Genomic DNA, 227,981 nt, shown 5'->3' with positions numbered 1-227,981 from the left:
CCTGGCCAGGACGAGGACGGGCTCGCGCTGACCGGGGTCACCGGCGATGCGGTCGCGAAGACCCGGGCGGCGGAGGTCGCTGCCGGCTCGCTGGACGCCTTGCGGGGCAACACCATCGCGCTTCCGCTCGACCACGCGGATCGGCTGCGCGTCAAGGTCGGCGACGAGATCGGGCTGCGGCTCGGCGACGGGGCACAGGTGCGCCTGCGGGTAGTGGCGACGCTGCGGTCCGCGCCAGCGTTCGCGACCGCGTTGCTGCCCGCCGGCACGCTGGCTCCGCACACGACCGACGGGATCGCGTCGCAGGTGCTCGTCACCGCGGCGGCGGGAACGAGCGTCTCGCAGCTGATGAGCACGCTCGACGGGCTGGCGCAGTCCTCGCCCGGCGTGCAGGTCGCGAACCGGGACACGCTCACCGCGAAGTTCGTGCAGGAACAGGAAGCGAACGCCTGGGTCAACTACCTCGTGGTCGGCATGATCCTGCTCTACGCGGCGATCTCGGTGGTGAACACGCTCGTGCTCTCGACCGCGCACCGGCGGCGCGAGTTCGGGCTGCAGCGCCTCGCCGGGTCGAGCCGGGCTCAGGTGCTGGGCGTGATGGCCGTGGAGGGCATGGTCGTCGCGATCATCGGCGTGGTCCTCGGCACCGCCGTGGCGCTCGCCATGCTGGTCCCGTTCAGCCAGGCGGTGTCCGACAGCTGGCTGCCATTTGGTCCATTGTGGATTTATGCCGTGGTGGTCTTGCTCGCGGTCGTGGTAAGCATGGTCGCCACGCTCTTCCCGACGTGGCTCGCGGTGCGCGGAAAGACCTCGATCGCCATGCTCTCTCCTGAATAGGTGACCCCTGGGCGACCGCCCGCCGCTGACTGCCCCCAGCTGTCAGCGCGCGGTCAGCCCGGGGTCACCGCCCCGCCGTAGCGTCACCGGCATGAGTCCGAACGAGGCGGGAAGCCCTTCCTGGGCCGCGATCGTGATCGGGTCCGGGATCGGCGGCCTCGTCTGCGCCGGCTACCTCGCCGCCTTCGGCCGCCGGGTCCTGGTGCTCGAACAGCACGACGTGGCGGGCGGCAACTGCCACATGTTCCGGCGGCGGCGCTCCTACGAGTTCGACATCGGCGTGCACTACCTCGGCGACTGCGGTCCCGGCGGGCTGCTCCCGTCGCTGCTGGCCGGGCTCGGCGTCGGGGACCGGGTGCGGTTCCGCCGCCTCGACCCGGACGGCTTCGACCGGATCGTGCTGCCGGGCGTGCGGCTCGACGTGCCGGAAGGCTGGTCCCGGTACGGGGATCGGCTGCGGGCGGCGTTTCCGGCGGAGGCTCCGGGACTTCAGGAGTATCTGGCGATCTGCGGCGAGATCGCCGCGTCGGCCCGGTATTCGGCGAGCGCTCAGCCGGTATTGGGCGGTTCGGCCGCGGTGGTGCGCTGGAGCCGCCGCAGCCTGAGCCGGTTGTTCGACCATTGTGGACTCTCGCCCGCCGCGCGCACCGTGCTGGCCGCGCAGTCCGGCAACTACGCGTCCTCCCCGGCGAACACCGTTGTCGCCGCGCACATTCGCATGCTTGACGACTACCTGACCGGCGGCGCGTACTACCCGGTGGGCGGGGGACAGATGCTGGCCGCCGCGCTGGTGGAGCAGCTCGAAACGCACGGGGGCCAGCTGCGCACCAAAGCTCGCGCCGCCCGGATTCTGATCGAGCACGGGCGTGCGGCCGGTGTCGAGCTGACGGACGGCGAGGTGCTGCGCGCGCCGCTGGTGGTGTCCAATGCGGACTACCGGCGCACGGTGCTGGAGTTGTGCGGTGGCCGGGAAAACCTCCCCGAAGGCGTCGTCCGCCGTACCGAGGACGCGGTCATGCGGCTGCCGCTGGTCACCAGTTATGCGGTCGTGGCCGCGGAATTGCCCGAAGCGTCCGAGGCCAACATCTGGTACTGGCCGAGCGGCGACGTCGAAAGTGCTTACGCCCGAACGGAAGCGGGCCAGTTCGACGAGCTGCCGTTCGTGTTCATCTCATCCGCCTCGCACAAGGATCCCGGCAACCCCGCGGTCTGCCCGCCCGGGCACACGAACCTCCAGATCATGACCGCGTGCCCGCCCGGCTACGCGCAGTGGGGCGTGAGCGACGGGCCGGCGTCCGGGTTCCGCTACCGGCGCGTGGCCGAATACCGCGCGGCTAAAGAGAAACTCGCCGCCCGCCTGCTCGACCGCGCCGAAGAGGTGCTCGGCCCGTTCCGGGACCGCATCGTCTACCTCGAATCGGCCACGCCGCTCACGCAGGAGCGCTACACCCTGGCCACCGGCGGAGCCGCGTACGGACTGCAGTCCTGGGGCCCGCACGGACGGCGGCCGGATGTGCGGACCGCGGTCGAAGGACTGTTCGTCGCCGGACAGGACATCCACGGCGGGGGAGTCGTCGGTGCCGCGGTCGGCGGTGCGCAGTGCGCCGAAGCGATTCTCGCCCGGCCGGTGCTGGCCGAAGCCTACGACGGCGCGGTCTTCGCCGACCGAGCCCTGCTGCCCGAACGCGGCCGCGACTGGGATCCGCTGCGGATTTCCCGCGGCCAGGCCCGCCGCGACGCCCGCGGATTCGCGCCGACGGCGCGCTGAACCCTGTGGAAGGAAAAAGGAGAGCCATGACTGAGATCGCGCAGACCCTGACCGAGGACCGGGTCGTCGAGGGCATCACCGGCGCGCTGGGCACGGTGCTCGAACGGGACGTCGCCGACCTGTCCGCGGACACCCGGCTGTCCGACGCCGGCCTCGATTCGACCGGCGTGCTGGAACTGCTGATGCAGCTCGAGGACACGTTCGGCATCGAGTTCGACACCGAGAACCTGGAAATGCAGCACTTCGAATCGGTGCGTTCGCTCGCCGCGTTCGTCATCGCGGAAATCCGTGCCTGACCCGGTGCGGTGGCAGGAGTGCCGGCGCGTCGCCCGGGAGCAGGGCGTCGCGCCCGCTCTCAAGCTGCTGCCGACGACGCAGCGGGCCGGCGCGATCGCGGCGGTCCCGGCGGGAGAACTGCCCGCCGGGACGGAAATCCTGCGGGAAGCCGATCTCCCTGGCGGCGCGGTCGTGTTCGCCCGGGGTCTGGCGGGAGCGCCCGCGGGCCCGGACCTGGTGTGGGTGCGGCTGGGGCTTTCGCAGTGGCTGCTCGACGAGTGCCTGCAGTACTTGGGCGAGCGGCGTTCGGGGGAGGAGTCCTTGCTGCGCAAGCAGATGATCCAGGACTGCCTCGCGACCGCGTTGACCGGGCAACTGGCGGTAGAAGCGGATCTGCTGGCGGACGGGAACCTGGCTCCCGCGCGGGTGCGGTATCTGCACCAGTGCCTGTCCGATGTGGATCGGAAACTGCTCGGATTGCTGGGAGCGAAGGGTTTCCTCACCGGCGGGCCGGGCGAGGTCGCCGACGTCTCGGAGCTGCTCGCGAGCGTGCACGAAATGGGGACAACGTGACGGGCACGGTACTGACCGAACCTTTGCTGGCGCTACGGGAACTGGCCGCGGAATGGGCAACTGACCTCCGTGCGGCCGGTGCGGTGCTCGACCGCGATCCCGAGGCCATCACCCAGTTCGCCGACCTGCCCGCGGTGCGCTGCATGGCGCAGCTGCTGGTCCCGGGGGAGTACGGCTCGGAGGGCATCAACGTCGCCGGGCACCGGTTCCACGGGATGACCGCGCTGGAACGGACGGTGCTGCTGGAGGAGTTCGCCCGGGGCGACGCGGGCGCGACACTCGCCGCACCGGGCGCGTCGATGTCCGGCGTCCTGATCGACGTGCTCGCCGACGACGAGCAGAAAGCCTGGTTCTACGGCAGGCTCCTCGACCGTCCAACGTGGACTTTCTTCGCGCTTACCGAACCCGACGTCGGCTCCGACGCGAACGCGCTCACCACCAGTCTCACGCCCGGACCGGACGGCGACTTCGTCCTGAATGGACGCAAGCGGTATGTCGGCAACGCTTCCCGGGCAGGCCTGGGCGTGGTTTTCGCCCGCACCGCGCCCGGCCCGCTCGGCGTACGGGCGGTCTTGCTGGACACCGCTTCCCCCGGCTTCCACGCCGAACCACTGGGCATGCTCGGCTTGCGAGGTGCCCGGTTCTGCGCGGTGGAGTTCGACGAGGTGCGGATCCCGGCAAACCGGGTGCTGGGCCGCCATCTTTCCCCGACCCGACGCGGAATGTGGGCCGCCACGTTGACGTTCAACCGGCTCCGGCCCGGTGTCGCGGCTATCGCGATCGGCATCGCGCGGGCCGCGCACGAGTACGTCCGCGCCGAAGGCGGCCTGCTCGCCGGCGGCGCGGCGGCCGAATGGGATCAGCTGGGCTACCGGATCGAGAGCGTCCGGAACCTGGTGCACCTCGCGGCGATGGAGGTGGACGCGGGCGGCAGCCGCGGCGGGCATCTCGCCTCGTCGGCCAAAGCCGAGGCGAGCCGGCTCGCCGAGGACGCGACCAGAGCGGCCTGCCGGTTCTTCGGACCGAGCGCGCGCTGGACGCATCCCTTGCTGGACAAGCTGATTCGCGACGCCCGCGGCGTCGAGTTCATGGAAGGCGCCGCGAACATCCAGAAACTCATCGTCTTCACCGGGCTGCTCGCCGGAAAAGCCGGCCGGGGCGAGTCGTTCCCGGCGCTGAGCGCCCCCTCGCGCACCGGAGGTTCGCCGTGCGGGTGATATCCGCCCCTCAGGAGTTCACCGTCCCGGATCTGTACGTCGACCTGCGCCGGTTCGTCGGCCGCGACCTGTTCGTCAAGTGCGAGGGGTTCAACTTCGCCGGGTCGATCAAGCTCAAGGCCGCGCTGGAAATCGTCGAGCGCGCCGAACGGGACGGCACGCTGCGTCCCGGCCGGACGATCGTCGAGAGTTCCTCCGGGAACATCGGCGTGGCGCTCGCGATGGTCGCGGCCAGCCGGGGATACCGGTTCATCTGCGTCACCGACGACCACTGCACGCTGTCCGCGCGGCAGCTGATGCAGAACTACGGCGCCGAGGTGCGGGTGCTGACCGAACCGCATCCGGTGGACGGCCTGGTCGGCGCGCGGCAGCGGCTGGTGGAGAGCCTGTGCGCGGAGCACGAGGATTACGTCTGGCTCGACCAGCACACCAACCCGGGCAACTGGACCGCGCACTACCGGACCACCGGCCCGGAGATCCTGCGCATGTTCCCCGGCCTTGACGTGCTGTTCGTCGGCACCGGCACGGCCGGGACCCTGATGGGCTGCGCCCGGTACCTGCGCGAGGCGCGCCGGTCGATCCGCGTGGTGGCGGTGGACAGCGTCGGCTCGGTGAGCTTCGGCGGCCCGCCCGGACCGCGGCGGATTCCCGGGCTCGGTTCGGCGATCCGGCCGGCGCTGCTCGACGAGTCCTTGGTGGACGACGTGGTGCACGTCGAGGAAGCCGAAACCGTGGAGACGTGCCGGACGCTGGTGCGCCGCGGCTTCCTGTTCGGCGGTTCGACCGGCACCGTCGTCGCCGGAGCGCTGTCCTGGCTCGCCCGCGAGGACCGCGACCTGACCGCCGTGGCGATTTCCCCGGACCTGGGCGACCACTACCTGGACACCGTCTACCGGGACCATTGGGCCGCCGACGCGTTCGGCCGCGTGCCCGGGCAGACCACCGACCGACTTTCCGAGGTGCCGCGATGACTGCTGTCGAGACGAGCCTGCCCCTGTCCACGGCCCAGACCGACGTCTGGTTCGACGAGCAGCTGTCCGGAGGCGGCCTTGCCTACGCGATGGCCGACTACCTGGACATCTCCGGCGACCTGGACGTGGCCGTGTTCACCGAAGCGTTCCGCCTGCTCACCGAGGAGGCCGAGTGCTTCCGCGCCCGCTTCTTCGAGGTGGACGGCGAACCGCGCCAGGTGGTCGAACCGCTCGCCGAACTGCCGGTCCGCTTCCTCGACCTGTCCGGCGAACCGGACCCCGAGGCGGCCGCGCTCGCGTGGATGCACGAGGACCTGGCCCGGCCGTTCTCGGTCACCGATTTCCCGCTGTTCCGCGCGGCTCTGCTCACGCTCGGCCCCCGCCGGCGCTTCTGGTATCTCACCACCCACCATCTGGTGGGCGACGGGTTCAGCGCCGCGATCTGCCACCGCCGGATGGGCGAGCTGTACACCGCCGTGCGGACTGGCAGCGAGCCCGAGGGCCGTCCGCTGCCGCCGTTCCGGGACCTGCTGGAATCCGAACTCGCCTACCAGAACTCCACGCACCTTGGCCGCGACCGCGAGTTCTGGAGCAATCACTTCCGCACCGTCCCGGACCTGATCAGCCTGTCCGGCAAGGAACCCGCACCGGCGCGCGGCTTCCTGCGCCGCACCCTCGCCCTGCCCGCCGACGCGGCCGCCGCGGCACGCAAGGCGGTGGCGGAGGCCGGGGTGACCCTGCCGACCTTCCTGCTCGCCGCGATGGCCGCCTACACCGAACGCCTCTCCGGGATCCAAGACCTGATGCTGACCGTTCCGGTCGCCGCCCGCGCGGGGGTCCGGACCCGGACGATTCCCGGGATGATGGCGAACTACCTGCCGTTGAAAATGCGGGTCACGCCCGCGATGACCCGGCAGCTGCTGCTGAAGCAGGCTTCCCGGGAACTCGCTCGCACGCTCAAGCACCAGCGCTACCACGTCAACCAGATCCGCCGCGACATCGGCGTGCGCAGCGACGAGCGGCGGCCGTTCGGCGGTCCCTTCGTCAACGTGCTGCCCGCGGACCCCGGGCTGCGGCTGGGCGACTGCGTGACCCGGGTGCGGAACCTGTCCACCGGGATCACCAACGACCTGTCGATCACCGTCCTCGACGAACCCGGCGGCGGGATCGAACTGCACCTCAACGGCAACCCCGACCTGTACGACGAGTCCGGAGTGGACACTCATCTGCACCGGTTCGCCGGATTCCTGGACCGCTTCGCGCTCGCTGATCCGGACGCGCCGCTCGCGCACGTCGACGTGGTCGATCCGGGCGAGCGGGAGGAACTGCTCGCCGCCGGGCTGGGCGCTGTCGGCCCGGTGGGTGCGGGCGTGGTGGAGCGGGTGCGCGCCCAGGATCCGGACGCGGTAGCGGTGGTCGACGCGGCCGGTTCAGTGCGCTATGCGGACTTGGTCGGAATGGCCTCGGCGTTGTCGCGACGGCTGCCCGCCGGACGCGTGATCGGCGTGCTCGCTGGACCGGGAAGTGGCTTCATCTCGGCGGTTCTCGGTGTGCTGGGCGCCGGTGGTGCTTATGTGCCGTTGGATCCGGCGCTGCCGTTGGCCCGGTTGCGCGATCTGGTGGCGGACAGCGGCGCGGCCTGCGTGATCGCGGCTCCGGAATTCCGGGACGTCGCCGCGGAACTGCCGGTGGATGTCGTGGAACTGGACGGCACGGTGGACACCGAACTGGCCCCGGTCGTCGGCGCGGACGACGACGTGGCGTACGTGATCTTCACTTCCGGGTCCACCGGCCGCCCCAAGGGCGCGATGGTGTCCCGGCTCGGGATGATGAACCACTTGCTGGCGAAGGTGGAGGACCTGTCGCTGGAGCCCTCGGACGTGCTGGTGCAGAACGCGCCGCTGACGTTCGACGTGTCGGTGTGGCAGATGCTCGCGCCGCTGGTGGTCGGCGGTCAGGTCCGCGTGGTGGACCGGCGGGTCGCGGCGGATCCGGAAGCGTTGTTCGGGCTGGGCATGTCCGTGCTGGAGGTCGTGCCGTCGTTGCTGCGGGCGGCGTTGGACTTCTGGGACGCCGGCGGGGCGCCGGACCTGACCGGGTTGCGGTGGCTGGTCGTGACCGGCGAGGCATTGCCGCCGGACCTGTGCGTGCGCTGGTTCGGGTACTTCCCGGAGATCCCGCTGGTGAACGCCTATGGCCCGACCGAATGCTCGGACGACGTGACGCACGCGGTTCTGTCCAGTGTGGACGATGTCCGTGGGTTGCGGACGCCGATCGGTCTTCCGGTGCGGAACACGCGGCTGTACGTGCTGAGCGACGAGTTGCTTCCCGTTCCCGCGGGTGCCGCGGGTGAACTGTATGTCGGCGGGCTGGTGGTCGGCCGTGGTTACGTGGGCGATCCGGGCAAGACGGGTTCGGTGTTCGTCGCGGATCCGTTCGGCGAGCCGGGCACCCGGATGTACCGGACTGGCGACCGGGTGGTGCGCCGGGCCGACGGGGCGCTGGAGTTCATCGAGCGCCGTGACTTCCAGGTCAAGATCCGCGGCCACCGCATCGAGCTCGGCGAGATCGAAGCCACCCTGCGCGAGCTGCCGGAGATCGCGGACGCGGTCGTGGTGGTGTGCTCCGACGCCGCTGGCACCAAACGGCTCGCCGGGTACCTGGTCGGCACGGGGCCGGTGGACATCCCTTCCGTGCGCAGCGAACTGCAGCAGCGGCTGCCGGACTACCTGGTGCCGCCCGCGATGGTCGTGCTCGACGCGCTGCCGTTGACCGTGCACGGAAAGGTCGACCGGGACGCGCTGCCCGAGCCCGATTTCGCCGCCGAAGCAGTCGGCCGGGCGCCGCGCAACGCCGTCGAGGCCATCCTGTGCGACGTGCTGGCCGAGGTGCTGACAGTGCCGAAGGTCTACATCGACGACAACTTCTTCGCCCTCGGCGGCGACAGCGTCAGCTCGATCCAGGTGGTCAGCCGCGCGCGCAAGGCCGGGCTCGTCATCACCCCGCGCGACCTGCTGGAAGCGCGCACCCCGGCGGCGATCGCAGAGAACGCGGTCCCGGTGGGGGAGGAGGTTGCCCTCCAAACCACCGCCTTGATCGAACTCGCCCCGGGAGAGCTGGACGAGCTGCGGGCCGGGCCGGTCGAGGAGGTGCTTCCGCTGGCACCGTTGCAGCAAGGCATGCTCTTCCACGCCGAACTCGACACCGAGGGTGTGGATTTCTATGCGGTACAAGCAATCGCCGATCTTGAAGGGCCGCTGGACACCACTGCGGTCCGGGATGCCTGCGCCACGTTGCTGACCCGCCACACCGCCCTGCGCGGATATTTCCGCCGGCGTCGCAACGGGGAGCCGGTGCAGCTGGTCGCCGAATCGGTCGAGCTGCCGTGGACCGAAATCGACCTCACCGGGCTCCCGGAGGAGGACCGCGAGGCAGAGCTGCGGCGGCTAGTCGAGCAGGACCGGTTGCGCCGCTTCGACCTCGCGCGGCCGCCGCTGGTCCGGTTCACGCTGATCCGGGTCGCCGCCGAGCGCTACCGGTTCCTCTGGAGCGCACACCACATCGCCACCGACGGCTGGTCGGTCCCCATCCTCATCGACGAGCTGGCGAAACTGTACGCAGGCGGCGCGCGGACGGAACTGCCCGCGGTGCCGCAGATGCGGGACTACCTGGCCTGGCTGTCCCGGCAAGACCAGGAAGCCGGACGGAAAGCCTGGCAAGACCTGCTGGAGGGCCTGCCCGGACCGACCCGCGTCGCCCCAGATCTGCCCGCAGCCGAGACCCTGCCCGCGACAGTCGAGTTAGCACTGTCCGAAAGCGACACTGCGCACCTCTACGCCTGGGCGGGCGAACACGAACTGACGGTCAGCACGATCGTGCAGGCGTGCTGGGCGATTCTGGTCGGCCGGCTGGCCGGGCAGCAGGACGTGGTCTTCGGCGCGGTGGCTTCCGGACGCCCCGCCGAACTGCCGGGCGTCGAAACGATGGTCGGCATGTTCGTGAACACCGTGCCGGTCCGGGCCCGCCTCGACCCGGCCCGCCCGGTCCGCGAGCTGCTCGCCGAACTGGGATCTCAACAAGCCGCGATGGTGTCTTACCAGCACATCGGGCAGGCACAACTGAGCGGAGCCATCCCGGACAGCGGAGAACTCTTCGACACCGCAGTGGTGTTCGAGAACGTCCCCGCCGGCGATGGCGGACCGCTGGTGAAACTTGGCGAGGACGTCCGCGTGGTCGACGCGGTGACGCTCGATTCGCGGCACTACCCGCTCAGCCTCGTGGTGGAACCGCACGCCTCCCTGGCCTTCCGCTTCGACTACCTCCGCGAAGCCTTCGGCGACGACCGCGTCCGCGAGCTGGCGCAGCAGTTCCGGGCGCTGCTCGACACGGTGCTCGGCGATCCGGACCGCCCGCTGGGCCGGATCGACGTGGTGGCCGAGCCAGCGGAGACCTTCCTGCTGGGCGCGACCGGCCCGATCGGCGCGGGCGTGGTCGAACGGGTCCGCGCGCAGGCCCCGGACGCGGTCGCGGTGGTCGATGACTCCGGTTCGGTGAGCTACGCCGAGCTGGTCGGATTGGCCTCGGCACTCTCGCGGCGGCTGCCGCAAGGCCGGGTAGCGGGGGTGCTCGCCGGTCCCGGGATCGGCTTCATCTCGGCGGTCCTCGGCGTCCTTGGCGCAGGTGGCGCCTACGTACCGCTGGATCCGACGCTGCCGCTCGCCCGGCTGAGAGGGCTGGTGGAAGACAGCGGCGCGGCCTGCGTGATCGCGGCTCCGGAATTCCGGGAGATCGCGGACAGCCTGCCGGTAGCGGTCGTGGAGTTGGACGGCGCCGTGGACGCCGAGCTGGCCCCGGTCGTCGGCGCGGACGACGACGTGGCGTATTTGATCTTCACGTCCGGGTCCACCGGCCGCCCCAAGGGCGCGATGGTGTCCCGCCGCGGGATGGTCAACCACCTGCTGGCCAAGGTGGAAGACCTGTCGCTGGAGCCGCCGGACGTGCTGGTGCAGAACGCGCCGCTGACCTTCGACGTGTCGGTCTGGCAGATGCTGGCCCCGCTGCTGGTCGGCGCGCAAGTCCGGGCGGTGAGCCGGGAGACGGCCGCCGATCCGGACGCGCTGTTCGGTCTGGGCATGTCGGTGCTGGAAGTCGTGCCGTCGTTGCTTCGTGCCGCGCTGGACTTCTGGGACGCGGGCAGCCCGCCGGACCTGACCGGGTTGCGGTGGCTGGTCGTGACCGGCGAGGCGTTGCCGCCGGACCTGTGCGTGCGCTGGTTCGCGTACTTCCCCGACATCCCGATGATGAACGCCTACGGGCCGACCGAATGCTCCGACGACGTGACCCACGCCGTTCTGTCCAGTGTGGACGATGTACCGGGCCTGCGGGTGCCGATCGGCCTTCCGGTGCGGAACACCCGGCTGTACGTGCTGGGCGACGAGTTGCGTCTGGTCCCGCCAGGTGCCGCCGGCGAGCTGTACGTCGGCGGTTTGGTGGTCGGCCGCGGTTACGTCGGCGATCCGGCCAAGACCGGCTCGGTGTTCGTGGCGGACCCCTTCGGCGAGCCGGGAACGCGGATGTACCGCACCGGCGACCGCGTCGTGTGCCGGGCCGACGGGGCGCTGGAGTTCATCGAGCGCCGCGACTTCCAGGTCAAGATCCGCGGCCACCGCATCGAACTCGGCGAAATCGAAGCCGGTCTGCTCGCGCAGGAATCGGTCACCGACGCGGTGGTGGTCGTGCAAGGTTCCGACGCGGCCAACCGGCACCTCGTCGGCTACGTCGCGGGAACCGCCCGCCCCGAAGAACTGCAGGCCCAGCTGGCCGAACTGCTGCCCGCGTACATGGTGCCCAGCGCGATCGTCGTACTCGACCGGCTCCCGCTGACGCCGCACGGCAAGGTGGACCGCAAGGCCCTGCCCGCCCCGGAACACCTGATGGGCCAAGAGAAACGCGGCCCGCGCACCCCGGTCGAGGAACAACTGACCCGGCTCTACGCCGAGGTGCTGGGAGTCGCCGAAACCGGAATCGACGACGACTTCTTCGCGCTCGGCGGCCATTCCCTCCTGGCCACCGCGCTGGTCAGCCGGATCCGGTCGGAACTGAACGTCGAACTGCCGCTGCGGGATCTGTTCGAGGCCCGCACCGTCGCCGCGCTGGCCGGACGGCTCGCGTCGGCCGGCCAGGCGCGCGCGGCGTTCCGCAAGCTGGACCGTCCCGATCCGCTGCCGCTGTCGTACGCCCAGCAGCGCATGTGGTTCCTCAACCGGCTCGAAGGCGAACACGGCGGCTACACCATCCCCCTCGCCGTGCGGCTTTCCGGAGAACTGGACCGCTCCGCGCTCGCCGCAGCCGTCGACGACCTGACCGCACGCCACGAAATCCTGCGCACGGTCTTCCCGGACACCGACGGCGTGCCGTTCCAACGCGTGCTCGACGCGGGAGCGCCGCTGCGCCTCGCCCCGCTGCCGGAGGACCTCGCCGCCACGCTGGCCGGGGAAGTCGCCCGCGGCTTCGATCTGTCCGCCGACCTCCCGTTGCGCAGCAAGCTGTTCGGTCCCGACCAGAACGGCGACCACGTACTCCTGCTGGTCCTGCACCACATCGCCGGAGACGCCTGGTCGGTCGACGTGCTCGCCCGAGACCTCGCCACCGCCTACGAGGCCCGGCGGTCCGGCAAGAGTCCACAGTGGACCGAACTGCCCGCCCAGTACGCGGACTACTCGGTCTGGCAGCACTCCCTGCTGGACGACCCCCAGGACGGCGAATCCGCCCGCCTGCTGAAGCACTGGCGGGAGGCGCTCGCCGGAATGCCCGGCGAACTGGCGCTGCCGGTCGACCTGCCGCGCCGCGCGTCCGCCAGCTACCACGGCGGGACCATCGAGTTCGCCGTCCCGTCCGCCGTGCATCGCGGTCTCTCGCGGCTCGCCCACGAGCAGGGTGCGAGCCTGTTCATGGTCGTCCAAGCCGCACTGGCCACGCTGCTCACCCGGCTCGGCGCGGGAACCGACATCCCGCTCGGCAGCCTGGTCGCCGGCCGTCCGGACGAAGCCGTGCACGACCTCGTCGGCTTCTTCGTCAACACGCTGGTCCTGCGCACCGACACCAGCGGCGACCCGAGCTTCGCCGAACTGGTCGCGCGAGTCCGCGACGCCGACCTCGCCGCTTACGCCCACCAGGAACTGCCCTTCGAACGGCTGTTGGAGGCAACGCAACCGGCCCGGTCGATGTCGCGGCAGCCGTTGTTCGGGGTGCTGCTGTCCTTCTACGACGTGCCGCCCTCCGAAGTCAGCCTCGGCAGCCTGACCGCGCGCCCCGAACTGCTCGCCCCGACGCACAAGAAGTTCAAGTTCGACCTGACCTTCCAGCTGGGCCAGCACAAGGGCGAACGCGGTCTGGAAGGCACGCTCGAATACAACGCCGACGCCTTCACCGCGGAAACCGCGCACCTGCTCGTGGACCGGTTGACCCTCCTCTTGACGGCCGCCGCCGAGGCCCCCGGGCAGCCGCTGAGCCGGATCGACCTGCGCACTTCCGCCGAGCGGGCCACCCCAGCCGAGCCGTCGCTCGAGGTTCCCGACGGCTTGCTGGCCCCGGGCGACGTCGGCCTGCGCGAACAAGCCAACCGCGTCGCCCGGGCGTTGCTGGCCCAAGGCGCGGGACCGGGGGAGACAGTGCTCGTCGACCTGCCCCCGGGCCGCGACCGCTGGGCAGCGATCTTCGCCGTGCTCGCCATCGGCGCGGCCTGGACGCCCGCAGACGGCCCGTCTCGCTATACCGTGCCCGCCGACGTTTCCGGATTCGCCGACACCGACCTGACGGTCTCGGTGTCTGGCGCGGAGCTGGCCTATCGCGGAGAAGCGGTCTTCAGCCGGGATGCCTTGGCCGCGACCATCGCCGCGCTGCTGACCGAATTGCCGCTCATGGCCGGCGACCGCGTCCTGGCCCCGGACACCGAATTCGCGCTGCCGGTCGTGCTCGCCGCGTTGCACGTCGGCGCGGTGGTGACCGTCGCCCCCGCCGCGGAGATCGCGGAACTCGCCTCGTCGGTGGACCCGAGCGTCGTGGTCCTGACCCCGAACATCGCGAAAATGCTGGCACTGCGACCGGGCACCCGGGTGCTGAACTTCGGCGAGGAATTCCTCGACGGAGCACTCAACTGCGAGGGAACCGCGGCGTCCGGCTGGCTCTCGCTGGTCAACGGACGCCCGTTCGCGCACAGCCGCGCCGAGGTCTTCGACCAGCAACTGCAGCCGGTGCCGCGCGGTGGCCGAGGAGAGTTGTACTTGGCTGGCGCACCGTCCGGTCGCCCCGCGCGTCTCCGCTTGGACGGAACCATCGAAGTGCTCCGCGAGGCCCAGGTACGCGGCTTCGCGATCCCGCTCGGCCAAATCGAAGCGGCCCTGCACCGTCAGCCCTCGGTGGCCGCAGCTGCCGTAATCGCCGAGGACGACGCACTGCTCGCCTACGTGGTCCCGCAATGGGAACGCGGCGTCGACCCGCTGGCCCTGCGCGAAGCACTCGCGGCCGAACTCCCCGATTACCTGATCCCGAGCGCCTTCGCGGAACTCGACACCATCCCGGTCGCTCCGGACGGCACGTTGGACCGCTCCGCCCTGCCCACCCCCACCGCACCGCCGAGCCAGGACCCGGGCGAATCCGTCGAACTGCTGCGGGCCGCGTTCGCGGAAACCCTTGGCCTCGCCGAGATCGACGTCCGGACCGGGTTCTTCGAACTGGGCGGCAACAGCCTGCAGTCCGTCCGGCTGGTCGCGCTGGCCCGCCGAGCCGGACTCCGGCTGACAGTCGCCGACGTCCTGACCCACGGCAGCGTCGAACGCCTGGCCGCACTCGCCGAACGAGCCGAACCGGATCTCGCGGACCTGCCCGACCCGTTCGCCCCGCTCCTGCCGATCCGCCCGACCGGGACGAAACCGCCGCTGTTCTGCCTGCACGCCGGACTCGGCCTGAGCCTGCCCTACCTCGGCCTGGCCGCGCACCTGCCCGGCCGTCCGGTCTACGGCCTGCAATCGCCCGGGATCAGCGGCGCCGAGCAGTTCCCGGACTCGGTCGAACAGGTCGCCGAGGACTACCTGAACCGCCTCCGCCGCGTCCAGCCGCACGGCCCGTACCACCTGCTCGGCTGGTCCTACGGCGGTCTGCTGGCCTTCGAACTCGCCGTACGGCTGGAGTCCGAAGGAGAACCGGTCGGCTCACTGTCCATTTTGGACAGCTACCCGCCGGATGGCGCCGAACCAGCGCCGTCCCGGCACGAGCTGCTCGTCGACTTCCTGGAACACGTGGGCTTCCACGACACCGCCGCCGGTGCCGAGCTGACCCCAGCCGACGTCATCGCCGTGCTGCGGCAGGGGGACAGCAGGCTGGCCGACATCGGCGAGGAACGCATGACCCGCGTCCTCGCCGTGATGGACAACAACGCCGCGCTGGCCCACCGGTACCGCCCGGCGAGATTCAGCGGCGCGGTCGAGCTGTTCGTCGCCGCCGAGGGACTGACCGATGCCGAGGTGGCCGAACGAGCGGGCCGCTGGGCGCCGCACGTGGCGGGCCCGGTGCGAGCGCACCGGATCGAGTGCGGCCACGAATACCTGATGGACCCGCGACCACAGGCCGAGGTCGGCGCCGTGGTGGCCGAAACGCTGGCGAGCAACGAGGAGTCGCAGTGACCGCAATGACCACCCCGGCGCACCCTCCGCGGGCAGCGGCGTTCGTCGAAACCTTCGCACTGGCCGGACGCCGGTTGACCCACCTGCGCAAAGTCCCCGGCCGGCTCCTGGCGATCACCCTCAACTCGCTGATCACCATGCTGGCCATCGGCTACGTCTTCAAGGGCGCGGTGAGCGTCGAAGGCGGCGGCAGCTATCCGGAGTTCCTGTTCCCGGCCGCGCTCATGCAAGTCGGGCTCGCGGGAGTCGCGCCGACCGCGATCGCGGTGGCGATGGACCTCAAGGGCGGCCTCACCGACCGGTTCCGCTCGCTGCCGATCTCGCGTCCCGCCGTGCTGTTCGGCCACACCATCGGCGACGCGCTGGTCGGCTTCGTGGCACTGGCGATCGTCGCCGGGATCGGGCTGGCGGTCGGCGGCCGCGTGCACGCCGGGTTCCCCGCGCTGCTCGCCGGATTGGCCGTGCTCGCCCTCTTCCTGTACGTGATGATCTGGGTCGGCGTGCTGCTCGGGCTGTCCATGGGCAATCCCGAATCGATCGACGGCGTCGGCGCGGTGCTGACGCTCGGGCTTTCCTTCCTGTCCAACGCGTTCATGGCGGTCAGCCAGCTCCCGTCCTGGGTGCGGCCGATCGCCGAATGGAACCCGGTCAGCTCCGTCACGACGCTGTGCCGCCAGCTGTGGGGCGTGCCGCTGCCGGCGGACAGTTCGTTCCCCGCCCAGCATCCCGGCGTCGTCGTCGCGGTGACGCTGGTCGTGCTCTTCGCCGCGGCGACCCTGCTCAGCTTCCGCCGCTACCGCCTCGCCTAACCGATCCGGAGTACGCGATGACAAACCCGTTCGACGACCAGAACGCCACCTTCCTGGTCCTGGTCAACGACGCCCGGCAGTACAGCCTCTGGCCGTCCTTCGCGGAAATCCCGCCCGGTTGGCGAGTTTCGCTCGGCGAGAGCAGCCGCGAAGAAGCCCTGGCGCACATTTCGGGCCACTGGACCGATCTGTCGCCCGAAAACGTCCGGGAAGCAGGCTGACATGGGAGAACTCGCAATCGAAGCCGAGGGCCTCCGCAAACGCTACGGCGACCACGAAGCGCTCGCCGGCGTCGACCTCGCCGTTCCGCCCGGCACCGTGCTGGGCCTGCTCGGGCCGAACGGCGCGGGCAAAACCACCACGGTCCGGATGCTCGCGACCCTGCTTCCGCCGGACAGCGGCCGCGCGCTGGTCGCCGGACACGACATCGTGCGGGAACGCAAGCAAGTCCAGCGGCACATCGCGCTCGCCGGCCAGTACGCGGCCGTGGACGAACTGTTGACCGGACGGCAGAACCTGGTGCTGCTGGGCCGGCTTCTGCACCTCGGCCGCCGAGGAGCGCGTGCGCGGGCGGGCGAACTGCTGGAGCGGTTCAACCTGGCCGAGGCGGCAGACCGCGCAGTCGGCACGTACTCCGGCGGGATGCGCCGTCGGCTGGACCTCGCGACCTGCCTCGTCGCGCGTCCGTCGGTGCTGTTCCTGGACGAACCGACCACGGGACTCGACCCGGCGAGCCGGATGGGCTTGTGGACGATGGTCCGCGAACTGGTCAGCGAGGGCGTCACGGTCTTGCTCACCACGCAGTACCTCGAGGAAGCCGACTACCTCGCGGACCGGATCGTGGTCATCGACAAGGGCCGAAGCGTCGCCGAGGGCACTGCGGACGAACTCAAGCGCAAGGTCGGCCGGGAACGGCTGGAGGTCGCCGTCGCGCATCCCGAGGGTCTCGCGGACGCAGTGGCGGCCCTGACGCCGGTCGCAGTGGGCGTCCCGGTCGTGGACGAACGCCGGTGCAGCATCTCTCTCGAACTGCTCGACGAGAGCGGCGGGATCGCCGCGGCGGCGAACGCGTTGCACGAACGCGGCGTCGCACTGGCGGACTTCGCGCTGCGCAGACCGACCCTTGACGAAGCCTTCCTCGACCTCACCGGGCACCCGACCACCGGGTGACCCGAGCCTCTCACTTTCGCGCAGCCCCCGGCCCGGTCCGCCGCCACCAGCGGACCGGGCCGGCCAATGAGAGCAGCAAGGGCAACAGCACCAACCGGATCACCAGCACGTCCATCGCCAGCGCCGCCGCGGCCGCCCAGCCGAACTCGCTCAGCTCGCCGGCGCCAGCGATCCCAAGAGCGCTGAACACGCCGATCGACACCACACTCGCGCTGGAGATCGCCACGGTGCCGCGCCGCAGCCCTTCGGCGAGCACGTGCTGCGGCGACATCCCGGTCAGCGCCTCGACGCGGAAGTGGTGCAGCAGGCAGACATGCAGGTCGGTCGTCGGCGCGGCGAGCACGGCCACCAACGCCACGGGCAGCCACGTCGGAGCCGGCGGGTCCAGGCAAGTGAGCATGGTCAGCGCGAAAAGCGCGGAGAGCACCGAAAGCACCGCGGTCGTCAGCGCGACCACCATCGGCCGGAAAGCCGTGATCACCGCCAGCGAGGTCAGGCCGATCAGCAGCGCCAACGGCAAGGGCGGCAGCGTCGGCGATTCGAGGTAGCGGTAGACGACGTACCCGAGCGCCGCGGCGGTGCCCGCCAGCGCGCCGATGAGTCCCGCCGCGCTGCGGTAGCGCCAGGTCGCGGGCAGGCGGGCGACGAACCGCGGCAGCCAGTGCCACTGGAACGGCCTCCGCCCCGGGACTGAGATCCGGGTCAGCAGCACCGGAAGCAAAGTCAGCGCCGCGGCGGCTTCCACCAGAACGACCAGGACCACGGCCTCGGCCAACCGCATGACCTGCGGTTCGCCGGTCAGGTACAGCCCGGTCATCGCCGCCAGCATCGCGAGTCCGGTGACGAGCGCGGTCCGCCCGGCGGCGGACGCGACGATCTGCGCGGTGTCGGACGCGTCGTGCTTGCCCGGCGGCATCTCCTGCTGCCTGCGGACCGCGATCAGCAGATGGTTGGCCGCGCTCGTGATGCCGGGCAGGAGAACGAGGTTCCAGTTGCCGAACGAGCCCGTCCCGGCTTCGGCGATCGCCGTCAGCACCCCGAGCGCGCCGGCCCCGACCGTCGCGAGATAGCCGAACGCGAGCGCGGCCAGCCGCAGCGAACCCAGCACCAGCACCAGCAGCAGCGCGGTGAGCGGGCAGCCGACCGCGAGGACGGAACCGGCGTTCGCGGAGCCTCCGGTCGCGGCGGCGAGGCCCTCGCCCGCCGCCGCGAGCAGGAACAGCAGCCACGCGCACAGGACCGGGCCGGGGTGTCCGGCACACCAGCGCGCGAGACGGAGCAGAGGTAGCGTTCGCAATGCCGAACTCCTTGGGCCGCTTCAGGCCTCCCGCCGCGCAGGCGGCAAGCCGGACGGTCTAAGGATGGCTCCTCGTGATCGTGCGCACACTGGGCGTGGCACCTCGATTTCGAGTGGTACTAGCTCCCGAGCGCGGCGGGCGGGGCGAGCGCCGCGGCTCCGTAGAGGTCGGCCACCCACTGGTCGTGGTAGACCGTGTCGAGGTAGCGGTCGCCGAGGTCGGGGGAAACCGCCACCGCGGTGAGGTTTTCGCCCTGCTCGTGCCGATCGAGCCAGTCGAGCGCCCCGGCGACGACGGTGCCGGTCGAGCCGCCGAACAGGAAACCCGCCCGCACGAGACGGCGGCACATGCGCACGGTGTCGAGCTCCGGCACGTGCACCACATCGTCCACATAGGACTCGTCGAGCAGCGGGGGCCGGACCCCGGTGCCCAGACCGGGGATCATCCGCGGCGCGGCCGGCGTCCCGAAGGTCACCGAACCCACGGTGTCGACGGCTACCACGCGCATTCCGGGACAGTGCTCGCGCAGGTACCGCGCGCAGCCCATCAGCGTGCCGGTGGTGCCCGCCCCGATGAACGCCACGTCGGCGCCGGGGAACGAACTCGCGATCTGCGGACCGGTGGTGCGGTAGTGCGCCTGCCAGTTGCCCGCGTTCGCGTACTGGTTGAGCCACACCCGGTCGGCGCCCTCGGCGCACAGCCGCCGCACGTGCGCGATCCGCGCGCCGAGCAGGCCGTCTTCCGGATGCGGTTCAGTGATCACGTGCACCTCGGCGCCCAGCGTCTGCATCAGCTGCCGGGCGCCGAGGGTGCAGCGGGAATCGGTGACGCAGACGAACCGGTAGCCCCGGCTGGCGGCGACGAGGCTCAGCGCCACCCCGAGGTTGCCCGACGAACTCTCCACGAGCGTCGCGCCCGGCCTCAGCGTGCCGTCCAGTTCGGCCGCGTCGATCATCTCGGTCGCGGCCTTGATCTTGATCGAACCGGCGAAGTTGAAGCCCTCGCATTTGAGGTAGAGCGATCGCCCGGTGCACCCGTACAGATCGACGAACAGGTCGTCGACGTTGAACTCGTGCGGACTGGTGATGATCGGCATCAGCGGGCGCCGTAGCGGTCGAGTTCGAAGAAGAAGTCGCCCACCTCGCGCAGTTCGCCGCGGCGGCGCAGTTCGTCCAGGACGTGCTTGCCGACGGCGAGGTCGAGCACGCCGAGCCCGAACGGCGAGAACACCAGCGGCCGGTCCGCGGGCAGGGCGAATGCCCCGGTCAGGACGTCGAAGAGAGTGCCGTCGAGGAAGTCGCGTCCGCCGGTGGCCTGTTCGGCCAGGTGCACCGACGTGTTGGCCTTCAGGCAGTGTTCGACGTCGTCCACCACGTTGGCCGACGCCAGGATCACCTCGGTGGACAGGTCGCGCAGGGAAACGTTCAGCACCAGCGGGTTGTGCGCGAACCAGGCCGGATCGTGCACGTGCGGTTCCCCGGCGACGGTGGCGAACACGATCAGGTCGCTGCCGCGGATCAGCTCCTCGGCGCTTTCGCGCACCGAAATCCCGCTCGCGCCGGTGCTTTCCAGGTAGCCCCGGAAGCCCGCGGCGTGCTCGGGGGAGAGGTCGAACACCGCGGTCTCGTCGAAGTCCCAGCCGGTGCCGAGCAGGAACCGGTGCACGTAGCGCGCGATGAGCCCGGTGCCGACGAACCCGAGCCGTCGCGGCCGTTCGCCGCGCCGGCTGAGCCAGTCGGCCGCCAGCGCCGCCGACGCCGCGGTCCGGCTGGCGCTGATGATCGAGCTTTCCATGCAGGCCAGCGGGTACCCGGTCGCCTGGTCGTTGAGGATCAGCACGGCCGAGGCGCGCGGCAGCCCGGTGCGGACGTTCTCCGGGAAGCTGGAGATCCACTTGACCCCGTCCACCGCGACCTCGCCGCCGACCGAGGCGGGCAGCGCGATGATGCGCGCGGCCGGCCGGTCCGGGAACCGGAGGAAGTAGGAGGGCGGGTTGACGGTCGCCTGCCGCCCGTGCAGCCGGTAGGCCGCCTCGATCAGCTCGACCAGGTGTTTCTCGGCGCCGTCGAGCACCTGGTGCACCTGGGCGCCGGACACGACGGCGAACTCCGGAACGGTTTCAGTCACAGAACTTCCTTAGTCTTCGGCTGGGCGGAAACGGGGGCTCAGGCCTGCTGCAGGACGGCCAGCGCGCGTTCGACCCGCGCGTCGATCCGGTCGACCTCGGCGGCCGAATCCCCGATGAGCACGCCGTAGAGGCGGCCGGCGAACGGGGCGCCGTCCGCGGTCTGCGCGCCGGCGTTGACGGTGGCGAAGTTGTTCACCAGCAGGCCGCTGCCCGTGCCGTCGAAGAGCAGATCGCCGAGCGCGTCGCGGACCCGGTCGAAGCCCACGCTGGCGCCGAGCCGCAGCGAGTAGTGCCGGGCCATCGCGGTCTCTCCCGCGGTGACGAAGCGTTCCTGGATCGGCACCTGATAGGTGGACATGTTGTTGCGGGCGTTGATTTCCAGCACCGGGAAGACGCCGCCGTCCGGTTCGACGATCGCGTCCACCCCGACGACGCCGTAGTAGCCGTCGGCGGCGAGCTGCCCGCCGAGCGCCTGTGCCGCGGACCGGATGGTCGCGAGCTGCGCTTCGTCCAGCCGAGGCGGAATCCGATGTCCTTTGTGGACGCCGTTTTCGGTGATCAGCTCCTTGACGAAGTCGAAGCGCACCGAACCGTCGCGGCTCACGGTGAACTGGTAGTTGAGGTCGGCGCGCTTGTCGACCCACTCCTCGAGGACGAACGCGATCCGGTCGCGGCCCTTCCGGCGGGCGGTCGCGGAGATCATCCGGCGCAACCGGTCGAGCCTGCGCTCGTCGGAGACCACCGAGATCCCCTTGCCGGACACCCCGAACGCCTCCTTGACGACGACGCGACGCCCGGCAGCGAGCACCTCGGCGGCCGCGGCGACGGCCTCGTCGAGCAGCTCGAGCGTGTCGCACGCCCAGCCGTTCGGCTGCCGCAACCCGAGCTTGGCCGCGATGCGGCGGCTGTAGATCTTGCTGTTCACCGCCTTGCACCGGGCCGCATCCGGCGCGGCCAGCGGCAATCCCGTCGCGGCAGCCAGTTCTTCCTCCACCGCGGAGACACCGTGGGCGAGCAGATGCGCGTCGTCGGCGCGCAGCGCGGACAGCGCGGCGATCAGCCACGGATCGTGGAGGGCGTCCTGGCTGACCGTGCGCGCCGGATCCGGGTCGGCGATCACGTGGATCTGCGGCAGGTCGAGGCCGAGCCCCTCCAGATAGCCGCGGTAACCCGGATCCGGCGCGTGCTTGAGCACCACGTGGTCCCGCTTTCCGCCCAGCAGCAAGGCGAACTCGTCCATGCTGTTGACGACCGCCGTGCCGCCCGGGGCGGACACCCGGGGCAGTCCCTGCTCGTCGACCGCCCACTGCTCCTCGACCTCGAAGTTGCCGACGAACACCAGCGGCCGGTCGGCCGTGCCTAAAACCGCGGTCTTGAGCCGCGGGATGAAACCGTTCTCGGCGCTCATGACGTCCTTTCGCCAGCGCACGGACAGGACGCGGCACGCGCTGCCTGCGCTGCCGCGGGGAACGTTCGGCTAGACGACGAAGCCGCCGTCCACCTCGAAGACGCTGCCGGTGATGTAGGAGGCGCGTTCGGAAACCAGGAACGACACCAGGTCCGCCACCTCTTCGGGCCGGCCGAATCGCCGCAGCGGGACGGCGCGCAGCATCTTCTCGCGGGTCGCTTCGCTCAGCTTGCCGAGCATGTCGGTCTCGATCAGGCCCGGCGCGACGGAGTTGACCCGCACCCCGTACCGGCCGACTTCCTTGGCCAGCGCCTTGGTGAAACCGAGCACGCCGCTCTTGGCCGCGGAGTAGTTGGTCTGCGTCGGATTGCCGTGCACGCCGGACACCGAGGAAAGCGTCACGACGCTTCCGGAACGGCGTTTGAGCATCCGGAACACGGCGGGACGGCACGCGTGGAAAACGCCGTCCAGGTTCGTGCGCAGCACACTCGACCAGTCCGGTTCGGACATCAGCGCGAGCGCACCGTCCCGGGTGATCCCGGCCGAGGTGACCAGCGCGTCCGGCGCCCCGAACTCGTCGGCCGTGCGCTCCACCCACGCCGTGACCGCCTCGCCGTCGGCCACGTCGACCTGGGCGGCCTCGACCCGGACGCCCAGGTCGAGCACCTCCTTGACCAGGACGTCCGCCGCGGTTTGGTTGCTGTGGTAGCAAAAGGCGACGTCGAAGCCGTCCTGTGCCAGGCGGAGCACGACCGCCCGGCCGATGCCGCGGGAGCCGCCGGTGACGAGCGCGGTTCTGCTCATCGCGCACCGCCGAGCAGCAGCAACGCGCAGGCCACCGAACCGTCGTCGTCGCAAGCGGTGACGACGATGTGGTCCTGCTCGCCGAGGTCCGCTCCGTCGGCGACGCTGAGCACCGAGGCCAGCCCGAACAGCGCGGTCGCCGCCGACGTGTCACCGATGAGGTCCACCGGCGGCACGCGGTCCGTCACCTCGTCGCCGAACAACTGCCGCAACGTCGCGTCCTCAGGACGGTCCGAGCCGACGGGGAAGCCACTGCCGACCGCCGCCCACACTCGTTCCTTGGCCACGCCAGACCGGTTCAGCAGCGTGGACACGGTGGCGTGCAAAGTTCCGGCGAGGTCGCCGTCGAGGCAGATCCGCGAGTCGATGCCGCTGAGCGTCGCCAGCACGCTGCGCGGATCCGCCGAGTCCGCCGGTTCGAGCAGGAACATCGCACAGCCTTCGCCGAGCGTCGCCGCCCCGCCGCGCCGGTGGTGTTCCAGCCAAGACCGCGCGGCGGAATGCTCCTCGGCCGCACCGCACAGCACCTGAGCCGCGCGTTCGGTCATCAGCAGCCGGCGGGCGTAGTTCAACGCCTGCAACCCAGTGGTGCGCCCGGCCGCGATCGTCGCGTTAGGACCCTTGAGGCCGTGCCAGATCGCGGCCTGCCCGGCCGCGCAGTTCATCACGGTGCCGGGAACCGCGGCGGGTTCGACGTGATCCGGCTGTTCGCCGGTGATCGACGCGCGGGTCAGGTCCATCATGCTCTGCGCGCTGCCGGTCGTGGTGCCGAGCACGAACCCGATGTGCTCGCGGTCGCCGTCCGGAGCCAGTTCCATGTCGGCGAGCAGCTGCTGCGCGGCCGCCACGGTGAGCCCGCTGACCCGGTTCATCGCCCGGGTCTTCTTGCGGCCGAACATCTCGCGCACGTCGAAGCCGGGCACGATCGCCGCCGGATCGCCTTGCGCGCCGGGGTCGAGGGCGGGCTCGCGCCGGGAGCGGACGCCGTCAGCGAACGCCTCCCGGCCGTAGCCGAAGGGGGAGATGGCGGTCCAGGCCGAGATGACCGGACGGCGCCGGGCAGGTGCGGTCACCGCAAGGCCTCCTCTCGGGGTTGCCGCTCGTACCGGCCGAGCAGGACCACGGCGTTGTTGCCGCCGAAGGCCCAGCCGTTGTTCTGCACGATGTCGAGGTCGGCGTCGACGGATTCGTTGGGGACGCAGTCGATCGGGCAGTCCGGGTCGGTGTCGCGGTGGTTGATGGTGGGCGGGATGAACTGCTCGGTGAGCGCGATCGAACAGCCGATCGCGGCCAGCGCGCTCGCCGCGCCCATGGAGTGCCCGAGCATGGATTTCATCGACACGGTGCGCGGCGGCTTCGGCCCGAAAAGGTCGCGGATCGCCGCGGACTCGGTCATGTCGTTGGCTTTCGTCCCGGTGCCGTGCGCGGAGATCAGGTCGATCTCGGCGGGTTTGACCCCGGCGTCGGCCAGCGCCAGTTCCATGCAGCGGGCGATCCCGGCCTGATGCGGAGCCACCGGATGATGCGCGTCGCAGGACATGCCGTAGCCCAGCACTTCCGCGTAGATCCGGGCGCCGCGGGCGAGCGCGGAGTCGAGGCTTTCCAGCAGAAGAATGCCCGCCCCCTCGCCGGTGAGGATGCCCATCCGGTTGCGGTCGAACGGACGGCAGCAGTCCGGGGCGATGCTGCGCAACCGGTAGAACGAGGTGAACGTCTTGCGGCACAGCGCATCCGCGCCGCCGCAGAGGGCGAACTCGGCGTCCCCGCACCGGATCGCGTCGAGCGAGTTGCCGATGGCGTAGTTGCCCGCCGAACACGCCGTCGCGATGGTCCCGGTCTCGACGTCGGCCAGTTCCAGCTCGCGCGCGATCGACGTGGCCAGCCGTCCCGCGGAGATGCGGCGCACCAGCTTCGGGTCGAGACCGGCCAGCCCTGCGGAGAGTTCCTGCCGCACCAGCCCGTCGAGTTCGTGCGCCTCGCCGTCGGTGCTGCCCACCGAGACGAGCGTGCGCGCGGCACGCAGGGTTTCCAGCGGCAACCCGGAATCCTCGACCGCGAGCCGCGCGGCCGCGGTGGAGAACCGGCTCGCCCGGCCGAGGTCGCCAGGGTCGAGCGTGCGGATCCACCGCGCTGGCTCGAAGTCGGCGACCTCGCAGCCGTTGTCGTGAGCGAACCCGGCGGTGTCGAACACCGAGATCGGCCGGACGTTGCTGCGCCCGGCGCGCAGTGCGGCGGTGAACTCCCGGACCCCGATGCCGATGCTCGACACGACACCGCATCCGGTGATGACCACCCGGCGCCCGATACTCGTCGACATGGTCTCTACCAGCTCGCGGATTCCGAGACGACCTCGTACACCGCGCGCAGGTTGGTCATCCGGGCGAACTGGCCTTGGTCGATGGTGACGCCGAACTTCTTCTCCAGCGCGGCCAGCACGTCCATCAGCGACAGCGAATCCGCCTCGTGGTCGTCGGCGAAATCGCTGGTTTCGGTGAGCTCCGCGTCGTCGAGCTCAAGGTGCGTGCAGACGATCTCGCGGATCTGCTGCATCCGTTCGGAGACGGCTGTCGTCATGGGGCACTTCCGATCGTCAGGGACCTTTTCCGGTGATCGGCCCGAAAACTAGCGACGACCGGTGACGCGCTTCTGACAGCGCCCTGACGCGAAGGCCCCGTCGGCGCGGTGTCAGCAGGCGGTCATCGAGGGCTGCCATGCTGACGCCGTGGAAGCCAAAACGACGGTTCAGTCGAGAACCTGGTCCTGCATCAGGATGGACTGGTACAACCGGCGCAGCCCCGGCCCGGGCTCCAGCCCGAGTTCGGCGCTCAGCCACTTCCGGGTGCTGTGGAAAACGGACACCGCCTCGCCCTGCCTGCCGTCGCGGTAAAGCGAGATCATCAGGTACTCGCTGAGCCGCTCCCGAGCCGGGTTCTCCGCGACGAGCTGCTTCAGGTCGTGCGAAAGCCCGTGGTGTTCCCCGACTTGCAGACGCGCGGAGATCAGGTCCTCCTGCACGGTGAGCCGATGCTCGTTGAGCTGCTCGGCCGCCATCCGGCAGCGAGTGCAGTCGGCCACGTCGAGCAACGCCGGCCCGCGCCAGAGCCGCAACGCTTGCTCGAAGACCGTGATCGCCCCACGCGGATCCGGCCCGAGCAGCGCGGCCCCACGCTGAGCCAACGCAGAAAACCGATGCGCGTCAACGGCCTCGGCGGGCACGGTCATCAGGTACCCGCTGCTGACCGTGCGAACCACCTCGCGCTCGCCGGTCACGTTGAACACGAGCTTCCGCAGCCGGGCGATATTGGCCTGCAAAGCGTTGCGCACGTTCGCGACCGGTTTGTCCGCCCACAGCTCGTCCGCGAGAGTGTCCAGGGACAACGGAACCCCCGGCGACAAGGCCAGCAACGCGAGCACAGTCCGCACCTTCCGCGACGCGACTCCATGCCCGCGGCCGGCTTGCCTGAGCGTCACCGATCCCAATAGCTCAATTTCCATATCTACCCCTGAGGAAAAATAGCCCGTCTCAAGTGACCCCACGCACCGAGCTGTCGGCCGAGCCGAGCATGTCAGACGTTGAAAAGTCGGTCTACCTCCGATTGGGGTAATGAGTTGGCGTCATGCGCGACAGTTTCCCGCTAGCAATAGGAAGGCCCTTCCCCATTTCCGGCCCCCGACCTCCCGATGGTGGTGCTGGCACCAGTCAGGACAGTGGTGGTACCTCCACCAGCGCCCCGTTCACCGGCGAATACCTTGTCGTACTCGCCGGTACGGTGTTGAATCAATTATCGCGGCCGGGGCGGAGCCGCATTTTTCGGCATGGGGTGAGTTCTATTTGCAGTTCCGGGCAGTATTTTTGCCCGTTGTCGCGGAGTCGGCGAATGGTTATTTATTAGCGGGCTGGCGACGCAGGGTGTTTCCGTTGTTCCCCAGAGTCGCCCGCGACATTCGACACCGCGGCTCGCCCTCTCGGCTGCTGGGACGGAATGCCGCAATTGCGCCAGTGTGCAATCCGCCGCTCCTGGGTCGGCTGGGTGGTAACAGGGAATTTTGCGAACTTCAGTACTTTCGCCAGGGCAGCCGTCGTCGCGCCGCGCCTGACTCCCGCCCACGGCCTCCTCTCCGAAGCACACCCATCCGCCCCGTCCCGGCTCGACCTTGTGCTTGGGTGTCGGCCGCCAACCGCTGCTTCGACCCTCTCGCTTCCTCATGCCGCTCTGCCGGTCCCGGCACTCAGACGACCAAGACCGAAGGTTTCCGAGACAGCTCAACGCAGCATCCTTACCTCGCCCCGCCGCGTAACCCTCCAGCGCCACCCGCCGAAGGCGACCCCCAGGCTGGATCCCCGCGTGAATCACCGTCTCGCCACTACTCCCACACTGGGCGACTGCACCTCCGCCCCGCCTGCCGACAAACAACATCGCCCCGTGTAAGACATCTCGGCCAGCCCAGGTAGTCGCGCTCTATCTTTCCCGTCCAGCCAACGATGTCCGGCACCATGTCACGACCCGGACAGTTCCCCGCATTGGATGCCAAGCGGCGCAAATCAACAAACCCGGGAACACGTTCCCCACCGAAGCCCTCCCTCGACGGCCAACGGCTGTCGCCTCCGAGCCCGGGCCAACAGACCGCCCCACGCCCAACACTTAGCCCGAGGCATCCCGCCACGCTGCGCTCTCTGCACTCCCGCCGATCCGACACCGCCACCGCGACAGCCGGTTGCCCCTCTTCGCCGAGTCCCCAACCAGTTCGCTTCCGGACGCGGCCCTATCGCGCGTCCTGGCCGTCGTGAGCCCGAGCTGCCACCGCAACAAGCAACAGCCGCCAAACGGCAAACCCACCCCGCGGATTTGCGTGGCTAGAGCGACATGCCCACGCGCCCCGCCGCATACTTCGAACCGACGCAGTCGCGCGAACTCGCCGCACTGGACACTGACGCGCCGCCAGCAACCGACCAAGCCACCCGAGCGCGACAACATCCCGCCAGTCGCCACCGCCGCGCGCGAACCATGCCGACTCATCAGCCGGGTTTTCAAACCCAGGCCGCAGACCCCCAACACCCACCCCAGCGACCTGGACCGGTCACCTCAGCTGAGGACGCGAATGCAAAACCCTCCGGCCAACCTGATGTGGCCGAAGGGTTCATATGCAACTTGTGGAGCTAAGGGGACTCGAACCCCTGACCCCCTCACTGCCAGTGAGGTGCGCTACCAGCTGCGCCATAGCCCCGAAGCAGAGGTGAACTCCGCATCTCGTATGGACATACAGTACACCCCGCCTTTCAGCCTCGCGGCAGGGGGTCGGTTATGCGCCGCAGGCGCGCTCGAAGGCGGCGTCAAGCTGGCCAGACGCCTAGTGAAGTGACCGGCTCCGAGCGTATTAGTGCAGGTCGACTGCCCTTCCTGACTTTTCTTCAGGTTTGCGTTGAGTCCGGGTGTGTCCGCGGTTACGTTCCTCCGCAGTCGCGACGTCGAGCCGCCCCCTGCCACGCAGCGGACCGCAACCCCCGGCCGGGTCGCCTGATGGTCCGGTCTCGGCGAGGAGGTGCGATGAGTCCCGAATCACGGAGAGTGGCTGCCCTAGCCCTGCCGCCTCTGATCTCGGCCAGCCGTCTCCCCACGCGCAGCAGCAGAGTGCTGCTCCGTCAGTCCTTCGAGACGAACACCCCAGCACGGCCCAGCCAAGCCCCGGCGGTGTACGCCCAGCGAGTCGCCGCACTTCCGCTAGCCGCGCCTGTCTCGCTGGCCCACCCGTACACCGCCGCCGGAACAAACGCGCATGATTGGCACTTTCACCCCACCCACGAGGGTGATACAGAGAGGACCACCAGGTCCTCCCGGCTTCCGCTGCCGAACGACCGGAACGCCTCGAAGGCCCCTTGCGAGACAGTCCCGCCGCGCCAGCCGTCCAGCCAGCCCAACCCGCAATGGCCAGCGCATCCGACTGCTGCGGTTGTCGATCTTGACCCCGGCCGAGACCATGAACCGTGCCCGGCTGGACTGACTGCGGATCGCGAGAAGCCGCAGCGGCACGGCCGTCATGACCCGGCCGACCGGTCGTTCACACTGACCTCCGTGGGTGGCACTACTTCTCCGCCGCCGGGACAAGTGGACCTGGGGCCGAACGTCGTCGTATTCGATCCGTCGATGCCGAGCGCGAGCATCCAGCGCACGCTGGACACGATCTTCGCGGAGCAGGAGAAGAACCAGTTCGGCAGTCAGCGCTACGCGGTCCTGTTCAAGCCGGGCACGTACTCCAACGACGTGAACGTCGGCTTCTACACCCAAATCCTCGGATTGGGCAGCACCCCCGACGCCGTGACGATCAACGGCGCGGTCCACGTAGAGGCGGACTGGTTCCCTCCGAACAACGCGACCCAGAACTTCTGGCGCGGCGCGGAAAACCTGTCAGTGAACCCCGTCGGGGGCGCGGATCAGTGGGCGGTTTCGCAGGCGAGCCCATACCGGCGCATGCACGTCCGCGGCGACCTGCGCCTCGATCACGGCGGTGGCTGGTCTAGCGGCGGCTGGATCTCGGACACGAAGATCGACGGGCAGGTTCGTTCCGGCTCGCAACAGCAATGGATCTCGCGGGATTCGCGATTCGGCGGCTGGACCGGGTCCACCTGGAACATGGTGTTCGTCGGGGTAGACGGCGCTCCCGCGGGCACCTTTCCGGATCCGCCGTACACGACGATCGACCACACCCCGGTCGTCCGCGAGAAGCCGTGCCTCCAGGTCGACGAGTCCGGGCACTACCGGGTGTTCGTGCCCGCACTGCGAAGCAACACCTCCGGGGTCACCTGGGAACACGACAGCGCGCCCGGTACTTCGTTGCCGATCGACCAGTTCTTCATCGCGAAGCCCGGCACCACCGCAGCCGAGATGAACGCGGCGCTGACGGCGGGCAAGAACCTGCTGATCACCCCCGGCGTGTACCACCTTGATCAGCCGCTCCGCGTCACCCGCCCGGACACCGTTGTCCTCGGCCTCGGCATCGCGACCCTGGTGCCGGACGGCGGGATCACCGCGGTGGTTGTCGAAGACGTGGACGGGGTGAAGATCGCCGGCCTGCTGATCGACGCCGGGACGACCTCGTCGGCGGTGCTCATGCAGGTCGGGGATCCGGGATCGGACACGGACCATTCGGCCAACCCGACCTCGCTGCACGACGTGTTCTTCCGTATCGGAGGCGCCGCCGCCGGCAAAGCGCGCACCAGCCTCGTCATCAACAGCAACGACGTGCTCGGCGACCACCTGTGGCTTTGGCGGGCCGACCACGGAGCCGAGGACAGTGATGTCGGCTGGAGCTCCAACACCGCCGACACCGGTCTCGTGGTGAACGGCAAGAACGTGACCGTCTACGGGTTGTTCGTCGAGCACTTCCAGAAGACGCAGGTGACCTGGAACGGGAACGGCGGCCGCACCTACTTCTTCCAGAACGAGATGCCCTACGACGTTCCCGACCAGGCGGCCTGGATGAACGGCGAGAGCGCGGGCTACGCCGCCTACCAGGTCGCCCCGGACGTGACCAGCCACGAAGCCTGGGGCTTGGGAAGCTACTGCTTCTTCAACGCGAACCCGTCGGTGGCCTGCTCGCATGCTTTCGCCGCCCCAGACGCCCCCGATGTGCGGTTCCACGACCTGGTGACGGTTTCGCTCAACCACCAGGGATCGATCACGCACGTGATCAACGAGAGCGGCGCGACCACCCCGGCGGGAACGAAACCGGTGAACTTGGTGCGCTATCCGTAGCCGCCACCTGGACAGCCGGTGCCCGCCGCGGTGGCGGCCGCGACGGGCACCGGTCCCTGGTTCCGTTGCTTGGCACGGCAGCGGACGGGACACCGTAGGCTGTGCCGTGTGAGCCAGCCGATCCTGATGACCGTCGACGACGACCCCGCCGTTTCGCGGTCGGTGGCGCGCGACCTGCGTCGCCGCTACGGCAAGGACTACCGCGTCATCCGTGCCGACTCGGGGGCCGACGCCCTCGACGCGCTCCGCGAGATCAAGCTGCGCGGCGACGCCGTCGCGGCGATCCTCGCCGACTACCGCATGCCGCACATGGACGGCATCGTCTTCCTCGAGAAGGCGATGGACCTCTTCCCCAATGCCCGGCGCGCGCTGCTGACGGCCTACGCCGACACCGACGCCGCGATCCAGGCGATCAACGTGGTCGACGTCGACCACTATCTGCTCAAGCCCTGGGACCCGCCTGAGGAGAAGCTGTACCCGGTCATCGACTCCCTCGTCGAGACCTGGCTCGCGGTCGGCGACCGTCCGGTGGAAGAGACGAAGCTGATCGGGCACCGGTACTCGGCGCCGTCGTTCCGGATGCGCGACTTCCTCGCTCGCAACGCCGTCCCGTACCGCTGGTACTCGGTCGACGACGAGGAAGCCGGCCGTATCCTCCAGGCCGCCGGCGCGTGCGAGACCGACATCCCGGTCGTCGTGACGCCGGACGGCACGGTGCTGAAACAGCCATCGGGCAGCGAGATCGCCGATGCGGTGGGCCTTTCGACGCAGCCCGCGCAGGACTTCTACGACCTGGTGGTGATCGGCGGCGGCCCGGCCGGACTCGGTGCCGCGGTGTACGGCGCTTCCGAGGGGTTGCGGACCGTGCTGGTCGAGCGCAAGGCCACTGGCGGCCAGGCCGGAACCAGCTCCCGGATCGAGAACTACCTGGGCTTCCCGGACGGAGTGTCCGGCGCGCAGCTCACGGACCGGGCCCGTCGCCAGGCGCAGAAGTTTGGCGCCGAGGTGCTCACGGCGCGCGACGTCGTGGGGCTGGAAGCGCGCGGGTCGAGCCGTGTCGTGATCTTCGGCGACGGATCCGAGATCGCGGCGCACTCCGTGATCCTTTCCAGCGGCGTCAATTACCGCGCGCTGGAGGCCGAGGGAATCGCCGAGCTGACCGGACGGGGCGTCTACTACGGCTCCGCCGCGACGGAAGCACCTGAGTGCTCGAACGACCACGTGTACATCGTCGGCGGCGCGAACTCCGCCGGGCAGGCAGCGGTGTTCTTCGCGCAGCACGCCACCGACGTCACGCTGCTGGTGCGCGGCGCGTCGCTGGAATCGTCGATGTCGCACTACCTCATCGAGCAGATCGCTGCCATCGAGAACATCCACGTCCGCACGCACACCACGGTGGTCAAAGCTCACGGAAACGATCACCTCGAAGCCATCACGGTCTGCAAAGACGGCGTGACCGAGAAACTGGACACGGAACACCTCTTCATCTTCATCGGAGCCGCTCCTCGCACGGAGTGGCTGGGGGAAAGCGTTCTGCGAGACGCCCACGGATTCGTCCGGACCGGCCCAGACCTCGTGGAGGACGGACGCAGGCCGCCGGGCTGGACCCTGGACCGCGATCCGCATTACCTGGAGTCGTCAGTGCCCGGCGTGTTCGTGGCCGGAGACGTGCGCTCGCAGTCGGTGAAACGCGTGGCGTCCGCCGTCGGCGAAGGCGCCATGGCCGTGACCCTGGTCCACCGTTACTTGGAGGAACAGTGACTCAGCCCGCTTTGCCGCGCGAGGAACTCCGCGGCCTGTTCTTGTTCGAACATCTCTCCGACGCGCAGCTCGACTGGATCGAGCAGAACGCGGTGCGAGAGGAGTTCAAAGCGGACTCCGTGGTGATCCGCGAGGGCGACCCGGCCACGTGCTTCTACGTCCTGCTCAACGGCGCGCTGCGGATGACCCGCGTGGTGGCCGGTGCCGAGGTCGAGATGAAGCGGTCCGACCAGCGCGGTTCCTATTGCGGCGCAACGCAGTTCCTGGCTTACCAGGACAGTGAAGCCACTTATGGTGCGACGATCTACGCCGTCAGCGACCTGACTTTCCTCACGCTTCCCGCCGCGGAATTCGCCGTCGAATTCCGCCAGTGGTTCCCGATGGCGGCGCACCTGCTGGAGGGGATGTATCTCGGCTGGCGCAACACCGACGCGCTGGTGTCGTCGCGTCGCAGGCTCGTCGCGCTCGGCGAGCTGTCCGCGGGGCTCATGCACGAACTCAACAACCCGGCCGCGGCCGCGGTACGAGCGACTGCCGCATTGCGGGAGCGAGTCGCCGGCATGCGGCACAAGCTGGCGATCCTGGCGAAGAAAGACATCGACCCGAACCTGCTCGAATTGCTGCTCGACGTGCAGGAACGCTTGGTGAAGCAGGTCGGCGACGCGCCGAAGCTCTCCGCGATGCAACAGGCCGACCGCGAGGACGAGATCGGCGACTGGTTCGACGAACACGGCATCGACCAGGGCTGGGACCTCGCCAGCATCTTCGTCGCGGCCGGGCTCACTCCGGAGAATCTCGACCACGTCCTCGAGTCGGTGGGCGAAGGACTGCTCGACGGTGCCATCCGCTGGCTCGCGTACGCGCTCGAAACCGAAATGCTGATGGGCGAGATCGAAGACTCGACCAGCCGGGTTTCCACGCTCGTCGGCGCGGCGAAGCAGTACTCGCAAATGGACCGCGCGCCGCACCAGTTCATCGACGTCCACGAAGGACTCGACTCCACGCTCGTGATGATGTCGGGCAAGCTCGGCGAGGGAATCCGCGTGGTCAAGGAGTACGACTGCTCGATCGACCGGGTTCCCGCCTACGCCGCCGAGCTGAACCAGGTGTGGACCAACATCATCGACAACGCAGTCGGCGCCATGGGCGGCCAGGGAACGCTGACCCTGCGCACCTGGCAGGTCGGCAAACAGGTGCGCGTCGAGATCGGCGACACCGGTCCGGGGATCCCGGAAGAGGTTCGCCAGCGCATCTTCGAGCCGTTTTTCACCACGAAGGGCGTGGGCGAAGGCACCGGTCTCGGGCTGGACATCTCGTGGCGGATCGTCGTGGAACGGCATTCGGGCGACATCAAAGTGACGTCGGAACCGGGGGACACCCGGTTCGAGGTCTGCCTCCCAGTGGAGGAGCAAGCGTCGCTCTGAACGCGCGTTTGTCTGCGAAGTCCCGGCGCGGTACCGGGATCTTCGGGTTCTTCGGAGTAGTTCTGCGGTGGTTGTCATCGGTGGCATCCCCTCGGAGCGAACTGACGGCTCGATTCCGAGGTTAGCCGACCGCACCGACAGGATTTCGGGCTGTTTTCGCGTTTCCCTTGTGCGCCAACGGTTTTCGATCTATCCCCGATCGAGTGATGATTCCGAACGGATGTTCGAGCACTCTGGAGTACGGCAGCGTCGCGTCCATTGCTCGGGTCCAGAGGGGCCCGGTGGGCGCCGCCGCCGGTTCAGGGGAGGGACCGTGATCCGAATCCGGGAAGTGTCAGTGTCATTGCCGCAGTGGTCAGCCAGGTCAGCAGGTCCGGCAACGGAATCCGGGCGAGCCGGCCAGGCCATTCGTCGGCTGCGATCGTCAGCGCGAGCTTGCCTTCGTCCGGCCGGATTCCGGTCAGGCGCAACCCTTTCGGCAGATCCGGGAGAGGAAGCACGATCGGCCGGATCCGTTTCGGCGAACGCCTCGTCCACCGTCCGAGGCGGAGCGCGGTCGGGGTCAGCACTATTGCTTCGTCTTCGATGTCTGCGACGAGGGTCAGGAAACCCCAGCGCGGACGCTTCCGCCAGCGCACCCGAAATCCTTCCGCATGCGGCGTCGCGACCAGGTCCGGACGTGCCGCGGCAACCCGATCCCGCACCACGGTCCCGCTCACTTCTATCTCCAGCTCGACAGATCCGGGAATCACCGCTGGCGAAGGCAATCCGCGAAGCCGTACGTCCTTGGCGAGCACGGTTACGCGCCGCAGCGGAATACGGCCGACGTCTGGCTGTGCAGGCGATCCGTCAGCTGGCCGAGTTGCCGGATCGGGTTCGCGACTGGTGGACGCCCGTCCGGAGCCACGTCGAGAAGTCGGTTGTTCAGATCCGTACGTTCCCGCGTGTGCTGCGTCAGGCCCCGAAATGGATTTCCCTGCTGCGGAACCTGGTGTGGCTTCCGCGATTCGGCGATCACGTTGCACCTGGCCAGAATCCGACGATGCCCTGTTCTCTTGTGGACCGGGCAGGCGTACGTCAGTTCGGTCGTCGGCGAACCGTGAGGTGCGACCAGGCGCAAGATCAACCGCGTCCGGCAGGCCGTCCGTCCCGCTCGTTTCGTCGGCGGGAGGCCGAGTGCCCGTCGCGGCAGGCGTGCCGAATGCGTCCGCGGTGGTCGGGTCCTTCGTTTCGCCACGCGCGTGCGACGCTGCTGCGGCCGCTCCAGTTCGAGATGAGCGGGCAGTGCCGGCCATGCGGCCAGCGCCGTGCTGAACGGGGGCCGCCGAACTGACCGGAACGGGCCAGTCGACATCTTCGGCGACAATGCGGACGTCTCCCACCCGGCCGGTGGCCAGACGCAGCGAGTCCGCCGGGTAGTCGAGTTCGGTGAGGGTGAGGCCGACCTCGTGGCCTTGCACCGTGGTCGTGAGGCGACGGCCCACCAATTGCTCGGTGACGGTTCGGACGAGCGCGGCAGGGGTTGCGGGCACTGCGGGCAGCAGCGCCCGGCCCGCTGCGGCCAGGCCCGACAGTTCGGGCCAGGGCACCCAGGCATCGAACCATCGGCCTTCGCTCATCAAGCCATCGTATGGCTGTCCTGAAGAGACCGCTGCTCGCTGTGGGATGAGCCGCGTAACGGAGGGGAAGAGGTCGACCACGCAAGCCAGCCGAGCACAGGCAGCACGGCAGGTGCCGCGATCCCGGTGATTCTGGCCACCACCGGCCAGAATCGTGCGGCGACGATACGTATGCCGCCGCGCCCGGACCCGGCTGACACGGCAGCGAACTAGGCTTGGCGAATGTCTGAACACGACCAAGAGCCAGCTGGCGTCGAGACGGTCGAGGACCGCGTCTACCGGCGGGAAGACTGGTATGCGGAGGAGTTCACCGCTCGTCGGTTCGTGCGTTGTGAGTTCCATCAGGTCGACCTCACCGAGGCGGTCACGCGCGGTGTGGCCTTCTTGGACTGCGTGTTCGGAAATGTCCAGTTCAACGCTTCCCGGCACACTGACTCCGCGTTCACAGGTTGCGCGTTCAAAGGGTGCAATCTGTTCGATGCCGAGTTCACCGGGTGCAAGCTTGTCGGCAGCCGATTCCAGGACTGCGGCTTGCGGCCGTTGCGCGTGATGGGCGGAGACTGGTCCTTCGTCGGTCTGAACGGTGCCGACCTGCGTGGAGTCACGTTCCAAGGCGTCCGGATGCGGGAAGCGGACCTCGCCAAAGCGAAGTGCTCGGGAGCAGTGTTCACCGACGTGGATTTGTCGAGTGCGGAGCTGCAGGACATCGACCTCACCCGCGCCGAACTGCGGGGAAGCGACCTGTCGTCCCTTGACCTGACCCGTGCGTCGCTGACCGGCGCGATCGTGTCCCCGGAGCAGGCGGCGGTGCTCGTCACGTCGCTTGGGCTGCAGGTGCGCGGGTAGTCTCGCGTCTGAAGGGCTGAGCTGTCGGAGATGTCCGGAAGGAGCGCGATGGGAGTCGTCACGCCAGGCTTCACCGGACGCGCCCGCGGTGCCGACCCGCGGCTGCCGCCAGGACAGTATCTCGCCGAAGACTTCCCGGTTCTCTCTGCCGGGCCCACTCCACGGGTGAGCACAGAGCGGTGGGAGTTCACGGTCGTGACCGAGCGCGGCGAACGTCGCTCGTGGTCGTGGCCGGAACTGATGGCGCTTCCGAGCGAGAAGATCACGGTCGACATCCACTGCGTCACTCAATGGTCCAAACTGGACACTCGTTGGCGAGGCGTACCAGTGGACGCGCTCGTCGGTGATCTCGATACGGCTGCTGATTACGTCATGGCGCACTCCTACGGCGGCTACACCACAAACCTTCCGCTCGCGGACCTCCTCAACGGACAAGCCTGGATCGCCTACGAGTACGGCGGCAAGCCGCTGACACCGGAACACGGCGGCCCCGCCAGGCTGCTGGTGCCGCACCTCTACTTCTGGAAGTCCGCGAAGTGGGTGCGCGAGCTGAGGCTGTCCACGAAGGATGATCCGGGCTTCTGGGAAACGGCCGGCTATCACGATTACGGAGATCCATGGCGGGAACAGCGGTATCAGGGCGACTAGCGTGGCGCGTCGCCCGCCTTGCCGAGATTCGGCAGGAGACACCGACCGCGCGCACCCTGATCTTCGACATCCCCGGATGGCCGGGCCATCTCGCAGGGCAGCATGTTGACGTCCGCCTCACTGCCGCTGACGGCTACACGGCGCAACGCAGCTACTCGCTCGCCGCACCGGCGAACGGAGACCGGATCGAACTGACCGTGCAACGGGTGGCCGACGGCGAAGTGTCCGAACACCTCACCGGCCGCTACGCGATCGGTGACCCGGTCGAGATCCGCGGTCCGATCGGCGGCTGGTTCGTCTGGCGTCCCACCGATTCCGCCCCGGTCCTGCTGGTCGCCGGCGGCGCAGGCATCGTCCCGCTGATGGCGATGATTCGCGCTCGTCGCCAAGCTGGCAGCAAAGCGCTGTTCCGGCTGGTCTATTCGCTGCGCACTCCGGCAGAGCTGTACTACGCCGAAGAACTGCGCCGACCATACGCAGGCTTGGACATCACTTACGTCTACACGCGGGAGCTCCCAGAAGGCCGGTCCGGCATACCGCGGCGCATCGACGTCGCCACGTTGAACACCGCCGCGTGGCCACCTGACTTCGGTGCCACCACGTACATTTGCGGACCGACTGGGTTCGTGGAGACTGCCGCAGACATCATGCTCGCGCTGGGGCACTCGCCGCAGTCGATCCGGACTGAGCGTTTCGGCCCCAGCCGGGACTGAGGCCGACCGCGAGTCAGTTCATGGTCGGCTTGGCGAGCAGTTCGCGCAGAGTCGCGAGCAGTTCGCGACGGTCTGCGGCACCGAGTTTGCCGCGGATGCGCGCCATATGGTGTTCGACAGTCTTGCCCGAGATGAAGAGTTTGCTGCCAGCTTGTTTGTAAGTCAGGCCGTCGACCACCAGGCGGGCGACCTCCAGTTCGCGTTCGCTGAGCGCGCTCAAGCCTGTCGCCGAGCCTGGGGTCGGGGCGGCGGACTCGAGACGTCCAGTCGTGCCTTGGAACTGCCGAGCCGCTTCGAGGAGTTGGACCATCGCCTTGCGGTCAGAGGTGCGGATCGCGGCTTGGCCGGCCAATCGGGCAGCGTCCCAGCACAAGTCCAGCTCGTGAAGTTCCGCGGCGGCCGCGGAGATTTCGCCGGGATCGAACGTGCCGCCGAGCACGGCAAGCCAGCACTCGGCAGCGCGGGCGAGTGCGGCTGGGTAGCGGCCGCAATCGGCGAAACGGTTCAGCGCTGCCAGTTGCCGTTCAGCAGTGGCGCGGTCTTCAGTGGTGATCGCGGCGTGCAATTCATGCCAGCACAACGAAACAGTCCACAATGGAGGGTTGCCGAGACGGTCCAGCATGGCGTGGGCACGCTCTAGCCGACGGGAGAGCTTGGCGTGCGCACCGGTCCGAGCGGCTGCGATTGCCAGTTCGCCCAACGGCAACAGCGTGAACAAGTCCACTTGCTGACGCATGGACGCTTGATAGGCCCGCTCCCACGACTGTTGCAGTCCAACCAGATCGCTCGCCCGCCGGGCGAGGCCGAGTTCCAGTGTCGCGAAGAACAGTTCGTCGCGCGCCTCGAGTTTGGTGCCAGCGACAGCGTCTCGGTGCTCAGTCGCGGCGGCGAGGTGGCCGCCGGTCATCGCGACCCAGCCGAGTAGCAACCGGTGCCGGGTGGCAAGAAGGTCGCCGCCGACGCTGCTTGCTAACGCTCGTTCTAGAACTGATTCGGCGAGTGCAAGCTCACCTGCGTGCAGGCCCGCGAGTGCGGCGAGTGCGGCCGGGCTGTCCGGAAGCGGCGCGCCGCCGACCGCTGGCTCGAGCATCGCGGCGGCACCTACCAGCGTCGGCAATGCCTCTGTTCCGCAACCGAACACCGACTCCACGATCCCGTTCGCCGTTCGCGCTGCGGCGCCGGTGAACAACGTCGGCGCGACTCCCGGCATCGGGACGTTGGCGATAGCTTGACCGTCGGTGGTCTGGCCTGTTCCGACGAGGGCGATCGTGGCGAACGCGTCCACCGCGCCGGGGCCTACCCAGCGATAACTTTCGCCAGTTGGCTGGGGTGGCTTCGGGAACGCGGGATTGCTGTTGGGCACGTAGCTGGTTGATGTCGCAGCAGCGGCGTCGGTGTATGGCCCGGCGGCGTTTGTGTCGAGGGGGAGTGCGGAAGCTCGGGGATCTGCCGAGTTGCCTGGGGTCTGGTGGGTCGCGGCTTGGTGGCTCGTTGCTGAGGCAGGGAGGGCTTCGTTGCCGGATTGGGTCGCGGTGGAGCCATCGCCGCCGCTGTTGGACGCGGGAGTGGCTGCGTGTTGGCGAGACCAGCTGTCCGTGGCTGCGGCCCAGCGGTACAGCTCTGCGGTGCGCGCCAATTCGCCGCGGTGAGCCAGGACCGTTGCGGCGATCTCGGCACCGGCGGCTCGTGCTTCCGGGTCTTCGCCGGACAACATGCCGTCGCCTAGGCGGAGAGCGGTGTCGAGATCCCCAGATAGTGCAGCGGCGCGGGCCCAGCCGGTAGTGGTCGCGGCGTCGCGGGCGCCGGCCTCGGCTGCGGCTTCGAAGAGGCGCGCGGCGTGCTTTGGATCGGTGGGGAGTGCTTCGCTTGCGGCGGTTGCGAATGCAGTAGCCGCGGAGGCTCCGGAGCTGCCGGCGTCGAGCAGTGACGTCGCGAGGTCGAGCACAGGCAGGCCGCGAGTTAGCTGTGCTTCCACGAGTTGTTGCAGGACTGCTAGGCGACGGGCTGGCGGTCCGTAGGCACGCACTGCTTCGGCGGCGGCGGGCAGGAGAACGTCTTCGGCGTCGAGGAGGCCGGTGGCACGGGCTCCGTCGACGACTTCGGGCAGTTCGTCTGGTGTGCGCTCAAGCAGCGAACACAACAGGTCGAGGTTGCGCGCGGCACCGGCCTCGGCGGCGATGAGGTAGCGGAGAACGTCGTCGTCGAGGGCAGCCAGCTCGGCGCGGAAGTCGGCGAGCCGGGCAGTGACGACTCGTTCTACGAGGCGGGGGACACCGCCGGTGCTGGCGTGCAGGGCGGAGGCGTCCGCGGTGCGACCGGTGAGTTGTTTCGCGAGCTTGCCGACTTCGTCGACGGTCAATGGCGGCAGCAGCAGCGTTTCGCCAAGGGACCGCAGTGCTTGCGCGCGAGGGTTCGGGCGATGCGCCACCACGAGCGGTCCCTCTTTGGCGGCCGCGAGCATGGTCAGCCTGGTCAGGTCCTCGTCGTCGAGTTGGTCGGCGTCGTCGACGACGGTCGCCTCGACTCCCGCTTCGCGGTAGCTGCGGTCGAGGGCGCCCAACAGAGCAGTCTTGCCGTAGCCGCCGGGTGCGACGACCACGAGCCGGACTGGGGCTGCGGGGGTCTCGGCGAGTTGTTCAAGGAGGCGGCGGGCTGCGGGATGGACGGCGTCGTTGCCGGTTTTCGCCAGCAGAGCGTTCAACAGTGACCTTCACCGGAGGGAGCTGTGGCTGGGTGGGCGCACGAGCTCAGGACAGGGGGACGGGGAGAAACGGGTTCCTTGTCGGCGGTCGCTTCGTGGGACGTGAGGACCGCGATCAGGATCGAGGAGCTGATCGCCAGCACTGCCGCGGCGGCGGCGAGCGGGCGCCATCGACGCAACAGTTTGGCAGCGCCCTCGGGCTCCGGCAGCGTGAATGGAGTGATCTCCACCGGCGGCCGCTCGGGTCTCTCGGGAAGTTCGGGTTCGCGGTCGACTCGCGGCAGCAGCGTGGTTTCGGGAGCGGGGGCTTCCCGTCGCGCGAGCGGCCTCGTCCGTTGGCTGGCGAGGATTCCGGCACCGATGGCGGCGGTATGCGCGGGCTGCGGCCCGGTGAAGAATGGGCAGGGCAGTCGCCCTGGTCGGGTGCCCGGGCCGGGTTCGCCGCAGAACACGATGCCCGCCAGCGACTCCGGGGCGACGTTGGCCGCCTGCGCGAGGCCGAACGCGGTCTTGACCGCAGAATTCGGTGCGACGCCTTCGGTGCTGTTCCGGGCGATCCAGCCGCTGGCTCCCGAGGCGGTCGCCAAGGTGACGGTGACGCCGTCCGGGCCGAACTCGCACACCGCGGCTGTCCGGTCGCCCGCCCCGGGCTCCGGAAGGTGGGCGTAAAGGGCGGCGACTGCGCTCGGAACGAGGGTGACCGCGTTGAAACCGGACTCCGCCAGCGACTGGCGCAGGAGTTCGCGTCGGTAACCACCCCAGTCACCGGGGTGGGTGACGACGAGTTGGCGGGGCGGTCCGCCGGCCTGGCTGGCCGCGACGTCGGCGATGCCTTCGATGAAGACTGTCGTCAGGGATTCCGGCGTGAACGGTTCGCTGCCAATGAAGACCGGCACGTCGTCGCCGATGCGGCGGTGGAAACCGGTGATCAGCCGGGACGGGACGGCGGCACCGGCTTGGGTGGCCGCGTCGCCGGTGAGCAGGTAGCCCTCGTCGTCGAGGAAGAGCGCGGTCGCGGTGGCCGGCGAAGTCTCGCCCAGCCACAACGGCTCGGGATCGTCCCACCGGTCACCTTGCCGGCGACGGAGCGCGGCGTGGGTCCGGGCAGCGCCGAGGTCGATGCCGAGCACGTAGGGCACCGCCGCTTCCTCCCTTCGTCGCAGTCAGGGTTCGGCCAAGGGGCGTAACTCACTGAACGGATACGCATCCTCACCCGTTCGGGTCAGACGGGCAAGAGTGGGGTGGGATTTAACCCAACCGGGTTCCGCGTGTCCGATCCCCTAACTCCCTAACGATCTCATATCGACCCCCTAACGGCTGAGCGAGGCGCGACTGGGTGTAAACCCCGATGTGAGCGGGGGTGCCCCGTCCCTACCTTGAGCGCCACGCCCGGCCGGGGAGGGCCGGGCATTCCCCGTAATCACGACAAGTGGAGATCCCCCATGGATTCGGTGCAGACTCTGCACGACTTCACGCTTACCTTGCTCCAAGACCCGTCCGCGCTCGCCGCTTTCGGCCAGGACCCGCAGGCCGCGCTGGCCGCCGCTGGGCTGGGCGACATCAGCGCCGCCGACGTGAACGAGGTCGCGCCGCTGGTGCTCGACTACGTCCCGGTGGACCACCTGGCCTCGCTCGGCCACCTGCCCCAGGCGGGCGACCTGACCACCGCGCTCGGCGACGGTCCGCAGGGTGCGATCGAGCAGCTGCAGGCGCTCACCGCTTCGCTCGGCGTCGCGGCTGGCGGCGCGTCTGCCTCCGCGGGCACGCCTGGTCTCCCGGGCCTCGGTGAGCTGCCGGCGGTGCCTGGTGTGGGCGAGCTGCCGGGTGTTGGTGAGCTGCCCGCGGTGCCGGGCGTCGGCGAGCTGCCTGGTCTCGGCGAGCTGCCGGGCGCGGGTGCGCTGCCCGCCGTCGGCGACCTGCCCGTCGTCAGCGACGTGGCTGGTGCTTCCGCGCTGCCCGCGGCCGGTGAGCTGCCGGGCCTCGGTGAGCTTCCGGCGGTGCCGGGCGTGGGCGAGCTGCCGGGCCTTGGCGAGCTGCCGGCGGTGCCGGGTGTGGGCGAGCTGCCCGGTCTCGGTGAGCTGCCGCGCGCCGATGCTCTTCCGGGTGTCGGTGCGCTGCCGGGCGTCGGTGACGTTGCCAGCGCGGTTCCGGCCGTTCCGGGGCTGCCGACCGCTGGCGAGCTGCCGTCGGTTCCGGCGGTGCCGGGTGCTCCCGCCGTTCCGGGGCTGCCCGCGGCGCCGGGGCTCGGCGACGTGCAGAACGCTGCCGCGTCGGTCACCGCGCTGGTGCAGAACCCGACCAGTGCACTCGCCTTGGGCAATGACCTGGCCAGCGGCCTCGACTCCAGCGCCGTCGCGCAGGCGAGCGGCCAGGTGGCCACCGCGGCTGACGGTGCCGTCTCGCAGGTGCAGCACGTCGGCGGTGAGCTCGCCGCGGCTTCGCCGGTCAGCGTCGGCGACTTGCCGGTCGCGAACTCCGCCGGGCAGGTCGCCGACCACGCGACCGAGGCTGGCGGCGGGATTGCCGGGCACGTCAGCGACGCGGTCGGGACCGTCACCGAGAACGTCGGCAGCCTGAGCAACACGCTCAGCGCCGACGGCCTGAACCACGCTGTAAACGGCGTGACCCAGCAGGCGCACTCGCTCGTCTCGCACGGCGAGGCCGAGCGTTCCGACGCCGCGACCGAGGCACACACCGGGACCGACGCTGGTGTCGGCATGGTGCACGACACCGTCTCGACGGTCTCCGACCTCGGGCACCAGGGCCTGGGCCTTGACCTGCACGCCGGCGCGGAGACCTCGCACGGCGGCGGTGAGCTGCACATTTCCCTCTGAGCAAGGGTAATTCGGGAGTGGCTCCGCGGTCTGGGTGCGACCGCGGAGCCACCACCCGGTTCGGATACTCCCCGTACACGGGGGACACTGGTTCGCCGTGACGGCTCCAGCTTGGCTCGAAGTGCTCGCCGAGACCTCGGATGCCTGCCGGACGCACGGCCGCGAAGACCTGGCGCAGCGCCTTCGCCGACGTCAGGACCGGCCGCCGGGGGGCACGCGGGTCGCGGTGCTCGGCTTCCCGAAACAAGGCAAGGGCTACCTGGTCAACGCGGTGCTCAACGCGCCGGTCTGCCCGGTCGGCGACGCGGCGACTCCCGCGGTGCCGATCGAAATCGCGTACGCGGCCGAACCCGGCGCGACGCTTGTCGGACGCGCCGACGAACGCATCCCGGTCGAGATCGAAAAGCTGACCGGCGAGGTCGGCGCTCGGCCGGCTGGGTCGCTGCGGCGGGTCGAAGTCGGGGTGCCGCGCGATTTGCTGTCCGCGGGTTTGGTGCTCATCGACACTCCGGCGATCGGCGACCCGAGGTCTCCTCGCACCGCTGCCGCTCTTGACGTTCTCGCGGACGCCGACGCGGTCATCCTGGTTTCCGACGCCGCCGCTCCGCTGGATCAAGCTGAACTGGCGTTGGCGCATCACATCCGGACCTGGTGCCCGCACGTGGTCGTCGCGCTGACCAAGATCGATGTCAGTGCCGGATGGCGCACGGTCGCGGAACAGAACCGGACCGCGTTGTCCGCGGCCGGGATTGATTCACCGGTGCTGCCGGTGTCGGCGACGGTGCGTTTCGCCGCGGCCAAGGGCGGCGATCAAGACCTCAACGCACGGTCCGGGTTCCCGGAGTTGCTTTCCTGGATCGCGACGCAGGTTTCGCGGCCCGCGGAGAGCACGGCCGCGTTGCTTGCCGCAGTGAGTGTGCGAGCGGCAGCGGCGGAGTTGGTCGAGACTTTGCGGGCACGTGCCGAGGCGGCGGGGCAGGAAGCGGGCGTCGACCAGACGACGCTGCTGCAGCGTTCGCAACGTCGCGCTGACGAGCTGCGTCGGCGCAACAGTCGCTGGCAGAACCTGCTGGCGGACGAGATCGCTGACTTGCAGTCCGACGCGGAGTACGACCTGCGCGAACGCACTCGGAAGATCGTCGAGACGATCGACGAGACCTTCGACCGCGGAGACCCGGTGAAGGTGTGGGACGAGTTCGGTCCGTGGCTGGACAGCACTCTCGCGGAAGCTGTCGAGACGACCTACACCTTCGCGGCCGAGCGCGCGGAGTGGATCGCGCAGGCGGTGGCGGTGACCTTCGGCGCGCAGTACGACCTGCCGGAACTGCCGTTGAGCGACTCCGGCGCGGACCGGATCGCCGAGGTGCGGCAGCCGCGGATCGAACGGTTCAAGATCGGGCAGAAGGCGTTCACCGGTTTGCGCGGTTCGTACGGCGGCGTGCTGATGTTCGGTCTGGTGACCGGGTTGGCGGGGTTGCCGCTGATCAACCCGGTGTCGATCGGCGCCGGTGTCGCGTTCGCGGCGAAGACGATCAGCGACGAGGGCGGCATGCGGCTGCAACGCCGGCAGGCGGTGGCCAAGATGACTGCGCAACGGCATGTCGACGACGTGTTCCTGCGGTTCAGCAAGGAGTGCCGCGACGCGATCCGCCAGGTGCACCGACGGCTGCGGGACCACTTCACCGAACTGGCGGACGGTCTTGCCGACGAGCTGACGCGGGAACGCGAGATGATCATCGCCGGGTCGGCCGAGCGGGAGCGGCGAAGTGCGGCGCTGCGGCGCGAGATCGACCGGCTCGCGGGGTTGCACAAGCGGGCTGGTGAGCTGGGGATGCTGGCTAATCGGGTGCCCAAGGAGCTGCCCGCGTGACCTCAGCGGGCCCGGCGGACTCTGGTGCTGGTAGTTCTGCTGGCTGGAGTTGGTGATTTTTGGCGGAACAGGCGTTGCTTATACGACCTGGGCTCGGTGTGATTCGGCGGTGTTCGTGGCTTTCTGCGTGCTGACGGGTGCTGGCTGGTCGTTCTCGCGCGTCGAGCTGATGGTGCGTTGTCGATGCGGCTTCGCTGGGCGTGTCGGGGCTGGGGGCGGTCGCGTTGGTTCGCTGAGCCGGGGCTTTGGCGGGGTCCAGTGCTGACTGGACGAGGCGAGGCTTCTGCGCGTTGGAGGGGGCGTTCTCGGGCGATCCGGCGTTTCGGGGAGAGGTCGGCTGAAGTGGCGATGGTCGGCTTCGGGATTCGGTGAGCGGGGCGTTGCCGCGTAGTCGAGGATGTTCGGGGCTGTGCCGGGTGAGTCGAGTGAGGAGTGGTGTCGCGCGTGGTTGAGGACGTTCGGGCTCTTCTGGCGGATGCTTGTGGGTACTACCGCGACAGTCCGAGGGCTTCGGCGGTGCTGCGGGAAGCGCTGGACCATCTCGACGAGCCGCTTCGCGTAGGCATTGGCGGTGCTGCGGGGACGGGGAAGTCCACGTTGGCTGCCGCGCTGGGGGATTGGCCGACGCGGGCGTTGCGCGATCTGGAGTTTCTCGATGCGCCGCATCCGTCGACGCTCACCGATGCATCCATACAGCTGCTGCGTCACCTTGAGCCCGAGCAGTTGGCGACGCTGCGCCCGGCAGCGCCTTCAGCGTTCGCGCGCCAGACAGCCGTCGACACGATCCTGGTGCTCGCGCGCGCGGACGAGACCGGCGCGGGGCGGATTGACGCACTGCTTACCGCGAAGCAGATTGCGCGGCGCGCGTGGCGCGAAGATCCACTGTGTAGTGGATTCCAAGGCGTGATCGCGGTGGCGGCGCTGCTTGCGTACGGGGCGCGCGCGTTCACTGATGACGAGTTCGAGCTTCTCGCGGCCTTCGCGGCTGTGCCTCGTGAGGAGTTGGAGCGGTATCTGCTGTCGGTGGATTCGTTTACGGATCCGGCGTTTCCGGGACCGGTGTCGGTCGAGACGCGACGGTCGTTAGTGGTGCGCTTCGGACTGTTCGGGGTGAAGCTTGCGCTGACGCTGATTCGTACGGGCTGTGACGACCGGGTGAAGCTGTCGGCGGAATTGGTGCGGCGTAGTGGGCTCGGCGAGCTTCGCGACACTATTGCGGGTTGCTTCGCCGCGCGTGCGGACGCGTTGCGTGCGCGGACGGCGTTGCTTCGGTTGGAGACTGTGTTGAACGCGGAGCCTCGGTCGCACAGTGATCGGCTTGCGGCGCGGGTTGAGCGGTTTTCGGCGAGTGCGCACGACTTTCGCGAGTTGCGGCTGATCGCGGACATTCGGGGCGGGCGTACGGCGCTGGCGGGGGAATCGGCGGAGGAAGCCGTGCGGTTGCTGGGCGCGGAGGGGACGACGTCGGAGGAACGGCTGGGGCTTGCGGAGGGTACGGACCCGCGCGAGATGTATGAAGCCGGGCTTGACGCGGTGATGCGGTGGCGGCACGAGGCGGAGCGGCCGGATCGCGCGGTGGCGGAGCGGGCTGCGGCGCAGGTTGTGGTGCGCAGTGCGGAAGGGTTGCTGGCGCAGTTCGGGTGACCGGGGCAGTCGTCCGGGGCGATCGTCCGGGTTCGTGGTTGCGGCCGGGAGGGCTGGGGCTTGGTGCCACGGACGGTTGGCGAGAGCGGCTGACTGGTGCGGTTGTGAGGACGGTCGACCGGGGTGGTTGACCCGGGCGATTGGTCGGGACGGTTGACCCGGGCGATTGCCCTAGGCGGCCAACCTGGACGGGTGTCCAGGGCGATGGGGCGGGGCGGTTGCCCTGGACGGCCAATCTGGGCGAGTGGTCTGGGCGATCGTCCGGGACGCTTGACCCGGACGGTTGCCCTGGACGGTTGCCCTGGGCGATCGCCCTAGGTGGGCGACCAGGGCGATTGGCCGGGTGATTCGTTGCGGCGGTCGACGGGCAATGGGTTGAAGCTGGTGCATAGGGCGGTCGGCTGGAGCAGTCGAACCGAGTCGACTGATTGGGACGTCTGGTCGGGACTGGATCAGGGCGATCGACCGGGGCAGACGACCGAGCCGGTCGGTGTGGACGGCTGACTGGAGTGGTTGAGCAGAGCGATCGACCGGGACGTCTGCCCTGGGCGATCGACCAGGACAGCCGACCGGGACAGCCGACCCGGGCGATTGACCAGGTCGCTCGCCCAGGGCGATCGTCCGGAAATGCCGGTAGCTCAGGCGTTGCCCAGCACCCGTCCGATGGTGAGTTCCAAGACAACGCGCTGCGGGTTCTCCCGCGGTTTCCGGTACCGCTGGGCGTAGCGCTCTTCGGCGTCGCGGACGGACGCGGCGTCGTCGAGGAGGCGGATTCGGCCTTCCAGCGTGGACCAGGTCCGGCCTTCGAACTGGCACACCGCGGCGGCCAATCCGGCGTCGCCGGCGTTGCGGATGAGGCGGGCCTTGTACGAGGTCCCGGAGGCGATCACGCGGGCGATGCCCTGGTCGAAATCGACCGTCACGCCGACGGCTACTACGTGCGGGGTTCCGTTGGGGCGCACCGTCGTGAGCGAGGCGAGCCGCCGTTCGGTCCAGAACTGGCGGAAGCTCTCGTCGAGTGTCATGTCCGCACGCTAGACGAGACAGAATTTCAACTGCTTGTTGACCTCTTTAACAACCAGTTGTAGCGTCCTGCGGAACCAACGACGTCCTGGAGGATCCGCATGTCGTCGCTTCGTTCCCGTGCCTGGCAGGCCGCGCTGCTGGGCGGCTTGCTCGTGTTCGCTGCCGCTTGTGGAGGAGGTCCTGACGGGGCCGGCGGCGGGCAGCAGCAGAAGCCGAGCGCTGTCCCGGACAACACCGCGTTGCTCGGGGCGATCAAGGCCGATCCGCAGCTCGCCGGAGCGTTGCCGCCGGCTGTCGGGCAGGCCAAGACCTTGCGGCTGGCCTCCAACATCCAGTCGGCTCCGAACAACTTCTACGCCGCGGACGGCAAGACGCCGATCGGCTACGAGGTCGATCTCGCCAAGGCGGTCGGGGCGAAACTCGGGGTGACCGTCCAGTACCAGGACCTGGCGTTCGGGTCGCTGATCACGAGCCTGCAGTCCGGCCGCGTCGATCTGACCATGGCCGCGATGAACGACACCAAGGAACGCCAGAAGCAGATCGACTTCGTCGACTACTTCTCGTCCGGCATCACGATCATGATCCGCAAGGGCAACCCGGACGGCATCACCGGGCCGGACACGTTGTGCGGCAAGAACGTGGCGGTCGTGCAGGGCACCAGCCACCAGAAGTTCGCCGCCGCGCAGAGCGCGAAATGCACCCAGGCGGGCAAGCCGGCCGTCACGGTCACCGCGACCGACAGCGACAACCAGAACCAGAACCAGCTGCGCACCGGCCGGGTCGCGGCGATCCTCAACGACCTGCCGAGCGCGGTGTACATCTCGCGCACGGCGGGCGACGGCAAGTTCTTCGAGGTCGTGCCTGGCCAGCCGATCGAGGGCGGGCCGTACGGGATGGGCTTCGCGAAGAGCAACTCGAAGCTGCGCGACGCCGTCAAGCAGGCGTTGCAGTCGCTCGTCGCCGACGGGACCTACGGCAAGATCCTGCAGTCCTGGGGCGTCGAGCAGGGCGCGATCAAGGAGGCGGCCGTCAATGGCGGAAGCTGAACCGCTGCCGATCGTCCGGCTGCGGCATTGGGGACGCTGGGTCAGCGCGGCAGTGATCGTCGCGCTGCTGGTGCTGCTGGGTTTCGCGCTCGCGCAGGCGCAGATCGAATGGGGCTCGGTACCCGACTTCGTCTTCTACCGCGTGATGGCGCTCGGCCTGCTCAACACCGTCGTGCTCGCGGTGCTCGCGCAGGCGATCGCGATCGTGCTCGGCATCCTGATCGCGTTGCTGCGGCTCAGCGCCAACCCGGTCGCGAAGTGGTTCGCGACGGTCTACATCTGGCTGTTCCGCGGGCTTCCGGTGCTGCTGCAGATCCTGATTTGGTACAACCTGGCCCTGATCTTCCCGACCTTCTCGATCCCGCTGCCGTTCGGCGGCTACCTCGTCCACGAGCCGACGAACGTGCTGATCAGCGCGTTCACCGCGGCCCTGCTCGGGCTGGCGTTGAACGAGAGCGCGTACATGGCGGAGATCGTCCGCGCCGGGCTGACCAGCGTCGACTCCGGACAGACCGAGGCGGCGAAGTCCATCGGCATGACGCCTGGCGCGACGCTGCGCCGGGTCGTGCTGCCGCAGGCGATGCGCGTGATCATCCCGCCGACCGGCAACGACTTCATCAACATGCTCAAGGGCACGTCGATGGCGTCGGTGATCGGGGTGACCGAGCTGATCCACGCGGCCAACAACATCTCGTCCAACAACCTGCTGGTGATGGAGACGCTGATCGCGGCGGCGATCTGGTACCTGGTCGTCGTCACCGTCGCCGGAGTCGGCCAGCACTACCTCGAACGATCGTTCGGGGCGGCTGACCGGAGCCCGGCGGCGCGGGTGGGGAAGGCCCTTAAGGGGATGCCGCTGGTGAGGGGTGCCCGTGTCTGAGCCGCTGCTGAAAGCTGTCGGGGTACGGAAGAACTACGGGCACACCGAGGTGCTCAAGGGAATCGATCTGGAGGTCCGCAAAGGACAGGTGGTGTGCCTGCTCGGGCCGTCCGGGGCGGGCAAGAGCACGTTTCTGCGCTGCCTCAACCATCTCGAAACGATCGACGGCGGCCAGGTCTGGGTCGACGGCGAGCCGATCGGGTTCAAGCTGCGCGGCGGCAAGCTGTACGAGCTGCGGGAGAAGGACGTCGCGCGGCAGCGCCGGGACATCGGCATGGTTTTCCAGCGGTTCAACCTGTTCGGGCACCGGACGGCGCTGGAGAACGTGGTCGAGGGGCCGGTGCGGGTGCTCGGCGCCGATCCTGCGCGGGCCCGGAAAGAGGCGCTCGACCTGCTCGACCGGGTCGGGCTCGCGGACCGGGCGGGCGCTTACCCAGGGCAACTGTCCGGCGGGCAGCAGCAGCGCGTGGCGATCGCCCGGTCGCTGGCGATGAAGCCGAAGCTCATGCTGTTCGACGAGCCGACGTCCGCGCTGGACCCGGAACTGGTCGGGGAGGTGCTCGCGGTGATGGGTACGTTGGCTCGGGAGGGGATGACGATGGTGGTCGTGACGCACGAGATGGCCTTCGCCGCGGAGGCCGCCGACGAGGTGGTGTTCCTCGCCGACGGCGCGGTGGTCGAAACCGGGCCGCCGGAGCGGGTGCTGAAGACCCCGGAGCACGAGCGGACGCGGCAGTTCCTCGCGCGGGTCCTCTCGTGACCCGGATCCCGCCGCGGTACCTGCTCCAGTTCGACGAGCCCGCGGGATACCTCGATTTCGCGCGGTTCGGGCCGCCGTCGCACGCCGTGCTCGACACGACCGCTCGGCTGCTGGAGGCGACGACCAAGGCCGGACCGTCCACTGTGGACGAGCTGATGCGGCAGGAGATCCGGGCGAAGGCGGCGGCCGCGCGGCTCTGCGGCAGCGACACCGACCACACCGTGCTGCTCCCGCACACCAGCCTCGGCCTGTTCCAGGCGGCGTTCAACAGCCACGGCGAAGTGCTCGTGTCGGCCGCGGAGTTCCCGGCCAACACGTATCCGTGGGCGCGCGCCGAGCAGGCCGGACGGGTGCGGATGCGGCGGCTGGAGGGCGGTTACGTCACCCCTGACCGTCTCGCGGAAGCACTCACGCCGGAAACCACGGTCGTCTCGGTGAGCGCGGTCGATTTCCGCACCGGTTATCGAGCCGATCTCGCCGCGTTGCGCGAGGTGGTGGGCGACCGGCTGCTGGTGGTCGACGGGATCCAGGGCTTCGGGATCGTCGACGCGCCGTGGGAGGTCGCCGACGTGCTCGTGGTCGGCGGGCAGAAATGGCTGCGGGCGGGCTGGGGCACCGGATTCGCGGTGCTGTCCGACCGGGCGCTGACGCGGATGGACCCGATCCTGTCCGGCTGGACCGGCGCGCGCGACCCGGGCCTGTTCGACAACGAGATCCATCCGGCCGATCCGACCGCGGCGAGCTGGTCGATCTCGAACCTCAGCCCGGTCACGTCCGGCGCGTTCGCGGCGGCGCTCGAACTGGTCGAGGAAACCGGCGTCGCGGCGATCGCGGGCCGGATCGACGAACGCGTCGGCGAGCTGGAGGACGTGCTGCGTTCGTTCGGCGCGGAGATCGTGTCGGCGACCGAGCGGCGGGCTGGAATCCTCGCGTTCTCCTTGCCGGGCAAGGCAGCCGAGCAGGTCGGCGCCGCGCTGACGGCGGCGGGGATCGCGGCGACAGTGCGTCCGGAGCACATCCGGCTGTCGCCGCACGCGTCGACCCCGGCGGCGGCTGCCGACCTCGTGCGGGATGCGCTGGAGAAGCTGCTGCGGCCTCGCCGGGTCGTGCCGGTCGCGTCGGCTTCGGGCACCGCGTCGCACGAGCTGCTCACCGCGTTGATCCCGGCGGTGGACGGGCTGGCGGCGATGCTCGGACCGGGCAACGAGGTGCTGCTGCACGACCTGTCGCGGCTGCCGGACTCGATCGTCGCGATCGCGGGGGACCTCACCGGCCGCTCGGTCGGCGGGCCGATGACGGATCTGCTGCTCGGGCTCGTCCGGCGCGGCACGACGCAGGACCTGACCAACTACCGCACGCACAGCCCGGACGGCCGCGAAATCCGTTCGTCCACGCTGTTTCTGCGCGACGCCGAGGGTACGGCGATCGGGTGTTTGTGCGTGAACAGCGAACTTCCCGCCGCGGCGCAGACGTCTGAGGAACGGCGGGAGGAGACGTTCCTGCCGGACGTCGACAGCCTGCAGCGGTTCCTCGTCGGACGCGCGATCGGGAAGTCCGGGATTCCGGTGGAGCTGATGAAGAAGCGGCACAAATCGGCGGTGGTCCGCGAACTGGACGAGGCCGGGTACTTCCTGATCAAGGACGCGGTGGACCATCTGGCCGGGCAGCTTGAGGTGACGCGGTACACGATTTACAACTACCTCAACGAGATCCGGGCCGGATAGCCGTGCCGCCCGGGCTTGCTGCCAAGCCCGGGCGGGCACTCAGCGCAGGAACCGCTCCACCGCGTCCGCGGCCGCGGCGATCCCGCCGTGGGCCCGGATTTCCGCACGAAGCTCGGCCAATCGCGCGGCGACGTGCGGCGAACTGCTGACCTCCTCGACGGCTTCGCGGAGGGACTTGGCGGTCACCTGGTCCGCGGGCAGGTGTTTGCCGACTCCCAACGCCTCCAGCCGCGCGGCGTTGCCGAACTGGTCGACAGCCTGGGGAATGGCGACTGTCGGGACGCCGTACCACAAGGATTCCGTGCAGCCGCCCATGCCGGCGTGCGTGATGAAGGCGGACGCGACGTCGAGGATCGCCAGCTGTGGCACCGTTTCGTGCACCTCGACCGACTCCGGCAGCGGGCCGAGGTCGTCCTTCGACACGTGCTTGCCGATCGAGAGCACGACGTGCCAGTCCTCGAATTCGGTACTGCAGTGGCGATAGATGTCCAGCTGGTCGTTGTACGCGGTGCCGAACGACACGAGCAGCACGGGTTTCCCGTCGGACGGCGGCGTCCAGTGCTCTGCCGCGCGCACCGGGTCGAGGCACGGGCCGACGAACTGGACGCGGTCCCGCGGCACGCGGTCGGCGTTCGGTTGCATCGCGCGCGGGATCAAGGACAGGATCGGCCCCGGTCGCGCGAGCCACGTCCAGGCGTCTTCGGCGATCCCGTTTTCCGCCAGCCACTCGGTGAACGTCCGGTGATAGTCCACTCCGGACGGCGAGGTGCGGATCGGTTCGAGGACTTCGGCGAGTTCTTCCTCGTAGCCGTCCCAGGCGACGTAGGTGGGCGACAGCTGCACCGCGGGCACGTCGTAACGCAGGCTGAGCAGCGGGGCGCCGAGGCCGCCGATGTCGTAGAGCAGCAGGTCCGGCCGGTCCTGGTCGAAGGTTTCGGTCAGCCGCGGGTGGATCGCGATCGCTTCGTCGAGGAAGACGCGCATCGCTTCGGCCGGGTCCTCCGGCCATTCCGCGTCCGGGCCGAGCGGGAAGATCGTGGGATGCGCGACGACGTCCGCGCCGGTCTCTTCGACCAGCTCGGCGAGCGGTTCCCCCACGACGTAGCTGACCCGGTGCCCGCGTCGCACTAGCTCGCGGATGATTCCCAGCGACGGATAAACGTGGCTCGGCGCGGAACAGCCGACCATGACGAGATGCTTGCCCATGAGGCGCGAGTGTCCTTTCCGGACGAGATGCGGTCCGGCACGCAGAGCGGGGGCCGCCCGGTGGCGGGCGGCCCGGAAAGTCGTGCCGGGATCAGGACTGGCGGCAGCGGGCGAAGATCGTCATGGACCGGGACGGTAGTGCGGCCGGTCTCGGGGAGCAACCGGATTAACCGGGCGCAGCCAGTGCGTGCTTGCCGCGGGCAACGACTCGACATCGCACACCACTTTTCAGCGCAACCAACTTTGTGTTACAAAGTACAGGACGGCGAAGCACTGGGGGACGAGATGACAGAAGCGTTCAGGCTGACCGGCCTGGTGAAGCAGTTCAAGCAGGTCCGCGCGGTCGACGGCATGTCCTTGACCGTGCGGCGGGGCGAGGTCGTCGCACTGCTGGGTCCGAACGGCGCGGGCAAATCGACCACGATCGACATGTTGCTGGGGCTCACCTCGCCGGACGAGGGGAGCGTCGAGGTGTTCGGCGGCGCGCCTCGGGCGGCGCTCGACTCCGGGCGGCTCGCGGCGATGGTGCAGAACGGGTTCCTGCTGCGGGACGTCACGCCTGCCGAGCTGGTCGAGCTGCATCGGTCGATGTTCCGGAATCCGCTCCCGGCCGAGGAGGTGTACGCCCGGGCCGGGATCGGGGAGTTCGCCAGGCGGCGGTGCGGGAAGCTCTCCGGCGGGCAGCTGCAGCGGGTCCGGTACGCGCTCGCTCTCGCCGGCGACCCGGAGCTGCTGATCCTCGACGAGCCGACGGCGGCGCTGGACGTCGACGCGCGGCGCGAGTTCTGGGCGTCGATGCACGAGTTCACCGCGACCGGGCGGACCGTCCTCTTCGCGACGCATTACCTCGCCGAGGCCGAGGACTACGCGGATCGCGTCGTGTTGATGCGGCACGGGAAGGTCGTCGCGGACGGGGCGGTCGACGAGGTGCGCGCGAACGTGTCCGGGCGAGTGATCAGGGCAGTCGTACAGGACGCCCGTACGGAAGCGTTGGCTGCGCTCGACGGGGTCGCCAGGGCAGTCGTACAGGGCGATCGTACGGAATTGGACTGCACCGACTCCGACCTGGCGATCCGGGCGTTGCTCGCGGCGTTCCCGCGGGCCAGCTCGATCGAGATCACCTCCGCGGGGCTGGAGGAAGCGTTCCTCGCCCTCACCTCCGACGAACCGCAGGGAGCGCTCCGATGAACCTCGTCTACCTCCGCTTGGAGATTCTGCGGATCGTCCGCAGCCCGCAGTTCGCGTTGTTCACCATCGCGGTTCCGCTCGGCATGTTCCTTCTGTTCGGCGGGCTGTTCGGCGACCAGGTCGGGGCGGGCGGCATCAAGGCCAGCGTCACGACGATGATCAACATGGGCGCGTACGGCGCGATGAGCGGCGCGTTGTTCACCGGCACCCGCGTCGCGACCGAGCGGACCGACGGCTGGCAGCGGCAGCTTCGGCTCACCCCGATGCGCGGACCCGGCTACCTCGCGGTGAAGATCGCGTCCTCGATGGCGATGGCGTTGCCGGTGGTTCTGGTGATCTTCGTGGCCGGTGCGCTGCGCGGGGTGGAACTCACGGCGGCGCAGTGGCTGCTCAGCGGGGTTTCGCTGTGGTTGGGCGCGCTGCCGTTCGCGGTGCTCGGACTGCTGCTGGGGCTGTTCGGCAAGGGCGACACGGTCGGTGCGATGACCGGTGCGTTGATGCTTCCGCTCGGCGTGTTCGGCGGGCTGTGGATGCCGCTCTCGTTCTTGCCGGAATGGATGACCGCGCTCGCGCATTTCTTTCCTACGTACTGGCTCGGCCGCGTCGGCACGCTGCCGGTGGATCACGCGGGCGGGCTCGGTCTCGCGGTGGGCGTGCTGGCGGCGTGGCTGGTCGTGCCCGCGCTCGTGGTGGTGCGGCGGTTCCGGCTGGGCCCGGTGAAAGTCGCGTGACGTGTTAGCTTCCGTGCTGCATGCGGGGTCAGTACGGGGGAAGGGCGGTCCGGGGTGAACAACGACGCGGGGGACCCCGTCGAGGACGAAGGCGAGTCGCTGTCCGCGGCGGAGTCGCTCGAACTCATCGCCCTTCAGCACGAGCGGACGCGCCGGGAGCTGCGAGTCAGCCCGGCGCGTCTGTTCGGCGTCTGGGCGTTCACCTGGCTCGTCGGCTGGGGACTCGTTTATCTCTCCGACGAGCGGGCGGCGGCGCTGCTGCCCGGCTGGGTCGCGGGGATCGTCGTCGCGGTGCTGATGATGGGCGCGATCGCGTACTCCGCTTGGCACGGCAGCAAACCCAGCCGGGGGATCCGCGGCCCGTCCAGGCGGATCGGCGCGATGTACGGCTGGGCGTGGGCGATCTCGTTCGCCGCGATGTGCCTGATCGACATCCGGATCACCAAGCTCCTCCCGGAAGGCTCGGATCTCGTGCCGTTGCTGTGGTCGGGAACGTCGCTGCTGCTGACCGGCGCGCTCTACCTCGCGGGCGGGATGGTGTGGCAGGACCTGCGGCAGTACTTCCTCGGCGGCTGGATCATCGTGTGCAGCGGGGCGAGCGTCCTGGTCGGCGTACCGGGCAACTTCCTCGTCCTCTCGCTCGCCGGCGGCGGCGGATTCGCGGTCGCGGCGCTGGTCTACGTGGTGCGGCCCCGTGGCTGACCTGCCGGAGCTGGACCCCGTCATCCACGCGCAGGCACGGCTGCGCGTCACGGTCGCGCTCGCCGGGCTGCGTCCCGCCGACCAGATCACCTTCCCGCGGCTGCAGCAGCTGCTGGAAATGACCGCGGGCAACCTCTCGACGCATCTGCGCAAACTCGAGGACGCCGAGTACGTCGAGATCACCAAGGCTTACGAGCACCGCACGCCGGTCACGCTGGTACGGCTCACGAGCAAGGGCCGCACCGCGTTCGAGACGTACACCAAGGCGTTGCAACGGCTCCTGGACGCTGGAACCTGACATGTCTCGTTGGGTCGTGCACCTGGACCTCGACGCGTTCTACGCCTCCGCCGAGCAGCTCACGCGGCCGACGCTGCGCGGACGCGCGGTGGTGGTCGGCGGCACCGGGCACCGTGGTGTCGTAGCTGGGGCTAGTTACGAATCCCGCGAGTACGGCGTGCGTTCGGCGATGCCGATGTCCCAGGCTCGCCGGCTGCTACCGGCTGGCGGCGTGGTGCTGCCGCCGCGGTTCCGGTTGTACGAAGTGCTGAGCAAGCAGGTGTTCGACGTCGTCGGCGAGGTCGCGCCGGTGCTGGAACGGATTTCCCTCGACGAGGCGTTCGCCGAACCGCCCGCGCTGGCTGGCGCGTCGGTCGAGCAGGTGACCGAATGGGCCGAGAATCTGCGGGCGCGGATCCGGGAACAGACCGGGCTGACCGCGTCGATCGGGGCGGGGACGGGGAAGCAGGTCGCGAAAATCGGTTCGGACCGGGCGAAGCCGGACGGCCTGCTCGTGGTCCCGCCCGGGACCGAACGCGAGTTTCTGGCGCCATTGCCGGTGCGCGCGTTGTGGGGGATCGGGCCGGTGGCGGAAGCGAAACTGCGCACGATCGGCGTGCTCACCTTGGGCGAGCTGGCGGCGTTGCCGGAGCCGGACGCGGTGTCGACGCTCGGCGGCGTCGTTGGTCGCGATTTGCGGCGGCTGGCAAGCGGATTCGACGATCGTCCGGTCGCGGAGCGCGGCGAGGCCAAGCAGGTGAGCGCGGAGACGACCTTCGACGTCGACGTGGTCGATCTCGTCCGATTGCGGGCTGAGGTAAGGAAAATCGCGGCTGGCGCGCACGCTCGGCTGGTGAAGGCGGGGCGGGTCGCGCGCACGGTGGTGATCAAGCTGCGGCACACGGACATGAGCACGGTGACCCGCTCCGAAACCACCGCGTCGCCCACCGACGACCTCGAACAGCTTGCGGCTACTGCGGAACGGCTGCTGCTCGACCCGCAGGAATTCGGCGGGGTGCGGCTGGCGGGTGTGGCGTTCAGCGGGCTTTCGGTGCCGCATCAGGACGCGTTGTTCAGCTTGACCGTGCCCGCTGCGACGGAGGAGCCGGTGGTCACTTCGGCCCCGTCGCCGGGCGGGAGCGCGCCGGTGTCGTCGTCGGGATGGCGGCCGGGCGACGACGTGGTGCACGCCGAGTACGGCACGGGCTGGGTGCAGGGCGCGGGGCACGGCCGGGTGACGGTCCGGTTCGAGACGCGCACGTCCGGTCCGGGGGTCGCGCGGACGTTCGACCAGACCGATCCCGCGCTGACTCGCGGAGAGCCCTTCGACTGCCTGGCCTGAGCATTTCGCCTGGTCACGACCGGGGTGTTAACCCACAAGAGTGATACGGAAGGATGTGCCGGGCAGTCGGGCAAAGGGGATGATGATGACGAACACCCGCCGCGCCGCCGCCCTCGCCGGGGTCGCGCTGATGCTGACGGCGTGCGGGAGCGAAGCCGCCCCGCGACGGTCCTCGGCCGGGCCGTCGTCGGTGGCCGCTTCGCCGGATTCGTTCACCGTCGTGGCGACCGGGGACGTGCTGATCCACCCGCGGCTCACCGAGCAGGCCGAGGCGGACGGCGGCGGGAAGATCGACTACCGGCAGCTGTTCGCCGGGGTCAAACCGCTCGTGTCCGGCGCGGATCTCGGGATCTGCCACCTCGAAACGCCGCTCGCGCCGGAAGGCGGGCCATACAGCGGGTATCCGTCGTTCAGCGCGCCGCCGGAGATCGCGGACGCGTTGAAGGACACCGGCTACGACACCTGTTCCACCGCGTCGAACCACACGCTCGACCAGGGCGCGGCGGGCGTTCAGCGGACGTTGGACAAGCTCGACCAGACCGGGTTGAAGCACACCGGCTCCGCGCGTTCGGCCGAGGAGGCGGGGAAACCGCTGATTCTGGACGTGCACGGGGTGAAGGTCGCGCAGCTGTCTTATTCGTTCGGGTTCAACGGGATCAAGCGGCCGGCCGGGAAACCGTGGCTGGCCAACGAAATCGGCCCCGACGAGATCCTCGCCGCGGCGCGCGAGGCGAAGGCGGCGGGGGCGGAGGTCGTGATCGCGAGCCTGCATTGGGGCGTCGAGTACCAGCACGAGGTGACGGCTGAGCAGAAGAAGCTGGCGCAGAAGCTGACGGCATCACCGGATCTCGACTTGATCGTCGGGCATCACGCGCATGTGGTGCAGCCGTTCCAGAAGGTCGGCGGGAAGTGGGTGGCGTTCGGGCTCGGCAATGAGGTCGCGCGGCACGACGAACCGCGCGGGTCCACGGAGGAAGGGGTCGCGGCGCGGTTCCGGTTCAGCCGCGCGGGCGGGAAGTGGGCGGTGGAGAAGGCGGAGTACGTGCCGACGCTGATCGACCTCGGGCCGCCGATCCGGCTGCGGGACTTGACGACCGCGCCGCCGACTCAGCGGGGGAAGGAAGCGCTCGCGAGTACCGACGAGGTGGTGCTTTCCCGGGGTGCTGGGGATGAGGGGTTGAGCCGCCCGGGACGGTGACGGGTCGGGGCTGATTTCGCTGTGGCGGTGGGTGCGTGGCGCGGGGCTGGTTTCGCTGTGGCGTTGGGGTGCGTGGCGCGGGGCTGGTGGTGTTGCGTTGGGTTTGCGCGCAGGTGCTCGACGGTGAGCGGGGATGTGCTCGGCCAGGCGGGATCAGGGCGATCGTCCTGGGCGATCGCCCTGGTTGGGCGACTGTCCTGAGGGGACAAGGGTTGAAGTCGGGGCGGTCGCCTGCCCCGGGCGATCGCCCTGGGCGGTCGCCCAGGGCGGGCTGTTGGTCAGAGCAGCGCGACCGTCCTAACTGGGCGGTTGGCCAGGGCAGGTGACCCGTCTTGGGTGGACGGTGGCTAGGGCAGACGATCGTTCAGGTCGGGCGACCGCCCTGGTCGGGCGACCGCCTTGGGCAAGTGACCCGCTCTTGGCGGGCGGAAGTTCAAGACAGGCGACCGCCCTGAACGGGCGACCGGCCAGAGTCCGGGTCAGTGGTCCCGGCGGGTGATCAGCTGGGCCAGCGCAGTCAGTTCGGCCGTTGCTCGCGGGGCTGGGTTGGCGGAGGTCAGGGCGGTCAGTGCGTCGGTGAGCAGCTCGTCTGCCTGGGCGTGGCTCCACGACCGGCCGCCGGCTTCGTCGATCAGGGTTGCGGCTTTGGCCAGGCGGTCGTCCGGCAACGGGTGCCGGTACAGCATCGCCAGTTCCTGGCCGGCTGAGGTGCCGGACGTGAGTGCGGCGACTACCGGGAGGGATTTCTTTCGGCTGCGCAGGTCCGAGTACACCGGTTTGCCGGTGACGGACGGGTCGCCCCAGATGCCTAGGAGGTCGTCTACGTGTTGGAAGGCCAGGCCTAGCGACCGGCCGAAGCGGCTGAAGCGTTCGACGTGTTCGCCTCGGCCGCCGACTACCAGTACTCCCAGCGTGCAGGCCGCGCTCAGCAGGGCCGCCGTTTTGCCCTCGGCCATTCGGACGCATTCCGCTACTTCGACGTTCGTTCGCTGTTCGAACGCCAGATCCTCGTGCTGGCCGTGCAGCAGGTCGAGCACCGCGGTGCTCAGGAGGCGGGCGGCGGCTGGGCCGTCGGGGGACAGGACGTCGAAGGCCAGCGCGAGCAGGGAATCTCCGGCCAGCACGGCTTGTCCGGTGCCGAAGACGGTCCACGCGGTGGGGCGATGGCGTCGGGTGCGGTCGCCGTCCATGACGTCGTCGTGCAGCAGGGAGAAGTTGTGCGCCAGTTCCACCGCGACCGCGGCGGGGATCGCGTCTTCCGGGTCTCCGCCGCAGGCCTCGGCGCACAGCAGAGCCAGCGCCGGGCGCAGGGCTTTGCCGCCGGACGCATTTGTCGGCGTCCCCGTCTCGTCCCACCAGCCGAGGTGGTAGCCGGCGATCCGGCGCATCGAGACGGGCAGCCGGTCCACCGCCGCGCGCATCGCCGGTTCCCATCGGCTCCGGCTCCAGTCCAGCACCTCGGCCACGGAGCGGGGGCCGGTGCGCGCGTCGACCGTCGTCATCGTTCTCCCGTTTCCGGACGCGGCGCGGCGGCCACAGTGGACAGTGCGGAGGGGCTCGGGACGGTCACTGCGAAACCACCTAACGTCGAAAACGCCGGGAACACAACGGAGCGGTGTTTTCCGGAAGAGGAATGCGAATCGTAAGCGGCGCCGCGCATCAACATAGCAAGGCGGATGATCTCGACAATCACTCGATCGGGTAGCCGGGTTCGATTCACCTGTTTGCCGAAGGTCCTTTTCGGACCTCGCGGGTGCTGTTGTCAGTCCGACAACCGAGGGCGCGTCACCGTGGGTCTGCTGCCGTAACCCGGACGTGGGCGCGCAGCTGGAAAACGAGGCACTTTCCCTTGCCGAGCAAGGGCGATCGGGGGAACGCGTAGGCGGCCGGTTGCTCCGATCCGGCGAACCGCGCGGGTGGTGGACGGCCACCCGGCTGAATCGCGGGTTTCGCCGTTGTCCGTTCCGGAATCGGCTGGATAGCGTCGGCCAGCGTATTCAGCCGCGCGAAAGGAACCGGATGAACGTCTACGTGACCGGGGTGTTCTGGGTCGTCGGCGGGGCGATCGTCGCCGCGGTGATCGGCTATCTCGTCCGGCGCTTCGGCTGGGACGAGGGCCGTCGCGACAACAACGACGCCGCGGGCCAGGTGTTCACCATCGTCGGCGGGCTGCACGCGGTGCTGGTCGCGTTCGTGCTGATCTCGCTGTTCGACGCCGTCACGGCCACGCGCGAGGGTTCCTACACCGAGGCGGAGGGCCTGGTCGCCGCCACCTGGTCGGCGCAGGCGCTGCCCGGCGACACCGGCGAGCAGGTGCGGCACCTGGCGATCGCGTATGCGACGACGGTGTCGAAGCAGGAGTGGCCCCGGCTCATCGACGACGGACCGGTTCCGGACACCGGCTGGACGCAGCTCGACCAGATGCGCCGCGTCGTGGCGGGCGCGCAGGCCAGCGACGATTGGACGAACGACCGGAAGAAGGACGCCGCCGCCCAGCTCTGGCAGGTCTACCAGGCCCGGCAGACCCGGCTCACCGGCGCGGAAACCGACGGCATCGGCTCGGTCATGTGGTTCGCGCTCATCCTCGGCAGCGTCATCTCGATCCTGCTGCCGAACCTCTTCGGCGGCACGCGGATGGCCGCGCACCTGGTGATCGTGTCGACGCTGGCCGGCACGATCGTCCTGCTGCTCTATGCGATCTACCAGCTGCAGAACCCTTATGCCGGAGGCGCGAACGTGCATCCGGACGCGTTCACCTCGGCGATCTCGCGGCTCGGCTGACCGGTGCGAGGTTCCCGGTACCTGACGGTGGTGGCCGCCGCGGCCGCGGTCGCCGGGCTGCTCGTCGCGTCCGGATGGCTGGCACCGGCTCGCCAGCGTGCGGCCGCGACGTCGTGCCGGGTGCTGCAGGTCGAAAGCCGCAACGGGTGGTCGTCCGACATCGTGCGGCTCACGTTGCCCTCCGGCGCGCGGCATCTGTTGCACCACAGCCCGTTTGCGCTGAACGCCATCGCGTATTCGGCGGCGCAGGACGTGACGTACGGCGTCGCCGACGGGCGGTTTCACGACGGCTGGCACGCGGTACGGATCGACTCCGACGGCGAGCTGACCGATCTCGGCGCGGTCGGCCGCGACGCCCACCACGGCGTCTGGAGCTGGGTGACTGGCGCGACAGCCGGGGCGATGTCCGGCAATTCCTGGTACGTGAAGCGGGCGACCAGTCTGTACACAGTGGACGTTGACCCGCGCAGTTCTGGTTATCTCACCGCGACTGGTCCGGTTTTGCTGCATCCGTGGTGGCTCGCCTCCGGGGTCGACGATTTCGCGTACAACCCGGAAGACGGTCTGCTGTACGGGGTTTCGTCCACGGGCGAGGGCGCGGTGGTCACGGTGAACCCGGTGTCGGGGAAGGTCGCGAAGGTGCCGGGGGAGCGGTTTCCCGAGGCGACTTACGGTTCCGTCGTGTTCGGACCGGACCGCAAGCTCTACGCGACCGCGAACTGGATCGACGGGCGGAGCGTCACGTACCGGCTGGACGGCGGCTCCGCGGTCGAGGTGAGCACCGGGCCGCCGCTGGTGATGTCCGACGGTGCCGGGTGTTTGGCCGAACCCCCGCCGCCACCTCCGCCTCCGTCGTCCTCGACATCGCCGACTCCACCGCCCACGACACCTACGACACCGCCGCCGACGCCACCCCCGTCGACCTCGGCGAGCCCCACGCCGTCCCCCGCTCCGGTGCCATCCTCAACGCCGCCATCCCCGACCCCGCCGCAGCCAATCGCGCCGACCCCGCCCCCGCCACCCCCGCAACCGCCGCCACCCCCGCAACCGGAGCCGCCGGACGCGATCATCCAGCCCATCCCGGCGCCCCAGCCCCCGGCGCCATCGCGCGCCGCTCCGGTGAAGGCAGTCCCGAAGCCGCCCGAGAAACGGGCGACGAAGGCGCGCGACAACGTCAAGAAGCAGCGTCGCTGGGGGGTCGCGGCGATCCTGCTGCTCGTCGGAGGAGGTGCAGTAGCGGCTCGTGCACGGCGCGCTCGTTAACGCGGCAGTCGTCTCGATGACGGACGCTGTCCAACTCGGCCGTCGAGACTCCCTCGAGCGTCGAAGCGACGCCAGAGGAGGAGAAAGCCGATGAAACGCGTGAAGATCGCGCTGGTCGCCGGGGTGCTGGTGCTGCCGCTGGCCGCCGCGGGCCCGGCCGAGGCCAAGGGCCGCCCGGACGACCATTACCGGGTGCGGGCCGGGCACCCGCTGCAGGTGCGCGGCGACGCGCAGCGCGACGGCGCGGTGGTGCGGCACACCGAGCCCAGTCACGGCGCGCTGGCCATCGGCCCGGACGGATCGTTCCGCTACACGCCCGCCGCCGGGTTCACCGGGCGCGACACCTTCACCTACACCGTCAGCGACGCCGTCCGGTTGTATCCGACGGACTTGCCGCCGCTCGGCGCCGTCGGCGGCGTCAAGATCACCGGCGGCGGGTACGGGTCCGCGCTCGCCCCGGTGCCGGGTTCGCGCGACGAGTTCTACGGCCTCACCGACCGCGGCCCGAACGTCGACGCGCCGGACGGGTCCAAAGTGGAGCCGCTTCCGTCGTTCACGCCCGCGGTCGGCAAGTTCCGGCTCAAGGGCGGGAAAGCCGTGCTGGAGCGCAGGATTCCGCTGCGCGCGGGCGACGGTTCGCCGTACAACGGCCAGGTCAACACCTTGGCGAACACCGGCGAGACCATCGTGGACCTGAATGGCGCGAAACTGCCCGCGTCGCCGAATGGCTACGACTCCGAAGGGCTCGTCGCGCAACGCGACGGGACGTTCTGGGTGTCGGACGAGTACGGCCCGTTCGTCACGCACTTCCGCGCGGACGGCCGCGCGATCGAGCGGCTCTCGCCGTTCGACGGTTCGCTGCCGAAGGAACTGAAGAACCGCGTGCCGAACAAGGGCATGGAGGGCCTCGCGGTCACGCCGGACGGGCGGACGCTCGTCGGCATCATGCAGTCCGCGCTGCAGCAGCCGGACCTCACGAAGAAGCCCAGCAAGGTGCCCGCGCTGCGGATCGTGACGGTGGATCTGAAGACCCGCGCCACGCACGAATACGCCTACCTGCTCGACAATCCGGACGAGACCGGCACCGCGGTCTCCGAGATCACCGCATTGTCGGCGACCCGGTTCCTCGTGGACGAACGCGACGGCAAGGCCGGGCCGGGCGCGTACAAGAAGCTGTTCGAGATCGACCTGAGCAAGGCGACGGATCTCGGACCGGCGGCCAAAGTGCCGGGCGCGACCTACGACGCGGCCAAGGGCGGGCTGCTCGTCGACGGCGGCAAGAGCGTCGAGGCGTACGTCGGCAAGGCCACCACCGCGGAGGCTGCGGACGCCTTGGCGAAGGTCGGCGTGACACCGGTGGCGAAGAAGCTGTTCCTCGACGTCGGAGGCCTGGTGACCGGGCTGGACCCGAGCGGCGGCTTCTTCGGGCACGACAAGGTCGAAGGCGTCGCGACGACGGACGGCGGCCGCACCGTGGTGATCAGCAACGACAGCGACTTCGGCATCGACGGGGTCGTGAATTCGGCGGCCCCGTACACCTTGCACGCCAAGACGCAGCCGAACGGCCGTCAGGACGACGGCGAGTACTTGCAGGTGGACCTGACGAAGCTGCCAGCGCGGACGCGCACGGTGACGGTGACCGTCGACGTGCGCTGAAGCCCGGTCAGTACTTGAACTGATCCACGTTGTTCTGCGTGATCAGCAGGGGATCGCCGAGCAGGATCGTCTGGGTGGCCGCGTCGTAGCGCACCGCGGGAAGCTCCGGGCTCACGTTGTTCTTGGGCCGGAGCGGGGCGCCGGTCGCGAGCTGCTGGGCGGTCCAGGCGGTGAGATAGCCGAGGGATTCGACGTTCCACAGCACCGTCATGGAACAGGAACCGTCGACCAGGTACGGCTTCATCGTCTGGGGCGTGCCGGTGCCGACGGTGAAGACCTGGCCGATCTTCTGCTGATCACGCACCGCCCGCGCGATGCCGGGCGTCGCGGTCGTGCACTGGCCGATCAGCCCGGTGAGCTTCGGATGCCGGTCGAGGATTTCCTTCGCCAGCTTCGTGGCGGTGGTGGTGTCCTCGTCGGCATACCCGGTCTCGACCAGCTTCGCTCGCGGATAGTGTTGTGCCGCATAGGTTTTCTCGGCTTCGATCCACGAGTTGAGGTTCGCCGCGGTCCGCCCGCACGACACGATCGCGTACTCGCCGGCGCCGCCGGTCTTCTTCATCAACGAGTCGACCAGCGCCGAGCCGATGCCCTCGGCGGTCGTCTGGTTGACGAAGACCTCGCGCTGCGAATCGGCGGCGTCGGTGTCCGCGGTGAGCACGTGGATGCCCTTCGCCCGCGCCTCCGCGATCGTCGGGGCCAGCTCCGCCGGATCGTTGGGCGCGACCGCGATGACGTCCACGCGTTCGGCGATGAGCTGCCGCAGGATCGCCGTCTGCGCGGCCGGGTCGACCGACGCCGGGGCGCGCAGGAGCCACTTCGCGCCGAGCCGTTCGGAGGCCAGCATGCCGCCGGCGTTCATCGCGTCGAAGTACGGGATGCCGCCGATCTTCGGCACGAAGGCGATTTTCGCCGGCTCCGGAGCCGAGTCCGACAGGACCGGCGAGCAACTGCCCGCCAGCGCCGCCGCGGTCGCCACGAGCGCCGCACCCAGCACGAGCGTTTTGGTCCGCCCTCGCATCCCCCACCGTTCCCCGGCTATGTGACCTGGGAGCCGAAGGTAGGGCCAGTGGCGGCAGGGGGTCAACCGAACGCGACCAAACGGTTACGCAAGCGAGTTCAACCGCCGGACGGCGCAGCCTCCTCTCCGCCCGCTGGGCACGTTTCGCCCGCACTTCCCGGCGGGCAGCGCGCGGCCTTGCCCTCGACGCGCGGGTCGGGAGCGGGTGCGGCGCCTGAGGCGAACAGCGGTCAGCAGACCGTCCAATTCGGACTCCGGCCTTGCCGTCCGCCGATGCCGCGAGCGCCGAGTTGATCACTACCCCTCCCGTTATACCGATTCACCGGAGCCGCCGGGCGACAGTCATCACATCGGGCGACCTTGCACCCTTAATACCCCTGAGGGGTATAGTCGGCGGCATGAACGAACACCAGCACGGAGCGTCTTGGTCCACCGCCGCTCAAGCGACGCTGCACTGCCTCACCGGGTGTGCCATCGGCGAAGTGCTCGGCATGGTCCTCGGCACCGCGCTCGGCCTGCACAACGCCGCCACCGTGGTGCTGTCCATCGCGCTGGCGTTCGTCTTCGGCTACGCCCTCACCATGCGCGGCGTGCTCAAGTCGGGGCTCGCGCTCGGGGCCGCCTTCAAGGTCGCGCTCGCCGCCGACACGGTGTCGATCGCGGTCATGGAGGTCATCGACAACACCGTCGTCGTGGCGATCCCGGGTGCGATGGACGCGGGACTGTCGAGCGGCTTGTTCTGGCTGTCGCTGGTGTTGTCGCTCGCGATCGCCTTCGTGGTCACGGTTCCGGTCAACAAGTGGATGATCGGCCGCGGCCGGGGGCACGCCGTCGTGCACGCTCACCACCATCACTGAGTTTCAGCAAGACGGCACGGCCGTGTCGGCGCGGAGGTCGGCCTCGGGCACATAGTGTCCGGGGCCGATCCGGTTCCAGTGCGTGGCGCCGTCCGACACGGAACACTCGATCGGCACCTGCGCGCCGACGGCGGCCAATCCGGCTGGCGGTGCGTCGTCGCTCGCGGACGTGCGCACCACCAGGGGCGCCCCGCCGGTCACCACCGCGGTGGCCGGAGAGTCGCCGGTCCACAGGAAAGTGACGTCCACGTAGCTGCTGCCTTTCAGGCCGAGGCCGTCCCAGAACGTGCCGTCGGCAAGGTCGAGACCCGCTGGGTTGCGCACGGTGCGGCCGCGTTCGTCCTTGCCGCCGTTGAAGCCGTCTTGGTATGCCGCTTGGGCTTCCGGTACGCCTTGCGGCAGTGAAGCGAATTTCGCGCGACGGTCGGCGGGGTTCCAGTAGTCGTCGTGTTCGTTCCACGGTCCGACATCCCACACCGGCGCGTACTCGCAGCGGGTGCCGTCGGTGCGGCACACCCGGACGGTGAACGCGCCTTTTCCCTTTGGCGACACCGTTTTCGTCGACGGGAGGGCGACGAAATGGTCCCGTTCGGTGATCCGGTGGCCGCTCGAGGTGGTGCTGCCGACGAGTCCTTCGCGGGTCGCGTAGAGGCGGTAGGTCAGCGGTCTTTCCAGCACTCTCCTGCCGTGCTTCGGCTTGGCCGAGACGGGTGCCGGAGTCGACAAAGCGACAACTGCTACCGCCAGAAGGACGTGACCAGCGGCTTTCCAGGTGTTCATCAGCGCATCGTGGCCCGGCGCGCGGGTTTGGCCGCGCAACCGGGCCCGCGCGTCAGGCGGATACGATCCGGTGCGGTCCGGTCTTGCGCGGCCGGTCGTCGACCGGGGCGCCGGCGGACAGTTCGCGGCGGATCGCCCGCGCGCGTTCGGCGTAGCTGCGCGACCGTTCCGGCTGGCTGAGCGCGGAGTGGAGTTCGCCGAGGAGCTGGGACACTTCGGCTTCGGAACGGCGGTCTCCGTTGCGGCGGTGCACGCTCAGCGAGTTCACCAGCAGCAGTTGCGCGTGGGCGAGATCGCCGCTGTACAGGCACAATGCGCCCAGGTTTTGGTTCGCGTAGCCGACGCAGTGGTCGTCGCCGAGATCGGTGAACACGGCGATGGCGCGCGTGACGTGTTCGCGGGCTTCGGCGAGGTTGCCCTCGCGTTGGTGCAGGAGCCCGAGTCGTTGCAGCGCATGGGCTTCGCGGTGCCGGTCGCCGATTTCGCAGGACAGCTCCAGCGCGTCGGTGTACCAGCGGCGCGCGGTCGCGTAGCACTTGCGCGCGACCCAGATCGAGCCGATCGCGATCCGGATCACCGCTTCCCCGTGCGGATCGCCCGCTTCGCGGAACAGCCGGAGCGCTTCGTGGCAGGGTTCGAGCGCGCGGTCGGTCCGGCCCTGCATCCGCAGCACGGTGCCGAGACCGGCGTAGGCCTCGCCGAGTCCTTGCTGGTCGCCGATGCGCTGGTACAGCTCGCGTGCTGCCTCGAAGGCGACCATCGCGTCCGCGTCGTTGTCCTGGTACAGCAGGACTTGGCCGAGGTTGCGCTGGACGACCGCCTCGCCGCGGACCGCGCCGGCCCGGCGGGCTGCTTCCAGCGCGAGCAGATGGGTGGCGTGCCAGTCGTCCTGATGGCCGCGGAGGTCGAAGTACGGCGTGAGGGCGACGGTGAGCCGCCAGGTCAGGTCGTCGAAACCGTGATCGGCGGCCAGCCCGACGGCGGCGACGCAGGTGGCGCGTTCGGCGGCGAACCAGGCCGCGGGGTCGGTCAGCAGGCGGTCCGCGTCCGGCGGCAGGGGCAGGTCGGCGTCGTCGTGGTACTGGCCGAAGAAGTGGATCGGCATGCGCTCGGCGGCTTCTACTGCCAGCGCTAGATATCCCTCCAGCACGCGGCCGACGGCGGCGCGGGTTTCGTCGGGCCCGGCCAGCTCCGCGGCGTAGACGCGCAGGAGATCGTGCAGGCGGTAGCGCGGTTGGCCCGCGACGTCGGTGGCGACCAGTTCCACGAGATGTGCGTCGACGAGCACGTCGAGGACCTCGTCGGCGGACGGGCGGCCCAGCACGGCGGCCACTGCCCAGGCGGGGAATTGGACCGGGCCCAGCGCGCCGAGCCGGCGGAAGGCCGCGGCGGCGGACATCGGCAGGAGGTCGTAGCTCAGGGTCACGCTCGCCCGGACGGCCAGGTCGCCGACGCGCAGCTCGTCCAGGCGGCGGTGCTCGTCGTGGAGGCGGTCGGCGAGGATGCGCAGCGACCAGGCCGGGCGGTGGGTGAGTTTGGCCCCGGCCACCCGGATGGCCAGCGGCAGATGCCCGCACTGGCGCAGGATCGCCGCGGCGTCCTCGGGTTCGGCGGCCACCCGTTCGCGGCCGACGATGCCTTCCAGCAGCCGGGCGGCTTCCTGCTCGGGCAGCAGGTCGACGTCGACCGGCAGCGCTCCGGGGAGGTCGGGCAGCCGGATCCGGCTGGTGACCAGCACCGCGGACCCGCCCGCGCCGGGGAGCAGCGGGCGTACCTGGGCGGCGCTGCCCGCGTCGTCGAGGACGATGCACATCCGGCGTCCGGCGAGCTGCGAACGCAGGAGCGCGGACCGTTCTGCCAGGTCCCGGGGCAGACCGGAGTCCGGGATGCCCAGGGCGCGCAGAAGTTCGGCCAGGACGCTCAGCGGCGAGCGCGGCGACGACGAGGTCCCGGCCAAGTCCACATGCAACTGCCCGTCGGGAAACACGGCGCGGACCGCGTGCGCCACCCGGATGGCGATCGAGGATTTGCCGATGCCGGGCGCGCCGGACAGGACGACGACCGCGGGGCGTTCCGCTTCGGCGTGCCGGCGCAGTTTCGCGACCAGGTGCTCGGTCACCTCGCCGCGGCCGGTGAAATCCGGCAGGTCAAGGGGGAGCTGGCAGATCGGCGGGACTTTGGCGCACGGGACTTCGAGGGTGGTGCGGAGTTCGCGGAGCGCGGCGCCGGGGCTCGCGGACAGTTCGTCGGCGAGGGTTTGTTCGACCAGCTCGTACGCTTCCGCGGCTTCGGTGGCGCGCCCCGCGTCGCGCAGGGCGGTGATGAGGTGGTGCCAGAGTTCTTCGCGCAGCGGGTGTTCGGTGACCAGAGCGCGGAGTTCGGCGATGACTTCGTTGTGGCGGCCCAGTGCCAGACGGGCGCGCAGGCGTTGTTCTTGTACCGCCAGGCGCAGTTCGTCGAGGCGGGCGACGGTAGGGCCCCAGGTCGGGTCGTGGGGCAGGCCTTCCAGCACTTCGCCGCGCCAGAGGGAGTGTGCCTGGTCCAGCAGGGCCAGGGCGGCTTCCGGGTCTTCTTGGGATTCCCAGGCCTGGGTGGCCAGTCTCGTGAAGACCAGGTGGTCCAGTTCGTCTTCCGGGACGGTGAGGAGGTAGCCGGAGGCGCGGCTGGTGATGCGGTCGGCCAGGTCGGGGGAGGTTTCGGCCAGGCGGCGGCGGAGGGAGTGGACGTAGGTGCGGATGTTGGCGGCGGCGGAGCGGGGGGCGGTGGTCGGCCACAGGACTTCGACCAGTGCCTCGGTGGAGACGACGATGTTCGGTTGCAGGGCCAGCGCGGCCAGCAGCAGCCGGGGCTTCGGGCCGCCCAAAGGCACGGCCCGTCCCTCGGCGACGACCTCCAGCGGCCCCAGGATCCGGAAGGTCAGCGAAATCAATTTACCCGCCTTGGCGGCAAGGTCCCCATGGTCGGCATGCTAGGAGCGTTGGGGGCGGTTAGCTAGATCCGCTGGGGGAGGAATACCCCATATGGGGTGATATCTCGGGGGATGTCACTGGGGGTTTGTTTGTGGGTGGGCGGCTCGTCGCCTGGCGGCGACATTGCGCCCCAGCCCGGCGTGGGGCACCCCGAAGCTTGATTGTGCTGACGGTTCGGGGGTGCTTGTCAAGGCGGGAAAGATGCCTTGACAAGCACCCCCGAACCGCAGGGAGGCTTCGTATCGGGGTGCGGGGGAGGCGCTGGGTGCCTCGCTGTTTGGGTGCAGCGGTGCCTGTTTAGGGAAGCGAGGGGGTGGGTGAGTGTTGGGGTGCTGGCGGTTGGGAGTGTGCGACGTTCGTAGGTGGTGCGGCAGGGCGTCTCGTGCTGTGTGGCGCGTGCTGAAAACGGGCGTTTTTCTTTTTCCGGCACATTCCGGTGTGGACGGTGTGGGGGAAAACGGACTTTGGCCGCAACTGTCCCTTGTGTGCGGTGAGGGGGGCAGATAACGGTTCCGCACCGGGGAGCCGGATGCTTCCCTGGCGGGTGGGGGCGGTCCTAATCTCGTTGCGGCGGCAGGCGGGGTTGAGGCCGCGCAACACGAGGGAGTTGCTGTGCGTAGAAGCGTCACCATGTTTCTTTCGCTGGCGGTCGCGGGCGGTTTAGCCGCTTCGCCCGCCGTGGCGTCGGCTCAGGGGCGGGCGGACATTCCGCAATCGCATCCGTTGTGGGCCAATCCTCAGTCCAAGGTGGCCGACACCGCTGGGTCGTCCACTATGGACTTCCGGGTTTACTTGAACCTCAAGGACCAGGGCGCGGCCGAGGCTGCCGCGCAGTCGGTGTCCGATCCGAACAGTCGCGGCTACCGGCATTATTTGTCGCCGGATCAGGTGCGGGACCAGTTCGCGGCCAGCGACCAGACGGTGTCCGCGGTCAAGAATTGGCTGTCCGCAAGCGGATTCCGGATTGGCGAGGTTCCGTCCAACCGAGCCTACGTCGAGGCGACCGGTACCGCCGATCAGGTGCAGCGCGCGTTCGCCGTGACCTTGGGCAAGTACCAGGTCAAGGGGCAGACGTTGCGGGCGGCGGACAAGGACCTGTCCGTTCCGGCCTCGCTGGCGAAGGACGTGCTCGGCGTGATCGGCGTCGACCAGGCGACGAATCTGTTCAAGCCGGACCACACCGACGGGGCGGACCCGGTCGCGAAGAAGCAGTCGCGGGTGCAGGGCAGCCCGTCGACCGCGCCGCCCAGCAACGGGTTCCGCAATTCTGGGCCGTGCAGTGCTTACTACGGCGAGAAAACCGACACGACTGACCCGGCGTACAACGGCAAGCAGCTTCCCTACGCGCCGTGCGGCTACACGCCCGCGCAGCTGCGTTCGGCGTACGGACTGGACCAGGTCGCGAAGTTCGGTGCGGACGGCCGCGGCACCACGATCGCCATCGTGGACGCGTTCGCGTCGCCGACGATCTACGCCGACGCCTCGGAGTACGCCAAGCGCAACGATCCGGCGCACCCGCTGACCCAGCAGCAGTTCAAACAGCACATCTTCCCGCCCAACCCGGTCCTCGAAGGACCCGACCAGTGCGACGCTTCCGGCTGGTACGGCGAGGAAACCCTGGACGTCGAGGCCGCGCACGGGCTCGCGCCGGGGGCGGACATCCTGTACGTCGGCGGGCAGGACTGCGAAGACCTGTCGCTGGACACCGCGCTGAACTACGTCGTCGCGGGGCACAAGGCCGACATCATCTCCAACTCCTACGGCGACACCGGCGAGGACATCCCGGCCGCCGAGGTCAAGGTGTTCAACCACATCTCGCTGCAGGCGGTGCTCGAGGGCATCGGCGTGTACTTCTCCTCCGGCGACAACGGGGACGAGGTCGCCCGCCTCGGCACGCCGTCGCCGGACTTCTCCGCGTCGGCTCCGTGGGTGACCGCGGTCGGCGGCACGTCGCTGGCGGTCGGCAAGGACGGCAAGCGGATCTTCGAAACCGGCTGGGAGACCGGCAAGTCGACGCTGACCAACGGCGTCTACACCCCGGCGTTCCCGGGCGCGTTCAACGGCGGCGCGGGCGGCGGCACGAGCCGGCTGTTCGGCCAGCCCTTCTACCAGAAGGGAATCGTGCCGGACGCGCTGTCCACGAAGAACCAGACCGGCGGCGCGAAGGGCCGCGTGGTCCCGGACATCTCCGCGGTCGCCGACCCCAACACCGGCTTCCTGGTCGGGCAGACGCAGACCTTCCCGGACGGCGTCTACTACGACCAGTACCGGATCGGCGGCACGAGCCTCGCGTCGCCGGTGTTCGCGGGCGTGATGGCGGTGGCCGACAGCCTCGACCACGTCCACCACGGGTTCATCAACCCGGTGCTGTACCAGCTGACGTCGCGCACGTCGGCGATCCACGACGTGCAGCACGTCGACGGCGCGGTGCAGCGCGTGGACTTCGCCAACGGCGTCGACGCCTCGGCCGGGCTGAAGACCTCGGCCCGGGTGCTCGACTACCCGAACCTGACGATCCACACGACCAAGGGCTACGACGACGTGACGGGCCTCGGCTCGCCGAACGGAGTGGCGTTCCTGTTGCTGGTGTGACCGAGGAGGGAAAGAGAAGGGCCTGCCAGGATCTCCTGGCAGGCCCTTCTTTCACGGCACGCGGACCGGCGGGTGCCGAATCGCGCGGACGGTGTGGGAACGCAGCGGGGACAGCGCGGTGGCGGCCAGGAGGAATCCGCCGATCAGGACCACCTGCGGCGCGCCGAACGCGGACCCGAGCGGCCCGGCCAGGAGTTCGCCGACCGGAATGCCCGCGTAGGAACCGAAATCGTCGAACGCCGCCATCCGCGACAGCAGCTGCCGCGGGATGTTCTCCTGCATAGTCGTGTCCCAGGCGACGCCCATGACGCCTTGGCCGAATCCGGCCAGGAAACTCGCCACGGCCAGCACGGCGAAGGCCGCGTGCAGGCCGAGCGCGAGCAACGGCAACGCGGTCACGGCCGCGCACATCAGTCCCAGCGGCAGCAATCGCCGCGGTGCGAGCCGGTACATCACCAGCCCGGACAGCAACGCGCCGACAGCGCGCGAACTCAGCACCAGGCCCCACGCGGTCGCGCCGATCGTGTCCTGCGCGATGCCGGGCCCGAGCACCAGCCAGCCACCGGTGAAGACGATGTTGTAGACGGTGAACGCCGTGACCACCCGCCACAGCCAGCCGATCCGCCAAAACTCCCGCCAGCCGGTTCGCACACTGCGCAAGACACTGTCCTGCTCGGTGCTTTTCGCCGGGGGCAGCGTGACCGTCTGGTAGAGCAGGGCGGCGAGCACGAACGACACCCCGTCCGCGGCGATCGCCCAGCCGCCGCCGACCGTGCCGACCAGCACCCCGGCCACGGCCGGGCCGCCGACCTTGGTGAGGTTCTTGCTGGTCGCCAGCAGCGAGTTCGCCTGGCGCAGAGACTCCGGCGGGACGATCTGCGGCACGATCCCGCGCAGTGCCGGAGTGGTGAACGCGGTGCAGATCCCGCCGAGGAACTCGGTGCCGGCCAGCGCGGCCAGCGAGTAGTGGCCGGTGAGCAGGACGGCCGCGGCGGCCAGCTGCGCCGCGCCCGCGCCGAGGTTCGACAGCCGCAGCACCCGGTTGCGCGGGAACCGGTCGCCGACCGCGCCGCCGACGAGCAGGAACGCCAGCAGCGGCACGATCCCGGCGGCGAGCACGACGCCGAGGTCGGTCGGGCGGTGGCTGCTGCCGAGCACCGCGAACGACAGGGCGACCGGGGTCATCGCGCTGCCCAGCAGCGAGACCAGGCGTCCGGCGTAGAAAACGGCGAACGCGCGATGGCGCAGCGGCGTGCGGCGTCCTTCCCCCATCGCGGCGATCTTGCCGGGAACGGGTCGGGAACGCCACAGAGTATTGGCGCGGCCGGGGGCTCCGGTTCAGACTCACGGGTCAGCCGGGAGAAAGGGCAGGGAATGAGCGGGATCGACGCCGAGGTCTTCGGAGGCCGGATGCCGTCCGGAGCAGGGGATTTCGCGATCGAAACGCACGGAATCACCCCGATCCCGCACGCGAACCGGTTCGGCAGGCCGTGGCGGCTCGCGGGCGTGTGGTTCGCGCCGAACCTCACCATGACCGCCGTGTTCACCGGCACCCTCGGCGCGACGCTCGGGCTCGGCTTCACCACCGGGTTCGTCATCGCGCTGCTCGGGACCGTGGTCGGTTCGCTGCCGGTCGCGTGGCTGTCCACCTGGGGTCCGCGCACCGGGACCGGCCAGCTGCCGCTCGCGCGGCTCCCGTTCGGCCGCGGCGTCGTGCTGCCCGGCCTGGTGCAATGGCTTGGTTCGATCGCGTGGGACGCGCTGGTCGGGTTGTTCGGCGGCGAAGCGCTGGCCCAGCTCACCGGATTGCCGTTCTGGGCCGCGGTGCTCGTGGTGCTGGTGCTGCAGTGCACGCTCGGCGTGTTCGGCTACGCGGTGATCCACCGGGTCCAGGCCGTGATGAGTGTGGTGCTGGTTGTCGCATTTGTCGCGCTCGCGGTGAAGGTGGTGCTTGATCACCCGATCACGTTCGCCGATTCCGCGACCGGCGGCGATTTCGCCGGCGCGGTGGTGCTGTTTTCCACCATTACGCTCAGCCTCGCTATTTCCTGGGCTCCTTATGCGTCCGATTTCAGTCGTTACCTGCCCGCCTCGACCCGGCCGAGCGGCGTCTTCTGGTTCACTCTGCTCGGGCTGACCGCGTCGTACGCGATCGGCGAGGGCATCGGTCTCGCGCTCGGCACGGCATTGGGCGACCAGACCGCCGCCGGGGTGTCGACGCTGCTCGGCGGCGGGGTGCTGGGCGCGGTGGCGTTGCTGGTGATCGCGCTGGCCGCGGTGTCGTCCAACGCGATGAACGACTACAGCGGCTCGCTCGCGCTGCAGACCGTCGGCGTGCGGGTGCGGCGTCCGGTGTCGGCGGTGGTCGTGACGGTGCTGGCGTTCGCGTTGATCCTCTGGATGCACAGCGGCGATTTGGCGGCGAAGTTCCAGAACGTGCTGCTGGTGGTGAGTTACTGGATCCCGCCGTTCCTCGGCGTCGTCGTACCGGATTGGCTGCGCCGCACGCGTCGTGGCCGCGAGGTCGATGTGCTGGCTGAGCTGCAGCGTCCGGTGCGCGGCTGGGCCGCGCTCGTGGCGTTCGTGGTCGGTTTCGCGGCGGCGGTGCCGTTCATGAACACGACTGTCTACACCGGACCGGTCGCCGCCGCGCTCCACGGCGCGGATCTGGCTTACTACGCCGGGTTCGTGGTTTCGCTGGTGGCGTATCTCCTGCTGCGCGGCCGCCGGGCAGTTGACCTCCAGTAAGGTAGAGGTCGCACGCTGGCAGGTGCCTACTTCTGGAGGGACCCATGCCAGTAGCTGTTGTCACCGGCGCTTCCGCCGGTCTGGGCCGGGCGCTCGCCTCGGCCCTCGTCCGTCGCGAATGGACAGTGCTGGGCACCGGACGCGACCCGGAAACGCTGCGCGCCGCCGCGGCGGAAGCCGGGTTCGCCCCGGTTCCCGGCGACGTCACCGATCCCGCGCATCGCGTCCAGCTCGCCGAAACCGCCGGACCCCGGCTCGACCTGCTCGTCAACAACGCCAGCACGCTCGGCGTCAGCCCGCTGCCGCCGCTGGCCGAGTATCCGCCGGACGAGCTGGAAACTGTCTTCCGCACCAACGTTTTCGCGCCGCTCGCGCTCTCCCAGCTGCTGTTGCCCGCGCTCGCCGCGGCAACGGGAGTGCTGATCAACATCAGCTCCGACGCCGCGGTGGAGGCGTATGAGGGCTGGGGCGGTTACGGTTCGGCGAAAGCCGCGCTGGACCACGTGAGCGCGGTGCTCGGCGTGGAAAACCCGGACCTCGCGGTGTACGCCGTCGATCCCGGAGATCTGCGCACGGCCATGCACCAAGCGGCTTTCCCGGGCGAGGACATTTCGGACCGGCCGCTGCCGGAGACCGCGGTACCGGCTTTCCTTCGGCTGCTGGAGGAACGCCCGCCGAGCGGCCGGTTCAAGGCAACCGATCTGCTGGTGCGGTCATGACCGCTCCGCGTACCCGGTTCGACCTGGCCGAAGACCGGAGCGCGTCCGTGCCACCCGAAGCGCGCGGGCTCGCCCGGGATGAAGTACGGCTGCTCGCGGCCGGTCCGGCAGGCGTGCAGCACGCCACTTTCCGGGACTTGGCTGAGTTCTTGCAGCCCGGAGATTTGTTGGTCATCAACACTTCCGGCACCTTGCCCGCCGCTGTCGACGCGGTCCGGGGCGACCACGTCGTCACCCTCCACTTCTCCACCGAACTCGACGACGGCACCTGGGTCGTCGAACTCCGCGCGCCCGGCGGGCCTCTCCTCGACGGCCACGCGGGGGAGCGGCTCAACTTGCCCGCCGGTGCCGTCGTCATCCTCAGCGAGCCGCACGTCGCCGGTGCGCAACGGTTGTGGCGCGCGAAGATCGAAGTGGAAGGCGAGGTGCCCCGGTATCTCGCGAAGGTCGGTCGGCCGATCCGCTACGGCTATGTCCCGCGCGCGTGGCCGTTGCCGAATTACCAGACGGTGTTCGCGCTCGACCCGGGTTCGGCGGAAATGCCGAGTGCGGCCCGGCCGTTCACCGCGGAGCTGGTCACCCGACTCGTCTCCCGGGGGGTGTTGTTCGCGCCGATCTTGTTGCACACCGGCGTCTCCTCGCCGGAAGCCGGAGAACCGCCGTACGGCGAACGATTTCGCGTTCCGGCGACGACGGCCGCGTTGGTCAATTGGGTACGGGACCAGGGTGGACGCGTTATCGCAGTAGGGACAACGGCGGTGCGCGCGATCGAATCGGCGGCGAATCCCGGCGGGCTCGTCACCGTGGCGGCGGGATGGACGGAACTGGTGCTCGGTCCGGACCGGCCCGCCCGCGCGGTCGATGGGTTGATCACCGGACTGCACACTCCCGAGGCTTCTCATTTGCTGCTTCTCGAAGCCGTCGTGGGGCCGGAGCTGGTGCAACGGGCTTACGACGCGGCAGTGCGAAGGGAGTATCTGTGGCACGAGTTCGGCGACGTCTCGCTCCTGACAAGCAGGTGAGGCCCGGGCCTGTCAAGTAATCCCACACAATTTCCCGGGATGCGGATGCCTATGCAGTCTCGCGGGTGAACGTGTCATTCTCCCCGCGTTCCGTTGACCGCGAAAGGGCCATTTGTGCGTACATTTCCGCGAACCCGATTGCTCGCTTCCGCACTCGCCGCGCTGTCGGCGCTCGGGGCGCTCGCCGGGTGTTCCCGCGCGGACCGCACCGAGGCCGCCGCCAACCAGGGCGCCGCCGGGGAGGTGCGCGTCGGCTTCTTCCCGAACGTGACGCACACGCCCGCGCTGATCGGGGTCAAGAAGAACTTCTTCGCGCAGAACCTCGGCGGCACGAAACTCACGACACAGACGTTCAACGCCGGTCCGTCCGAAGTGAACGCGCTGCTCGGCGGTTCGCTCGACGTCGCGTTCATCGGCTCCGGGCCGGCGATCAACGCCTTCACCAAGTCCAAGGGCGCGATCCAGCTCGTGGCCGGCGCGGTCACCGGCGGCGCCCAGCTGGTGGTCAAGCCGGGCATCGACTCGGTCGACCAGCTCAAGGGCAAGACGATCGCGACGCCGCAGCTGGCCAACACCCAGGACGTCGCGCTCAAGAAGTTCCTCGCCGAGAAGCACCTCGCCGGCCAGGTCAACGTGACCAACCTGGACAACCCGAAGACGCTCGACGCGTTCCGCAAGGGCGAGGTCGACGGCGGCTGGCTGCCCGAGCCGTGGTCGTCGCGGCTGGTCACCGACGCGGGCGCGAAGGTGCTGGTGGACGAGAAGTCGCTGTGGCCCGACGGCCGGTTCCCGACCACGGTGGCGATCGTGCGCGGCGAATTCCTCAAGCAGCACCCGGACACCGTGCGCGCGCTGCTGAAGGGCGAGCTGCAGGCGATCGACTGGGCGAAGAAGAACCCGGCCGAGGCGAAGACCGTCGTCAACGGCGCGCTCAAGGAGCTGTCCGGCAGCTCGCTCAGCCCGGCCGTGCTCGACCGCGCCTTCGCGAACATCGAACTGACCACCGACCCGGTGCCCGCGCAGTTCCCGCAGCTGGCCAAGGACTCGGTGACCGCGGGCGTGGTCGACAAGGTGGTGGACCTGAAGGGGTTCGCCGACTTCGGCCCGCTCAACGAGGTCCTCAAGGCACAGCAGCTGCCCGCCGTCAACGCGCCCGAACTGGCGAAGTGACGTCCCGACCGGAAGGCGATCCGCGATGACCACCACCTTGGCGCGACCAGTGACCGCCGCCGTGCACCTCGACCGCGTCGGCAAGGTGTTCGGCACCGCGGGCAGCGCGGTGACCGCGCTGGACGGGGTCGACCTCACCGTCGAACCGGGCGAGTTCGTCTGCCTGCTCGGCGCGTCCGGCTGCGGCAAGAGCACGCTGCTGAACCTCGTCGCCGGTCTCGACCAGCCGTCCGCCGGTGAGATCACTCTCACCACTTCGCGGCCCGCGGTGATGTTCCAGGAGGCCGCGCTGATGCCGTGGCTGACCGCATCCCGGAACGTGGAACTGCCGCTGCGGCTCGCCGGCTTCGGCCGCTCCGAGCGCCGCGAGAAGGCCGCTGAGCTGCTGGACCTGGTGCGGCTGAGCGACGCCGCGCGCAAGCGTCCGCACGAGCTGTCCGGCGGGATGCGGCAGCGGGTCGCACTGGCCCGCGCGCTCGCCGCGACCCACCGCGTCGGCGGTGACGACGGCAACGCGTTGCTGCTCATGGACGAACCGTTCGCCGCGCTCGACGCGATCACCCGCGACGTGCTGCAGGGCGAGCTGCTGCGGGTGTGGCGCAGCACCGGCACGTCGGTGCTGTTCGTGACACACGATGTGCGCGAGGCAGTCCGGCTTGGCCAGCGAGTGGTGCTGCTGTCGTCGCGTCCGGGTCGCGTCGTGCGCGAATGGCACGACGTGCCGTCCGCCGACGCCGAACTGCTGGCCGAGGAGATCACAGCCGATCTGCGAAAGGTGATCAGCACCCATGCCGCAGCCTGACCAGGCGGCCCCCGACCTCGACGAAGCCGTCGGCGCCGGCCTGGACCGGCTCGACACCCCCGCCGGCGCGCGGCCGACGTCGCTGCGCCGCCGGTTCGTGCGCGGATTCCTGCCGCCGGTCGGCGCGCTCGTGCTGCTGGTCGCCCTCTGGCAGATCCTGTGGGCCGCCGCGTTCTGGCCGGAAACGACGCTGCCCGCGCCTCTGGACGTCTGGGCCGAGTTCTGGAGGACGGTCACCGACGGTTCGGTGTTCGGCTTCGTCTGGACCTCCGTGCACCGCGCCGCGCTCGGCTTCGCCGCCGGGGTGCTCATCGGCACGCCGCTGGGCATCCTGGTGGCGAAGGTCCGCGTCGTGCGCGCCGCGATCGGCCCGCTGCTGAGCGGATTGCAGAGCCTGCCGTCGGTGGCCTGGGTGCCCGCCGCGGTGATCTGGTTCGGCATCAACGACGCGGCGATCTACTTCGTGGTGCTGCTCGGCTCGGTCCCGTCGATCGCGAACGGCCTCGTGGCGGGCATCGACCAGATCCCGCCGATCCTGCCGCGCGTCGGCAAGGTGATGGGAGCCGGCCGGTTCGCCGCGGCCCGGCACATCCTGCTGCCCGCCGCGCTGCCCGGATTCCTGGCCGGGCTCAAACAGGGCTGGGCGTTCTCGTGGCGTTCGCTGATGGCCGCGGAACTGATCGCCCGGTCGCCGAGCCTCGGCGTCGGGCTGGGCACGTATTTGAACGACGGTTCGTCGTACAACTCGATGCCCATGGTGATCGCGGCGATCTTCCTGATCCTGTTCGTCGGGGTGGCGATCGAACTGGCCGTGTTCCGCCCGCTGGAGCGGTCGGTGCTGCGCGCGCGGGGCCTGACGACGTCACTCTGAGTACCTGCCCGCACGACGCACGGGCACGCCAGACAAAATGCTGGACCATGACCTCCGGGCTGTTCGCGCTGGCTTCCGTGCTCGTGTTCGCCGTACGGTTCGCGCGCGAGCCCCGGCGGGTCGGCAACGCGGTGTGGTTCCTGGTCGCGCTCTTCTTCACCGGGCTGTGGCTGCTGTCGTTGTTCAACCACGTCGAATGGGCCCAGATCGCGGTCATCGCGCTGGTGGCGCTCGTCGGCGGGCTCGGCGCGCTGGCCCTGCCGTGGGCGTTGATCGCGAACGGCGTCGTGATGCTGCGGCGGGAAGGGCGGCGGCTGGCGAACCTGCTGTCGCTGCTGGCCGGGCTGGGCCTGCTCGCGGTGTTCGCGCTCGCGGTGAGTTCGCTCGTTTTCGACGATCAGCCGCTGCTGCGGGTGGCGGCGATGGCGGTGCTCTTCGTGACGGGCTATCTCGCGTTTTTGTTCACCGCGTTGCTGCTGTACTCGATTCTCTACAGCCGGGTCACCCGCCGCGCCCGCGCCGGCGCGGTGGTCGTTCTGGGCTCCGGACTGCGAGGCGACCGGGTGCCGCCGCTGCTGGCCAGCCGGCTCGACCGCGCGGTGCAGGTGCAGCAGCGGTCGCCGGGTGCGTTGCTCGTGGTGTCCGGCGGCCAGGGCGCGGACGAACTGACCTCGGAGGCGGACGCGATGGCGCGGTATCTCGTCGCGGCCGGGGTGCCCGCGGACCAGATCGTGCTGGAGGACCGCGCGACGACCACCGGCGAGAACCTGCGGTTCAGCGTCGCTTTGCTGGAGCAGCGCGGGTTTTCCGGCCCGATCCTGGCGGTGACGAACAACTACCACGTCTTCCGCACGGCGGTGCTGGCACGGCAGCTGGGGTTGCGGCTCAACGTGATCGGGGCGAGGACGGCGTCGTACTTCGTGCCCAGCGCGTTCTTGCGGGAGTTCGTGGCGTTGCTGGTGGAGTACCGGAAGACGAACGCCGCGGCCTTGTTGTTGCTGGGGGCGGGACCCTTCGTGCTCTACCTGCTCAGCCACTGAGCAGACGGTGCACACCCGGGTCCCGCTCCTGGACGATCCTTAAGAGTTCGGCTGCCGCCGCCCGCCGGAACCGTTGCGCCGGTTGCGCGAGGGCTGACCCGATCCGCGCCGGTCGGTGCCAGCGGCACGGCCGGTGCCGGAACCGCGGCGCTGGTCCTCCCGGCGAGCCTGCCCCGGCTGCCGCTCCGAACCCGAAGCAGCCCGAGCAGCGCGCGGCTCCGTCCCCTGCCGAGGTCCGCCGCGGCCGCCGCCGGAACGCCGGGACTGCGAACCGGTCCGGGCGCCGAGCCCGCCTCGGTTTTCCGAAGGCGCGCCGCGGCGTCGGCCGGCGCCCGGCGCGGCGCCCGAAGCGGTCACCGTCTTCGGGCGGTTGTCCACCACCGGACGGCGCGGCGAAGCGGTGAACGAGCGGTCCCCAGGGGCCAGCTCGGCCAGCAGCGGGTGCGACGGCGAGATCCGCGTGGTGGTCGGCGAGATCCCGGCCTTGCGGGTCAGCGCGCGGACATCCGCGACCTGCTCGTCGGTCATCAGCGTCACCACGGTGCCCGACGCGCCCGCCCGTGCGGTGCGGCCGGAGCGGTGCAGGTACGCCTTGTGCTCGACCGGCGGGTCGGCGTGGATCACCAGCGTGACGTCGTCCACGTGGATGCCCCGGGCCGCGATGTCCGTGGCCACCAGGGTTTTCGCGGTGCCCGACGAGAACGCTTCCAGGTTGCGCGTGCGCGCGTTCTGGCCGAGGTTGCCGTGCAGTTCGACCGCCGGCACGCCGCTCGCGACGAGTTTGCGCGTGAGCGCCTTCGCGCGGTGCTTCGTGCGGGTGAAGACCAGGGTGCGGCCCGGCGCCGCGGTCAGGTCGACCAGGACCGGCAGGCGGTGCGTTTCCTCGAGGTGCAGCACGTGGTGCGTCATCGTGGAGACGGGCGACTGCGCCGAATCGACGCTGTGCAGTATCGGGTCGTTCATGAAGCGCTTCGCCAGCACGTCGATGCCGTTGTCGAGCGTCGCGGAGAACAGCATGCGCTGGCCGCGCTCGGGAGTGGCCGCCATGATGCGGCGGACCTCGGGCAGGAAGCCCAGGTCGGCCATGTGGTCGGCCTCGTCGAGGACGGTGATCTCGATCTTGTCCAGCTTCGCCTCGCCGGAGCGCATGTGGTCGGCGAGCCGTCCGGGGCAGGCGACGACGATGTCGACGCCGTCGCGCAGGCGGGTGATCTGCGGGTTCGCGCTCACGCCGCCGAAAATCGTGGTGGCCTTGAGGCCGAGCGGACGCGCCAGGGGCACGATCGCGGCCTCGATCTGGGTGGCCAGCTCGCGCGTCGGGGCGAGGATCAGCGCCCGCGGCCGGCCGGGGCGGCGCCGGGTGGGGCCGGCGGCGAGGCGGGCCAGCACGGGCAGCACGAAGCCGTAGGTCTTGCCGGAGCCGGTGCGGCCGCGGCCGAGCACGTCGCGGCCCGCCAGCGTGTGCGGGAGCGTGGCGGCCTGGATCGGGAACGGCTCGGTGACGCCCTGCGCGGCGAGTGCGTCGACCAGGGGCTTGGGCAGGCCGAGTTCAGTGAAAGTCGTCATGGTTGGTGCGGACGCGAAGGCGTCCCGTATCTCCGTACGTAGCGCGGTTGTCCTGCCCGGCGCGGCCTCGGGTGGCTGCGGCGCGTGGTCGTCGACAACATCGAAACGCGGTCCGAGGCAGAACTGAGCGGACCGCACGCTCCACTATACCGTCCCAAGATCCGGCGGGCTACGTGATATCGCCCGCAGGCCGCCACGCGCGAACCGACGAAGCGGACGCGCGATGTTCGTCCGTTTCCACCATCGCCGCCGCGCCGGCGGGTGCGAGGCTGGCCGCATGAGCGCAGACGAACTCCGGGGACTGCTGGGCGAATGGGCGCGGGAAGCGAACGTGCCCGGCGTCTCGGTGGGGATTTTCCACGAGGGCAACGAAACCCTGCTGACCGCCGGAGTGTCCAGTGTGGACACCGGAACGCCGGTGGACGACGACACCCTGTTCATGATCGGCTCCACCAGCAAGACGTTCGCCGCCGCCGCGGTGCTCGTGCTGGTCGAGGACGGCGTGCTCGAACTGGACCAGCCGGTGATCGAGTACCTGCCGGATCTGCGGCTGTCCGATCCGCTCGCGGCCAAGACGGTGACGCTGCGCCACCTCCTCACGCATTCCTCCGGCTTCCTCGGCGACATCGAGGTCGACACCGGCTGGGGCGACGACGCGCTCGCCCGCGCGGTGCAGGGGTTCGACGAGCTGCCGCAGGTGTTCCCGGTCGGCGAGGCGTTCTCCTACTGCAACGCCGGATTCCTGCTGGCCGGCCGCGTCGCCGAGGCGGTCTCCGGCGGCACCTACGAGGACCTGGTCCGCACCCGGCTGCTCGAACCGCTCGGCATGACCGATTCGTTCTTCCAGCCCTGGGAGGTGCTGACCCGGCGGCACGCGGTCGGGCACGCGCTGCGCGAGGACGGTCCGGCGGTCGCGCACACCGTCGGGCTCGCCCGGGCGGACGCGCCGGCGGGCGGGCTCTGGTCGACCGCCCGTGACCAGCTGAAATGGGCTCGATTCCAGCTGACCGGCGGGGAAGTGCTGAGTGCCGAGGCCCGTCGGCTGATGCACGCCGCGCAGCGCAAGGGCGCGTTGCCGTTCGAGGAGGTCGGGCTGTCCTGGCTGCGGCTGAGCCACGGCGACGCGCAGCTGGTGCGGCACGGCGGGAACATCAGCAATCTGCAGCTGTCGGAGTTCGTCATGGTGCCGAGCGAGAACTTCGCGGTCACCGTGCTCACCAACAGCGCCGGCGGCGGGGCGCTCGGCCCGCGGGTCGTCGACTGGTGCCTGGAGAACCTGGCTCACCTGCCGAAACCGGGCAGTCGTCCGCCCCGGGCGATCGACCCGGGCGACTGCCCTGGACGGTATCGGACCGGCTCGCTCGTCTTCGAGGTCACCGAGCGCGACGGCTCGCTCTGGGCGCAGATGATCCTCGACACCGACGATCCGGACATCCTCTCCGCGCCGCCGTTCGAGGTCGTCTTCGTCGCCGAGGACGTGCTCGCCCGCGCCTCGGACACCCGCAGGCCCAGCGCGCGTTTCCGCCGCGATGGCCGCGGCCGGGTGGACGCGGTGGAGTTCGGCGGTCGCACCGCGCTAAAGTTACCGGGCAGTAATATCAGCTGACCTGGAGATGCGATGAGCGAAACGGCGACGGCGCTGCTGAACCCGCGGGACTACGACGCCCGGAAGTTCGACCCGGAGACCCAGCGCTTGCTGCGGGCGACGATCGACTGGTTCGAAGCGCGCGGCAAACGCCGTCTCGCGCAGGCGTATCACGACCGCGAGTTCTACGCCGATTTCCTGGAGTTCGCGGGCAAGGAAGGACTGTTCGCCACCTTCCTCACCCCGGCCGCGGATTCCGCCGGCAATCCGGACAAACGCTGGGACACCAGCCGGATCGCCGCGCTGGCGGAAATTCTCGGCTTTTACGGGCTCAATTATTGGTACCCCTTTCAAGTCACCGTTCTCGGCCTCGGACCGGTATGGCAGAGCGGAAACGCGGCCGCCCGCAAGCGTGCCGCGGAAGCATTGGCCGAGGGTGGCGTCGGCGCGTTCGGGCTGTCCGAAAAAGAACACGGCGCGGACATTTACTCCACCGACCTCGTGCTCACCCCGGACGGCCAGGGCGGCTACCGTGCGAACGGGTCGAAGTACTACATCGGCAACGGAAACTGCGCGCGCACGGTGTCGGTGTTCGGCCGGATCGACGGCGTCGAAGGACCTGAGCAGTACGTGTTCTTCTACGCCGATTCCGAGCATCCGGATTACCACGTCGTGAAGAACATCGTGCCGTCGCAGATGTACGTCGCGGAATTCCGCCTCGAGGATTACCCGGTGCGCGCCGAGGACATTCTCCACACCGGGGCCGAAGCCTTCAGCGCCGCGCTGAACACGGTCAACATCGGCAAGTTCAACCTGTGCTTCGGCGGCATCGGAATGGCGACGCATTCGCTGTACGAGGCGATCACGCACGCGCAGAACCGGATCCTGTACGGCAACCCGGTCACCGATTTCCCGCACGTGCGCCGCGAATTCGTCGAGGCCTACGCGCGGCTGACCGGGATGAAGCTGTTCTCCGACCGCGCGATCGACTACTTTCGCTCGGCGAACCAGCAGGACCGCCGCTACCTGCTGTACAACCCGATCACCAAGATGAAGGTGACCACCGAGGCGCAGAAGGTGATCGGGCTGGTCGCGGACGTCGTGGCGGCCAAGGGGTTCGAGGCCGACACCTATCTCGCGATGGCCAAGAACGACATCGACGGCCTGCCCAAACTGGAGGGCACGGTCGCGGTGAACCTCGCGCTGATCGCGAAGTTCATGCCCGCGTACCTGTTCGCCCCGCAGGAATACCCGGCGGTGCCGACCCGCGACGACGCCTCCGACGACGATTTCCTGTTCCGCCAGGGCCCGGCGCGCGGATTGTCGAAGATCCGGTTCCACGACTGGAAACCGGCGTACGAGAACGCGAAGCACCTGCCGAACGTCGCCCGGTTCACCGAACAGGCCGAGGTGCTGGTGCGCCTGCTTTCCGAGGCGACGCCGGACGAGGCGCAGCAGAAGGACCTGGACTTCGGGCTCGCGCTGACCGAGCTGTTCACCCTCGTCGTGTACGGGCAGCTGATCCTGGAGCAGGCCGAGCTGACCGGCGTGTCCGACGATGTGCTGGACCAGCTGTTCGCCGTGCTGGTGCAGGACTTCAGCGTCGCGGCGGTCGAGCTGCACGGGAAGCCGAGTTCTACGGAGAAGCAGCAGGAGCTGGCGCTGGCCGGGCTGCGGAAGCCGGTGGTGGACCACGAACGGTTCGGCCGCGTGTGGGAGAAGGTGCGCGAGCTTTCCGGCGCGTACGAGATGAATCCGTAAGCCACTCCGCGAAAACGGCCTCCGCGCTCGAAAGCGTGGAGGCCGTTTCCGTCTGCGTTACTTGCCGAATCCGGCGCGCCGCAGCGCTTCCGCCATCGCGCCGCCGCCTCCGGAGTCACGACGGTCCCGGCCCCCGCGCTGCTGCGGCTGATTCCGGCGCTGACCGCCGCCGCCGCCCTGGCCGCGGTCCCGTCCGCCGCCACCGCCGCGGTTGTTGCCCGCGCCGGGCTCGTCGTCCAAGCGCAGCGTCAGCGAGATCCGCTTGCGCGGCACGTCGACGTCCAGCACCTTCACCTTGACGATGTCGCCCGGCTTCACGACGTCGCGCGGGTCCTTCACGAAGTTCTTCGACAGCGCCGAAACGTGCGCGAGGCCGTCCTGGTGCACGCCGACGTCGATGAACGCGCCGAACGCGGCCACGTTCGTCACCACGCCCTCCAGGCGCATGCCCGGCTTGAGGTCGGCGATCTTCTCGACGCCCTCGGCGAAGGTCGCGGTCTTGAACGCCGGACGCGGGTCGCGGCCCGGTTTCTCCAGCTCGGCCAGGATGTCGGTGACCGTCGGGAGCCCGAAGGTGTCGTCAACGAACTCGGCGGGCTTCAGCGACTGCAGGGTCCGCGCGTTGCCGATCAGCTCGCGGATGCCGGTGCCGGTGCGGTCGAGGATCCGCCGCACGACCGGGTAGGCCTCCGGGTGCACCGAGGACGCGTCGAGCGGGTCGTCGCCGTCCGGGATGCGGAGGAAGCCAGCGCACTGCTCGAACGCCTTCGGGCCGAGCCGCGGGACCTCCTTGAGCGCGGTGCGCGTGCGGAACGGGCCGTTGCTGTCCCGGTGCGCCACGATGTTCTCCGCGAGCGACGTCGTGATGCCCGAAACCCGCGTCAGCAGCGGGGCGGACGCGGTGTTCACGTCCACGCCGACCGCGTTCACGCAGTCCTCGACCACCGCGTCCAGCGACCGCGACAGCGACACCTCGGACAGGTCGTGCTGGTACTGGCCGACGCCGATCGACTTCGGGTCGATCTTCACCAGCTCGGCCAGCGGGTCCTGCAGCCGCCGCGCGATCGAGACCGCGCCGCGCAGCGAGACGTCCATGCCGGGCAGTTCCTGCGAAGCGAACGCCGAAGCCGAGTACACCGACGCGCCCGCCTCGGACACGACCGCCTTGGTGAGCTTCAGCTCCGGGTGCTTCTTGATCAGCTCGATCGCCAGCTTGTCGGTTTCGCGCGAGGCGGTGCCGTTGCCGATCGAGATCAGGTCGACGTTGTGCTTCTTGGCCAGCGCCGCCAGCTCGGCGATCGACTGGTCCCATTTGTTCGCCGGCTGGTGCGGGTAGATCACGTGGGTGTCGACGACCTTGCCGGTCGGGTCGACCACGGCCACCTTCACGCCGGTGCGGAAGCCCGGGTCGAGGCCCATCGTCGCGCGGGTGCCCGCCGGGGCGGCCAGCAGCAGGTCGCGCAGGTTCGCCGCGAACACGCGCACGGCGTCGTCCTCGGCCGACTGGCGCAGCCGCATCCGCAGGTCGATGCCCAGGTGCAGGAGGATCTTCGTGCGCCAGGCCCAGCGCACGGTGTCGCCGAGCCACTTGTCCGCCGGGCGGTCCTGCTGGCTGATCCCGAACCGGGCGGCGATGCGCTGCTCGTACTCGGTCGGGCCGACGCGGACCGGGGCGTCCTCGGCCACCGGCTCGGACGGCTCCATCGTGAGGTCGAGGATCTCCTCCTTCTCGCCGCGCAGCATCGCGAGGATCCGGTGCGAGGGGAGCTTGGTGTAGGGCTCGGAGAAGTCGAAGTAGTCGGAAAACTTCGCCCCGTCGGTCTCCTTGCCCGGGCGGACCTTCGACGACAGATGGCCCTCGGCCCACATCTTCTCGCGCAGCTCGCCGATCAGGTCGGCGTCCTCGGCGAAGCGCTCGACCAGGATGGCGCGCGCGCCGTCGAGGGCGGCCTGCGCGTCCGCGACGCCCTTGTCCGCGTCGACGAACACCGCGGCGGCCGCCTGCGGGTCCTTCGTCGGGTCGTTCAGGAGGCCGTCGGCCAGCGGCTCCAGGCCGGCCTCGCGGGCGATCTGCGCCTTGGTCCGCCGCTTCGGCTTGTACGGGAGGTAGATGTCCTCCAGCCGCGACTTGGTGTCCGCGGCGAGGATCTGCGCCTCGAGGGCCTCGTCCAGCTTGCCCTGGCTCCGGATGGACTCCAGGACCGCGGCGCGGCGCTCGTCCAGCTCGCGCAGGTAGCGCAGCCGCTCCTCGAGCGTGCGCAGCTGCGCGTCGTCCAGCTCTCCGGTGACTTCCTTGCGGTACCGGGCGATGAACGGCACCGTGGACCCCTCGTCGAGGAGGGTCACGGCGGCCTTGACCTGCCCTTCGCGCACCCCCAGCTCTTCGGCGATCCGCTGCTCGACCGACTGCACGCTCAAAACCAGGCTCCTGCTTCGTCTCGGGTTGCTCCGAGCCTGCATTGTGCCGCTGCCCGCCCGGCCCGCCGCGCATGGCCCGCCGAAGCACCTCCGGAAGTTCCTTGACATCCGTATTGGTCTAGTCCATTTTGAGGTGACCTGGCTCACTGTCGTGCGGAGGTCTGCCCGTGTCCCCACACCCGTCCCCCCGGCGGCTGCCTGCCCTGGTGTCCCTGCTGGCCTCGGTCGCGCTCGCGCTCGGTGTCACGCTGGCCCTCGGCACCGGCAGCGCTTCGGCCGCGAACATCCTCGCCAACCCCGGCTTCGAGAGCGGCTCGCTCTCCGGCTGGACCTGCACCGGCACCGCCTCGGTCGTGTCGGCCCAGGCGCACGACGGCAGCCACTCGCTGAGCGCGGCGCCCTCGGGCTCCGACACCGGGCAGTGCTCCCAGCAGGTCACCGTGGCGCCTAACACCGCGTACAAGCTGTCCGCGTGGGTCCAGGGCAGCTACGTCTACCTCGGCGTCTCCGGCTCCGCGGTGCAGAACACCTGGACGCCCGGCGCGACCGGCTGGCAGCAGCTCAGCCTGAGCTTCACCACCGGCTCCTCCACGAGCCTCACGGTGTACCTGCACGGCTGGTACGGCCAGCCCGCCTACCTCGCCGACGACGTCAACCTCGACGGCCCCGGCACCCCGCCCACGACGTCCACGGCACCGACTTCGCCGACGAAGTCCACCACCCCCACGACGCCGACCACCCCGACTACGACCACCAGCACGCCGCCGCACAACGGCGACCTGCCGAAGCACATCCTCACCGGCTACTGGCAGAACTTCGACAACGGCGCGAAGACGCTCAAGCTCGCGGACGTGCCCACGACGTACAACGTCATCGCGATCGCTTTCGCCGACGCCACCACGACGCCCGGCGCGGTGAGCTTCACGCTCGACCCGGCGTTGTCGGCGAAACTCGGCGGCTACACCGACGCGCAGTTCCGCGCGGACATCAAGACCGTGCAGGCGCGCGGCCAGAAGGTGATCATCTCGGTCGGCGGCGAGAAGGGCACGATCAGCGTCGGCGACAGCCAGTCGGCGAGCAACTTCGCCAGCTCGGTGAAGCAGCTGATCTCCACCTACGGCTTCGACGGCGTCGACATCGACCTGGAGAACGGCATCAACGCCACCTACATGGGCCAGGCGCTGCGCAGCATCCACGACGGCGGCGGCTCGGTGATCACCATGGCGCCGCAGACGATCGACATGCAGTCCACCCAGGGCGGCTACTTCCAGCTGGCGCTGAACGTCAAGGACATCCTCACCGTCGTCAACATGCAGTACTACAACTCGGGCGCGATGAACGGCTGCAACGGGAACGTCTACTCCCAGGGCACCGTCGACTTCCTCACCGCGCTCTCGTGCATCCAGCTGCAGGGCGGCCTGCGGGCCGACCAGGTCGCGTTCGGGCTGCCGGCCTCGGGCTCGGCGGCGGGCGGCGGGTACCAGTCGCCGTCGAACGTCGTGTCGGCGATGAACTGCATGGCCAAGGGCACCGGCTGCGCGTCGTTCAAGCCGTCGACCACGTATCCGGAGTTCCGCGGCGCGATGACCTGGTCCATCAACTGGGACGCGTCGAACGGCTACTCCTTCGCCAACACGGTCAGCGCGGGCCTGAAGAACCTGCCCTGAGGAAAGCTCGTGAGTGGCGATCACGGTTCTAACCGTGATCGCCACTCACGAGCGCACCAGGTAGTCGGCCGGGTCGAGGACCCTGGTCCGGCGGTCGTATTCGGTGACCAGCCCGGGCCAGTTGGTGCTCACCCGGCCGTTTTCCTGCCGGTACCAGCTCGTGCAGCCGCTCCAGACGCTGTGCGAAAGCCGCGCTTGCACTTCGCGGTCGTAACGCTGTTCGACCTCGGCCCGCACCTCCAGCGCCGCGACGCCTGGCCGGGTGAGGTGCTCGACGGCCTGGCGGAGATAGCGGGCTTGCCGCTCGATCATGTAAATGATCGAACCGGCACCGAGGTTGGTGTTGGGGCCGTAGACGCAGAACATGTTCGGAAATCCCGGCACGGTCAAGCCGAGGTACGCCCGCGCGCCGCCGCTCCACGCCTCGGCCAGCGACCGGCCGTCGCGGCCGAACACTTTCATCGGGCCCAGGAATTCCGTCGCCTTGAATCCGGTGCCGTAGATCAGCACGTCCGCCTCGTGCTCCACGCCGTCCGCGGTGCGCACGCCGCGCGGGGTGATCTCCGTGATCGAGGACGTTTCGACGGAGACGTTCGGCTGGGCGAGCGCGGGCAGGTAGTCGTTGGTGAACAGGATCCGCTTGCAGCCCAACGGATAGTTCGGCGTGACTTTGCGGCGCAGCGTGCGGTCCTTGAGATGGCGCCGGCGCAGCTGAGCGGCGCGCAGCTCGAAGATTTTGGTCAGCACCGGGTGTTTCGTCATGCCGTAGGTGGCGTACTCGGCGAGCAGGAAGATCCGCGCGCGGCCGAGCAGCTGTGTCTTCGGCAGGCGACGGAAAAGCCGCTGCTGCCAGGCTTTGTAGCGGCCGTCGTTCTTGGCCATGATGTACGGCGGCGTGCGTTGGAAAATGGTGACGTGCGCGGCCTCCTTGCGGATCTCCGGCACGAACTGGATCGCGCTCGCGCCGGTGCCGATCACCGCGATCCGCTTGCCCGCCAACGGGATTTCGTGGTTCCACTCCGCGGAATGGAATGCTTCGCCGGAGAAGCTCTCGCGGCCGGGGATCGAGGGGAAGGCGGGCCGGGACAACTGGCCGACTGCGGGCACGAAGACGTCCGCCTCGAACGTTTCGCCCTGCGCGGTTTCGACTCGCCAGCGGCCGTTGTCGTAGGTCGCGGACGTGACCTCGCGGCCGTAGCGGATGTGCGGTTCGATGCCGTACTTCGCGATGACGCGCTTGAGGTAGGCGTAGATGTCCGGCTGCATCGCGTACCGCTTCGGCCAGTCCGGGTTGGGCTCGTAGGAGAACGAGTACAGCGGCGACGGGATGTCGCAGGCCGCGCCGGGATAGGTGTTCTCGCGCCACACGCCGCCCGGTTCGGTCGCCCGCTCCAGGATCGTGACGTTCGGGAAACCGGCGCGCTTCAGCTCGATCGCGGCGCCGATTCCGCCGAATCCGGTGCCCACTATCAGCACCGACGGGGTGTCGTCCATAGGCCGAAGCTACGCAGGCGGCCGTCGGTGCGGAAGGGCACGAACGGCCACTCGATCGAGAATTCCGGCCAGTGGACGCGGTTATCCGGGCACGACCTGGACCTCGTGCGTCTTGCCGGGTTCGGCCCAGGCGAGCAGCTTCCGCGCGTTGCTCTCCAGCGCGGCGGTGTCGCGTTTCGAGATCCGTTCGAACGGCGTGAGGACCAGCGTCGCCGACCCGCGGGTGGTGGTGGTTTCCCAACCGCCGCGGACCTGGCCGTCTACCAGGAGGGTGCCTTTGACCAGGCCGTTGACGGTGATCACGCGCTTGCGGTGCTCGTCGCTGATCATCCGCGTGCGGTCGGCGTAGGACAGCAGCGTCTGGTCGAACGGACCGAGCAGCCGCGGCGGGACGGGCGTGTCCTCGTCGGGCAGCGTGGCGTCCGGCAGGTCGTAGAGCGTGCGGCCTTCGGGATCGCGGTAGGTGCGCAGATCCATCCCCTCGACCACCTCGCCGAGCTTCGTGACGCCCGCCCAGGCCTGCATGTCCGCCACCGTCGCCGGGCCGAACGCGGCGAGGTAGCGGCGGATCAGTTCGGCGGCGGACGGTTCCGGCGCGGCGACGCCGTCGAGCCAGTGGTCCGCGACCTGGTAGGTCGGCTGCCCGGCCTTGCCCCACACGCCGCGCGGCGGGATCTGCACGAGCGGCAGGATGGCCCGAACCAGGAACATCAGCGACGCGGCCGGTGTCTCCGGGTAGTGCTCGACCAGCGCTTTGCCGAGCTGATCGCTCGAATACGGCCGTTCGCGCAGCAGTTCGGCGGTCGTCTTCGCCACCGCGTCGTGGTCGAGTTTCGCCAGCGGTTCCCGGTGCTGATTGGCCGCGGTCAGGGCGCGGTCCATGACGACTTGCACGAGCGGACGCCACGCCAGCGCGTCGGCGGCCGGGACGAGGTGCACGGTGCCGCGCATCAGCACCATCCGCACCACGCTGCGGTCGAGCAGCAGGCTCGCCAGATCGTCCGGCTGGAACCCTTGCACCCGGCACCACAACGCGTAATACGGCGGGGACGGAGCCTGCGCTTGCAGGCCGGCGAGGTGTGCGACGGCGTCGAGAACCGGCATCTTGGCGGGCTTGAGGAGCAGTTGCCGGTGGAGGGTCGCGCGGTTGAGGACGCGGCGGGAAAGGTGCACGGCGGGAGCTTAACGAGCGACCCCGACAGTTTTGGCCCTCGAACGGCACGCGGGCGGCCGGTTCATCCATAATTCCGGCCATGGCCGAGCTAGCCGCACCCGCCATCCGCGACTGGGACTTCCCGCGCGGCACGGCGAGCGTCCTGCTCATGCACCGGTTCGCCGAGGACCGCGGCGTCTCGCTGCCCGGCCTCCAGGTCGAAGACCTGCGCGCGCCGGATCGGCAGCTCGACGCGCGGCAGGAGCTGGCGGTGGTGCGCGCCTTGCTGGCGACGGTCGGCTCGGGCGACGACGTCGCGCTCAGCCTCGGCTGCCGGTACCGCGTGACGACGTTCGGCATTTTCGGCTTCGCCTGCATCAGCAGCCCGACGATGCGCGACGCGATGGTCTTCGCGTTGCGGTACCTGGATTTGTCCTTCACCTTCTGCATTCCGCACGTCGAGCTGGACGCTGCCGGACTCCGCCTGGTGCTGGACGATTCGCGGGTGCCAGAGGACGTCGCCCGGTTCCTCGCGCTGCGCGACCTGTCCGCGATCTGCACGGTCATGCGGGATCTGCTGCCGGAAATTTCCCTGGCAGGGCTGGAGTTCCGTTTTCCATCTTCGTCCTTTGTGGACTCGTACCGGACGGCTTTCGGCATCGACCCGATTTTCGGTGCGGCCGAGCATCAGGCGATCTTCGACCCCGAACTGCTGAACCGCCCGTTGCCGCAGGCCAACGAACAAACCGTCGCACTGTGCGCCGCGCAATGCGACGCCCTGGTCGCCCGCCGCCGCGCACGCTCGGGAGTCCCGCAGCTGGTGCGCGAACGACTGGTGCGGCTGGGCGGCGCGGACGCCGGGATGGACGAGATCGCCCGCCAGCTCACCCTCAGCACGCGAACCCTGCGCCGGCGGCTGACCGAAGCGGGTACCGGCTACCGCCAGCTGCTCGACGAAGTCCGCCAGACGCTCGCGGAGGAGATGCTCGACACCGGCGCACTGTCCGTTGACGACGTCGCCCTGCGTCTTGGCTATGCCGAAGCGTCGAGCTTCATCTACGCCTTCAAACGCTGGACCGGCACGACGCCCGCCGCGTACGCCCGTCGCAACCGCTGAGCCACCCCGTTATGGACACTGCGTTACACAATGCCGTAGGCTGCCCGCATGGCCCGACCGCGCACCTTCGATCGCGAGCAAGTGCTCACTGCTGCCACTGAGCTGTTCTGGCGGCGCGGCTTTCACGCGACCAGTGCCGAAGAACTGTGTCAGGCAACCGGTCTCGGCCGCAGCAGCCTGTACAACACTTTCGGCAGCAAAGGCGCGCTGTTCGCGGAATGCCTTGCCCGCTATCTCGACACCACCGCGCAAGCCACGGCCGAGGTCATCGCGAAGAAGGGCGACGCGGTGTCGCGGATCGAGGCTTACCTGACGAAGGTGGTCCTCGAGGAAGCCGAGCGGTCGAGCACCGGGGCGCCGAGCGGATGTCTCGCGGTCAACTCCGTCGCGGAACTGGCCGGCGACACCGAGAACGCGGAGTTCCTGGAGCAGGTGGCCCGGGACACCGATGCCCGGCTGCGCTTGCTGACCGACCTCTTGCGGGCAGGTCAAGCGGCGGGTGAAGTCACCGCTGAGGTTCCTGCGGAGGGGCTGGCCGCGTATGTGAACGCCAGCGTCGCGGGGCTGCGGATCTCCGCGCAAGGCGGTGCGCCGCTGGCCCGGCTGGCCGACATCGTCCAGGCGGCCGCCCGGGCGCTTCGTCCGTAATCCCGTCCCTTCCGGCTTCCCGCTGGCCAAGTTTTGAACCGATCGTTACAGGAAAGGGTTTCCCATGTCCCGTGTGCCGTCCGCGGTCTATGTACTGGCCGCTGGCATCTTCGCCATGGTCACCAGCGAATTCGCGGTAGCCGGGCTGATGCCGCAGCTAGCCGCCGGACTCGGCGTCGAGGTCGCGCAGATCGGCTATCTCATCACCGTGTTCGCCGTCGCGATGGCGGTCGGCGGCCCGGTGCTGACGGTGGCTTTGCTGCGCGTCCGGCCGAAAGCCGCGCTGATGGTCGTCTTCGCGGTGTTCTTGGCCGGCAACGTGCTGGCCGCGCTCGCGACGACGTATTCGGCGATGGTGGTCGCCCGCGTGGTCAGCGGCGTCGCGTCCCAAGCGTTCTTCGGCATCGCGATCTCCCTGTGCGGGCAGCTGGCCGGCGAACGGATGCGCGGCCGGGCGATCGGCGTCGCGATGAACGGGCTCATGCTCGGCACCCTGCTCGGGCTGCCGCTGGCGACCTTCGCGGGCGGGCATTTCGGCTGGCGGGCGGCGTTCTGGACGATCACCGTGCTGACCGTCCTCGCCGCGCTGCTGACTCAGTTCCAGGTGCGCGATCCGGGGCGGGCCGAACGCCGGGAAGCCGCGGACTTCCGCGTTTTCCGTCGTCCGCGGCTGCTTCTCGCGCTCGTCTCCAGCACGCTGATCATCGGCGCGACGTTTTCCGCGTTCAGCTTCTTCACTCCGATCCTGACCCAGGTGAGCGGGTTCTCCCCGGACACGGTTCCGGTGCTGCTGCTCGGCTACGGCGCGGCCACGGTCGCCGGCAACAGCGTCGTCGGCAGGCTCGCCGACCGGCACCCCGTCTCGACGCTCGCCGCCGGCACGCTCCTGAACGCGCTCTTCCTCACCGGCTTCGCGCTGTTCACCGACGTGCCCGCGGCGGCGGTGGGGTTCCTGCTCGCGATCGGACTGGCCGGGGTGACGATGAACCCGGCGATGGCGGTGCGGGTGCAGCGGGCCGGGAACTCGAGCCCGCTGGTCAACACGGTGCACTCGTCGTTCATCACGCTCGGGGTGATGCTCGGCTCGTCGGTCGGGGCCAGCCTGATCGAACCGTACGGCCTGCGCGCGCCGATCGTCCTCGGCGCCGCGATGGCGGTGGCCGCGGTCCTGACGATCCTGCCCGCGTTCCGGGTGGTTCAGCCGCCGCTGCCCGTTCCGGAGGTGTGCTGCGCCAGCACGGCCGGGTAAGTGGTTTCCAGCAGCTGCACCAGCGTTTCGACCAGGAATGTGCGCAGTTCGGCTCGGTCCAGTGTGCCGCGGACCAGCCATTCCCGGGACGCGGCGCGCAGCATGCCGCCGTATGCGCGGATCATCGCCCGCAGCTGCGGATGCCCGTTCGCGGGCAGCAGGGCGGCGGCGAGCACGCGGTCGGCGGCGATCTCGTCCGCCTCCCGCATGATCCGCTCGACCTCCGGGTCGTGCGCCGCGTCGATCACCGTGAGCCAGGCGTCGCGGTTGCGTTCCACGACGTCGATCCACCGGTCGATGCCGACCTCGAGACGCAGCCGCGGCGGGCCGTCCGGCAGCGCGTCGACGACCGGGGCCGACACGATCGTCATCTGCCGCACCACTTCGAGATACAGCTCGCGTTTGCCGCCGAAATAGTGGTTGATCAGCGGCCGGGCCACTCCCGCCGCCGCCGCGATGTCCGAAGTGGACACCGAGGAGTAGCTGCCCGCGCCGAAGCACCGCCGGGCCGCGGCGAGGATCTCCGCGCGGCGCTCGGCGGGGTCCAGCCGCCGCCGGGTTCCGCTGCTCACCGGGCCAGCCTCGCCGCCGGGCGACGTCGTTGTCAACACGGCGCGGAGCCGCCGGCGCCGGATGCCGTTACCCAACCGGAACAACCGGCCGGTAACTCCGGCGCCCCCGGCCGCGACCTTCAGCCGGGGGACCTGGGGCGGAGCGGGAGCGGGTGATGGAGGGCACGGACCAGCGGCCTCGGCCGCCCGGCCGGTGGGTCGGGGTGCGGCTGCACTGCCGGCACGTCCGGATGGACGACCGGCCGTGCGCGACCGGCTGCCCGGAGGACGAGCTGACGGTGTCGTATCCGGGGATACTGATCAGCAGCTACGACGACGGCGAACTGGTGGAGGAGCGCTGGGTCCCGCTGGGGGCCGAGCCGACCGAGGAGGACGACGAGACGCTGATCGAACACCTGAGGGCGGCGCTGTGGTGGCAGCTCGGGGAGAATCAGCCCTGAGCCGGCTCAAGGACGGTTCAGCCGCCGTTCGACGCCGTCGAGGAGCAGACGCAGGCCGTACTCGAAGGTCTGGTCGAGGGTGAGCCGGGTCTGGAGGCTCTTCAGGCGGTCGAGGGCGGGGTAGCGGCCGGTCTCGACGATCCGGCGGAACTCGGCCTCGTGGCCGTCGAGCCACGCGTCGTTGGCGAGGCCGGTGTCCTGGCGCGCCCACGCCTCTGATTGCCAGGTGAGCGCCAGGCCTCGGACGTGGCCGAACAGATTCAGGTGCACGAGAAGCAGTTCCCCCTCGGGCAGCCCGGCCCGGTGCAGTGCGGCCAGCGCCCACTCGGAGTAGCGCATCAGATTCGGCGCGGGCCGGGGCCGCGTCATGGACAGCGCCTCGGCGACCCACGGATGGCGCCGGCACACCGTCCACAAGAGACGGACGGTGTGTTCCAGGCACGCACGCCACGGAACCGGCGGTTCGCGGCGGATCTCTTCGCCCGCGACGACGTCGGCCATCAGGTGGACCAGTTCGTCCTTGTCGCCGACGTGCCGGTACAGCGACATCGTCGCCGCGCCGAGTTCGGTGGCGATCCGCCGCATGGACACCGCGGGCAACCCGTCCGCGTCGGCGATTTCGACGGCGACGCGCACGATCCGGTCCCGGCTCAGCTCCGGTTCCCGTTCCCGCCGCACCGAACGCACGACGGTGCCCGCGCCCGGTTTGGGGTCGACCAGCCCTTGGTCGCGCAGTTCGGCGATGACCTTCGTCGCGGTCGCCATCGCGACGCCCCATTCCCGGGTGATCTGCCGGGTCGACGGCGCGCGGTCGCCCGGCCGGAGCCGCCCGCTCGTGATGCGCTCGCGGATCTCGGCCACGATCCGCTGGTAGGGCGCGGAGTCCATCACTGCCTCCAGTGCACTAGTGCGCTCCGCCGCTCTTGTGGTGCGGCAGAAGAACTGCACTAGAACAAAGGTACTCGCCGGAAAAGCGCTCGTACGGTGTACACATGCGCACTGTCCTGATTTCCGGCGCGGGTGTCGCCGGGCTTTCCCTCGCTTACTGGCTGCGGCAGCACGGTTTTCACCCGACACTGGTCGAACGCGCCCCTGGCCCGCGCCAGGGCGGGCAGGCGGTCGACCTTCGCGGCGCGGCCCGGGAGGTCGTCGCGCGGATGGGACTGCTGGACGAAGTCCGCGCCGCGCACACCGGCATCCGCGGCATCGCGTGGGTCGACGAACGCGGCCGTCGAGCGGCGGAGATGGCGGCGGACGCGCTCGGCGATTCCGGCGGGGTGGTGGCGGACCTCGAAATCCTTCGCAGCGACCTCGTCCGGATCCTGCACGACGCCGCTGGAGTCGACATCGAGTACCGCACCGAAATCACCGCGCTGGACGAAAAGCCCGACGGGATCCGTGCCGCCTTCGCCCGCGGACCGGCGCGAACGTTCGACGTCGTGGTCGGCGCGGACGGAATCGGCTCGGGTGTGCGGTCGCTGGTGTTCGGCCCGGATTCCGTGCGCGACCTGGGCTACCACCTCGGCTACTTCCCGGCCCGGACGCGGCTCGACCTCGACGGCTGGGAGACCGTCTGCAACCTGCCCGCGGGCAACGGCGTCGGCGGCCGCGTCGTCATGCTGTACCCGCTGGGCGCCTCGGGAGAATGCCGGGTCCTGGTCGGTTTCGTCTCGCCGAAACCGCTTGCCCCGGAAGAAAACCCGGCCGCGGTGGTCGCCGAGGCGTTCGCCGGCGCCGGATGGGAAATCCCCGCGCTCCTGGAGCAACTCCCGGACGACCTGTACTTCTCCCGCGCCGGGGAGGTCCGGCTGACCGAATGGCACCGCGGCCGCACGGTCCTGCTCGGCGACGCGGCCTTCGGCGGCTCGCTCGGCATGGGAACCAGCCTGGCGCTCGTCGGCGCCTACGTCCTCGCCGGTGAACTATCCACTGTGGACGACCCGAGGACCGCCTTCGCCCGCTACGCCGACGAGATGCGGGATTACGTGGCAGCGAACCGGAAACGCCCGCCCGGCGGAGCCCGCGGATTCGCCCCGCGGACCCGGACCGGCATCCGGTTGCGCAACGCCTTCCTGCGTGCGCTGCCGCATCTGCCGGGCAGGCACCGGATGCTGGGCGGGCTTCAGCGCTCGGCGAACGCCATCACGCTGAAGCCCTACCCGGCCTTACGCCCCTGACCCGGTGACCGCCCGGTCGGGGGTCTCGGCCTTCTCCCGCAGGTCCACGCCCCGGGTTTCCGGCAGCGTGAACACCACCAGCGCACTGACCACCATCAGCACGATCCCGTAGATGATGAACAGCGACGGATGCCCGTTCCCGGCGAACAGCGTCTGCAAGTACGGCGCCGTGCCGCCGAAGGCCGCGACCGCGATCGAGTACGGCACGCCGACACCGACCGCTCGGATGCGGGTCGGGAAGATCTCCGCGTAGACCGCCGGGCCGATCGAGGAGAACCCGGCCATGAACAGCAGCGCGATCGACATCGCCACGAACAGCTGCCACGGTTCGTGCCCGACCATCGCGTTCAGCGGGAAGCTCAGCAGGAGCAGGCCCGCGATCGCGATGAACAGCACCGGTTTGCGGCCGATGCGGTCGGACAGCATGCCCCACAGCGGCAAGGCGACCAGGAAGACCACGTTCGCGAACACGCCCGCCCACAGCGCGCCGGTCGGGGGGACGCCGCGCACGGTGATCGCGTACGACGGCGCGGCGACGGCCCACATGTAGTAGATGACCGTCGCGCCGACGGTGAGCCCGACGACCTGCGCGAGCAGCTTCGGGTTCTGCTTGATCGTCTGCCAGATCTGGCCCTTCTCCTTCGCCGCGTCCTTCTTCGCCGCCTGGAAAACCTCGGTCTCGCGCATGCGCAGCCGCACGTAAAGCGAGTAGATCCCGAAAACGCCGCCGAGGATGAACGGGATCCGCCAGCCGAAGGAGAGCATCTGCTCGTGGCTCAGCACGCCGGAGAGCACCGCGCCGAGCAGGGTGCCGACGAGCACGCCGCAGGTGCCGGAGAAGTAGATGAGGCTCGACCATAGTCCGCGGCGGGCGGGCGGCGCGACTTCGGCGATGTAGGTCTGCGCGGACGGCAGTTCGCCGCCGTGCGCGAGGCCTTGCGCCAGCCGCGCGATGACGAGGATCACCGACGCCCACACGCCGATTTGGCCGTAGGTCGGGGAAAGGCCGATGACCAGGCTGCCCGCGGCGGCGATCGCGACGGTCAGCGACATCGCCAGCTGCCGCCCCTTGCGGTCGGCGATCCAGCCGAACACCCACCCGCCGATCGGCCGCGCGGCGAACCCGACCGCGAACACCGCCAGCGTGCTCAGCAGAGCCGAAACCGCGCTGTGGGCGTTGAAGAACTGCGCGGCGAAGAACGACGCGAACGTGGCGTAGACGTTCCAGTCGAACCATTCCATCGCGTTGCCGGCACCGAGCCCCAAGAGGGTGCGGCGCCGGTCTGGGACCACAGAAGTCATCGCAGTGCTCCTTCGGCGAACCGGTCGAGCCGGCGGACGGCGAGTTCGGCGTAAACGGTGGCGGCACGGGACAGCACGGACGGGTCGAAATCGGCGTACGGGCTGTGGTTGTTGGGCGCGGTGTGCGGTTCGAGGCCCGGCATCAGCGCGCCGAGGCCGAGAAAGGTTCCCGGCACCGCGGCGAGCACGCGGGAGAAGTCCTCGGAACCGGCGACCGGGTTGGGCAGATCGGTGTAGTACTGCTCGCCGATCGTCTCGCGGACGACCTCGGCGCCGAACGCCGTCTCGTCGGCATCCGTTACGGTCACTGGATATTCGTTCTCGAACACGACATCCGCGGTGACGCCGTTCGCCCGCGCGACACCGTCGATCGTCTCGCGGATCGCGGTGTCCAGCAGCGCGGCGGTGTCGTCGGAGAAGCAGCGGACGGTGGCCTCGAACTCGGCGGTCGCCGGGATGACGTTGCGCTTCGTTCCGCCGCGGATGACGCCGACGGTCAGCACGGCCGGGTCGAAGATGTCCAGACGACGCGTGATCATCGTCTGCAGCGCGGTAATCATCGCCGCGGCGGCCGAGATCGGGTCCTTGGCGCGGTGCGGCATCGACCCGTGGCCGCCTTCGCCGTGCACGGTCACCAGCAGCTTGTGCGAGGCGGACATCAGCGTTCCGGGACGGCTGGCGAACTGGCCGCTGGGCAGCATCGAGGAGAAGACGTGCAGCCCGTACGCGGCGTCAACGCGTCGGCCAGCGGCGTCGAGTACGCCTTCCTTCAGCATCACGCCCGCGCCGTCCCAGCCTTCTTCGCCGGGTTGGAACATCAGGACGACGTCGCCGTTGAGCCGGTCGCGGTGGGTGTGCAGCAGCCGGGCCGCGCCGACCAGCGACGTGGTGTGCAAATCGTGGCCGCACGCGTGCATCGCGCCGTTGGTGGCAGCGAAATCGAGCCCGGTCGCCTCCTGAACCGGAAGCGCGTCCATGTCCGCCCGCAACAGAACCGTGCGCGGCTGAGCCGCATCGCGGGCCGAACCCTCGCCGCGGAGCACAGCGGTCACCGACGTCGTTTCGGTTCCGGTCGAGATCTCCAGCCCGAGCCCGTCGAGTTCGCGCAGGACCCGTTCCTGGGTGCGCGGCAGGTCGAGGCCGATCTCAGGCTCGCGGTGCAGTTCGCGGCGCAGCTGCGCCAGGTCGTCCTGCTGGCTGCGGGCGTCTTCGTGGAGGTCCACCGGCTCGGCTCCTCTTCGTCGGGGAACGGCGTCTTGGTGGTCGAGTGTGCGAACTCACGCCCGATATCGGGCTAGAGTTGTCGGAATCGCTCGCAAAGCCCCCTTCTGGAGAAGAAACAATGATCGAATCACTGGAGGAGGAAGACTTTTCGCTCATCCACGCACTGCAACTGCGCCCCCGCGCCACCTGGACGCAACTGGCCGCGGCACTCGACTCCTCCCCGGTGACGCTGGCCCGGCGCTGGGAGCGGCTGCGCGACGGGGGAGCGGCGTGGGTGACGGCATATCCGCACGTGCCCGGGCTGTACCAGGTGCAGGCCGCGTACGTGGAAATCCGCTGCGCGAGCGGCCAGGTGCGAGAGCTGATCCGGGAACTGTCGACGTGGCCCTCGGTGGCCAGCATCGAGGAAGCTTCGCGCGAATACAGCCTGGTGCTGACCGTTTTCGGCCTCGGTTTGCGCGACCTCTCCGCCCTGCTGCTGGACGCGATCCCCAGCCTGCCCGGCGTGCTCAACACACGCTCGCACCTGGCGTCGCGACTGCACGTCGAAGGCAGCTCATGGCGAGTGGGCGCGCTCGACCGACGGCGCGTGCAGGCCCTGTCGCAACTCCCGTCCATCGGCGGCGGGCGGACGGCGAAACTGCAGCCGTGGGAAGAGCCTTACGCCCCACTGACGGTGGCCCTGGGCGAGGACGGCCGGCGCAGCGCCGCGGACCTGGCGCGGATCACCGGCCGTCCGGTGTCGACCGTGCGCCGCCAGCTCGGCCACCTGCTGGGCGCCGATGCGTTGACATTCCGCTGCGAGATCGCACAGGGGCTGACGCCGTCGCCGATCGTGGTCAACTGGTGGTGCCAGGTCCCGGTGGCACACGTGTCGACGTGCGTGGATCGCTTGCGCGCCAACCCGACCGTGCGGCAGATGGCGAGCCTGCCCGGTCCGGCGAATCTTCTGGTGACCACGTGGATGCGGTCGATCGAGGAGTCGATGCGGATGCAGGAACATCTGGAACAGGACCTGGCGCCGCTGTCGGTGGTGGACTCGGCGCTGATCCTGCGGACGGTCAAGCGGATGGGGTGGCTGCTGGACGATGTGGGGCGGAGTACCGGGTTTGTGGTGACTATGCCTGCTCCGGCCCGGGAGGGGCGGTGAGCGAGCCGGTGAACTCTTGCAGGTGGACGTCGTTGCCGCGGAGCTGACGGAGGAACTCGACCGCTTCGGCGAGAAGGACGCGGCCGGAGATGGTGAGTGCGGCCAGCTGGGGGAGGCGATGGCCGGATGCCAGGAGGCGGGTGAGCTGGCTGGCGTCGAGGGTGAGCACGCGCAGGGCTGGCAGGTGGGCGAGCTGGTCGATGGCCGGGACGTCGAGACCGGCGATGTCTAGCCGGGTGAGGTTCGGGAGGGTGGCCAGCGGGGAGAGGTCTACGGGGTGGGCGAGATGGTGGAGGGCGAGGTCCCATAGCGTCGGATGACCGGCGAGCGCCTTGAGGTCGATTTGCTCGGCGGAGATGGTGAGGGATTCCAGGAGCGGCAGGTTCGTCATCGTGGGAGTCACCGTTTTCGCGCCGCGCGCGCCGATATCGCGCAGCGAGCGGAGCGGTTCGAACACGGTTAGGTCGAGGTCGCCGTCGTGGTGGAGGTAGCAGGCCTGGACCAGCTCCGGGTGGTCGATGCCGATGAGCGCTTCAGCACCGTCGCGCACGCTCTCGATGGGGTGTCGGACCGGGAGATCGGCGAAGGACGCGTGGACCTCGATCCGGTGATCGCCTTCGTGCAGGGTGTACCGGCCCGCGCGTAGCGCTTTCAACACCTCCTCGATCATGGCGGCGACCGACCTGCCGACCAGATGCGGCGCTTCGGAAGAGCCGTAAGCGAATACCTGCCCCGACTGGCCCCCGACGTCCGGATCGAGGTCGACAGCGAGATACTCGCCGCTGCGGTCGCCGCCGAAGATCACCCACCAGTCGTTGCGGAACACCCGCTTGAGCCGCCCCGGCGGATCGGCGTCGAACACCGGACGGATGTCTTCCAACGGGCTGTCGCAGGGGACTCCGGCACACGAGCCGGGCAGATCGTCGCTGCAGTACTCCTTGACCAGAGTTTCCAATGAGTCGTGGGAGTAGCGGCCGAGCAGCCCGGATTCGCCGATATCCCGGCCGACCAGACGGAAAAGCGCACGCAGGTCCTCCGGCAGCCGAACCCCGATCTGAGCTTCGGCGACGGAGATCTCCTCCTCGCTGGCTCCCGGCGCCCACCAGGGGGCGCGCCCCATGATCGCGGTGTGCCGCTCGGCGAACTCCTCGACGAGCGCGCCGACTTGCCGCAATGCCGCCGGATCAGTCGGCGTCCCGGTCGGCTCGAGCCCCGCCGGTCGCTGCATGCCGGGCAACGGGTGCCCCGGGTAACGGAAGTCCGGGTCGAACACGAAGCCGGCCCGCTCGGCCAGCAGATCGACGTCGGAGCTGAACGAGAACCGGTAACTCCCGTCCCGGCGCAGCCGCGTCTCGTAGACCCCGCGCGGCAAGTCGGACGTCAACACCCCGAAGGTGTTGACGTGCAGGTACGGGTCGTCCGGCGGCTCCTCGTCCAGCCACCCCGCAGTCCGGGTCCCCCAGTCGTGCCACGAGATCTGCACCGTCGCGCCCGACTGACGGTCGCCGACTGCGTCCCGGACCCGTTCTGCCAGCGTCCGCCCGATCTCCCCCAGATCCATGCCGTCAGCGTAGCGAGAAATCCCTGCGCAGAGCACGAAATCGGGTTAAGCGCGCAACCCGTCGAACGCCATCTTGCACACCGCGTCCGCCAGCTCCTCCGGCGATGCCCCGCGCCGCGGCCGGTACCACTCGATCAGCGAGTTCACCGTCCCGAACAGCAACCGCGCCGCGATCGCCGGGTCGATGTCCGGGCGGACGTCCCCTTCCGCCTCGGCCTGCTTGACCAGATCCGTCACCAGATGGTCGAACTCGCGCCGTCGCGCCAGTGCCGCTCGTTCGGCCTTCGTATTGCCCCGCACCCGCAGCAGCAGCGTCACGAACGGCAGCCGGTCCGCCAGCACCAAGACGCTTCCACGGACCAGATGCTCCAGACGGTCGATCGCGCGCCCGTCCAGTGCCTCCGTCGATTCCGCGACCTCGAAAAGCCCGTCCAAAGCCCGGTCCACCGCCAGCCGCAGCAGTTCTTCCTTGCTCGGGACGTGGTGGTAGATCGCGGATTTCGTGATGCCGAGCTTGCGCGACAGGTCCTCCATGCTGGTCCCGTCGTAGCCGCGGTCGTTGAAAAGCTTGACCGCGACCTGGAGCAGCGACTCCAGGTCGTAGCCGGGACGGCCGCGGCGGGCGGGGGCGGTCACGAGCGTTCGTCCAGCACGCGGCGCATTTTACCGAGCGAGCGCTCCAGCGTGTCCGGGTCCACGACCTCCACCGAAACGCTTACCCCGACGCCGTCCTTCACCCCGGCGGCCACCGCGGACGCCGCCGCGGACCGGCCCTCGGCGGTGGTGTCGGCGCGGGCTTCGACGCGCACAGTCAGGTGGTCCAGGCGGCCGCGGGTCGAGCGGACCAGCTGGAAATGCGGGCTCAGTCCCTCGGTGCGCAGCACGATTTCCTCGATCTGCGTGGGGAAAACGTTGACGCCGCGCACAATGATCAGGTCGTCGCTGCGGCCGGTCACCTTTTCCATCCGGCGGAAGGCCGGACGCGCGGTGCCGGGCAGCAGACGCGTCAGGTCGCGCGTGCGGTAGCGGATGATCGGCAGCGCCTGCTTGGTCAGCGACGTGAACAGCAGTTCGCCGCGTTCGCCCTCGGGCAGCACCTGCTCGGTGAAGGGGTCGATCACCTCGGGGAAGAAGTGGTCCTCCCAGATGTGCAGGCCGTCCTTGGTTTCCGCGCATTCCTGCGCGACGCCCGGACCCATCACCTCGGACAGGCCGTAGATGTCGACCGCGTCCAGGTCGAACCGTTCCTCGATCTCGGACCGCATCTGCTCGGTCCACGGTTCCGCGCCGAAAATGCCGACCTTGAGCGAGCTGGCCCGCGGATCCACGCCCTGGCGCTCGAACTCGTCGAGCAGCGTCAGCATGTACGACGGCGTGATCATGATGATTTCCGGCTTGAAATCCGTGATCAGCTGTACCTGCCGGGCGGTCATGCCGCCGGACGCCGGAATCACCGTGCAGCCAAGCTTTTCCGCGCCGTAATGCGCACCGAGCCCGCCGGTGAACAGGCCGTATCCGTACGCGACGTGCACCTTGTGCCCGGGCCGCCCGCCCGCGGCGTGGATCGAGCGCGCCATCACCGTGGCCCAGGTGTCGAGGTCGTCCTCGGTGTATCCGACGACGGTCGGCTTCCCAGTGGTGCCGCTGGACGCGTGCAGCCGGCGGATCTGGTCCTGCGGCACCGCGAACATCCCGAACGGGTAGCTCTCGCGCAGGTCGGCCTTGGTGGTGAAGGGGAACTTCGCCAGGTCGCCCAGCTCGCGGCAGTCGTCCGGGTGCACGCCCGCTTCGGCGAACTTCTTGCGGTACAGCGGGACGTTCTCGTACGCGTGCCGCAGGGTCCACTGCAGCCGTTCCAGCTGGAGCGCGGCCAGCTCGTCGGCGCTGAGGGTTTCGGAGAGATCGGCAGTCACTGTGGTTCCCGGGTTTTCTCGATGACGCGGCTGCGGCCGCGGAATTCGGCGACGACCTCGGGCCCGCCGGGGGTCTCCCGGTGCACCGTGACGTCGTAGATGCCGTTGCGGCCGTAGCGGGTGCGCTCGGCGGCCGTCGCGACGAGGTGGTCGCCCAGTTTTCCGGCGGCGACGAACGAGATTTCCGCGCCCGCGGCGACGGTGACCGGTCCGTGCGTGTTGCAGGCGAGGGCGAAAGCGGTGTCGGCGAGCAGGAACACGTAACCGCCGTGGGCGATGTCGTGCCCGTTGACCATCGTCTCGGTGACCTTCATCGTCGCCACTGCCCGGCCGTCGGCCGCCTCGACGAGTTCGATGCCGAGGGCGCGGGACGCCTCGTCGGTGTCGAACATGGCGTGCGCGGCGTTGCGGGTCACGAGCGAGGCCTCCGGGACGGTGACTTACTGACCGAATGGCCGGTAATCCCGGCTGGAGCCCAGTAAAGGCCGCGGCTTCGGCGGTGTCAAGCAATGCGGGGGTTCCGATCAGCGGGGGGAACGGCTATCCTGCGAATTACTGAACGTCCGGTTGGTAATTCGGCGAGAGGGTCGGCATGGTTCTGCTCCGCAGCTACGTCTCCGGGGGATGGCACACGGCGCCTGGCGAGGGCGCTCCGTTGCACGACGCGGCGACCGGGGAGGAAGTGGCCCGGATTTCGTCGGAGGGGATCGACTTCGCCGCGGCGCTCGAGTACGGCCGCAAGGTCGGCGGTCCGGCGCTGCGGAAGCTGACGTTCCATCAGCGGGCCGCGCTGCTGAAGGCGCTCGCCTCGCACCTGCGCGAGCACCGCGAAGAGCTGTACGCGCTGTCGGCGCGCACGGGCGCGACGCTCGGCGACTCGAAGTTCGACATCGACGGCGGCATCGGCGTCCTGTTCAGCTACGGCTCGAAGGGCAAGCGCGAGCTGCCGAACGACACGGTGTACGTCGAGGGCGCGGTCGAGCCGCTGAGCCGCGGCGGCACGTTCGTCGCGCAGCACATCGCCACGCCGCTGCAGGGTGTCGCGATCCAGATCAACGCCTTCAACTTCCCGGTGTGGGGGCCGCTGGAGAAGTTCGCGCCCGCGTTCCTCGCCGGCGTGCCGAGCCTGATCAAGCCGGCCAGCCAGACCGCGTACCTGACCGCGCGGCTCGTGGAGCTGATCGTCGAGTCCGGCATCCTGCCCGAGGGCACGGTGCAGTTCGTCGCGGGCAGCGTCGGCGACCTGCTCGACCACGTCACCGCGCAGGACCTGGTGTCGTTCACCGGTTCCGCGTCCACCGCGCAGAAGCTGCGCGCGCACCCGGCGATCGTGCGGAACTCGGTGCGGTTCAACGCCGAGGCCGACTCGCTGAACTGCTCGATCCTCGCCCCGGACGCCCGGCCGTCCACGCCGGAGTTCGACCTCTTCGTCAAGCAGCTGGTCACCGAGATGACGGTGAAGGCAGGCCAGAAGTGCACCGCGATCCGCCGCGCGTTCGTCCCGGCCGAGATGCTGGACGACGTCGCCGAAGCGGTCAGCGCCCGGCTCGCCAAGGTGACCGTCGGCAACCCGAGCGCCGAGGGTGTCCGGATGGGCGCGTTGGCCAGCCTGGAGCAGCGGGAAGAGGTACGCCGTTCGCTGAAGGCGCTGCTCGACGCGGGCAGCATCGTCTTCGGCGACCCGGAGCACGTCGACGTCGTGGACGGCGACGAGGCGACCGGCGCGTTCATCTCGCCGATCCTGCTCAAGGCGGACCCGGAACGCGCCGAACCGCACGAGGTCGAGGCGTTCGGCCCGGTGTCCACGCTGATGCCGTACACGTCGGTCAAGCAGGTCATCGAGTTCGCGGCGCGCGGCGGTGGCAGCCTGGCCGGGTCCGTCGTGACCGGCGACCCGGTGTTCGCCCGCGAGATCGTGCTGGGCGTCGCGCCGTACCACGGCCGGCTGCTCGTGCTCGACAGCGAGGACGCGAAGGAATCCACCGGGCACGGTTCGCCGATGCCGCAGCTGGTGCACGGCGGCCCCGGTCGCGCGGGCGGCGGCGAGGAGATGGGCGGTATCCGCGGCGTGCTGCACCACATGCAGCGCACGGCCGTGCAGGGCAGCCCGAAGGTGCTCGGCACGGTCACCGGCCGGTGGGTCGAGGGCGGGCCGCGCGTCGAAGGCGAGCACCCGTTCCGGAAGTCGCTGGCGGAGCTGAGCATCGGCGACACCGTGGTGGCCGGTCCGCGCACCGTCACCCGCGCCGACATCGACCACTTCGCCGAGTTCACCGGCGACACCTTCTACGCGCACACCGATGAAGCGGCGGCCGCGGCCAACCCGCTGTTCGGCGGCATCGTGGCGCACGGCTACCTGGTCGTCTCGTTCGCGGCGGGCCTGTTCGTCTCGCCCGAGCCGGGCCCGGTGCTGGCCAACTACGGCCTGGAAAACCTGCGCTTCCTCACGCCGGTGAAGGTGGACGACCAGCTGACGGTCACCTTGACCGCCAAGCAGATCACGCCGCGGATCGACCAGGAGTACGGCGAAGTCCGCTGGGACGCCGACGTCACCAATCAGAACGGCGACTCGGTCGCGAAGTACGACGTGCTCACCCTCGTCTCGAAGGAGCAGCCGTGACCGCTGTAGCCGATTTGGAGACCCAGTTCGAGCACACCATCGAACGGGACCAGCGCATCGAACCGCGCGACTGGATCCCCGAGGGCTACCGCAAGACGATGATCCGCCAGATCGCGCAGCACGCGCATTCGGAAATCATCGGCATGCAGCCGGAGGGCAACTGGATCACGCGCGCGCCTTCGTTGCGGCGCAAGGCGATCCTGCTCGCGAAGGTGCAGGACGAGGCCGGGCACGGGCTGTACCTGTACTCCGCGGCGGCGACGCTCGGCGCTGATCGCGCGGACCTCACCGACAAGCTGATCAACGGCAAGCAGAAGTACTCGTCGATCTTCAACTACCCGACGCTGACCTTCGCCGACGTCGGCGTGATCGGCTGGCTGGTGGACGGCGCGGCGATCTGCAACCAGGTGCCGCTGTGCCGGTCGTCGTACGGGCCGTACGCGCGGGCGATGATCCGGATCTGCAAGGAGGAGTCCTTCCACCAGCGGCAGGGCTACGAACTGCTGATGACCATGATGCGCGGGACCCAGCAGCAGCGGGACATGGTGCAGGAGGCGGTGAACCGCTGGTGGTGGCCGTCGCTGATGATGTTCGGCCCGCCGGACGCGGATTCGCCGAACACCGCGCAGTCGATGGCGTGGAAGATCAAGCGGCACACCAACGACGAGCTGCGGCAGCGCTTTGTCGACATGTCCGTGCCGCAGGCCGAGGCGCTCGGCGTGACCTTCCCGGACCCGGAGCTGCGCTGGAACGAAGAGCGCCAGCACTACGACTTCGGCGCGGTCGACTGGGACGAGTTCAAGAACGTGCTCAAGGGCAACGGGCCGTGCAACGCGCAGCGGATCGCGCACCGGCGGCGGGCGCACGAAGAAGGTGCCTGGGTCAGGGAAGCCGCAGCGGCGCACGCGGCCAAGAAAGAGGTTTCGGCATGAAGCACGACTGGCCGTTGTACGAGGTTTTCGTCCGCGGGAAGCGGGGACTGAACCACGTGCACGTGGGTTCGCTGCACGCGGCGGACGACGAGATGGCGCTGCACCACGCGCGCGATCTCTACACGCGCCGCAATGAAGGGGTGTCGATCTGGGTCGTGCGCGCCTCGGACATCACCGCGTCGTCGCCGGACGAGAAGGACCCGTTCTTCGCGCCCAGCGGCGACAAGGTGTACCGGCACCCGACGTTCTACGACATTCCCGACAACGTTCCGCACATGTGAGGTCTGGGATGTCTTTCGACAACGTCTACGAAGCCATCACCGAGGACAACGACGCCCGGTGGGCTTTCGGTACCGGGTTCGCCGATCCGCTGTCCGGAGTGGACACTTCGGTGCCGTCCGGAGTGGACGGTGCGCGACTGGCCGCGTACTGCCTGATGCTGGGCGACGACGCGTTGATCTTCTCGCACCGGTTGCAGGAGTGGGTGAGCAACGCGCCGGAGCTGGAGGACGAGGTCGCGATCGCGAACATCGCCCTCGACCTGCTCGGTCAGGCTCGGTTGCTGCTGGCCCGGTCCGGCAAGGCGGATGGCACGGATCGTTCTGAGGACACGTTGGCGTTCTTGCGCGCGGAGAACGAGTTCCGGAACGTGCGGCTGGCTGAGCTGGGCGGTGGGCATTTCGGACATCTGATCGCGCAGCTGTTCGTGTTCTCGACTTGGCGGCTGGCGTTGTTCCAGCAGCTGGAGTCCAGTGTGGACCCGGTGCTGGCGGCTATCGCGGCCAAGGGCGTGAAGGAATTGGCCTATCACCGGGATTACGCCGCGCAGTGGCTGGTGCGGTTGGGCGACGGGACGCCGTTGTCGCACGAGCGGATGGCCGAGGGGCTGGCCGCGGTGTGGCCGTATGTCGAGGAACTGTTCGCGACGCATCCAGATGAGCTGGTGGACGCGGCTTCGTTGCGGCCGGAGTTCGACGCGGTGATGGATCAGGCGTTGGCGGCGGCTACCTTGGCGAGGCCGGAGATCGGGGCTATTGCCGGGGTTTCCGGGCGTACTGGGCGCGATGGGGTGCATACCGAGCAGATGGGGTTCTTGCTGGCTGAGCTGCAGAGCGTGGCTCGGGCGATGCCGGGGGCGTCATGGTGACCGCGCTGGCGGTGGCCTCGACGGTCACTGATCCCGAGTTGCCGATGCTGACGCTCGCGGATCTCGGCGTGTTGCGCGAAGTGTCCGAAGAGGACGGTCGGGTGACGGTTTCCATTACGCCGACTTATACCGGTTGCCCGGCTATGGACACTATGAGGGACGACCTGGAGCATGCGCTGCGCGGTGCGGGGTATGCCGAGGTGGATATCCGTACGGTGCTGGAACCGGCTTGGACGTCGGATTGGATCAGCGAGGACGGGCGGCGGAAGCTGGCGGAGGCGGGGATCGCGCCGCCGGGGGCCGCGCCGCGGCGGTCGGGCCCGATTCCGTTGACACTGGGGCCTTCGGTGCGACGGGTGGCTTGTCCGCGGTGCGGGTCGATGGATACCGAAGAGCAGTCTCGGTTCAGTGCGACCGCGTGCAAAGCGTTGCGGCGGTGCCGGTCTTGCTGGGAGCCGTTCGAACACGTCAAGGAGATTTGAGTGACTGCCACCGTTTCCCGCCGTGCCGGGTTCCATCCGTTGCGGGTGGCTGAGGTCGAGCGGCTTTGCGACGACGCTGTGGCCGTGACGTTCGACGTGCCTGCCGAGCTGGCCTCGGTGTATGCCTTCGCGCCTGGGCAGTCGTTGACTTTGCGCCGGGTTGTTGACGGGCGGGAGGAGCGGCGGTCGTATTCGATCTGTGCGGCGGTGGGGGAGCGGCCTCGGGTCGGGGTGCGGCTGGTGCCGGACGGGGTGTTCTCGTCTTGGCTGGTCAATGAGGTTCGGCCGGGGGATGTGGTCGAGGTTTCCGCGCCTGCTGGGTCGTTTACTCCTGATCTTGGCGCTGGTGGTCATCATGTGCTGATCGCTGCTGGGTCAGGGATTACGCCGGTGTTGTCGATCGCGGCTTCGCTGCTGGCTACGCCGGACGCTTCGGTGACTGTGCTTTACGGGAACCGGCGGACGGACACGGTGATGTTCGCTGACGAGCTGGCGGATTTGAAGGATCGGTATCCGGCTCGGCTGGAGCTGGTGCATGTGCTGTCCCGGGAGCCGCGTGAGGCTGAGTTGTTCACGGGGCGGTTGGACGCGGACAAGCTGCGGGCGTTGTTCGCATCGATCGTGCCGGTCGAGGATGTCGATCATTTCTGGCTGTGCGGGCCGTTCGGAATGGTGACTTCGGCTCAGGATGTTCTGGCTGCGCTGGGGGTGCCGGAGGAGCGGGTGCATCAGGAGCTGTTCTATGTGGACGACGTGCCGCCGGAGCCGGTCAAACATGTCGATCCCGCGGTGGCTGGGGCTTCGTCCGAGGTGACGCTGGTGCTGGACGGGCGGTCTACGACGATGAGTTTGCCTCGGGAATCGTCGGTGTTGGACGGGGCGCAGCGGTTTCGGCCGGATTTGCCGTTTGCTTGCAAGGGCGGGGTTTGCGGGACTTGCCGGGCCCGGGTGACCGAGGGGGCGGTGGAGATGCGGCGGAATTTCGCGTTGGAGAAGGCTGAGGTGGAGGCTGGGTTTGTGCTGACTTGCCAGTCGCATCCGGTTTCTGAGCGGGTTACTGTGGATTTTGATGCTTGATTCGGCTCGTCGCCCTGGCGGGCGACATTGCCGATGAGTGGTTGCGTGGGGCACCCCGAAGCTTGATTGTGCTGACGGGCGGTGGGTGCTTGTCAAGGCGGGAAAGATGCCTTGACAAGCACCCACCGCCCGCAGGGAGGCTTCGTATCGGGGTGTGGGGGAGGGGCTGGGTGCCTCGCTGTTTGGGTGCAGCCGCTGCGGTTTTAGGGACGTGAGCGGACGGTTAGCGGCGTCGGCGGCGTTTGCGTGGGGTGGGGAAGTCTTCTGGGTCCGGGGTTTCCGGCGGGGGTGGGTCGCCTAGGCCCAGCATTTCCGCGGCCAGTTGCTGGGAAGACGCGAAGCGGCCGGTGGGTTTGTCTTTTGCTCGGCGCAGGGCGGAGGGGCGCAGGCGGTTGTAGCCGCGGACTGCGATCGGGCGGCGGGTGCGTAGGTCGAACTGGGGCAGTGATTCCAGTTCTGCGGCCAGTTCTCGGTCTACGAGCACGGTTCCGGGGCGGGCGGCTGAAGTGAGCCGGGCGGCCAGGTTCACCACGGAGCCGTAGACGTCGCCGAAGCGGGACAGGACTCTTCCCGACGCCATTCCGCCTCGGACTGGGGGCAGGCCGCCGTCTTCTCCGGTGCGTTCGGCTAGCGTCAGGGCGATTTCCGCGCCGTCCGCGGGGGTGTCGGTGACGAAGAGGACTTCGTCGCCGATCATTTTCACTACTCTGCCGTGGTGTTCTGCGATGACTTCCGTCGCCAGCGACTCGAAGCCGTCCAGGACTTGGGTTAGTTCTTCTTCGTCTGCTTCTCTCGTGAAACGCGTGTAGCCGACCATGTCTACGAAGCCGACTACCAGAGCGCGTGTTTCCAGGTCCTCGTCTGGGCTGGCGAAGGCGCGTCCGGCGAAGGCGGCCAGGTGGCGGCGCCAGACGTAGCTTTGCACCTGCTCCAGTTCGGGGAGCAGGCGTTCGACCAGGCGAGTCACCTGGCGGTCGCTGCGGGCCAGTTCCGGGTTTTCCGTGATCAGTTCCCACAGCATGTGGACCTGCCACTCGGCCAGCCTGGACAGATGCTGGCCGAGGGCACGGGTCACCGCGACTTCCATCCCGGGCGCGACCAGGCCCGAACTCACCAGGCCGTCGGCGATGCGCATCGCTTCGACGTCCGCGTCGGTGAAGACCACCTCGTCGTCTTCGACGGTGGCGAAACCCAGGGCCCGCCACAGCCGGCGCGAGCGTTCTTCGGGCACACCGGCCCGCTTCGCGACTTCGAGCCGGGTGTAGCGGCGGGGCCCGCCCAGCAGGGCGCGTTCCAGCCGCTGCTGCAGGTCCCGGGAAGTATCGGCCACGGCCTCAGGTGGTGTGCACGATCAGCACGTCGACGCCCGACTTCCGGGCCACCTCCGACGGCACCGAGCCCAGGATCCGCCCGGCCAGGGTGTTGAGGCCGCGGTTGCCGACCACGAGCAGATCGGCCCCGCGGTCCTTCACGACCTTCCGCAGCATGTCGACCGGCTGGCCCTCGAGGGCGACCGTTTCGATCTTCGTGGCTCCGGCCTTCGCCGCGCGGTCCCGGGCGGACTGCAGCGTGTCCTCCGCGGGCGCGGACCCGACCACCTGGTAGGCCTCGTCGCCCAGTTCGTCCTGCGCGCGTTCCACGTCTTGGCGGCTGGCCGGGTGGTACGCGCAGACGACGACCAGCGTCGCCCCCGCGTCGGCAGCCACCCCGGCGGCCTTGTCCACCGCGGCGAAGGACGAGTCGGACCCGTCCGTGCCCACCACCACAGTCCGATAGACAGCCATCCACAACCTCCCGGCGAATCGGTCAGCGGGGCGGCGCGGCCCCTTCGCGGGGGAAGGTTACTCGCCAGTCGGTTTTCCCGCCGGACGCGGTTGCGGCTGCGGCTTGGGCACGTCGGACGTGCGCAGCCGGACGGTCTGCTCGACATCGCCGCCCGCCACCGGCTTCCCGCTGGCCGCCGGGGCGTTCTTGCCGCTCTGACCAGCGGAGTTCTGCCCGGCCGGAGTGCTGGGCTTGCCGGTCTTCGCGGCCGTGGCTCCGCCGCCCGGGGCCGCCTTGCCGGGTGCGGGCGGCGGGGCAGGCGTGGCCGCTTTGCCGCCGCTCGGCGAGCCGTTGGCCCCGGACTTGGGCCCGGACCCGTTGGCGGTCTCGGCCTTGATGTCCGCGGGCACCTCGCCGTCCATCTCGCCGAGCACGTGCTGCGCCTCGGCCAGCACGGTGCGGGCCGCCCGGACCTGCTCGGCCAGGCTCGCCCGGACCGCGCGCAGGGCCTCGACCCGCTCGTTGGCCTGGGTGATCCGGCGGTTGGACTCGTCGGTGGCGGTGCGCACGCGGCGGCGGGCCTCGTCGGCCGCTTCCGCGAGCCGCGCGTTGGCCTCGGTGATCGAGTCCTGGCGGCGCTTGTTCGCGTCGGCGACCGATTCGCGCTGGCGGCGGTCGATGTCGGCCTTCGCGGCCGTCTCCTCCTCCAGCACCTTCGCCCGGATCGCGGCCGCGTCCTCGGCGGCCTCGCGGACCCGGCGCTCGGCTTCGGCCTTGCTGGCCGCCTCCTGCTCGGCCAGCACGCGCATCGCCTCGGCCCGGCGCGTGGCCATGGCGATCTCGAAGTCCTCCTCGACCTGCGTGCGGCGGGCCTCGGACTCCGCGTCGAGCTTCTTGCGCTCGGCCTCGGCCTCGTCGGTGATCCGCTTGGCCTCGGCGCGCGCGTCCTCGAGCACCTTGCGGTGCTCGGCTTCCATCTCCTTGCGGCGCAGGTCCAGCTCGGTGAGCAGCTGCTCGTACCGGGCGCGCATGGCGCTGGCGTCGGTCTCCGCCTTGGCCCGGATGTGGCCCGCCTCGGCCTCGGCCCTGGCGCGGGTGTCCGCGGCCTCGTCCTGCGCCAGCCGCAGCATCCGCTGGAGGCGCTCGGACAGGCCCTCGACGCTCGTCGGCGGCTGCGCGAGCCGGTCGACCTGACCGCGCAGGTCGGCGATCTCGCCGCGCGCGACCTCCAGCTGCCGGGCCAGATCGCCGGCTTGGGCGATGGCGGCGTCGCGGTCGGCGGTGAGCATCTTCAGGTCGCCGTCGAGCCGTTCCAGGTGTTCGTCGACCTGGGCCCGGCTGTATCCCCGCTTCGCTACGTCGAAGCCGGCTCCCAGCGGCACGAGTTCGCGTTCATCGCCAAGACTCATGACACCACCGTAGTCGCTCCGCGGTCACGGACGGGTGAGCACCCACGGGGTCCGGCCGCTCGTGCGGCGAGCGGCCGGACCGAAGAGGCAGGTGGTCTGCCCTCACGCCCCGCGGAAGGCGTTGATGCCGTCGAGGTGCTTCGCGCGCAGCTCCTCGTCGCGCACGCCGAGCCCTTCCTCGGGGGCCAGCGCGAGCACGCCGACCTTGCCCTGGTGCGCGTTGCGGTGCACGTCAAGGGCGGCCTGGCCGGTTTCCTCGAGCGGGTACGTCTTCGACAGCGTGGGGTGGATGAGGCCCTTCGCGATCAGCCGGTTGGCCTCCCACGATTCGCGGTAGTTCGCGAAGTGCGAGCCGATGATCCGCTTCAGGTTCATCCACAGGTACCGGTTGTCGTACTGGTGCAGATACCCCGACGTGGACGCGCAGGTGACGATGGTGCCGCCCTTGCGCGCCGCGTACACGGACGCGCCGAAGGTCTCGCGACCCGGGTGCTCGAACACGATGTCCGGGTCCTCGCCGCCGGTCAGCTCGCGGATCTTCGCGCCGAACCGCTGCCATTCCTTCGGGTCCTGCTCGTTCTCGTTCTTCCAGAACTGGTAGCCCTCGGCGGTGCGGTCGATGATCAGCTCCGCGCCCAGCTTCCGGCAGATCTCCGCCTTCTCCGGGCTGGACACGACGCACACCGGGATCGCGCCGCCGTTGAGCGCGTACTGCGTCGCGTACGAGCCCAGACCGCCCGACGCGCCCCAGATCAGCACGACGTCGCCCTGCTTCATGTCCGCGCCGTTGCGCGACACCAGCTGCCGGTACGCGGTCGAGTTCACCAGCCCGGGGGAGGCGGCTTCCTCCCAGGTCAGGTGCCCCGGCTTCGGCATCAGCTGGTTCGCCTTGACCAGCGCGATCTCGGCGAGCCCGCCGAAGTTCGTCTCGAAGCCCCAGATCCGCTGCTCGGTGTCGAGCATCGTGTCGTTGTGCCCGTCGGGGCCCTCCAGCTCGACGTTCAGGCAGTGCGCGACGACCTCGTCGCCCGGCTTCCAGTTGTGCACGCCCGCACCGGTGCGCAGCACCACGCCGGACAGATCGGAGCCGACCACGTGGTACGGCAGGTCGTGCCGCTTGGCCAGCGGCGAGAGCTTGCCGTACTTGCGCAGGAACTTGAACGTCGGGATCGGCTCGAAGATCGACGTCCACACGGTGTTGTAGTTGATCGCGCTGGCCATCACCGCGACCAGCGCCTCGCCCGGACCCAGCTCCGGCGTCGGCACCTCGTCCACGTGCAGCGAACGGCGCGGGTCCTTGTCCCGGCTTTCCAGGCCCTCGAACATGTCGACCTCGTCGGCGTGCACGGTGACGCCCCGGTAGCTCTCGGGCACGGGCAGCTCGGCGATCGCGTCGAGGCGGCCGTTCAAGATCGCCTGCTGGATCTCGTCGAGGTGCGTCATCGGGAACCTCCAGGGGTCGGTCGCGGCGCGACAGGACGAAATTACTCGTCGGTAACCGGGGGCCTCACTGTACGAGACAGACACCCCGTACACGAGTCGAAGTGTGACGCACGAATCTTGACCGGCTGGCCAGTCAAGGCGCATAGTCGGGAGTGGGAAATCTCCCTGAACGGCTCTTTTCCGGCGGAGGTGAGCACGAATGAGTGAAGTCTCGACGCGCGCCTGGACGCGGCCCTACGACTGGGCCGAGGTCGTCATCGGTGTTGTCGCCGCTCTTTCACCCCTTTGGCTGAGCACGAACACCACGATGGTGTGGACGATGGTGATCCTCGGCGCGCTGATCGCGATCGACGGCCTGGTGTCGCTCGCGGCGCCGAGCATGGTTTACGGCGAGGGCGTGCAGATCGTCCTCGGCGCGTTGCTGTTCATCGCGCCGTGGGTGATGGGGTACACGGAACTCAACGGGGCGTCGTGGACGTCCTGGGTGGCCGGTGCGCTGACGATCATCGCCGGCGCGGCCGCGATGCCGGAGGCCAACGCCGCGCACCGGATGGCTGGCCAGCACTGATCGGGGCAGCGGAGCCCTGACGAGGAAGGCGGACATGACCGACGACTCGGCGAAAGAACGGATCCTGTGCGCGGCGGAGGAACTGTTCGCCGAGTCCGGCTTCGAGGCGACCCCGACGTCCCGCATCGCGGAGCGCGCCGGGGTCCCGAAGGGCCTGGTCCACTACTACTTCCGCCGCAAGTCCGACCTGCTGGCCGCCTTGGTCGACCGGCTGCCGGACGAACGCATCGAACCCGCCGCGGTCGTCGTTCCGGGCGACCTGGCGGGTTCCCTGCGCAGACTGGTCGGCGAACTCGACCGCCGGTTCACCGGTTCGCTCGGGCTCTCGCACCTGCTGTGGCGCGAGGCCGACACCCACCACGTGGTCCGCGACGCGCTGTCCGAACGCTTCCAGCAACTGGTCCGGCTGATGCGGTCGGTGATCGTGGCCGCCACCGGCGGGCGGCTCGCCGGAGCGGACATCGACCACGCGTCGGGCCTTTTGGCGCGCGCGGTCACCCACCGGCACGCGACGGCCCGGCACACCGGCGACGACCGGCCCGCGGAGTTCGACGGCGAGCTGACGTTCGTGGCGAACGCGTTGTCCGCCCGGGCGGGCAAGGGGACGCCGCCCGCTTCGGCGGTGTGAGGGTGCTCGTGAGTGTTCATCCCGGTTAGAACCGCGATCGCCGCTCACGACCCCCCCGCGATTCAGTGCGCGGAGGCGGCGGGCTCCACCAGCTCGACCAAAACCCCGCCCGCGTCCTTCGGGTGCACGAAGTTGACCCGGCTGTTCGACGTCCCGCGCTTGGCCTTGTCGTACAGCAGCCGCAGCCCCTTCTCCCGCAGCGCCGCCGCGGCAGCGTCCACATCGGACACTCGCAGCGCGAGCTGCTGCAGGCCCGGCCCGTTGCGGCCGATGAACTTGGCGATCGTCGAATCGTCCCGGGACGGGGCGAGCAGCTGGATCATCGTCTCGGTGCCCGCGGTACCCGGGGCGCGCAGCATCGCCTCGCGCACGCCCTGCTCGTCGTTCACCTCCTCGTGCGCGACCTCCAGGCCGAAGTGGTCGCGGTGGAAGGCGATGGCCGCGTCGAGGTCGGGCACGGCGATGCCGACGTGGTCGATCGCGGTCACGAACGGCTTGAGCACGGATGCGCTGGGCTCGGTGTCCATACCGGGGAGGATAAGCCCCGGCGGGCCTCGCGGAACCCCGCGTGCGCCCCCTCACACTGGCTCCATCAAGACGCACCGCGAACCCCGCGCAGGCCGTATCGTGGGAACACTGCCAGTGCACCGATGCTTTGGAGGACGACGTGTCCGGTTCCGTGATCCTGGGCGCTGCCCGTACCCCGATCGGGCGGCTGCTCGGCTCGTTGAAGGACTTCTCGGGAGCCCAGCTGGGCGGGATCGCGATCAAGGCCGCGCTCGAGCGCGCCGGCGTCTCCCCGGACCAGGTCCAGTACACGATCATGGGCCAGGTGCTCACCGCCGGCGCGGGCCAGATCCCGGCGCGCCAGGCCGCGGTCGCCGCGGGCATCCCGATGGACGTCCCGGCGCTGACCATCAACAAGGTGTGCCTGTCCGGCCTCGACGCGATCGCGCTCGCCGACCAGCTGATCCGCGCGGGCGAGTTCGACCTCGTCGTCGCGGGCGGCCAGGAGTCGATGACCCAGGCGCCGCACCTGCTGCCGAAGTCCCGTTCCGGCTTCAAGTACGGCGACACCACCCTGGTCGACCACATGGCCTACGACGGCCTGTTCTGCGCGTTCGACCAGGTCGCGATGGGCTCGTCGACGGAGAAGTACAACAGCCGCTACGGCGTGACCCGCGAGCAGCAGGACGCGTTCTCCGCGCGTTCGCACCAGCGCGCCGCCGCCGCGATCGAGGCCGGGTTCTTCCGCGAGGAGATCGCGCCGGTGTCGATTCCGCAGCGCAAGGGCGACCCGGTCCTGTTTTCCACTGACGAGGGCGTGCGGGCGGACACCACCGGCGAGAGCCTCGCGAAGCTGCGTCCGGCGTTCGCCTCGGACGGCACCATCACCGCCGGTTCGGCGTCGCAGATTTCCGACGGCGCGGCCGCGGTGATCGTGGCCAGCCCGGAGAAGGCGGCCGAACTGGGCATCACGCCGCTGGCCGAGATCGGCGCGCACGGCGTCGTCGCCGGTCCGGACGCGAGCCTGCACGAGCAGCCGTCGAACGCGATCCGCGCCGCGCTGAAGAAGGCGAAGCTGGACGTGTCCGACCTGGACCTGGTGGAGATCAACGAGGCGTTCGCCGCGGTCGGCCTGGTGTCGAGCGAGAAGCTCGGGCTGGACGAGTCGAAGGTGAACGTCAACGGCGGCGCGATCGCGCTCGGCCACCCGATCGGCGCGTCCGGGGCGCGGCTGGCCGTGCACCTGGTGCACGAGCTGCGCCGGCGCGGCGGCGGTCTCGGCGCGGCCGCGCTGTGCGGCGGCGGCGGCCAGGGCGACGCGCTGCTGATCCGCGTTCCGTCGGCGTAAGTTGGCCGGCCCGGACCTCGACGAGCTGGTCGGCCGCGCGCGGGAAGGACAACCGCGCGCGGTCGCCCGGCTCATTTCGCTCATTGAGTCGGACACTGCTTCGTCGCCGCAAGCCGCGGACATCGCCCGCGCTTTGACGCCGTACACCGGGCGGGCTCGCGTCGTCGGGCTCACCGGGCCTCCTGGGGTCGGGAAATCGACGTCGACGTCCGCGCTGCTCACCGCGTTGCGCGGCGAGGGATTGCGGGTCGGGGTGCTGGCGATCGACCCGTCGTCGCCGTTCTCCGGCGGGGCCTTGCTCGGCGACCGGATCCGGATGGCCGAGCACGCCACCGATCCCGGGGTCTTCATCCGCTCGATGGCCACCCGGGGGCACCTCGGCGGCCTGTCCTGGGCAACCCCGCAGGCGGTGCGGGTGCTGGACGCCGCCGGGTTCGACGTGGTGCTGATCGAGACTGTCGGGGTTGGACAGTCCGAAGTGGACGTCGTGAAACTGGCCGACACCACGGTGGTGCTGCTGGCCCCGGGCATGGGCGACGGCATCCAGGCGGCGAAAGCCGGCGTGCTGGAAATCGCGGACGTGTTCGTGGTCAACAAAGCCGACCGCGACGGCGCCGACGCGACGGTGCACGACCTCAAGCAGATGATCACCCTGGCCCGTCGTGAAGTGCGCGGACCGAGCTGGCGGCAGCCGATCGTCCGCACGGTGGCGGCGAAGGGCGAGGGCGTCGACGAGGTGGTGTCGGCGTTGCGCACGCACCACGAATGGCTTGTGGCGCACGGGGAATTGGACCGCCGCCGCGCCGCTCGCGCCCGGGAGGAAGTCGCCGCGATCGCGTTGCGGAGGTTGCACGCGGAGCTGGCGGACCTCCGGGACGGCGACCGGCTGGGCGACGTGGCGGCGCGAGTGGTGGCCCGGGAGCTGGACCCGTTCGCGGCGGCGGACCAGTTGATCGCGGAGCTGAAGCGCTAACGCTGCGCGGCTTCGTACAGCGGCTTGGTCACCTTGCTGCTGAACTGCGGTCCGACCAGATACCGAGTGCAGCCCTCGTCATAGGTGCACGGTTTTCCGTTCGCGGCAAAGAATCCCGCGTGCGTGTTGTCCCCGACGACAATGCCCGAACCGCTCGCCGGGTCGAAGTCGCGCAACCGGGGACCGCCGCTCGAACCGCCGCCCATGACGCACGCGGTGCCCCACTGGTCGGGAGAATCCGGGTGCGCCGGCGTGCCGGGCCACTGCCGGGCGGTGCCAGTGCAATACGCCAGCCTCGCCCCGGTGTACTCCGGCAGTCCTTCGCGAGCCAGATCGGACGCCGCCCGCGGGTAGCCGAACTGGGTCACCTTCGCCGCGCCCGGAAGGTCGAAACCGATCTGCTGCGCGCCGACCGCGTCCTGCACCAGCTGTCCGGACTCGTTCGGGCCGAGGACCGCGAAGGCTTGGTCGTAGGTGTCGTATTTCCGCCCGTCCTGCTGGTCGTTCGCGAGCCAGGTGCGGTCGACGACGCCGAACCGGGCGGTGAACTTCCCGTACGGCGCCTGGCCGTCGCGGTAGCCGGGGACGAACATGACGTGTGCGTTCCAGGCGTTGTGCTCGCCGAGGAGATCGGTGTTGTTGACGCAGTGCCCGGCCGTGACGATCGTGCTGCGGTTCTTGCTGCGCACGACGGTCGCCGTGCAGCTCGCGTCCTCGCCGTGGTCGGTGTAGAAGAGCCGGCCGACGGTCTTCGGGAGCGGATCCGGCCACGGGGCTCCGTCCGGACCGCTCTTCGGCGGATTCTGCGACGACGGTTCGGTCAGCGCGGCCAAGCGTTGCGGGGTCCAGTAGGCGAGCACCGCCTGCTGTTCGGCGGCGGACGACGCGAGCGGTTGCCGCACCGGACCGGCGGGGACGGCCAGCAGCCCGGCGACCAGTCCGGCGAGGAGGGAAGCGATCATGAAACCGCACCGTAGGACGCGGGTGTCAGGAACCGGTCAGGATGCGACTTTCGCCGGAAGCGCGGGCAGTTTCCCGTCCCTATACTGCGATCCTCCGTGCACTGGGAGGGAACCGGAATGAAAAGACTGCTCGTGTCCGTGCTGACCGCGTTGTCGCTGGTCGCCGTCGCGGTACCGGCTTCGGCCGCGGACTCGGCACCGCCGAAGGTCACGTCGGGGCCGTGCCAGTACACCTCGACTCCGGACGATCCCGCGGTGCGCCCGGTTTCGCTGCCGCGCGACCCGAAGCACACGCCGAACCACGGCAGTGTCGACGTCGCCGTGTTCTCCAACCAGGGCCTGCTTCCGCTGAAGCTCAACCGCGCGCAGGCCCCGTGCACCGTGCAGAGCTTCCTGCACCTGGCCGCCCACGGCTTCTACAACCAGACGACCTGCCACCGGCTCACCGCGTACCCGACGCTGAAGGTCCTGCAGTGCGGCGACCCGTCGGGCACCGGCGAGGGCGGCCCGGGCTACAAGTTCCGCGACGAACTCCCGACGACGCTCCCGCCCGCCCCGACCGACCCGACCGGCAAGCGCCGCACGTACGCCCGCGGCCTGCTGGCGATGGCGAACGCCGGCCCGGACACGAATGGCTCGCAGTTCTTCGTGGTGTACGGAGATTCCAGCCTGCTGCCGAACTACACGGTCTTCGGCACGGTCGGCGAGGCCGGACTGCGCACGCTGGACCGCGTCGCGGCGGGCGGCATCGAACCGGACGCGGACACGCCGCCGGGGAAGACGCCGGTGGACGGGAAACCGGTGCGGAAGACGGATCTGGAGCTGGTTTTGCCGCTTTGCCTGTTCTGCGGTCGCTGACCGAGCGGGACAACGGGCGGATGCGTCCAGAGCCTGGCCAGGTACTGCACTTTTCCGCGGACCCGGGGATCACGCGGTTCATGCCCCACGTCGCGGCGACTGCCCGGCAACCGCAGCGGTACGTCTGGGCGGTCGACGCCGCCCGCTGTCCGGATTATGGGTTCCCGCGACAGTGCCCGCAGGCGATGGCGTGGGCCACGCCGCTGACCACGGACGCCGACCGGGAACGCATTCTCGGCGGCGACGACCGGGTCCACGCCGTCGAATACCGCTGCGGTGACCGCCAGCACCACGGGGTTCAGCGGGATCCGGCTCCGCAACGCCCGGCCGCGCGCCTGACTGGCCCAAGCCGTCCACGCTGAACTGGACCACCCGGTTAGGCCAATCCTGATTAGCGTGGGTGGCATGACGAAGCGAATCGCGCTCGCGACGGGCGCGTTGTATCAAGCGATGTCCCACCTGCAGGGCGAGGTGAAGAAGGCCAGCGCGAACGCGGGGCTCGACGCGAAGCTCATCGAACTGGTCAAGATGCGCGCGTCGCAGATCAACGGATGCGCCTACTGCCTGGACATGCACGCGGCGGAGGCCGTCGCGGCCGGGGAATCGCCGCGGCGGCTTTACGTGCTCGAAGGCTGGCGCGAGACCGACCTGTTCACCGAACAGGAACGCGCCGCGCTCGCGTACACCGAGGCGATGACGCTCATCTCGGACCACAAGGACGTGCCGGAAGACGTTTACGCCGAGGCGGTCCGCGTGTTCACCGAGGACCAGTACCGCGCGCTGGCGTGGTGCATCGTCGCCATCAACACCTGGAACCGGCTCATGGTCACGAGTCACGCCGAGTTGCCGGAGCGTGCGGAGTGAGCGCCGAGCAGTTGCGGGCGCTGCATGTGCCCGGGAAGCCGTTGCTTCTGCCGAACGCTTGGGACGCGGATACCGCGAAGGCGGTGGAAGCGGCCGGATTCCCCGTGGTGGCAACGAGTTCCGCGGCGGTCGCGGCGGCGCTCGGGCACGCCGACCACGAAGGGGCGGCGGCGGACGAGATGCTCGCGGCGGCCAAGCGGATCGTGGACGCGGTGTCGGTGCCGGTGACCGTGGACGCCGAGGCCGGGTACGGCTTGGCTCCGGCCGAACTCGCGGCCCGGCTGAAGGAAATCGGTGCGGTCGGCTGCAATATCGAGGACACCGACCACAGCCGGGGCGCGCTGCGCCCGGCGGCCGAGCAAGCCGAGCGGATCGCCGGGCTGCGGCAGGCGGCCGGCGACGGGCTGGTGCTCAACGCCCGGGTGGATTCGTTCCTCGGCGCACCGGACGAGCAGGCAGTACTCGACGATGCTGTCGCGCGCGGGCGGGCGTATCTCGAAGCCGGGGCCGACTGCGTGTACCCGATTCTCGTGCGTTCGCCGGAAGTGCTGGCCGAATTCGTCCGTCAGGTCGGCGGTCCGGTCAACGCTTCGGCGCTTCCCGGCGGTCCGGGGCTGGCCGGGCTCGCCGAACTGGGGGTAGCCCGGATTTCGCTCGGCGCGGGATTGTGGCGGTATCTGCGGAGCCTGCTGGAAAGCACGCTCGGCGAGATCGCGCAGGGGAAGCTGCCGTACTGAAAAAAACCGCTGGGCGCCGCGGCAAAAGCGGCGCCCAGCGGTTTCCTTGCGCTGAGAATCAGTGCTGCACGGCCTTTTCCGCGCCCGCGCCGGTCAGTGCCCGTACTTCCATTTCGGCGAACTTCGCCTGGTCGTGTTCCTTCGACAGGATCGTGCCCAGCCAGCCGAGAACGAACGCGATCGGGATCGACACCAGACCCGGGTTGTCGAGCGGGAACCAGTGGAAGTCCACGCCCTGCAACATCGACGCGCTCTTGCCGGTCTTCGGGTCGACCGGCTTCCCGGAAACGGCGGGCGAGAACACGATGAGCACGATCGTCACGATCAGCCCGCCGTAAATGCTCCACAGCGCGCCCTGGGTGTTGAACCGTTTCCAGAACAGCGAGTACAGAATCGTCGGCAGGTTCGCCGAGGCCGCCACCGCGAAGGCCAGCGCCACCAGGAACGCGACGTTCTGCCCGTTCGCCAGAATGCCGCCGAGAATCGCGACGATGCCGATCACCACGGCGGTGATCCGCGCGACGCGGACCTCCGACCCGGTGTTGGCCTTGCCCTTCTTCAGCACGTTCGCGTAGACGTCGTGCGCGAACGAGGCGGACGCGGTGATCGTCAGACCCGCCACCACGGCGAGGATCGTGGCGAACGCGATCGCCGAGATCAACCCGAGCAGCACCGGACCGCCGAGGTTCAGCGCCAGCAGCGGGGCCGCGGAGTTCACGCCGCCGGGCGCCTTCTTGATCGCGTCCGGTCCGACCAGCGCGCCCGCGCCGTAGCCGAGCACCAGGGTGAACAGGTAGAACACGCCGATCAGCACGATCGCCCACACCACCGAACGCCGCGCCTCGCGCGCGGTCGGCACCGTGTAGAAGCGCATCAGCACGTGCGGCAGGCCCGCGGTGCCCAGCACCAGCGCGATGCCGAGGGAGAAGAAGTCCAGCTTCGTCGTGCCGTCCTTGCCGTACTGCTTGCCCGGCCCGAGCAGCGCTTCGCCGGCCTTGCCCGCCTTGTCGACCGCGCCCTGCAGCAGGGAGGAGAAGTTGAAGCCGTACTTGCCGAGCACCCACAGCGTCATCGCCAGCGCGCCGACGATCAGCAGCGCCGCCTTGATGATCTGCACCCAGGTGGTGCCCTTCATGCCGCCGATCAGGACGTAGGCGATCATGATCACGCCGACCACCGCGATCACCAGCGACTGCGCGGCCTTGCCCTCGATGCCCAGCAGCAGCGCGACCAGCCCGCCCGCGCCGGCCATCTGCGCCAGCAGGTAGAAGAACGACACCACGAGCGTCGAAATCGCCGCCGCCGCGCGCACCGGACGCTGTTTCATCCGGAACGCCAGCACGTCGCCCATGGTGAACTTGCCGGTGTTGCGCAGCAGTTCCGCCACCAGCAGCAGCGCGACCAGCCACGCCACCAGGAAGCCGATCGAGTACAGGAACCCGTCGTAGCCGTACACCGCGATGGCGCCGGCGATGCCGAGGAACGACGCCGCCGACAGGTAGTCGCCGGAGATCGCGATGCCGTTCTGCGGGCCGGTGAACGCGCGGCCGGCCGCGTAGTAGTCGGACGCGGTCTTCGTGTTGCGGCTCGCGCGGAACACGATCACCAGGGTGATGACCACGAACAGCGCGAAGATGGTGATGTTGAGCGCCGGGTTGCTTCCTTCGACGCTCGCGGCGAGTGTCTTCACGCCCCCTCCTTCGCCGGGTTCTCGATGTCGTCCCTGATCCGCTCAGCCAGCGGGTCGAGCTTCTTGTTGGCGTAGCGCACGTACAGCCACGTGATCAGGAACGTGGACACGAACTGCAGCAGCCCGAAAAGCAGGCCGACGGTGAAGTTGCCGGCGATCTTCGTGCTCATGAAGCCGTGCGCGTAGTCGGCGAGCAGGACGTAGAGCAGGTACCAGGCGAGGAAGAGTCCGGCCATCGGGAAGACGAACCGGCGGAGCCGCCCGCGGAGTTGGCGGAACTCGGCGCTGTCGTGCACCTGCTCCCAGGTCGGGTCCGGCGGCGCGCCGGACGGGTCGCCTGCGCTCATGGGATCTCCCTTGTGCGACGCTGCGGATGTGGTGCGCGACACAGTAGGGAGGACGCCGGGGCGAGGGAAGGCGTCAGCGGCTCAAACGCCTCGCCGCACGACGAACGGTTGACGAACGGTCCCCGGAAGCGGACGAAGGGCCTTCGTCGAGATGCAACCGCAACATCGCGGCCCCGGCCCAGGACGGTGGGCGCCCGCGCAGCGACACCGCGATCATCACGCCGAACGCCAGCGGTACCGACCAGGGTGCCGGTTGCGAGACCAAGATCGCCACCCAGCCTCGCATCGGCGGTCCGGCCAGCGCGAACAGAATCGACCCGGAGGAGGCAGCAAGGCCCGTCAGCACCCCGGCGATCGCACCGGCCGCAGTGAGCCGCTGCCACCAGATGCCGAGCACGAGAAGCGGGCAGAACGTCGAGGCGGCGACGGTGAACCCCCACGTCACCAGCACCCCGGCGTCGAGCCGCGCGGACGGCAGCGCGAGCAGCACCATCGCGATCGCGGCGAACCCGACGGTCACCCGCAGGCGGCGCAGGCCACCAGGCATCAGGTCGTAGGCGAGCGCGCCGGACATCACCAGCAGCAGCCCCAGCGACGTCGCCAAGAACGCGGCGAACGCGCCCGCGGTGAGCAGCGCGGTGAACAACTGCCCGGCCCAGCTGTGATCCACTTGCGACGGCAGCGCGACGACCACGGTGTCGGTGTTGCCGGACAGGTACAGCTGCGGCACGAGCACCCGGCCGAGCACGCCGTAGACGCCGGGGAAAAGGTAGAAAACCCCAAGCAGCGCCACGGTAATCGCAGCGGTGCGGCGTGCGGCGCGGCCGTCCGGGCTGGTGTGGAAGCGCATCAGGACGTGCGGGAGGCCCATCGTGCCGAGGACGGTCGCGATGAGGACCGCCCAGGTGCCGAGCAGCGGATAGCCCTTGTCGATCTCCAGCAGCGGACGTTGCCAGTCCGGGCCGCCGAGCGCGACCTCGCCGCTGACGCCCGGGACCTGTGCCCCGGCGGCGAAGGTGAGCTGTTCTCCCTTGTGCACCACCAGTTGCCCGGGTGCGACCGTGCCGCGGTTCTCGATCGCGGTGGGTTCGCGGAAGGTGAGGGTGACGTCGTGGTCGAATTGCACCGGGGTGGCATGCGAGAAGCGGGTGAACTCGACTGGGGTAAGGCTCGCGTCGCGGGTTTCGGCGCCGATCTGGAGCACCAGCCACAACGCGGGGACGAGGAACAGCACGAGTTTCAGGAAGAACTGGAACGCCTGGACGTACGTCGCCGCGCGCATCCCGCCAAGCGCGAGCGTGACGCTGACCGCCGTGCCCGCGATGACCACGCCGACCCAGTACGGAGTCCCGCCGACCGCGGTGAGCACCAGCCCGGCGGTGCGGAATTGCGGGACTACGTAAATGGTGCCGATCACCAGCACGACGACCGCGGCGAGGCGGCGTAGCGCGGGGGAGGCGAGGCGTGCTTCGGCGAAGTCGGGGACGGTGAGTGCGCCGGATCTGCGCATCGGCGCGGCGACGAGGACCAGCATCGCGACGTATCCCGCGGTGAAGCCGACCGGGTACCAGAGCGCGCCGACGCCGTCCTTCACCATCAACCCGGCTACCCCGAGGAACGACGCCGCGGAGAGGTACTCGCCGGAGACCGCGGCGGAGTTGACGAAGGGGGAGATGCGCCGGGACGCCACGAGGAAGTCGGAGGTGGTGCGCATGGCGGCGACCCCGCGCACGCCGATGAGCAGCGTGACGAGGACGACCGGGGCTACCGCGAGCGCGATGTCCATCTCACCGATCGTCCTCGATCTTCTCCGCGCGGCGCAGCTGCCACCAGGAGAGCCCGGCCAGCACCGGGTACGGCAGGACCGCGATCAGCAGCCAGGACAGCGGAATTCCCCACAGCCGCACGCCGTCGAGCGACGGGGCGAGCGAGAACAGCACCGGCAAACCCAGCACCAGCACGAACATCGCCGCCAGCGCGGGAATCCCGCGACGCCGCTGGATCCGGTACAGCACCGCCGCGCGTTCCGCTTCCGGCGCGCGCAGCCGGGGCATCCGCCACCGGCCGCGTTCGAGCCGCCGCGACCGGGCGAGCCTGGTCTGCGGACTGGTGACGGCGACACGTTTGGTGCGGCTCACCGGACGGCCCGCGCAATCCTCGTGCGCGGCGATCCCGGTTCTAACCGGGAACGCCACTCACGAGACGCAAGCAGGCACCTAACCGCACCGCTCCCCGGCTGCTCCCGAACTGCCCGCGCTCCGCCGTTCTCCGGGCGCTTCCGGGCTGCCTGGGCTGGGCCGTTCTCCGGGCGCTTCCGGGCTGCCCGCGCCGCACCGTTCTCCGGGCGCTCCCGAGCTGCCCGCGCTCCGCCGTTCTCCGGGCGCTTCCGGGCTGCCCGCGCCGCACCGCTCCCCGGCTGCTCCCGAGCTGCCCGCGCCCCGCCGTTCACCGGCTGCTCCCGGGCTGCCCGCGCCGCACCGCTCCCCGGGCGCTCCCGAACTGCCCGCGCCCCGCCGCTCACCGGGCACTCCCGAGCTGCCCGCGCTGCGCCGCCTCCAGCAACCGGTCCCGGAGATCGCGCGCATGCCGTCGGCTCACCGGCACATCACCGGCCTCGGTGTGCGCCAGCAGCCCGCCCGTCGTGTCGCTCCGCAGCTCCAGCACCGCACTCACCGCGAGCAAAAACCCGCGGTGCACCCGGGTAAAACCGGTGCCTTCCCAATATTCCTCAAGCCGCGAGATCGGCATTCGCACCGGATGCACGCCGTTGCGGGTGTGCAGCCGGACGTAATCGCCGTTGGCTTCGGCGAACAGCACGTCGTCGCGGCGGACGTACCGCGTGCGGCCGCCGGAATCGACTGGCAGCGCGGCCATCGCGTCCGGCGTGGACCGCCGAACGCCGCTTGGCACCAACCGGGTCACCTTCGCCAACGCGGCGGAAAGGCGTTCCGTGCGCACCGGCTTGAGCAGGTAATCCACCGCGCCGATGCCGTACGCGGTCACCGCGTGCCCGTCGTGCGCGGTGACGAACACGATCACCGGCGGTTCGGACAGTTTCGCCAGCAGCGACGCGAGTTCCAGCCCGTCCAGGCCAGGCATGGAAATGTCGAGGAAAACCGCGTCGAAATGGTCTGCCTGCAACAGTTTCAACGCCTTCAACGCATCGCTCGCGCCGACGACCTCGCCGACTTCCGGCGCCTCCCGCAGCATCCGGCACAGTTCGGCCAGGGCCGGCGCGAGGTCGTCGACCGCCAGCACCCGCAGCCCGCTCACGGCAGCACCCCCGGCTGGAACCGCGGCACGCGCAGGACGACCCGGGTGCCTTCGCCGACCGCCGTTTCCACCGTCAGCCCGTACCAGGCCCCGTACACGGTGCGCAATCGTCTGTCCACATTGGCCAGTCCGAGCCCGGTGCCGTCGCCGCTGCCCGCGAGGATGGCCGCGGCGCGCTCGGGCTCCATGCCGACCCCGTCGTCCTCGACGCTGATCACGCAGTCGTTCCCTTCCGCCTGTCCGTGCACCTGGACGAGCCCGGTGCCCGACCGCGGCTCGATGCCGTGCCGGATCGCGTTTTCCACGAGGGGTTCGAGTACCAGGTACGGCACCGCCACCGCAAGCACTTCCGGCGCGACCCGCACCTGCACCTTCAGTCTTTCGCCCAGCACCGCCCGCTGCAGCGCGAGATACGTTTCCACCGCGCGGAACTCCTCGGCGACGACGGTGTACTCGCCGTGCCTCGACAGGCTGTAGCGGGTGTAATCGGCGAAATCGAGCATCAGGTCGCGGGCGCGGTCCGGTTCCGATCGGACGAACGAGGCGATCACGGTCAGGGCGTTGTAGACGAAATGCGGCGACATCTCCGCGCGCAGCGCCCGGAGTTCGGCTTGCGCGGCCTGGTCCGCCGACGCTTCGAGCCGACCGCGCTCCAGAGCCTGCACCACGAGGTCCGCGGCTTGCCGGGGCACCCCGCTGGGAACCTCGCCGACCAGCAGCAACGCGCCCACCAGTTCGTCGTGGACGTGCAGCGGAACCGCGGTCACGCCACGCGAGGTGATCGGCTCTTCCCGGTGCAGCACGTCGTCCAGGATCTGGGACACCGCGTCGTCGGCGCCAGGGCGGCCGGACCACATCAGGGTGCCGGACAGGTCGGAGAGCCCCAGCCCGGGGACGTCGAACAGCCGCCGCAGACCGTGGGCGGCGCGTCGCGCGCGGACCCCGGACAGGCCGTCCTTCAGGTCGTCGGAGACTTTCCGCGCCGCGCCGAGCACGCCGACGGCGTCCGGGCGGGAGCGCCACCGCAGCCGGGCACTTTCGGTCATCGACGAGCCTCCCCTCAGGTACCTGGGGGAGTAGATCCTAGCCCGTAACGTGGCGAAGGGGACTTTCCGCGCGAAAAGTCCCCTTCGGCCGGACCAGCGGTCAGCAGCTCTGCTTGTAGAAGTACTTCGAGTTGGCGTCCAGGTCGTCCTTGGTGATCGAGTGCAGCTGCGCGGTCAGGTTCCGCTCGTTCGGCTTGCCCTCCAGCGCGGCCACCGCCTGGTCGACGCCCTTCGTGCCGATCTGCGCCGGGTCCTGCGCGATGAGCGCCTGGTACTCGCCCTTCTTCAGACCGTCCACTTCGGACGGGCTGGCGTCGAAGCCGACCAGGTTGACCTTGCCGATCTTGCCCGCGTTGCGCAGTCCGGTCGCCGCGCCCTCGCCGGTGTTGAGGTTGGTGGCGAAAATCCCGACGAGGTCCGGCGTCGAGACGAGCGCCGCGGTCACCTTCGACGCGGCCTGCTCCGGTTCGTTCTGGGTGAACTGGACGCCCACCGACTTGAGGTTCGGGTGGTTCTTCAACTCGTCCTCGAAGCCCTTCGCGCGGGCGGCCGTGGTGGACGTGCCCGCGATGGTGTCGAGGACCAGCACCGAACCCGGCTTGTCGCCGACGAGCTTCGCCATGGTCTGCGCGGCCAGCTTGCCGCCCTCGGCGTTGTCCGAGGAAACCGACGACACCGCGACGCTCTTGTCCTTGAGCGAAGTGTCGACCTCGACGATCTTCGCGCCGCGGTTCTTCACCTGCTGGATCGGCGCGAGCATCGCCTGGTCGTCGGTCGGGGCGATGAGCAGCGCGGCGGGAGGGTTGGACCCCATCGCGTTGACGATCGACGTCTGCATCGCCGCGTCGAATTTCTGCGGTGCCTGCACGGTCAGTTCGTAGCCGAGCTTCTTCGCTTCTTCCTGCGCACCGCACTGCATCGAGATGTAGAACGGTTCCGCCTGCACGCCCGGCACCAGCGCGAGCTTCTTGCTGTTCGCGGAGTTGCCGCCGGGTTTGTCCCCGGACCCGCTCTGCCCCACCTGCCCGGCGCCGCACGCGGCCACCAGCATCGCCGCGGACGCGAGGGTCCCCGCGGCGAGGACGGTTTTGCTGAATTTCATCGTAAGCACCTCTTTGTACTCGGGGACCGATTCAGCGGGAGTTGCGCTTGCGCCGGTGGCGCTGGTCGAACCACACCGCCGCGACCAGGACCGCGCCGACCGCGATGTACTGCCAGTAGTCCTGCACGTGCGTGATGTTGAAGCCCTTCCGCAGCACCGCCGGGATGAACACCCCGATCACCGTGCCCAGCATCGAGCCGACGCCGCCGAAGAGGCTCGTGCCGCCCATCACCGTCGCGGAGATGGAGTTGAGATTGTCGTTGGTGTGCGCGGAAATCGTGGTCGACGCGTAGTAGGCGAGCGACATGAAACCCGCGACCCCGGCGAGGAAACCGGTGAGCAGGTACACCTTCAGCAGGTGCGCGGTCACGCCGATGCCCGCCCGGCGCGCCGCCTCGGCGTTCGAACCGACGGCGAACGTGTAGCGGCCGAACCGCGTGGTGTGCAGCAGCCAGGAGCCGATCAGCGTGATCACCACGGCCACCAGCACGAGGTTCGGGATCCCGCCGAACGACGTGCCGTACCCGAGGACCTTGTTCAGTTCGGCCGGCACGCTGCGCACGTCCGATCCGCTGTTGAGCAGCAGCGACACGCCGAGTGCGGCGCCCATGGTGCCGAGCGTGACGATCAGCGGCGGGATGCCCGCCACGGCGATGAGGAATCCGTTGATCAGGCCCCAGACCGCCCCCGCCAGCACCGCCGCGACCAGCCCGGCGGTGATCACGCCCCAGCCCGCGTGCGAGGCGTCGCCGCCGCTGAGCGCTTCCATGGTCTTGCCCGCGACCATCCCGGCGAAGATCAGCACCGATCCGACGGACAGGTCGATGCCGGAGGTGATGATCACGAACGTCATGCCGACCGAAAGCACCAGCAGCACGGACGTTTCGATCAGCAGCGTCTGGAAGGTGAACAGGGTCGCGAACTCGGCGGGCGCGATGGCGGTGAACACCGCGATCAGCGCGACCAGCACGAGCGCGATCCAGAACGTGTTGGCCCCGACGAGCCGCTTCCCCAGCGGCGGCTTGACGAACTCGCCGTCCACAGTGGTCTGAATGTCCTTCACCGGGGTGCTCATCAGGCCGCCTCCTCCTGGACCAGCGAGCCGGTCATCGCCGCGACCAGGTCCTCGAGTTTCGTGTCCGCGCCGGCGAACCGGGCGACGCGCCTGCCCTGCAGCAGCACCTCGACCCGGTCCGCCACCGAAAGCACGTCGGGCATGTTGTGGCTGATCAGCACCACCGCGATGCCCTTGTCCCGGACTTTCTTGATCACGTCCAGCACCCGTCCGCGCTGCCGCACGCCCAGCGCCGCGGTCGGTTCGTCCATGAACACGACCTTCGACGCCCACGCCACCGACCGCGCCACCGCGACGCTTTGCCGCTGCCCGCCGGACAGGGAGCCGATCGGCACCTCGGTGCTCTGCAGCTTGACGCCCAGCTTCTCGAACTCCGCGACCGCCTGGCGGCGCATCTCCGCCTTGTCGAGCATGCCGAGCTTGCCCAGCAGGCCCTTGCGCGGGATTTCCCGGCCGAGGAACAGATTCGCCGCCGGGTCGAGGTCCGGCGCGACGGCGAGATCCTGGTACACCGTCTCGATGCCGAGCCGGCGCGCGGCCACCGGCGAGTCCAGGCGGACTTCCGTGCCTTCGAGCAAGATCCGGCCCGACGTCGGCTGTTCGGCCCCGGACAGGCACTTCACGAGCGTGGACTTGCCCGCGCCGTTGTCGCCGATCAGTGCGGTCACCTCGCCCGCGCGCGCCTGGAAAGACGCGCCGCCCAAGGCTTCCACCGATCCGTAGTGCTTGGTCAGGTCCACCGCTTCGAGCAGGATCTCGCTCATCGGCGCTAACTCCTTTCCGGGGCGGGCGGACGGCAGCGGATGACGGTGAGCGAGCCGGACAGTTCGGTCTGGCCCGCGGAGTACGGCACCGCGTAGGTGTCGCCCTTGGCCACCGGGAACTCGCCGCCGTTCTCGGTGCGCAGGGTGCCCTCGCCGTCGAGCGCGACGAGCACGCTGAACGACGGGTCGAGCGAGAACGCGTTGCCGGACAACTGGATCCGGTCGGCGCGGAAGAACTCCGCCGAGTCCGGCGCGAGCAAGTCCACTGTGGTCGCTTCGGCGCCGGAGGTGTGCTTCACGATCGTCTTGAGCCGGTCGTCGTCCCAGCCCGAGGTGTCGAGCGTTTCGATCGCGGTGTCGAAGCCGATCCCGAGGTGGCCCTTTTCCGGCGAGGCGAGGAAATCACGCCATTCCAGGGTCAGCGAGAAGTCCGTCGGCTGCTGCAGTTCGACCACGAACACGCCCTCGCCGATCGCGTGCGGCAGCCCGGCCGGGATGTAGACCGTGTCGCCGGGCTGAACCGGGATGCTGTTGAGCGCGCCCAGCATGCTCGGCGCGTCCTGCTCGCGGGTCCACTCGGCGACAGTGTCCTTGCTCAGCGTCTCCCGGAAACCTGGGTACACGCGCGGGTCGTCGCCGTAGGTGCCGACCACGATCCAGGCTTCGGTCTTGCCGAAGTGCGAGTCGAAGTGCTTGCGGGCGAAGGAATCCGACGGGTGGAAGTGCACCGGAAGCCGCTGTCCGGCGTCGAGCAGCTTCACCAGCAGACCGGTCGAATCGCCGAGCTTGGCGACGTGCGCCGCGCCCAGCCACGCCTCGGCGTCCGCGCGGATCGCGTCGCGCAGCCAGATCCCGCTGGGCAGCTTGGTGAGGCCGTTGGTCTCTTGGCCGAACATGGTGGTGACGGAACCGACCCAGTCCTCCGGCCCGAATTTCGAGTCGGTGCCGCTGGCCCCGCGCAGGGCGGCGATCGCGTCGCCGCCCCGGTAGAACTGCGGCGGCTGGTTGGCCGGGAGCGCGACCGGCTCGAGGTGCTGGGTCACAGGGCGGCCTCACCGGAACCGCGGGCGACTAGGTGCACGGGCAGAACTACCTTTCTCGGGGCGGACTGGTCGCCCTGGATGCGGGCGAACAGCAGCTCGGCCGCAGCGCGGCCGAGGGCGCTGACGTCGTGGGCGATCACGGTGACCGGCGGGTCGAGCAGGTCCGCCAGTTCGAAGTCGTCGAAGCTCACCAGGGCGGGCCGTCGTTCGGCGTGCGCGAGCGCGCGCAGCAGGTGCACCGCGACCCGGTTGTTGCCCGCGATCACGGCGGTGGCCGGATTCGGGCCGTCGACCAGCTTGCGCACGGCCTGCCCGACGGTTTCCGGCGTCGGCGTCTGCATCGCCACGAGGCTCTCGTCGTAGGAGATCCCGTTGCGCACACAGCCTTCCCGGAACCCGCGCAGGCGTTCGGCGGCGGTGAAGATGTCCGGGCTGTCGCCGAGGAACGCGATCCGGCGGTGGCCGTGCCGCACGAGGTGGCCGACCGCCTCGATGGTGCCGCCGAGGTTGTCGACGAGCACCGTGTCGGCCACGATGTCGCCGGCCGGGCGGTCGAGGAACACCACCGGCGTGCCCGCGCGCATCTCCGGCACCAGATAGCCGTGCTGCAGCCCGGCGGGCACGATCAGCAGCCCGTCCACGCGCCGCGCGCAGAACTCCAGCGACAGCTCGCGTTCGCGGTCGGAGTTCTCGCCGGACGACCCGGTCAGCACGTGCCTGCCGAACGACGTCGCGATCCGTTCCACCGCGCGGTTCAGCTCGGAGTAGAAGGGGTTGCCGACGTCCTCGACGACCAGGCCGATGGTGCCGGTGGTCGAGCCGCGGCGCAGGTTGCGGGCGCCGAGGTTCCGCCGGAACCCCAGCTGTTCGATCGCGGCCACCACGCGTTCGGCGGTGTCCGGATGCACCGCGGGCTCGTCGTTGACGACCCGCGACACCGTTTTGATGCTGACGCCGGCCAGCCGCGCCACATCGCTCATCGTGGCCCGCCTGCTGGCGGGGCGGGGAAGCCCGTCCGCGTCCCGGCCCGAGTGAGACAACGTTGTCATAATGCGGGGGATTGGACACCATCCGCGCCCGCGCTGTCAATGCCTGCCGCTTCGGGCTGCCCGCTTCGCCGAATCCGCTGGTGCGGATGGTGGACATCGTTGTCTCGAATCGGACAGGCTCTCACCGCGGTCTTGACGATCCGGTGAGCCATTGCCCAAGGTGGCCCGCATCGACGGTGCGCGACAAGGTTGTCATCGATGCCTCGAGGTCGGTGGCGGCGGGTTCGCGCCGGAGGAACTGGAGAGGCGATGGCGATGGCGCGAGCGCGCTGGAGAGCCGGACTGATCTTCCTGACATCCGCGGTCGTGGCGACAGGGGCCTCCCTGGCCCCCGCCGCCCCCGCACTGGCCGATCCCGCACCGGCCGATTCCGCGAAAGCCGCCGACCCGGCGAAGTGGGTGAACCCGTTCGTCGGCACCCGGCCCGGCGGCGCGGACCACGGAACCGGCGGCGGCGCGGGCAACACCTTCCCCGGCGCGGTCGCGCCGTTCGGGATGGTGCAGTGGAGCCCGGACACGAAGAAATCCCAGCCGGGCGGCTATTTCTACGACGACACCACGATCACCGGGTTCAGCCTCACGCACCTTTCCGGCGCGGGCTGCACCACCTACCAGGACCTGCCGTTCATGCCGTACGTCGGCGAGATCAGCACGTCGCCCGCGACCGATCCGGGCCATTACACCTCGACGTTCTCGCACCAGAACGAGCACGCGACCGCGGGCGCGTACGACGTCGCCCTCGACAACGGCGCGAAGGTCGAGTTGACCGCGACCCAGCGCACCGGTTCCGGCCGGTTCACCTACCCGGCGGGCGCGGCGTCGACGTTGCTGGTCAACACTTCCGGCTCGGTCAACGGCACCGACGACGCGTCGATCAGCATCGGCAAGGACACCATCAGCGGCTGGGCGACCAGCGGCCGGTTCTGCGGCGCCAAGGATTCCTACCGGGTCTATTTCTCGGCGAAGTTCGACACCCCGTTCGAGTCCGTCGGGACCTGGAAGAACGGCGCGGTGACCCCGGGCAAGACCGCGGAGACCGGCGGCGCGAAGGCAAAGGTCGCGCAGCCCAACGGGATCGGCGCTTCGCTGGCGCGTCCAGCCGCGGCGAAACCGCAGGACACCACGGTCAGCGGACCGGGCAGCGGCGGGTACGTCACGTTCCCGAACCTCAACGGCGCACAGGTCAATGTCCAAGTTGGACTGTCCTTTGTGTCCGTCGACGGGGCGAAGGCGAACCTGAAGGCGGAGAACAACGGCAAGAAGTCGTTCGAGGCGGTGGCCGCGTCCGCCCGGCAGGCGTGGAACGACCAGCTCGGCAAGATCCAGGTCAGCGGCGGCAGCGACGCCGACACCACGACGTTCTACACCTCGCTGTACCACTCGCTGATCCAGCCGAACGTGTTCTCCGATGTGGACGGCCGGTACCCCGGCTTCGACGGCCGGATCCACCAGGCGGAGCGCGGGCACGCGATGTATACCAACATCTCCGGTTGGGATATCTACCGCTCCGAGGTTCCGTTGCTGGCCACGATCGCGCCGAAGCAGACCTCCGACCTCGTGCGCTCGATGATGGCCTTCGCCGAACAGGGCGGTTCGTGGGACCGCTGGACGGTGGCGAACGACTACACCGGCGTGATGAACGGGGATCCGTACCACATCATCGTCTCCAGCGCCTACGCGTTCGGCGCGCGTGACTTCGACGCGCAGAAAGCGTTGCTGCTCATGCTCAAGGGCGCGACGCAGCCGACCCAGGGCTACGTCGAGCGTCCGGGTCTGCAGGACTACCAGCGTCTCGGCTACGTGCCCGGTGCGGCGGCGGACACGCTGGAGTACACGAGCGCGGACTTCGCCATCGCCCAGTTCGCGAAGCGGCTCGGCGACAGCGCCACGTACACCACGTTCATGAAGCGTGCGCAGTACTGGCAGAACCTCTACAACCCGGGCAGCGGACACCTGCAGCCGCGCAACGCTGACGGCTCGTTCTCCGCGAACTACGACCCGGCCAGTTCGCAGGGCTGGGTCGAGGGCAACGGCGCGCAGTACGACTGGATGGTCCCGTACGACCTCGCCGGTCTCGTGACCGCGTTCGGCGGCAACACCGCGACGCAGTCGCGTTTGGACACGTTCTTCACCAAGCTGAACGCCGGAACCCATGAGCCGTACGCGTTCCTGGGCAACGAGCCGAACTCGAACGCGCCGTACGTGTACTCGTTCGCCGGTGCTCCGGCGAAGACGCAGAACATCGTTCGCCGGGCGATGGACGAGCTGTACAACCCGCGTCCGGAAGGCCTGATCGGCAACGACGACCTCGGGCAGATGTCCTCCTGGTATGTCTGGTCCGCGCTCGGCGTCTACCCGGAGATCCCGGGCCGCGCCGAAACCGTCCTGACCACGCCGCGATTCGCGCACGCCGAGGTGACCACCGGGGCGGGCAAGAAGATCACCGTCAACGCTCCCGGCACCGGCGAGTACACCAGCGGCCTGAAGGTGAACGGCAGTGCGGCCAGCAAGGCATGGCTGCCGGAAGGATTGATATCTCAGGGCGGCAAGCTGGACTTCACCCGCTCGACGACCGCGACCGCGTGGGGTTCCGCTCCGGCCGACGCGCCGCCGTCGTTCCGCGAGCAGGAGAAGCCGAGCCTGTCCTTTGTGGACCCGGCACGCGCGGTGGCGCCCGCTGGCACGACCGCGACCGCTTCGGTGGGCGTGCAGGATCTGTCCGGCACCGCGAGGACCTGGACCTACTCGGCGGGCAGCGCGGACGGCATCACGCTGACCCCGGCGACCGGTTCCGTCCAGGTCCCGGCGGCGGGCAAGGGGCACGCTGACGTGACGGTGAGCGTTCCGGCGGGCACCTCCGACGGCCCGCGCCGGATCCCGGTCACCTTCTCCTCGCCGGGTCTCGCGGACGTCCAGGCGGTGCTGACCGTCCTGGTGGCGAAGCCGAACAGCTGGCTGGCCACGGTGAACAACACCGGTCTGTCACCGGACGCGAACTCGGCGGCGGGCAACTTCGACGGGGGCGGATGGAGCTACTCCGCGGACGCGCTGGCCAAGGCCGGGGCCAAGCCGGGCAGCACGGTGTCGAGCGACGGGCTGAACTTCACCTGGCCGTCGTACCCGGTGGGCGACCCGGACAACGTGGTCGCCGCAGGGCAGACGATCAACCTCACCGGTTCGGGACGGCTCGCGCTGCTCGGCGCGGCCAGCAACGGCAACGCCCAAGGCACGCTCACCGTCACCTACACCGACGGCAGCAAGTCGACCGCCACAATCGGATTCTCCGACTGGACCCTTGGCGGCGGCGGAGCGCAGCCGGCGTTCGGCAACCGGATCGTCCTGTCCACGCCGTACCGCAACTCCGCGGGCGGCGACCCGCAGCAGATCCGCACGATGGTGTTCGCCACCGCGCCGATCACGCTGGCCGCGGGCAAAACCGTGGCGAGCGTGACGCTGCCGAGCGGCGTCAGCGGCGGAGACCTGCACGTCTTCGCCATCGCCGCGGGCTGACCTTCCGTGAGGGGAACCCTGAGGGACTCAGCTTCCTTCAGGGTTCCCCTCACGGACTTTTCCAGAGGAGTCTCATGAGGAGCAGGGTTTTGGCGGGCGCACTGGCGCTCGCCGTCACCGCGGCCGGGCTCACGCCGGTGGCGGCACAAGCGCGTCCGGCCGATCCGCTGGACGCGGTCAACACCTTCATCGGCACGCAAGACGAGGGCAACACCTTCCCGGGCGCCTCCGCGCCGTTCGGCATGGTGCAATCCAGCCCGATCACCACGCATTACGCCGGATACCTCTACACCGACACCGCGATCCGCGGCTTCGGCCATTTCTTCCTGTCCGGCGCGGGCTGCTGGGAACAAGGCGGCCTGGTTTCGATGCTGCCCACCACCGGCGAAATCGGCCCGAGCGCGGCTTTCGACACCAGCAAACCCGCGACCTTCGACCAAGCCAAATACGCCGCGCCGTACACACACGAAGGCGAAGTCGGCAAACCCGGCTACTACAAGGTGCATCTCACCGGCTACGGCGGCATCGACGTCGAAACCACCGCCAGCACCCGCAGCGGCGTCGAGCGCTACTCATTCGCGAAACCCGGCCCAGCCAACGTTTTCGTGAATGTCGGACAGGCCAACGCGAAGGAGCCGATCACCGGCAGCAGCGTCCGGATCGTCGACGACCACACCATCGCGGGCACCGTCGAATCCCAAGCCTTCTGCGGCGGAAAGCCCTACACCACTTACTTCACCACGAAATTCGACCAGCCGTTCTCTTCCTACGGCACGTGGTCGCCGGAGGGCGGCACGCCGGGCAGCCGCTCGGCACAGGGCGGCGCGGGCCTGCGCGGCGCATGGCTGACCTTCCCGAAGGGCGGCCAAGTCACTGCCACCACGTCGATTTCCCAAGTGGACGCTCGCGGCGCGGACACGAACCTCGCCGCCTCGCGCGTCCGTCCGTTCGACGCGGTGAAGAACGACGTCCAGCGGGACTGGCGGCGCGAACTGTCCAGTGTGGACATCACCGGCGGCACCCCGGACGACCGCACGGTCTTCTACACCTCGCTCTACCACGCGTTCCTCCAACCGCTGACCGCGAACGACGCAGACGGCCGGTACTACGGCTTCGACAAGAAGATCCACCGCGCGATCGGCTGGACGTACTACGACTTCTTCTCCCTCTGGGACACTTACCGCTCGCAAAACCAGCTGCTGGCCCTGCTGAAACCGGACCGGGTCCGCGACATCGCGAAGAGCATTCTCGCCATCCACGACCAGGGCGGCTGGCTCCCGCGCTGGGCGTACGCGAGCCAGGAAACGAACACCATGACCGGTGATCCCGTCACGCCGTTCCTGGTCGACCTGTGGCGATTCGGCGCGCTGAGCGGCAACGAGACGCACGCCTACCAAGCGCTGCTGCAGAACTCCCGCGAGATCCCGCCCGCGTCGTCGCCGTTCCAGGGCCGCTCCGGCAACGCGAGCTACCAGGCCGACGGATTCGTCCAGTACGACCCGAACTTCCCGAAGAAAGGCCAGGACACCGACCCGGCCCACGGCGCGTCCGCCACGCTGGAGTACGCCCTCGCCGACTGCTCCCTCTCCGTGATGGCCTCCGCGCTCGGCCGCGAGCAAGACGCGAAGCAGCTGGCGGCCAAGGGCCGGACGTACGCGACGCTGTGGGATCCGTCGGTGACCGACCGCGGCTTCACCGGCTACTTCCGCCCGAAGCTGAGCGGCGGCAGCTGGTACACCCCGGCCGACGGCCCGTACAGCCCGCAGGGCCAGGACGGCTTCCACGAGGGCACCGCGTGGCAGTACCAGTGGCTGGTGCAGCAGGACGTGCCCGGCCTGGTCGCGAAGATGGGCGGCGCGGCCAACGCGGGCAAGCGGCTCGACGACTTCTTCGCCTACGACGACCTGGTGAAGGACCCGGCGAAGACCGCGCACGAGAAGTGGGTCGTCGGCCCGTACGACTACTACCGCCAGTTCCGCTACAACCCCAACAACGAGCCCGATCTGCACTCGCCGTGGATGTACACGCTCACCGGGCAGCCGTGGAAGACCTCCGCGGTCGTGCGGGCCGCGCACACGCTGTTCACGAACGCCCCCAACGGCGTCACCGGCAACGACGACCTCGGCACCATGTCCGCCTGGTACGTCTTCAGCGCGCTCGGCCTCTACCCGGCCGTCCCGGGCACCGGCGACTTCGTGCTCAACGCGCCGCGGTTCGCCAAGTCCGTGCTGCACCTGCCGAACGGCCGCGACGTCACCATCACCGCGCGGGGCGCGAACGGGGCGCAGCTGCAGTACGTCTCCGGGCTGCGCGTCAACGGCACGGCGTCGGACAAAACGTTCGTCAGCCTCGAACAACTGCGCCGCGGGTCCACTCTGGACTTCTCGCTGACCGGCGACGCGCCGCGAGCCACGTGGGGAACGTCACGCTCGTCCGCGCCGCCTTCTCCTTGTGCCGGTTAGTGTTCAATCGTGGACAGTCGGTGAAGACCGCCTCCCGGATCTTGGGATCGGGAGGCGGTCTTTCCCGTTAACCGGGCATTTCCCGCGCGTTTCCGCCTGCCGTCCGGAATTGGTGCAGACCTTTGCCGCGATCGCTCGTGACCAGAGTCACGGGCCCCGGTGTTCCGGTGAGGCCGGTCACGCCTCACACTGGTCTCATACCCGTTCGACAGTGCTGTTGACGCCAGGCGGTTCCGTCCGCCTTGGACAGTCCGTCGGACGTGTTTTTTGTGTGTGCAGTCCGCACGCACCAGGTGACGCACAGGAGGATGTCGTGTCCAGCAAGGCCGCTCTCGTGTTCCGCGTGGCCGCAGTCGCCGAGGCTCTGTCCTGGCTCGGCTTGCTGATCGGGATGTTTCTCAAGTACGTCGTCGACGCGTCCAACGAGGGCGGCGTTCCCGTCCTCGGCATGGTGCACGGCGTCGTCTTCGTCCTGTACGTGATCACCTCCCTGTCCGTGGCGAAGCCGCTGGGCTGGCGCGGCAAGACGCTGACGCTGGCGCTGCTCGCGAGCATCCCGCCGCTGTTCACCTGGCTGTTCGAGAAGTGGGCGCTGCGCAACGGCAAGCTCGACGGCCCGCAGCGGCTGTCCCACGGCGGCGTCGGCCTCTTCGTCCGCACGCGCGAGACTGTGAACGCCTGATCTTCGCTTTTCCGGAGGGCCCACGCGACGACCGCGTGGGCCCTTCGTGCGTTTACGAGGTGAAGTCGCCCGCGGACTTGCGGACCTTGGTGAGCAGCTCGGTCAGCTGCTCCACCTGCCGCTCGGTGAGCCCGGTGAGCCCGAAGTCGATGTCGGTCACCGCGGCGGTGGCGGCCTCCCGCAGCGCGCGGCCCTCGTCGGTGATCTCGACGAGCGTGGTGCGCCGGTCGGTGGGATGCGGCACGCGCTTGACGAGCCCGTCGCGTTCGAGCCGGTCCACTATGTTGGTGACGCTGGTGGGATGCAGTTGCAGCCGTTCGCCCATCACCCGCATCGGCAGCCGCGCGTTGCGGGAGAAGGTGAGCAGCACGAGCGCCTCGTAGCGGGCGAAGGTGAGGCCGTGCGGCTTCAGCGCGCCGTCGACCGCCGACTGGATGATCTGCTGCACCCGCATCACACCGGTGACCGCGGCCATGGTTCCGGCCGGGCCGATCCGGTCTTCCCACAGCTGCGCGGCACGGGCGATCGGATCGAACGGCAGCGGACGGTTCATGGCAACCGAAGCTACCAGCGGGTACCCCGGTCGTGGGGGTCGGTATGGGAGAACAGGGAAAGGAAGCCACATGATCGTCGCGTTCAGCGTGAGCCCCTCGGCGGCGGAGCCGGACGGCGGAGTGAGCGAGGCCGTCGCGCGCGCGGTGAAGGTGGTGCGCGAATCCGGGCTGCCGAACTCGACCAGTTCCATGTTCACCGAAGTCGAAGGTGAGTGGGACGAGGTGATGGCGGTCGTGAAGAAGGCGGTCGAGGCCGCGGGCGAGGGCTCGGCGCGGGTCGGGCTGGTGCTGAAGGCCGACATCCGTCCCGGTTACGACTCCGGCCAGCTGACCGCGAAGGTCGAGCGGGTGGAAGCGCACCTGCGCGAGGACTGAGCTAGGGGATCGGCGGGGTGAAGGCGACGGTCCAGCGTCCTTTGGCGCTGGTCACCGCGAGCCGGTAGCTGAACTGCTCGCCGGTGCCGGTCTTCCCGCGCACGACGGCGGTCGTGGGGGAGTGTTCGTCCGGGGAAAGCTGCACGGAGAGGTCGTGTGCGTTGCCGTCCTTGAGGACGTTGACGTAGTCCTTCGCGAGATCGTCGCCGCCGGAACCGGGGACGTCGAAGAGCCCGGCGAGCGCGTCCGCGTCCCGCCCGGCCAGCGCGGCGGTCAGTTCCGCGCGCAGTTCCGGCGGGGACGCCGCACCCGGCGGGTCCTGGTGCGCGACGGCCAGCGTGATGCTGGCGATCCACGCGACCGCGACCACGACGGCGGCGGCCACCGTGGCGTTGCGCCGGCTCAGCATCCTCGGGCCTCCTCGTTGTCCTCGCCGGAAGCATGCCTCAGCGGGGTGCCCATGCCAAAAGCGAACCTCGGGGCTGCTGCTGAACTCTCGCGGCGAGGCGTGCCAGGATGGAGGGCGTGACACACCCACGCGGATCTGCAGCGAACTCAGCGGCGTTGTCCGCCGCGTTGTCCGGCGCGGTCGACCTGTCCGCGCTCAAAGCCAGGGCGGAGGCGAACCGGAACCAGCCGCAGGCCCCGCCCGCGCGCCCGTCCGGCGGCGAGCCGAGTGCCTCCGCGCCGCCCTCGGACGCGGTGCTCGAGGTCACCGAGGCCACCTTCCAGGCCGATGTCGTCGAACGCTCGCTCAACCAGCTCGTGGTCGTCGACCTGTGGGCCGAATGGTGCGGGCCGTGCAAGCAGCTGAGCCCGGTGCTGGAACGCCTGGCCGGCGAAGCGGGCGGCGCCTGGGTGCTCGCGAAGGTCGACGTGGACGCCAACCCGCGCATCGCGCAGCTCTTCGGAGCCCAGTCGATCCCGACGATCGTCGCCATCGCCGGCGGCCAGCCCGTGGACGCCTTCTCCGGCGCGCTGCCGGAGCCGGAAATCCGCAAGTGGCTGGGCTCGCTGCTCGACGCCCTGCGCGACCGCCTGCCCGGCATCCGCGCCGCCGAAGAGGCCCGCGGCCCGGTGGAGGAGCCGGAAGACCCGCGCTTCACCGAGGCCGAGGAGGCCTTCGAACGGGGCGACTACGCCGCCGCACAGGCCGCGTACGAGCGCATCCTGGACGCCGAACCGGCCAACGAACTGGCGAAGAACGCCCTGGCCCAGGTCAAGTTCACCGCCCGCGCCGAAGCGGCCGACCCGAGCGCCCGCGAGAAGGCCGCGGCCGACCCGAAGGACATCGACGCCCAGCTCGCGGCCGCCGACCTGGACATCGCGGAGCAGGACGTGGAAGGCGCGTTCCGGCGGTTGGTCGACGTCGTCCGCCGCACCTCCGGGGACGACCGCAACCGGGTCCGGGAACACCTGGTGGCGTTGTTCGACCTCTTCGACCCGGCCGACGAGCGGGTCTCGAAGGCCCGCCGGGACCTGGCGAGCGCCCTGTTCTGAGCTGACGAAAAAGGGCCGCACCGGAACGGGTGCGGCCCTTTTCGCTGTCAGGCGTACAGCTTCGAGCAGGAAGACGAGCCCTCGAGATATCCCCGCCGCAGCGCCTCGACCCGGTCGAACCCGCTGTCCGGCCGCTCGCCGTTCACGTTCGCCGACACCAGCCCGTCCGGCCGCAGCAAATCCGCGATCGCCTCGTCCAGATCCCCGGAGGAGAGCTTCAGCTTCACACCCCCGGTCGGATGGTTCGAGAACGCCGCCCAAGCCCCCACCAGACAGGCCGTCCGCAGTCCGGCATTGGGCGTGTCGATCGACGCCCCCACGCCCTTCTGCACCCCGATCGCATACCGCGACGCCAGCTCGGCGAAAGCGGCGAAGTCGCCGAGCCCGCCCCCGGCCTTGCCGGCCATCTCGGCTTCCTGGTCCACCGGCTCGGCCAGCCGCTCCAATGCCCGCTGGTCGAAAGCCACCGTGTTGTCGTTGGGGCAATAAGACGCGGGCGGCGTGCTCGGCCCGCCGGGGCAGCTGCCCGACCCGGCCCGGAATTGCGGCCCTTGCACCCCGGCCCCCTTGAACGCCTCGTCAAGGCTGGCCTTCACCCTGGCCACCAGCTGCTCGTCGAACCGGACGTCGCCCTTCCCCCGGTCCCCGGAGTCGAACGGCCGCTCGGTCAACCGCTTCTGCACGTTCTGCGCGTTCATCCCCGCGCATTCCTTCGGCCCCTTCTCGAACCCGGCCTGGAACGCGTACGTCCGGTCGAACGCGGTCCCGTGCGCCTGCCGGTCCGTCGCGCTGGTCCCGGCCTGGTCGCGGATGAAGAACATCGCCGCCAGGATCTGGTCCAGCCCCTCCGCCGTCGACACCCGGTAGAACTTGCTCTTGTCCTCGGCGACCCACCGGAAGTACCCGCCGGCGAAGCAGTCCGCCTGCTGTTCCTTCACGACGGTCGGCGTCGACTTCGAGATCCCCGCCGCGGCCCCGAGCCGGTACTGGATCGCGTGGCCGAACTCGTGCGCCAGCACGGTCACCACCGCCATCGGGCCGAACCGCTTGCGCAGCATCGGCAGCAGCACGCCGCGGTCCCACGCCACCGAATCGTCGCCCGCGCAGTAGAACGCGTTCACCAGCTGCTTGACGCTGCCGCACGCGGTGTCCTCGGTGTCGCGCTTCGAGTCGTACGACAGCAGCGACTTGACCGGCTCGAACTGCTTGCCGCCGAACTCCGCGGGCAGCGCCTCGCTCCAGTACGCCTGCACGTCCGCGATCGCGGCGGTGGCCAGCTGGTCGTCCTCGCCGCCGCCGGCGTTGCGCACCCGCAGGTCCGGCTTCGGCGCGCCGGAACGCAGCCCGCTCTCGAAGTGCGTGACCGGCAGCCCGGCGACGTTCCCGGCGCCCGGCGTCGCCGCGGGAGCCTTGTCCCCGCACGCGGCCGTCCCCAGCACGGTCGCCGCGACCAGCGCGACCAGCGCGTACCGGCGTCCCCCTCGGCTCATGTTCCCTCGTTCCACTTCCGCGTCCGACAACGAACCCGGACATTACTGACCCGGACGGCGCACTGCGCGGACAATCCCCGAAGTGGGGTGCGAGCGCGCGCGAAGCGGGCCGGATATCGTCGCTGACCATGCGTGCAGTTCGCCGGTTCACCGTCCGCGCCAGCCTGCCCGAGCCGCTCGCCGGGCTCGGCGCGCTCGCGACCAACCTCCGCTGGACCTGGCATCCGCCGACGCGCGACCTGTTCGCCTCGATGGACGCCGAGCTGTTCAACAAGATCCGCGACCCGCTGCGCATGCTCACCGCGCTGCCGCCGGAGCGGCTCGAGGAGCTGGCGAAGGACGAGGACTTCCTGCGCCGCACCCGCGAGGCCGCGGCCGGGCTGGAGCGCTACCTCACCGAACCGCGCTGGTACCAGCGGCGCACCGACGAGGGCCTGCCGGAGGCGGTCGCGTACTTCTCGATGGAGTTCGGGGTCACCGAGGCGCTGCCGAACTACTCCGGCGGCCTCGGCGTGCTCGCCGGCGACCACCTCAAGGCGGCCTCGGACCTCGGCGTGCCGATGGTCGGCGTCGGCCTGCTGTACCGGTCCGGCTACTTCCGCCAGGGCCTGTCGCTCGACGGCTGGCAGGTCGAGCACTACCCGGTGATCGACCCGAACGCCTTCCCGCTGGAGCTGGTGACCGAGGCCGGCCGCCCGGTGCTGGTCGAGGTCGCCATGCCGGGCGGGCGGGACCTGCGCGCGCAGATGTGGCGGGCGCGCGTCGGCCGGATCCCGCTGCTGCTGCTCGACACCGACATCGAGGCCAACGACGAGGACCTCCGCTCGGTCACCGACCGGCTCTACGGCGGCGACGCCGACCACCGGATCCGGCAGGAGATCCTGGCCGGCATCGGCGGGTTCCGCGCGGTGCGGAAGTTCTGCGAGCTGACCGGGCATCCGCAGCCGAAGGTGTTCCACACCAACGAGGGCCACGCCGGATTCCTCGGGCTGGAGCGCGCCCGCGAGATCATCCAGTCCGACGGGCTCGCCTTCGACGAGGCGCTGCCCGCGGTCCGCGCCGGCACCGTGTTCACCACCCACACCCCGGTCAGCGCGGGCATCGACCGTTTCCCGGTCGACCTGGTGCAGCGGTATTTCTCCGACGGCAGGCTCGTCCCGGACGTCGACGTCCGGCGCGTGCTGCAGCTCGGCGCGGAAGACAACCCGGGCCTGTTCAACATGGCGCACATGGGACTGCGGCTGGCGCAGCGCGCGAACGGCGTCTCCGAACTGCACGGCCGCGTCACGCGCCGGATGTTTTCCCGGCTGTGGCCCGGTTTCGACGAGGCCGAGGTGCCGATCTCGTCCATCACCAACGGCGTGCACGGGCCGACCTGGGTGGCGCGCGAGCTGAGCGCGCTGCTCGGCGGCAACCACGAGGAGTTCGGCCACGAAGGACGCACGCCGGACAGTTCGCTGCGCGACGGCGTCAGCGACCAGCAGCTGTGGGAACTGCGCCGGGAACTGCGGGAGAAGCTGGTCGGCGAGGTCCGGCGGCGGGTGCGCGCGGCGTGGATGCAGCGCGGCGCCTCAGCGCTGGAACTGGGCTGGACCGACCGCGTTTTCGACCCGGACGTGCTGACCGTCGGCTTCGCCCGCCGCGTGCCGACGTACAAGCGGCTCACGCTGATGCTGCGCGATCCGGACCGGCTGCGCGCGCTGCTGCTGGACGAAAAACGGCCGATCCAGATCGTGATCGGCGGCAAATCGCACCCCGCCGACGAGAACGGCAAGCAGCTGATCCAGCAGATCGTGCGGTTCGTCGACGATCCCGCGGTGCGGCACCGGATCGTCTTCCTGCCGGACTACGACATGTCGATGGCCCGCTACCTCTACCGCGGCTGCGACGTGTGGCTGAACAACCCGGTGCGGACGCTGGAGGCGTGCGGCACGTCGGGCATGAAGAGCGCGCTCAACGGCGGCCTCAACCTGTCCATCAAGGACGGCTGGTGGGACGAGTGCTACGACGGCTCGAACGGCTGGGCCATCCCCACCGCGGACGGCGTCACCGACCCGCTCCGCCGCGACGACCTCGAAGCCGCGGCGCTGTACGACCTGCTCGGCCAGCAGATCGCGCCGCTGTACTACGACACCGGCGAGGACGGCGTGCCGACCGGCTGGCTCGCGATGGTGTGGCACACGCTCGAAACGCTGGGCCCGCGCGTGCAGGCGTCGCGGATGGTGCGCGAGTACGTCGATTCCGGTTACCTGCCCGCGTCGCGGATGGTGGCCGCCGCCACCGGCAACGGCCACCAGGGCGCGCTTTCGCTGGCCGACTACCGGACCAAACTGGAGGTCGCCTGGCCGCGCGTGCGGATCTTCGACGCCGAACTCCAGTACGACCACACCGAACGGCTCGTGGTGGGCACCGAGGTCACCATCCGCGCCCGGATCGACCTCGCCGGGCTCGATCCGTCCGAAGTGGACATCCAGGCCGTGGTCGGCCAGGTCGGCGACGGGGACGAACTCGCGGATTCGGTGCAGGTGCCGATGATCCCGGACGGCATCGGCGCGTTCGCCGCGACCCTGCGGCTGCCGCGCGCCGGCTCGGTCGGCTACACGGTGCGGGTGCTGCCCAAGCACCCGCTGCTGGCCAGCCCGGCGGAGCTGGCGCGCGTCGTGCTCGCCTGAGCCGGTCGACGGCGGAAGCCGGCCGGCCGGGCTCAGTGGCGGCATTCCGTCTCCCGTTCGGCCAGTTTCCGCTCCAGGCGCCGCCGCGCGTTCCAGCACACACCGACGGCGGTGAGGCACACCCCGTTCGTCCAGGCCAGCACGACAATCACGAACAGTTCCACCGGATCGCTCCATTTCTTTCCCGTGGACGCTTTCGTCGTGAACGTAGCCGCGGTCCGGCGGGGTACACCGCTGTTCCGGTGATTCTCGCGGGAAAGTCGTGAGCCCGGAGGCGATACGCGTCGTCATCCCGAATTGCCGCTGAGTAATCCTGGCGTGATTTTCCCGGGATTTTTCCCGTTGTTGACCCGGTGCCAGCCGGGACTTTTCCCCGTTTTCCCAGGAAAACGCGGGGGCGGGCGTTCGACAAGGAATATTCCAGGAACGGACGGCGGCGAAATGTCGTTTAGGATCCTTGCCCGTGATCGACAAAGGGGGAGTCCGCGTGAGCTGGTCGCGCCCGGAACCGCCGATGAGCGTCGCGTTGCGCAAAGCGGTGGAGGGATTGCACAAGGGAAGCGGCGTCTGGCACGAGGACCTGCGCCGCCGGCTTGGCGCGGAACTGTGCGGCCGCTGGCAGATCCCGGCCGCGGCGCCCGCGGCGGACGTGCGCGTGGTCGTCGTCGCGCGGCTCGCCGCGGTGCTCGAGAGCTTCGGCGACGACCGGCTCTCCCGCGTGTTCTGGGCGGCGTTCAACGTCGGCCTCCCGCGCGACGAGGAGAACGCGAAACTGGCGGGGCGGTGCGCCGGGCTCGGCATCAGCCGCACCAAATTCGACGAGCAGCGGGAACTGTTCACCCGCCGGATCAAGGAAAGCCTCGTCCGCCCGCTGCCGCCGCTCGGCCCGGCCGAGCTGGCCGCCGCCCGCGCCCTGCTGGAGCCTCCGCCGGCGCGTCCGGAAGAGCACGTGCTCGACGCGCTCGCGGACGTGCCCCGGCTCGTGCTGGCGAAATTCCCCGAGGACACCGTGCGGATGCCGTTCGTCGGCAAGGAACTGCTGATCGCTTCGCTGGGCGGAGCGGGCGACTGGTGCTGCGTGTTCACCAACGACCGCGGGCTCGGCGAATACGGGAAAGCGCTGGGACAGCGGTGGACGAGCGTCCGGTCGTGCTCGGGCCGGGAAGCCGCGCGGGCCGCCGCCCGCGCGACGGCGGGGCTGCTGGTGAACCCGAACGCGGGCTTCGGCGGCGGAACCGAACGGATGCTGTCGCTGCCGCTGTCGGTGGTGCGGGAGATCGCCGGAACGGAGCCGCGATGACCGGGTACGAAACCGATCCCGCGCAGCTCGGCCAGGCCGCCGACGGCCTGGCCGAACTGAACGCGGACGCGAAACACCGGCGTGGCGCGCTTCGCTACAGCGCCCAGCCCAGCCGGGCAGGCGAGGTGCTGCTGGCGCGCAGCCTGGAGCGCTTCCAGGCCGCTTCCCTGCGCGCCGCGGACCTGGTCTCGACCGACCTCGCCCGGCTCGCCGAGCGGCTCGAAACGGCCGCGAAGCAGTACGCCGCTTACGAATCCGACGCCGCCGCCGCGATCGAAGAGATCGCCGACAAGCCGCCGGAGGACAACGGCCCGAGCGAGATCCGGACGGTTCTCGGCTGATGGCGGAGTGGTCCGACGACATCTCGTCGCTGATGCGCGCCGAGGCCGACCGGTGCGGCTGGCTCGCCCGCCTGCTGGACCCGCTCGCCGCGGGGCTGGAGGAGCACGCCCTGCCGGAGTGGACCGGCACGGGTGCCGAGGCGTACGCCACGGTGCGCGAGAAACAGCGCGCGCAGGCCGAAACCGCCGCGGAAGCCCATCGGGTCGCCGCGGCGGCTTTGTACCGGTACGCCGATGCCGCGCAGAGCTTGAAAAACCGCCTGCTCGACGGCGAAGACGAGCCCACGCTGCTGTCCGAACGCGGCCGGTGCGCCGACGAGGCCGCCCAAGCGCTGGACCTGGCCACCGAGCGGCTCGACGAGCTTCAGCCCACTTTGGACGCGCTCCCGCAGCAGCGCGCGGTCACCGTCGAACGTCCGTCGGCGGCCGAACGCCCGGTGGTGCTGAACCTGCCGACGCAGACCCGGCAGCCGGAATGGGACCGCGCGCAGTTTCCGGTGCCGGGCGGGCAGAACCCGCACCTGCAGGCGCTCAGCGACGCGGTCCTCCGGCATTTCCAGGCGAGCATCGGCACGATCTCGGCCCGCCTGGAACCGGACCGCTGAGCCAGTCAGTCGACCGCCCGCGAACCGCCTTTTCGCACCGGCAACCCGGCCGCGGCCCACGCCCGGAACCCGCCGACGAGATCGGTGGCGTTGGCCAGCCCCAGCCGTTGCAGATCCGCCGCCGCGAGGCTCGACGCGTACCCCTCGTTGCACACCACCACCGCGACGGTCTCCGCGGAAACCCCGGGCAGCCGCCATTCGCTCTCCGGAGCCAGCCGCCATTCCAGGTGGATCCGCTCGATCACCACCGACCCGGGGATCTCGCCCTCGGCGACCCGGTTGGCGTACGGCCGGATGTCCACGATCAGCGCGCCGTCGGCCTGCAGGTCCGCGGCGCGCGCCGGGTCCGCCCGGTCCAAGGTGGACCGGGCGGCGGAGAGGAACTCGTCCAGTGCGGTCATGACCGCACAATGGCAGGAAGCGGCGGGATCTCGTTCGGCACGTCGGCGAGGCTCGCGTACTCGCGGGTCGGCACCAGCGGCGGCGAGTAGGCGTGCACGCTGGCGGCCGGTTCGTCGCCGACGCCGAGCACCTGGTGCGCGCGCCCCGCGCCGAAGCCGATGCCCTGCCCGGCGGTGTGCGTACGGCGGCGCACCGGGCCGCCGGGGTAGCGGTACTCCTCGCCGAGTTCGCCCTGCAGCACGGTGAACGAACCGGACGCGCCGCCGTGGTCGTGCGGCTTCGTGTGCTGGCCGGGCAGCCACGACAGCAGCCACAGCTCGACGCCGTCGGTCAGGGCCAGGCGTGCCCACCAGCGCCGGTCTTCGTCGAAGCGCAGGACCTCGCGCAGGCTGGTGGTCAGTTCGGTGGTGACGGTGCGGGTCAGCTCGGCCAGCTCGCGCGGCGTCCAGAGCAGCCGCGCCGGGTGCAGCAGCTCGGGCAGCAGCGGATCGGTCAGCTGGGGGTGGATCTCGACTTCCGGACGGACGATGGACGTGGTCAACGGAGGCTCCTGGAATATGTCGGAAAAGTGCCGGGGCGCGAGGCAGCGCGGCACGCCGACGAGGATCAGCGTGCGTGCCGCGCCCGGCTACATCCGCTGGAAGCGACCAGGAGCAGGTCGATCGCGCGACGGCGCCAGAACACGGGGCGCGCGGACCTGGTCATGGCCTGGATGCTGCCACAGCGTCGCGATCAAGGCCGCTCGTCCCATTCGCTGGACACCCGGCGCGCGGTTGCCGGTCCTCACCGGCCCCGGGCGCCCGCTCAAGTTCCTGGCATCGAGCGTTACGCCCGGGCGGGTGCGCGCCCGCGCCCGGGCGACCGCCACAATGGGGCCCGTGAGCGAGCCGATCCTGCCCAGCGATCCTGACGACCTCGTCGTGCGGATGTCCGGTGTCGGCGTCCGCCGTACCGGAAACGACCTCCTCGCGGCCCTCGACTGGGCGGTGGAGCTGGACGAGCGATGGGTGGTGCTCGGGCCCAACGGGGCCGGCAAGACCACCCTGCTGCGCCTGGCCGCCGCCGAACTCCACCCCACCTCCGGCACCGTCGACCTGCTCGGCGACCGGATCGGCAAGGTGAACGTCTTCGACCTGCGCCCGCGCATCGGGTTCACCTCCGCCGCGATCGCCCAGCGCGTGCCCGGCGACGAGCGCGTCGGCGACGTCGTGGTCAGCGCCGGGTACGCGGTGATGGGCCGCTGGCGCGAGCGGTACGACCGGATGGACCTCGACCGGGCCACCGAACTGCTCGGCACGCTCGGCATCGCACACCTGGCCGAGCGCACGTTCGGCACGCTCAGCGAGGGCGAGCGCAAACGCGTGCTGATCGCCCGTTCGCTGATGACCGACCCGGAGCTGCTGCTGCTCGACGAGCCCGCCGCGGGCCTCGACCTCGGCGGCCGCGAGGACCTCGTGGCCCGGCTGTCGGCGCTCGCGATGGATCCGGACGCGCCGGCGATGGTGCTGGTCACCCACCACGTCGAGGAGATCCCGCCGGGCTTCACCCACGCGCTGCTGCTGCGCGAGGGCCGCGCGGTGGTGTCCGGGCTGGTCGACGACGTGATCACCAGCGAGAACCTGTCCAAGACGTTCGACCAGGACCTGGTGCTGCAGCGTTCGGGCGAGCGGTTCTTCGCCCGCCGCAGGTAGGTTTGAGCTTACCGGCCGGTAGCCTGCTGTCAGTTCGTCAACGAGGAGGAATCCCGTGGGAGAGTTCGTAACCCTGGAAGTCGAGGGCGGGGTCGGCACGATCCGGCTGGACCGGCCGCCGGTCAACGCGCTGAACAACCAGGTGCAGGCCGAGCTCGCCGAGGCCGCGCGCGAGGCGTCCGACCGCGACGACGTGCGCGCGGTGATCCTCTACGGCGGCGAGAAGACCTTCGCCGGCGGCGCGGACATCAAGGAGATGGCCTCCCGCACGTACCCGGAGATCGCGAAGTTCGGCGCCGAGCTGACCGCGTCGCTCGCCCGGGTCGCGAACATCCCGAAGCCGGTCGTCTGCGCGATCACCGGCTACGCCCTCGGCGGCGGCCTCGAACTGGCGCTCACCGCGGACTGGCGGATCGCGGGCGACAACGTGAAGGTCGGCCAGCCGGAAATCCAGCTCGGCATCATCCCCGGCGCGGGCGGCACGCAGCGGCTCACCCGGCTGATCGGCCCGAGCAAGGCCAAGGACCTGATCTTCACCGGCCGCTTCGTGAAGGCCGACGAGGCGCTCAAGCTGGGCATCGTCGACGAGGTCGTGGCGCCGGACGACGTGTACGCGGCGGCGCACAAGTGGGCCTCGCAGTTCGTGAACGGCCCGGCGGTGGCGCTGCGCGCGGCCAAGGCGGCGATCGACTCCGGCCTCGACGTCGACCTGGCCACCGGCCTGAAGATCGAGACGCAGCTGTTCACCGCGCTGTGGGCGACTGAGGACCAGAAGAACGGCATGCAGTCGTTCATCGACAACGGCCCCGGCAAGGCCAGTTTCGAGGGGAAGTGACTTCCGTGTCCGACCCAGCGCCGAACCCGCACGCCACCGAAGACGAGGTCAAGGCGGCCTACGCCGACCCGAAGCTCGCGAACGTCCTCTACCACGACTGGGAAGCCGGGACGTACGACGAGAAGTGGTCGATTTCCTACGACGAGCGCTGCATCTCCTACGCCACCGACGTGTTCAACGCGGTGGCCGGCGAGGACGGCCAGCCCTACCAGCACGCGATGGAACTGGGCAGCGGCACCGGGTTCTTCCTGCTGAACCTGATGCAGGGCGGCGTCGCGAAGAAGGGTTCGGTCACCGACCTGTCGCCGGGCATGGTGCAGGTCGCGCTGCGCAACGCCGAGAACCTCGGCCTCGACGTCGACGGCCGGGTCGCCGACGCGGAGCGGATCCCCTACGACGACAACACGTTCGACCTCGTGGTCGGGCACGCGGTGCTGCACCACATCCCGGACGTGCGCCAGGCGTTCGGCGAGGTGCTGCGCGTGCTCAAGCCGGGCGGGCGCTTCGTGTTCGCCGGCGAGCCGACGAAAATCGGCGACCGCTACGCGCGCCGGCTCGGCCAGCTCACCTGGTTCCTGACCACGAACCTCACGAAGCTGCCCGCGCTGAGCGGCTGGCGGCGTCCGCAGTCCGAATTGGACGAATCGTCGCGCGCGGCGGCGCTGGAGGCCGTGGTCGACATCCACACCTTCGACCCGTCGGAGCTGGAAGCGATGGCGCGCGGGGCCGGTGCGCAGGACGTCCGCGCGGTCACCGAGGAGTTCTCGGCGGCGCTGGCCGGCTGGCCGATCCGCACCTTCGAGGCCGCGGTGCCGCAGGAAAAGCTCACCGTGCGCTGGCGGCTGTTCGCCTACCACCTGTGGCTGCGGCTGTCCGCTTTGGACAAGAAGGTGCTGTCGAAGGTGCTGCCGCGCGAGCTGTTCTACAACGTGATGATCACCGGGACCAAACGGCCGTCCTGAATTGCCCTACAGTTTCACGCTCGACGACGTCGCCTTCCTGCGCTCCGGCGCGGGACGGGCGGCGCTCGCCGAGTGTTCCGCTTTGGACGGTTCGCGGATCGCGGACGTCACCATGGCTCGTCGCCTGGTCGGAGAGCACGCTTCGCCGGTGCTGGAAACCGTTGCGCTGCGGCGTAAATCGACCTTGAAGCTCGCTGCCTCCGCGGATTGGCTCTTCACTGGCGACGCCTTGCAGCAGGCGAGCGCGACTCCGGTGGCTCGGCATCGGGCCTCCCGGCTCGCGGGGTTGCCGGTGCATGACGTCACCTGCTCGGTCGGCGCGGACCTGGTTGAACTGTCTCGGGTCGCGTCGGTGGCTGTGGGGTCCGATGTGGACCCGGTGCGGCTGGAAATGGCTCGGCACAACGCTTCCGCCGCCGGAGTTTCGCCGCTCGTCGCGCGTGCTGACGCCTTGCGTCCGGTTTCCCGCGACACCGCCGTGGTCGCCGACCCCGCCCGCCGTGATTCCGCGGGCCGCCGGGTGTGGCGTCCGGCCGACTTCCTGCCGCCGCTGGACGAACTCGTGGCTGCCTATCCCGGCCGGGTCCTGTCGGTGAAATGCGCGCCCGGCATGGATTTCTCCATCGCACCGTGGGCGGACGAGGTCGAACTCGTGTCGCTCGACGGCCAAGTCCGCGAAGCCTGCCTGTGGCGAGGGCTTTCGTCCGGCGTGACGCGCCGCGCGACAGTGTTGCGTTCGGACGGTGCACAGTGGACTCTCACCGACGCGGAACCGGATGACATTCCCGTGCGGGCGGCAGGGGAGTGGCTGATCGACCCGGACGGCGCGGTCGTGCGGGCCGGCCTCGTGCGCCATTACGCCGCGCGGCACGGCTTGTGGCAGCTGGACGAACGCATCGCCTACCTTACCGGTGACACGCCGCCGCCGGGAGTGCGTGCGTTCCGGGTGCTGGAACAGTTGCCGTACCGGGAAAAAACGCTTGGGCAGGCGTTGAAGAAGCTCGACGTCGGACGGCTGGAAATCCTCGTCCGCGGCCTTGAGGTGGACCCGGACGCCTTGCGGCGCAAGCTGAAACCGCGCGGCAGTGAAGAGTCCACTGTGGTGCTGACGCGAATCGGCCGGTCGCCGGTGGCGTTCGTCTGCCGGGCCGAACGCATCCCAACGGAGGGTTTTCAATCCGGGAAACGCGGCGTAAGTTCGGCGGGTTGACGAATCACCACTGGAGGGTCGCTGTGTCTCGTTTTCCCGCTCTCGTCAAACTGGCCGCCGCGGCGGCCGTCGGCGCCACCGTCGCAGGCGGCGCGACCGCGCTCGCCGGATCGGACGCGGTCACCGCCGCGCACGGCCGCGAACCGGCAAACATCGGCCAGGTGAAGAACGACGTCAAGGCGTACTACGGCGACTGGCTCGACGCGTCCGGCAAGCACCACTACTCCGAAACCAGCCGGTTCGTCACCGACACCAAGCGCGTGGTCGCCGACGCGAAGCGGTACCTGCAGCAGAAGCTGGGGAAGGTGAAGAACCCGGCGATCGTGCTCGACGTGGACGACACGTCCGAGGTCACCTACGGCTGGGAAGCCGACAACGACTTCGGCTTCGACCCGGTGAAGCAGCAGAAAGCCATCGACGACGGCACTTTCGAGGCCAACAAGCCGGTGCTGGAACTGGCGAAGTGGGCCGCCGACCGCGGCGTGCGGATCTACTTCCTGACCGGCCGCAACGACAAGCAGGGCCCGCAGTCGCTCAAGAACCTCGCCAACGAGGGCTACCCGACCCCGGCCGGCGCGTACTTCAAGCCGAAGACCACCCCGCCGGACTACCTGCCGTGCGGGCTGACCTGCAACACCGTGCAGTACAAGTCGGGCACCCGCGCGCACATCCAGTCGACCGGCGCGCACATCGTGCTCAACCTCGGCGACCAGTTCAGCGACCTCGAAGGCGGCTACGCCGATCACCCGGTGAAGCTGCCGAACCCGATGTACTACCTGCCCTGAGTCTTTGCCGGAAGCAGCCCGGGTCCCGCGCCGGGCCCGGGCCGCTCCGTTTCTCCTCAGCCGGAATACCCGGCGAAGATCCTCGAGAATTCGTACGGCTGCTGGGAAATGTTGGTGCACCGGTAGAGCGGCCCGCTGCACGCGTTCGCGTCGCGGCCGAGTTCCCAGAACGACAGCATTCCGATGTGGACACTCTGCGCGAAGCTCACCACGGCGCTGGCGTCCTTTTGGTAGAAGATCTCGTTCTGCGAATCGTTGACACCCAGCATCGGCGTGAGGCCGACCTTCCGCCAAGCGTCCGCATCGGACAGTCCGAGCGCCGATTTCAGTTGCGCCTGCGTGGATCGCGCCGCCTGGATCGCCTTGGCCCCTTGGTCGCCGGAGCCCTGGTAGTAGTCCATCGCCATCACGTTCACCAGGTCGAGGTCGACGCCCGCGTCCCGCGCGGAGGTCACGACGTTCACTCCGTCCGAGGTGAGCCCGGTGGGAAGCACCGGCAGGGTCAGGGAAATCTTGAGCCCGGGATTGTCGTCCTGCACCTTTTTCAGTGCCTGCGAACGAAGTTTGATCGAACCGGGATCGGCGACCGCCGCGCCCTCGATGTCGATGTCGATATACTTGAGGTCGTACGCTTTGATCACCGCCTCGTACTCGCCGGCCAGCGAATTGACGTCCCCGCACGCCTGCGCGAGTTCGACGCCGGACGCGCCGCCGAAGGAGACTTTGACGTCCCCGCCCGCCGCGCGGATCTTCGCGATCTCGTCGGACTGCCACCCCTGCCGAGGGTCGTAGGCCGCGAACCAGCTGGCCTTGCAGGCAGCTCCGGTGACGAAGCCGAGGGTGAAACTCTTGATGCCGCTCTGCTCGGACATCGAAGACAACACGGGCGACGGCCAAGCGCCCATGTCCACATAGGGCGCGAGCGCGATCGACGAGCTGCTCGCCGCGGCGCTCGGCGGGACCGCCAGTCCGGCTGCGGCCAGCAACCCGCCGAGCGCGGCCGCCAGTTTCCGGGGGGAGGGGAGACGCATAGGTGGAACCTCCACGGTGAGGACCGAGGGGCGGTGAACCCCTGTCCAAATGGTATAGACCAATAACTCCGCAGAGGCCATACTCCATTAGTAGGCCGATCCGTCCCGCTGAGCGGGATTCACCCGTGTCATGGCGAGCCGGTGCCGGATCCTCGAACAGCCGCACCCTCCGGCTCCGAGCCCCACCGACAGGAGGCGCACTTCACCAGCTCAACGCACTGCCGCGCGATCTTTCCCCTCCCGGCAGTCCGCCGATCTCACCGATCCTCGGACGCCAGATTCTCCGCACAGATGCTCAACAGCCCAGCCAGCCGCCGCCGCTCCGACTCCGACATCCCGGCCAGCATCCGCTCCTCGACCTCGCCCACCACCCGATGCGCGTCTCCCAGTCGAGCTTCCCCATCCGCGGTGAGCCGCACCGGCCGCGCCCGCCCAGCCGACGCTTCCTCGGCAACCGCGACCAGTCCAGCCGTCTTCAACCCGGTCAGCACATCCCGCAACGACTGCCGCGTCACAAAACACCGCCGCGCCAACTCGGCCGACGACGCCCCCGGATTCTCCGCCAAGGCGACCAGCACGGCGTACTGCGACATCGACAACCCGATCGGCCGCAACCGCTCGTCCGACACCTGCCGAAACGCCTGCTGCACCCGCTTCACGAGATACCCCGGCCGCCGCGTCGTCTCTTGACTCATGACAGGAACCTTACACATACTGCGCCTGCCAGTCAGGTCGAAGGAGGAGCCATGACGACCATCAGCACCGACGCCGACGTTGCCACCCTGGTCAACGTCTTCACCGTAGCGCCGGAAAAGCAGCAGGCTTTGGTCGCCGTCCTGACGACAGCGACGGAGGAGGTCATGCGCCACCGCCCCGGCTTCGTATCCGCGAACATCCACGCGAGCACCGACGGAACCCGCGTGGTGAACTACGCCCAGTGGGCCAGTGCCGATGCGTTCCACGCCATGCTCGCCGACCCGCACTGCCGCGAGCACATGTCCGCCGCCACGGCCCTGGCCGAGGACGACCCGCACCTGTACACAGTGGAATCCATACACCACGCCTGACGCGGGTTCGCTGCGCGCCGTCCAGCCAGGTGCTTCCCTCGTCCCGGGTCAGGCCCGCTCCGACGGGAGCTGCTCGTCGCGCGCCTTTCCTCGACCATGTTTTTCACCGCCCCACCTCCAGCCCGGCCGAGCCGCGGGTCCGCTTCCCTGAGAGGTGTCGCTGGGCGGCCTTACTTGGGACGCTTTCGCTGCTTGCCCCCAGCCCGGCCAACCCACCGCCTCCCGACTAACCGGCCGCCACCTTCGAGCCCGCCGCCCCCACTTCCTTCCGCGCTTGTCTCGGTACCTCAAACGCCTCCGGCCTGGCCGAGCTGCTACTCCCGCCTAACTTGGCCGCCACCTCCGTGCCCGCCGCCCCCTCCCTTCGCCACCTGTCTCGGCGCCCCAAACGCCTCCGGCCTGGCCGAGCCGCTACTCCCGCTTAACCGGTCACCGCCTCCGTGCCCGCGGCCCCTCTCCTGTCGGCACGTGTCTCGGCATCCCAAACGACTCCGGCCTGGCCAAACCACCGCCTCCCGACTAACCGGCCGCCACCGCTGAACCCACCGCCCCCACTTCCTTCCGCGCTTGTCTCGGCGCCTCAAACGCCTCCGACCTGGCCGAGCTCCCACTTCCGTCTAACCGGCCACCACCTCCGAACCCGCCGCCCCCACTCCCTTCGGCACGTGCCTCGGCACCCCAAACGCCTCCAGCCCGGCCGAGCCCCACCCGACCGGACCGAAGCCACCCCTCACCTCTTCCGTGCCACCAGCACCGTGTCCCGAACCACCGTCTCCCCGTCCGCCGCGGCCCGCTCGCGCACCTCCGCGGCCACCGAATCCCACGACTGGTCCAGCGTCTCCGCCACCTCCTCGGCCGTGAACATCATGTCCGGCATGTGCGGCCGCCCGGCGTGGTGATCCGCGGGGTCGTGCCCCACCACCAGCAGCGTCCCGCCCGGCGCCACCGCGTCCGCGAGCCGCGCGAACGCCGCCGTGCGGGCCGCCGACGGAATGTGCAGGAAATGCGACGTCACCAGGTCGAACTTCGACTCCGGCACCCATTCGGACAGGTCCGCGGCGAGCCACGTGATCCGGTCCGCCACCCCGAGTTTCGCTGCCTGCGCTCGCCCGCGTTCGATGGCCGTCGCGGAGAAGTCGACCGCCGTCACGCGCCAGCCCTGCTGCGCGAGCCACAGCGCATCGCCGCCCTCGCCGCAGCCCGCGTCCAGCGCGTGCCCCGGTTTCAGGTCGCGGGCCTCGGTCACGAGCTGGTCGTTCGGCCGCCCGCTCCAGATTTCGTCCCGCGAGCGGTACCGCTCCTCCCAGGAAGCGCGGTCGAACGGCGGCGCCGCGTGCTGCTCGTTGGCCCGCGCGACCTCCCGCTCCATCTCGTGCGAGAACGGCATTTCCCGCAGCCGCACGGCTTCCGCGGCCTCCTCCTCGACCAGGTCGCCGTTGATCGCCGCCCCGGCCGTCAACCCCGCCGCGGCCGAAACCACGACCTGCGCCCGCATGTCCGTGACGTTCCCCGCCACCCACAAGCCGGGCACGGCCGTCCGGCCGGTCGCGTCCGCGGGCACCCGGGTGCCGATCACGAAACCGTTGAACTCCACCGGTTCCGGTTCGATGCCGAGCGGCGCGAGAAAGTCCGCCCGCGTCCTGGCCGGCGCCGCGACCGCCAGCGCCTCGCGCGCCACGACCTCGCCCGATTCGAGCCGCACCCCGGTCAGCTGGTCACCCTCGGCCTCGACCGCGGCGACGACTCCGTCCACGATCCGGATTCCGCGGGCCAGCAGCGGAGCCTCGTCGAAATCCGCGTGCGTGTGCCGGAAAACGACCACGTCGTCGCTCAGCTGCCGCCACATCAGCGCCTGGTGCACGGTCATCGGGCCGGTCGACAACACGCCGATCGCCCGGTCCCGGACCTCCCAGCCGTGGCAGTACGGGCAATGCAGCACGTCCCGTCCCCAGCGCGCTGCCAGCCCGGCGACCTCGGGCAGCTCGTCCACGAGACCGGTCGCGACCAGCACCCGCCGCGCGTGCGCGCGCCGTCCGTCGGCCAGCGAGACCTCGAACCCGTTGTCTCCCTTGGCAATCGACGTCACCGTCTGCGCGAGCACCTCGCCGCCGTACCCGGCCAGCTCCGCGCGACCGAGCGAGAGCAGTTCGGCCGGCGGCGTGCTTTCGCGGCCCAGGTAGTTGTGCACGTGCCCGGCGGGCGCGTTGCGCGGTTCGCCGGAGTCCACGACCAGCACCGACCGCCGGGACCGCGCGAGCGCCACCGCCCCGCTGAGCCCGGCCGCACCGCCGCCGACCACCACCACGTCGTACTTCTCGTCCATTGGATCCTCCTGTCGTCCCCGTGCCACGGACTATCCGGAGAACGCGCCGACTTGACAAAGTTCTTTGCCGAAGTGGCAAATTGGGCGGCATGAGCGAAGACGACCAGGACCTCGGCGAGGTCCTGCACGCGGTCGGCCCGAGGCTGCGCGCCCTGCGCAAACAGCGCAACGCGACGCTGACCGGCCTCTCGGAAACCACCGGGATCTCGGTGAGCACCCTCTCGCGGCTCGAATCCGGCCAGCGCAAACCGACCCTGGAGCTGCTGCTCGCCCTGGCCCGCGCCTACCGGGTCCCGCTCGACGAGCTCGTCGGCGCGCCCCCGCCCGGCGATCCGCGCCTGCACCCGAAACCGTTCGTCCGGCACGGCCGGACCTACCTGCCGCTCACCCGGCGTCCGGGCGGGCTGCGCGCGTACAAGATGCTCCTCCCGCCCGAGCCCTCCGCCGAGCCCCCGGACCTGCGGGTCCACGAGGGGTACGAGTGGATGTACGTCCTTTCCGGACAGTTGCGCCTGCTGCTCGGCGAGCACGACGTGCTCCTCCGTCCGGGCGAGGTCGCCGAGTTCGACACGCACGTTCCGCACTGGTTCGGCAACGCCGGCACCGAGGTCTGCGAGATCCTGGCCCTCTTCGGACCGCAAGGAGAGCGATTCCACGTCCGCGCCCGGCCTGCCTCTTGACGCATACCCATATCGGCATATGATTGCCGCATGGCACGGGCAGCGACCACCGCGGACGTCTTCAACGCCGTCGCCGAACCGAGGCGCCGGGAAATCCTGGACGTCCTGGCCGAGGGCGAACGTCCGGTGAACGACCTCGTCCGCGTGCTGGGCCTGGGGCAACCGCAGGTGTCGAAGCATTTGCGGGTGCTGCGCGAGGTCGGCGCGGTCGAGGTGCGGGACGAGGGCCGGCAACGGCTTTACCGGCTGAACGGCCGGGCCCTCAAACCGATTCACGACTGGGTGCGCCGCTACGAACGCTCCTGGGAGGAACGGTTCGCCTCGCTGGACGCCGTGCTGGACGAAATGGGCGCGACCGAGGAGGAAGACCATGACCGAGACGACGACCGGCACGGCGAAGGTGACCCTGCCCGCTGACGACCAGATTTTGATCACCCGCGATTTCGCCGCCCCGCGGCACCGCGTGTACCGCGCCTGGACCACGCCGGACCTGGTGAAGCGCTGGTGGGCGGGCAAGCGCGGCACGGTGACGTCGGTGGACATCGACCTGCGAGTCGGCGGCCAATGGCGCTACGTGATGGTGGCGAACGGCGATTTCGAGGTCGCCTTTCACGGCGAATACCGAGAAATAGCGCCCAATGAACGCCTCGTTCACACCGAGGTCTACGAAACCCCGGGAGCCGCGGACGTGGAGGCCCCCGTGGTCACCGTGACGTTCGCCGAAGCGGGCGACCGCACCACAGTGACCATGCTGATGGAAACGCACACCAAGGAGCTCCGCGACACCATTCTGGAGTCCGGGATGGAGGGCGGCATGCAGGAGTCGATGGACGCGCTGGAGGAAGTCGCGGTCTCGTTGGATTGAGCGGCTGACTCTGGCAACTCGGTGCTGGCCTGGGTGCGGACGTTTGCTGAATCCGCGCTCAGGCCAGACCCTGTTGTGCTCCGCGTCCAGCACGACGGCTCGGGTCGCAAACCCTTGTCTCCGAACGGTTCCAGCCGGTTGGTCGGGGAACGTCTTGGCACCGCACCGGCTGCCGATGGTGCTCGGTGCCCGCGCGATCTGCCCGGACGCCCGACTCCTCGCGACACAGCTGGCCCCGACGGTCGGTAGCCACCAAACCGCGCTCGCGGTGAAGGACGACGGGCTGTGGTTCGAGGTCGTGCCGCCGGTGATTCAGCCGTACGAGTAAAACCCCTCCCCGGACTTGATCCCGAGCTTCCCCGCGTCGACGTAGCTGCGCAGCAACTCCCGCGGCCCGGCCGGCAGATGCGGATTCTCGTCGGCGTAATGGTTTTCGATGTCCAGCACGACGTCCAAGCCGACTTGGTCCATCATCTGGAACGGCCCGTACGGCAGATGCCAGTTGATCTTGAACATCCCGTCCACGTCCTCCGGCCGGGCGACGCCCTCCGCGACGACGGCCAGCGACTCCCGTTTGATCGCCGCCCACACGCGGTTGAAGATGAAGCCGACGCTTTCCTTGCGTGCCTCGAACGGATGAATGCCGAACTCCGGCAGCACCCCGAGCAGCGTGTCGAGCACGGCGCGGCTGGTTTCGCCGTCCGACATGAGGTCGACCGCGTTCGCCGTCGGCGGCATGTAGAAGTGGATGTTGCACAGCCGCGATTTGTCGCGCACCTTCTCGGCCATCATCCGCGACGGATACGAGGACGAGTTCGTGGCGAAGATGGCGTCGGCAGGCGCGGCCTCGTCGATTCGGCCCCACAGCGGGATTTTGAGATCCAGCCGCTCCGGCACCGCTTCCACGACGAGCCACGCGTCGCGCAACGCGTCCTCCATCGACGCCGCGTCCTCGACCCGGCCGATCTCGCCGCTGCCGCGTTTCTCGAGCACGACGGGCAACGTCTCCGCGACGTATTCCGCCGCCGCCGCGACCTGTTCGGCGTTCGGGTCGCTGATCCGGACAGTCCCGCCGCGCGAGGCGAACATCAGCGCGATGCGCCTGCCCAGCGTCCCGGCACCGAACACGGTGACCGGCCGGTCGCGGATCTGGTCGAATGTGTACGCGTACGGCATGGCGGCTCACCTTTCGATCTTGAGCCAAGAAGACCACCCGTCCTCGCCCGCCGCAATTCCGCGTCCACCGCCGGGGGACCGGCCGCGTAGAATGCGGCGGTGGTCGAGGTTCGCGAGGTTCGCCGTCTCTGTTACGACTTCGCCCGGCGCACCGGCGGAACGGTCGCCGACTTCCGCGTCCCGAACGGCACGCCGAACTTCTGGCAAGCCGTCGTCGAGTATCCGGACCGCACGATCTCGGTCGTCGCCGCCCGCGACGTCCCGGTGCTCGCGCTCGCCCGGCCTCGCTCGTTCGAGTTCGCGCCGGCCCGCGAATCCGGACCGCTCGAGTTCGCCGACGAACCGGAACTGTCCGCCGTGCTCGCGGAAACGGCGCAGTTCCGGGTGCTCACCCCAACCGACCTCGAACGTCCCTTCGTCGCCGAAGACTGGCCACACCTCACTCGATCCGACCTCGCGTACTGGAAACCAGCGACGGTCGGCGAAGCTCTGTTCAATTACTGGGACTGACCTCCCGAACCCCGGACAGCGGGAAGATGCCGCCGCCGGAAATCGTGACGGAGCCGGAGAACACGTCCCCGTCGACCATGCCGGTCACGCTCACCTCGAAGCGCGCCGGATCGGTCACCAACGCGGTGAAGGCCACCTCCGGCCCGTCGACCTTCCCGGACACGAGGGGGACGGTCACCTTCAGCTGAGTGTCGAAAATGGACCCGGACACCGTCGAGCCGTCGGTCGCGAGGTCGAGGAGCAGGTCCTTGCTCCCCGCCGGATGGATGAAGGTGACCTTCCACCTGCCGTCCGGGCCGGTTTTCCCGCTGGCGGGCCGGGACTCGTGGTCCGGGAGCGCCACGGGCGCCGGAGGTTCGCCGAGCGCCGGTTGCCCGGGTTTCACCGGTACGCCCGCGGAATTCAGGAACCCCGCCATCATCCGGTAATAGCCGACGAGGAACAGGATCTCGATGATCTCGGCGTGGTCGCGGGTCGCGGCGAGAGCTGTCCAGGTTTCGTCGGACACGAAGACATTCGCGCACAGTTCGTCGACAGCGCGCAGCACCGCGTCGTCCTCGGGCGGCCAGCTGGCGTCCGGATCGGAGAGGGCGGAGATCTCGGCTTCGGTCGCGCCCCCGCCCAGCGCGGCGGGCGCGTGGTTCGCCCATTCATAGGGCGCGTCGCACCGGAGCGCGACGCGAAGGATCGCCAGCTCGCGAATCCGCGGATGGAGTTTGCCTTGGCCCAACAGGTAAGCGCCCAGCTCGCCGGACGCCTTCATCACTTCCGGCGCGCGGGCCAGAACCTGGATCACGGTGTCCGCGCCGAGCTTCGCCAGCTTTCGCTGCTCAGGAGCCATCTCGCCGAGTCCGAGCGGCGGGATGCGGGGAATCGTGGCGTGCGGCATGTCAGTTTCCTTCCGCGGGCAGGCGAGCGAGCGCCGCCCGCGCTTCGTCGAGGCTGAGCTGTGGATGCGAATAGATGTCGATCAGCGCGCGGGCGAGCATGTTGTCGCCCGCCGGGCTGAGGATGTCCACGCCCGCCGCGCGGGAAATGTGCTGATGCAGCACGGTGATCGACAACGCCATCGCGGTGCCGATCGCGGCCCGGACCTTGGCGTCGACCGTCGGCGGATCCGGCCGTTGCCGATCAGCGGCGACGAGCCGGCTCGTGCCGAGCTCGACCATCTCGTCGAACAACGGCGCGACACCGCCTTCGACCAGCGCCCGGACGAGATAGTCCCGATACGGCCCCACGGCGATGCGCGCCGCCGCCACGGGATTCGCCGTGATGCTGGCGGCCAGGTCTTCCGGCACCTGGTCGTTGAGCTGGCGGATGAGCTTGATCAGGTGCGCGTCGCACGCCTCGCGGAGTGCTTGTTTGGATCCGAAATGGTGTCGCACCAATCCCAGGGACACCCCGGCTTCCACCGCGATGCCCCGGATCGTGGCGCGTTCGAAGCCGTGTTCGCCGAAGTGTCGCATCGCCGCGTCGCGGATCCGGGCGCGGGCGGTCAGGTCGTCGGGGTCGGTCATGACATCGTCACTATACGCATGAACAACATGCTATACCTATGTATAGTCTCCCGCCAGGGTGAACTTGCGCGAGGACGCCGTTGGCCCCGCGCTCCTGCTGGTCAGAACTGCTTCTCGCCGCCGTCGACGTAGATGTTCGCGCCGAGGATGAAGCTGCTCCGCTCCGACGCCAGGAACACCACGGCCTCAGCCACCTCGCGCGGCGTTCCCATCCGGCCGAGCGGAACCCGCGCCGCGAAACTCGCCCGCGCCTCATCGACTTTCTCCGCACCGACCGCCTTCTCAAGCACTGGCGTGTCGATCGTCCCCGGCGAAACCGCGTTGACCCGGATGCCGCGGTCCTTCAATTCGTTGGCCCAAGTCCGGGCGTAGGAACGAAGGGCGGCTTTGGACGCGGAATAGGTCCCGAACGACGCGAGGCCGTCGTCCGCTCGCACCGACGAATTCAGGATCACCGACGCGCCCTTGTTGAGTAGTGGCAACGCTTTCTGCACGGTGAAGAGCGTCCCGCGGACGTTGGTGCCGAAGACCTGGTCGAAGTGGTCCGCGGTGGTCTCCTCCAGGCTCGCGAAGGATCCCGCTGCCGCATTCGCGAAGACGACGTCGAGTCCCTTGCCGCGAGCGCGAACCGCGTCGTAAAGCCGATCCAGGTCGGCCAGGTCGGCGATGTCGCCGGGCACCGCGGTGGCCGAACCGATGGACTTCGCCGCCGCGTCCAGTGCTTCTTGGTTCCGTCCGGTGATGAAGACGTGCGCGCCCTCGGCGGCGAGCCGTTCGGCGGCAGCCAGGCCGATCCCGCTGCTGCCGCCGGTCACGACTGCCGTCTTGCCCTCGAGCTGTCCCATTTGCTGACCTCCGGATAGTTCGGTACCGATCGGTACTGAAGGTGACCGTAGCACTTCTGAACCGATCGGTACCGAAGGGGTATGCTGGCGGGGTGACCGGTCAGGACAAGGCGCACATCGGCCGCCCCCGCGGATTCGACGCCGACGAGGCGCTGCACCGCGCCATGCTGGTGTTCTGGGAGCGGGGCTACGAAGGGGCCAGCCTGGCCGACCTGACTGGGGCCATGGGCATCACGAAAACCAGCATGTACGCGGCTTTCGGCAACAAAGAGCAGCTCTTCCGCAAGGCCTTGGCGCTCTATAGCGAAGGCCCCGCTTCGTATGGCCCGCGGGCCTGGGCGGAGCCGACCGCCGAGAAAGTGGCTGCCGCGATACTCAACGGTGCCGTCCGGGCGACGACCGATCCCGACTGCCCGCCGGGTTGCCTTGGCGTCCAAGGCTCATTGGCAGCGGGCGAACTAGGCAATCCGGCGCGTGAACTGCTGATCGAGTGGCGAAACGCCGCTCGCCAAGCCCTCGAGAAAAGATTCCAACGCGCCATCGAGGAACACGATTTGCCACCGAACGCCGACGCGGCCCGGCTGGCTCGCTACGTCATGACGGTCGCGTTCGGAATCGCCGTCGAAGCGGCCAGCGGGGCGACTCGCGCAGAGCTGCAGGAAGTCGCTGACACGGCCATGCGCGACTGGCCGCCCGTCTGAGTTTCAGCGCCCGCAGTAAAGGTCGACCGCGACAGTCATCCGGGCCCGGAATTCGTCGCGCGTTTCCGCGTCGTGCTTGATCCCGATCGCGGTACTGATCAGCGTGCCAGCGACGTCGGCGGGGGAGCGTCCTCCGATCGCCTCGACGACGAGCGCGCGAAACCGCTTCGGGTATTCAGTCGGCATGGTGCCCAGCAGGTCGGGATTCGAGTCGATCAGCACGCCGATCTCCGCGGCCATCGGCCCGACGTACCGCCCGGCCCAATGATCGAACGCCTCGATCAGCCGCTCGCGCAGCGGTCGCCGCAAATCGGCGAGAGCGAGCCGAGCCGCCTCGATGCTGCCGTCGAGCGAATGCCGCACGGTGGCACGGAACAGCTCCGGCTTGGACGAGAAGTAGAGGTACAGACCAGGCCGCGAGATGTCCGCAGCCTTCGCGACGTCGTCCATCGACGCCTTGCGATAGCCGTAACGCGCGAACACCTCCAAGGCCGAGTCCAGTACCTGCGTGCGCCGATCGCTGCCCATAGACCCACTATACAAAACGCGTCCACTGCGTATAGTACGAAGGGTGCCTCAACCCTCCCTAATCCGCACAGCCTTCGACGCCACCAGCACCGCCGGCGACGTAGTCGCAGGACTGGACCTCGTCGGCATCCGCGCAGTCGTCACCGGTGCCACGTCCGGCCTGGGCCGCGAAACAGCCCGCGCGCTCGCCTCCGTCGGCGCGGACGTCACCCTGGCCGTACGCGACACCGCCCTAGGCGCGAGCGTCGCCGACGACATCTCCGCATCCACCGGAAACCGCGCCGTCCGCATCGCGCACCTGGAGCTGGCTGACCTCGCCACCGTCACCCGCTTCGCCGACAGCTGGGACGGCCCGCTGCACCTGCTGATCAACAATGCCGGCGTCATGCGCCCAACCCTCGGCCGCACTCCGCAGGGTTGGGAACTGCAGTTCGCCACCAATCACCTCGGCCACTTCGCGCTGGCACTGGGCCTGCACGACGCCCTAGCCGCAGGCGCGAACCAGCGAGGAGCGGCCCGAATCGTCGCGGTGACTTCCGGCGCGCACATGTACTCACCTGTTGTCTTTGATGATCTCCACTTTACCCGCCGCGCCTACGACCCCCAACTGGCTTACGGGCAGTCGAAAACGGCCAACTCGCTGTTCGCGGTGGAAGCGACCCGCCGGTGGGCGGCCGACGGAATCGTCGCCAACGCGGTCAACCCCGGCGGAGTTTCCACTGGCCTGCAACGAGATTTCACCCAGGACATGAAGGACCACCTGGACCGGCTCGAAGCCGCTGGAGTCTTCGCGTACAAAACCGTCAGCCAAGGCGCGGCCACCACTCTCGTCGCCGCGACCGCCCCGGAATTCGCCCATAACGGTGGTCATTACCTGGATGATGGCAACGAAGCCGCGACAGTTCCCGACGACGTCGACTTGACAGGCAACAGCCACGCCGTCAAACGCTGGGCTCGCGACGACGCGACCGCGCAGCAACTCTGGAAGGTTTCCGCCGATCTCGTCCGGCAACGGTGAACGCGTCCACTGCCCAACACAGTCACCGTGAAGCAGGTTATTTGTTGCCGCAGGAGAGTTTCGTGGTCCGCATCCGCTAGATTTTGGCCGTGGACACGACGGACCAAGTCGCGAATCTGTGGTTGTCGTTGCGGACGGCGCACGCCATGGACCACGGTGCGGAGAGAACCGCGCTGCTGGTCGACGCGGTAAGAACGGCCGACCGCCTGCGGGAACCCCAGGCCGCGTTCCGTTCCCGTCGGATGCTCGCCGAAGCGTATCGCCTCGACGGGCAATGGGTTCAGACGCGCCGCCTGCTCTTCGAATGTCTCGACGCGTACGACCAGCGCCGGTGGCAATTCGACCGGAACGAGGAGGCCGAACTGCTCGGCTGGTACGCCTGGCTGGTCGAATGCATGGTCGACTTCCCCGACGTCAGCCTCGCCGAAATCCGGTCCTCCCTGCGAGGAGTGGAGGACCGGTACACCGCCGCCGGCTTGCCGCAGCACGAGATCTACTCGGCGCAGCGCGGAGTAGCCGCGCACCTCGGCGATTGGCCGACCGCCGACAAGGCCTACCTGCGCTGGGTCGCCACCGCGCCGACCGACGAAGACGACCGATGGCTCGACGTCATCGCGATCGACCACTACCTGGGCAAGGGAGACGTGGCCCGCGCGCGGCGAATCGCGGCCGGCATGCTGGAGAACCCTGTGTCCTCCGGCGAGCCGGTCGCGCTGGCCCGCTGCCTGATGCTGCTGCCGCTGGCCCGCGCCGGCGAATGGGACCTGGCGGCGCTGACCTTCCGCCGGATCCGGCGTGCCATGTTCGGCGAGTTCTATTCGCCGGAAAACCTCGGCCGCATCATCGAGTTTTGCGCGCTCACCGGCAACACGCTCGCAGGCGTCGACTGGCTGGCCGCGATGGCGGGCTTCGAGAAGCGGCAACGCCCGTTCGGCACCATGGAATTCGCTGCCTCGGCCGCGGTGCTGGCCAGCGCGCTAGTCCGCGCCGGCCGCGGGGATACCGTGCTGGATCTGGGACCCGAGGACCCCAACACGGTCCCGCTGCGGGTTCTCGCCCGCCGCATGCGCCGCCTCGCCCTGGACCTGGCCGACCAGTTCGACCGCCGCAACGGCAACACTTTCCAAGGCGACCGGATCCGCGCCCGTCTCGCCGCCGAGCCGCTCACCGACTTCCTGCCGCTCGAGCCGACCAGCCGTCCGCCGCTGAATCTCCTGCCGCCGCCCGGACTGTCCGACGAGGCTCTCCTCGCCCGCGCGGAATGGCACGACCTGCGCTGCGAGGCCGACGAAGCACGCGCCTGCCTGACCCTCGTGCCCGACGACCTCCCTCCGCACCTCTCCGCGCGACTGATCGAGCTGCGAGCGAAGTTCTTCCAGAGCGAGGAAACCGAACCAGCGCTGCGTTACGCCATCGACCTCCACTACCGGTACCACGACGAACCCCGCGCCCTGCTCGCCGAATGCTGGCTCAGCCTGTGGACAGCCCACGCCGGCCGCCCCGACGAAGCCGTCGCGAGCGCCGCGGCCGCCGTCGAACAACTGCGCCGCTCCGGCAACGACACCCATTGCGCCTGGGGCGAATACTGGCTGGCCTATCTCCTCGCCAGCCAAGGCGCACACGCCGACGCACTAGCCGCATTAGCGCGCGGCCAACGGCACGCCGAGGCAGCGTCCGACCATTTAGCGCGAGGCACGCTCTTGATTCTCGACGCCACGCTACGCCCGTCGCTCGCCACTGCGACAGCCGCGCTGGACGCACTCATTACCGCACGCGCACCGGAAAAAGCCTTGGAGGCACTAGAACAACTCACACACCATGACGGATACCTTGAGGTCCTCGACACCATCTTAGCCGCCCCGCCCCCAGGAATGCCTCGCTTGATCGGGCGAATGCGCTACCTGCGTGGCTGCTCCCGGCCCAACCCCGCGGACTCCGTCGACGACTTCGCCGAAGCCATCGGCCAAGCCGCCCTGCGCGGCGAGGACACCGCCGAACAGTGGCATCAGCTGGCCCAAGCCAACCTCGCCGCAGGCCGCTGCGAAGACGCCATCGACGCAAGCCAACGCGCCACCGAACTGCTCGCCCCCGAAAGCGACGCCAGCGACCAAGCCAGATACCTGCTGGCAGACAGCTACCGCCACCTAGGCGACCACCGCGCGGCCCTACGAGAATACCGCCGCCTCGCCGACGGCGACGGCCCACTCGCGGCGCAAGCCTTCGTCGCCGGCGCAGCCTTGCTGGAACAACTCGGCCTCACCGAGTAGTCGAGCTGACCACTTCGCCCAAGCCGCGCCCTCGGACTCCGGCCCATCGCTGCTCACCAGCCGACCGCTCCAGGCTCCCACTCTCTCGCCACTAAACGGCGAAAGCCCACCCACCACGAACTCTATGCGGAAACACCCTCACCACCGCGAGGCGGCACAGCTTCCCTCCCGAGACGCCCCCGCGCAGGTCAAGCAGTCGGCCGCCCCGCCCCCGCGTAGTCGTCGCCAGGCTTCCGATACGGATGGACCTGCACCGCCTGCCCAGTCTGCGGCGCGTCGATCATCTGCTGATTCCCGATGTAAAGCCCGACGTGGTGGATCTTCGTAGCGGGCGCACCGTAGAAGATCAAATCGCCCAATTGAGGTTCGCTCACATGGGGAACGCTGCGGAACTGCGTGTCCGCCGTCCGCATCAGCTTGACGTTAGCGCTCGCATAAGCCGCGGTGGTCAAACCGGAACAGTCGAACCCAGGGTCGGCGTCGCGAGTGCCGTTGCCGCCCCAGACGTACGGCAGCCCGATCTGATCGATCGCGAAGTCGACCGCCGTAAGCACCGCCGGATTGGGCGGCTGATCACTCTGGCCGACCGTGCCGTAGACGTTGGTAGTCGCAAGAGTCCGATGCAGCACGACCGGCGCCGGCTCTAACGTGGCGACCCCGTTCCACCAGTCCGTCGCCAAATCGCGGCCATTCGCGCAGAGCGCACGCCCAGCCGTGAGCGCCGAGTCGTCGATGTTCTGGATATCAGGCTTGCCGCCGGACGCACTGCGCTGCCACTTGCTCCACACTGCGGGGGAGAGCTGCAAGGGCCCGGCCGCCCCCGGTGTCGACACCGGCCGGTGATAAAAGTCGAGAACCTCCACCGTGCCAAGCGGTTTCGCGAGAGTCCCGTTTTCCCCGACTCGATCACCCTGCGCCCGCCCGTGATCGCTGGTGACCTTCCCGATCGCAGCGAGAGTGATCCAAGACAGGTGACAGCCAGGCTGTTCCTTGCTGAGCGTGACGGTCGCCTGCGCATACCCGTTCATCGCCCGCAACGGAATGTCGAGCCACTGACTAGTCCGCGAAGCCCACGCCCCGAACTCCCCAGCCCGCGGCACCCCAGGCTGAGTAGGCACCACAGACGTCGGCGCAACAGAGGCGGACGACGAAGCACTGGGCCCCAACGACGACGTCGCCGCGACACTTCCGGAGTCCGCCTCACCGACACCGCCGCCCGGCAAAACCCGCACCGCGACAACCAACGCCGCCACAACCACCACAACCGCCGCCAACACCACCGCGGCGCGCCGATTCCGTGCGAGAAAACCCTGCCCCGCAGAACGCGCGCCCGCTTCGCCCTCCGATGCCCGCGCCGATTCGCCACTAAATGGCGACTCGCTGGTCAACGCAGTCGCATCACCACCCCGCGACGACTGACCCGCTAACCCCGAGGTCTCGTCACTCAGCGGCGACACCCTGGTCGATGTCGGATTTTCGCCTACCGCCGCCGACGAACCAGCCACAGACGAGCCACTCGGGCCAACTGTTTCGCCGTTCATTGGCGAGAGCTCGTTCTCGGACGGATCGCCGGAGCTACCCGTCTTGCCGTTCAGCGGCGACGCCCCGCCCGCGGCCGAACCACTCGAGCCAACCGATTCGCCATCCAGCGGCGACCCCCCGCCCCGCTCCATCACCGGCCCCCGGCGAGTCTCGACAGCACGAACTCCCGCAGCGCGTCCAGCTCCGTATCCACCGCCACCTCGACCGGCCGTCCCGTTGACCTGCTCGGCACCGCCCGCCGGTCGACGATCGTCATGCCTCGGGTCGGGCCGAAGCCGGAGTCGATGTCGACCGGGTAAGTCTCCGTGTGCAGGAGACCCGGACGGATCGCCTCGGCGACGGCCACCGCGTCGTGCAGGACGATGCCTTCGTAGCCGAGCACCTGCCGGTAGTGCGCGAGGTAATCCGGCGTGAACGAGTTCAGCGCCTGCCCGATCGGGCCGGACGCGGCGAGTTTCGCCAGCCACGTGCTGTCGACCGCGCACCGGTGAGTGAGGTCGAGGGGGACCATCACGCACGGGACGTCGTCCTCGGCGAGCACGCGCCGTGCCGCGTCCGGGTCGGCCCAGATGTTGAATTCGGACACGGCGGTCGAGTTGCCGAGCGTGATCGCGCCGCCCATCAGCACGATTCGCGCGATCTTCGAACGCACACCGGGGTGGGCCGCGAGCAGGGCGGCGATGTTCGTGAGCGGGCCGATCGGCGCGATGGTCACCGGTTCGTCCGAGGCCTCGAGCAGCGAGACCATCAGGCTGACCGCGTCGGACTTCTCGAGCGGGCGGGTGGCGTCGGGCAGCGAAGCGGCGTGCCCGGAAAGTCCGTCGGAGCCGTGCACGGTGCTCGACCGGTGCAGTTCGCGGTAGAGAAGGGGCCGTGCGGCACCCGCGGCAACCGGTACGTCCGGGCGGTCGCACAACTGCAGCAGCCGGCGCGCGTTCGAGGTTGTCGTGGTCAGCGGAACGTTGCCGAAAACCGTCGTCACGGCCAGCAGGTCGACGTCCGCCGACCTCGCGGCCAGTGCGATCGCGAAAGCATCATCGACGCCGGGGTCGGTGTCGATGATCAGCTTGGTCCCCATCCTGCTCCCCTTGCCTGTGGCCGGCCGTCATCCACAGGTTACGGTCAGAGGCATGACGTCGATGTGGGGTGCGCCCGCGTTGTCGCGCGTGCGCGCCTGGCGGCGGGCCCGGCGGGACCCGCACCAGGCGAAGTTCCTGACGGCCGACTCGCTGCGCTGGGTGCTGCGCAACCGCGCGTACACGCCGTGGTACCTCGTGCGCTACTACCGGCTGCTCAAATTCCGCATCGCGAACCCGCACATCATCCTGCGCGGCATGGTGTTCCTCGGCAAGAACGTCGAGATCCACTGCCGTCCCGGATACGGCCGGATGGAGATCGGCCGCTGGGTGCACATCGGCGACGGCAACGCCATCCGCTGTCACGAGGGGTCCCTTCGCATCGGCGACAAGTCGGTGTTCGGGCGGCAGAACGTGATCAACTGCTACCTCGACATCGAGCTCGGCGCCGCCACGCTCGTCGCCGACTGGGTGTACATCTGCGACTTCGACCACGTGACCGCGGACATCCACGTGCCGATCAAGGACCAGGGCATCGTCAAGTCGCCGGTCCGGATCGGCCCGGACACGTGGCTCGGCACGAAGGTCAGCGTCCTCAAGGGCACGCGTGTCGGCCGCGGAAGCGTGCTCGGCGCGCACGCGGTGGTGCGCGGTGACATCCCGGACTACTCGATCGCGGTCGGTTCACCAGCCCGGGTGGTCCGCAACCGCGAGGACGACTACGCCGCGGATGCGGCCCGGCGCGAGGCGGTCGCCGACATGGCGCGCAAAGCGAACAAGGCACTGCAGAAAACGCTCGGCGACAGCTGACGCAGCCATCCCGCGAGTGGAGTCCGGCGGCGAAAATGGCCTGACAGCGTCGATAGCCTCGCCATATGAGCGAAGCCCTGGATCGGCACGTCGCCGCCTTCAACAACCGTGACCTTCAAGCGCTCCTCGACGGCTTCACCGACGACGCGGTCTGGATCACCGGCAGCAGCGTCGCGCGCGGACGCGACGAGCTCACAGAGTTGTTCAGCGGTGCGATGGAACAACTTCTCCCGACGTTGACGGTCGAGAACGTCCTCGCGGACGGTGACCAGGTCGCCGCCCAATTGACCGAACGGCTCACCCACAACGGCGAGGAGCACGTTTTCGCCATCGCCGGCTTCTATCGGTTGTCCGGAGACCGCATCAAGTCGGCGAAGATCTACCGCGAGGGCAGCGCCGAGCTCGACTGAACGGTGTTGCCGTTTTTTGGCGAATCGCGCTGACCTGCGTAAACGATCCCGTATCAGGCTCGATCAGCCGCTCGGTGGCAGGAACCGAACTGTCTGACTGCCCTCGGCCGAGGCCGCCGATGAGAGGGCTCCGACAGTGGCGTTGCCGTTACGTCGGCGATGAAAGCGGTCTTCGCTACGGTGTAAGCGGCGCGGTCGGTACGGAAGCGAGGGGCGAGTGAACGCTTCAGCGTCGCTCACCGGTGAGCGGTGTCCGGGGGCGCAGGAAGCCCTGAACGCGAGTACCCGGGCGAGATTCACATTGTCGGCGGCGCAGGCGTAAAGGCGATCCGGGTGGGGTTCCGGGAGGCCGAGCGAAGTCTATCGGCCAGGAATGCCGAGATCGCCTTCGTACCGGTAGCCGATTCGCCGCAAACTGGCGACAACAGCGGGCGGGTCGTCGCGGGGGTAGCGAGCTCGATGATCGGTTTAGCGGTCAGGCCGGGGACCGCGGTGCTGCCAACATGCTCGACGCGCCGCGCAAGTGCGCAGCGGCGTCTCAGAGCAGGAAGTGGAACAACGGACTCCCCGGCTCCACCCGCTCCACCTGCAGCGGACTCTTCCCCAGCCGCGCCAGGAGCCCCGGCAGGTCCGCACGTCGCGGGATTTCGACGCCGATCAGCGCCGGGCCGATCTCCCGGTTGTTGCGCTTGATGTACTCGAACCGCGTGATGTCGTCCTCCGGACCGAGGATTTCGTCAAGGAAACGTCGGAGCGCCCCGGGTTCCTGCGGGAAGCTGACCAGGAAGTAGTGCTTCAGCCCCTCGTGCATCAGCGAACGTTCGAGGATTTCGCTGTACCGGCTGACGTCGTTGTTGCCGCCGGACACGACGCACACCACCGTCTGCCCCGGCTCGACCTGAACGCTGGTTCCGAGCGAAGCGGCCGCGAGCGCACCCGCGGGTTCGGCGATGATGCCGTCCGACTGGTACATCGACAGCATTTCCGTGCACACCGCGCCCTCGTCGACGGACGTCAGCTCCGCTCCGCTGTCCCGGATCAGCGGGAACGTCACCCGGCCGGCCTCGCGCACCGCGGCACCGTCCACGAACGGGTCGACCGCGTCGATCCGCACCGGTTCGCCCGCTTCGAGAGCCGCTGCCATGCACATCGCACCTGCCGGTTCGACGCCGACGACCCGGATCTCCGGATGCCGCTCGCGCACCCACGTCGCGATCCCGGCCAGCAGCCCGCCGCCGCCAACCGGCACCACCAGGACATCCGGCACGAAGCCGAGCTGCGAAACCACTTCAAGCGCGACAGTGCCCTGACCGGCCACAGTGCGCACGTCGTCGAACGCCGGCACGAGCGTCGCCCCAGTGCGGTGGGCGTCGTCTTTCGCCGCGGCGAAAGCGTCTTCGTACGTCTCGCCGACAACGATGACCTCAATGTGCGCGCCGCCGAGCGCCGCAATGCGCTCGCGCTTCTGCCGAGGCGTCGTGCCCGGCACGTACACGCGACCATTCGCCCCTAAACGGCGACACGCGTACGCGACACCTTGCGCGTGGTTGCCCGCGCTCGCGCATACGACACCGCGCGCCCGCGTCTCCGCGTCGAGCTGCACGATGAAGTTGTACGCGCCGCGGATCTTGTACGAGCGGACCGTCTGCTGGTCTTCGCGCTTAAGCCAGACGCGCGCGTCTACGCGGGACGAGAGGCGCGCGTTGGGCTCTAGGGGCGTGCGTGTGACCACGCCCGCGAGCCGTTCGGCGGCCTGCTCGACCAGTTCTGCGTTCACCGTGTCGATGTCGTGCACTCGGGTGAATGTACTTCGCACCCGGTGAACACGTCCGGGGCACTCACGTCACCGACCGCGTTCACGTCTTCGGCACCGCCGGGTACGGGACGAAGGTGCTGGTGTTTTCGTCCACCGTGAGCGGTTTGCCGATCGCCGGAAACGCGCGTTGCGAACAGGCGGGCCGGTCGCACACCTTGCACCCCATGCCGATCGGCGTCGCGGCGGCGGGTTCGTCCAGGTCAAGGCCGGTCGAGTAGATCAGCCGGCCCGCGTGCCGCAGTTCGCAGCCGAGGCCGACGGTGAACGTCTTGCCCGGACTGCCGTAGCCGCCGATATTGCGCGACACCGTCCGCGCGACCCAGAAGTACCGCTTGCCGTCGGGCAGCGCGGCGATCTGCGTGAGGATCTTGCCCGGCGAGGTGAAGGCCTCGTAGATGTTCCACAGGGGACAAGCGCCGCCGACGCGGGAGAAGTGGAAACCCGCCGCCGACTGGCGTTTCGACATGTTCCCGGCCCGGTCGACCCGCACGAACGAGAACGGCACGCCGCGCTGTTTTGGCCGCTGAAGAGTCGACAGCCGGTGGCACGTGGTCTCGAACCCGACGCCGAAGTGGTCGCAAAGCCGCTCGATGTCGTACCGGAACTCCTCGGCCGCGGCCAGGAACGGGCCGTACGGCAGGATCAGCGCGCCGGCGAAGTAGTTCGCCAGGCCGACGCGCGCGAGCGTCCTCGCGGCCGGGCCGGAAAACGCCCACGAATCCGCGAGTTCGGTGATCAGGTCGTCGTATTCCAGCAGCGCGATCTGGGACGCCATCCGGAACGCCTGCTGCCCGACGCGCAGGCTTGGTGCCAGCCGCAACACCCGCGTCGCCGGTTCGTACCGATGCTGTTCACCTGCGGATTCGTTGATGCCCTCGTTCGTCACGTCGACGCCGTAGCGCTGCCACAGCCGTTCCTTGAGCGACCCGAGCACCGACCCGCGCCGCAGCGGGATCTGCGCGGCCATCTTCTCCGCCCGCTCGTCCAGTTCGGCGACGTAGTTCTCCCGCTCGTAGAAGAAGTCGCGGACCTCCTCGTGCGGCAGCGGCGCGGCGGCGCTCCCGTGCAGGCCAAGGCCGTTTTCCGTGGTCAGCGCAGCGGTGCTCTCGACGGCGTTGCGGTAGCTGCGGTGCAGCTTCACCAGCGCCTGTGCGATCGACGGCAGGTTGCTGGCCAGGTCGTTCAGCTCGCTCATGGTCGCTTCGACGCCCACAGCCTCGTCGAGCAGGGCTTCCTTCACGTCGGCGACGAGCCGCGAGGTGTCGTTGTTGGCGAAGAACTCGGTGTCGACCCCGAACGCCTGCGTGATCCGCAGCAGCACGGGCACGGTCAGCGGGCGCGAGTTGTGCTCGATCTGATTGAGGTAACTGGGTGAGATCTCGAGCACACGGGCGAGATCCGCCTGGCTCATCGACCGGCTTTCGCGAAGATGCCGCAGCCGCGCCCCGGCGAAAGTTTTGTCCATGAGTGCTCCGTCCGGCCGGAAGGTTTCCGGGCCTGAACGATTACGTGAACGATCAAGCCCGCGAATTTTCGCTGCGGTTGCGAACCGCTGATTCGCAACCTTTGCAACATGCTAGGCAAACTTCGCAGAAATTGGCAAATTGGAGCGGTAGACCAGGTTTTCCTGCTCGTGTCAGGGTCGGGACCAGGCAAGGCGAGCAATCGCAAACTTCGCAACACGGGAGAGTCCGATGACCGAGCAGGCCAATCAGCTCGAGCAGGCGGCGGCCGAGCTGGCCGAGCAGTGGAAGACCGACCCCCGCTGGGCGGGTGTCCAGCGGACCTACTCCGCCGCCGACGTGGTGAAGCTTCGCGGTTCTGTCGTCGAAGAGCACACCCTCGCCCGCCGCGGCGCGGAGAAGCTGTGGGAGCTGCTGCACAGCGAGGACTACGTCCACGCGCTGGGCGCGCTCACCGGCAACCAGGCCGTGCAGCAGGTGCGCGCCGGCCTGAAGGCCATCTACCTGTCCGGCTGGCAGGTCGCCGCCGACGCCAACCTCGCCGGCCAGACCTACCCGGACCAGAGCCTCTACCCGGCCAACTCGGTCCCGGCCGTCGTCCGCCGCATCAACAACGCGCTGGGCCGCGCCGACCAGATCAACTGGGCCGAGGGCAACGGCGACATCGACTGGTTCGCCCCGATCGTCGCCGACGCGGAAGCCGGCTTCGGCGGTCCGCTGAACGCGTTCGAGCTGATGAAGGGCATGATCGCGGCCGGTGCCGCGGGTGTGCACTGGGAAGACCAGCTGGCGTCGGAGAAGAAGTGCGGCCACCTCGGCGGCAAGGTCCTCATCCCGACCAAGCAGCACGAGCGCACCCTGAACGCCGCCCGGCTCGCCGCCGACGTGCTGAACGTGCCGACCCTGGTCGTCGCCCGCACCGACGCGCAGGCCGCGACCCTGCTGACCAGCGACGTCGACGAGCGCGACCGCAAGTACCTCACCGGCGGCCGCACCTCCGAGGGCTTCTACGAGGTCAACAACGGCATCGAGCCGTGCATCGACCGCGGCCTGGCCTACGCGCAGTACGCCGACCTGCTGTGGATGGAGACCTCCACGCCGGACCTCGAGGTCGCCCGCAAGTACGCCGAGGCGATCAAGGCGCAGTACCCGGACCAGATGCTGGCCTACAACTGCTCGCCGTCGTTCAACTGGAAGAAGCACCTCGACGACGACACCATCGCGCGGTTCCAGCGCGAGCTCGGCGCCATGGGCTACAAGTTCCAGTTCATCACGCTGGCCGGTTTCCACGCGCTGAACTACTCGATGTTCGACCTGGCGCACGGCTACGCCCGCAACGGCATGAGCGCCTACGTCGACCTGCAGGAGCGCGAGTTCGCTTCGGAGGAGCGCGGCTACACCGCGACGAAGCACCAGCGCGAGGTCGGCACCGGCTGGTTCGACCTGGTGTCCACCGCGCTGAACCCGGAGAGCTCGACCACCGCGCTCAAGGGTTCGACCGAAGAAGACCAGTTCCACTGACGCACCCCCGCGGGCCGGCGATTCCGGTCGCCGGCCCGCCCCCTTCCTTTCCCCCTTCGCGGAGGTACGAGATGGCTGACACGTTGAACACCCGCCTCGAGGTCACCGGGCCCGCCGATGGCCGGTTCGCCGAGATCCTCACCCCGGCAGCACTGGACTTCGTAGCCAAACTCGACAACACCTTCGCCGGACGCCGCCGCGAACTCCTCGACGAGCGCCGCCGCCGTCGCGAGCGGCTGCAGTCGGGGGAGGAGCAGCTGGACTTCCTGCCCGAGACGCGATCGATCCGGGCGGACGAGAGCTGGCACGTCGCCCCGGTCGCGCCCGGCCTGGAGGACCGGCGCGTCGAGATCACCGGCCCGACCGACCGCAAGATGACGGTCAACGCGCTCAACTCCGGCGCGAAGGTGTGGCTGGCGGACTTCGAGGACGCGACCTCGCCGACCTGGCACAACGTCATCGACGGCCAGCTCAACCTGTTCGACGCCATCCGCCGCAACATCGACTTCACCACCGAGGCCGGCAAGCGCTACACGATCGGCGACGACCCGGCGACGATCGTCGCCCGCCCGCGCGGCTGGCACCTGGTCGAGAAGCACATCCGCATCGACGGCCGCCCGGTTTCGGCGAGCCTCGTGGACTTCGGCCTGTACTTCTTCCACAACGCCCGGCAGCTCCTGGCCCGCGGCAGCGGCCCGTACTTCTACCTGCCGAAGCTGGAAAGCCACCAGGAAGCGCGGCTGTGGAACGACGTGTTCCTGCTGGCGCAGAAGGAACTCGGCATCCCGCGCGGCACGATCCGCGCGACCGTGCTGATCGAGACGATCACCGCGGCCTTCGAGATGGACGAGATCCTCTACGAACTGCGCGAACACGCGGCCGGCCTGAACGCCGGACGCTGGGACTACATCTTCAGCGTCATCAAGAACTTCTCGGCGCACGGTGCCGACTTCGTGTTGCCGGACCGCGCCCAGGTGACGATGACGGTCCCCTTCATGCGCGCCTACACCGAACTGCTCGTCAGCACCTGCCACCGCCGCGGGGCGCACGCGATCGGCGGCATGGCGGCGTTCATCCCGAGCAAGGACCCGGTCGTCAACGAAAACGCGCTGGAGAAGGTCCGCCAGGACAAGGAACGCGAGGCAGGCGACGGCTTCGACGGCTCGTGGGTCGCGCACCCCGGCCTGGTCCCGGTGTGCCGCGAGGTGTTCGACCGCGTGCTCGGCGGCTGGCCGAACCAGCTCGGCAAGCTGCGCGAGGACGTGAAGGTCGACGCTGCGGACCTGCTCGACGTCGCGAGTGCCGGCGGCGAGGTCACCGAAGCGGGGGTGCGGGCGAACATCAACGTCGCCCTCCGCTACATCGACTCCTGGCTGCGCGGCACGGGTGCCGCCGCGATTCACAACCTCATGGAGGACGCCGCGACGGCCGAGATCGCGCGGTGCCAGGTGTGGCAGTGGATCCGCAACGGCACGAAGCTCGAGGACGGCACGGCGCTGACCCACGAGCTGGCCGTCGAATTCCTGGACGACGAACTGGCGAAGGTCCGCACCGCCCTCGGCCCGTCGGCCCGCCTCGACGACGCCCGCGAGATCTTCACCGAAACCGCCCTCGGCGAAAAGCTGCCGAGCTTCCTCACGACGGTCGCCTACGCCCGCTACCTGACCGAGCGGTGACAGGCTCCGGTCGCCAGTGACCTGACCACCGGCGACCGGTTACCCAGCACCACTTTTTGGGAGGGTGCTGGGACGGGTCCGGTGGCGGAGGCTCCCCGCCACCGGACCCGGGTCTTTCCGGACCCGCGCTCTTTCGCCGCTGAGTGGCGAGAGGCGCGGGTTTCGGTTTTCGCGGGGTTCTTGGCGCTCCCGGGCTGGGGCTTTGCTTAGCCTGCTTCCGGTTTCACTCGGCCCCCCGCTCGTGCCCGTTTGGAATCTCGGATGCTGCTCGAGCTGTTGCCGTGGTCGCTCAGCGGCGAATCCCTGCCCAGCGCTAGACCTCGCTCAAGCACGACCCTCGTGCCCGGACTTCATCCGCTGCCGGTATTCAGTTCGGACGGGCCATCCGACCCCGCCGTCCGACTCACCCGAACCGCCCTGAGCCCATGCCAGGTTAGCCTCGTCCGCGCCGTCCAATCGGAGCCCGGCCCCGTTTAATCGCGCCCAGTCGTCGTGCTCGCGAGCCGAACGATCCCGCCGAAAGTCCGCCTCCCCCCCCTGTCCTGCGAGTGTGAACGGGCCGCGCCGAACGGGCTGCGCCGAACTCTCCAGTTCCAACCTCGCTCGCCCGAACCGCTGTTGCCGCTCAGTGGCGAATACCTGGTCAACGCCACTTTCCCAGCATCGATCACCCGGGTAGCCACCGCGACTCGCTTCCGCTCGAGCCACCCTCGACAGCGCCCGCCCACCCGCCGACACCCCTTGCTTATTTGATTCGACATACATATATTGCACATGTAACTACCTGGGGAGCGTCACCGGCGAGTGGCCGGGCAGCTTCCGATCCGACTCGCACCCGGAGAAACCATGCACTGGCTTTACCTCGGCATCGCCGTGTTCTTCGAGATCGCCTTCGCGCTCGGAGCCAACGCCACGGACGGATTCACCAAGCTGTGGCCGTCGGTGTTCACGCTGGTGATGGCAGCCGGCGGCATCTTCTTCCTCAGTCGAGCCCTGCTGACCTTGGACGTCGGCGTCGGCTACGCGATCTGGACCGGTCTCGGCTCGGTCGGCATCGTCCTGCTGGGCGCGCTGATCTTCAAAGAGAAGCTCAGTTGGCGCAAGCTCATCGGCTTCGGCCTGGTGGTCGTCGGCATCGTTGGCCTCCAGCTGACCGGTGCCTGACCACCGTCTTCCCGCTCCCGAAAGGATTTCCGCCATGTCCGTTCAGCCCGAAGCCGCACCGATCATCGTGCAGGGAAAGGCGCAGACCACTCGCCGCGCATGGGGCATTCTCCTCTTCGCCGGAGTCTGCGAAATCGCGTTCGCCGTCAGCACGGACGGCAGCCGCGGCTTCACCAACCTGCCGTGGTCGATCGCCACGGTGGTCGCCGCCGCGGCAACGATCTTCACGCTCAGCCTGGCCTTGCGCACCATCGACGTCGGCGTCGGCTACGCGGTCTGGACCGGCATCGGCGCGAGCGGTGCCGCGATCTTCGGCGCGATCATCTTCGGCGAAAGTCTGGGACCGCTGCGCATCCTGTTCCTGGCAGTGATCATCGCCGGAGTCATCTGCCTCAAACTCGCCGGCGGCTCAACCGATTCGGCGAAGACCGACGACTGACCGTATCCACCCCGACGTCCCACCGAACCCCATCAATCGGCACGGAACTCGCCAATTTCCGGCCAACGCGAAGACGTTTGTCACTACGCTGCACCGGCGCGGCACCACTGTGTGCGACGAACCTGGAGGCCAGCCGAATGCCCATGGCGACAGTCAACGACCGCCCGATCTTCTTCGCCGACACCGGGGGAGACGGACCGGCTTTGCTCCTGGGCCACGGCTACTTCCTGGACCACTCAACCTTCTCGCCGCAAGCAGCGGCGCTCGCGCCGGAGTGGCGTCTGATCACCTGGGACGCCCGCGGCCACGGGCAAACCCCAGACGAGTCCGACGCGCCGTACACCTATTGGGACCAAGCCAGAGACGCGCTCGGCCTGCTGGACCACCTGGGCATCGAACGCGCCGTCGCAGGTGGACTGTCCCAAGGAGGCTTCACGGCACTACGGATTGCGTTGCTGGCACCCGAACGTGTCGCAGGCCTGGTGCTGTGGGACACCGAAGCGACACCGTGCGATCCAGCCGACAAGGCAGCTTACAGCGAAATGTTCGCCGCCTTGCGCGAATACGGCCCAATTGATGACCTCATCATACCCCTGTCGACGCAACTGCTTGGAGAATCCCACCTGCGTGCCGAACTACGCGCACGATGGCGTGCCGCACCCGCGCTCCCGCTCGGCCTGGCTGCGCACTGCCTGCTGGAGCGAGACGACGTCTCGGACCGCTTGAACGAAATCACCTGCCCGCCGTTGCTGATGTGGGGCGAACAAGACGTCTCACTCCCGCGCGACCGCATGGACCTGCTGAGCGAACGCCTCCCCAACGCCAGCGATGTGCAGGTAATCCGCGGCGCGGCCCACACGCCGACCCTGACGCATCCAGAGCAGGTCAACCCGTTGCTGCGGCAGTTCCTGCAGACATTGGCCTGACCGACTCCGCCTGGCCACCCAGGTCACCGCAACCAGAATGCCGAGTCCTCGCACCGGTTCAACACCACCCAGATCAACCACGGTTCAGGCGATGAGGGCCTTGACGAGCGCCCAATTGCATGCACGCACATGTGCTATACAAGAGGTCTCGGCGTCACTTCTCGATGCCGGACAAGGCTTTGCCGGAGAGGTCGTTCGCGTGACCACCACACCTTCCCCTGGCCGCAAGCAGGCAGGGGCGAAACTCACCACCCTCGGCGCGATGTGGCCCCGCATGGTGGCACTGCGCAGCCGCATCGACCACGAGGTCGAACAGGCCTTGCAACGGCAGCTGCACCTGGGTTTCTCGGAATTCGTCGCCCTCATGTCGCTGGCCGGTCGCCCCGACGGCGAACTTCGCATGCAGGAACTCGCGGACGCGACGTCGCTCAACCAAAGCTCCGCGACCCGCCTGGTCGGCCGGCTGGAGCGGACCGGCCTCACCGAACGCCGTCTCTGCGAGCACGACCGCCGCGGCGTCTACACCGGAATCACCGACGCCGGACGAACCACGTTGCGCAAAGCCGTCCCGATCTACGAAGCCGCGCTGGCGAGCGCTTTCGACCGGATGGCAGCAGACCCCGACTACCGCGACCTCATCGCCGCCGTCGACCCGCGCTGAACAAGCACTCTGACCAGGCATTCGCCACTGAACGGCGAATCCCGCGAACCGCGGCTGGCCGGCGTTTCCTACACCTCGAACGCGTTGCCGGTCGCGATCTTGGGCCGTCCCAACTCTACCGGCTCGCCGACTCGAGCCTTCCGGTAAACCTCGACGGTCGCCTCCGCGATCCGCCCCCAGTCGAAGTCCGCACCAAGGCGGGCCTGCGCCGCACGCGCGCGCCGGGTCGCGGCCGGAACGTCGCTCAAGACCGTCACCACGGACGAGGCGAGGCCAGCGACGTCACCCGGTGCGAAAGCCAAGCCGGTCTCCCCGTCGATGACCACCTCGCCGAGCCCGCCCGCGGTCGACGCCACCAGCGGTGCTTTCGCCGCGGCAGCCTCCAGCGCGACGATCCCGAACGGCTCGTACCGGCTCGGCAGCACGACCGCGTCGGCCGCGGCCAGGAGAGCGCGCAGGTCGCGGTCGGAGAGATGGCCGACGAAGTCCACCGCCCGGCGAATCCGCAGCTTGCGAGCCTGCGCGACAAGTTCGTCGTGATGTCGCCCTTTTCCGGCGACGACCACCCGGGTCCCGGGGAACCGGCGGCGGATCCTGGGCAACGCCGCGAGCAGGTCTTGCACGCCCTTTTCCCACTCCAACCTGCCGAAGAACAGCAGGAACGGAGCGCCGTCCGGACTGTGCTGCTCCCGCATCCTCGCGACTTCGCCGGACGACACCCGCCAGCTGCGTCCCTCGATGCCGTTGTGGATCACCGCGACGTCAGCCGGGTCGATCTCGAAGAGGTGCGCGACTTCCTTGCGCATGGCCTGCGAACAGGTGATCACCGCGTCGGAGCGGTTGGCCAGCCACCATTCGACCGAATGCACCTGCTGGTTGAGCGGATGCGACAGCCACCCCGAATGCCGCCCCGCCTCAGTCGCGTGAATCGTCCCGACGAGCGGCACCCGAGCAGCCTCGGCGACCGCGATCGCCGGATGGGTGACCAGCCAGTCGTGCGCATGCACGACGTCGGGCTGCCACGTGCGCAGCAAATCTTGCGCCGCCCGGATCATGGCGTGGCCCATAGCGAGTGTCCACGCGACGAGGTCCCGCTCGAAAGTCAGGTGCATCGGGTCCTCGGCGACGCGGACGACCCGGACCCCCTCGATGACCCGATCGCTGCGCGGATGCGTCGAGGCGTCGGTGCCCGCGGTGTGCCGGCAGAGGACGACTACGTCGTGGCCCTGCTGCGCGAGATGCCGCGCCAGCGCGTGCACGTGCCGGGCCAGCCCGCCGATGACCACCGGCGGATACTCCCAGGACAACATCAGCACGCGCATGGCCCGAGGTTACTCGCCAGTCGCTTACCCCGGGGCGGCCGCCCGAACGACCGGCGCAAAGCTTCGTCGCCACCTGGCGAAAAGCTGCTGGAGCCGGACAGAAACGGCTGGTCAGAGCGTTTCGCCAAAAAACGGCAACAGCTCCACCTCGTCAGTCGGCCAACCCGTGACGACCACATCCGCGCAGCTCAGCACCCTGCCCGCGCAGCATCGAGCGACGCAAGTTCCCAGCAACGGCCGGCTGCCGCGACGAGCGCTCCCACTCACCGTCGCTCGCCTCGTGAGCGCTGGGGCGAAGGCGCTCGCCAGCGGCTGACCAGCTATTAGCCACTGAGTGGCGAATCGGTAATCGGCGGCGGTGGCTCCGCTCTCGTCGGGGTGAGGAAGTCTGCCGAGAACCAGTTGCCAGCCGTCGACCACCGGCAGCCAACATCGCCATCGAGTCTTCGCTAGCGGGTCCGAGCAGCCGTCAACCCATGCCGCGGACCGCGATTCTCTGCCACCATGAATGGCGATGACTCCACCAGAGCCCGAATGGCAGCGAGCGGACCCACCGCTGACCACCCCGTGGACCGACCGAGTCGACCCGGCCGCAGTGCTGCCCGAGTACCCGCGCCCCCAGCTTCGCCGGCCGGAATGGCTGAGCCTCAACGGTGTCTGGGAGTACGCGGGATGGCCCGCTTCGCCCACGGAGCCGCGACCCGTCGGGTACAACGAGCGCATCCTGGTCCCCTTCGCGCCGGAATCGGCGCTCTCCGGAATCGGCCGCCGCGACGAGGTCCTGTGGTACCGGCGGTTGTTCGAGCTTCCGGAAAGCTGGAGTGGGCAACGGGTCTTGCTGCATTTCGGTGCAGTCGACCAGAAAGCCGAGGTGCGGGTCAACAACCAGTCGGTGGTCACCCATGAGGGTGGGTACACGTCGTTCTCCGCGGACATCACAGACGCGCTCCGTGCATCGGGACCGCAGGAAATTACCGTTCGCGTCGAGGACCGCACGGACATCGAGCCGTACCCGATCGGCAAGCAGCGCAACGAACCTGGCGGGATTTGCTACACGCCGACGTCGGGAATTTGGCAGACCGTCTGGGTCGAGCCGGTGCCGAACGAGTGCATTTCCGCCCTCGAAGTCGCTTCAGACCTGTCGGGCGTGTCGGTGTTGCCGCAGGTCACTGGCGGTTCTGAGGTGGAGTTGATCGTTTCGCCGCCAAACGGCGACGAGGCAGTGCGAGTACGAGGCACCGCCGGTGCGCGGCTGCGGGCAAATCTGCCGGAACCGCACCCGTGGTCCCCTGACGCCCCTTTCCTCTACGACCTCACCGTCCGGCTCCTGGATGCGCACGGTGACGTCCTGGACGAAGTTGCCAGTTATTGCGGCCTGCGAACGGTTAAAATCGTCCCGGATGTCGACGGACGGCCACGGATCGCTGTGAACGGCCGGATCACCTTCCTGCACGGACCACTCGACCAGGGGTACTGGCCGGACGGCGGTTACACCGCGCCGACCGACGAGGCGCTCCGGTTCGACCTCGAGAAGACGAAAGAACTCGGCTTCAACCTGGTTCGCAAGCACGTCAAGGTCGAGCCCGCGCGCTGGTATTACTGGGCGGATCGACTGGGTTTGGCCGTATGGCAGGACATGCCGTCTCTGGTCGTCTCCTTCGCCGGGCCGCCCGGGCACGCGCCGGATCCGTTGCCCGAAGGACAACGGCGATTCGAGGCCGAGCTGCGGGAAATGGTCGCGCAACTGCGCAATGTCACGTCGATCGTCGCCTGGGTGCCGTTCAACGAAGGCTGGGGAGAATTCGACACGGCCCGCATCGCGGCACTCGTCAAGGAACTCGACCCGACGCGGCTGGTGATCGCCAACAGCGGCGTGAACTGCTGTTTCTCTCGCCCGGACACCGGTGCCGGCGACATCTACGACGATCACACCTACGTCGGGCCGGGCGAACCGCACGAGGGAGACCATCGCGCACTGGTGGACGGCGAATACGGCGGCCTGGGCTTGGTTCTCGAAGGCCACGTTTGGCCAGGTCCGCCCAATGCCTACGAAATGACGACCGATTCAGCGCACCTCACTCGACGGTACGTAGAGGTGAGCGAACGCCTCGAAAGACTGGTTTCCGACCGAGGGTTGTCCGGTGCGATCTACACTCAGACCACTGATGTAGAAAACGAAGTGAACGGCCTCCTCACCTACGACCGGCGAGTGCAGAAACTCGACTTCGCCGACGCCGCGAACCACAACCGAGCGGTGATCGCGCGGGGTTCGCACCCCGAGGTGAAGACCGCTGCCGAGCTGGCCGGCGAGACTCCGGACGGCCGTTGACCTGCGATTCGCCACTAAACGGCAACGCAAGATGTGCAGTCCCGCATCGGGACTGCGGCCTGGGGCCGAGCCAGGCCGGCTTGCGATTCGCCGTTTACTGGCGACAAGCTGGCCGACGGCCTGACAAGCTGGCCAACGGTTCTTCGACGTTGGCGAGCGATGTCTTCCGCTCGGACGACTTGCCTCGCGGTCGCCGGGCAGCGACTAGTCCGCCGCGGCGACTCGTGGCGTCGAACTTGCCTTTGAACGGCAACGGCCTCCTCGTCGTCGACGCACGGCTGACATTGTGCTGCGTGGCGACGTCTGCTCAACGGCGACTTACGTCGTTAGTCGCCGTTTAGAGGCAACAGCCGCAGGCGAGCAGAGACGTCGGACGCCCGAGTTTCGCCGCTGAACGGCAACGGCTGAAACCAAGAGGAGAGCTGCTTCTCCGCAGGCCTGCCGCTTCCGCGTTGGCCGAGAGTCGCCGAAAAACGGCAAATGCTCTCCGGCCGCGGTAAACGCTGGCCGGAGAGCAGGAGCGAAGCTCAAGCAGGCAGAGCCGCTTCGATCGCCGCGATGATGGTCTCGTCTTCCGGCTCCGTGCGCGGGCGGAACCGACCGAGCACCTCGCCGTCCGGGCTGATCAGGAACTTCTCGAAGTTCCACTGCACGTCGCCGGCTTCGCCGTCCGCGTCGGGAGTTTTCGTGATGCTCGCGTACAGCGGGTGCCGGTCTTCCCCATTGACGTCGATCTTCTCGAACAGCGGGAACGACACTCCGTACGTGGTGGAGCAGAACGTCTGGATTTCCTCCGCCGTGCCTGGCTCCTGGCCGGCGAACTGGTTGCACGGGAACCCGACGACCGAGAAACCTTTGTCGCCGTAGCGTTCCTGCAGCCGTTCCAAACCGGAGTACTGCGGCGTCAGCCCGCACTTCGACGCCACGTTCACCACCAGCAGCGTCTTGCCGGCCAGCGGACCGCCGAGGGTGGCGTCTTCGCCGGACAGGGTTTTGAGGGGAAGGTCGCGGATTCCCATGGAATTCCCTTCGATCGTCATGCGGGAGGACGGCGCAGGGCGCGCGCGTCCAGATGTCCGAACGGACCGTCGGCCCGGCGGTATTCCTCGGCCAGGGCAAGCGCGCGAGCACGATCCCCGCTGCGCAGCAACCCAGCCAGGGCATCGAATCGTTCGGTGTGCACCCGGGCGCGCCGGCGAGCGTAGTCCGCGGCGGAGTCTTTGGTGACCATGAACGCCCAGTCGCTGGACAGCGCCATCATCGCCTCGGCGACGGCCTGATCGGCGACGGCGTCGCGAGTGGTCCCATCGTGCCGGTCGACCAAGTCGAGCAGGCGAGCCTGCAACGCGGTGTTGTCCTGCACCATGTCCGCCACCTGTTCGCCGTCCCAGACTCGCCAGTCCTTGCCGGATCCCCATGAGGATGCGGGCAGCTGGACGGGTTCGCCTAGATGGCCGGCTTCGAGCGCGCCGCGCAACGTGGTTACCCGGACGCCCGCCTCGGGCAACGCGCGCAGAATTCCTTCAAGCCACGCGGGACCCTCGTGCCACCAGTGTCCGAAGAGCTCTGTGTCGTAGGCCGCAACCACCAGCGATTCGCGGCCGTGTTGTTCGCGCAACGACCGCAGCCGCGCGACGACTGTTTCGACGAAGTCCTTGACGTGCGACCCTAAAACATCCGCGGCGAGCGCCGGGTCGTATGGAGCTTTATCTTGTGGCTCAACGGTTTTTCCGGTGACGCGTGACGCCTTCAGCCCGACTTCGTGCGCCCAGGTGTGGAAATCCCGGTAAGCCGCGTGGCCTGGGTAACCCGCTTTCGGCGACCAAACCCGGTAGGTGACCTCAAGATCGCGGCCGAAGCAGACGACGTCGGAGTCGCCGACGGGATGCGCGGACGAAGTGTCACCATGGAGTGAAGGGCCGTCGACAAGGAAGCGCCGCACGCCAGCCTCGTGATAATCTCGCTCCATTCCCGGTGCATAACCACATTCAGGTGCCCATATACCTTCTTGTGCGCGGCCAATGCGTAGCGCGGTGTCCTCCAACCCCGCTTGGAGGGCGAACCGTCGCACTCGCTGGTCCAGCAATGGCTGGAACGGATGCGCCAGCGGTCCGCCGAGCAGCTCGATCGTCTCGCTGTCCACAAGCGACCGAAGGATCGGCGAGAAACCGTGCCGCCAGCGCGTTTCCAGTTCCTCGGTGGCGTGCATCGCGGCCTGATGCTCGGCGGCGGCGAGGTCCCGCAGCAGGGGATCGCCGCGCCAGAGCGTGGCTGCGTGCTGCGTGCGCAGCTGCCAGTGACCGACCCAGTCGTGGCAGGCGCGGATGGCGTACGGATCGTCGAGTTGCGCGGCGAGCACTGGCGTCATGCCGAGCGTCAAGACATCGCGTCGCCCCTCAGCGGCGAAACGGCACAGCAGGTCGACGACCGGCAGGTACGAGTGCGTCCACGCCTGGTACAGCCATTCCTCGCCGACCGGCCAGCTGCCATGGTGCGGCAGCCACGGCAGGTGGCTGTGCAGGACGAGGCAGAACGTGCCTTCGGATGCGGGGTTCCGGGTGCTCACGGGCGCACCGCCACAGCCACCAGGTCGAGGCTCGCGTCGAGGTCATCGCCGTGCACGGCGAAGTCCTCGGCTCGAATTGCGGCGACGTCCGCGAGGAGATCAGCTGGCCACGTGGCTTGTCCGGGAAGGGAGCCCATTACGACGTCCAGTTGCGCGTCGATGATGGAGCCGCCGTAGCGGGTTTCGACAGTACGCAGGGATTCCGCGTGGTGCAGCCCGCTCAGTTCCGCGACGGTGAACCCGGCGGCGCGCAGCAGCTCGTCCATTTCGGACGGTGCCAGTTCGCGCGTGTGGAACGGGTTGAGCGGGGTGTCGCTGTCCGGCGTGAAGGTGAGCCGGTTCGGGGTCGTGACCAGCAGTTTCCCGCCCGGGCGCAGGACGCGGAAGCATTCGGCGAGAAATCCTCCCTGGTCCCAGAGATGCTCGATCACCTGGAAGTTCGCCACCACATCGACCGCGGCGTCCCGCAAGGGCAGGTACGCCAGGTTCGCCCGCGCGACGGCGACATCCGGGTACCGGCGTGCGACGTGCTCGGTGGTCGGCACGTCGTAGTCCAGCGCGAGCACTCGCCGGGCGTGCTGGGCGATGAGCCCGGCGCCGTAGCCCTCGCCGCAGCCGGCTTCGAGCACGGTCGCGTCGGCGCAGTGGGGGAGTAGGGCGAGGTACGCGGCTTCATGGCGCCGGAACCAGTAATTCTCCTCGGGGATGCCGGGGACGGTCCGTTCGCCGGTGAGGTGCAGTGCCTCGGCCCGGGTGGCTGCGTTGGTCACCTGCGCGACCCTAGCGCCTGTCACGTTTCGCGCAGCCGTCTCGTTCCAGCCGTATGCAACGGACGATCACGCGCATCCTCCTGATCCTGCTCGGCCTCTACACCCTGGTGCAGGGGCTGTGGCCGCTGCTCGATCCGATGGGGTTCTACCAGGACTTTCCCGGTTGCCGGCACGGCTGGGTCTCCATGGACGGGCCCTACAACGAGCACTTCATCATCGATTTCGGCGGCCTCAGCCTGGCGCTCGGCGCGATGCTGGTCGGCGCGGCCGTGATGGGCACCACAACTGTCGCGCGCTTGGTGGCCATCGCGGCACTGCTGTTCGCTGTCCCGCACCTCGTCTACCACGCAGGGCACGTCGGGCACTATCCGCAGCTCGACCAGGTGCTCATCCTCGGCGGGCTCGCGGTGACGGTCCTGCTGCCGCTCGTGGTGCTTTTGGTCCCCGGGCGGCGAATCGAGGTCAGTTCGACGGCGACACCGTGATGCTGAGCGCACCCGGGCCGACGTGGGCGCCGATCACGGTGCTCGCGTCGCCCACCACGATCTCGCCTGCGCCCGGCACGCGATCCCGCAGCCGCTGGACGACCTCGCTCTCGTCGGAGCCGAACCGGGTCACCGCGAGGTCCACGGGCTGGTCGCCAGCGGCCTTCACCGCCAGGTCGACGAGCCGGTTCATCGCTCGTTTAGTGCCGGGAACGCGGGCGAGCGGGCTGACTTCTCCATTGCGGACGGTGAGCAGCGGCTTGATCGCGAACGCACTTCCGAGCATCGACTGGGCGGCGCCGATCCGTCCCGACCGCTGCAAGTACTCAAGCGTGTCGACGTAGATCAGTTCGGTCGAGCTGCGCACTCGCCGTTCCGCGGCGTCCAGGACCCGCTCGAGCTGTCCGCCGGCCCCGGCGACGCGGGCGGCGGACACCGCGGCGTAGCCGAGACTCATGCTCGCCGTCCCGCTGTCGAGGATGTGCACCGGAATCCGGACCTGCTGGGCGGCTTCGCGGGCGGCCTCGACGGTCTGCGAAAGCCGTCCGGAGATGTGCAGGCTCACGATGGCGGACGCACCGGCGGAAGCCGCGTCCTGGTAGCTCCAGAAAAACGCACCCGGATCGGGCGGCGAAGTCGTGACGGTCGCGCCGGATTTCATCGTCTGGATGAGCTCGCTCCGGTCGAAGCGGTGCTCGTCGTCCGTCTGGTCGCCGACGTGCAGCTGGACCTGGACGACACTGATTCGCCACTGGGCGGCGAGTTGCTCGGGCAGGCACGAGGTCGAGTCGGTGACTACGGCGATGTGCGCGGACATGGTGCCGGAGCGTAACCCCTAACGGCCTACTGCGAGTAAGTGACCGTTGCTCCGATCGGGCGAGCGGCGCGCTGGACGGGCTAACCGGCAAACTATTAGGACGATGGTCCCATTAGATTGCTCATCCAGGTGAATGCCGTCACCTCGAGGGGTCCGGCCGCGGAATTGCCCCTAATCTACCGCTCAGTAGAGCACTGTCCCGCGGCCGAGAGCCGGCCCCAACCGGGAGGTCGAAGAAGACCCATGACGAACATCGTTGTCCTGGTCAAGCAGGTACCGGACACCTACTCGGAGCGGAAGCTCTCCGGTTCCGACAGCACCCTTGACCGCGAATCCGCCGACGCCGTGCTCGACGAGATCAACGAGAAGGCCGTCGAAGAGGCCCTCAAGATCAAGGAAGCCGGCGAGGGCGAGGTCACCGTGATCTCGGTCGGCCCGGACCGCGCGACCGACGCGATCCGCAAGGCGCTCTCCATGGGCGCCGACAAGGCCATCCACGTTTCCGACGAGGCGCTGCACGGCTCCGACGCGATCGCGACCGCGAAGGTCCTCGCCGCCGCCGTCGGCAAGGTCGAGGGCTTCGACCTGATCCTGGCCGGCAACGAGGCGTCCGACGGCCGCGGCGCCGCCGTGCCCGCGATCCTCGCCGAGCTGCTCGGCGTGCCGCAGCTGACCTACGTGCGCCAGCTGACCGTCGAGGGTTCCTCCGTGAAGGCGGACCGCGAGACCGAAGACGGCATCACCCACCTCGAGGCGAACCTGCCGGCGCTGGTGAGCGTGAGCGAGAAGATCAACGAGCCGCGTTACCCGTCGTTCAAGGGCATCATGGCCGCGAAGAAGAAGCCGGTCGAGACGCTGACCATCGCCGACCTGGGCATCGACGCGGGCGAGGTCGGTCTCGCCAACGCGTGGTCGACGGTCGTCGAGGCCTCGCCGAAGCCGCCGCGCACCGCGGGCGAGAAGGTCGAGGACGAGGGCGACGGCGGCACGAAGGTCGCCGAGTACCTGGTCGCGCAGAAGCTCATCTGAGACACGGTTTCGAGGAGGATTCCGGAAAATGGCTGAAGTACTCGTCCTCGTCGACCACGTCGACGGTGATGTCAAGAAGGTCACGCTCGAGCTGCTGACCGCCGCGCGCGCCCTCGGCGAGCCCTCCGCCGTCGTGGTGGGCCCGACCGGCACCGCGGCGAAGGCCAAGGAAGCGCTCGCCGGCCACGGCGCGGCGAAGGTGTACGTCGCCGAGGGCGACGACGCCACCGGCTACCTGGTGACCCCGAAGGTCGACGTGCTCACGAAGCTCGCCGAGCAGGTCTCCCCGGCCGCGGTGCTCGTCGCCGCCAGCGCCGAGGGCAAGGAGGTGGCCGCACGGGTCGCGCTGCGGCTCGGCTCCGGTCTGCTCTACGACGCCGTCGGGGTCAACGCCGACGGCACCGTGGACCAGTCCATCTTCGGTGGCGCGTTCTCCGTGAAGGCGAAGGCCGCCAAGGGCGCGCCGGTCGTGTCGGTGCGTCCGGGTGCGGTCGAGGCGGAGGCCGCCGACGGCGCGGCCGCCGAGGAGACCGTCGAGATCCCGGCGCAGGACCCGGCGAAGTCCGCCAAGATCACCGGCATCGAGCCGGTCGTGGGCGGCGACCGTCCGGAACTGACCGAGGCGTCGATCGTCGTGTCCGGCGGCCGGGGCGTCGGTTCGGCCGAGAAGTTCGACGTCGTGGAGAAGCTGGCCGACTCGCTCGGCGCGGCTGTCGGCGCGTCCCGTGCCGCGGTCGACTCCGGCTACTACCCGGCGCAGTTCCAGGTCGGACAGACCGGCAAGACGGTGTCGCCGCAGCTGTACATCGCGCTCGGCATCTCCGGCGCGATCCAGCACCGCGCTGGCATGCAGACGTCGAAGACGATCATCGCGGTCAACAAGGACGCCGAGGCTCCGATCTTCGAGATCGCCGACTTCGGTGTGGTGGGCGACCTGTTCAACGTCGCGCCGCAGCTGACCGAGGCTGTCGACAAGCGCAAGGGCTGACGTTTTCTTTCGCTCGGAAGGCCGTCGCGTGCTCGTCACGCGGCGGCCTTCCGCGTTCTCCGGAAGCTTCTCGGGAGTCTGAGAGGAACCTGAGAACCGGCAATTAACTCAACGTGCACTGACCGGTCATCGATTGGCACTCTCCGAGGCCGCTTACCGGCAGGTACACCTTGACCATGACGTCGTCACAGCTCCTCGTCAGTACTGATCAGGCGGGTGCCGACCTTCCCGCAGGCGCGCCGCGGTATTCGCTTCTGGTCGCCAACGGGAACGATGAAGTGCTCGCCGCGCAGAAACTGCGATACCGGGTTTTCGCCGAGGAGATGGGGGCGGAACTGCATTCCCCGGAGCCCGGCCGGGACGTCGACTACTTCGACGAATTCTGCGATCACCTGGTGGTCCGCGACGACAACACCGGCGAGATCGTCGGCTGCTACCGCATGCTCCCGCCCGAGCGTGCCGCGCAGGCCGGAAAGCTCTATTCCGACAGCGAGTTCGACCTGACGACGCTTGCCGCGCTGCGGCCGTCCTTGGTTGAGACCGGACGTTCCTGCGTCCACCCCGACCACCGCAGCGGCGCGGTCGTGAGCCTGGTGTGGGCTGGGATCGCGCGCTACATGCTCCTTTCCGGACACCGCTATCTCGCCGGCTGCGCTTCGGTACAGCTGAATGATGGCGGCAGCTACGCTGCGGGGGTCTGGGATGTCTTGCGCACTAAGCATCACGCCGACGACTCGTTGCGCGTCTCGCCGCTGAACCCGTGGGACCCCGGCGCGGTGGCGCGTCCCGACCGGGCCATGCTTCCACCGCTGATCAAGGGTTACGTGCGGCTGGGCGCCAAGGTGTGCGGCCCGCCGGCTCTCGACGCCGACTTCGGGGTCGCTGACTTCTTCGTCCTTCTCGATCTGCAGCAGGTCGACGAGCGGTACTTGAAGTTCTTCCTTGGAGCGCAAGGATGAGCCACGCCTGGATGCCGACGTCGCCCTGCGGTGACGGTTGCCTGACCGAGGGCGCACCCACGGTCGGTTTGCCACGACGGATGCTGCGCTTCACCGCGGCCATTTCGGTGGTCTTCGCGGCGTTGCTGATCGCGCCGGCGTTGCTGGTGATCCGCGGCCGGAACCGGGAACGCTTGGTGCGCCGGATTTTCCGGGCGGTGCTGAGGTCGTTCGGCGTGCGGATGTCTGTAGTGGGCGGTGCGGACTTCCTCGCCGCTCCGGCCGGCCGCGGCGCGCTCGTGGTGAACAACCACATCTCGTGGCTGGACATCATCGCCATCAACGCACTGCGCCCGATGCGGGCGCTCGCGAAGATCGAGATCGGCTCCTGGCCGGTCCTGGGCACGCTAGTCCGTCGCGGCGGGAGCATCTTCCTGGACCGCAACCGTTTGCGCACCCTGCCGGACACCATGGCCGAACTCGCCGACACCCTCCGCGCCGGCGCGCTAGTCAACGTCACCCCCGAGGGCACCACCTGGTGCGGCCTGGCTTCCGGCCGCTTCACGACGGCCACCTTCCAAGCCGCGATCGACGGCGGAGTCCCGGTCCGGCCGATCGCCCTGCGCTACCGCCTCGCCGACGGCCGCGAAACCAGCCAGCCGGCGTTCATCGGCCCGGAGTCGCTCATCGCGTCCTTGCGCCGCGTCGCCGCGCTGCGCGGTCTGGTCCTGGAAGTGCACGTGTGCCCGGAGATCGCCCCGGGCCGCGCCGAAGACCGCCGGTCACTGGCCGCTCTTGCCGAGGCCGCTGTCCATTCGGCCCTCGGCACAGTCCGCATCCCGCCGCAGCGTCGCCGGGCCCGGGTCGGCCGCCCAGCGTCCTCCCAGCCGGTTGTGCATTGACGAACACCCTGGTCACCGGGCCGCTGGGGGGTGTTGCCGTTTTTTGGCGACACCCCCCAGCAGCTCTCCGACTCTCGCCGACCGGCTTTCCGGCTGACCGCAGCCAACCCATTCGCCACTCAACGGCGACAACCATCCGACTCGCCTCGCCGCCGAACGGCTACGGCGTCTCACTCGTCCCTCGCGACCGCCACTTCGTCATCCCGTCGCCGCCTCATAGCCACGGATGACCCGCGTCAGCGGCACGTTGGTTCCTGCAGTCCGTATTCGTTTCGCCGCTGAGTGGCGACAGCCGCTTGCCTCGGCGCGTCCACTCGCGGCGCTCGGCTTTCGCCACTCAACGGCAACAGCCCACTTGCCGCGGTAGCCGCTAACTGGCGAGGCCAATCCGTCAGCTCCACCCGAGCTGCACCTTCGCCGAGCCTAGCCGACGATCGTGGTCACGAAACGGCAATTGTCAGCTTCCCGCCGGGGTGCCCCTTCCGGCTCTCTTCCTGCGCAGTCGCTGCTTCCTCAAGCGAAAAGGTCTTCCCCTGCGCAATCTGCAGCCCATTGCGTACGTAACCGAGGATCTCGTTCAGCACCGCCTGCGTCTGCCCGTCCTGTCCGCCAGACGAGAACGGCAAACCGAGCTGGAACGCCGCACCGTCGGCAATGGTCACGATGCGTTCCTTCGATCCTCGCAACTCGATCGATTCCGGCAAAACGCCATGACCGGACGCGTCGAACACCGCGTCGACAGGTCGGTCTGCCACTTCACGAACCCGTTCCAGCCACCCGTCGCCGTAACGGACCGGAATCGCGCCCAGCGCTTTCACCTCATCGAGATTGTGCTGTCCAGCCGTTCCGATCACCGTCGCGCCCAACGCGACCGCGATTTGTGTAGCGAAACGACCGACAGCGCCACTCGCTCCATGGACAAGCAACAGCTCGCCAGCCTTGACGTCGAGCAGACGCAACACGCGCAACGCGGTTTCGCCAGCAACCGGCAACGCCGCCGCGTCATCCCAGGAGAGGTCGGCCGGTTTGCGAACGATCGCGCCTCCGAGCGCGAATTCCGCGTACCCGCCGGTTGCCGACCAGCCAAACACTTCATCACCGACGTTGAACTCGGCGCCGTCGCCCACTGCGTCGACCACTCCGGCGATCTCCAGCCCCGGGATCCGCGGGCCTTCGAGCGCCGCACCGCCGGCCATCGCCCCTGAACGAATCTTCCAGTCGATCGGGTTGACCCCCGCGCGCCGGACTGCAACCCGGACCTGCCCCTCACCGGGCTCCGGTGCCGGAACCTCTTCCAGTCGCAGCACTTCGGGCCCGCCGTACTCGGCGAAAGTGATGGCTCGCATCTCGGTTCGCACTCTCCTTCGGTCGCCGTACGTCCTACTTAAGCCAACCAGCATCCGGCGCATTCCGAACCGCACGCTCGATTCGCCAGTCAACGGCAACAGCCGCACTTTGTCGCCCTCGACCATCTCAGCCTGACCGGGCCTCATGACGGAGACAGAACACCCCTAGCCGCAAGGGAGCCTGATCCATCGATCTAGGTGACCACTACGACGTCGACAGCTACCCCGCGTCATCGACTTCCTGAGCCGAACGCCCCTCGATAGCCCCGCTACGGCATCGACGGACTTCCGCGAACCCGGTCCGAGCCGCGGCACGTCAACCCGAAGCTTCGAATTCACCCCCGATGCGATGTGCTCCCACGGCACACCCCGAAAGGTCGGCGGGCGACTTGACCTCCAGAGCACTGGAGGTTGCAAGCTCGCGATCATGAGCCAGACCGTCGAAGCGCAGCCTCGAAAAAGCGTCCTCTGGAATCGCGACCACCGCCTCGTCACCGTCGGCCTGCTGCTTGTGGTCACGCTGGTGGCCTTTGAAAACATGGGCGTCGCCACGGCGATGCCGACGCTGGTCGCCGAACTCCACGGTCTCGCGCTCTACTCCTGGCCGTTCACCACGTTCCTGGTGGCGAGCGTCGTCGCCACCGTCTTGTCCGGACGGCTTGGCGACCGAAGAGGCCCAGCACCAGCCCTGTTGGTAGGCCCGGCATTGTTCGCCGCAGGACTGGCTGTCGCGGGTATCGCGACAACGATGCCGATACTCCTGGTCGGCCGTGCGCTGCAGGGCTTCGGCTCGGGATTCCTGCTGGTGTCCGTCTCACTGCTGATCGCTCTGACGTTCACCGACCGCGAACGCCCTGTCATCTATGCGGCGAACGCGGCCGCTTGGGTCCTCCCGGCCGTCATCGGCCCGTCCGTCGCCGGTTTGGTGACCGTGACCGTGGGCTGGCGATGGGTCTTTCTCGGGCTGCTTCCGCTGGTCGGGATCGGCGTCGTCCTCCTCTGCAAGATCACTCGCCGGTTGCCCGCTCACGCGCCGCTGCCAGCTGGACGTCGCGCGGGCGTCGTGCCCGCTGTCGTCGCTGCGCTCGGCGTCGCCGCCCTGAGCTGGGCCGCGCAGCATCCATCACCTGCCGCGATCGCGTATGGCGCATTGGGCCTTATCGCGCTAGCTATCGCACTGCGCAAGCTCCTGCCTGCCGGAACCATGACCTCTCGTCCCGGATTGCCCACGGTGGTCGCCTCTCGAGCCCTGATCGCTGGCGCATATGCGGGGATGGAGGCGTACCTCCCGCTGACCATGACCGCCGTCCACGGCTACAGCCCTGCGCTCGCAGGCCTGCCGCTGACCATCACTGCGCTCGGCTGGTCCGCCGCGTCCGCCCTCCAAGGCCGGTTCCTTGACTGGTCGCGGGAGGCATCGCTGCGTACCGGCTTCGTGCTCGTCGCTGCTGGCCTGGTCGGCTTCGGTTTTGTCGCCCAACCGTGGTTCCCGGCCTGGGTGGCCTTCGCGGTCTGCGCGGTCGGCGGAGCGGGGATGGGAATCGCGATGCCCGCCATCTCGGTCCTCCTCTTGCGCTATTCGCCGGAGGGGGAGCGGGGCTTCAACACCTCCGCGATGCAACTCGCCGACTGGGTCGGATCAGCGCTGCTCATCGGCCTCGGCGGGGTGCTCCTGGCCGCCGTCGCGTCCGCCGCTCAGCCGTCTGCCGCGATGGGACTGCTCAGTGTCGTCCTCGTCCTGCTGGCGCTGCTCGGCGTCCGGCTCACGAGCAGGTGGCCGAAACAGGTGTGACGTGCCACTCCGCGGCCCGGGGCGAGCTTCGTCACAGGCCGCATCGGTCTACCCTGATAGGGCGATGACCTATCTCGACCATGCGGCAACGACTCCGATCCTGCCCGAAGCCATTGCGGCGATGACTGAGGCTTTGTCCACCGTGGGCAACGCCTCCGCGCTGCATTCTTCGGGCCGGCGGGCTCGGCGTGCTGTCGAGGAGGCGCGCGAAGTGATCGCCGCCGCTCTGGGTGCGCGTCCGTCGGAAGTCATCTTCACCGGTGGCGGCACGGAGAGTGACAACCTCGCGGTCAAGGGCATCTTTTGGGCCCGTCACGGCGAGGACTCCGCTCGCCGCCGCATTCTTTGCAGCACCGTCGAGCATCACGCGGTCCTTGACACGGTCGAGTGGCTGGAGCAGCACTCTGACGCCGAGATCACCTGGCTCGAGGTAGACGACCAGGGCCGGGTGTCCCCGGAAACGCTTCGAGCCGCGATTGAGTCGGCGCCGGAGACTGTCGCGCTGGCAACGGTGATGTGGGCGAACAACGAGGTCGGCACTGTCAATCCGATCGCCGCTCTCGCCGAGGTCTGCATCGAATACGGGGTTCCCCTGCACACTGATGCCGTCCAGGCGGTCGGCGCAGTCCCCGTCGATTTCACCGCGTCCGGTGCAGCGGCACTCACGCTGACCGGTCACAAGCTCGGCGGCCCGTATGGCGTAGGTGCTCTTCTCCTCGACCGTGACACTTCGTGTGTCCCAGTCCTCCACGGCGGCGGTCAGGAGCGCAGCGTCCGGTCAGGCACCCTCGACGTCCCGGCGATTGTCGGCTTCGCCGCTGCGGTCCAAGCGGCGATCAGCGGCCGCGCGGAGTATGCGGACCGGGTTGAGAAGCTGCGCGACGAACTCGTCGCCGCGGTCCTGCGCGAGGTCCCGGACGCGATTCTCAATGGCCGCGACGGCGAGCGTTTGCCCAGCCACGCTCACTTCACTTTCCCCGGCTGCGCGGGTGACAGCTTGCTGATGCTCTTGGACGCTAAAGGCATTGAGTGCTCCACCGGCTCGGCGTGCACCGCAGGTGTCGCGCAGCCAAGTCACGTCCTCCTGGCAATGGGCGCAGACGCGGCCGCAGCTCGCGGTTCGCTCCGATTCTCGCTTGGCCACACGTCGACACTGGACGACGTGCACACTCTGGCCCGCGAGATCGGCGGCGTCGTCGCCCGCGCCCGACAGGCCGGCCTCGCCGGCATGCGCAAGCAGACCCAGAAGCAAGAGGTGTAGAAAATGCGCGTACTGGCCGCAATGAGCGGAGGGGTCGACTCGGCTGTCGCTGCTGCTCGTGCAGTGGATGCCGGTCACGACGTCGTCGGAGTGCACCTGGCGCTTTCAGCACAACCTGGCACGCTGCGGACCGGTTCCCGCGGCTGCTGCACTATCGAGGATTCACACGACGCCCGGCGGGCCGCGGACATCCTCGGTATCCCGTTCTACATCTGGGATTTTGCGGAGCGCTTCACGGAAGAAGTCGTCGAGACGTTCGTCGGTGAGTATGCCGCCGGGCGCACCCCGAACCCTTGCGTGACTTGCAATGAGAAGATCAAGTTCGAAGCGCTGCTCGAGAAAGCGCTCGCTCTTGGCTTCGACGCCGTTGCGACCGGCCACTATGCGCGCCTGGCGACCGTCGATGGCGAGTTGGAGCTTCGCCGGAGCGCGGACGAGGGCAAGGACCAGTCATACGTGCTGGCTTCACTGCAGCCAGAGCAGCTTCGTCATGCGATGTTTCCTCTGGGCGACTCCTGGAAGTCGGACGTGCGTGCCGAAGCGGAGCAGCGCGGGCTTTCCGTCGCGCGGAAGCCGGACAGCCACGACATCTGCTTCATCCCGGACGGCGACACCAAGAAGTTCTTGGAGAAGCGGCTCGGCGAGCGTCCCGGTGAACTTGTCGACGCAGAGACAGGTGCGGTGCTCGGGCGTCACACTGGCGTGCACGGATTCACCGTGGGCCAGAGGAAAGGCCTCGGCATCGACGCGCCGGCCGCTGACGGGCGACCGCGGTATGTCCTTTCGCTCGAACCTGTTTCGGGCACGGTGAAGGTCGGGTCGTCGGCAGACCTTGGTGTCCACGCCATCGACGCGGACCGGGCGATCTGGCCGAGCGGACGAGCCTTGGACGGACCGACCGAGTGCACCGTCCAGGTTCGTGCGCATGGAGGCATTGCCGATGCGGTCGCCGAAGTAGGCGAAGACGGTCGAGTCTCCATCCAGTTGCGCCAGCCTTTGCGCGGGGTGGCACCGGGCCAGGTAGTTGTCCTTTATCGGCAAGACGACCAGGCGGGCGACCTCGTGCTCGGGAGTGCCAAGATCTCAGGCACGCGCTGACCTCCTTATGCGCCTAGGCGTTCCTCTCCAGGTTGTTCCGGCGTGGGTTGAGGGTCGTGCAGCGGCGGAGGTGCGCTTTCAGCTTTCTCGCCTGTCGGTGTCGTGACAATCAGCTTCCCGTCCTGCATGACCTCGTAGCTCCAGTCGGCTCGATTCTTGAGACGGCGGTGGCGTAGGCAGTAGCTCAAAGTCGAGTCTGTGTCCGTGGAATCAGGCCCAGTAGGTTCCGTGAGGCAGTTCTGTGCGGGCCGCGGACAGCCGGGCTGTCGGCACTCGCGGTCGCGGATTCGCACGAACTCGTCGACATCGATGCTCGGCCGGTACCGGAACTTGCCGACCTCGATCACCTGCCCGGTCAGCGGGTCGGTGATGACCCGGCGGACAACCGTGTCGGGACCAGTGGCGATGTGGCGCGCGAGCTCGGCCGGGATGTGACCGTGGCCGGCGAGTTCGCCGGGATCGTCGTTGAGACCGAGGTATGTCTTCAGATCGACATAGAGGTACACCTCGGTTTGTTCTGGAACGCCGCCTTTGCCGCTGAGCAGGAGATCGATCGCGACGTCAGCGCGCAGCTGGTCGAGAGTGCGTTTCTCGTCGCCTGTTTTGAGCGATCGAGCGATCTTGTCGACGCGGAGGTAGGCCGCTGTGGCTTTGTCGGTCGAGGCGTTGTCGACGGAGAGCCGCGAGATGCCTTCGCTTTGGTGCTGCAGGATGACGCGCCGCTCGGCTTTCCGTTGAGCCAGTCGGTTCATCGCACCGTCGGGGTCGATTTTTGTTGCGGCGTAAGCGGTTGCCTTGCGGACTTGGGTCGGATTCTTGTCCTCGAGCCGGTGTTCGAGCAGGTAGTCGACCATCCGTGCATGGCGGTCGGACAACTGGCTGGTGCCGTCGGTGACCTTCATGGCGCGATAGAGATCGAACTTTCCCTCATCCATCAGCCGGAAGATTCGAGGCAGGCGCTGAGCCAGAGCTTCGGCGGCGGCGATCATCGCTCCGGCTCGGGTATCGGTGATACGCAAGGCAAGCGCGAACTCGCACGCCAGCTCGTGCGGGTCTGATCTTCGTCTTCGTATGCCCGCCATGCAATGCAGCTGCAACGCCTGCAGTCGGGCGATCTGGCGGTTCGCGTCCTTCACCGCCGCCATCAGCTGGTCTGGCTGCAGGCGATCGAAAAGGTTGAGGTTCGCGTGCATGGCGCGAAGCAGGAAGGCGAGGTCTGCGGTTTCAGTGGTGTTCTTGGTCTTGCCGGAGTGCTCCGCCGGCGTGGTCGACTTGCTCATGACCGTCACGATACGCATTTATTCGAGCACAGTCAGCTAAATTGCGCGAAGGGACCCCTCGTGCAATAGCTTGGCTTTTGCGTGACGTCTCTGGCACGGTGGAAGCCGGGTGATCGAGCGCGTGTCCGGCTGAAGCTGCGTGGAGGGGGTGATCAGAGATGCAGCTTGAAGCCCGTGTGACTCGCGACGAAGCCCAGCCTTTCGTAGAAGCGGTGCGCTGCCGTTCTCGTTGTATCCGAGGTGAGCTGGACTAGGTTGCAGCCGCGTCGTCGCGATTCGTCGATGGCCCACTGCACGAGTTGTGCGCCCATGCCTGAACTGCGGTGATCGCGGTGTACGCGCACAGCTTCGATCTGCCCGCGAAGTGCCCCGCGCCGCGCGAGGCCAGGGATGATCGTCAGCTGAAGTGTTGCTACCGGTCGGTCGTTTGAGGTTGCGACTACCAGCAGCTGATTCGGGTCTGCGGCAATGGCTTTGAACGCTTGCAGGTAGGGCTCCAGGTCAGCTGGTGAGTCGCGGGTTGCTCCGAGTTGGTCGTCCGCAAGCATCTGAACGATCGTTTCGACATCGTCGGCGCGAGCTCGTCTCACAGTGATAGGAGGCACGCGGGTCAGTATTCCACCGGGTGAGCCGTGGGCGGTTGGCTGCTACGTGGTCTTGTAGCGGCGAATCCCGTCGACGTCTTCGGCCTCGAGCTTGTTCTGCGAGACCAGCAGATCCAGGTGCGCACCGGTCTCCAGGACGGCGAGCATCTGGTTAAATGCGTCCATTTCGGACAGTTTGCGGCCGCGGCGGGTCCAGCCTAGGCGATTGGCGGCTTCATGAGCGGTGCTTGCTCCGGCTGCGATCTGAGCCGCCATCGTTTCGAGGCGTTGCCGGTGGTGTTCTAGCAGTTCGTCGATGCGGGCATGCACGCTGTCGGTGACCGGGCCGTGAGCCGGCAACATGCGACGGTCCGGCATGCCTCGAACCAGACGGAGGGAGTCGAGATAGTCGTTCAGCGGCAACTCAGCCGGAACTGGCTGGAAGCCGATCGACGGTGTGATGTGCGGGAGCACGTGGTCGCCGGAGAACAACAGGTTGGCCGCGCCGTCGACGAAAACTACATGGCCGTTGGTGTGTCCTGGGGTGTGGACCACTTCGAACTCACGGTCGGGCAGCACTGCTCGCCGGCCGGGCGTCAGCCATTCGTCCGGCTCTTCCCAGAGATTTGCCTCTGTGTGGCGAGGTTCCAAACCGAACAGCTTGCTGAGCGCGGTGATGACCTCTTGTCCGCCGCTGAGCCGAAGGAGGTCGAGCTGGGCTTGCATGGGGAACTGGTTCGGATTGGCGCTCGCGTCGAGCGAAGGTTGCTCGAGCTTGCCGAGAGCGATCCGGTTGCCGAACTCGCGTCGAAGCGCGACTGCCTGCGTGTAGTGGTCGCGGTGGACGTGGGTGATGAGGAACTCGCGGACGTCGCCGAGTTCGGCGTCGATCGCCTTGAGCGCGTCGGCCAGTAATTGGCGAGACTCGGTGAGGGCCCACCCTGAGTCGACGAGCACGAGGTTTGTGCCGTCGGTGACGGCGTAGACGTTGACTGCGCGCAGGCCGTCGTTGGGCAACGGCAAGGGGATTCGGTAGACGCCCGCGGCCACTTCGTAGACCCCGGGATCGGCCCAGTTCGAGTTACTGCCTTCGGGCAACGGCTCCACGGCGACCTCCGTCCAGGCGGGACCTCGGCGTCCCGGACTTTCCTTACATTGGGCCGTAATTCGGTCGCTGTCCACCTGGCGGGACTGAGACTCCGGTCACGTGGTCAACCGGCTCATGCGGTGAGCGCGATGTCGATAGTCAACGTTGTCGCGACGAGCATGCTGGCCAGCGGCTCGGGGACCTGCAGCGGGATCTCGACAAGGTAGGAGTCGCCGCTGACCGGCGAAAGCTCCGGCGATGGTTGTCCGACGCGGGCTACCTCGGTGCCAGCCGCGTCCTCGACGGTGATTTCCCGTCGTTGCCGGCCACTGGCGACGACGGTTGCGATTGTCTTGCCTTCGGTGCGAAGAGCGAAACGGACGCGGCCGGCGTCGGTCGGGATGATTTCGCCGATTGGCGTCCCGTCCGCGCGGGTGACTACGAAGCGGGCCAGCGGATCCTTCGACGGTTTCGCGACCTTGAGGACAGTGCTTTGGCTCGCGTCACGGACCTCGAACTTGCGGCTTACGTACTGGTCGGATTTCCGCAGACGCTGAATGACTTTGCGCAGGAAGCTGGGCGTTGTGACAGCAACCCCGCCGATGCGGAGGCCGTGGCGGTCGAATACGCCGTACTCCTGGCCGGCGGCGGTCGGCTTTGCCTCGCGGCTGACGTAAAGGACCGGCTCAGTGAAGAGGGTCCGCTCAAAGGAGCGGTTTGACGCCCGGCGGTACGGTGCTCCGGGCATGCTGCCCTGCCGCGGCTCCCGGGCGGATGCGTCGCCGGGTGTTTTGCCGGGCGGTGGCGGGGCGGGGCTGGTCATGACGATCCAGACTAACGCGATGACCGCGAATTCGGTGCAGGCAAAGGGATATGCGGCGAATGTCCGGCTATTGCCGCGCGGTCGGGTGAAGCTTGTCCGCAGGGGCGGTGCGGACGGCGGCCGCCCGTTCCGCGACAATCCGGCCTGTGAGTGAACGACCTTGGCCCGCGGGCGCGGCGACTGGAATCGGGTCCATGCCGGGGACCGATCCCGTCGAGGCCGCTGCCGTGGTGTTCGGAGAGCTTCCCGGCTTCCCGTATGTGCCCGAATTGCCGGCTCGCGGCGTCGGCGCCGACCTGGTCGGACGGACCGCGGCGTTGCTCGTCGACCTCGCGATCGAGGTGGTGCCCAGCGGTTACCGTGTCGCCGGGAGGCCCGGGCACGACCATCGGCGGGGGCGCGACCTGCTCCAGTGGGACCTCGACGCCGTCCAAGCCGCCCGTGAGAACGCTGGTGCGCCGGCGGTTCTCAAGACCCAGATCGGCGGCCCCTGGACGCTCGGCGCGGGGATCGAGCTCGCCCGCGGGCACCGGGTGCTCACTGACCGCGGGGCGTTGCGGGACTTCACCTCGTCGCTGCTCGACGGGTTTGCTCAGCACGTCGGGGAGCTGACCGCGAGGACTGACGCGCCGGTGGTCGTGCAGCTCGACGAGCCGATGTTGCCCGCTGTTCTCGCCGGAAAACTGCCTACTCCGTCGGGATACGGCAACGTCCCCGCAGTGCCTGAGCCCGAGGTCCGGGAGCTGCTTGCCACGACGATCGAACGCATCGGCGCGATGACCGGGCAGCCGGTCATCGTCCACTGCTGCGCTCCGCGGCCGCCGATCGCGCTCTTCCGCGCCGCGGGCGCCGGGGCTGTCGCGTTCGACATCAGCATGCTCGCCGGGGCGTCTGCCGAGCTTCTGGACGAGATCGGCGAGGCTTGGGACAGCGGGATTTCGTTCTTCTTGGGCCTCGTGCCGGCCACTGACCCAGTGACGGTTCCGGGGCTGAAGGACGTCGCGTCGCCGGCGCTCAAGCTCGTGGACCGGCTGGGGTTCAACCGTTCCATCCTGGCTGAGCGTGCTGTTCCGACGCCTGCGTGCGGTCTGGCCGGTGCCACGAACGAGTGGATGCGCCGGGCCCTCGCTCTTAGTCGCGACCTGGGCAAAGCGTTCGTGGAGCCGCCGGAGAAGTGGTGATTCCGCGGACGTGCTGCCGTCGCGCCGCGTACCGTGGCTGGTGAAGAGAAAGAACCGGGGGAAATTTCGAATCATGCGTTTGTTCCGTCGCCGCTCGGGAGCCGACACCGAAGCCGCGCCGCCAGATCCTCGTACGCCGTGGCCTGAGCAGCACGTGCCGTCCGACGCGGTCGCTGCGGCAGCTGCGTTCTGGGAAGGGTGGTACGACCTCCTGCCCGAGGTTAGCGCTGCGCTGGGCGAGGGCGAGCCGCATCGGGTCGAGCACGACCTGTGCGTGCTGGTCGAGACGTTCCACCCGCGGCTGCATTTCTCGCTCGAACGCGGCCGGACCGCCATCTACGCGTTGGTCGTCAGCGGGCAGGAAGACCCGGAGCTGCGCCCGTACACCGACGCGTGGAAAGCGGCCGGACCGCCGGACGACGCGATCTGGGAGTACCACGATTCGGTGCCTCCGGTCCCGGATCCGACCGAGGTGACGGTCAATCTGGGCGAGCACCGCATCTCGCTGGCCGACGTCCGGGTCGTCGCGCAGGTGGACGACGGGGTGGTCGACGTCGCGGTCCACCATCCCGCTTTCGCGGATCTGGACGAGGATTCGCGCACCACGATGACGTTCCTGCCGCTCGACGCGACGCTGGGCGAGCGTCTGGCCGCCGAGCGGCTGCGCCGGGTCGAGACCGCCGAGGCCGCGCCGGAGGGCACGATCGATCTGCTGGAGTTCCGGGAGCTGGTCCGCGGGCTGACGGAGCAACCGGACGAAAGTGTCGGTGCCTCCGGCTAGGCTCACCACCCGTGAGCAGCACCGACCTTCCCCCAGACCAGGTGGCCGTGGAGGCCGCCCAGGACGTGACCGACGTACCGGCCGACGTGCGCGAGCGCCACGGAGCGCTCGCCGAGGAGATCCGCGGCCATCAGTTCCGGTACTACGTGCTGGATTCGCCGATCATCTCCGACGGCCAGTTCGACGCGCTCCTCGGCGACCTTCAGGAGATCGAGGACGAGTACCCGGCGCTGGTCACGCCGGATTCGCCGACCCAGAACGTCGGCGGCACGTTCTCCACCGAGTTCACCGCGCACGACCACCTCGAGCGCATGCTGAGCCTGGACAACGTCTTCGACACCGACGAGTTCCTCGCCTGGGTCGAGCGGGTCGAGAAGGAAATCGGGTCCACGGAGTACCTGGCCGAGCTGAAGATCGACGGCCTGGCCGTCAACCTGCTCTACGAAAACGGCAAGCTCACCAGGGGGCTTACCCGCGGTGACGGCCGTACCGGCGAGGACGTCACGCTCAACATCCGCACCCTCGACCAGGTACCGGACCAGCTCACCGGCACCGACGAGTTCCCGGTGCCGACGCTCGTCGAGGTGCGCGGCGAGGTCTACTTCCGCGTCGAGGACTTCCTCGAGCTCAACGCGAAGATGGTCGAGGCGGGCAAGCTGCCGTATGCGAACCCGCGCAACACGGCTGCCGGGTCGCTGCGGCAGAAAGACCCGAAAATCACCAGGGAACGTCGGCTGCGGCTGATCTGCCACGGCCTCGGCAAGCGCGACGGTTTCGAGCCCGTCACGCAGTCGCACGCGTACGACGCGCTGGCGGCCTGGGGATTGCCAGTGTCGCCGCACACGCGAGTGCTGCGGACTGGCAAGGAACTCACCGAGCACATCGCCTATTGGGGTGAACATCGGCACGACGCCGAGCACGAGATCGACGGTGTGGTGATCAAGGTCGACCAGGTCGCCTTGCAACGCCGGCTCGGCACCACGTCGCGCGCGCCGCGGTGGGCGATCGCGTACAAATATCCGCCGGAAGAAGCGATCACGACGCTGCTCGACATCCAGGTCGGCGTGGGGCGCACGGGCCGGGTCACGCCGTTCGCCGTCACCGAGCCGGTCAAGGTCGCGGGCTCGACGGTCGCGCGGGCGACCCTGCACAACCAGGAAGAGGTCAAGCGCAAGGGTGTGCTGATCGGCGATCGGATCGTGATCCGTAAGGCCGGAGAAGTGATTCCCGAGGTGCTCGGACCCGTCGTCGACGCGCGGACCGGTGACGAACGCGAGTTCGTGATGCCGACCGAATGCCCGGAATGCGGCACGACACTCGCCTATGAAAAGGAAGGCGACAAGGACATTCGCTGTCCGAACACGCGGTTCTGTCCTGCGCAGTTGCGGGAACGGCTGTTCCATCTCGCCGGTCGCGGTGCGTTCGACATCGAGGTGCTCGGTTATGAAGCGGCGGTCGCGCTGCTCAACGCCAGGGTGGTCGCCGACGAGGGCGACGTGTTCGACCTCAACGAGGATTCGCTCGCCGAGGTGGAGTTGTTCCGCACCAAAGCCGGCGAGCTGTCGGCGAATGCGCGGAAGCTCCTGGCGAACCTCGATTCGGCGAAGGATCGTCCGCTGTGGAAGGTGATCGTCGCACTGTCGATCCGGCATGTCGGGCCGACCGCGGCGCAGGCATTGGCGCGCGAATTCGGTTCTCTGCAACGAATCGAGGACGCGACCGAGGAAGAACTCGCGGACGTCGACGGCGTCGGCCCGACCATCGCGCACGCGGTGCAGGAATGGTTCGAGGTCGACTGGCACCGGCAAATCGTCGAAAAATGGCGACGGGCCGGGGTCCGGATGGAGGAGGAGCGCGACGAGTCCATCCCGCGCAACCTCGAAGGGCTGTCGATCGTGGTGACCGGTTCGCTCGACGGGTTTTCCCGTGACGAAGCGAAAGAAGCCGTCATGGCGCGCGGCGGTAAGGCCGCCGGGTCTGTGTCGAAGAAGACGGCGTTCGTCGTGGTGGGCGAGGCTCCGGGGTCGAAGTACGACAAGGCGGTGCAGTTGAAGGTGCCAGTGCTGGACGAGAACGGGTTCCGCGCGTTGCTGGAACGCGGTCCGGAGGCGGCCGCGGAACTGGCGCTCGACACCGGTGCGGACGAGGGAGCCGAGGGCGGCGATGAGTGAGATCGTGATCCGTCCGGCGCGTCGCGAGGAGTTCGATGTGCTCGGCGAGGTGACCGTCGAGGCTTACCGGATCGAGGGATTCTTCGAGACTGACGCCGCCTACGAGGCGAAGCTTCGCGACGTCTCGGGGCGGGCGGAGCACGCCGAATTGCTGGTCGCGGTCGATCCGGACGGCCAGGTCGTGGGGTCGGTTGCGGTTGTCCAGCCGGGCAGCGAGCTGTCCGAGATTTCCCGGCCGGGGGAGCTGGAGTTCCGCATGCTGGCGGTCGCGGAGGCAGCGCGCGGGCGAGGGGTCGGGGAGGCGCTCACCCAGGCAGTGCTGGACCGCGGCCGCGAACTCGGCGTCGACCGGGTCGTGCTGAGCAGCCTGGACGTGATGCGGAAGGCGCACCGGCTCTACGAACGGATCGGGTTCCGGAGGCTGCCGGAACGGGACTGGCATCCGCATCCGGGAGTCAACCTGATCGCCTACGAATACGGCTTCTGAGGCCCGTTATCGCAGGTCAGAGGCTTTTGCCGATTTTTGGCGAAAGCGCTGGGCTGGGTTCGCCGCCGGTATTCGCCGTTGAGTGGCGACGGTTTGGCGAACCTCTCTCGGTTCTCGTCGGGAGCTGGCGGGCCTGGCGGAGAGCGCCGTACGGACGTGACGGTCACGGCCGTCGCTGGTGGACGGTCGCGAGTGGAGGGTCTGTTTGGCGAGCTTCAACCGGCTACGGCTGTAACGGGTAGATGTCTGGCTTCGACTCAAGCTGTCACGCGTGAAGTACTGACTCGTATCGAGGAAGCGTGATCATGGCGAAGTTCGTTCAAGCTGCCGTCCCGGTCATCGGTGTTGCCGCGTTTCTTGCCGTCGCGTGCAACGCTGCGCCGCAGCCGGCTGGTACCTCCAAGACGGTCGCGACGGAGACGGTGACCGCGACTGCCACCCAGTCCGCGACAGTAACCGCAAGCGCGCCGGTCAGCGCTGCACAGCCGGCGACAATCAAGGTCCCTGACGTGTCCGGCATGAATCATCAGGACGCGCAGGACGCCATGCAGGCGGCTGGGCTCTACAACCTGCGCGAGGTCGATTCGTCCGGGAAGAAGCGGATGATGATCATCGACCGGAACTGGTGTCAGACCGGGCAGGACCCGAAGCCCGGGACCGTGGTGCCTGCTGGCACAGTCGTGACCCTCTATGCCGACAAATGCTGATTGCCGCCGTCCGGGCCGCCAGCGAATTCGGTCGTCAATCTCACCTTGATGAGGGGGATTGTCTGCACTTGAGGACAGCGGACGGCGACTGAACCCGGGCAACGAACGGCTGGGCCAGCCGCGAACCGGGTGTCGATCACCGGCGTTCGACAGGCTGATTGGCCGATTAGCGGCAACCGAGAGGTCAGCAGCTCGGCCGAACTCTCGACTCGGCGGCCCGCGAACCTTCAGGACAGGCGACCCAAGCTATGGGTCACCCGTCCAGAACCACCGCGACGATCCCGGCGAAGTGCGCCAGCCGAGCGACCTCGGCGGCACGGAAGTTGGGCCCGCCCGGCCGGGCGACGAGCATCGCCTTCCCCGGCTTGCCTAGCGGAGTAGCGGCCAGCTCGGTGCCGAGTTCCTTCCACGTCTCCGGGACCCACGAATCCTCGCCGTCCAAGACGGTCGCACGCTCCAGCGGCAGCCACGGCAAATCCGTGAACGGGTTCTCCGGAGCCGCGCTCGACGAAGCCAAGCGCCGAGGCCCCGATTCCGAGTGCTCGACGATCACTGCCCACCCGGCGCGAATGATCTTCGGCACACCTTCGGCGAGCAAGTCCAGCCCGGCTTTCGGCTGCGCGGCGATCTCCTCGACCAGTTCGAGCTCGCGATGGGTGTCGAGAATGCCCGCGTACGGCCGCACCGCGTCGACCTCGACGCCTTCCACGCTTTCGGCCGCGGTGATCAGCGCGTCCGGGAGCCGGCCCGACGGGAGTTCGACCACCAGGTCGTCGATCGCGAGCCCGCCGCCGCGTTCCACCACGTCCACGCTCAGGATGTCGGCCCCGACCGTGCCGAGCGCGGTCGCGACCGCGCCGAGGGTGCCGGGGGAGTCCGGTAGCTGGACCCGGATCAGGAACGACACCACGCGCCCCTCTCGCCTCAGGCGTCCCAGCCCTGTCGTGGGACGCGCTTGCCGGGCGCCGATTGTGACAGACCGGGTACCCGCGGGGGCCCGCCGTCCGGCAAGCGGGACGCCCTGCCCGGCGCCCGCGGCCCGATAACCCGGTCGAACCGTCCGACGCCGTCACCATAGACTTGCAGCTTCCGAGAGCACCCGCACAGCACACCCCGGGAGTCACCCGCGTGCCCAACATTTCCCGAGACGAGGTCGCACACCTCGCCAGGCTGGCCAGGCTGGCCGTGACCGACGACGAGCTGGACGTTTTCGCCGGCCAGCTCGACCAGATCCTGGACTCGGTGGCGAAGGTCAGCGAAGTCGCCGCGGAGGACGTCCCGCCGACCTCGCACGCCGTGCCGCTGACGAACGTCTTCCGCGAGGACACCGTCCGGCCCAGCCTTGAGCAGCAGGAAGCGCTGGCCGCCGCGCCGGCGGCCGAGGAAGGCCGGTTCCGGGTGCCGCGGATCCTGGGAGAAGAACAGTGAGCGAACTCGTCAAGCTGACCGCCGCCGAGCTGGCGGCGAAGATCCACGCGCGCGAGGTGTCCGCGGTCGAGGTCGCGCAGGCGCACCTGGACCGGATCGCCGCGGTGGACGACCACGTGCACGCGTTCCTGCACGTCGACACCGAAGGCGCGCTCGGCGCGGCCAAGGCGGTCGACGAGCAGCTGGCCGCGGGGGAGCAGCCGGCGTCGCCGCTGGCGGGCGTCCCGCTGGCGCTGAAGGACGTGCTGACCACGAAGGGCATGCCGACGACCTGCGGGTCCCGGACGCTCGAGGGATGGCTGCCGCCGTACGACGCGACTGTCACGCGCAAGCTGCGCGAAGCAGGCGTCGTGATCCTCGGCAAGACGAACATGGACGAGTTCGCCATGGGCTCCTCCACGGAGAACTCGGCGTACGGCCCGACGCACAACCCGTGGGACCACGCGCGCATCCCGGGCGGTTCGGGCGGTGGCTCCTCCGCGGCGATTTCGGCGTTCGAGGCCGCTCTCGCGATCGGCACGGACACTGGCGGCTCGATCCGCCAGCCGGGCGCTGTCACCGGCACTGTAGGCGTGAAGCCGACGTACGGCGGAGTGTCGCGCTACGGGCTCGTGGCGTTCTCGTCTTCGCTCGACCAGGCCGGACCGTGCGCGCGTACGGTGCTTGACGCCGCGCTGCTGCACGAAGCGATCGCTGGCCACGACCCGATGGACTCGACGTCCATCAACGCACCTGTGCCGCCGGTTGTCGCCGCCGCGCGCGAAGGCGCGAAGGGCGACCTGTCCGGCGTACGCGTCGGCGTCGTGAAGGAGTTCGGCGGCGACGGTTACCAGGCAGGCGTGCTGCGGTCGTTCGAGGCTGCTGTGGAGCAGCTTCGCGCTCTCGGCGCCGAAGTGGTCGAGGTGTCGTGCCCACACTTCACGTACGCGCTGCCCGCGTACTACCTGATCGCGCCGAGCGAAGCGTCGTCGAACCTCGCGCGCTTCGACGCGATGCGGTACGGCCTGCGCGTCTCGGACGACGGCCAGCACAGCGCCGAAGAAGTCATGTCGCTGACCCGCGAGAAGGGCTTCGGCGCTGAAGTGAAGCGTCGCATCATGCTCGGCACGTACGCGCTTTCGTCGGGTTACTACGACGCGTACTACGGCTCCGCGCAGAAGGTGCGCACGCTCATCACGCGCGACTTCACCCAGGCCTTCGAGAAGGTCGACGTGCTCGTGTCGCCGACGACGCCGACCACGGCGTTCAAGCTCGGCGAGCGCGTGGACGACCCGATGGCGATGTACCTCGCCGACCTGTGCACCATCCCGTCGAACCTCGCGGGCAACGCCGCGATGAGCGTCCCGAGCGGACTGTCCGACGAGGACGGGCTGCCGGTCGGCCTGCAGATCATGGCCCCGGCGCTCGCCGACGACCGGCTGTACCGCGTCGGCGCCGCGTACGAGGCCGCGCGCGACGCCGCTGCCGGCGGCTCGCTCGTGCACCAGGTTCCGGAGCTGGGAGGAACGAAGTGACTGCCGTGGCCGAGTTGATGGACTACGCCGAGGTCGTCGAGCGGTTCGATCCCGTGCTCGGGCTCGAGGTCCACGTGGAGCTCAGCACGAACACGAAGATGTTCTGCGGCTGCGTCAACGAGTTCGGCGGCGAGCCGAACACCAAGACGTGCCCGACCTGCCTCGGACTGCCCGGGTCGCTGCCGGTCGTGAACGGCAAGGCGGTCGAGGGCGCGATCCGGATCGGTCTCGCGCTCAACTGCGAGATCGCGGAGTGGTGCCGGTTCGCCCGGAAGAACTACTTCTACCCGGACATGCCGAAGAACTTCCAGACGTCGCAGTACGACGAGCCGATCGCGTTCGACGGCTACCTCGACGTGACGCTGGACGACGGCGAGGTCGTGCGCGTCGAGATCGAGCGCGCGCACATGGAGGAGGACACCGGCAAGTCGCTGCACATCGGCGGCGCGACTGGCCGGATCCACGGCGCCGAGCACTCGCTGCTCGACTACAACCGCGCCGGCGTGCCGCTGATCGAAATCGTCACGAAACCGATCACCGGCACCGGCGAAAGGGCGCCCGAGGTGGCGCGCGCGTACGTCACCGCGCTGCGCGACCTGCTGCGAGCGCTCGACGTGTCCGACGTCCGCATGGACCAGGGCTCGCTGCGCTGCGACGCGAACGTGTCGCTGATGGCCAAGGACGCCACGGAATTCGGCACGCGCACCGAGACCAAGAACGTCAACTCGCTGCGCAGCGTCGAGCGCGCGGTGCGGTACGAGATGACGCGCCAGGCGGCGATTCTCGCCGAAGGCGGGTCGATCCGGCAGGAGACGCGGCACTTCCAGGAAGCCGACGGCACCACGTCGTCCGGGCGCGCCAAGGAAACCGCGGAGGACTACCGGTACTTCCCGGAGCCCGACCTCGTGCCGATCGCGCCGTCGCGCGAGTGGGTCGAGGAGCTGCGCGCGACGCTGCCGGAGATGCCGTGGGAGCGGCGCAAGCGGATCCAGGAAGAGTGGAAGCTCTCCGACGAAGCGCTGCGCGACCTGCTGAACGTCGGCGCTGTCGACCTCGTGGCGGCGACAGTCGAAGCCGGCGCGACGCCGGACGAGGCCCGCGGCTGGTGGGTCAACACCCTGGCGCAGGAAGCGAACGCGCGCGAGGTCGAGCTGACCGAGTTGGCGATCACACCGGCGCAGGTCGCCGAGGTGATCGGGCTCGTGTCTTCCGGGGAGCTGACGAACAAGCTCGCCAAGGAGGTCGTGCAGGGCGTTCTCGCGGGCGAGGGTTCGCCGCGCGAGGTCGTCGAGAAGCGCGGTCTGAAGGTCGTCTCCGACGATTCGGCGCTGCTCACCGCCGTTGACGAAGCCCTGGCCGCGCAGCCGGACATCGCCGACAAGATCCGCGGCGGCAAGGTGGCCGCGGCGGGCGCGATCGTCGGCGCGGTCATGAAGGCGACCAAGGGCCAGGCCGACGCCAAGCGGGTGCGCGAGCTGATCATCGAGCGCGTCGGGTCCTGAGTGGCTTTCTCGCTCCGACGCGTCACCTGGCGCGAGTGGCGCACTGGCTCTGACCTGCGGAAACGCGGATCGGTGCCTGTGGGAACAGAAGGTAGTTTCTAGGACTGTTGTACCTGGTCAGACGGCGTTCGCGCCGTCTGGCTTGGTAACGGTTCGGAGCGTCTGGTTGCGGGGGTCGGTCCCACGGTCCGTCCCACGCGATCCCACGGCCTTCGGGGGCTGCCGCTCGCCGAGCGCCGCCAGCATCCGGGAGTCGGCCTCTGGCGTCTCCTGCACGTAGCCCGCCAGCTCCTCGAGGTCGGCGTGGCCCATCACTCGCTGCACGGCGAACGGGTCCGCGCCGCCCTCGATGTGCGGGTCGCGAAGCCGCGGCGGATGGCGTAGCCGCTCTTCGACCCGATCTCGGCGTTTTCGGCAGCGGCGCGCATCTGCGCGCTCAGCATGTTCGCGTTGACCGGTCGGCCGAGGGTGTTCACGAACACGAGCGGGTGTTTGCAGTCGGTGCCGTCGAGGTGATCGACCCCGCACCCGGCATCAGCGTCGCGGCCGTCCAGCCGCCGATCGACGATGCGCAGGGCAGCGGCGCTCAGTGGAACGTGATGGATATCACCGTCCCTGCGGTGGCTGCGGACCACCTTGCGTCGGGTGGTGCACACGTCGGTCACGAGCACCTTGCGGCGCTTCCGATAGATCCGGTGTGCGCGGAGCCCGGCGAGTTCGCTGGGCCGCATCCCAACCTCCAAGCCGAACTCGATCATGTCAGCGTAGAAGCTCGCCTTCTCCGGGAAGTGCGGCCGCATCGCGGCCGCGTTCTCGACGCTGACGTACGACTTCGCCTTCTTTCGCAGCTCCGGAAGCTCGATCTTGAAGCACGGGCTCGCGTCCAAGCTCTCCTCGTCGACCGCCTTGTTCATGCTGATCCGGAACACCGAGAAGATCTTGTGCGCGTACGCCGGTGACATCCCCGGCCGCTCCTTCAATTCGGTCGCGACCCACTTCTTCACCGCCTTCCGCGTGATCCGGTTCAGCGGCGTCTCGGACCACTGGGGAATCAGCCACTTGCTCGCGATGCTGGCCTCCTTCGACGGAGTTTCCGACGGCAGCTTCGCGCGTTCCTTGCTCAACTCCTCCCCCCCCAGGCGCCCCACAGCGTGCTCGGCGGCGGCGTCCCGTCCTTCACCTGAGCGGTGCGTTTCGCCTTCGCCTGAGCGTCCACCGCGGCGTCGAACGCATCCTGCTCGCGAGCGAATGCCCCGGGGACGCGCTGTCTGTCGCCCTCGGCGTCGCGGTACAGGCCGCGGTATCTACTGCTCGGGAGCTTCTCTGTGCTCGGCATGTTCACTCCTTTCGCCGGTCAGATCAGTTGGCAGCGTGTTGAATGAAGAGACTCTGTAGGAGTCGTGCATCGAGGGATGACGTTGTGTTAAACCGCGAAGTTCGGCGGTGTACACCTCGCGCGACTGCTCCGCTCTAAGAAGCGATTCTTGTGCGCGGCGCAACAGGTCTTCATCATTGTTGTTCGCGGCATCTATAATTGTACGCGCCCAATCTTCAGTGCTGGCCCGGGTTGCCATTATGCGCGATTGCAGGTAATTTGCATGGCTTTCTTCCGCGGTGGGATCGTAGAAATCTGTCTCCCTTTCTTCGAACTGGTGCAATCTCGCGCGTGCTTCGTAGAATTGATGGATGGCCACAAGTTCGACGTCTGTTGCGGATGCTGCAGTTAGGTTCAGTTTCTCCTGTAGCTCTTTATTGCCAGAATGGCGCGCATCCTCGACTGATGCAACGAGCCTGGCGCGCTGCTCTCGCGCCATCGCTAAGGACTCTTCGGCTGCTGCCACCTGCATCGCGAGTGAGTTCCGCTCAGACTTCACGAGCGCTCCGATTGCGCCGTCGATCACGTCGCGCAGTCTTCTCAGTTCGGCGAGGCCAGGACCGCTTATGCGATCGGTGAGAATCGGGTTTGCGACTCCGGGATCGCCTTTTCGCTCAGGCTCTCTCATTGTATTTTTCGTAGGTGACATTTGGAATACTTCAGCTGCGTCGATTTCTCCGGTGTATGCATCAAATGAGACGCCGCCGGGGAGCCCGAATAGGTTGTCCAGCTTTGCGATCGTAAGAGAGCGAACCGGAACTCCGTCTTCGATGCGCTGCCAGGTTTTCGGGGCTACGCCCGCTCGGCGAGCTGCCTCGTCGGCAGTCCAGCCGCGCTCCACCCTGGCTCGCTCGACGGCTCTGCCGAACTCCTGTCGCACTGCGTGGTGGCCGCAACCCCCTCGGCGGCCGCCGTCTCGCCTGTGTTCACGGTGTCCCGTCTTCAGCAACTGGTGACCGCCGACCTCGCTGGGCTGCGCGCGGGAACCCTCGCGCCCGGCGATGCCGCCGACCGGATCGAGGCCACGGTCGCGTCGTTCGCCGAGCAGCGCGAGGCCGCGACCGCGCGGCTCATGGCCGAAGTCTCCGCGAATGCCGAAGGCATGATGTCGGCCGATCGACGGTTCCGGCACCGCCAACTACAACGTGTCCGGAATCGGCTTCGCGCCGAGCAGCGACTGCTACTTCACCGCAAGCTTCTGGTAGTCGTCCGGAACCGCCGTCACCTTCGGGCAGGTCACGTCGATCGACCTCGTCAGGATCGGGTGAGGGAAATGAGCAACGACGGCGGAGTGGTCATCACGTTGGACAAGATCTACGACCAAGTGATCGCCACCAAGGAAATCGCGGCGAAGCTGGCGGACAAAGTGGACGCCGTGGAGAAACGCGACAGCGACCACGAGGCCAGAATCCGCGTCCTGGAACGAAAAGTATGGATGGCCCTCGGTGGCGTAGCCGCACTCGGCGGAGCCGCGGGGACCATCGCTGCAGCGATACTCGGAGGCTGGACCATGATGCTGACCATGCTCGCCGATATCGCGCGGTCCGCCGGGCTGCGCGTCGTCGAGCAACCCGGCTGGCGCACCCGCGGGCACGGGCAGATGTCCGGCGTCCGCGCCGTCGTCTGCCACCACACCGCCGGTTCCCCCAGCGGCAACGCACCCTCGCTGGGCGTTGTCCAGAATGGACGGTCGGACCTCGCCGGTCCGCTTGCGCACTACGTGCTCGGCCGCGACGGCACCGTTTACGTCGTCGCCGCCGGGTTGTGCTGGCACGCCGGCGCGGTGCTGAACAACGATTGGTCGAACAACTACTCGGTCGGAATCGAGGCCGAGGCGACCAGGGCGGACGACTTGCCCGAGGTGCAGCTCGACGCGTACGCGCGACTGTGCACCGCGTTCAGCCGGCCGGTCGCGGCCGTGCTCCGCCACAAAGAAGTGTGCTCGCCGCGGGGCCGAAAGAGCGACCCCAATTTCGACATGACCGGGTTCCGCGCCCACGTCGCAGCCGTCGGCAAAGCACCGGCGGCCCCACCCCGCACCGAGGAGGAAGACATGCCCGACCGCGAACTCAGGCCCACCAACGGGAAGGACGCGTGCGTCACTACCGTCGTCCCGAAGAACGCCACGAAAATGGTGATCTCGCTCGGCTGGGTGCCGATGACCGTGAAGAAGGTCGCCTTCTTCGGCCCGACGCCGGGCTCCGGGCTGAACCATCTTTGGGCCACGTCCAACCCGCAGCGGATCGACGCAGCTGGCGGCTCGACAAAGAACCGGACCAGACCGTCAACCTGATCGTGTCCACCGCCGGCGCGATCCTGTCCGTCGTGAGCAGCGTGCTCGTGCGTCGCCGTGTCGTGCCGGTCGCCAAGCTCGACCAGGACTAACCGGGCATGGAACCGCCCCGCCGCGCAACCGAGGGGCTGGGCGGAACTGAGCAGATGGCGGGTCGGTGCGCCCGGCTAGGGCGTGGCCGACGGGGTGCCACGTTGCTTGGCCGCAGGGAAGAGGCGACAGCCAAGGTCGAGGCCAAGGCTGGTGTTGAGCGCGGTGCCGAAGGAGATCGCTCCTTCATCGGTCCGGTTATGGAAGACGGCGTCGTGTGATCCGGGCGCGTCGTGCAGACGCTGGGGCCGCGGGTCGAATCCGTAGCGCTGCGCGACGGATCCGATGACAGCGAGCGCTTTCTCGTAGTCGGCGTCCGGCAGGTTCCCGGTCACCCCGTGGTCACCGAGGCTTGCCTGTTCGCCGTCGTTGCCGACGCCGGGGAATCGTGCGCCGCACGCTGCTCGCGAGCCGTTGCCAAGCGGCGTCCAGGGCGTCAGTTTGGGGATGGCGGCGGTGAGGGCTTGGCGGAGTTCGGTGTCGAGTTGCTGGTATTGCTGGCGGGCTTGGTCGGTGTCGGGCAGGCGCATCAGAGCGGCCCAGACTTCTGCGGGGTCTCGGTCCACGTTGTCTCCTGGGAAGGGCGATTTCTCGACGCTGCACGCGGTCAGGGCTGCGGCGGTCAGGGCTACGGCGAGCGCCGCGTGCAGGCGGCTGGGGTGCGGGGTCATCGGGGGCCTTCGGCGAGGACGGTGCCTTTGTACTGGGCGAGGTCGGGATGTCCGGTGGTGATGGCGGCCATGTTGTACATGCTGGTCGACTGGGCGTCGAGGTAGCCGCTGTGTCCTTCGGTGGCGTTGAGCGGGCCTGCTTCGGTGACGCTCGCGTCGGTGGACATCTGGTGGTAGTTGCTCGCGTCCGGGCTGAAGTAGGGGCTGGGTCCGAGGACTCCGGTGTTGCCGTAGTTGGGCACGAGGGTGTCCCCGGCGTCCTGTGCGGCGAAAAGGTGGCCTTGCGGGACCTTGAGGTGCTCGGCGCCCTGGCCGGGTGAGCCGAACAGCATCGCGTCCTGCACCGGGGTGTCATGGCCGAGGGCATACCCGGTGGTGCTGGAGCCGTAGCTGTGCCCGAGCGCGGTCAGGTGCAGCGGCGTGTTCGACGCCTCGTGCCCGGCTCCTATCCCGTTGTAGAACTTCGCGAGACTCTCACCCCCGGCCTGAGCCGCGTGCGGTCCGAGCACCGACTGGTCAGGGTTCGCAATCTCGCTCCACTGTGGGGCCTGGTACCCGATCCACGTCACCGCCGCCGTCGGACCACCGCCATGGCGAAAATCAATCCGGTCGGCCATCCGTTTCATATCGTCCATGTTCGTGTCGTACTGTGCGAGGTCGCCGTTCACCGTGGTGGTGAACCCTGGGGTGAACACGGCGACGTTAGCCGCTTTGTCCACGTCGCCGACCGCGATCGCGGCCTCGACCCGGGGATGGGTGCTGTCGAGGAACAGCAGCTGCCGGTTCCCCTTGGCCAGGGTGTCGTGGACGGCGTCCAGCGACGAGATCTTGTCATTGAGCGCGTCGAGCCGGACTTGCAGGTCGTGGTGTTCGTTCTGCTGTTGGGGGTCGGACATTTTCAGTCCGTCCATGCGATGTTGCAGGTCGTCGCGTTGGCGGCGCAGGTCCGCGTAATCCCGGTCGAGCACGACCCGGTTCGCCTTGTCCCGGTCAACCGCGGGCAGCCCGTCCATCGCACCGATCACACTGGGGCGGTCGCGGACGAGGGCGTCGCGGGCGGAGGCGGGCAGGGTAGCCCACCAGGCCGCGTTCTGCGCCGGGGTGGCGTTCGGCGGCGGCTCCGGGAACGTCATCCCTGGTGCTTTCAGTCCGTCGGCGGCTGCGGCGGCGACGGTGGATTCGTCGCCGGTGCCGAACTGGCCGGCGGCGGCTTTGTCCAGGACCGCGGCGAGGTCGCTGTCGATGTCCTCGGCGGTGCGCAGGATCTGCGCGACGTCGTCGGCGAGTTGCTGTTGTGCTCGTGCCCGGTCCTGCGGGTGCAGTTCCGGTGGCGGGTCACCGCCGTAGACGCAGACGATCGCGCCGTCGGCGGTGATCGCGAACCCGTATTTGCGGGCCAGCTCGTCGGCGTTCTTGATCGCGGCCTGCACCGCGAGGATCGCGTCGGCGGCCTGCCCGACGGCTTTGCCGATCGCGGCGGCTCCGGCGACGTAGGTGTCCAGGCCCTGCATGTGGCTCTTGTGCTGGGCGGCCGCGCCCTCGGCGGCGGGACCGCTCCAGCCCTCCACCGGCAGCAGCTTGCCGTAGTCGTCGCCCTCGTTGGTCAGGACCGGCACCTTCGCCTGCACACCGGAGCAGACCTCGTCCAGCGCGCCCGGGTTCCAGGCGCGCACGTCGGCCAGCGACACCATCAGCGCGGCCCCCGCATCGTAGGAGCGACGGGGAACACTCCGGCCGCGCTGTGGTCGCCCTTCTCGTACCGGTCGGCTGCTGCACCAAGATTCTCGCCGAACCGCTGCGCCTGAGCACACCACTGCGCGAACGTCGACGACAACGCTTCTTGACAGCCCCCGGCCGCCGCCCCGGCCTTCCCGCCCCGCACCGCACCCGAGACCCGCCCGACCAGACCCGCGCAATCCCCGCCCCGCAGACCCGCCGCTTTCTCCCCGCGGACCGCCCCGCCGCTCTCAACGCCTCCGGCACACTCGTAAACCCCATCAGCCTCCCCCTCCCGTAACCGAGAGTCACGTTACGGGCACCGGGGCTCGGAGATCAACGGCGGCTCCCCCTCAAACGGGGGGCTCGCCAGCGAACACGCGAAGGCCTACCTAGGCGCAGCTAGGTAAAACTACTCAGGAGGAGGAGAAGCGAAGTGCGGCACGACCTGATGTGCAGCGCCGAAGGACCCGTGAACGCTAGATCACCGCCGTGGCGCGTCGCTCGACCGGCACATGTCACCGGACAACGGAACCGCCCCGCCACGCGCCTGAGAGAGGGAAGCATGCGGACGTGCGCCATTTATGTGGGGGATCGGAGGGTTAGCAGGGGCGAGAGCTCGATAGCGTTCTGGCCGCCGTGCGGGCGAATCGTCACCTTGTGTTTCTTCAGGAGCCGACGGATCGTGGCATAGCACGTGCTGTGTGCGTCGGCGACTGCCTGTATGGATGCGCCGCCTTCGTAGTCGAGAATGATCTGTTCGATGTCGAGGTCGGTGCGCTTCACGCCCTGTCGGATGGGCGGCAGCACGGCCCCTTCCTGCCGCAGCAGCCGCCCTGTCCAGCTCAGCGACAGCCCGTGCTCCCGAGCGATCTCGGTGTCCGACTCACCGGCACGCCAGGATTTGAGCATCCGGCGGTTTATCTCGATCCGTTTCGCGCGTGCCTCTTCCGGCGTGTCGGCCATTCGCTGTCCCGTCGTCGCAAGTCTGTGGATGGGGACGGTGATCTCGGGAGAGGCCACCGCCCCCGGCGCCCCGCCCGGTGGGGGCGCACCCGGTGCCGCGGCGTGTCGGGGGATTGCCGTCGCGGCACTCGGGGGTCTATTTGCCGCAGGCCCAGAAGGGCTCGCCGCATTCGCCGCACCTGCGGTCTGTCGCCGTGGCGGTAGCTCCGCACGCTTTGCAGGCGAGCCGGATCCGCGTCGTCGTGCGCGGCGGGCCCGGCCGGGCGAACCCGGAGCCTGACGCAGCCAGTCAGCGAAGAGGAACAAGGGGATTGATCCCGCATTCGTCGTCCGAGTGGTGGCGTCGCCGGTAGGTGTTGCTTCGACGTTGTGGCGCTGCCGCGGTCATTGCGCGGCCAGCCCTGTGCAACCGGTGCACCAGTCGGCATCGACGAACCTGGTCAGGTCGATCTCGCTGCGCTCGTGGCGTTCCGGGTAAGAGTTGCCGAACGAGCACCACGGGATCAACCACCGCACCGACGGGTCGGCAAGCTCCCGCTTCCAGTAGCGGTGCGTCGTCTTCCGATTCCGTCGGTCGGGTCGGTGTGCACCCGCAACGCCAGGTCCGACGTGCGTGGCCCGTGGTGGCGCTGCGTTGTCCACGCTGTCATGACGCGAACCCTCCCCACAGGTTTCGTTGCTGACAGTTACTTTCGTGAGGCTAAGAGCGATTGCGACGCTAAAGGGACACCAAAGGGCCACCGGCCGACGGCAGGAGACACCGAATGCACGTCCCCGAACTTCCCGGAGGCAGCGTTGCCGACCGGCTCAAAGCTGCTCGCAAGCTCAAGGGCCTTAGTCAGTCGCAACTTGCGCAGCGTACGAACTTCTCGACCTTCCTGGTCAAAAAGTGGAGCAGGGGACAAAGCCGCCGAGCGCCGCTTTCGTGGCCGGCACTGCCCGAGCGCTCGGTATCAAGGTCTCCACGCTCTACGGCACGCATGAGAACGAAGTGCTGGACGAACCGAGCCAACAGTCCGCTGGCGTCGCCGACCTGCGCAGCGCTCTCGACGCCTATGACGACCCGCGGCCGGAGGGCCACCCGCTCACTCTCGACGCCGTTAATGCCCGACTCGCGTCCGCTTCGGACCAAGTGCTGGCGTTGCGTCACGCCGAGGTGTTGTCAGATCTGCCGGACCTGTCGCACCACCTGTACATCCTCGCCGATCAACCCGGGCGGGTCGGAGAGCAGGGCCGTGGTGCGCTGCACGACGCCTACCGGATCTCGGCGACCGTCGCCGGACGTTTCCGGCAAGCCGACCTCGCCGCGATCGCGTCCGAACGACACATCCAGCTCGCCCCGCGCACGGGAGACCCGCTGCGGATCGCGATCAGCGCGTACCACCGCAGCACTCGATACCTGCAGCACGGCGACTACCGAAACGGTCTTCGCCTGCTCGACTGCGCTCGCGAGCATGTCGGCGTCAGCGCGACCGATCCATCCCTCGGCCAGGCTCTCGATGCAGCTGGACAGTGCAGAGCCCTTCGGGGTCTTGCAGGGCTGCCTCTTCGCTGGCTTGCTGTGAGCGGCCGAAATGGGGGTGGTTGGTAGCGTTTTGTTGTGCACGGGAACTCCTCAGAAGGTCGCCCCTCCATCCCACGTTTGACCCATGGTCGTGCTGTTCGTGCAGGTCAGTGGGTTATGCGCGTCACCTGGCGCGAGTGGCTCGGCTTGGCGGCCGGGCTGCTCGCGGTCGGGTCGACGTTCCTGCCTTGGACCGTATTGTCGGCGGACACCGCGATGTCCGACGTCCGCGAGGCGTTCAAGACGTTGCCGCACAGCGACGTCGTGCGCACCGCGTGGCATTCGGATCTCTTCTCGTGGGGGCCGCCGCTGCTGCTCGCTGTGGTGGGGCTTGCCGTGGTGCTGTTCGGGCAGGTCACAAAGGCTCGAGTGAGCGGGCTGCCGCAGCTGTGGCTGGTGGGCGGCTTGACGACGGTGTTGCTGATGGTGATCGGCTGGTCGACGCTGGACTGGGTCTTCGACAGCGACCAGCGCGCGTTTCTGGACGCCGCGGGCGTGACGATCTCTGGCGGGCTCGGGCGGTATCTGGGGATGGTGTTCGCGGTCGGGTCGGCCGCGGTGGCGATCGCGGACATCCGGGCTGCCCGGGCGGAGAGCCGGGCTTCGCGTCGTCGCCGCTGAACGGCGAGACGGGTTTGTCCTGGCTGAGCTTTTGGCGGATTCGCCGTTCAATGGCGACGGGAGGATTGGTCTCTCGTCGGCGCGGGGTTCGGTGGATTCGCCGCTGCGTGGCGACAGGGCACTCAGATCGAGTGGTGGCTCTTCGCGGATTTGCCGTTGAGCGGCGATCCGGTGCGCTCAGCTGAGCGGCGGTGTTGGTGGATTCGCCGTTGAGTGGCGATGGGGTGCGCCGCTTGAGGGATGGCTCTCAACGGATTTGCCGTTTAGTGGCGACGAGGGTCGTCGCGGATGGTCGTCGCCATTGAAGTTTGCCGTTGGGGGCATTAGGGCAGCGGCGGACCTCCGGGGTTGCCGTTAAGTGGCGACGGTGATGTCTCTCGGCCGACGCCGACGCCGACGCCGACGCCGACGCCGACGCCGACGCCGACGCCGACGCCGACGCCGACGCCGCCCGGACGCCGACGCTGATGTCGCGGCGGGTGTCGATCTAGGGCGGCACCGGGCTGGTGCCGATCGATGGTTAGTGGTTGTCGCCGTTTAGCGGCGACTCCGGCCGGACTCGATGCGGTCGAAAAGAGCCTCAACAGCCAGCTCGACGAGACCGGTCATCACCGGGGGAGGTGGGCCGGATCAGCTATCGCCGCTCAACGGCTAATCGCAGGTCAACCGCACTCCCGTGCCCCGGAAGCGCTCGGTCAGGGTGCACCCGGGCGTCAGTCCTTGCCCGGACCGCCGCCCGTGTCGCTCACCACGATCAGGACCACGCGGTCGTCGCTGGAGACCGGTTTGCCGCCGTCCTTGTTGACGGTTCCGGCGACGGCCAGCTGGGGGTTGATCATGCTCATCGCGGAGAGCCGGCCGTACGTCGTGGCGGACTTGCTTTTGCCGTCGAGGGTGACCGTCGGCTTGCCGGTGACCGCACCGTCCTTGTTGACCGGCACGTTCTGCAACCCGGTGGACGACGCGATGCCGAGGATGCCGTTCGCGTCGACGAAATCGACGCAGCCGCCGAGGGAAGGCTTGTCCTGCCAGGTCCACGCGGGCGTGCTGAGCGGTTGTCCGGACTGGAGGCGGTACACGGCGTCCGGGCCGTTAGCCGGGTGATCGGTCACCCACGCGCGCTTCCCGTCGGACGAACGGCAGATGCCGCCGGGGGAGTGCAGGCCCGAGGCGTAGACGGCGGATCCGGGCTTGGGATTCCCGGCCGCCGGTTTTCCGGACACGTCGATCCGCAGGACCTTGCCTGCCAGGGAATTCGGGTCCGCCGCTGCGGCCGGGTTGCCGGCGTCGCCCGTCGCGACGAGGAGTGCGCTGCTTCCGTCGCTGGCCAGCGCGCCGCGGTTGCCGGTCGGGCCTTTCGGGATTCCGGTCAGCACCGGCTTGGGGGCTTGGCCCTTGGCGAAGCGCACGACACGGTTGTCCGAAGCCGTGGTGACGTAGGCGAAGACCAACTGGTCCTCGACATAGCTCGGCGACAGCGCCAGGCTGGTGAGCCCGCCGTCGCCGTCGGCCCGGACGTCCAGTTGCGCGAACGACGTCGCGTCGTGTCCGGAGCTGGCCAGCATGACCCGGCCGGTTTTCCGTTCACCGGCGAGAGCGGCTGGCGCGGACCCCTCGCCGGGAAGCCCAGCGACGGCGGCGACTGTGTCCAGGCAGGTGGCGATGACGGCCTTGTCGAAGTCCTTGCAGCCCTGCGGAGGCGGAACGGGCGAGGGCGGCGCTTGCGCGGGGCCGGTGCGGGGACCGCGGCCGGGGCCGTCGCCGTGCTCCTGGACATGCGGCGGAGATTCGGGGCTCGGCACCGGCGCGGGGGTGAACGTCTGGCCGGCGGCGGTGTCGTCGAACCGGGCGCAGCCGGAAAGCACGAGGCCTCCGCAGGCGAGGAGGGCCAGCGGCGCCGACCACCGGTACCGGGTACGCATGATGCCCCAGCCTAGGTGGCGCGGCGTGAGCCACTGGTAAGTGGTTACCGTGGTGATCATGACAGTCACCGTGCTGGTCCCGGACGACGAGGGTGTCGCCGTGCTGTCCGAAATCCCTCTCGTCAACGCGGTGCGCTACGAATGGGGTCGTCCGCTGCCGCCGGAGGCTGCGAAAGCCGAGGTGCTCGTCCCGCCCATGGCTTCGGCCGGCGACGACATCTGGAGCGATCTGCCGAACCTCAAGCTGGTGCAGCTCCTGACCGCTGGAGCGGAGGACTGGGTCGGCCGTGTCCCGGACGGCGTTCTGTTGTCCACCTGCCGCGGTGCGCACAGCGGCAGCA

At 69.0% G+C, this 227,981-nt stretch carries 202 protein-coding genes and 1 tRNA gene (2 of these 203 only partly in view); 117 read left to right on the top strand and 86 right to left on the bottom strand.

Going from position 1 to position 227,981, the window contains the following annotated elements; all coding sequences use genetic code 11:
• The 10 genes from F9C11_RS41620 to F9C11_RS41575 all read left to right on the top strand — a co-directional run.
• On the top strand, nucleotides 1-837 hold the final stretch of the coding sequence (locus F9C11_RS41620; RefSeq protein ID WP_409182814.1) for an ABC transporter permease. It extends 1,737 nt beyond the left edge of the window; 837 of the gene's 2,574 nt are visible here — the last part of the coding sequence; the start codon falls outside the window, past its left edge; it ends in the stop codon at nucleotides 835-837.
• 91 nt (nucleotides 838-928) lie between these two features.
• Complete coding sequence (locus tag F9C11_RS41615) at nucleotides 929-2,605, top strand: phytoene desaturase family protein (RefSeq protein ID WP_409182813.1); 1,677 nt, start codon at nucleotides 929-931, stop codon at nucleotides 2,603-2,605.
• 26 nt (nucleotides 2,606-2,631) lie between these two features.
• A complete protein-coding gene (locus F9C11_RS41610) occupies nucleotides 2,632-2,901 on the top strand; it encodes an acyl carrier protein (protein WP_409182812.1) in 270 nt (89 codons plus the stop codon).
• Entirely contained in the window at nucleotides 2,894-3,454 is a 561-nt protein-coding gene (locus F9C11_RS41605) for a DUF2786 domain-containing protein (RefSeq protein ID WP_409182811.1), read from the top strand. Before F9C11_RS41610 ends, F9C11_RS41605 begins: the two co-directional genes overlap by 8 nt.
• Complete coding sequence (locus F9C11_RS41600; RefSeq protein ID WP_409182810.1) at nucleotides 3,451-4,671, top strand: acyl-CoA dehydrogenase family protein; 1,221 nt, start codon at nucleotides 3,451-3,453, stop codon at nucleotides 4,669-4,671. Before F9C11_RS41605 ends, F9C11_RS41600 begins: the two co-directional genes overlap by 4 nt.
• Nucleotides 4,662-5,642, top strand: coding sequence for a 2,3-diaminopropionate biosynthesis protein SbnA (gene sbnA, locus F9C11_RS41595; protein WP_409182809.1), 981 nt, complete (start codon nucleotides 4,662-4,664; stop codon nucleotides 5,640-5,642). The genes F9C11_RS41600 and sbnA (F9C11_RS41595) overlap by 10 nt, the downstream gene beginning before the upstream one ends.
• The gene (locus F9C11_RS41590; RefSeq protein ID WP_409182808.1) at nucleotides 5,639-15,322 is read left to right on the top strand and encodes an amino acid adenylation domain-containing protein; all 9,684 of its coding nucleotides are present in this window, start codon (nucleotides 5,639-5,641) and stop codon (nucleotides 15,320-15,322) included. The genes sbnA (F9C11_RS41595) and F9C11_RS41590 overlap by 4 nt, the downstream gene beginning before the upstream one ends.
• Before the next feature lie 5 nt (nucleotides 15,323-15,327).
• A complete protein-coding gene (locus F9C11_RS41585) occupies nucleotides 15,328-16,131 on the top strand; it encodes an ABC transporter permease (RefSeq protein WP_409187095.1) in 804 nt (267 codons plus the stop codon).
• A gap of 17 nt (nucleotides 16,132-16,148) precedes the next feature.
• Entirely contained in the window at nucleotides 16,149-16,352 is a 204-nt protein-coding gene (locus F9C11_RS41580; protein ID WP_409182807.1) for an MbtH family protein, read from the top strand.
• Between the two features lies 1 nt (nucleotide 16,353).
• Nucleotides 16,354-17,301 carry an ATP-binding cassette domain-containing protein gene (locus F9C11_RS41575; protein ID WP_409182806.1) on the top strand — a complete coding sequence of 316 codons (948 nt, stop codon included), beginning with the start codon at nucleotides 16,354-16,356 and terminating at the stop codon, nucleotides 17,299-17,301.
• A 10-nt stretch (nucleotides 17,302-17,311) separates the two neighbouring features.
• Here the strand turns inward: F9C11_RS41575 and F9C11_RS41570 are convergent, their stop codons facing one another.
• The 10 genes from F9C11_RS41570 to F9C11_RS41525 all read right to left on the bottom strand — a co-directional run bounded on the left by F9C11_RS41570 (nucleotide 17,312) and on the right by F9C11_RS41525 (nucleotide 28,165).
• On the bottom strand, nucleotides 17,312-18,598 hold the full coding sequence (locus F9C11_RS41570; RefSeq protein WP_409182805.1) for an MMPL family transporter: 1,287 nt from the start codon (nucleotides 18,596-18,598) through the stop codon (nucleotides 17,312-17,314).
• A gap of 119 nt (nucleotides 18,599-18,717) precedes the next feature.
• Complete coding sequence (gene sbnA / locus F9C11_RS41565; RefSeq protein WP_409182804.1) at nucleotides 18,718-19,695, bottom strand: 2,3-diaminopropionate biosynthesis protein SbnA; 978 nt, start codon at nucleotides 19,693-19,695, stop codon at nucleotides 18,718-18,720.
• Nucleotides 19,695-20,726 (bottom strand): 2,3-diaminopropionate biosynthesis protein SbnB, encoded by a 1,032-nt coding sequence (sbnB, locus tag F9C11_RS41560; protein ID WP_409182803.1) that lies wholly within the window; start codon nucleotides 20,724-20,726, stop codon nucleotides 19,695-19,697. Before sbnB ends, sbnA (F9C11_RS41565) begins: the two co-directional genes overlap by 1 nt.
• 38 nt (nucleotides 20,727-20,764) lie before the next feature.
• Nucleotides 20,765-22,135, bottom strand: a complete 1,371-nt coding sequence (locus F9C11_RS41555; RefSeq protein ID WP_409182802.1) for an ATP-grasp domain-containing protein — start codon at nucleotides 22,133-22,135, stop codon at nucleotides 20,765-20,767.
• A gap of 69 nt (nucleotides 22,136-22,204) precedes the next feature.
• A complete protein-coding gene (locus F9C11_RS41550; protein ID WP_409182801.1) occupies nucleotides 22,205-22,939 on the bottom strand; it encodes a beta-ketoacyl-ACP reductase in 735 nt (244 codons plus the stop codon).
• Nucleotides 22,936-24,012: a beta-ketoacyl synthase N-terminal-like domain-containing protein gene (locus tag F9C11_RS41545; protein ID WP_409182800.1), complete on the bottom strand. Its 1,077-nt coding sequence runs from the start codon at nucleotides 24,010-24,012 to the stop codon at nucleotides 22,936-22,938. Before F9C11_RS41545 ends, F9C11_RS41550 begins: the two co-directional genes overlap by 4 nt.
• On the bottom strand, nucleotides 24,009-25,256 hold the full coding sequence (locus tag F9C11_RS41540) for a beta-ketoacyl-[acyl-carrier-protein] synthase family protein (RefSeq protein ID WP_409182799.1): 1,248 nt from the start codon (nucleotides 25,254-25,256) through the stop codon (nucleotides 24,009-24,011). The genes F9C11_RS41545 and F9C11_RS41540 overlap by 4 nt, the downstream gene beginning before the upstream one ends.
• A gap of 5 nt (nucleotides 25,257-25,261) precedes the next feature.
• Entirely contained in the window at nucleotides 25,262-25,513 is a 252-nt protein-coding gene (locus F9C11_RS41535; protein ID WP_409182798.1) for an acyl carrier protein, read from the bottom strand.
• A gap of 168 nt (nucleotides 25,514-25,681) precedes the next feature.
• Nucleotides 25,682-26,362, bottom strand: a complete 681-nt coding sequence (locus F9C11_RS41530; RefSeq protein ID WP_409182797.1) for a BTAD domain-containing putative transcriptional regulator — start codon at nucleotides 26,360-26,362, stop codon at nucleotides 25,682-25,684.
• Nucleotides 26,363-28,092: 1,730 nt separating this feature from the next.
• Nucleotides 28,093-28,165 (bottom strand) — tRNA-Ala (locus F9C11_RS41525).
• A gap of 917 nt (nucleotides 28,166-29,082) precedes the next feature.
• Here F9C11_RS41525 and F9C11_RS41520 point away from each other — a divergent pair.
• From F9C11_RS41520 to F9C11_RS41510, 3 genes are all read left to right on the top strand, one after another.
• Entirely contained in the window at nucleotides 29,083-30,690 is a 1,608-nt protein-coding gene (locus F9C11_RS41520) for a coagulation factor 5/8 type domain-containing protein (RefSeq protein WP_409187094.1), read from the top strand.
• Between the two features lie 108 nt (nucleotides 30,691-30,798).
• On the top strand, nucleotides 30,799-32,451 hold the full coding sequence (locus F9C11_RS41515; protein WP_409182796.1) for an FAD-dependent oxidoreductase: 1,653 nt from the start codon (nucleotides 30,799-30,801) through the stop codon (nucleotides 32,449-32,451).
• Nucleotides 32,448-33,875: an ATP-binding protein gene (locus F9C11_RS41510; RefSeq protein WP_409182795.1), complete on the top strand. Its 1,428-nt coding sequence runs from the start codon at nucleotides 32,448-32,450 to the stop codon at nucleotides 33,873-33,875. Before F9C11_RS41515 ends, F9C11_RS41510 begins: the two co-directional genes overlap by 4 nt.
• A 299-nt stretch (nucleotides 33,876-34,174) precedes the next feature.
• On the opposite strand, the gene F9C11_RS41505 is transcribed toward F9C11_RS41510, so the two are convergent.
• Nucleotides 34,175-35,494 (bottom strand): hypothetical protein, encoded by a 1,320-nt coding sequence (locus tag F9C11_RS41505; protein WP_409182794.1) that lies wholly within the window; start codon nucleotides 35,492-35,494, stop codon nucleotides 34,175-34,177.
• A 222-nt stretch (nucleotides 35,495-35,716) separates the two neighbouring features.
• On the opposite strand from F9C11_RS41505, the gene F9C11_RS41500 reads away from it, so the two are divergent.
• Genes F9C11_RS41500 through F9C11_RS41490 form a run of 3 tightly spaced genes read left to right on the top strand, consistent with a single transcriptional unit; the run spans nucleotide 35,717 to nucleotide 37,701 of the window.
• Complete coding sequence (locus tag F9C11_RS41500) at nucleotides 35,717-36,340, top strand: pentapeptide repeat-containing protein (protein ID WP_409182793.1); 624 nt, start codon at nucleotides 35,717-35,719, stop codon at nucleotides 36,338-36,340.
• 48 nt (nucleotides 36,341-36,388) lie between these two features.
• Nucleotides 36,389-36,988: a sulfite oxidase-like oxidoreductase gene (locus tag F9C11_RS41495; protein WP_409182792.1), complete on the top strand. Its 600-nt coding sequence runs from the start codon at nucleotides 36,389-36,391 to the stop codon at nucleotides 36,986-36,988.
• A complete protein-coding gene (locus F9C11_RS41490; protein WP_409182791.1) occupies nucleotides 36,958-37,701 on the top strand; it encodes a ferredoxin reductase in 744 nt (247 codons plus the stop codon). Before F9C11_RS41495 ends, F9C11_RS41490 begins: the two co-directional genes overlap by 31 nt.
• Before the next feature lie 13 nt (nucleotides 37,702-37,714).
• Here the strand turns inward: F9C11_RS41490 and F9C11_RS41485 are convergent, their stop codons facing one another.
• Nucleotides 37,715-40,402, bottom strand: a complete 2,688-nt coding sequence (locus tag F9C11_RS41485) for a LuxR C-terminal-related transcriptional regulator (protein ID WP_409182790.1) — start codon at nucleotides 40,400-40,402, stop codon at nucleotides 37,715-37,717.
• On the bottom strand, nucleotides 40,399-41,541 hold the full coding sequence (locus F9C11_RS41480) for a molecular chaperone DnaK (protein WP_409182789.1): 1,143 nt from the start codon (nucleotides 41,539-41,541) through the stop codon (nucleotides 40,399-40,401). The genes F9C11_RS41485 and F9C11_RS41480 overlap by 4 nt, the downstream gene beginning before the upstream one ends.
• Before the next feature lie 303 nt (nucleotides 41,542-41,844).
• On the opposite strand from F9C11_RS41480, the gene F9C11_RS41475 reads away from it, so the two are divergent.
• From F9C11_RS41475 to F9C11_RS41465, 3 genes are all read left to right on the top strand, one after another.
• On the top strand, nucleotides 41,845-43,236 hold the full coding sequence (locus F9C11_RS41475) for an IniB N-terminal domain-containing protein (RefSeq protein WP_409182788.1): 1,392 nt from the start codon (nucleotides 41,845-41,847) through the stop codon (nucleotides 43,234-43,236).
• Nucleotides 43,237-43,333: 97 nt separating this feature from the next.
• Nucleotides 43,334-45,106: a dynamin family protein gene (locus F9C11_RS41470; protein ID WP_409182787.1), complete on the top strand. Its 1,773-nt coding sequence runs from the start codon at nucleotides 43,334-43,336 to the stop codon at nucleotides 45,104-45,106.
• 444 nt (nucleotides 45,107-45,550) lie between these two features.
• Nucleotides 45,551-46,750 carry a GTPase gene (locus tag F9C11_RS41465; RefSeq protein ID WP_409182786.1) on the top strand — a complete coding sequence of 400 codons (1,200 nt, stop codon included), beginning with the start codon at nucleotides 45,551-45,553 and terminating at the stop codon, nucleotides 46,748-46,750.
• A gap of 638 nt (nucleotides 46,751-47,388) precedes the next feature.
• Here F9C11_RS41465 and F9C11_RS41460 read toward each other — a convergent pair.
• Nucleotides 47,389-47,775 carry a pyridoxamine 5'-phosphate oxidase family protein gene (locus F9C11_RS41460; RefSeq protein ID WP_409182785.1) on the bottom strand — a complete coding sequence of 129 codons (387 nt, stop codon included), beginning with the start codon at nucleotides 47,773-47,775 and terminating at the stop codon, nucleotides 47,389-47,391.
• 99 nt (nucleotides 47,776-47,874) lie between these two features.
• On the opposite strand from F9C11_RS41460, the gene F9C11_RS41455 reads away from it, so the two are divergent.
• From F9C11_RS41455 to F9C11_RS41440, 4 genes are read left to right on the top strand one after another with little or no spacing between them, the layout of a single operon-like run.
• Nucleotides 47,875-48,822 (top strand): ABC transporter substrate-binding protein, encoded by a 948-nt coding sequence (locus tag F9C11_RS41455; protein WP_409182784.1) that lies wholly within the window; start codon nucleotides 47,875-47,877, stop codon nucleotides 48,820-48,822.
• Entirely contained in the window at nucleotides 48,809-49,702 is an 894-nt protein-coding gene (locus tag F9C11_RS41450; RefSeq protein WP_409182783.1) for an amino acid ABC transporter permease, read from the top strand. Before F9C11_RS41455 ends, F9C11_RS41450 begins: the two co-directional genes overlap by 14 nt.
• Nucleotides 49,695-50,462, top strand: a complete 768-nt coding sequence (locus F9C11_RS41445; RefSeq protein ID WP_409182782.1) for an amino acid ABC transporter ATP-binding protein — start codon at nucleotides 49,695-49,697, stop codon at nucleotides 50,460-50,462. Before F9C11_RS41450 ends, F9C11_RS41445 begins: the two co-directional genes overlap by 8 nt.
• Nucleotides 50,459-52,186 carry an aminotransferase class V-fold PLP-dependent enzyme gene (locus F9C11_RS41440; RefSeq protein WP_409182781.1) on the top strand — a complete coding sequence of 576 codons (1,728 nt, stop codon included), beginning with the start codon at nucleotides 50,459-50,461 and terminating at the stop codon, nucleotides 52,184-52,186. The genes F9C11_RS41445 and F9C11_RS41440 overlap by 4 nt, the downstream gene beginning before the upstream one ends.
• 39 nt (nucleotides 52,187-52,225) lie before the next feature.
• Here F9C11_RS41440 and F9C11_RS41435 read toward each other — a convergent pair whose 3' ends face one another.
• Entirely contained in the window at nucleotides 52,226-53,392 is a 1,167-nt protein-coding gene (locus F9C11_RS41435; protein ID WP_409182780.1) for a macrolide family glycosyltransferase, read from the bottom strand.
• Nucleotides 53,393-53,677: 285 nt separating this feature from the next.
• On the opposite strand from F9C11_RS41435, the gene F9C11_RS41430 reads away from it, so the two are divergent.
• The 6 genes from F9C11_RS41430 (at nucleotide 53,678) to F9C11_RS41405 (ending at nucleotide 58,830) form a co-directional block, all read left to right on the top strand.
• Nucleotides 53,678-54,580 carry an ABC transporter ATP-binding protein gene (locus F9C11_RS41430; protein WP_409182779.1) on the top strand — a complete coding sequence of 301 codons (903 nt, stop codon included), beginning with the start codon at nucleotides 53,678-53,680 and terminating at the stop codon, nucleotides 54,578-54,580.
• Nucleotides 54,577-55,311 (top strand): ABC transporter permease, encoded by a 735-nt coding sequence (locus F9C11_RS41425; protein ID WP_409182778.1) that lies wholly within the window; start codon nucleotides 54,577-54,579, stop codon nucleotides 55,309-55,311. The genes F9C11_RS41430 and F9C11_RS41425 overlap by 4 nt, the downstream gene beginning before the upstream one ends.
• A gap of 54 nt (nucleotides 55,312-55,365) precedes the next feature.
• A complete protein-coding gene (locus F9C11_RS41420; RefSeq protein ID WP_409182777.1) occupies nucleotides 55,366-56,013 on the top strand; it encodes a hypothetical protein in 648 nt (215 codons plus the stop codon).
• Nucleotides 56,006-56,311: a transcriptional regulator gene (locus F9C11_RS41415; protein ID WP_409182776.1), complete on the top strand. Its 306-nt coding sequence runs from the start codon at nucleotides 56,006-56,008 to the stop codon at nucleotides 56,309-56,311. The genes F9C11_RS41420 and F9C11_RS41415 overlap by 8 nt, the downstream gene beginning before the upstream one ends.
• 1 nt (nucleotide 56,312) lies before the next feature.
• On the top strand, nucleotides 56,313-57,632 hold the full coding sequence (locus F9C11_RS41410; protein ID WP_409182775.1) for a DNA polymerase IV: 1,320 nt from the start codon (nucleotides 56,313-56,315) through the stop codon (nucleotides 57,630-57,632).
• Nucleotides 57,633-57,711: 79 nt separating this feature from the next.
• A complete protein-coding gene (locus tag F9C11_RS41405) occupies nucleotides 57,712-58,830 on the top strand; it encodes a CapA family protein (protein WP_409182774.1) in 1,119 nt (372 codons plus the stop codon).
• Between the two features lie 479 nt (nucleotides 58,831-59,309).
• On the opposite strand, the gene F9C11_RS41400 is transcribed toward F9C11_RS41405, so the two are convergent.
• Nucleotides 59,310-60,332: a family 2 encapsulin nanocompartment cargo protein polyprenyl transferase gene (locus tag F9C11_RS41400; protein ID WP_409182773.1), complete on the bottom strand. Its 1,023-nt coding sequence runs from the start codon at nucleotides 60,330-60,332 to the stop codon at nucleotides 59,310-59,312.
• A gap of 517 nt (nucleotides 60,333-60,849) precedes the next feature.
• Between F9C11_RS41400 and F9C11_RS41395 the strand changes: the two genes are divergently transcribed.
• From F9C11_RS41395 to F9C11_RS41385, 3 genes are all read left to right on the top strand, one after another.
• Nucleotides 60,850-61,611, top strand: a complete 762-nt coding sequence (locus F9C11_RS41395; RefSeq protein WP_409182772.1) for a hypothetical protein — start codon at nucleotides 60,850-60,852, stop codon at nucleotides 61,609-61,611.
• A gap of 3 nt (nucleotides 61,612-61,614) precedes the next feature.
• Entirely contained in the window at nucleotides 61,615-62,874 is a 1,260-nt protein-coding gene (locus tag F9C11_RS41390) for a DUF6923 family protein (protein ID WP_409182771.1), read from the top strand.
• Nucleotides 62,875-62,964: 90 nt separating this feature from the next.
• On the top strand, nucleotides 62,965-64,530 hold the full coding sequence (locus tag F9C11_RS41385; protein WP_409182770.1) for an esterase-like activity of phytase family protein: 1,566 nt from the start codon (nucleotides 62,965-62,967) through the stop codon (nucleotides 64,528-64,530).
• Nucleotides 64,531-64,537: 7 nt separating this feature from the next.
• On the opposite strand, the gene F9C11_RS41380 is transcribed toward F9C11_RS41385, so the two are convergent.
• The gene (locus F9C11_RS41380; RefSeq protein ID WP_409182769.1) at nucleotides 64,538-65,551 is read right to left on the bottom strand and encodes an autoinducer 2 ABC transporter substrate-binding protein; all 1,014 of its coding nucleotides are present in this window, start codon (nucleotides 65,549-65,551) and stop codon (nucleotides 64,538-64,540) included.
• Nucleotides 65,552-65,949: 398 nt separating this feature from the next.
• On the opposite strand from F9C11_RS41380, the gene F9C11_RS41375 reads away from it, so the two are divergent.
• Nucleotides 65,950-66,408 carry a DUF4396 domain-containing protein gene (locus F9C11_RS41375; RefSeq protein ID WP_409182768.1) on the top strand — a complete coding sequence of 153 codons (459 nt, stop codon included), beginning with the start codon at nucleotides 65,950-65,952 and terminating at the stop codon, nucleotides 66,406-66,408.
• A 3-nt stretch (nucleotides 66,409-66,411) separates the two neighbouring features.
• Here the strand turns inward: F9C11_RS41375 and F9C11_RS41370 are convergent, their stop codons facing one another.
• A complete protein-coding gene (locus tag F9C11_RS41370; RefSeq protein WP_409182767.1) occupies nucleotides 66,412-67,188 on the bottom strand; it encodes a hypothetical protein in 777 nt (258 codons plus the stop codon).
• Nucleotides 67,189-67,240: 52 nt separating this feature from the next.
• A complete protein-coding gene (locus F9C11_RS41365; protein ID WP_409182766.1) occupies nucleotides 67,241-70,117 on the bottom strand; it encodes a BTAD domain-containing putative transcriptional regulator in 2,877 nt (958 codons plus the stop codon).
• A 652-nt stretch (nucleotides 70,118-70,769) separates the two neighbouring features.
• Here F9C11_RS41365 and F9C11_RS41360 point away from each other — a divergent pair.
• Nucleotides 70,770-72,749 (top strand): protease pro-enzyme activation domain-containing protein, encoded by a 1,980-nt coding sequence (locus F9C11_RS41360; protein ID WP_409182765.1) that lies wholly within the window; start codon nucleotides 70,770-70,772, stop codon nucleotides 72,747-72,749.
• 51 nt (nucleotides 72,750-72,800) lie between these two features.
• Here F9C11_RS41360 and F9C11_RS41355 read toward each other — a convergent pair whose 3' ends face one another.
• The gene (locus F9C11_RS41355; protein WP_409182764.1) at nucleotides 72,801-74,021 is read right to left on the bottom strand and encodes an MFS transporter; all 1,221 of its coding nucleotides are present in this window, start codon (nucleotides 74,019-74,021) and stop codon (nucleotides 72,801-72,803) included.
• A 102-nt stretch (nucleotides 74,022-74,123) separates the two neighbouring features.
• On the opposite strand from F9C11_RS41355, the gene F9C11_RS41350 reads away from it, so the two are divergent.
• The 7 genes from F9C11_RS41350 to F9C11_RS41320 all read left to right on the top strand — a co-directional run bounded on the left by F9C11_RS41350 (nucleotide 74,124) and on the right by F9C11_RS41320 (nucleotide 81,121).
• Nucleotides 74,124-75,497, top strand: a complete 1,374-nt coding sequence (locus tag F9C11_RS41350) for a purine-cytosine permease family protein (RefSeq protein ID WP_409182763.1) — start codon at nucleotides 74,124-74,126, stop codon at nucleotides 75,495-75,497.
• A gap of 44 nt (nucleotides 75,498-75,541) precedes the next feature.
• A complete protein-coding gene (locus tag F9C11_RS41345; RefSeq protein WP_409182762.1) occupies nucleotides 75,542-76,216 on the top strand; it encodes an SDR family NAD(P)-dependent oxidoreductase in 675 nt (224 codons plus the stop codon).
• Nucleotides 76,213-77,238: an S-adenosylmethionine:tRNA ribosyltransferase-isomerase gene (locus F9C11_RS41340; RefSeq protein WP_409182761.1), complete on the top strand. Its 1,026-nt coding sequence runs from the start codon at nucleotides 76,213-76,215 to the stop codon at nucleotides 77,236-77,238. The genes F9C11_RS41345 and F9C11_RS41340 overlap by 4 nt, the downstream gene beginning before the upstream one ends.
• A 114-nt stretch (nucleotides 77,239-77,352) precedes the next feature.
• Entirely contained in the window at nucleotides 77,353-78,408 is a 1,056-nt protein-coding gene (locus F9C11_RS41335) for an ABC transporter substrate-binding protein (RefSeq protein WP_409182760.1), read from the top strand.
• A gap of 25 nt (nucleotides 78,409-78,433) precedes the next feature.
• The gene (locus tag F9C11_RS41330) at nucleotides 78,434-79,210 is read left to right on the top strand and encodes an ABC transporter ATP-binding protein (protein ID WP_409182759.1); all 777 of its coding nucleotides are present in this window, start codon (nucleotides 78,434-78,436) and stop codon (nucleotides 79,208-79,210) included.
• Nucleotides 79,197-80,081, top strand: a complete 885-nt coding sequence (locus F9C11_RS41325; RefSeq protein WP_409182758.1) for an ABC transporter permease — start codon at nucleotides 79,197-79,199, stop codon at nucleotides 80,079-80,081. The genes F9C11_RS41330 and F9C11_RS41325 overlap by 14 nt, the downstream gene beginning before the upstream one ends.
• A 47-nt stretch (nucleotides 80,082-80,128) precedes the next feature.
• On the top strand, nucleotides 80,129-81,121 hold the full coding sequence (locus F9C11_RS41320) for a YdcF family protein (protein WP_409182757.1): 993 nt from the start codon (nucleotides 80,129-80,131) through the stop codon (nucleotides 81,119-81,121).
• Between the two features lie 39 nt (nucleotides 81,122-81,160).
• Here the strand turns inward: F9C11_RS41320 and F9C11_RS41315 are convergent, their stop codons facing one another.
• Nucleotides 81,161-82,687: a DEAD/DEAH box helicase gene (locus F9C11_RS41315; RefSeq protein WP_409182756.1), complete on the bottom strand. Its 1,527-nt coding sequence runs from the start codon at nucleotides 82,685-82,687 to the stop codon at nucleotides 81,161-81,163.
• Between the two features lie 277 nt (nucleotides 82,688-82,964).
• On the opposite strand from F9C11_RS41315, the gene F9C11_RS41310 reads away from it, so the two are divergent.
• Entirely contained in the window at nucleotides 82,965-84,293 is a 1,329-nt protein-coding gene (locus F9C11_RS41310) for a serine hydrolase domain-containing protein (protein ID WP_409182755.1), read from the top strand.
• Between the two features lie 12 nt (nucleotides 84,294-84,305).
• Nucleotides 84,306-86,033 (top strand): acyl-CoA dehydrogenase, encoded by a 1,728-nt coding sequence (locus F9C11_RS41305; RefSeq protein ID WP_409182754.1) that lies wholly within the window; start codon nucleotides 84,306-84,308, stop codon nucleotides 86,031-86,033.
• Between the two features lie 57 nt (nucleotides 86,034-86,090).
• On the opposite strand, the gene F9C11_RS41300 is transcribed toward F9C11_RS41305, so the two are convergent.
• Nucleotides 86,091-88,451, bottom strand: coding sequence for a Tex family protein (locus tag F9C11_RS41300; protein WP_409182753.1), 2,361 nt, complete (start codon nucleotides 88,449-88,451; stop codon nucleotides 86,091-86,093).
• A gap of 167 nt (nucleotides 88,452-88,618) precedes the next feature.
• Between F9C11_RS41300 and F9C11_RS41295 the strand changes: the two genes are divergently transcribed.
• Nucleotides 88,619-90,118, top strand: coding sequence for a chitinase (locus F9C11_RS41295; protein ID WP_409182752.1), 1,500 nt, complete (start codon nucleotides 88,619-88,621; stop codon nucleotides 90,116-90,118).
• 45 nt (nucleotides 90,119-90,163) lie between these two features.
• Here the strand turns inward: F9C11_RS41295 and F9C11_RS41290 are convergent, their stop codons facing one another.
• On the bottom strand, nucleotides 90,164-91,612 hold the full coding sequence (locus F9C11_RS41290; RefSeq protein WP_409182751.1) for a flavin-containing monooxygenase: 1,449 nt from the start codon (nucleotides 91,610-91,612) through the stop codon (nucleotides 90,164-90,166).
• An 81-nt stretch (nucleotides 91,613-91,693) separates the two neighbouring features.
• Nucleotides 91,694-92,785: a winged helix DNA-binding domain-containing protein gene (locus F9C11_RS41285; RefSeq protein WP_409182750.1), complete on the bottom strand. Its 1,092-nt coding sequence runs from the start codon at nucleotides 92,783-92,785 to the stop codon at nucleotides 91,694-91,696.
• Nucleotides 92,786-92,865: 80 nt separating this feature from the next.
• Here F9C11_RS41285 and F9C11_RS41280 point away from each other — a divergent pair, with 80 nt between their 5' ends.
• The 3 genes from F9C11_RS41280 to F9C11_RS41270 all read left to right on the top strand — a co-directional run bounded on the left by F9C11_RS41280 (nucleotide 92,866) and on the right by F9C11_RS41270 (nucleotide 95,779).
• Nucleotides 92,866-93,882, top strand: a complete 1,017-nt coding sequence (locus F9C11_RS41280) for an AraC family transcriptional regulator (protein WP_409182749.1) — start codon at nucleotides 92,866-92,868, stop codon at nucleotides 93,880-93,882.
• A 48-nt stretch (nucleotides 93,883-93,930) separates the two neighbouring features.
• A complete protein-coding gene (locus tag F9C11_RS41275) occupies nucleotides 93,931-94,530 on the top strand; it encodes a TetR/AcrR family transcriptional regulator (protein ID WP_409182748.1) in 600 nt (199 codons plus the stop codon).
• Between the two features lie 64 nt (nucleotides 94,531-94,594).
• Nucleotides 94,595-95,779, top strand: a complete 1,185-nt coding sequence (locus tag F9C11_RS41270; protein ID WP_409182747.1) for an MFS transporter — start codon at nucleotides 94,595-94,597, stop codon at nucleotides 95,777-95,779.
• Here F9C11_RS41270 and F9C11_RS41265 read toward each other — a convergent pair.
• The gene (locus F9C11_RS41265; protein ID WP_409182746.1) at nucleotides 95,728-96,351 is read right to left on the bottom strand and encodes a TetR/AcrR family transcriptional regulator; all 624 of its coding nucleotides are present in this window, start codon (nucleotides 96,349-96,351) and stop codon (nucleotides 95,728-95,730) included. The genes F9C11_RS41270 and F9C11_RS41265 overlap by 52 nt on opposite strands.
• A gap of 155 nt (nucleotides 96,352-96,506) precedes the next feature.
• Here F9C11_RS41265 and F9C11_RS41260 point away from each other — a divergent pair, with 155 nt between their 5' ends.
• Complete coding sequence (locus tag F9C11_RS41260; protein ID WP_409182745.1) at nucleotides 96,507-96,791, top strand: hypothetical protein; 285 nt, start codon at nucleotides 96,507-96,509, stop codon at nucleotides 96,789-96,791.
• A gap of 6 nt (nucleotides 96,792-96,797) precedes the next feature.
• Here the strand turns inward: F9C11_RS41260 and F9C11_RS41255 are convergent, their stop codons facing one another.
• Nucleotides 96,798-97,679 carry a TetR/AcrR family transcriptional regulator C-terminal domain-containing protein gene (locus tag F9C11_RS41255; RefSeq protein WP_409182744.1) on the bottom strand — a complete coding sequence of 294 codons (882 nt, stop codon included), beginning with the start codon at nucleotides 97,677-97,679 and terminating at the stop codon, nucleotides 96,798-96,800.
• A gap of 104 nt (nucleotides 97,680-97,783) precedes the next feature.
• On the opposite strand from F9C11_RS41255, the gene F9C11_RS41250 reads away from it, so the two are divergent.
• Nucleotides 97,784-98,968: an FAD-dependent monooxygenase gene (locus tag F9C11_RS41250; protein ID WP_409182743.1), complete on the top strand. Its 1,185-nt coding sequence runs from the start codon at nucleotides 97,784-97,786 to the stop codon at nucleotides 98,966-98,968.
• Here the strand turns inward: F9C11_RS41250 and F9C11_RS41245 are convergent.
• Both F9C11_RS41245 and F9C11_RS41240 read right to left on the bottom strand, forming a co-directional pair.
• Nucleotides 98,957-100,270: an MFS transporter gene (locus F9C11_RS41245; protein ID WP_409182742.1), complete on the bottom strand. Its 1,314-nt coding sequence runs from the start codon at nucleotides 100,268-100,270 to the stop codon at nucleotides 98,957-98,959. The two genes, F9C11_RS41250 and F9C11_RS41245, sit on opposite strands and share 12 nt — an antisense overlap.
• A complete protein-coding gene (locus tag F9C11_RS41240; protein WP_409182741.1) occupies nucleotides 100,267-101,493 on the bottom strand; it encodes a M20 family metallopeptidase in 1,227 nt (408 codons plus the stop codon). The genes F9C11_RS41245 and F9C11_RS41240 overlap by 4 nt, the downstream gene beginning before the upstream one ends.
• Before the next feature lie 119 nt (nucleotides 101,494-101,612).
• On the opposite strand from F9C11_RS41240, the gene F9C11_RS41235 reads away from it, so the two are divergent.
• On the top strand, nucleotides 101,613-102,644 hold the full coding sequence (locus F9C11_RS41235; protein ID WP_409182740.1) for an Lrp/AsnC ligand binding domain-containing protein: 1,032 nt from the start codon (nucleotides 101,613-101,615) through the stop codon (nucleotides 102,642-102,644).
• Here F9C11_RS41235 and F9C11_RS41230 read toward each other — a convergent pair.
• From F9C11_RS41230 to paaI, 4 genes are read right to left on the bottom strand one after another with little or no spacing between them, the layout of a single operon-like run.
• The gene (locus F9C11_RS41230; protein ID WP_409182739.1) at nucleotides 102,613-104,205 is read right to left on the bottom strand and encodes an SMI1/KNR4 family protein; all 1,593 of its coding nucleotides are present in this window, start codon (nucleotides 104,203-104,205) and stop codon (nucleotides 102,613-102,615) included. The genes F9C11_RS41235 and F9C11_RS41230 overlap by 32 nt on opposite strands.
• A 45-nt stretch (nucleotides 104,206-104,250) precedes the next feature.
• Nucleotides 104,251-104,841 (bottom strand): TetR/AcrR family transcriptional regulator, encoded by a 591-nt coding sequence (locus F9C11_RS41225; RefSeq protein ID WP_009073839.1) that lies wholly within the window; start codon nucleotides 104,839-104,841, stop codon nucleotides 104,251-104,253.
• Nucleotides 104,838-106,118, bottom strand: a complete 1,281-nt coding sequence (gene paaK / locus F9C11_RS41220; protein ID WP_409182738.1) for a phenylacetate--CoA ligase PaaK — start codon at nucleotides 106,116-106,118, stop codon at nucleotides 104,838-104,840. The genes F9C11_RS41225 and paaK overlap by 4 nt, the downstream gene beginning before the upstream one ends.
• Nucleotides 106,115-106,510, bottom strand: a complete 396-nt coding sequence (paaI, locus tag F9C11_RS41215) for a hydroxyphenylacetyl-CoA thioesterase PaaI (RefSeq protein WP_409187093.1) — start codon at nucleotides 106,508-106,510, stop codon at nucleotides 106,115-106,117. The genes paaK and paaI overlap by 4 nt, the downstream gene beginning before the upstream one ends.
• Before the next feature lie 200 nt (nucleotides 106,511-106,710).
• Between paaI and paaZ the strand changes: the two genes are divergently transcribed.
• The 6 genes from paaZ to paaE are packed head-to-tail and all read left to right on the top strand — an operon-like array spanning nucleotide 106,711 to nucleotide 112,376.
• Nucleotides 106,711-108,738: a phenylacetic acid degradation bifunctional protein PaaZ gene (gene paaZ, locus F9C11_RS41210; RefSeq protein WP_409182737.1), complete on the top strand. Its 2,028-nt coding sequence runs from the start codon at nucleotides 106,711-106,713 to the stop codon at nucleotides 108,736-108,738.
• The gene (gene paaA / locus F9C11_RS41205; RefSeq protein ID WP_409182736.1) at nucleotides 108,735-109,670 is read left to right on the top strand and encodes a 1,2-phenylacetyl-CoA epoxidase subunit PaaA; all 936 of its coding nucleotides are present in this window, start codon (nucleotides 108,735-108,737) and stop codon (nucleotides 109,668-109,670) included. Before paaZ ends, paaA begins: the two co-directional genes overlap by 4 nt.
• Nucleotides 109,667-109,951: a 1,2-phenylacetyl-CoA epoxidase subunit PaaB gene (paaB, locus tag F9C11_RS41200; protein WP_009073848.1), complete on the top strand. Its 285-nt coding sequence runs from the start codon at nucleotides 109,667-109,669 to the stop codon at nucleotides 109,949-109,951. Before paaA ends, paaB begins: the two co-directional genes overlap by 4 nt.
• Before the next feature lie 8 nt (nucleotides 109,952-109,959).
• Nucleotides 109,960-110,817: a 1,2-phenylacetyl-CoA epoxidase subunit PaaC gene (gene paaC, locus F9C11_RS41195; protein WP_409182735.1), complete on the top strand. Its 858-nt coding sequence runs from the start codon at nucleotides 109,960-109,962 to the stop codon at nucleotides 110,815-110,817.
• Complete coding sequence (gene paaD / locus F9C11_RS41190; RefSeq protein WP_409182734.1) at nucleotides 110,811-111,299, top strand: 1,2-phenylacetyl-CoA epoxidase subunit PaaD; 489 nt, start codon at nucleotides 110,811-110,813, stop codon at nucleotides 111,297-111,299. Before paaC ends, paaD begins: the two co-directional genes overlap by 7 nt.
• Nucleotides 111,300-112,376, top strand: a complete 1,077-nt coding sequence (gene paaE, locus F9C11_RS41185) for a 1,2-phenylacetyl-CoA epoxidase subunit PaaE (RefSeq protein WP_409182733.1) — start codon at nucleotides 111,300-111,302, stop codon at nucleotides 112,374-112,376.
• A 223-nt stretch (nucleotides 112,377-112,599) separates the two neighbouring features.
• On the opposite strand, the gene F9C11_RS41180 is transcribed toward paaE, so the two are convergent.
• The 4 genes from F9C11_RS41180 to ccrA form a co-directional block, all read right to left on the bottom strand.
• On the bottom strand, nucleotides 112,600-113,706 hold the full coding sequence (locus tag F9C11_RS41180) for an adenylate/guanylate cyclase domain-containing protein (RefSeq protein WP_409182732.1): 1,107 nt from the start codon (nucleotides 113,704-113,706) through the stop codon (nucleotides 112,600-112,602).
• 4 nt (nucleotides 113,707-113,710) lie between these two features.
• Nucleotides 113,711-114,160, bottom strand: a complete 450-nt coding sequence (locus F9C11_RS41175) for a universal stress protein (RefSeq protein ID WP_409182731.1) — start codon at nucleotides 114,158-114,160, stop codon at nucleotides 113,711-113,713.
• Between the two features lie 57 nt (nucleotides 114,161-114,217).
• A complete protein-coding gene (locus tag F9C11_RS41170) occupies nucleotides 114,218-115,522 on the bottom strand; it encodes a chromosome segregation protein (protein ID WP_409187092.1) in 1,305 nt (434 codons plus the stop codon).
• A 129-nt stretch (nucleotides 115,523-115,651) separates the two neighbouring features.
• Nucleotides 115,652-116,992, bottom strand: coding sequence for a crotonyl-CoA carboxylase/reductase (gene ccrA / locus F9C11_RS41165; protein WP_409182730.1), 1,341 nt, complete (start codon nucleotides 116,990-116,992; stop codon nucleotides 115,652-115,654).
• A 199-nt stretch (nucleotides 116,993-117,191) separates the two neighbouring features.
• On the opposite strand from ccrA, the gene F9C11_RS41160 reads away from it, so the two are divergent.
• Together F9C11_RS41160 and F9C11_RS41155 are read left to right on the top strand one after the other, a co-directional pair.
• Complete coding sequence (locus F9C11_RS41160; RefSeq protein WP_409182729.1) at nucleotides 117,192-117,560, top strand: SPW repeat protein; 369 nt, start codon at nucleotides 117,192-117,194, stop codon at nucleotides 117,558-117,560.
• A 34-nt stretch (nucleotides 117,561-117,594) separates the two neighbouring features.
• Nucleotides 117,595-118,188, top strand: a complete 594-nt coding sequence (locus tag F9C11_RS41155; protein ID WP_409182728.1) for a TetR/AcrR family transcriptional regulator — start codon at nucleotides 117,595-117,597, stop codon at nucleotides 118,186-118,188.
• A 62-nt stretch (nucleotides 118,189-118,250) separates the two neighbouring features.
• Here the strand turns inward: F9C11_RS41155 and mce are convergent, their stop codons facing one another.
• Nucleotides 118,251-118,715, bottom strand: a complete 465-nt coding sequence (gene mce, locus F9C11_RS41150) for a methylmalonyl-CoA epimerase (RefSeq protein ID WP_409182727.1) — start codon at nucleotides 118,713-118,715, stop codon at nucleotides 118,251-118,253.
• Between the two features lie 140 nt (nucleotides 118,716-118,855).
• Between mce and F9C11_RS41145 the strand changes: the two genes are divergently transcribed.
• Nucleotides 118,856-120,043 carry an acetyl-CoA C-acetyltransferase gene (locus F9C11_RS41145; RefSeq protein ID WP_409182726.1) on the top strand — a complete coding sequence of 396 codons (1,188 nt, stop codon included), beginning with the start codon at nucleotides 118,856-118,858 and terminating at the stop codon, nucleotides 120,041-120,043.
• 1 nt (nucleotide 120,044) lies between these two features.
• Nucleotides 120,045-121,016, top strand: coding sequence for a methylmalonyl Co-A mutase-associated GTPase MeaB (gene meaB / locus F9C11_RS41140; RefSeq protein ID WP_409182725.1), 972 nt, complete (start codon nucleotides 120,045-120,047; stop codon nucleotides 121,014-121,016).
• Here meaB and F9C11_RS41135 read toward each other — a convergent pair.
• Nucleotides 121,013-121,978, bottom strand: coding sequence for a trypsin-like serine peptidase (locus F9C11_RS41135; RefSeq protein WP_409182724.1), 966 nt, complete (start codon nucleotides 121,976-121,978; stop codon nucleotides 121,013-121,015). The two genes, meaB and F9C11_RS41135, sit on opposite strands and share 4 nt — an antisense overlap.
• Nucleotides 121,979-122,095: 117 nt before the next feature.
• Here F9C11_RS41135 and F9C11_RS41130 point away from each other — a divergent pair, with 117 nt between their 5' ends.
• Genes F9C11_RS41130 through F9C11_RS41115 form a run of 4 tightly spaced genes read left to right on the top strand, consistent with a single transcriptional unit; the run spans nucleotide 122,096 to nucleotide 124,437 of the window.
• Nucleotides 122,096-122,836 (top strand): peptidylprolyl isomerase, encoded by a 741-nt coding sequence (locus F9C11_RS41130; protein ID WP_409182723.1) that lies wholly within the window; start codon nucleotides 122,096-122,098, stop codon nucleotides 122,834-122,836.
• A gap of 20 nt (nucleotides 122,837-122,856) precedes the next feature.
• On the top strand, nucleotides 122,857-123,198 hold the full coding sequence (locus tag F9C11_RS41125) for a DUF6886 family protein (RefSeq protein ID WP_409182722.1): 342 nt from the start codon (nucleotides 122,857-122,859) through the stop codon (nucleotides 123,196-123,198).
• A 43-nt stretch (nucleotides 123,199-123,241) separates the two neighbouring features.
• The gene (locus F9C11_RS41120; protein ID WP_409182721.1) at nucleotides 123,242-123,700 is read left to right on the top strand and encodes a carboxymuconolactone decarboxylase family protein; all 459 of its coding nucleotides are present in this window, start codon (nucleotides 123,242-123,244) and stop codon (nucleotides 123,698-123,700) included.
• Nucleotides 123,697-124,437: an isocitrate lyase/phosphoenolpyruvate mutase family protein gene (locus F9C11_RS41115; protein ID WP_409182720.1), complete on the top strand. Its 741-nt coding sequence runs from the start codon at nucleotides 123,697-123,699 to the stop codon at nucleotides 124,435-124,437. Before F9C11_RS41120 ends, F9C11_RS41115 begins: the two co-directional genes overlap by 4 nt.
• A gap of 58 nt (nucleotides 124,438-124,495) precedes the next feature.
• Here the strand turns inward: F9C11_RS41115 and F9C11_RS41110 are convergent, their stop codons facing one another.
• The 11 genes from F9C11_RS41110 to F9C11_RS41060 form a co-directional block, all read right to left on the bottom strand.
• Entirely contained in the window at nucleotides 124,496-126,127 is a 1,632-nt protein-coding gene (locus F9C11_RS41110) for a cation acetate symporter (protein WP_409182719.1), read from the bottom strand.
• Nucleotides 126,124-126,474: a DUF485 domain-containing protein gene (locus tag F9C11_RS41105; protein WP_409182718.1), complete on the bottom strand. Its 351-nt coding sequence runs from the start codon at nucleotides 126,472-126,474 to the stop codon at nucleotides 126,124-126,126. Before F9C11_RS41105 ends, F9C11_RS41110 begins: the two co-directional genes overlap by 4 nt.
• Before the next feature lie 73 nt (nucleotides 126,475-126,547).
• Complete coding sequence (locus F9C11_RS41100; protein ID WP_409182717.1) at nucleotides 126,548-128,260, bottom strand: cation acetate symporter; 1,713 nt, start codon at nucleotides 128,258-128,260, stop codon at nucleotides 126,548-126,550.
• Nucleotide 128,261: 1 nt separating this feature from the next.
• On the bottom strand, nucleotides 128,262-128,612 hold the full coding sequence (locus F9C11_RS41095) for a hypothetical protein (RefSeq protein ID WP_409187091.1): 351 nt from the start codon (nucleotides 128,610-128,612) through the stop codon (nucleotides 128,262-128,264).
• Between the two features lie 379 nt (nucleotides 128,613-128,991).
• Nucleotides 128,992-129,747 (bottom strand): LytR/AlgR family response regulator transcription factor, encoded by a 756-nt coding sequence (locus F9C11_RS41090; RefSeq protein ID WP_409182716.1) that lies wholly within the window; start codon nucleotides 129,745-129,747, stop codon nucleotides 128,992-128,994.
• Nucleotides 129,744-130,793: a sensor histidine kinase gene (locus tag F9C11_RS41085; RefSeq protein WP_409182715.1), complete on the bottom strand. Its 1,050-nt coding sequence runs from the start codon at nucleotides 130,791-130,793 to the stop codon at nucleotides 129,744-129,746. Before F9C11_RS41085 ends, F9C11_RS41090 begins: the two co-directional genes overlap by 4 nt.
• A 100-nt stretch (nucleotides 130,794-130,893) precedes the next feature.
• Nucleotides 130,894-131,895: an ABC transporter substrate-binding protein gene (locus tag F9C11_RS41080; RefSeq protein WP_409182714.1), complete on the bottom strand. Its 1,002-nt coding sequence runs from the start codon at nucleotides 131,893-131,895 to the stop codon at nucleotides 130,894-130,896.
• Nucleotides 131,896-131,926: 31 nt separating this feature from the next.
• Nucleotides 131,927-132,970 carry an ABC transporter permease gene (locus F9C11_RS41075; protein ID WP_409182713.1) on the bottom strand — a complete coding sequence of 348 codons (1,044 nt, stop codon included), beginning with the start codon at nucleotides 132,968-132,970 and terminating at the stop codon, nucleotides 131,927-131,929.
• Nucleotides 132,970-133,734 (bottom strand): ATP-binding cassette domain-containing protein, encoded by a 765-nt coding sequence (locus tag F9C11_RS41070; RefSeq protein WP_409182712.1) that lies wholly within the window; start codon nucleotides 133,732-133,734, stop codon nucleotides 132,970-132,972. Before F9C11_RS41070 ends, F9C11_RS41075 begins: the two co-directional genes overlap by 1 nt.
• A 5-nt stretch (nucleotides 133,735-133,739) precedes the next feature.
• Entirely contained in the window at nucleotides 133,740-134,777 is a 1,038-nt protein-coding gene (locus F9C11_RS41065; protein ID WP_409182711.1) for a class I mannose-6-phosphate isomerase, read from the bottom strand.
• Nucleotides 134,774-135,757, bottom strand: a complete 984-nt coding sequence (locus F9C11_RS41060; protein ID WP_409182710.1) for a LacI family DNA-binding transcriptional regulator — start codon at nucleotides 135,755-135,757, stop codon at nucleotides 134,774-134,776. Before F9C11_RS41060 ends, F9C11_RS41065 begins: the two co-directional genes overlap by 4 nt.
• Before the next feature lie 324 nt (nucleotides 135,758-136,081).
• Here F9C11_RS41060 and F9C11_RS41055 point away from each other — a divergent pair, with 324 nt between their 5' ends.
• From F9C11_RS41055 to F9C11_RS41045, 3 genes are all read left to right on the top strand, one after another.
• Nucleotides 136,082-139,336: a GH92 family glycosyl hydrolase gene (locus F9C11_RS41055; RefSeq protein ID WP_409187090.1), complete on the top strand. Its 3,255-nt coding sequence runs from the start codon at nucleotides 136,082-136,084 to the stop codon at nucleotides 139,334-139,336.
• 74 nt (nucleotides 139,337-139,410) lie between these two features.
• The gene (locus F9C11_RS41050) at nucleotides 139,411-141,798 is read left to right on the top strand and encodes a GH92 family glycosyl hydrolase (RefSeq protein WP_409182709.1); all 2,388 of its coding nucleotides are present in this window, start codon (nucleotides 139,411-139,413) and stop codon (nucleotides 141,796-141,798) included.
• A gap of 313 nt (nucleotides 141,799-142,111) precedes the next feature.
• The gene (locus F9C11_RS41045) at nucleotides 142,112-142,480 is read left to right on the top strand and encodes a DUF3817 domain-containing protein (RefSeq protein WP_409182708.1); all 369 of its coding nucleotides are present in this window, start codon (nucleotides 142,112-142,114) and stop codon (nucleotides 142,478-142,480) included.
• A 52-nt stretch (nucleotides 142,481-142,532) separates the two neighbouring features.
• Here F9C11_RS41045 and F9C11_RS41040 read toward each other — a convergent pair whose 3' ends face one another.
• On the bottom strand, nucleotides 142,533-143,033 hold the full coding sequence (locus tag F9C11_RS41040) for a MarR family winged helix-turn-helix transcriptional regulator (RefSeq protein WP_009073908.1): 501 nt from the start codon (nucleotides 143,031-143,033) through the stop codon (nucleotides 142,533-142,535).
• 70 nt (nucleotides 143,034-143,103) lie between these two features.
• Here F9C11_RS41040 and F9C11_RS41035 point away from each other — a divergent pair, with 70 nt between their 5' ends.
• Nucleotides 143,104-143,409 carry an MTH1187 family thiamine-binding protein gene (locus tag F9C11_RS41035; RefSeq protein WP_409182707.1) on the top strand — a complete coding sequence of 102 codons (306 nt, stop codon included), beginning with the start codon at nucleotides 143,104-143,106 and terminating at the stop codon, nucleotides 143,407-143,409.
• Nucleotide 143,410: 1 nt separating this feature from the next.
• On the opposite strand, the gene F9C11_RS41030 is transcribed toward F9C11_RS41035, so the two are convergent.
• Nucleotides 143,411-143,818, bottom strand: coding sequence for a hypothetical protein (locus F9C11_RS41030; protein WP_409182706.1), 408 nt, complete (start codon nucleotides 143,816-143,818; stop codon nucleotides 143,411-143,413).
• Nucleotides 143,819-143,934: 116 nt separating this feature from the next.
• Between F9C11_RS41030 and F9C11_RS41025 the strand changes: the two genes are divergently transcribed.
• Nucleotides 143,935-144,909 carry a tetratricopeptide repeat protein gene (locus F9C11_RS41025; RefSeq protein WP_409182705.1) on the top strand — a complete coding sequence of 325 codons (975 nt, stop codon included), beginning with the start codon at nucleotides 143,935-143,937 and terminating at the stop codon, nucleotides 144,907-144,909.
• Between the two features lie 47 nt (nucleotides 144,910-144,956).
• On the opposite strand, the gene F9C11_RS41020 is transcribed toward F9C11_RS41025, so the two are convergent.
• Nucleotides 144,957-146,399, bottom strand: coding sequence for a neutral zinc metallopeptidase (locus tag F9C11_RS41020; protein ID WP_409182704.1), 1,443 nt, complete (start codon nucleotides 146,397-146,399; stop codon nucleotides 144,957-144,959).
• A 128-nt stretch (nucleotides 146,400-146,527) separates the two neighbouring features.
• Between F9C11_RS41020 and glgP the strand changes: the two genes are divergently transcribed.
• Nucleotides 146,528-149,071 (top strand): alpha-glucan family phosphorylase, encoded by a 2,544-nt coding sequence (gene glgP / locus F9C11_RS41015; RefSeq protein WP_409182703.1) that lies wholly within the window; start codon nucleotides 146,528-146,530, stop codon nucleotides 149,069-149,071.
• A 32-nt stretch (nucleotides 149,072-149,103) separates the two neighbouring features.
• On the opposite strand, the gene F9C11_RS41010 is transcribed toward glgP, so the two are convergent.
• Nucleotides 149,104-149,235: a hypothetical protein gene (locus tag F9C11_RS41010; protein WP_409182702.1), complete on the bottom strand. Its 132-nt coding sequence runs from the start codon at nucleotides 149,233-149,235 to the stop codon at nucleotides 149,104-149,106.
• 299 nt (nucleotides 149,236-149,534) lie between these two features.
• Here F9C11_RS41010 and F9C11_RS41005 point away from each other — a divergent pair, with 299 nt between their 5' ends.
• From F9C11_RS41005 to F9C11_RS40995, 3 genes are read left to right on the top strand one after another with little or no spacing between them, the layout of a single operon-like run.
• A complete protein-coding gene (locus F9C11_RS41005; protein WP_409182701.1) occupies nucleotides 149,535-150,371 on the top strand; it encodes a hypothetical protein in 837 nt (278 codons plus the stop codon).
• Entirely contained in the window at nucleotides 150,368-150,712 is a 345-nt protein-coding gene (locus F9C11_RS41000; protein ID WP_409182700.1) for a hypothetical protein, read from the top strand. The genes F9C11_RS41005 and F9C11_RS41000 overlap by 4 nt, the downstream gene beginning before the upstream one ends.
• Complete coding sequence (locus tag F9C11_RS40995) at nucleotides 150,712-151,317, top strand: hypothetical protein (protein ID WP_409182699.1); 606 nt, start codon at nucleotides 150,712-150,714, stop codon at nucleotides 151,315-151,317. Before F9C11_RS41000 ends, F9C11_RS40995 begins: the two co-directional genes overlap by 1 nt.
• Nucleotides 151,318-151,322: 5 nt before the next feature.
• Here the strand turns inward: F9C11_RS40995 and F9C11_RS40990 are convergent, their stop codons facing one another.
• Nucleotides 151,323-151,718, bottom strand: coding sequence for a rhodanese-like domain-containing protein (locus tag F9C11_RS40990; protein WP_409182698.1), 396 nt, complete (start codon nucleotides 151,716-151,718; stop codon nucleotides 151,323-151,325).
• On the bottom strand, nucleotides 151,715-152,260 hold the full coding sequence (locus tag F9C11_RS40985) for a cysteine dioxygenase (protein WP_409182697.1): 546 nt from the start codon (nucleotides 152,258-152,260) through the stop codon (nucleotides 151,715-151,717). Before F9C11_RS40985 ends, F9C11_RS40990 begins: the two co-directional genes overlap by 4 nt.
• A gap of 328 nt (nucleotides 152,261-152,588) precedes the next feature.
• Here F9C11_RS40985 and F9C11_RS40980 point away from each other — a divergent pair, with 328 nt between their 5' ends.
• From F9C11_RS40980 to F9C11_RS40960, 5 genes are read left to right on the top strand one after another with little or no spacing between them, the layout of a single operon-like run.
• Nucleotides 152,589-153,410, top strand: coding sequence for an ABC transporter ATP-binding protein (locus tag F9C11_RS40980; protein WP_409182696.1), 822 nt, complete (start codon nucleotides 152,589-152,591; stop codon nucleotides 153,408-153,410).
• 55 nt (nucleotides 153,411-153,465) lie between these two features.
• Nucleotides 153,466-154,245 carry an enoyl-CoA hydratase/isomerase family protein gene (locus tag F9C11_RS40975; protein ID WP_409182695.1) on the top strand — a complete coding sequence of 260 codons (780 nt, stop codon included), beginning with the start codon at nucleotides 153,466-153,468 and terminating at the stop codon, nucleotides 154,243-154,245.
• Nucleotides 154,242-155,207 (top strand): class I SAM-dependent methyltransferase, encoded by a 966-nt coding sequence (locus F9C11_RS40970; protein ID WP_409182694.1) that lies wholly within the window; start codon nucleotides 154,242-154,244, stop codon nucleotides 155,205-155,207. Before F9C11_RS40975 ends, F9C11_RS40970 begins: the two co-directional genes overlap by 4 nt.
• 1 nt (nucleotide 155,208) lies before the next feature.
• A complete protein-coding gene (locus F9C11_RS40965; protein WP_409182693.1) occupies nucleotides 155,209-156,417 on the top strand; it encodes a THUMP-like domain-containing protein in 1,209 nt (402 codons plus the stop codon).
• Between the two features lie 23 nt (nucleotides 156,418-156,440).
• Nucleotides 156,441-157,202: an HAD family acid phosphatase gene (locus tag F9C11_RS40960; RefSeq protein ID WP_409182692.1), complete on the top strand. Its 762-nt coding sequence runs from the start codon at nucleotides 156,441-156,443 to the stop codon at nucleotides 157,200-157,202.
• A 56-nt stretch (nucleotides 157,203-157,258) separates the two neighbouring features.
• Here the strand turns inward: F9C11_RS40960 and F9C11_RS40955 are convergent, their stop codons facing one another.
• Both F9C11_RS40955 and F9C11_RS40950 read right to left on the bottom strand, forming a co-directional pair.
• Nucleotides 157,259-158,233 (bottom strand): chitinase, encoded by a 975-nt coding sequence (locus tag F9C11_RS40955; protein ID WP_409182691.1) that lies wholly within the window; start codon nucleotides 158,231-158,233, stop codon nucleotides 157,259-157,261.
• A gap of 257 nt (nucleotides 158,234-158,490) precedes the next feature.
• Nucleotides 158,491-158,928 (bottom strand): MarR family winged helix-turn-helix transcriptional regulator, encoded by a 438-nt coding sequence (locus tag F9C11_RS40950; protein ID WP_409182690.1) that lies wholly within the window; start codon nucleotides 158,926-158,928, stop codon nucleotides 158,491-158,493.
• A 51-nt stretch (nucleotides 158,929-158,979) separates the two neighbouring features.
• Here F9C11_RS40950 and F9C11_RS40945 point away from each other — a divergent pair, with 51 nt between their 5' ends.
• Nucleotides 158,980-159,300 carry a putative quinol monooxygenase gene (locus tag F9C11_RS40945; protein ID WP_409182689.1) on the top strand — a complete coding sequence of 107 codons (321 nt, stop codon included), beginning with the start codon at nucleotides 158,980-158,982 and terminating at the stop codon, nucleotides 159,298-159,300.
• A 730-nt stretch (nucleotides 159,301-160,030) separates the two neighbouring features.
• Here F9C11_RS40945 and F9C11_RS40940 read toward each other — a convergent pair.
• Nucleotides 160,031-161,623, bottom strand: coding sequence for a methyltransferase domain-containing protein (locus tag F9C11_RS40940; protein WP_409182688.1), 1,593 nt, complete (start codon nucleotides 161,621-161,623; stop codon nucleotides 160,031-160,033).
• An 89-nt stretch (nucleotides 161,624-161,712) separates the two neighbouring features.
• Here F9C11_RS40940 and F9C11_RS40935 point away from each other — a divergent pair, with 89 nt between their 5' ends.
• The 4 genes from F9C11_RS40935 (at nucleotide 161,713) to F9C11_RS40920 (ending at nucleotide 163,496) form a co-directional block, all read left to right on the top strand.
• Nucleotides 161,713-162,303 carry a helix-turn-helix domain-containing protein gene (locus tag F9C11_RS40935; RefSeq protein ID WP_409182687.1) on the top strand — a complete coding sequence of 197 codons (591 nt, stop codon included), beginning with the start codon at nucleotides 161,713-161,715 and terminating at the stop codon, nucleotides 162,301-162,303.
• Nucleotides 162,304-162,333: 30 nt separating this feature from the next.
• Complete coding sequence (locus F9C11_RS40930; protein ID WP_409182686.1) at nucleotides 162,334-162,720, top strand: ArsR/SmtB family transcription factor; 387 nt, start codon at nucleotides 162,334-162,336, stop codon at nucleotides 162,718-162,720.
• Nucleotides 162,674-163,168, top strand: a complete 495-nt coding sequence (locus tag F9C11_RS40925; protein ID WP_409182685.1) for an SRPBCC family protein — start codon at nucleotides 162,674-162,676, stop codon at nucleotides 163,166-163,168. The genes F9C11_RS40930 and F9C11_RS40925 overlap by 47 nt, the downstream gene beginning before the upstream one ends.
• A 154-nt stretch (nucleotides 163,169-163,322) precedes the next feature.
• On the top strand, nucleotides 163,323-163,496 hold the full coding sequence (locus F9C11_RS40920) for a hypothetical protein (protein WP_409182684.1): 174 nt from the start codon (nucleotides 163,323-163,325) through the stop codon (nucleotides 163,494-163,496).
• Here F9C11_RS40920 and F9C11_RS40915 read toward each other — a convergent pair.
• Nucleotides 163,481-164,344 carry a 3-hydroxyacyl-CoA dehydrogenase family protein gene (locus F9C11_RS40915; protein ID WP_409182683.1) on the bottom strand — a complete coding sequence of 288 codons (864 nt, stop codon included), beginning with the start codon at nucleotides 164,342-164,344 and terminating at the stop codon, nucleotides 163,481-163,483. The two genes, F9C11_RS40920 and F9C11_RS40915, sit on opposite strands and share 16 nt — an antisense overlap.
• Before the next feature lie 99 nt (nucleotides 164,345-164,443).
• Here F9C11_RS40915 and F9C11_RS40910 point away from each other — a divergent pair, with 99 nt between their 5' ends.
• On the top strand, nucleotides 164,444-164,854 hold the full coding sequence (locus tag F9C11_RS40910; RefSeq protein ID WP_409182682.1) for a hypothetical protein: 411 nt from the start codon (nucleotides 164,444-164,446) through the stop codon (nucleotides 164,852-164,854).
• Here the strand turns inward: F9C11_RS40910 and F9C11_RS40905 are convergent.
• The 3 genes from F9C11_RS40905 to F9C11_RS40895 all read right to left on the bottom strand — a co-directional run bounded on the left by F9C11_RS40905 (nucleotide 164,838) and on the right by F9C11_RS40895 (nucleotide 167,216).
• Nucleotides 164,838-165,743: a carboxymuconolactone decarboxylase family protein gene (locus tag F9C11_RS40905; protein ID WP_409182681.1), complete on the bottom strand. Its 906-nt coding sequence runs from the start codon at nucleotides 165,741-165,743 to the stop codon at nucleotides 164,838-164,840. The genes F9C11_RS40910 and F9C11_RS40905 overlap by 17 nt on opposite strands.
• A gap of 1 nt (nucleotide 165,744) precedes the next feature.
• Nucleotides 165,745-166,371: a TetR/AcrR family transcriptional regulator gene (locus F9C11_RS40900; protein ID WP_409182680.1), complete on the bottom strand. Its 627-nt coding sequence runs from the start codon at nucleotides 166,369-166,371 to the stop codon at nucleotides 165,745-165,747.
• 101 nt (nucleotides 166,372-166,472) lie between these two features.
• Nucleotides 166,473-167,216 (bottom strand): glucose 1-dehydrogenase, encoded by a 744-nt coding sequence (locus F9C11_RS40895; RefSeq protein ID WP_409182679.1) that lies wholly within the window; start codon nucleotides 167,214-167,216, stop codon nucleotides 166,473-166,475.
• A gap of 92 nt (nucleotides 167,217-167,308) precedes the next feature.
• On the opposite strand from F9C11_RS40895, the gene F9C11_RS40890 reads away from it, so the two are divergent.
• Nucleotides 167,309-167,917 carry a TetR/AcrR family transcriptional regulator gene (locus F9C11_RS40890; RefSeq protein ID WP_409182678.1) on the top strand — a complete coding sequence of 203 codons (609 nt, stop codon included), beginning with the start codon at nucleotides 167,309-167,311 and terminating at the stop codon, nucleotides 167,915-167,917.
• Between the two features lie 3 nt (nucleotides 167,918-167,920).
• Here the strand turns inward: F9C11_RS40890 and F9C11_RS40885 are convergent, their stop codons facing one another.
• Nucleotides 167,921-168,445, bottom strand: a complete 525-nt coding sequence (locus F9C11_RS40885; RefSeq protein WP_409182677.1) for a TetR/AcrR family transcriptional regulator — start codon at nucleotides 168,443-168,445, stop codon at nucleotides 167,921-167,923.
• Between the two features lie 43 nt (nucleotides 168,446-168,488).
• Between F9C11_RS40885 and F9C11_RS40880 the strand changes: the two genes are divergently transcribed.
• Both F9C11_RS40880 and F9C11_RS40875 read left to right on the top strand, forming a co-directional pair.
• On the top strand, nucleotides 168,489-169,463 hold the full coding sequence (locus tag F9C11_RS40880; RefSeq protein ID WP_409182676.1) for an SDR family NAD(P)-dependent oxidoreductase: 975 nt from the start codon (nucleotides 168,489-168,491) through the stop codon (nucleotides 169,461-169,463).
• A gap of 89 nt (nucleotides 169,464-169,552) precedes the next feature.
• Nucleotides 169,553-171,730 carry a hypothetical protein gene (locus F9C11_RS40875; RefSeq protein WP_409182675.1) on the top strand — a complete coding sequence of 726 codons (2,178 nt, stop codon included), beginning with the start codon at nucleotides 169,553-169,555 and terminating at the stop codon, nucleotides 171,728-171,730.
• A gap of 188 nt (nucleotides 171,731-171,918) precedes the next feature.
• Here F9C11_RS40875 and F9C11_RS40870 read toward each other — a convergent pair whose 3' ends face one another.
• Nucleotides 171,919-173,007, bottom strand: coding sequence for a C40 family peptidase (locus tag F9C11_RS40870; RefSeq protein WP_409187089.1), 1,089 nt, complete (start codon nucleotides 173,005-173,007; stop codon nucleotides 171,919-171,921).
• 395 nt (nucleotides 173,008-173,402) lie between these two features.
• On the bottom strand, nucleotides 173,403-174,350 hold the full coding sequence (locus F9C11_RS40865; RefSeq protein ID WP_409182674.1) for a nucleoside hydrolase: 948 nt from the start codon (nucleotides 174,348-174,350) through the stop codon (nucleotides 173,403-173,405).
• A 52-nt stretch (nucleotides 174,351-174,402) separates the two neighbouring features.
• Here F9C11_RS40865 and F9C11_RS40860 point away from each other — a divergent pair, with 52 nt between their 5' ends.
• A complete protein-coding gene (locus F9C11_RS40860; RefSeq protein ID WP_409182673.1) occupies nucleotides 174,403-175,158 on the top strand; it encodes an acyltransferase in 756 nt (251 codons plus the stop codon).
• A gap of 65 nt (nucleotides 175,159-175,223) precedes the next feature.
• Complete coding sequence (locus F9C11_RS40855; RefSeq protein WP_409182672.1) at nucleotides 175,224-175,568, top strand: nuclear transport factor 2 family protein; 345 nt, start codon at nucleotides 175,224-175,226, stop codon at nucleotides 175,566-175,568.
• Between the two features lie 296 nt (nucleotides 175,569-175,864).
• On the opposite strand, the gene F9C11_RS40850 is transcribed toward F9C11_RS40855, so the two are convergent.
• The 3 genes from F9C11_RS40850 to F9C11_RS40840 all read right to left on the bottom strand — a co-directional run bounded on the left by F9C11_RS40850 (nucleotide 175,865) and on the right by F9C11_RS40840 (nucleotide 178,849).
• Nucleotides 175,865-176,110, bottom strand: a complete 246-nt coding sequence (locus tag F9C11_RS40850; protein ID WP_409187088.1) for a GrpB family protein — start codon at nucleotides 176,108-176,110, stop codon at nucleotides 175,865-175,867.
• The gene (gene ilvA / locus F9C11_RS40845) at nucleotides 176,107-177,363 is read right to left on the bottom strand and encodes a threonine ammonia-lyase IlvA (RefSeq protein ID WP_409182671.1); all 1,257 of its coding nucleotides are present in this window, start codon (nucleotides 177,361-177,363) and stop codon (nucleotides 176,107-176,109) included. The genes F9C11_RS40850 and ilvA overlap by 4 nt, the downstream gene beginning before the upstream one ends.
• 61 nt (nucleotides 177,364-177,424) lie before the next feature.
• Nucleotides 177,425-178,849 carry a short-chain fatty acyl-CoA regulator family protein gene (locus F9C11_RS40840; protein ID WP_409182670.1) on the bottom strand — a complete coding sequence of 475 codons (1,425 nt, stop codon included), beginning with the start codon at nucleotides 178,847-178,849 and terminating at the stop codon, nucleotides 177,425-177,427.
• Nucleotides 178,850-179,078: 229 nt separating this feature from the next.
• Here F9C11_RS40840 and aceA point away from each other — a divergent pair, with 229 nt between their 5' ends.
• From aceA to F9C11_RS40810, 6 genes are all read left to right on the top strand, one after another.
• Nucleotides 179,079-180,368, top strand: coding sequence for an isocitrate lyase (aceA, locus tag F9C11_RS40835; RefSeq protein ID WP_100266719.1), 1,290 nt, complete (start codon nucleotides 179,079-179,081; stop codon nucleotides 180,366-180,368).
• A gap of 71 nt (nucleotides 180,369-180,439) precedes the next feature.
• Nucleotides 180,440-182,044, top strand: a complete 1,605-nt coding sequence (aceB, locus tag F9C11_RS40830) for a malate synthase A (RefSeq protein ID WP_409182669.1) — start codon at nucleotides 180,440-180,442, stop codon at nucleotides 182,042-182,044.
• Between the two features lie 846 nt (nucleotides 182,045-182,890).
• Nucleotides 182,891-183,208, top strand: a complete 318-nt coding sequence (locus F9C11_RS40825; protein ID WP_409182668.1) for a DMT family transporter — start codon at nucleotides 182,891-182,893, stop codon at nucleotides 183,206-183,208.
• Between the two features lie 34 nt (nucleotides 183,209-183,242).
• Complete coding sequence (locus tag F9C11_RS40820; RefSeq protein WP_409182667.1) at nucleotides 183,243-183,647, top strand: DMT family transporter; 405 nt, start codon at nucleotides 183,243-183,245, stop codon at nucleotides 183,645-183,647.
• 143 nt (nucleotides 183,648-183,790) lie between these two features.
• Entirely contained in the window at nucleotides 183,791-184,573 is a 783-nt protein-coding gene (locus F9C11_RS40815) for an alpha/beta fold hydrolase (RefSeq protein WP_409182666.1), read from the top strand.
• 199 nt (nucleotides 184,574-184,772) lie between these two features.
• Entirely contained in the window at nucleotides 184,773-185,234 is a 462-nt protein-coding gene (locus tag F9C11_RS40810) for a MarR family winged helix-turn-helix transcriptional regulator (protein ID WP_409182665.1), read from the top strand.
• 68 nt (nucleotides 185,235-185,302) lie between these two features.
• Here F9C11_RS40810 and F9C11_RS40805 read toward each other — a convergent pair whose 3' ends face one another.
• Complete coding sequence (locus F9C11_RS40805; RefSeq protein WP_409182664.1) at nucleotides 185,303-186,556, bottom strand: glycosyltransferase family 4 protein; 1,254 nt, start codon at nucleotides 186,554-186,556, stop codon at nucleotides 185,303-185,305.
• 514 nt (nucleotides 186,557-187,070) lie between these two features.
• Here F9C11_RS40805 and F9C11_RS40800 point away from each other — a divergent pair.
• Entirely contained in the window at nucleotides 187,071-188,885 is a 1,815-nt protein-coding gene (locus F9C11_RS40800) for a glycoside hydrolase family 2 protein (RefSeq protein ID WP_409182663.1), read from the top strand.
• A gap of 527 nt (nucleotides 188,886-189,412) precedes the next feature.
• Here the strand turns inward: F9C11_RS40800 and F9C11_RS40795 are convergent.
• From F9C11_RS40795 to F9C11_RS40785, 3 genes are read right to left on the bottom strand one after another with little or no spacing between them, the layout of a single operon-like run.
• On the bottom strand, nucleotides 189,413-189,904 hold the full coding sequence (locus tag F9C11_RS40795) for a glutathione peroxidase (protein WP_409182662.1): 492 nt from the start codon (nucleotides 189,902-189,904) through the stop codon (nucleotides 189,413-189,415).
• A 17-nt stretch (nucleotides 189,905-189,921) separates the two neighbouring features.
• A complete protein-coding gene (locus tag F9C11_RS40790) occupies nucleotides 189,922-191,451 on the bottom strand; it encodes a 1,4-alpha-glucan branching protein domain-containing protein (protein ID WP_409182661.1) in 1,530 nt (509 codons plus the stop codon).
• Nucleotides 191,448-192,221 (bottom strand): methyltransferase domain-containing protein, encoded by a 774-nt coding sequence (locus F9C11_RS40785; protein WP_409182660.1) that lies wholly within the window; start codon nucleotides 192,219-192,221, stop codon nucleotides 191,448-191,450. The genes F9C11_RS40790 and F9C11_RS40785 overlap by 4 nt, the downstream gene beginning before the upstream one ends.
• Nucleotides 192,222-192,274: 53 nt before the next feature.
• On the opposite strand from F9C11_RS40785, the gene F9C11_RS40780 reads away from it, so the two are divergent.
• On the top strand, nucleotides 192,275-192,706 hold the full coding sequence (locus F9C11_RS40780) for a hypothetical protein (protein WP_409182659.1): 432 nt from the start codon (nucleotides 192,275-192,277) through the stop codon (nucleotides 192,704-192,706).
• Here the strand turns inward: F9C11_RS40780 and F9C11_RS40775 are convergent.
• Nucleotides 192,684-193,523, bottom strand: coding sequence for a DegV family protein (locus tag F9C11_RS40775; protein WP_409182658.1), 840 nt, complete (start codon nucleotides 193,521-193,523; stop codon nucleotides 192,684-192,686). The two genes, F9C11_RS40780 and F9C11_RS40775, sit on opposite strands and share 23 nt — an antisense overlap.
• A gap of 243 nt (nucleotides 193,524-193,766) precedes the next feature.
• Between F9C11_RS40775 and F9C11_RS40770 the strand changes: the two genes are divergently transcribed.
• From F9C11_RS40770 to F9C11_RS40755, 4 genes are all read left to right on the top strand, one after another.
• Nucleotides 193,767-194,552, top strand: a complete 786-nt coding sequence (locus tag F9C11_RS40770) for an electron transfer flavoprotein subunit beta/FixA family protein (RefSeq protein ID WP_409182657.1) — start codon at nucleotides 193,767-193,769, stop codon at nucleotides 194,550-194,552.
• Between the two features lie 28 nt (nucleotides 194,553-194,580).
• Nucleotides 194,581-195,540 carry an electron transfer flavoprotein subunit alpha/FixB family protein gene (locus F9C11_RS40765; RefSeq protein ID WP_409182656.1) on the top strand — a complete coding sequence of 320 codons (960 nt, stop codon included), beginning with the start codon at nucleotides 194,581-194,583 and terminating at the stop codon, nucleotides 195,538-195,540.
• A gap of 176 nt (nucleotides 195,541-195,716) precedes the next feature.
• On the top strand, nucleotides 195,717-196,499 hold the full coding sequence (locus tag F9C11_RS40760; RefSeq protein ID WP_409182655.1) for a GNAT family N-acetyltransferase: 783 nt from the start codon (nucleotides 195,717-195,719) through the stop codon (nucleotides 196,497-196,499).
• The gene (locus tag F9C11_RS40755) at nucleotides 196,496-197,380 is read left to right on the top strand and encodes a lysophospholipid acyltransferase family protein (protein WP_409182654.1); all 885 of its coding nucleotides are present in this window, start codon (nucleotides 196,496-196,498) and stop codon (nucleotides 197,378-197,380) included. The genes F9C11_RS40760 and F9C11_RS40755 overlap by 4 nt, the downstream gene beginning before the upstream one ends.
• Nucleotides 197,381-197,820: 440 nt before the next feature.
• Here the strand turns inward: F9C11_RS40755 and F9C11_RS40750 are convergent, their stop codons facing one another.
• Entirely contained in the window at nucleotides 197,821-198,726 is a 906-nt protein-coding gene (locus tag F9C11_RS40750; RefSeq protein WP_409187087.1) for an NADP-dependent oxidoreductase, read from the bottom strand.
• A 427-nt stretch (nucleotides 198,727-199,153) separates the two neighbouring features.
• On the opposite strand from F9C11_RS40750, the gene F9C11_RS40745 reads away from it, so the two are divergent.
• The 3 genes from F9C11_RS40745 (at nucleotide 199,154) to mnmA (ending at nucleotide 202,877) form a co-directional block, all read left to right on the top strand.
• A complete protein-coding gene (locus tag F9C11_RS40745) occupies nucleotides 199,154-200,518 on the top strand; it encodes an MFS transporter (RefSeq protein ID WP_409182653.1) in 1,365 nt (454 codons plus the stop codon).
• Between the two features lie 64 nt (nucleotides 200,519-200,582).
• Nucleotides 200,583-201,779, top strand: coding sequence for a cysteine desulfurase family protein (locus tag F9C11_RS40740; RefSeq protein WP_409182652.1), 1,197 nt, complete (start codon nucleotides 200,583-200,585; stop codon nucleotides 201,777-201,779).
• Nucleotides 201,780-201,782: 3 nt separating this feature from the next.
• Nucleotides 201,783-202,877, top strand: a complete 1,095-nt coding sequence (mnmA, locus tag F9C11_RS40735) for a tRNA 2-thiouridine(34) synthase MnmA (RefSeq protein WP_409182651.1) — start codon at nucleotides 201,783-201,785, stop codon at nucleotides 202,875-202,877.
• A gap of 5 nt (nucleotides 202,878-202,882) precedes the next feature.
• Here mnmA and F9C11_RS40730 read toward each other — a convergent pair whose 3' ends face one another.
• From F9C11_RS40730 to F9C11_RS40715, 4 genes are all read right to left on the bottom strand, one after another.
• Nucleotides 202,883-204,157 (bottom strand): DUF222 domain-containing protein, encoded by a 1,275-nt coding sequence (locus F9C11_RS40730; protein ID WP_409182650.1) that lies wholly within the window; start codon nucleotides 204,155-204,157, stop codon nucleotides 202,883-202,885.
• A gap of 152 nt (nucleotides 204,158-204,309) precedes the next feature.
• Nucleotides 204,310-204,753 (bottom strand): GNAT family N-acetyltransferase, encoded by a 444-nt coding sequence (locus tag F9C11_RS40725; protein WP_409187086.1) that lies wholly within the window; start codon nucleotides 204,751-204,753, stop codon nucleotides 204,310-204,312.
• A 51-nt stretch (nucleotides 204,754-204,804) separates the two neighbouring features.
• Nucleotides 204,805-205,848, bottom strand: coding sequence for an MBL fold metallo-hydrolase (locus tag F9C11_RS40720; protein WP_409182649.1), 1,044 nt, complete (start codon nucleotides 205,846-205,848; stop codon nucleotides 204,805-204,807).
• Nucleotides 205,849-205,961: 113 nt separating this feature from the next.
• Nucleotides 205,962-206,651, bottom strand: coding sequence for a hypothetical protein (locus tag F9C11_RS40715; protein ID WP_409182648.1), 690 nt, complete (start codon nucleotides 206,649-206,651; stop codon nucleotides 205,962-205,964).
• Between F9C11_RS40715 and F9C11_RS40710 the strand changes: the two genes are divergently transcribed.
• The 6 genes from F9C11_RS40710 (at nucleotide 206,650) to F9C11_RS40685 (ending at nucleotide 211,978) form a co-directional block, all read left to right on the top strand.
• The gene (locus F9C11_RS40710; protein ID WP_409182647.1) at nucleotides 206,650-206,805 is read left to right on the top strand and encodes a hypothetical protein; all 156 of its coding nucleotides are present in this window, start codon (nucleotides 206,650-206,652) and stop codon (nucleotides 206,803-206,805) included. The genes F9C11_RS40715 and F9C11_RS40710 overlap by 2 nt on opposite strands.
• Nucleotides 206,798-207,832 carry a methionine synthase gene (locus F9C11_RS40705; protein ID WP_409182646.1) on the top strand — a complete coding sequence of 345 codons (1,035 nt, stop codon included), beginning with the start codon at nucleotides 206,798-206,800 and terminating at the stop codon, nucleotides 207,830-207,832. Before F9C11_RS40710 ends, F9C11_RS40705 begins: the two co-directional genes overlap by 8 nt.
• A 73-nt stretch (nucleotides 207,833-207,905) precedes the next feature.
• Nucleotides 207,906-208,613, top strand: coding sequence for a hypothetical protein (locus F9C11_RS40700; RefSeq protein ID WP_409182645.1), 708 nt, complete (start codon nucleotides 207,906-207,908; stop codon nucleotides 208,611-208,613).
• A gap of 11 nt (nucleotides 208,614-208,624) precedes the next feature.
• Nucleotides 208,625-210,784 carry an NAD-dependent DNA ligase LigA gene (gene ligA, locus F9C11_RS40695; protein WP_409182644.1) on the top strand — a complete coding sequence of 720 codons (2,160 nt, stop codon included), beginning with the start codon at nucleotides 208,625-208,627 and terminating at the stop codon, nucleotides 210,782-210,784.
• Complete coding sequence (locus tag F9C11_RS40690; RefSeq protein WP_409182643.1) at nucleotides 210,777-211,271, top strand: GNAT family N-acetyltransferase; 495 nt, start codon at nucleotides 210,777-210,779, stop codon at nucleotides 211,269-211,271. The genes ligA and F9C11_RS40690 overlap by 8 nt, the downstream gene beginning before the upstream one ends.
• A gap of 305 nt (nucleotides 211,272-211,576) precedes the next feature.
• The gene (locus F9C11_RS40685) at nucleotides 211,577-211,978 is read left to right on the top strand and encodes a PASTA domain-containing protein (protein WP_409182642.1); all 402 of its coding nucleotides are present in this window, start codon (nucleotides 211,577-211,579) and stop codon (nucleotides 211,976-211,978) included.
• Between the two features lie 253 nt (nucleotides 211,979-212,231).
• On the opposite strand, the gene F9C11_RS40680 is transcribed toward F9C11_RS40685, so the two are convergent.
• Nucleotides 212,232-212,885 (bottom strand): amino acid-binding protein, encoded by a 654-nt coding sequence (locus F9C11_RS40680; protein ID WP_037367388.1) that lies wholly within the window; start codon nucleotides 212,883-212,885, stop codon nucleotides 212,232-212,234.
• Nucleotides 212,886-213,106: 221 nt separating this feature from the next.
• On the opposite strand from F9C11_RS40680, the gene gatC reads away from it, so the two are divergent.
• Genes gatC through gatB form a run of 3 tightly spaced genes read left to right on the top strand, consistent with a single transcriptional unit; the run spans nucleotide 213,107 to nucleotide 216,422 of the window.
• Nucleotides 213,107-213,406, top strand: coding sequence for an Asp-tRNA(Asn)/Glu-tRNA(Gln) amidotransferase subunit GatC (gene gatC, locus F9C11_RS40675; RefSeq protein WP_409182641.1), 300 nt, complete (start codon nucleotides 213,107-213,109; stop codon nucleotides 213,404-213,406).
• Complete coding sequence (gene gatA, locus F9C11_RS40670; protein WP_409182640.1) at nucleotides 213,403-214,920, top strand: Asp-tRNA(Asn)/Glu-tRNA(Gln) amidotransferase subunit GatA; 1,518 nt, start codon at nucleotides 213,403-213,405, stop codon at nucleotides 214,918-214,920. The genes gatC and gatA overlap by 4 nt, the downstream gene beginning before the upstream one ends.
• Entirely contained in the window at nucleotides 214,917-216,422 is a 1,506-nt protein-coding gene (gene gatB / locus F9C11_RS40665; RefSeq protein ID WP_409182639.1) for an Asp-tRNA(Asn)/Glu-tRNA(Gln) amidotransferase subunit GatB, read from the top strand. The genes gatA and gatB overlap by 4 nt, the downstream gene beginning before the upstream one ends.
• Nucleotides 216,423-216,539: 117 nt before the next feature.
• Here the strand turns inward: gatB and F9C11_RS40660 are convergent, their stop codons facing one another.
• From F9C11_RS40660 to F9C11_RS40650, 3 genes are all read right to left on the bottom strand, one after another.
• A complete protein-coding gene (locus tag F9C11_RS40660; RefSeq protein WP_409182638.1) occupies nucleotides 216,540-216,734 on the bottom strand; it encodes a hypothetical protein in 195 nt (64 codons plus the stop codon).
• Entirely contained in the window at nucleotides 216,734-217,546 is an 813-nt protein-coding gene (locus tag F9C11_RS40655) for a tyrosine-type recombinase/integrase (protein ID WP_409182637.1), read from the bottom strand. Before F9C11_RS40655 ends, F9C11_RS40660 begins: the two co-directional genes overlap by 1 nt.
• A 180-nt stretch (nucleotides 217,547-217,726) precedes the next feature.
• A complete protein-coding gene (locus tag F9C11_RS40650; RefSeq protein WP_409187085.1) occupies nucleotides 217,727-218,929 on the bottom strand; it encodes a helix-turn-helix transcriptional regulator in 1,203 nt (400 codons plus the stop codon).
• Between the two features lie 141 nt (nucleotides 218,930-219,070).
• On the opposite strand from F9C11_RS40650, the gene F9C11_RS40645 reads away from it, so the two are divergent.
• Nucleotides 219,071-220,090 (top strand): N-acetylmuramoyl-L-alanine amidase, encoded by a 1,020-nt coding sequence (locus F9C11_RS40645; protein ID WP_409182636.1) that lies wholly within the window; start codon nucleotides 219,071-219,073, stop codon nucleotides 220,088-220,090.
• A gap of 167 nt (nucleotides 220,091-220,257) precedes the next feature.
• On the opposite strand, the gene F9C11_RS40640 is transcribed toward F9C11_RS40645, so the two are convergent.
• The 3 genes from F9C11_RS40640 to F9C11_RS40630 form a co-directional block, all read right to left on the bottom strand.
• Complete coding sequence (locus tag F9C11_RS40640; protein ID WP_409182635.1) at nucleotides 220,258-220,851, bottom strand: LppA family lipoprotein; 594 nt, start codon at nucleotides 220,849-220,851, stop codon at nucleotides 220,258-220,260.
• Nucleotides 220,848-222,542, bottom strand: a complete 1,695-nt coding sequence (locus tag F9C11_RS40635) for an alpha/beta hydrolase (RefSeq protein ID WP_409182634.1) — start codon at nucleotides 222,540-222,542, stop codon at nucleotides 220,848-220,850. The genes F9C11_RS40640 and F9C11_RS40635 overlap by 4 nt, the downstream gene beginning before the upstream one ends.
• Before the next feature lie 607 nt (nucleotides 222,543-223,149).
• Nucleotides 223,150-223,533 carry a helix-turn-helix domain-containing protein gene (locus F9C11_RS40630; RefSeq protein WP_409182633.1) on the bottom strand — a complete coding sequence of 128 codons (384 nt, stop codon included), beginning with the start codon at nucleotides 223,531-223,533 and terminating at the stop codon, nucleotides 223,150-223,152.
• A gap of 925 nt (nucleotides 223,534-224,458) precedes the next feature.
• Here F9C11_RS40630 and F9C11_RS40625 point away from each other — a divergent pair.
• Complete coding sequence (locus F9C11_RS40625) at nucleotides 224,459-225,124, top strand: hypothetical protein (protein WP_409182632.1); 666 nt, start codon at nucleotides 224,459-224,461, stop codon at nucleotides 225,122-225,124.
• Between the two features lie 90 nt (nucleotides 225,125-225,214).
• Nucleotides 225,215-225,718, top strand: coding sequence for a hypothetical protein (locus F9C11_RS40620; protein ID WP_409182631.1), 504 nt, complete (start codon nucleotides 225,215-225,217; stop codon nucleotides 225,716-225,718).
• 713 nt (nucleotides 225,719-226,431) lie between these two features.
• Here F9C11_RS40620 and F9C11_RS40615 read toward each other — a convergent pair.
• A complete protein-coding gene (locus F9C11_RS40615) occupies nucleotides 226,432-227,640 on the bottom strand; it encodes a PQQ-dependent sugar dehydrogenase (protein WP_409187084.1) in 1,209 nt (402 codons plus the stop codon).
• 58 nt (nucleotides 227,641-227,698) lie between these two features.
• Here F9C11_RS40615 and F9C11_RS40610 point away from each other — a divergent pair, with 58 nt between their 5' ends.
• On the top strand, nucleotides 227,699-227,981 hold the 5' portion of the coding sequence (locus tag F9C11_RS40610) for a 2-hydroxyacid dehydrogenase (RefSeq protein ID WP_409182630.1). 626 nt of this gene lie beyond the right edge of the window; the window shows 283 of its 909 coding nt (coding positions 1-283); the start codon lies at nucleotides 227,699-227,701; its stop codon lies off the right edge, out of view.

This window comes from Amycolatopsis sp. VS8301801F10, assembly GCF_046195355.1.
In the GTDB taxonomy this organism is placed as follows: domain Bacteria; phylum Actinomycetota; class Actinomycetes; order Mycobacteriales; family Pseudonocardiaceae; genus Amycolatopsis.
Note: the sequence above shows the minus strand (reverse complement) of the source record. Positions and strands in the feature narration are given on the sequence as shown.

Excerpts from the sequence above, each read along its gene's own strand:
- F9C11_RS41085 (WP_409182715.1), bottom strand. The coding sequence starts at position 130,793 with ATGACCGAAAGTGCCCGGCTGCGGTGGCGCTCCCGCCCGGACGCCGTC.
- F9C11_RS41520 (WP_409187094.1), top strand. The coding sequence starts at position 29,083 with ATGCCGAGCGCGAGCATCCAGCGCACGCTGGACACGATCTTCGCGGAG.
- mnmA (WP_409182651.1), top strand. The coding sequence starts at position 201,783 with ATGCGCGTACTGGCCGCAATGAGCGGAGGGGTCGACTCGGCTGTCGCT.
- F9C11_RS40805 (WP_409182664.1), bottom strand. The coding sequence starts at position 186,556 with ATGCGCGTGCTGATGTTGTCCTGGGAGTATCCGCCGGTGGTCATCGGC.
- F9C11_RS40615 (WP_409187084.1), bottom strand. The coding sequence starts at position 227,640 with ATGCGTACCCGGTACCGGTGGTCGGCGCCGCTGGCCCTCCTCGCCTGC.
- F9C11_RS40990 (WP_409182698.1), bottom strand. The coding sequence starts at position 151,718 with ATGACCGCACTGGACGAGTTCCTCTCCGCCGCCCGGTCCACCTTGGAC.
- F9C11_RS41540 (WP_409182799.1), bottom strand. The coding sequence starts at position 25,256 with ATGTCGACGAGTATCGGGCGCCGGGTGGTCATCACCGGATGCGGTGTC.
- F9C11_RS41475 (WP_409182788.1), top strand. The coding sequence starts at position 41,845 with ATGGATTCGGTGCAGACTCTGCACGACTTCACGCTTACCTTGCTCCAA.
- F9C11_RS40820 (WP_409182667.1), top strand. The coding sequence starts at position 183,243 with ATGTCCGTTCAGCCCGAAGCCGCACCGATCATCGTGCAGGGAAAGGCG.
- F9C11_RS40795 (WP_409182662.1), bottom strand. The coding sequence starts at position 189,904 with ATGGGAATCCGCGACCTTCCCCTCAAAACCCTGTCCGGCGAAGACGCC.
- F9C11_RS41330 (WP_409182759.1), top strand. The coding sequence starts at position 78,434 with ATGACCACCACCTTGGCGCGACCAGTGACCGCCGCCGTGCACCTCGAC.
- F9C11_RS40730 (WP_409182650.1), bottom strand. The coding sequence starts at position 204,157 with ATGAGCAAGTCGACCACGCCGGCGGAGCACTCCGGCAAGACCAAGAAC.
- F9C11_RS41435 (WP_409182780.1), bottom strand. The coding sequence starts at position 53,392 with ATGGGCAAGCATCTCGTCATGGTCGGCTGTTCCGCGCCGAGCCACGTT.
- F9C11_RS40895 (WP_409182679.1), bottom strand. The coding sequence starts at position 167,216 with ATGGGACAGCTCGAGGGCAAGACGGCAGTCGTGACCGGCGGCAGCAGC.
- F9C11_RS41245 (WP_409182742.1), bottom strand. The coding sequence starts at position 100,270 with ATGACTTCTGTGGTCCCAGACCGGCGCCGCACCCTCTTGGGGCTCGGT.
- F9C11_RS41550 (WP_409182801.1), bottom strand. The coding sequence starts at position 22,939 with ATGAGCAGAACCGCGCTCGTCACCGGCGGCTCCCGCGGCATCGGCCGG.
- F9C11_RS41310 (WP_409182755.1), top strand. The coding sequence starts at position 82,965 with ATGAGCGCAGACGAACTCCGGGGACTGCTGGGCGAATGGGCGCGGGAA.
- F9C11_RS41160 (WP_409182729.1), top strand. The coding sequence starts at position 117,192 with ATGAGTGAAGTCTCGACGCGCGCCTGGACGCGGCCCTACGACTGGGCC.
- F9C11_RS40715 (WP_409182648.1), bottom strand. The coding sequence starts at position 206,651 with ATGACCAGCCCCGCCCCGCCACCGCCCGGCAAAACACCCGGCGACGCA.
- F9C11_RS41230 (WP_409182739.1), bottom strand. The coding sequence starts at position 104,205 with ATGGATCTGGGGGAGATCGGGCGGACGCTGGCAGAACGGGTCCGGGAC.
- F9C11_RS41070 (WP_409182712.1), bottom strand. The coding sequence starts at position 133,734 with ATGAGCGAGATCCTGCTCGAAGCGGTGGACCTGACCAAGCACTACGGA.
- F9C11_RS41555 (WP_409182802.1), bottom strand. The coding sequence starts at position 22,135 with ATGAGCGCCGAGAACGGTTTCATCCCGCGGCTCAAGACCGCGGTTTTA.
- F9C11_RS40980 (WP_409182696.1), top strand. The coding sequence starts at position 152,589 with ATGGGGCCCGTGAGCGAGCCGATCCTGCCCAGCGATCCTGACGACCTC.
- F9C11_RS41020 (WP_409182704.1), bottom strand. The coding sequence starts at position 146,399 with ATGAGCCGAGGGGGACGCCGGTACGCGCTGGTCGCGCTGGTCGCGGCG.
- F9C11_RS41305 (WP_409182754.1), top strand. The coding sequence starts at position 84,306 with ATGAGCGAAACGGCGACGGCGCTGCTGAACCCGCGGGACTACGACGCC.
- F9C11_RS41425 (WP_409182778.1), top strand. The coding sequence starts at position 54,577 with ATGAACCTCGTCTACCTCCGCTTGGAGATTCTGCGGATCGTCCGCAGC.
- F9C11_RS41255 (WP_409182744.1), bottom strand. The coding sequence starts at position 97,679 with ATGGACTCCGCGCCCTACCAGCGGATCGTGGCCGAGATCCGCGAGCGC.
- F9C11_RS41410 (WP_409182775.1), top strand. The coding sequence starts at position 56,313 with ATGTCTCGTTGGGTCGTGCACCTGGACCTCGACGCGTTCTACGCCTCC.
- F9C11_RS41130 (WP_409182723.1), top strand. The coding sequence starts at position 122,096 with ATGAAAAGACTGCTCGTGTCCGTGCTGACCGCGTTGTCGCTGGTCGCC.
- F9C11_RS41000 (WP_409182700.1), top strand. The coding sequence starts at position 150,368 with ATGACCGGGTACGAAACCGATCCCGCGCAGCTCGGCCAGGCCGCCGAC.
- F9C11_RS41105 (WP_409182718.1), bottom strand. The coding sequence starts at position 126,474 with ATGAGCGCAGGCGACCCGTCCGGCGCGCCGCCGGACCCGACCTGGGAG.
- F9C11_RS40780 (WP_409182659.1), top strand. The coding sequence starts at position 192,275 with ATGCAACGGACGATCACGCGCATCCTCCTGATCCTGCTCGGCCTCTAC.
- F9C11_RS41375 (WP_409182768.1), top strand. The coding sequence starts at position 65,950 with ATGAACGAACACCAGCACGGAGCGTCTTGGTCCACCGCCGCTCAAGCG.
- F9C11_RS41320 (WP_409182757.1), top strand. The coding sequence starts at position 80,129 with ATGACCTCCGGGCTGTTCGCGCTGGCTTCCGTGCTCGTGTTCGCCGTA.
- F9C11_RS41380 (WP_409182769.1), bottom strand. The coding sequence starts at position 65,551 with ATGCGAGGGCGGACCAAAACGCTCGTGCTGGGTGCGGCGCTCGTGGCG.
- F9C11_RS40935 (WP_409182687.1), top strand. The coding sequence starts at position 161,713 with ATGAGCGAAGACGACCAGGACCTCGGCGAGGTCCTGCACGCGGTCGGC.
- F9C11_RS40750 (WP_409187087.1), bottom strand. The coding sequence starts at position 198,726 with ATGCGAGCCATCACTTTCGCCGAGTACGGCGGGCCCGAAGTGCTGCGA.
- aceB (WP_409182669.1), top strand. The coding sequence starts at position 180,440 with ATGGCTGACACGTTGAACACCCGCCTCGAGGTCACCGGGCCCGCCGAT.
- F9C11_RS40860 (WP_409182673.1), top strand. The coding sequence starts at position 174,403 with ATGACGTCGATGTGGGGTGCGCCCGCGTTGTCGCGCGTGCGCGCCTGG.
- F9C11_RS40740 (WP_409182652.1), top strand. The coding sequence starts at position 200,583 with ATGACCTATCTCGACCATGCGGCAACGACTCCGATCCTGCCCGAAGCC.
- paaC (WP_409182735.1), top strand. The coding sequence starts at position 109,960 with ATGTCTTTCGACAACGTCTACGAAGCCATCACCGAGGACAACGACGCC.
- F9C11_RS40995 (WP_409182699.1), top strand. The coding sequence starts at position 150,712 with ATGGCGGAGTGGTCCGACGACATCTCGTCGCTGATGCGCGCCGAGGCC.
- paaB (WP_009073848.1), top strand. The coding sequence starts at position 109,667 with ATGAAGCACGACTGGCCGTTGTACGAGGTTTTCGTCCGCGGGAAGCGG.
- paaI (WP_409187093.1), bottom strand. The coding sequence starts at position 106,510 with ATGTTCGACACCGACGAGGCGTCCCGCGCCCTCGGCATCGAACTCGTC.
- F9C11_RS40775 (WP_409182658.1), bottom strand. The coding sequence starts at position 193,523 with ATGTCCGCGCACATCGCCGTAGTCACCGACTCGACCTCGTGCCTGCCC.
- F9C11_RS40815 (WP_409182666.1), top strand. The coding sequence starts at position 183,791 with ATGGCGACAGTCAACGACCGCCCGATCTTCTTCGCCGACACCGGGGGA.
- F9C11_RS41460 (WP_409182785.1), bottom strand. The coding sequence starts at position 47,775 with ATGACACTCGACGAGAGCTTCCGCCAGTTCTGGACCGAACGGCGGCTC.
- F9C11_RS41175 (WP_409182731.1), bottom strand. The coding sequence starts at position 114,160 with ATGGCTGTCTATCGGACTGTGGTGGTGGGCACGGACGGGTCCGACTCG.
- F9C11_RS40885 (WP_409182677.1), bottom strand. The coding sequence starts at position 168,445 with ATGGGCAGCGATCGGCGCACGCAGGTACTGGACTCGGCCTTGGAGGTG.
- F9C11_RS41500 (WP_409182793.1), top strand. The coding sequence starts at position 35,717 with ATGTCTGAACACGACCAAGAGCCAGCTGGCGTCGAGACGGTCGAGGAC.
- F9C11_RS41340 (WP_409182761.1), top strand. The coding sequence starts at position 76,213 with ATGACCGCTCCGCGTACCCGGTTCGACCTGGCCGAAGACCGGAGCGCG.
- paaD (WP_409182734.1), top strand. The coding sequence starts at position 110,811 with ATGGTGACCGCGCTGGCGGTGGCCTCGACGGTCACTGATCCCGAGTTG.
- F9C11_RS40840 (WP_409182670.1), bottom strand. The coding sequence starts at position 178,849 with ATGGACAAAACTTTCGCCGGGGCGCGGCTGCGGCATCTTCGCGAAAGC.
- F9C11_RS40940 (WP_409182688.1), bottom strand. The coding sequence starts at position 161,623 with ATGGACGAGAAGTACGACGTGGTGGTGGTCGGCGGCGGTGCGGCCGGG.
- F9C11_RS41135 (WP_409182724.1), bottom strand. The coding sequence starts at position 121,978 with ATGATCGCTTCCCTCCTCGCCGGACTGGTCGCCGGGCTGCTGGCCGTC.
- F9C11_RS41290 (WP_409182751.1), bottom strand. The coding sequence starts at position 91,612 with ATGGACGACACCCCGTCGGTGCTGATAGTGGGCACCGGATTCGGCGGA.
- F9C11_RS41495 (WP_409182792.1), top strand. The coding sequence starts at position 36,389 with ATGGGAGTCGTCACGCCAGGCTTCACCGGACGCGCCCGCGGTGCCGAC.
- F9C11_RS41120 (WP_409182721.1), top strand. The coding sequence starts at position 123,242 with ATGACGAAGCGAATCGCGCTCGCGACGGGCGCGTTGTATCAAGCGATG.
- F9C11_RS41450 (WP_409182783.1), top strand. The coding sequence starts at position 48,809 with ATGGCGGAAGCTGAACCGCTGCCGATCGTCCGGCTGCGGCATTGGGGA.
- F9C11_RS41050 (WP_409182709.1), top strand. The coding sequence starts at position 139,411 with ATGAGGAGCAGGGTTTTGGCGGGCGCACTGGCGCTCGCCGTCACCGCG.
- F9C11_RS40950 (WP_409182690.1), bottom strand. The coding sequence starts at position 158,928 with ATGAGTCAAGAGACGACGCGGCGGCCGGGGTATCTCGTGAAGCGGGTG.
- F9C11_RS41505 (WP_409182794.1), bottom strand. The coding sequence starts at position 35,494 with ATGAGCGAAGGCCGATGGTTCGATGCCTGGGTGCCCTGGCCCGAACTG.
- F9C11_RS41370 (WP_409182767.1), bottom strand. The coding sequence starts at position 67,188 with ATGAACACCTGGAAAGCCGCTGGTCACGTCCTTCTGGCGGTAGCAGTT.
- F9C11_RS41400 (WP_409182773.1), bottom strand. The coding sequence starts at position 60,332 with ATGACGACGGTCGACGCGCGCACCGGCCCCCGCTCCGTGGCCGAGGTG.
- F9C11_RS41490 (WP_409182791.1), top strand. The coding sequence starts at position 36,958 with ATGGCGGGAACAGCGGTATCAGGGCGACTAGCGTGGCGCGTCGCCCGC.
- F9C11_RS41385 (WP_409182770.1), top strand. The coding sequence starts at position 62,965 with ATGAAACGCGTGAAGATCGCGCTGGTCGCCGGGGTGCTGGTGCTGCCG.
- aceA (WP_100266719.1), top strand. The coding sequence starts at position 179,079 with ATGACCGAGCAGGCCAATCAGCTCGAGCAGGCGGCGGCCGAGCTGGCC.
- F9C11_RS40700 (WP_409182645.1), top strand. The coding sequence starts at position 207,906 with ATGCGTTTGTTCCGTCGCCGCTCGGGAGCCGACACCGAAGCCGCGCCG.
- F9C11_RS41585 (WP_409187095.1), top strand. The coding sequence starts at position 15,328 with ATGACCACCCCGGCGCACCCTCCGCGGGCAGCGGCGTTCGTCGAAACC.
- F9C11_RS41250 (WP_409182743.1), top strand. The coding sequence starts at position 97,784 with ATGCGCACTGTCCTGATTTCCGGCGCGGGTGTCGCCGGGCTTTCCCTC.
- F9C11_RS41325 (WP_409182758.1), top strand. The coding sequence starts at position 79,197 with ATGCCGCAGCCTGACCAGGCGGCCCCCGACCTCGACGAAGCCGTCGGC.
- F9C11_RS41035 (WP_409182707.1), top strand. The coding sequence starts at position 143,104 with ATGATCGTCGCGTTCAGCGTGAGCCCCTCGGCGGCGGAGCCGGACGGC.
- F9C11_RS40905 (WP_409182681.1), bottom strand. The coding sequence starts at position 165,743 with ATGCCGCACGCCACGATTCCCCGCATCCCGCCGCTCGGACTCGGCGAG.
- F9C11_RS41345 (WP_409182762.1), top strand. The coding sequence starts at position 75,542 with ATGCCAGTAGCTGTTGTCACCGGCGCTTCCGCCGGTCTGGGCCGGGCG.
- F9C11_RS40770 (WP_409182657.1), top strand. The coding sequence starts at position 193,767 with ATGACGAACATCGTTGTCCTGGTCAAGCAGGTACCGGACACCTACTCG.
- paaZ (WP_409182737.1), top strand. The coding sequence starts at position 106,711 with ATGGTTCTGCTCCGCAGCTACGTCTCCGGGGGATGGCACACGGCGCCT.
- ccrA (WP_409182730.1), bottom strand. The coding sequence starts at position 116,992 with ATGACGCACCTCGACGAGATCCAGCAGGCGATCTTGAACGGCCGCCTC.
- F9C11_RS41055 (WP_409187090.1), top strand. The coding sequence starts at position 136,082 with ATGGCGCGAGCGCGCTGGAGAGCCGGACTGATCTTCCTGACATCCGCG.
- F9C11_RS40755 (WP_409182654.1), top strand. The coding sequence starts at position 196,496 with ATGAGCCACGCCTGGATGCCGACGTCGCCCTGCGGTGACGGTTGCCTG.
- F9C11_RS40930 (WP_409182686.1), top strand. The coding sequence starts at position 162,334 with ATGGCACGGGCAGCGACCACCGCGGACGTCTTCAACGCCGTCGCCGAA.
- F9C11_RS41395 (WP_409182772.1), top strand. The coding sequence starts at position 60,850 with ATGAACGTCTACGTGACCGGGGTGTTCTGGGTCGTCGGCGGGGCGATC.
- F9C11_RS40645 (WP_409182636.1), top strand. The coding sequence starts at position 219,071 with ATGAGCAACGACGGCGGAGTGGTCATCACGTTGGACAAGATCTACGAC.
- F9C11_RS40760 (WP_409182655.1), top strand. The coding sequence starts at position 195,717 with ATGACGTCGTCACAGCTCCTCGTCAGTACTGATCAGGCGGGTGCCGAC.
- F9C11_RS41040 (WP_009073908.1), bottom strand. The coding sequence starts at position 143,033 with ATGAACCGTCCGCTGCCGTTCGATCCGATCGCCCGTGCCGCGCAGCTG.
- F9C11_RS41260 (WP_409182745.1), top strand. The coding sequence starts at position 96,507 with ATGGAGGGCACGGACCAGCGGCCTCGGCCGCCCGGCCGGTGGGTCGGG.
- F9C11_RS40915 (WP_409182683.1), bottom strand. The coding sequence starts at position 164,344 with ATGCCGTACGCGTACACATTCGACCAGATCCGCGACCGGCCGGTCACC.
- F9C11_RS40620 (WP_409182631.1), top strand. The coding sequence starts at position 225,215 with ATGCGCGTCACCTGGCGCGAGTGGCTCGGCTTGGCGGCCGGGCTGCTC.
- F9C11_RS40865 (WP_409182674.1), bottom strand. The coding sequence starts at position 174,350 with ATGGGGACCAAGCTGATCATCGACACCGACCCCGGCGTCGATGATGCT.
- F9C11_RS41235 (WP_409182740.1), top strand. The coding sequence starts at position 101,613 with ATGATCGAATCACTGGAGGAGGAAGACTTTTCGCTCATCCACGCACTG.
- F9C11_RS41080 (WP_409182714.1), bottom strand. The coding sequence starts at position 131,895 with ATGAAATTCAGCAAAACCGTCCTCGCCGCGGGGACCCTCGCGTCCGCG.
- F9C11_RS40630 (WP_409182633.1), bottom strand. The coding sequence starts at position 223,533 with ATGGCCGACACGCCGGAAGAGGCACGCGCGAAACGGATCGAGATAAAC.
- F9C11_RS40800 (WP_409182663.1), top strand. The coding sequence starts at position 187,071 with ATGACTCCACCAGAGCCCGAATGGCAGCGAGCGGACCCACCGCTGACC.
- F9C11_RS40635 (WP_409182634.1), bottom strand. The coding sequence starts at position 222,542 with ATGGTGTCGCTGGCCGACGTGCGCGCCTGGAACCCGGGCGCGCTGGAC.
- F9C11_RS41580 (WP_409182807.1), top strand. The coding sequence starts at position 16,149 with ATGACAAACCCGTTCGACGACCAGAACGCCACCTTCCTGGTCCTGGTC.
- F9C11_RS41610 (WP_409182812.1), top strand. The coding sequence starts at position 2,632 with ATGACTGAGATCGCGCAGACCCTGACCGAGGACCGGGTCGTCGAGGGC.
- F9C11_RS41590 (WP_409182808.1), top strand. The coding sequence starts at position 5,639 with ATGACTGCTGTCGAGACGAGCCTGCCCCTGTCCACGGCCCAGACCGAC.
- F9C11_RS41615 (WP_409182813.1), top strand. The coding sequence starts at position 929 with ATGAGTCCGAACGAGGCGGGAAGCCCTTCCTGGGCCGCGATCGTGATC.
- F9C11_RS41405 (WP_409182774.1), top strand. The coding sequence starts at position 57,712 with ATGATGATGACGAACACCCGCCGCGCCGCCGCCCTCGCCGGGGTCGCG.
- F9C11_RS40685 (WP_409182642.1), top strand. The coding sequence starts at position 211,577 with ATGGCGAAGTTCGTTCAAGCTGCCGTCCCGGTCATCGGTGTTGCCGCG.
- glgP (WP_409182703.1), top strand. The coding sequence starts at position 146,528 with ATGCGTGCAGTTCGCCGGTTCACCGTCCGCGCCAGCCTGCCCGAGCCG.
- F9C11_RS40765 (WP_409182656.1), top strand. The coding sequence starts at position 194,581 with ATGGCTGAAGTACTCGTCCTCGTCGACCACGTCGACGGTGATGTCAAG.
- F9C11_RS41350 (WP_409182763.1), top strand. The coding sequence starts at position 74,124 with ATGAGCGGGATCGACGCCGAGGTCTTCGGAGGCCGGATGCCGTCCGGA.
- F9C11_RS41275 (WP_409182748.1), top strand. The coding sequence starts at position 93,931 with ATGGCCCGACCGCGCACCTTCGATCGCGAGCAAGTGCTCACTGCTGCC.
- F9C11_RS40745 (WP_409182653.1), top strand. The coding sequence starts at position 199,154 with ATGAGCCAGACCGTCGAAGCGCAGCCTCGAAAAAGCGTCCTCTGGAAT.
- F9C11_RS40660 (WP_409182638.1), bottom strand. The coding sequence starts at position 216,734 with ATGGGCCACGCCGACCTCGAGGAGCTGGCGGGCTACGTGCAGGAGACG.
- F9C11_RS40900 (WP_409182680.1), bottom strand. The coding sequence starts at position 166,371 with ATGACCGACCCCGACGACCTGACCGCCCGCGCCCGGATCCGCGACGCG.
- F9C11_RS40945 (WP_409182689.1), top strand. The coding sequence starts at position 158,980 with ATGACGACCATCAGCACCGACGCCGACGTTGCCACCCTGGTCAACGTC.
- F9C11_RS41155 (WP_409182728.1), top strand. The coding sequence starts at position 117,595 with ATGACCGACGACTCGGCGAAAGAACGGATCCTGTGCGCGGCGGAGGAA.
- F9C11_RS41535 (WP_409182798.1), bottom strand. The coding sequence starts at position 25,513 with ATGACGACAGCCGTCTCCGAACGGATGCAGCAGATCCGCGAGATCGTC.
- F9C11_RS41280 (WP_409182749.1), top strand. The coding sequence starts at position 92,866 with ATGGCCGAGCTAGCCGCACCCGCCATCCGCGACTGGGACTTCCCGCGC.
- F9C11_RS41355 (WP_409182764.1), bottom strand. The coding sequence starts at position 74,021 with ATGGGGGAAGGACGCCGCACGCCGCTGCGCCATCGCGCGTTCGCCGTT.
- F9C11_RS40640 (WP_409182635.1), bottom strand. The coding sequence starts at position 220,851 with ATGACCCCGCACCCCAGCCGCCTGCACGCGGCGCTCGCCGTAGCCCTG.
- F9C11_RS41270 (WP_409182747.1), top strand. The coding sequence starts at position 94,595 with ATGTCCCGTGTGCCGTCCGCGGTCTATGTACTGGCCGCTGGCATCTTC.
- F9C11_RS41030 (WP_409182706.1), bottom strand. The coding sequence starts at position 143,818 with ATGCTGAGCCGGCGCAACGCCACGGTGGCCGCCGCCGTCGTGGTCGCG.
- F9C11_RS41060 (WP_409182710.1), bottom strand. The coding sequence starts at position 135,757 with ATGAGCGATGTGGCGCGGCTGGCCGGCGTCAGCATCAAAACGGTGTCG.
- F9C11_RS41455 (WP_409182784.1), top strand. The coding sequence starts at position 47,875 with ATGTCGTCGCTTCGTTCCCGTGCCTGGCAGGCCGCGCTGCTGGGCGGC.
- F9C11_RS40925 (WP_409182685.1), top strand. The coding sequence starts at position 162,674 with ATGACCGAGACGACGACCGGCACGGCGAAGGTGACCCTGCCCGCTGAC.
- F9C11_RS40710 (WP_409182647.1), top strand. The coding sequence starts at position 206,650 with ATGACGATCCAGACTAACGCGATGACCGCGAATTCGGTGCAGGCAAAG.
- sbnA (WP_409182804.1), bottom strand. The coding sequence starts at position 19,695 with ATGCCGATCATCACCAGTCCGCACGAGTTCAACGTCGACGACCTGTTC.
- F9C11_RS41575 (WP_409182806.1), top strand. The coding sequence starts at position 16,354 with ATGGGAGAACTCGCAATCGAAGCCGAGGGCCTCCGCAAACGCTACGGC.
- F9C11_RS40955 (WP_409182691.1), bottom strand. The coding sequence starts at position 158,233 with ATGCGTCTCCCCTCCCCCCGGAAACTGGCGGCCGCGCTCGGCGGGTTG.
- mce (WP_409182727.1), bottom strand. The coding sequence starts at position 118,715 with ATGGACACCGAGCCCAGCGCATCCGTGCTCAAGCCGTTCGTGACCGCG.
- F9C11_RS40855 (WP_409182672.1), top strand. The coding sequence starts at position 175,224 with ATGAGCGAAGCCCTGGATCGGCACGTCGCCGCCTTCAACAACCGTGAC.
- F9C11_RS41315 (WP_409182756.1), bottom strand. The coding sequence starts at position 82,687 with ATGACGACTTTCACTGAACTCGGCCTGCCCAAGCCCCTGGTCGACGCA.
- F9C11_RS40825 (WP_409182668.1), top strand. The coding sequence starts at position 182,891 with ATGCACTGGCTTTACCTCGGCATCGCCGTGTTCTTCGAGATCGCCTTC.
- F9C11_RS41075 (WP_409182713.1), bottom strand. The coding sequence starts at position 132,970 with ATGAGCACCCCGGTGAAGGACATTCAGACCACTGTGGACGGCGAGTTC.
- F9C11_RS41125 (WP_409182722.1), top strand. The coding sequence starts at position 122,857 with ATGCGTCCAGAGCCTGGCCAGGTACTGCACTTTTCCGCGGACCCGGGG.
- F9C11_RS41100 (WP_409182717.1), bottom strand. The coding sequence starts at position 128,260 with ATGGACATCGCGCTCGCGGTAGCCCCGGTCGTCCTCGTCACGCTGCTC.
- F9C11_RS40690 (WP_409182643.1), top strand. The coding sequence starts at position 210,777 with ATGAGTGAGATCGTGATCCGTCCGGCGCGTCGCGAGGAGTTCGATGTG.
- F9C11_RS41430 (WP_409182779.1), top strand. The coding sequence starts at position 53,678 with ATGACAGAAGCGTTCAGGCTGACCGGCCTGGTGAAGCAGTTCAAGCAG.